General features: G+C 42.7%; 215 protein-coding genes and 2 tRNA genes (2 of these 217 only partly in view). 88 read left to right on the forward strand and 129 right to left on the reverse strand.

Annotated features, from left to right (window positions below; translation table 11 throughout):
* Positions 1–1,058, forward strand: partial view of a sulfate adenylyltransferase subunit 1 gene (locus tag G6N79_RS12065; RefSeq protein WP_200818790.1) — the 3' portion only. Its footprint begins 184 nt before the window's first position; the window shows 1,058 of its 1,242 coding nt (coding positions 185–1,242); its start codon lies beyond the left edge, outside the window; it ends in the stop codon at positions 1,056–1,058.
* Between the two features lie 248 nt (positions 1,059–1,306).
* On the opposite strand, the gene G6N79_RS12070 is transcribed toward G6N79_RS12065, so the two are convergent.
* Together G6N79_RS12070 and G6N79_RS12075 are read right to left on the reverse strand one after the other, a co-directional pair.
* Positions 1,307–1,789, reverse strand: coding sequence for a hypothetical protein (locus tag G6N79_RS12070; RefSeq protein ID WP_103906302.1), 483 nt, complete (start codon positions 1,787–1,789; stop codon positions 1,307–1,309).
* 1,596 nt (positions 1,790–3,385) lie between these two features.
* A complete protein-coding gene (locus G6N79_RS12075; protein ID WP_103906301.1) occupies positions 3,386–4,519 on the reverse strand; it encodes a hypothetical protein in 1,134 nt (377 codons plus the stop codon).
* A gap of 213 nt (positions 4,520–4,732) precedes the next feature.
* Here G6N79_RS12075 and G6N79_RS12080 point away from each other — a divergent pair, with 213 nt between their 5' ends.
* Positions 4,733–6,043, forward strand: a complete 1,311-nt coding sequence (locus G6N79_RS12080) for a CitMHS family transporter (RefSeq protein WP_103906300.1) — start codon at positions 4,733–4,735, stop codon at positions 6,041–6,043.
* A 109-nt stretch (positions 6,044–6,152) separates the two neighbouring features.
* Here the strand turns inward: G6N79_RS12080 and G6N79_RS12085 are convergent, their stop codons facing one another.
* The 9 genes from G6N79_RS12085 to G6N79_RS12125 form a co-directional block, all read right to left on the reverse strand.
* Positions 6,153–6,923, reverse strand: a complete 771-nt coding sequence (locus G6N79_RS12085; RefSeq protein WP_103906299.1) for a methyltransferase domain-containing protein — start codon at positions 6,921–6,923, stop codon at positions 6,153–6,155.
* 178 nt (positions 6,924–7,101) lie between these two features.
* Positions 7,102–7,416, reverse strand: a complete 315-nt coding sequence (locus G6N79_RS12090; RefSeq protein ID WP_103906298.1) for a hypothetical protein — start codon at positions 7,414–7,416, stop codon at positions 7,102–7,104.
* Positions 7,417–7,418: 2 nt separating this feature from the next.
* Complete coding sequence (locus G6N79_RS12095; RefSeq protein ID WP_103906297.1) at positions 7,419–8,255, reverse strand: hypothetical protein; 837 nt, start codon at positions 8,253–8,255, stop codon at positions 7,419–7,421.
* Positions 8,256–8,332: 77 nt separating this feature from the next.
* Positions 8,333–9,703, reverse strand: a complete 1,371-nt coding sequence (locus tag G6N79_RS12100) for a hypothetical protein (protein WP_103906296.1) — start codon at positions 9,701–9,703, stop codon at positions 8,333–8,335.
* Positions 9,704–9,908: 205 nt separating this feature from the next.
* Complete coding sequence (locus G6N79_RS12105; RefSeq protein ID WP_160003731.1) at positions 9,909–13,271, reverse strand: TonB-dependent receptor; 3,363 nt, start codon at positions 13,269–13,271, stop codon at positions 9,909–9,911.
* Positions 13,272–13,464: 193 nt separating this feature from the next.
* Positions 13,465–14,433 (reverse strand): FecR family protein, encoded by a 969-nt coding sequence (locus G6N79_RS12110; protein WP_103906294.1) that lies wholly within the window; start codon positions 14,431–14,433, stop codon positions 13,465–13,467.
* 58 nt (positions 14,434–14,491) lie between these two features.
* Positions 14,492–15,103 (reverse strand): RNA polymerase sigma factor, encoded by a 612-nt coding sequence (locus tag G6N79_RS12115; RefSeq protein ID WP_103906293.1) that lies wholly within the window; start codon positions 15,101–15,103, stop codon positions 14,492–14,494.
* 530 nt (positions 15,104–15,633) lie between these two features.
* Positions 15,634–16,434, reverse strand: coding sequence for a hypothetical protein (locus G6N79_RS12120; protein ID WP_103906292.1), 801 nt, complete (start codon positions 16,432–16,434; stop codon positions 15,634–15,636).
* 56 nt (positions 16,435–16,490) lie between these two features.
* A complete protein-coding gene (locus G6N79_RS12125) occupies positions 16,491–17,804 on the reverse strand; it encodes a hypothetical protein (RefSeq protein WP_241241719.1) in 1,314 nt (437 codons plus the stop codon).
* Here G6N79_RS12125 and G6N79_RS12130 point away from each other — a divergent pair.
* On the forward strand, positions 17,803–18,009 hold the full coding sequence (locus G6N79_RS12130) for a hypothetical protein (protein WP_164527196.1): 207 nt from the start codon (positions 17,803–17,805) through the stop codon (positions 18,007–18,009). The two genes, G6N79_RS12125 and G6N79_RS12130, sit on opposite strands and share 2 nt — an antisense overlap.
* Here G6N79_RS12130 and G6N79_RS12135 read toward each other — a convergent pair.
* The 3 genes from G6N79_RS12135 to G6N79_RS12145 all read right to left on the reverse strand — a co-directional run bounded on the left by G6N79_RS12135 (position 18,006) and on the right by G6N79_RS12145 (position 23,211).
* Positions 18,006–21,386, reverse strand: coding sequence for a TonB-dependent receptor (locus G6N79_RS12135; protein ID WP_146060618.1), 3,381 nt, complete (start codon positions 21,384–21,386; stop codon positions 18,006–18,008). The two genes, G6N79_RS12130 and G6N79_RS12135, sit on opposite strands and share 4 nt — an antisense overlap.
* 49 nt (positions 21,387–21,435) lie before the next feature.
* Positions 21,436–22,398: a FecR family protein gene (locus G6N79_RS12140; RefSeq protein WP_103906289.1), complete on the reverse strand. Its 963-nt coding sequence runs from the start codon at positions 22,396–22,398 to the stop codon at positions 21,436–21,438.
* 186 nt (positions 22,399–22,584) lie between these two features.
* Positions 22,585–23,211, reverse strand: coding sequence for an RNA polymerase sigma factor (locus G6N79_RS12145; RefSeq protein ID WP_103906288.1), 627 nt, complete (start codon positions 23,209–23,211; stop codon positions 22,585–22,587).
* Between the two features lie 241 nt (positions 23,212–23,452).
* Here G6N79_RS12145 and G6N79_RS12150 point away from each other — a divergent pair, with 241 nt between their 5' ends.
* Both G6N79_RS12150 and G6N79_RS12155 read left to right on the forward strand, forming a co-directional pair.
* The gene (locus tag G6N79_RS12150) at positions 23,453–24,766 is read left to right on the forward strand and encodes a S41 family peptidase (protein WP_160003729.1); all 1,314 of its coding nucleotides are present in this window, start codon (positions 23,453–23,455) and stop codon (positions 24,764–24,766) included.
* 58 nt (positions 24,767–24,824) lie between these two features.
* Positions 24,825–25,376 (forward strand): REP-associated tyrosine transposase, encoded by a 552-nt coding sequence (locus G6N79_RS12155; protein WP_103906286.1) that lies wholly within the window; start codon positions 24,825–24,827, stop codon positions 25,374–25,376.
* A gap of 1,065 nt (positions 25,377–26,441) precedes the next feature.
* Here the strand turns inward: G6N79_RS12155 and msrA are convergent.
* Positions 26,442–27,080: a peptide-methionine (S)-S-oxide reductase MsrA gene (gene msrA / locus G6N79_RS12160; RefSeq protein WP_103906285.1), complete on the reverse strand. Its 639-nt coding sequence runs from the start codon at positions 27,078–27,080 to the stop codon at positions 26,442–26,444.
* A 266-nt stretch (positions 27,081–27,346) separates the two neighbouring features.
* Positions 27,347–30,130 (reverse strand): leucine--tRNA ligase, encoded by a 2,784-nt coding sequence (gene leuS / locus G6N79_RS12165; protein WP_103906284.1) that lies wholly within the window; start codon positions 30,128–30,130, stop codon positions 27,347–27,349.
* A 220-nt stretch (positions 30,131–30,350) separates the two neighbouring features.
* Between leuS and G6N79_RS12170 the strand changes: the two genes are divergently transcribed.
* The 5 genes from G6N79_RS12170 to G6N79_RS12190 all read left to right on the forward strand — a co-directional run bounded on the left by G6N79_RS12170 (position 30,351) and on the right by G6N79_RS12190 (position 34,347).
* Positions 30,351–31,229 carry a cell division protein FtsX gene (locus tag G6N79_RS12170; protein ID WP_103906283.1) on the forward strand — a complete coding sequence of 293 codons (879 nt, stop codon included), beginning with the start codon at positions 30,351–30,353 and terminating at the stop codon, positions 31,227–31,229.
* A gap of 23 nt (positions 31,230–31,252) precedes the next feature.
* Entirely contained in the window at positions 31,253–31,504 is a 252-nt protein-coding gene (locus G6N79_RS12175) for a DUF3098 domain-containing protein (RefSeq protein WP_103906282.1), read from the forward strand.
* A 5-nt stretch (positions 31,505–31,509) separates the two neighbouring features.
* Complete coding sequence (locus G6N79_RS12180; RefSeq protein WP_103906281.1) at positions 31,510–32,328, forward strand: undecaprenyl-diphosphate phosphatase; 819 nt, start codon at positions 31,510–31,512, stop codon at positions 32,326–32,328.
* Between the two features lie 297 nt (positions 32,329–32,625).
* Positions 32,626–33,348, forward strand: a complete 723-nt coding sequence (gene truB, locus G6N79_RS12185; RefSeq protein ID WP_234993196.1) for a tRNA pseudouridine(55) synthase TruB — start codon at positions 32,626–32,628, stop codon at positions 33,346–33,348.
* An 18-nt stretch (positions 33,349–33,366) separates the two neighbouring features.
* A complete protein-coding gene (locus G6N79_RS12190; protein WP_103906280.1) occupies positions 33,367–34,347 on the forward strand; it encodes a bifunctional riboflavin kinase/FAD synthetase in 981 nt (326 codons plus the stop codon).
* Positions 34,348–34,637: 290 nt separating this feature from the next.
* On the opposite strand, the gene bshB1 is transcribed toward G6N79_RS12190, so the two are convergent.
* From bshB1 to G6N79_RS12205, 3 genes are read right to left on the reverse strand one after another with little or no spacing between them, the layout of a single operon-like run.
* Complete coding sequence (gene bshB1, locus G6N79_RS12195) at positions 34,638–35,357, reverse strand: bacillithiol biosynthesis deacetylase BshB1 (RefSeq protein WP_103906279.1); 720 nt, start codon at positions 35,355–35,357, stop codon at positions 34,638–34,640.
* 46 nt (positions 35,358–35,403) lie between these two features.
* Positions 35,404–35,904, reverse strand: coding sequence for a glutathione peroxidase (locus tag G6N79_RS12200; RefSeq protein ID WP_103906278.1), 501 nt, complete (start codon positions 35,902–35,904; stop codon positions 35,404–35,406).
* Positions 35,905–35,915: 11 nt separating this feature from the next.
* Positions 35,916–36,560 carry a DUF4294 domain-containing protein gene (locus G6N79_RS12205; protein WP_234993195.1) on the reverse strand — a complete coding sequence of 215 codons (645 nt, stop codon included), beginning with the start codon at positions 36,558–36,560 and terminating at the stop codon, positions 35,916–35,918.
* Positions 36,561–36,702: 142 nt separating this feature from the next.
* On the opposite strand from G6N79_RS12205, the gene G6N79_RS12210 reads away from it, so the two are divergent.
* The 6 genes from G6N79_RS12210 (at position 36,703) to G6N79_RS12235 (ending at position 44,778) form a co-directional block, all read left to right on the forward strand.
* Positions 36,703–38,907, forward strand: coding sequence for a RelA/SpoT family protein (locus G6N79_RS12210; protein WP_103906277.1), 2,205 nt, complete (start codon positions 36,703–36,705; stop codon positions 38,905–38,907).
* Positions 38,908–38,987: 80 nt separating this feature from the next.
* Positions 38,988–39,482 (forward strand): Fur family transcriptional regulator, encoded by a 495-nt coding sequence (locus G6N79_RS12215; RefSeq protein ID WP_103906276.1) that lies wholly within the window; start codon positions 38,988–38,990, stop codon positions 39,480–39,482.
* 126 nt (positions 39,483–39,608) lie between these two features.
* A complete protein-coding gene (locus G6N79_RS12220) occupies positions 39,609–40,880 on the forward strand; it encodes an adenylosuccinate synthase (RefSeq protein WP_103906275.1) in 1,272 nt (423 codons plus the stop codon).
* A gap of 5 nt (positions 40,881–40,885) precedes the next feature.
* Positions 40,886–42,169 (forward strand): anthranilate synthase component I family protein, encoded by a 1,284-nt coding sequence (locus G6N79_RS12225; protein ID WP_103906274.1) that lies wholly within the window; start codon positions 40,886–40,888, stop codon positions 42,167–42,169.
* Between the two features lie 139 nt (positions 42,170–42,308).
* The gene (gene asnA, locus G6N79_RS12230) at positions 42,309–43,313 is read left to right on the forward strand and encodes an aspartate--ammonia ligase (RefSeq protein WP_103906273.1); all 1,005 of its coding nucleotides are present in this window, start codon (positions 42,309–42,311) and stop codon (positions 43,311–43,313) included.
* Between the two features lie 70 nt (positions 43,314–43,383).
* On the forward strand, positions 43,384–44,778 hold the full coding sequence (locus tag G6N79_RS12235) for an exonuclease domain-containing protein (RefSeq protein ID WP_103906272.1): 1,395 nt from the start codon (positions 43,384–43,386) through the stop codon (positions 44,776–44,778).
* On the opposite strand, the gene dinB is transcribed toward G6N79_RS12235, so the two are convergent.
* Positions 44,764–45,834: a DNA polymerase IV gene (gene dinB / locus G6N79_RS12240; RefSeq protein WP_103906271.1), complete on the reverse strand. Its 1,071-nt coding sequence runs from the start codon at positions 45,832–45,834 to the stop codon at positions 44,764–44,766. The genes G6N79_RS12235 and dinB overlap by 15 nt on opposite strands.
* Before the next feature lie 159 nt (positions 45,835–45,993).
* Between dinB and G6N79_RS12245 the strand changes: the two genes are divergently transcribed.
* The 3 genes from G6N79_RS12245 to G6N79_RS12255 all read left to right on the forward strand — a co-directional run bounded on the left by G6N79_RS12245 (position 45,994) and on the right by G6N79_RS12255 (position 49,236).
* On the forward strand, positions 45,994–46,869 hold the full coding sequence (locus G6N79_RS12245; protein ID WP_103906270.1) for a carbon-nitrogen hydrolase: 876 nt from the start codon (positions 45,994–45,996) through the stop codon (positions 46,867–46,869).
* A 77-nt stretch (positions 46,870–46,946) separates the two neighbouring features.
* Positions 46,947–48,020: an agmatine deiminase family protein gene (locus G6N79_RS12250; RefSeq protein WP_103906269.1), complete on the forward strand. Its 1,074-nt coding sequence runs from the start codon at positions 46,947–46,949 to the stop codon at positions 48,018–48,020.
* 13 nt (positions 48,021–48,033) lie between these two features.
* Entirely contained in the window at positions 48,034–49,236 is a 1,203-nt protein-coding gene (locus G6N79_RS12255) for a porin (RefSeq protein WP_103906268.1), read from the forward strand.
* A gap of 671 nt (positions 49,237–49,907) precedes the next feature.
* Here the strand turns inward: G6N79_RS12255 and G6N79_RS12260 are convergent.
* The 6 genes from G6N79_RS12260 to G6N79_RS12285 all read right to left on the reverse strand — a co-directional run bounded on the left by G6N79_RS12260 (position 49,908) and on the right by G6N79_RS12285 (position 56,174).
* Positions 49,908–50,531 (reverse strand): hypothetical protein, encoded by a 624-nt coding sequence (locus G6N79_RS12260; protein ID WP_103906267.1) that lies wholly within the window; start codon positions 50,529–50,531, stop codon positions 49,908–49,910.
* Between the two features lie 44 nt (positions 50,532–50,575).
* Positions 50,576–51,694 carry a lipid-A-disaccharide synthase gene (lpxB, locus tag G6N79_RS12265; RefSeq protein ID WP_103906266.1) on the reverse strand — a complete coding sequence of 373 codons (1,119 nt, stop codon included), beginning with the start codon at positions 51,692–51,694 and terminating at the stop codon, positions 50,576–50,578.
* A 212-nt stretch (positions 51,695–51,906) separates the two neighbouring features.
* On the reverse strand, positions 51,907–53,082 hold the full coding sequence (locus G6N79_RS12270; RefSeq protein WP_103906265.1) for an ABC transporter permease: 1,176 nt from the start codon (positions 53,080–53,082) through the stop codon (positions 51,907–51,909).
* Positions 53,083–53,093: 11 nt separating this feature from the next.
* Positions 53,094–54,059, reverse strand: coding sequence for an HlyD family secretion protein (locus tag G6N79_RS12275; protein WP_103906264.1), 966 nt, complete (start codon positions 54,057–54,059; stop codon positions 53,094–53,096).
* 2 nt (positions 54,060–54,061) lie between these two features.
* Entirely contained in the window at positions 54,062–55,411 is a 1,350-nt protein-coding gene (locus G6N79_RS12280; RefSeq protein WP_160003727.1) for a TolC family protein, read from the reverse strand.
* A gap of 202 nt (positions 55,412–55,613) precedes the next feature.
* A complete protein-coding gene (locus tag G6N79_RS12285) occupies positions 55,614–56,174 on the reverse strand; it encodes a Crp/Fnr family transcriptional regulator (RefSeq protein ID WP_103906262.1) in 561 nt (186 codons plus the stop codon).
* Between the two features lie 188 nt (positions 56,175–56,362).
* Here G6N79_RS12285 and G6N79_RS12290 point away from each other — a divergent pair, with 188 nt between their 5' ends.
* From G6N79_RS12290 to G6N79_RS12335, 11 genes are all read left to right on the forward strand, one after another.
* Entirely contained in the window at positions 56,363–57,109 is a 747-nt protein-coding gene (locus G6N79_RS12290; protein WP_160003725.1) for a head GIN domain-containing protein, read from the forward strand.
* Positions 57,110–57,422: 313 nt separating this feature from the next.
* Positions 57,423–59,465: a TonB-dependent receptor plug domain-containing protein gene (locus G6N79_RS12295; RefSeq protein WP_103906260.1), complete on the forward strand. Its 2,043-nt coding sequence runs from the start codon at positions 57,423–57,425 to the stop codon at positions 59,463–59,465.
* Positions 59,466–59,470: 5 nt separating this feature from the next.
* On the forward strand, positions 59,471–60,544 hold the full coding sequence (locus tag G6N79_RS12300; RefSeq protein ID WP_103906259.1) for an HmuY family protein: 1,074 nt from the start codon (positions 59,471–59,473) through the stop codon (positions 60,542–60,544).
* Position 60,545: 1 nt separating this feature from the next.
* Entirely contained in the window at positions 60,546–61,415 is an 870-nt protein-coding gene (locus G6N79_RS12305) for a heme/hemin ABC transporter substrate-binding protein (protein WP_103906258.1), read from the forward strand.
* Positions 61,415–62,467: a FecCD family ABC transporter permease gene (locus G6N79_RS12310; protein ID WP_103906257.1), complete on the forward strand. Its 1,053-nt coding sequence runs from the start codon at positions 61,415–61,417 to the stop codon at positions 62,465–62,467. The genes G6N79_RS12305 and G6N79_RS12310 overlap by 1 nt, the downstream gene beginning before the upstream one ends.
* Positions 62,464–63,234, forward strand: coding sequence for a heme ABC transporter ATP-binding protein (locus G6N79_RS12315; protein ID WP_103906256.1), 771 nt, complete (start codon positions 62,464–62,466; stop codon positions 63,232–63,234). The genes G6N79_RS12310 and G6N79_RS12315 overlap by 4 nt, the downstream gene beginning before the upstream one ends.
* 12 nt (positions 63,235–63,246) lie before the next feature.
* Positions 63,247–63,417, forward strand: a complete 171-nt coding sequence (locus G6N79_RS17565; RefSeq protein WP_200818789.1) for a hypothetical protein — start codon at positions 63,247–63,249, stop codon at positions 63,415–63,417.
* A 26-nt stretch (positions 63,418–63,443) separates the two neighbouring features.
* On the forward strand, positions 63,444–64,268 hold the full coding sequence (locus tag G6N79_RS12320; protein WP_200818788.1) for a hemin-degrading factor: 825 nt from the start codon (positions 63,444–63,446) through the stop codon (positions 64,266–64,268).
* Position 64,269: 1 nt separating this feature from the next.
* Positions 64,270–65,097, forward strand: coding sequence for a ChaN family lipoprotein (locus G6N79_RS12325; RefSeq protein WP_160003723.1), 828 nt, complete (start codon positions 64,270–64,272; stop codon positions 65,095–65,097).
* 49 nt (positions 65,098–65,146) lie between these two features.
* A complete protein-coding gene (locus G6N79_RS12330) occupies positions 65,147–65,485 on the forward strand; it encodes a hypothetical protein (RefSeq protein WP_103906254.1) in 339 nt (112 codons plus the stop codon).
* Positions 65,486–65,492: 7 nt separating this feature from the next.
* Complete coding sequence (locus G6N79_RS12335) at positions 65,493–66,017, forward strand: DinB family protein (RefSeq protein WP_103906253.1); 525 nt, start codon at positions 65,493–65,495, stop codon at positions 66,015–66,017.
* Between the two features lie 84 nt (positions 66,018–66,101).
* Here the strand turns inward: G6N79_RS12335 and G6N79_RS17705 are convergent, their stop codons facing one another.
* The 5 genes from G6N79_RS17705 to G6N79_RS12360 form a co-directional block, all read right to left on the reverse strand.
* A complete protein-coding gene (locus tag G6N79_RS17705; protein ID WP_103906252.1) occupies positions 66,102–66,503 on the reverse strand; it encodes a helix-turn-helix domain-containing protein in 402 nt (133 codons plus the stop codon).
* Between the two features lie 69 nt (positions 66,504–66,572).
* A complete protein-coding gene (locus G6N79_RS12345) occupies positions 66,573–67,160 on the reverse strand; it encodes a HEAT repeat domain-containing protein (protein WP_103906251.1) in 588 nt (195 codons plus the stop codon).
* Positions 67,161–67,735: 575 nt separating this feature from the next.
* Complete coding sequence (locus tag G6N79_RS12350) at positions 67,736–69,271, reverse strand: helix-turn-helix domain-containing protein (RefSeq protein WP_103906250.1); 1,536 nt, start codon at positions 69,269–69,271, stop codon at positions 67,736–67,738.
* Complete coding sequence (locus G6N79_RS12355; RefSeq protein WP_160003721.1) at positions 69,268–70,032, reverse strand: AraC family transcriptional regulator; 765 nt, start codon at positions 70,030–70,032, stop codon at positions 69,268–69,270. Before G6N79_RS12355 ends, G6N79_RS12350 begins: the two co-directional genes overlap by 4 nt.
* Before the next feature lie 335 nt (positions 70,033–70,367).
* Positions 70,368–71,402: a helix-turn-helix domain-containing protein gene (locus G6N79_RS12360; protein WP_103906248.1), complete on the reverse strand. Its 1,035-nt coding sequence runs from the start codon at positions 71,400–71,402 to the stop codon at positions 70,368–70,370.
* 518 nt (positions 71,403–71,920) lie between these two features.
* Between G6N79_RS12360 and G6N79_RS12365 the strand changes: the two genes are divergently transcribed.
* The 3 genes from G6N79_RS12365 to G6N79_RS12375 all read left to right on the forward strand — a co-directional run bounded on the left by G6N79_RS12365 (position 71,921) and on the right by G6N79_RS12375 (position 76,782).
* A complete protein-coding gene (locus G6N79_RS12365; protein ID WP_103906247.1) occupies positions 71,921–74,122 on the forward strand; it encodes a bifunctional alpha,alpha-trehalose-phosphate synthase (UDP-forming)/trehalose-phosphatase in 2,202 nt (733 codons plus the stop codon).
* Positions 74,123–74,138: 16 nt separating this feature from the next.
* Entirely contained in the window at positions 74,139–75,935 is a 1,797-nt protein-coding gene (locus G6N79_RS12370; RefSeq protein WP_103906246.1) for a glycoside hydrolase family 15 protein, read from the forward strand.
* 67 nt (positions 75,936–76,002) lie between these two features.
* Positions 76,003–76,782 carry a DUF4382 domain-containing protein gene (locus G6N79_RS12375; RefSeq protein WP_103906245.1) on the forward strand — a complete coding sequence of 260 codons (780 nt, stop codon included), beginning with the start codon at positions 76,003–76,005 and terminating at the stop codon, positions 76,780–76,782.
* Positions 76,783–76,832: 50 nt separating this feature from the next.
* Here G6N79_RS12375 and G6N79_RS12380 read toward each other — a convergent pair whose 3' ends face one another.
* On the reverse strand, positions 76,833–77,603 hold the full coding sequence (locus tag G6N79_RS12380) for a DUF3050 domain-containing protein (protein WP_103906244.1): 771 nt from the start codon (positions 77,601–77,603) through the stop codon (positions 76,833–76,835).
* Between the two features lie 129 nt (positions 77,604–77,732).
* Here G6N79_RS12380 and G6N79_RS12385 point away from each other — a divergent pair, with 129 nt between their 5' ends.
* From G6N79_RS12385 to G6N79_RS12395, 3 genes are all read left to right on the forward strand, one after another.
* Entirely contained in the window at positions 77,733–78,164 is a 432-nt protein-coding gene (locus G6N79_RS12385; protein ID WP_103906243.1) for a MarR family winged helix-turn-helix transcriptional regulator, read from the forward strand.
* A 169-nt stretch (positions 78,165–78,333) separates the two neighbouring features.
* Positions 78,334–79,290, forward strand: a complete 957-nt coding sequence (locus G6N79_RS12390; protein WP_160003719.1) for an HlyD family secretion protein — start codon at positions 78,334–78,336, stop codon at positions 79,288–79,290.
* 2 nt (positions 79,291–79,292) lie between these two features.
* Positions 79,293–80,828 (forward strand): hypothetical protein, encoded by a 1,536-nt coding sequence (locus tag G6N79_RS12395; protein WP_103906241.1) that lies wholly within the window; start codon positions 79,293–79,295, stop codon positions 80,826–80,828.
* A gap of 19 nt (positions 80,829–80,847) precedes the next feature.
* Here G6N79_RS12395 and G6N79_RS12400 read toward each other — a convergent pair whose 3' ends face one another.
* Entirely contained in the window at positions 80,848–82,938 is a 2,091-nt protein-coding gene (locus G6N79_RS12400) for a heavy metal translocating P-type ATPase (protein WP_103906445.1), read from the reverse strand.
* Positions 82,939–83,205: 267 nt separating this feature from the next.
* On the opposite strand from G6N79_RS12400, the gene G6N79_RS12405 reads away from it, so the two are divergent.
* Positions 83,206–83,889 (forward strand): hypothetical protein, encoded by a 684-nt coding sequence (locus G6N79_RS12405; protein ID WP_103906240.1) that lies wholly within the window; start codon positions 83,206–83,208, stop codon positions 83,887–83,889.
* Between the two features lie 82 nt (positions 83,890–83,971).
* Here the strand turns inward: G6N79_RS12405 and G6N79_RS12410 are convergent, their stop codons facing one another.
* Complete coding sequence (locus G6N79_RS12410) at positions 83,972–84,421, reverse strand: hypothetical protein (protein ID WP_103906239.1); 450 nt, start codon at positions 84,419–84,421, stop codon at positions 83,972–83,974.
* A 279-nt stretch (positions 84,422–84,700) separates the two neighbouring features.
* Entirely contained in the window at positions 84,701–85,138 is a 438-nt protein-coding gene (locus G6N79_RS12415; protein ID WP_103906238.1) for a hypothetical protein, read from the reverse strand.
* A gap of 124 nt (positions 85,139–85,262) precedes the next feature.
* Here G6N79_RS12415 and G6N79_RS12420 point away from each other — a divergent pair, with 124 nt between their 5' ends.
* A complete protein-coding gene (locus G6N79_RS12420) occupies positions 85,263–85,982 on the forward strand; it encodes a hypothetical protein (RefSeq protein WP_146060616.1) in 720 nt (239 codons plus the stop codon).
* A gap of 332 nt (positions 85,983–86,314) precedes the next feature.
* Positions 86,315–86,560, forward strand: a complete 246-nt coding sequence (locus G6N79_RS12425; protein ID WP_103906236.1) for a hypothetical protein — start codon at positions 86,315–86,317, stop codon at positions 86,558–86,560.
* 78 nt (positions 86,561–86,638) lie between these two features.
* On the opposite strand, the gene G6N79_RS12430 is transcribed toward G6N79_RS12425, so the two are convergent.
* The 3 genes from G6N79_RS12430 to G6N79_RS12440 all read right to left on the reverse strand — a co-directional run bounded on the left by G6N79_RS12430 (position 86,639) and on the right by G6N79_RS12440 (position 89,502).
* Positions 86,639–87,349 (reverse strand): SOS response-associated peptidase, encoded by a 711-nt coding sequence (locus G6N79_RS12430; RefSeq protein WP_103906235.1) that lies wholly within the window; start codon positions 87,347–87,349, stop codon positions 86,639–86,641.
* Between the two features lie 294 nt (positions 87,350–87,643).
* Positions 87,644–89,305, reverse strand: coding sequence for a fimbrillin family protein (locus G6N79_RS12435; RefSeq protein WP_146060615.1), 1,662 nt, complete (start codon positions 89,303–89,305; stop codon positions 87,644–87,646).
* Positions 89,306–89,340: 35 nt separating this feature from the next.
* Positions 89,341–89,502: a hypothetical protein gene (locus G6N79_RS12440; protein WP_164527214.1), complete on the reverse strand. Its 162-nt coding sequence runs from the start codon at positions 89,500–89,502 to the stop codon at positions 89,341–89,343.
* A gap of 792 nt (positions 89,503–90,294) precedes the next feature.
* On the opposite strand from G6N79_RS12440, the gene G6N79_RS12445 reads away from it, so the two are divergent.
* Both G6N79_RS12445 and G6N79_RS12450 read left to right on the forward strand, forming a co-directional pair.
* On the forward strand, positions 90,295–91,419 hold the full coding sequence (locus G6N79_RS12445) for a DEAD/DEAH box helicase (RefSeq protein WP_103906233.1): 1,125 nt from the start codon (positions 90,295–90,297) through the stop codon (positions 91,417–91,419).
* A 12-nt stretch (positions 91,420–91,431) separates the two neighbouring features.
* Positions 91,432–91,626, forward strand: a complete 195-nt coding sequence (locus G6N79_RS12450) for a cold-shock protein (protein WP_103906232.1) — start codon at positions 91,432–91,434, stop codon at positions 91,624–91,626.
* A gap of 140 nt (positions 91,627–91,766) precedes the next feature.
* On the opposite strand, the gene G6N79_RS12455 is transcribed toward G6N79_RS12450, so the two are convergent.
* The 4 genes from G6N79_RS12455 to G6N79_RS12465 all read right to left on the reverse strand — a co-directional run bounded on the left by G6N79_RS12455 (position 91,767) and on the right by G6N79_RS12465 (position 94,806).
* Positions 91,767–92,195, reverse strand: a complete 429-nt coding sequence (locus G6N79_RS12455) for a cold-shock protein (RefSeq protein WP_234993192.1) — start codon at positions 92,193–92,195, stop codon at positions 91,767–91,769.
* A 235-nt stretch (positions 92,196–92,430) separates the two neighbouring features.
* On the reverse strand, positions 92,431–92,562 hold the full coding sequence (locus tag G6N79_RS17710; protein ID WP_262508098.1) for a hypothetical protein: 132 nt from the start codon (positions 92,560–92,562) through the stop codon (positions 92,431–92,433).
* Between the two features lie 114 nt (positions 92,563–92,676).
* Positions 92,677–93,807, reverse strand: a complete 1,131-nt coding sequence (locus G6N79_RS12460) for a hypothetical protein (protein ID WP_146060614.1) — start codon at positions 93,805–93,807, stop codon at positions 92,677–92,679.
* A 908-nt stretch (positions 93,808–94,715) separates the two neighbouring features.
* Positions 94,716–94,806: transfer RNA gene (locus tag G6N79_RS12465), tRNA-Ser, on the reverse strand.
* A gap of 103 nt (positions 94,807–94,909) precedes the next feature.
* On the opposite strand from G6N79_RS12465, the gene G6N79_RS12470 reads away from it, so the two are divergent.
* The 4 genes from G6N79_RS12470 (at position 94,910) to coaA (ending at position 97,463) form a co-directional block, all read left to right on the forward strand.
* On the forward strand, positions 94,910–95,512 hold the full coding sequence (locus G6N79_RS12470; protein WP_103906230.1) for a hypothetical protein: 603 nt from the start codon (positions 94,910–94,912) through the stop codon (positions 95,510–95,512).
* Positions 95,513–95,677: 165 nt separating this feature from the next.
* Positions 95,678–96,052 carry a methylglyoxal synthase gene (locus G6N79_RS12475; protein WP_103906229.1) on the forward strand — a complete coding sequence of 125 codons (375 nt, stop codon included), beginning with the start codon at positions 95,678–95,680 and terminating at the stop codon, positions 96,050–96,052.
* A 3-nt stretch (positions 96,053–96,055) separates the two neighbouring features.
* On the forward strand, positions 96,056–96,466 hold the full coding sequence (locus G6N79_RS12480) for an OsmC family protein (protein WP_103906228.1): 411 nt from the start codon (positions 96,056–96,058) through the stop codon (positions 96,464–96,466).
* A 52-nt stretch (positions 96,467–96,518) separates the two neighbouring features.
* Positions 96,519–97,463: a type I pantothenate kinase gene (coaA, locus tag G6N79_RS12485; RefSeq protein ID WP_103906227.1), complete on the forward strand. Its 945-nt coding sequence runs from the start codon at positions 96,519–96,521 to the stop codon at positions 97,461–97,463.
* Here the strand turns inward: coaA and G6N79_RS12490 are convergent.
* A complete protein-coding gene (locus G6N79_RS12490; protein WP_103906226.1) occupies positions 97,450–98,331 on the reverse strand; it encodes a mechanosensitive ion channel family protein in 882 nt (293 codons plus the stop codon). The genes coaA and G6N79_RS12490 overlap by 14 nt on opposite strands.
* Positions 98,332–98,520: 189 nt before the next feature.
* Between G6N79_RS12490 and G6N79_RS12495 the strand changes: the two genes are divergently transcribed.
* Positions 98,521–99,474, forward strand: coding sequence for an acetyl-CoA carboxylase carboxyltransferase subunit alpha (locus G6N79_RS12495; RefSeq protein WP_103906225.1), 954 nt, complete (start codon positions 98,521–98,523; stop codon positions 99,472–99,474).
* Positions 99,475–100,179: 705 nt separating this feature from the next.
* Here the strand turns inward: G6N79_RS12495 and G6N79_RS12500 are convergent.
* From G6N79_RS12500 to G6N79_RS12545, 10 genes are all read right to left on the reverse strand, one after another.
* Positions 100,180–101,520: a PDZ domain-containing protein gene (locus G6N79_RS12500; protein ID WP_103906224.1), complete on the reverse strand. Its 1,341-nt coding sequence runs from the start codon at positions 101,518–101,520 to the stop codon at positions 100,180–100,182.
* A gap of 59 nt (positions 101,521–101,579) precedes the next feature.
* Positions 101,580–102,431 (reverse strand): sugar phosphate isomerase/epimerase family protein, encoded by an 852-nt coding sequence (locus G6N79_RS12505; protein WP_103906223.1) that lies wholly within the window; start codon positions 102,429–102,431, stop codon positions 101,580–101,582.
* A 149-nt stretch (positions 102,432–102,580) separates the two neighbouring features.
* Positions 102,581–104,797, reverse strand: coding sequence for an NADP-dependent isocitrate dehydrogenase (locus G6N79_RS12510; RefSeq protein WP_103906222.1), 2,217 nt, complete (start codon positions 104,795–104,797; stop codon positions 102,581–102,583).
* A 191-nt stretch (positions 104,798–104,988) separates the two neighbouring features.
* Positions 104,989–105,639 (reverse strand): Rossmann-fold NAD(P)-binding domain-containing protein, encoded by a 651-nt coding sequence (locus G6N79_RS12515; protein WP_200818786.1) that lies wholly within the window; start codon positions 105,637–105,639, stop codon positions 104,989–104,991.
* Positions 105,640–105,679: 40 nt separating this feature from the next.
* Entirely contained in the window at positions 105,680–105,961 is a 282-nt protein-coding gene (locus G6N79_RS12520) for a GNAT family N-acetyltransferase (protein ID WP_103906221.1), read from the reverse strand.
* A 1-nt stretch (position 105,962) separates the two neighbouring features.
* On the reverse strand, positions 105,963–106,478 hold the full coding sequence (locus tag G6N79_RS12525; RefSeq protein ID WP_103906220.1) for a nuclear transport factor 2 family protein: 516 nt from the start codon (positions 106,476–106,478) through the stop codon (positions 105,963–105,965).
* A gap of 598 nt (positions 106,479–107,076) precedes the next feature.
* Positions 107,077–107,541, reverse strand: coding sequence for a hemerythrin domain-containing protein (locus G6N79_RS12530; protein ID WP_103906219.1), 465 nt, complete (start codon positions 107,539–107,541; stop codon positions 107,077–107,079).
* Between the two features lie 64 nt (positions 107,542–107,605).
* On the reverse strand, positions 107,606–108,814 hold the full coding sequence (gene hmpA, locus G6N79_RS12535; protein ID WP_103906443.1) for an NO-inducible flavohemoprotein: 1,209 nt from the start codon (positions 108,812–108,814) through the stop codon (positions 107,606–107,608).
* Between the two features lie 380 nt (positions 108,815–109,194).
* Positions 109,195–110,175, reverse strand: a complete 981-nt coding sequence (locus G6N79_RS12540; RefSeq protein WP_103906218.1) for a cation diffusion facilitator family transporter — start codon at positions 110,173–110,175, stop codon at positions 109,195–109,197.
* Between the two features lie 68 nt (positions 110,176–110,243).
* Positions 110,244–111,212, reverse strand: a complete 969-nt coding sequence (locus G6N79_RS12545) for a bile acid:sodium symporter family protein (protein WP_103906217.1) — start codon at positions 111,210–111,212, stop codon at positions 110,244–110,246.
* Between the two features lie 148 nt (positions 111,213–111,360).
* Here G6N79_RS12545 and G6N79_RS12550 point away from each other — a divergent pair, with 148 nt between their 5' ends.
* From G6N79_RS12550 to rplI, 4 genes are all read left to right on the forward strand, one after another.
* On the forward strand, positions 111,361–112,566 hold the full coding sequence (locus G6N79_RS12550; protein WP_234993191.1) for a pyridoxal phosphate-dependent aminotransferase: 1,206 nt from the start codon (positions 111,361–111,363) through the stop codon (positions 112,564–112,566).
* 633 nt (positions 112,567–113,199) lie between these two features.
* Entirely contained in the window at positions 113,200–113,568 is a 369-nt protein-coding gene (gene rpsF / locus G6N79_RS12555; protein WP_103906216.1) for a 30S ribosomal protein S6, read from the forward strand.
* A complete protein-coding gene (gene rpsR / locus G6N79_RS12560; RefSeq protein WP_103906215.1) occupies positions 113,568–113,831 on the forward strand; it encodes a 30S ribosomal protein S18 in 264 nt (87 codons plus the stop codon). The genes rpsF and rpsR overlap by 1 nt, the downstream gene beginning before the upstream one ends.
* Before the next feature lie 13 nt (positions 113,832–113,844).
* Positions 113,845–114,288 (forward strand): 50S ribosomal protein L9, encoded by a 444-nt coding sequence (rplI, locus tag G6N79_RS12565; protein ID WP_103906214.1) that lies wholly within the window; start codon positions 113,845–113,847, stop codon positions 114,286–114,288.
* A 626-nt stretch (positions 114,289–114,914) separates the two neighbouring features.
* Here the strand turns inward: rplI and G6N79_RS12575 are convergent.
* The 6 genes from G6N79_RS12575 to G6N79_RS12600 all read right to left on the reverse strand — a co-directional run bounded on the left by G6N79_RS12575 (position 114,915) and on the right by G6N79_RS12600 (position 121,605).
* Complete coding sequence (locus G6N79_RS12575; protein ID WP_103906212.1) at positions 114,915–116,213, reverse strand: hypothetical protein; 1,299 nt, start codon at positions 116,211–116,213, stop codon at positions 114,915–114,917.
* A 3-nt stretch (positions 116,214–116,216) separates the two neighbouring features.
* Positions 116,217–118,268 (reverse strand): hypothetical protein, encoded by a 2,052-nt coding sequence (locus tag G6N79_RS12580; protein WP_103906211.1) that lies wholly within the window; start codon positions 118,266–118,268, stop codon positions 116,217–116,219.
* A 20-nt stretch (positions 118,269–118,288) separates the two neighbouring features.
* Positions 118,289–118,963 (reverse strand): hypothetical protein, encoded by a 675-nt coding sequence (locus G6N79_RS12585; RefSeq protein WP_103906441.1) that lies wholly within the window; start codon positions 118,961–118,963, stop codon positions 118,289–118,291.
* A 247-nt stretch (positions 118,964–119,210) separates the two neighbouring features.
* Complete coding sequence (gene panD / locus G6N79_RS12590) at positions 119,211–119,579, reverse strand: aspartate 1-decarboxylase (RefSeq protein WP_103906210.1); 369 nt, start codon at positions 119,577–119,579, stop codon at positions 119,211–119,213.
* A gap of 6 nt (positions 119,580–119,585) precedes the next feature.
* Positions 119,586–120,632, reverse strand: a complete 1,047-nt coding sequence (locus G6N79_RS12595) for a DUF6695 family protein (RefSeq protein ID WP_103906209.1) — start codon at positions 120,630–120,632, stop codon at positions 119,586–119,588.
* Entirely contained in the window at positions 120,616–121,605 is a 990-nt protein-coding gene (locus G6N79_RS12600) for a PLP-dependent cysteine synthase family protein (RefSeq protein WP_160003715.1), read from the reverse strand. Before G6N79_RS12600 ends, G6N79_RS12595 begins: the two co-directional genes overlap by 17 nt.
* A 170-nt stretch (positions 121,606–121,775) precedes the next feature.
* On the opposite strand from G6N79_RS12600, the gene G6N79_RS12605 reads away from it, so the two are divergent.
* A complete protein-coding gene (locus G6N79_RS12605; protein WP_103906207.1) occupies positions 121,776–122,084 on the forward strand; it encodes a hypothetical protein in 309 nt (102 codons plus the stop codon).
* 118 nt (positions 122,085–122,202) lie between these two features.
* Here the strand turns inward: G6N79_RS12605 and G6N79_RS12610 are convergent, their stop codons facing one another.
* Positions 122,203–123,237, reverse strand: coding sequence for an ABC transporter substrate-binding protein (locus G6N79_RS12610; RefSeq protein WP_103906206.1), 1,035 nt, complete (start codon positions 123,235–123,237; stop codon positions 122,203–122,205).
* Between the two features lie 319 nt (positions 123,238–123,556).
* Here G6N79_RS12610 and G6N79_RS12615 point away from each other — a divergent pair, with 319 nt between their 5' ends.
* Both G6N79_RS12615 and G6N79_RS12620 read left to right on the forward strand, forming a co-directional pair.
* Positions 123,557–124,378 (forward strand): hypothetical protein, encoded by an 822-nt coding sequence (locus G6N79_RS12615; RefSeq protein ID WP_103906205.1) that lies wholly within the window; start codon positions 123,557–123,559, stop codon positions 124,376–124,378.
* Positions 124,379–124,507: 129 nt separating this feature from the next.
* Positions 124,508–125,275, forward strand: coding sequence for an SDR family NAD(P)-dependent oxidoreductase (locus G6N79_RS12620; RefSeq protein ID WP_103906204.1), 768 nt, complete (start codon positions 124,508–124,510; stop codon positions 125,273–125,275).
* A gap of 134 nt (positions 125,276–125,409) precedes the next feature.
* On the opposite strand, the gene pcaF is transcribed toward G6N79_RS12620, so the two are convergent.
* From pcaF to G6N79_RS17570, 15 genes are all read right to left on the reverse strand, one after another.
* A complete protein-coding gene (pcaF, locus tag G6N79_RS12625; protein WP_103906203.1) occupies positions 125,410–126,618 on the reverse strand; it encodes a 3-oxoadipyl-CoA thiolase in 1,209 nt (402 codons plus the stop codon).
* A gap of 88 nt (positions 126,619–126,706) precedes the next feature.
* Entirely contained in the window at positions 126,707–128,053 is a 1,347-nt protein-coding gene (locus G6N79_RS12630; protein ID WP_103906202.1) for a 3-oxoacid CoA-transferase, read from the reverse strand.
* 8 nt (positions 128,054–128,061) lie between these two features.
* Positions 128,062–128,841: a 3-oxoadipate enol-lactonase gene (pcaD, locus tag G6N79_RS12635; RefSeq protein ID WP_103906201.1), complete on the reverse strand. Its 780-nt coding sequence runs from the start codon at positions 128,839–128,841 to the stop codon at positions 128,062–128,064.
* A 79-nt stretch (positions 128,842–128,920) separates the two neighbouring features.
* Positions 128,921–129,976 (reverse strand): NADH:ubiquinone reductase (Na(+)-transporting) subunit F, encoded by a 1,056-nt coding sequence (locus G6N79_RS12640; RefSeq protein ID WP_103906200.1) that lies wholly within the window; start codon positions 129,974–129,976, stop codon positions 128,921–128,923.
* Between the two features lie 19 nt (positions 129,977–129,995).
* Complete coding sequence (locus G6N79_RS12645) at positions 129,996–130,361, reverse strand: phenol hydroxylase subunit P4 (protein ID WP_103906199.1); 366 nt, start codon at positions 130,359–130,361, stop codon at positions 129,996–129,998.
* An 87-nt stretch (positions 130,362–130,448) separates the two neighbouring features.
* A complete protein-coding gene (locus tag G6N79_RS12650) occupies positions 130,449–131,945 on the reverse strand; it encodes a YHS domain-containing protein (protein ID WP_103906198.1) in 1,497 nt (498 codons plus the stop codon).
* Positions 131,946–131,975: 30 nt separating this feature from the next.
* Positions 131,976–132,251: an MmoB/DmpM family protein gene (locus tag G6N79_RS12655; protein WP_103906197.1), complete on the reverse strand. Its 276-nt coding sequence runs from the start codon at positions 132,249–132,251 to the stop codon at positions 131,976–131,978.
* A 3-nt stretch (positions 132,252–132,254) separates the two neighbouring features.
* Positions 132,255–133,253, reverse strand: a complete 999-nt coding sequence (locus tag G6N79_RS12660; RefSeq protein WP_103906196.1) for a ferritin family protein — start codon at positions 133,251–133,253, stop codon at positions 132,255–132,257.
* Positions 133,254–133,298: 45 nt separating this feature from the next.
* Positions 133,299–133,598, reverse strand: a complete 300-nt coding sequence (locus G6N79_RS12665) for a phenol hydroxylase subunit (RefSeq protein ID WP_103906195.1) — start codon at positions 133,596–133,598, stop codon at positions 133,299–133,301.
* Between the two features lie 120 nt (positions 133,599–133,718).
* Positions 133,719–134,639 carry a dioxygenase family protein gene (locus G6N79_RS12670; protein ID WP_103906194.1) on the reverse strand — a complete coding sequence of 307 codons (921 nt, stop codon included), beginning with the start codon at positions 134,637–134,639 and terminating at the stop codon, positions 133,719–133,721.
* A 33-nt stretch (positions 134,640–134,672) separates the two neighbouring features.
* Complete coding sequence (locus tag G6N79_RS12675) at positions 134,673–134,963, reverse strand: muconolactone Delta-isomerase family protein (protein ID WP_103906193.1); 291 nt, start codon at positions 134,961–134,963, stop codon at positions 134,673–134,675.
* A 3-nt stretch (positions 134,964–134,966) separates the two neighbouring features.
* Positions 134,967–136,088, reverse strand: a complete 1,122-nt coding sequence (locus tag G6N79_RS12680; protein ID WP_103906192.1) for a muconate/chloromuconate family cycloisomerase — start codon at positions 136,086–136,088, stop codon at positions 134,967–134,969.
* Between the two features lie 164 nt (positions 136,089–136,252).
* Positions 136,253–137,143, reverse strand: a complete 891-nt coding sequence (locus G6N79_RS12685; RefSeq protein WP_103906191.1) for an AraC family transcriptional regulator — start codon at positions 137,141–137,143, stop codon at positions 136,253–136,255.
* Positions 137,144–137,879: 736 nt separating this feature from the next.
* Positions 137,880–138,761: an IS3 family transposase gene (locus G6N79_RS12690; RefSeq protein WP_103908025.1), complete on the reverse strand. Its 882-nt coding sequence runs from the start codon at positions 138,759–138,761 to the stop codon at positions 137,880–137,882.
* A 23-nt stretch (positions 138,762–138,784) separates the two neighbouring features.
* Entirely contained in the window at positions 138,785–139,318 is a 534-nt protein-coding gene (locus G6N79_RS17570; RefSeq protein ID WP_146060690.1) for a transposase, read from the reverse strand.
* Positions 139,319–139,837: 519 nt separating this feature from the next.
* On the opposite strand from G6N79_RS17570, the gene G6N79_RS12700 reads away from it, so the two are divergent.
* A complete protein-coding gene (locus G6N79_RS12700; RefSeq protein ID WP_103905380.1) occupies positions 139,838–140,203 on the forward strand; it encodes a cupin domain-containing protein in 366 nt (121 codons plus the stop codon).
* A gap of 898 nt (positions 140,204–141,101) precedes the next feature.
* Here the strand turns inward: G6N79_RS12700 and G6N79_RS12705 are convergent.
* From G6N79_RS12705 to G6N79_RS12730, 6 genes are all read right to left on the reverse strand, one after another.
* Positions 141,102–141,722, reverse strand: a complete 621-nt coding sequence (locus G6N79_RS12705) for an NADAR family protein (protein ID WP_103905379.1) — start codon at positions 141,720–141,722, stop codon at positions 141,102–141,104.
* A gap of 27 nt (positions 141,723–141,749) precedes the next feature.
* On the reverse strand, positions 141,750–142,799 hold the full coding sequence (locus G6N79_RS12710) for a phosphoribosyltransferase-like protein (protein ID WP_103905378.1): 1,050 nt from the start codon (positions 142,797–142,799) through the stop codon (positions 141,750–141,752).
* A gap of 226 nt (positions 142,800–143,025) precedes the next feature.
* Complete coding sequence (locus G6N79_RS12715) at positions 143,026–144,339, reverse strand: nucleotide-binding domain-containing protein (RefSeq protein WP_103905377.1); 1,314 nt, start codon at positions 144,337–144,339, stop codon at positions 143,026–143,028.
* Positions 144,339–145,436, reverse strand: coding sequence for an SAVED domain-containing protein (locus tag G6N79_RS12720; protein ID WP_103905376.1), 1,098 nt, complete (start codon positions 145,434–145,436; stop codon positions 144,339–144,341). The genes G6N79_RS12715 and G6N79_RS12720 overlap by 1 nt, the downstream gene beginning before the upstream one ends.
* Positions 145,437–145,692: 256 nt before the next feature.
* Positions 145,693–145,986, reverse strand: coding sequence for a hypothetical protein (locus tag G6N79_RS12725; protein WP_103905374.1), 294 nt, complete (start codon positions 145,984–145,986; stop codon positions 145,693–145,695).
* Positions 145,987–147,084: 1,098 nt separating this feature from the next.
* Positions 147,085–147,157 (reverse strand) — tRNA-Lys (locus G6N79_RS12730).
* Positions 147,158–147,622: 465 nt separating this feature from the next.
* Here G6N79_RS12730 and G6N79_RS12735 point away from each other — a divergent pair.
* The 3 genes from G6N79_RS12735 to G6N79_RS12745 are packed head-to-tail and all read left to right on the forward strand — an operon-like array spanning position 147,623 to position 149,280.
* Positions 147,623–147,943, forward strand: coding sequence for a magnetosome magnetite crystal formation protein family (locus G6N79_RS12735; RefSeq protein ID WP_103905373.1), 321 nt, complete (start codon positions 147,623–147,625; stop codon positions 147,941–147,943).
* Positions 147,944–147,977: 34 nt separating this feature from the next.
* Positions 147,978–148,931, forward strand: coding sequence for a YiiG family protein (locus G6N79_RS12740; RefSeq protein ID WP_103905372.1), 954 nt, complete (start codon positions 147,978–147,980; stop codon positions 148,929–148,931).
* 10 nt (positions 148,932–148,941) lie between these two features.
* Positions 148,942–149,280: a hypothetical protein gene (locus G6N79_RS12745; RefSeq protein ID WP_103905371.1), complete on the forward strand. Its 339-nt coding sequence runs from the start codon at positions 148,942–148,944 to the stop codon at positions 149,278–149,280.
* A 217-nt stretch (positions 149,281–149,497) separates the two neighbouring features.
* On the opposite strand, the gene G6N79_RS12750 is transcribed toward G6N79_RS12745, so the two are convergent.
* The gene (locus G6N79_RS12750) at positions 149,498–150,112 is read right to left on the reverse strand and encodes an alpha/beta hydrolase (RefSeq protein ID WP_103905370.1); all 615 of its coding nucleotides are present in this window, start codon (positions 150,110–150,112) and stop codon (positions 149,498–149,500) included.
* A gap of 72 nt (positions 150,113–150,184) precedes the next feature.
* Positions 150,185–151,120, reverse strand: coding sequence for a ring-cleaving dioxygenase (locus G6N79_RS12755; RefSeq protein ID WP_103905369.1), 936 nt, complete (start codon positions 151,118–151,120; stop codon positions 150,185–150,187).
* Positions 151,121–151,430: 310 nt separating this feature from the next.
* On the opposite strand from G6N79_RS12755, the gene G6N79_RS12760 reads away from it, so the two are divergent.
* On the forward strand, positions 151,431–153,281 hold the full coding sequence (locus tag G6N79_RS12760; RefSeq protein WP_103905368.1) for a glycoside hydrolase family 2 protein: 1,851 nt from the start codon (positions 151,431–151,433) through the stop codon (positions 153,279–153,281).
* Between the two features lie 64 nt (positions 153,282–153,345).
* On the opposite strand, the gene G6N79_RS12765 is transcribed toward G6N79_RS12760, so the two are convergent.
* Positions 153,346–154,413 carry a baeRF3 domain-containing protein gene (locus tag G6N79_RS12765; protein WP_103905367.1) on the reverse strand — a complete coding sequence of 356 codons (1,068 nt, stop codon included), beginning with the start codon at positions 154,411–154,413 and terminating at the stop codon, positions 153,346–153,348.
* A 127-nt stretch (positions 154,414–154,540) separates the two neighbouring features.
* Entirely contained in the window at positions 154,541–155,134 is a 594-nt protein-coding gene (locus G6N79_RS12770; protein WP_103905366.1) for a TetR/AcrR family transcriptional regulator, read from the reverse strand.
* A gap of 67 nt (positions 155,135–155,201) precedes the next feature.
* On the opposite strand from G6N79_RS12770, the gene G6N79_RS12775 reads away from it, so the two are divergent.
* Together G6N79_RS12775 and G6N79_RS12780 are read left to right on the forward strand one after the other, a co-directional pair.
* Positions 155,202–155,387: a hypothetical protein gene (locus G6N79_RS12775; protein WP_146060576.1), complete on the forward strand. Its 186-nt coding sequence runs from the start codon at positions 155,202–155,204 to the stop codon at positions 155,385–155,387.
* Positions 155,388–155,395: 8 nt separating this feature from the next.
* Positions 155,396–155,776 (forward strand): hypothetical protein, encoded by a 381-nt coding sequence (locus tag G6N79_RS12780; RefSeq protein WP_146060575.1) that lies wholly within the window; start codon positions 155,396–155,398, stop codon positions 155,774–155,776.
* Here G6N79_RS12780 and G6N79_RS12785 read toward each other — a convergent pair.
* On the reverse strand, positions 155,769–156,551 hold the full coding sequence (locus tag G6N79_RS12785; RefSeq protein ID WP_103905364.1) for a hypothetical protein: 783 nt from the start codon (positions 156,549–156,551) through the stop codon (positions 155,769–155,771). The two genes, G6N79_RS12780 and G6N79_RS12785, sit on opposite strands and share 8 nt — an antisense overlap.
* Positions 156,552–156,587: 36 nt before the next feature.
* The gene (locus G6N79_RS12790; RefSeq protein WP_103905363.1) at positions 156,588–158,087 is read right to left on the reverse strand and encodes a TPM domain-containing protein; all 1,500 of its coding nucleotides are present in this window, start codon (positions 158,085–158,087) and stop codon (positions 156,588–156,590) included.
* A gap of 219 nt (positions 158,088–158,306) precedes the next feature.
* Here G6N79_RS12790 and G6N79_RS12795 point away from each other — a divergent pair, with 219 nt between their 5' ends.
* Both G6N79_RS12795 and G6N79_RS12800 read left to right on the forward strand, forming a co-directional pair.
* Positions 158,307–158,867: a DUF4230 domain-containing protein gene (locus tag G6N79_RS12795; protein WP_103905392.1), complete on the forward strand. Its 561-nt coding sequence runs from the start codon at positions 158,307–158,309 to the stop codon at positions 158,865–158,867.
* A gap of 11 nt (positions 158,868–158,878) precedes the next feature.
* Positions 158,879–159,478 (forward strand): class I SAM-dependent DNA methyltransferase, encoded by a 600-nt coding sequence (locus G6N79_RS12800; RefSeq protein ID WP_103905362.1) that lies wholly within the window; start codon positions 158,879–158,881, stop codon positions 159,476–159,478.
* Between the two features lies 1 nt (position 159,479).
* On the opposite strand, the gene G6N79_RS12805 is transcribed toward G6N79_RS12800, so the two are convergent.
* The 4 genes from G6N79_RS12805 to G6N79_RS12820 form a co-directional block, all read right to left on the reverse strand.
* Positions 159,480–160,691: an MFS transporter gene (locus G6N79_RS12805; protein WP_103905361.1), complete on the reverse strand. Its 1,212-nt coding sequence runs from the start codon at positions 160,689–160,691 to the stop codon at positions 159,480–159,482.
* A 224-nt stretch (positions 160,692–160,915) separates the two neighbouring features.
* The gene (locus G6N79_RS12810; RefSeq protein WP_146060574.1) at positions 160,916–161,317 is read right to left on the reverse strand and encodes a hypothetical protein; all 402 of its coding nucleotides are present in this window, start codon (positions 161,315–161,317) and stop codon (positions 160,916–160,918) included.
* Positions 161,318–161,535: 218 nt separating this feature from the next.
* Entirely contained in the window at positions 161,536–162,474 is a 939-nt protein-coding gene (locus G6N79_RS12815) for a DUF5106 domain-containing protein (protein WP_103905359.1), read from the reverse strand.
* 149 nt (positions 162,475–162,623) lie between these two features.
* A complete protein-coding gene (locus tag G6N79_RS12820) occupies positions 162,624–163,310 on the reverse strand; it encodes a hypothetical protein (RefSeq protein ID WP_103905358.1) in 687 nt (228 codons plus the stop codon).
* A gap of 580 nt (positions 163,311–163,890) precedes the next feature.
* Here G6N79_RS12820 and G6N79_RS12825 point away from each other — a divergent pair.
* Entirely contained in the window at positions 163,891–164,202 is a 312-nt protein-coding gene (locus G6N79_RS12825) for a hypothetical protein (RefSeq protein ID WP_200818758.1), read from the forward strand.
* On the opposite strand, the gene G6N79_RS12830 is transcribed toward G6N79_RS12825, so the two are convergent.
* The 10 genes from G6N79_RS12830 to G6N79_RS12875 form a co-directional block, all read right to left on the reverse strand.
* A complete protein-coding gene (locus tag G6N79_RS12830) occupies positions 164,199–165,917 on the reverse strand; it encodes a HAMP domain-containing sensor histidine kinase (RefSeq protein WP_103905357.1) in 1,719 nt (572 codons plus the stop codon). The genes G6N79_RS12825 and G6N79_RS12830 overlap by 4 nt on opposite strands.
* The gene (locus G6N79_RS12835) at positions 165,914–167,038 is read right to left on the reverse strand and encodes a histidine kinase (RefSeq protein WP_103905356.1); all 1,125 of its coding nucleotides are present in this window, start codon (positions 167,036–167,038) and stop codon (positions 165,914–165,916) included. The genes G6N79_RS12830 and G6N79_RS12835 overlap by 4 nt, the downstream gene beginning before the upstream one ends.
* 9 nt (positions 167,039–167,047) lie before the next feature.
* The gene (locus tag G6N79_RS12840; RefSeq protein WP_103905355.1) at positions 167,048–168,127 is read right to left on the reverse strand and encodes a porin; all 1,080 of its coding nucleotides are present in this window, start codon (positions 168,125–168,127) and stop codon (positions 167,048–167,050) included.
* Positions 168,117–168,704 carry a potassium-transporting ATPase subunit KdpC gene (kdpC, locus tag G6N79_RS12845; RefSeq protein ID WP_103905354.1) on the reverse strand — a complete coding sequence of 196 codons (588 nt, stop codon included), beginning with the start codon at positions 168,702–168,704 and terminating at the stop codon, positions 168,117–168,119. The genes G6N79_RS12840 and kdpC overlap by 11 nt, the downstream gene beginning before the upstream one ends.
* A 7-nt stretch (positions 168,705–168,711) precedes the next feature.
* Complete coding sequence (kdpB, locus tag G6N79_RS12850; protein WP_103905353.1) at positions 168,712–170,721, reverse strand: potassium-transporting ATPase subunit KdpB; 2,010 nt, start codon at positions 170,719–170,721, stop codon at positions 168,712–168,714.
* An 11-nt stretch (positions 170,722–170,732) separates the two neighbouring features.
* Positions 170,733–172,424, reverse strand: coding sequence for a potassium-transporting ATPase subunit KdpA (kdpA, locus tag G6N79_RS12855; RefSeq protein ID WP_103905390.1), 1,692 nt, complete (start codon positions 172,422–172,424; stop codon positions 170,733–170,735).
* Positions 172,425–172,443: 19 nt separating this feature from the next.
* Positions 172,444–172,521, reverse strand: a complete 78-nt coding sequence (locus tag G6N79_RS17760) for a potassium-transporting ATPase subunit F (protein ID WP_103905389.1) — start codon at positions 172,519–172,521, stop codon at positions 172,444–172,446.
* Positions 172,522–172,525: 4 nt separating this feature from the next.
* The gene (locus G6N79_RS12865; protein WP_103905352.1) at positions 172,526–172,861 is read right to left on the reverse strand and encodes a DUF7674 family protein; all 336 of its coding nucleotides are present in this window, start codon (positions 172,859–172,861) and stop codon (positions 172,526–172,528) included.
* 93 nt (positions 172,862–172,954) lie between these two features.
* Positions 172,955–173,314, reverse strand: coding sequence for a DUF7674 family protein (locus tag G6N79_RS12870; protein WP_146060573.1), 360 nt, complete (start codon positions 173,312–173,314; stop codon positions 172,955–172,957).
* 169 nt (positions 173,315–173,483) lie between these two features.
* Entirely contained in the window at positions 173,484–174,830 is a 1,347-nt protein-coding gene (locus G6N79_RS12875) for a sigma-54-dependent transcriptional regulator (protein ID WP_103905350.1), read from the reverse strand.
* A gap of 339 nt (positions 174,831–175,169) precedes the next feature.
* Here G6N79_RS12875 and G6N79_RS12880 point away from each other — a divergent pair, with 339 nt between their 5' ends.
* Positions 175,170–175,673: a thermonuclease family protein gene (locus tag G6N79_RS12880; protein WP_160003640.1), complete on the forward strand. Its 504-nt coding sequence runs from the start codon at positions 175,170–175,172 to the stop codon at positions 175,671–175,673.
* A gap of 54 nt (positions 175,674–175,727) precedes the next feature.
* Here the strand turns inward: G6N79_RS12880 and G6N79_RS12885 are convergent, their stop codons facing one another.
* The 9 genes from G6N79_RS12885 to G6N79_RS12925 form a co-directional block, all read right to left on the reverse strand.
* A complete protein-coding gene (locus G6N79_RS12885) occupies positions 175,728–178,193 on the reverse strand; it encodes a phosphocholine-specific phospholipase C (protein WP_103905348.1) in 2,466 nt (821 codons plus the stop codon).
* A 294-nt stretch (positions 178,194–178,487) separates the two neighbouring features.
* Positions 178,488–180,365 (reverse strand): RagB/SusD family nutrient uptake outer membrane protein, encoded by a 1,878-nt coding sequence (locus G6N79_RS12890; RefSeq protein ID WP_103905347.1) that lies wholly within the window; start codon positions 180,363–180,365, stop codon positions 178,488–178,490.
* 11 nt (positions 180,366–180,376) lie between these two features.
* Complete coding sequence (locus G6N79_RS12895) at positions 180,377–183,613, reverse strand: SusC/RagA family TonB-linked outer membrane protein (RefSeq protein WP_234993156.1); 3,237 nt, start codon at positions 183,611–183,613, stop codon at positions 180,377–180,379.
* A 608-nt stretch (positions 183,614–184,221) separates the two neighbouring features.
* Positions 184,222–184,962, reverse strand: coding sequence for a dienelactone hydrolase family protein (locus G6N79_RS12900; protein ID WP_103905345.1), 741 nt, complete (start codon positions 184,960–184,962; stop codon positions 184,222–184,224).
* A gap of 11 nt (positions 184,963–184,973) precedes the next feature.
* Entirely contained in the window at positions 184,974–185,999 is a 1,026-nt protein-coding gene (locus G6N79_RS12905) for an alpha/beta fold hydrolase (RefSeq protein WP_103905344.1), read from the reverse strand.
* A 9-nt stretch (positions 186,000–186,008) separates the two neighbouring features.
* Positions 186,009–186,863, reverse strand: a complete 855-nt coding sequence (locus tag G6N79_RS12910; RefSeq protein WP_103905343.1) for an NAD(P)-dependent oxidoreductase — start codon at positions 186,861–186,863, stop codon at positions 186,009–186,011.
* A gap of 8 nt (positions 186,864–186,871) precedes the next feature.
* Positions 186,872–187,987 (reverse strand): aldo/keto reductase, encoded by a 1,116-nt coding sequence (locus tag G6N79_RS12915; protein ID WP_200818757.1) that lies wholly within the window; start codon positions 187,985–187,987, stop codon positions 186,872–186,874.
* 648 nt (positions 187,988–188,635) lie between these two features.
* Positions 188,636–189,574 carry a DUF1801 domain-containing protein gene (locus G6N79_RS12920; RefSeq protein ID WP_103905342.1) on the reverse strand — a complete coding sequence of 313 codons (939 nt, stop codon included), beginning with the start codon at positions 189,572–189,574 and terminating at the stop codon, positions 188,636–188,638.
* Positions 189,575–189,584: 10 nt separating this feature from the next.
* Entirely contained in the window at positions 189,585–190,049 is a 465-nt protein-coding gene (locus G6N79_RS12925; RefSeq protein ID WP_164527215.1) for an SRPBCC domain-containing protein, read from the reverse strand.
* A 183-nt stretch (positions 190,050–190,232) separates the two neighbouring features.
* Between G6N79_RS12925 and G6N79_RS12930 the strand changes: the two genes are divergently transcribed.
* The 14 genes from G6N79_RS12930 (at position 190,233) to G6N79_RS12995 (ending at position 199,138) form a co-directional block, all read left to right on the forward strand.
* Positions 190,233–191,090, forward strand: a complete 858-nt coding sequence (locus G6N79_RS12930) for an alpha/beta fold hydrolase (protein WP_103905340.1) — start codon at positions 190,233–190,235, stop codon at positions 191,088–191,090.
* A gap of 66 nt (positions 191,091–191,156) precedes the next feature.
* Positions 191,157–191,573: an SRPBCC family protein gene (locus G6N79_RS12935; RefSeq protein ID WP_103905339.1), complete on the forward strand. Its 417-nt coding sequence runs from the start codon at positions 191,157–191,159 to the stop codon at positions 191,571–191,573.
* A gap of 11 nt (positions 191,574–191,584) precedes the next feature.
* Positions 191,585–191,980, forward strand: a complete 396-nt coding sequence (locus G6N79_RS12940; RefSeq protein WP_103905338.1) for a VOC family protein — start codon at positions 191,585–191,587, stop codon at positions 191,978–191,980.
* Between the two features lies 1 nt (position 191,981).
* A complete protein-coding gene (locus tag G6N79_RS12945; protein WP_103905337.1) occupies positions 191,982–192,434 on the forward strand; it encodes an SRPBCC family protein in 453 nt (150 codons plus the stop codon).
* Positions 192,434–192,856 (forward strand): DUF1801 domain-containing protein, encoded by a 423-nt coding sequence (locus G6N79_RS12950; protein WP_103905336.1) that lies wholly within the window; start codon positions 192,434–192,436, stop codon positions 192,854–192,856. Before G6N79_RS12945 ends, G6N79_RS12950 begins: the two co-directional genes overlap by 1 nt.
* Before the next feature lie 11 nt (positions 192,857–192,867).
* Positions 192,868–193,284: a DUF6157 family protein gene (locus G6N79_RS12955; protein ID WP_103905335.1), complete on the forward strand. Its 417-nt coding sequence runs from the start codon at positions 192,868–192,870 to the stop codon at positions 193,282–193,284.
* Between the two features lie 1,268 nt (positions 193,285–194,552).
* Positions 194,553–195,047, forward strand: coding sequence for an SRPBCC family protein (locus G6N79_RS12960; protein WP_103905333.1), 495 nt, complete (start codon positions 194,553–194,555; stop codon positions 195,045–195,047).
* Between the two features lie 87 nt (positions 195,048–195,134).
* Positions 195,135–195,578 carry a VOC family protein gene (locus tag G6N79_RS12965; RefSeq protein WP_103905332.1) on the forward strand — a complete coding sequence of 148 codons (444 nt, stop codon included), beginning with the start codon at positions 195,135–195,137 and terminating at the stop codon, positions 195,576–195,578.
* A gap of 99 nt (positions 195,579–195,677) precedes the next feature.
* A complete protein-coding gene (locus tag G6N79_RS12970; RefSeq protein WP_103905331.1) occupies positions 195,678–196,073 on the forward strand; it encodes a hypothetical protein in 396 nt (131 codons plus the stop codon).
* A gap of 173 nt (positions 196,074–196,246) precedes the next feature.
* The gene (locus tag G6N79_RS12975; protein ID WP_160003638.1) at positions 196,247–197,074 is read left to right on the forward strand and encodes a VOC family protein; all 828 of its coding nucleotides are present in this window, start codon (positions 196,247–196,249) and stop codon (positions 197,072–197,074) included.
* Between the two features lie 7 nt (positions 197,075–197,081).
* Positions 197,082–197,618, forward strand: a complete 537-nt coding sequence (locus tag G6N79_RS12980; RefSeq protein WP_160003636.1) for a DUF1697 domain-containing protein — start codon at positions 197,082–197,084, stop codon at positions 197,616–197,618.
* 21 nt (positions 197,619–197,639) lie between these two features.
* Positions 197,640–198,161, forward strand: a complete 522-nt coding sequence (locus tag G6N79_RS12985) for an SRPBCC family protein (RefSeq protein WP_103905328.1) — start codon at positions 197,640–197,642, stop codon at positions 198,159–198,161.
* Positions 198,162–198,163: 2 nt separating this feature from the next.
* Positions 198,164–198,538, forward strand: a complete 375-nt coding sequence (locus G6N79_RS12990; RefSeq protein ID WP_103905327.1) for a nuclear transport factor 2 family protein — start codon at positions 198,164–198,166, stop codon at positions 198,536–198,538.
* Between the two features lie 48 nt (positions 198,539–198,586).
* Positions 198,587–199,138, forward strand: a complete 552-nt coding sequence (locus tag G6N79_RS12995; RefSeq protein ID WP_103905326.1) for a hypothetical protein — start codon at positions 198,587–198,589, stop codon at positions 199,136–199,138.
* On the opposite strand, the gene G6N79_RS13000 is transcribed toward G6N79_RS12995, so the two are convergent.
* From G6N79_RS13000 to G6N79_RS13025, 6 genes are all read right to left on the reverse strand, one after another.
* The gene (locus G6N79_RS13000; protein ID WP_103905325.1) at positions 199,135–200,268 is read right to left on the reverse strand and encodes a serine hydrolase domain-containing protein; all 1,134 of its coding nucleotides are present in this window, start codon (positions 200,266–200,268) and stop codon (positions 199,135–199,137) included. The genes G6N79_RS12995 and G6N79_RS13000 overlap by 4 nt on opposite strands.
* 93 nt (positions 200,269–200,361) lie before the next feature.
* Positions 200,362–200,742 (reverse strand): YkvA family protein, encoded by a 381-nt coding sequence (locus G6N79_RS13005; RefSeq protein WP_160003634.1) that lies wholly within the window; start codon positions 200,740–200,742, stop codon positions 200,362–200,364.
* A gap of 859 nt (positions 200,743–201,601) precedes the next feature.
* Positions 201,602–203,716: a catalase gene (locus tag G6N79_RS13010; protein WP_103905323.1), complete on the reverse strand. Its 2,115-nt coding sequence runs from the start codon at positions 203,714–203,716 to the stop codon at positions 201,602–201,604.
* Between the two features lie 28 nt (positions 203,717–203,744).
* Entirely contained in the window at positions 203,745–204,950 is a 1,206-nt protein-coding gene (locus G6N79_RS13015; protein WP_103905322.1) for an NAD(P)/FAD-dependent oxidoreductase, read from the reverse strand.
* Between the two features lie 99 nt (positions 204,951–205,049).
* A complete protein-coding gene (locus G6N79_RS13020) occupies positions 205,050–206,330 on the reverse strand; it encodes a dicarboxylate/amino acid:cation symporter (RefSeq protein ID WP_103905321.1) in 1,281 nt (426 codons plus the stop codon).
* A 93-nt stretch (positions 206,331–206,423) separates the two neighbouring features.
* Complete coding sequence (locus tag G6N79_RS13025; RefSeq protein ID WP_103905320.1) at positions 206,424–206,855, reverse strand: SRPBCC family protein; 432 nt, start codon at positions 206,853–206,855, stop codon at positions 206,424–206,426.
* Between the two features lie 297 nt (positions 206,856–207,152).
* Here G6N79_RS13025 and mqnC point away from each other — a divergent pair, with 297 nt between their 5' ends.
* From mqnC to G6N79_RS13040, 3 genes are all read left to right on the forward strand, one after another.
* Positions 207,153–208,277, forward strand: coding sequence for a cyclic dehypoxanthinyl futalosine synthase (mqnC, locus tag G6N79_RS13030; RefSeq protein ID WP_103905319.1), 1,125 nt, complete (start codon positions 207,153–207,155; stop codon positions 208,275–208,277).
* Positions 208,278–208,280: 3 nt separating this feature from the next.
* Entirely contained in the window at positions 208,281–208,841 is a 561-nt protein-coding gene (gene scpB, locus G6N79_RS13035; protein WP_103905318.1) for an SMC-Scp complex subunit ScpB, read from the forward strand.
* Between the two features lie 338 nt (positions 208,842–209,179).
* Entirely contained in the window at positions 209,180–209,353 is a 174-nt protein-coding gene (locus G6N79_RS13040; RefSeq protein ID WP_164527216.1) for a hypothetical protein, read from the forward strand.
* Positions 209,354–209,973: 620 nt separating this feature from the next.
* Here the strand turns inward: G6N79_RS13040 and G6N79_RS13045 are convergent.
* The 8 genes from G6N79_RS13045 to fbaA all read right to left on the reverse strand — a co-directional run bounded on the left by G6N79_RS13045 (position 209,974) and on the right by fbaA (position 220,237).
* A complete protein-coding gene (locus G6N79_RS13045) occupies positions 209,974–212,271 on the reverse strand; it encodes a GH92 family glycosyl hydrolase (protein WP_103905317.1) in 2,298 nt (765 codons plus the stop codon).
* A gap of 73 nt (positions 212,272–212,344) precedes the next feature.
* A complete protein-coding gene (locus G6N79_RS13050; protein WP_103905316.1) occupies positions 212,345–213,319 on the reverse strand; it encodes an NAD(P)H-quinone oxidoreductase in 975 nt (324 codons plus the stop codon).
* On the reverse strand, positions 213,316–216,051 hold the full coding sequence (locus G6N79_RS13055) for a TonB-dependent receptor (protein WP_103905315.1): 2,736 nt from the start codon (positions 216,049–216,051) through the stop codon (positions 213,316–213,318). Before G6N79_RS13055 ends, G6N79_RS13050 begins: the two co-directional genes overlap by 4 nt.
* 149 nt (positions 216,052–216,200) lie before the next feature.
* A complete protein-coding gene (locus tag G6N79_RS13060) occupies positions 216,201–216,728 on the reverse strand; it encodes a ferritin (protein WP_103905314.1) in 528 nt (175 codons plus the stop codon).
* Positions 216,729–216,891: 163 nt separating this feature from the next.
* On the reverse strand, positions 216,892–217,254 hold the full coding sequence (locus tag G6N79_RS13065; RefSeq protein WP_103905313.1) for a DUF6686 family protein: 363 nt from the start codon (positions 217,252–217,254) through the stop codon (positions 216,892–216,894).
* A 382-nt stretch (positions 217,255–217,636) separates the two neighbouring features.
* Positions 217,637–217,978: a ribosome hibernation-promoting factor, HPF/YfiA family gene (gene hpf / locus G6N79_RS13070; RefSeq protein ID WP_103905312.1), complete on the reverse strand. Its 342-nt coding sequence runs from the start codon at positions 217,976–217,978 to the stop codon at positions 217,637–217,639.
* A gap of 13 nt (positions 217,979–217,991) precedes the next feature.
* On the reverse strand, positions 217,992–218,873 hold the full coding sequence (locus tag G6N79_RS13075; protein ID WP_103905311.1) for a tyrosine-type recombinase/integrase: 882 nt from the start codon (positions 218,871–218,873) through the stop codon (positions 217,992–217,994).
* 284 nt (positions 218,874–219,157) lie between these two features.
* Complete coding sequence (fbaA, locus tag G6N79_RS13080; RefSeq protein WP_103905310.1) at positions 219,158–220,237, reverse strand: class II fructose-bisphosphate aldolase; 1,080 nt, start codon at positions 220,235–220,237, stop codon at positions 219,158–219,160.
* Positions 220,238–220,415: 178 nt separating this feature from the next.
* Here fbaA and G6N79_RS13085 point away from each other — a divergent pair, with 178 nt between their 5' ends.
* From G6N79_RS13085 to G6N79_RS13100, 4 genes are all read left to right on the forward strand, one after another.
* The gene (locus tag G6N79_RS13085) at positions 220,416–220,760 is read left to right on the forward strand and encodes a Spx/MgsR family RNA polymerase-binding regulatory protein (protein WP_103905309.1); all 345 of its coding nucleotides are present in this window, start codon (positions 220,416–220,418) and stop codon (positions 220,758–220,760) included.
* A gap of 6 nt (positions 220,761–220,766) precedes the next feature.
* On the forward strand, positions 220,767–222,731 hold the full coding sequence (locus G6N79_RS13090) for a M1 family metallopeptidase (protein WP_103905308.1): 1,965 nt from the start codon (positions 220,767–220,769) through the stop codon (positions 222,729–222,731).
* A 2-nt stretch (positions 222,732–222,733) separates the two neighbouring features.
* Positions 222,734–223,438 carry a hypothetical protein gene (locus G6N79_RS13095; RefSeq protein ID WP_146060571.1) on the forward strand — a complete coding sequence of 235 codons (705 nt, stop codon included), beginning with the start codon at positions 222,734–222,736 and terminating at the stop codon, positions 223,436–223,438.
* A gap of 104 nt (positions 223,439–223,542) precedes the next feature.
* Positions 223,543–224,193, forward strand: a complete 651-nt coding sequence (locus G6N79_RS13100) for an NAD(P)-dependent oxidoreductase (protein ID WP_103905306.1) — start codon at positions 223,543–223,545, stop codon at positions 224,191–224,193.
* Between the two features lie 12 nt (positions 224,194–224,205).
* Here G6N79_RS13100 and G6N79_RS13105 read toward each other — a convergent pair whose 3' ends face one another.
* Positions 224,206–224,757: a DUF1543 domain-containing protein gene (locus G6N79_RS13105; RefSeq protein ID WP_103905305.1), complete on the reverse strand. Its 552-nt coding sequence runs from the start codon at positions 224,755–224,757 to the stop codon at positions 224,206–224,208.
* 60 nt (positions 224,758–224,817) lie between these two features.
* Here G6N79_RS13105 and G6N79_RS13110 point away from each other — a divergent pair, with 60 nt between their 5' ends.
* The 3 genes from G6N79_RS13110 to G6N79_RS13120 all read left to right on the forward strand — a co-directional run bounded on the left by G6N79_RS13110 (position 224,818) and on the right by G6N79_RS13120 (position 226,642).
* Positions 224,818–225,714 (forward strand): serine hydrolase, encoded by an 897-nt coding sequence (locus G6N79_RS13110; protein WP_103905304.1) that lies wholly within the window; start codon positions 224,818–224,820, stop codon positions 225,712–225,714.
* 95 nt (positions 225,715–225,809) lie between these two features.
* On the forward strand, positions 225,810–226,244 hold the full coding sequence (locus G6N79_RS13115; RefSeq protein WP_103905303.1) for an RrF2 family transcriptional regulator: 435 nt from the start codon (positions 225,810–225,812) through the stop codon (positions 226,242–226,244).
* A gap of 11 nt (positions 226,245–226,255) precedes the next feature.
* Complete coding sequence (locus G6N79_RS13120; RefSeq protein WP_103905302.1) at positions 226,256–226,642, forward strand: group III truncated hemoglobin; 387 nt, start codon at positions 226,256–226,258, stop codon at positions 226,640–226,642.
* Positions 226,643–226,725: 83 nt separating this feature from the next.
* On the opposite strand, the gene G6N79_RS13125 is transcribed toward G6N79_RS13120, so the two are convergent.
* The 4 genes from G6N79_RS13125 to kduI all read right to left on the reverse strand — a co-directional run.
* Positions 226,726–227,964: a glycoside hydrolase family 88 protein gene (locus G6N79_RS13125; protein WP_103905301.1), complete on the reverse strand. Its 1,239-nt coding sequence runs from the start codon at positions 227,962–227,964 to the stop codon at positions 226,726–226,728.
* 95 nt (positions 227,965–228,059) lie between these two features.
* Entirely contained in the window at positions 228,060–228,830 is a 771-nt protein-coding gene (locus G6N79_RS13130; RefSeq protein WP_103905300.1) for an SDR family oxidoreductase, read from the reverse strand.
* A 1-nt stretch (position 228,831) separates the two neighbouring features.
* Positions 228,832–229,944, reverse strand: coding sequence for a DUF4861 family protein (locus G6N79_RS13135; RefSeq protein ID WP_103905299.1), 1,113 nt, complete (start codon positions 229,942–229,944; stop codon positions 228,832–228,834).
* 7 nt (positions 229,945–229,951) lie between these two features.
* Positions 229,952–230,686, reverse strand: the 3' portion of a protein-coding gene (gene kduI / locus G6N79_RS13140) for a 5-dehydro-4-deoxy-D-glucuronate isomerase (RefSeq protein WP_103905298.1). 111 nt of this gene lie beyond the right edge of the window; the window shows 735 of its 846 coding nt (coding positions 112–846); the start codon falls outside the window, past its right edge; the stop codon is at positions 229,952–229,954.

The raw sequence follows: 230,686 nt of genomic DNA on the forward strand, positions 1-230,686 counted from the left end.
AACGTGAACAGGGCATCACCATCGATGTAGCTTACAAATACTTCCAAACGGATAGGCGGAAGTTTATCATTGCCGATGCACCCGGGCATATCCAATATACACGCAACATGGTCACCGGCGCATCCAATTCCGATTTAATCATTATCCTGATCGATGCCCGCAAAGGGGTGATCGAGCAGACCAAAAGGCATTCCTTTCTCGCCAAGATCCTCGGCTTGCGTAAGGTATTGGTCTGTGTCAATAAGATGGATATGGTTGATTACGAACTGGCTGTTTACGAGAATATTAAGAACGATTACCTAAAACTGGCCGCTAAGTTGGAATTGCCTGATGTCGATTTTATTCCTGTATCGGCATTAAAGGGGGATAATATCGTGCAGAAGTCCGAAAGGATGCCTTGGTATCATGGCGCTTCGCTGTTGGATTACCTGGAAGAAGTTGATTTTGAGGAAGTTGAACAACAAGGCTGGCGTTTTCCGGTTCAATGGGTGGTTCGTCCGCAAAGTGCTGATTTACATGATTATAGAGGATATGCAGGACGCGTGTTAGGAGAGGGGCTACGGGTAGGGGAAGAAGTCCTGGTATTGCCGAACGGCTACAGATCGACCATAAAAGCGATCGAATTGGATGAAAAAAGCCTAAATGGAGCATCGGATGGTGCTTCGGTTATTGTCCATTTAGCGGATGACATCGATATTTCCCGTGGCGATTACATTGTCAGCGCAAAATATCCGGCAAAAACGGAGAAATCCATTGAAGCCAATATTTCATGGTTTGAGAATCGCGCACTTGATGTTGGCCAGGTTTATCTGTTGCAGACACACGCTAAGGTCAGCAAGATTAAGATTCCTGAGATCCTGTATACTTTTGATGTACACAGCCAGGAAAAATTGCTCGATCAGGAGATCGGTTTGAATGCAATTGGTCGCGTGCGTATAAAATCCGCGGATGAGATCGTTTTTGATGAACAACAGGATTTTCCGGCAAATGCCAGAGGAATTATTATTGATCCCAGAACAAATCTGACAGTAGCGGCCGTGCTGTTTCAATCAGCCTGAGAAAATATAACATTTTTAATTGACTGTAGTAGGTCCCGGTATGTATAATGGCATTCCGGGATATTTTGTTTAAAAAGGATTATAGTGCAGGGATAAGGGGATGTCCTGCACTAATCTATTTAACATAATATAAATTATAATGATTATGGGTGATTCTTTTTAATGGAAGTATTTAGCGTAATATTTGTTTATCTTTATTTGTAATTGACGTCTTAAAAATTGAATGACATACTAGAAACACTTCAGCATCAAACCACATCTTGCAGTCGTTCCGCATGGTATTCCTGATAATCTTTCCAGGTTCTATAGATCAATACGGCGATGAAGATCGTCAATTGCCAGGTCGCGTCCGCTCCAAATAGCGTTAATTCTTTATTCCTGACCAAATGGTTAAAAAATCCATTAACCACAAAAAACACGAAAAATCCGTAGATCAGGCTGCTCATAACGCTCAGGATCATTTTCTTTTGGATAGTTGTCAGGCTTTTTGACCAAATTTTCACTAACTGTTGAGACAGCATCGGAATAACAAGTGATAGTATATAAATTCCGGCGACAGCAAAAACGAGCAACATGATCTTGTTGAGGATTAGATTTCCCGAAAACAATACGCTTGACGAATGATCAGCATGCATCAGCAAGGGATCGATCAAAAACAGGTACAACAGGACAAAGACCCCAAAAAGGAAGATTTCCCGATTTTTGCTGATGAAATTTTTACTGGCTGTCATAAGTTTTATTATTGGTTTCGTTGTTATGAATATAGGGAATTTTCTTGAAGATAAAAAAAATATATTTTTTGTTTTAAAATGGGTGATAAATTCGGTTTTCAAGCAAAAAATGATTGGTTTCGAAGGAATAATGGATGATTTTCAGGATCAATAGGGTGTCGTTCAAAAATAGTACCTCCCCCTCTCCCCTTTCAGATTCCCAAAAATCTCCAAATTGCATTGATGAGTTGAACAGATTGGGTTTTTATTCCATCATCAAGAATTAAATACTTAATACGCAGGTTTTTATTGGTTTTTGTTTATATTTAAGCAATCTAAGCCCAAACCGAAAACTTTCCATCTATTTTAATGATTTCATCATGTTTTTGTTGAATTGTCGCTGAAATGCTAATGCCAACACGCTCTGGTATTTTTCTATTTGCAGTGTAATCCCCTTTTTATTTCTTTTTTCGTAAATGAGAGGATGCCTTGGATTGCGTTTCAAGGCTATCTGGACCTTGTCTGACATGCGTCCGAGGTGCGTGCGTGGTGTTTACGAGGTGAGAACGTGCTATAGACACGCTCTCACCACGCTCTGAGTACGCTCTCACCACGCTCTCATGTCGGACAAGGTCGGTAGTTTGATGGGGTTGGAATGGAAAGGGATTTTGGGTCGGTAACGTTTTAAATGGTTGTGGGGAGGTTTTTTGGGGGGGGATTTGGTTATGTAGTTTTTATAGTTACACCTCTCCGAGGTTGTATGGCGTATTATATGGCAATGCTAAAATAGTTACACCCCTAGTGGGGTTGCAAATCGTATTAAATTTCATTGCTAAAATAGTTACACCTCTCCGAGGTTGGATGGCGTATTAAATTGCGTAAGCTAAAATAGTTACACCCCTAGCGGGGTTGCAAATCGTATTAAATATCATTGCTAAAATAGTTACACCTCTACGAGGTTGTATGGCGTATTATATTGCCCAAGCTAAAATAGTTACACCCCTAGCGGGGTTGCAAATCGTATTAAATATCATTGCTAAAATAGTTACACCTCTACGAGGTTGTATGGCGTATTATATGGCAATGCTAAAATAGTCACCCCTAGCGGGGTTGCAAATCGTATTAAATATCATTGCTAAAATAGTTACACCCCTAGCGGGGTTGAAAATCGTATTAAATATCATTGCTAAAATAGTAACACCTCTACGAGGTTGTATGGGTGTTAGGTGATTTGCTAAAATAGTTACACCTCTAAGCGGTTTTTGGTTTGTAGCCTAAATAATAAATTAATTAAACCAATATGTGGGTTGTATTTAATAATACATATAAAGGAATCTAATTCTACCTAAACACATTTCTAAAAAATTACACATCTGGCAACCCCGGAGGGGTGTAACTATTTTAGAAAAGCCCCGTAACACACTCTACAACCCCGGAGGGGTGTAACTATTTTAGCAAAGTTGCTAGCAAACCATACAACCCCAGCGGGGTGTAACTATTTTAGAAAAGCCCCGTAACACGCTCTACAACCTCGGGGGGGTGAAACTATTTTAGCAATGTTGCTAGCAAACCATACAACCCCGGAGGGGTGAAACTATTTTAGCAATTCCCCCCATCCTACTCCCCTTTCAAAATCACATTGTCTTTAGGCTCCAGCAGGAGGATGCTTTCTTCGTTCAGGTAGTTCCTTAACTCACTATCCGTGCTGTCGTCCAGGGACTGGTACCGGAGCTCATAGCGTTTCCGGCGCTGGGCGGATTGCCATTCGATGATCTTGCACTGGCAGGCTGCATTCTGTTGGGTATTTTCGATTTCTTCGAGGGTGCCGCCATCGGCGATTTTCTGGTAGATGTTGCGGGTGGCGATGATATCGTCGCGATTATCGGATTCGAAGCTCCAGGTTGCCGAAATGGAGACCATGCGTTTGCTGCTGCTGTCCAGGCGGGCCAGGGAGTGGCTCGGTGAGAGGATCTCCCCGGTGGGAAGCCGACGGACGTAGCTGTGGATCGAGACGATTCCCGGCGAGTTGAAGGTCATGTAGCCGTAATGGTTGATGCTGGCGCCGTGGCGGATGAACTCGAAGCGCCCATTGCGGAACTTTACCTCCATAATGTTGTTGACATAGCGCCTGTAGCGGTCCTCTTCATTGGCGCGTGCCTGGGGTGCACCCGTATAGTAGAGCCAGATGCCCTCCAGCGCCTTGATCTCGGTCGCCGATGGACGGTAAGCCTCCGTATCGGCCGGCACCTGTTTACCCTGTTGCAGGTAGGCGAACAGCACGAACAGAAAGCCCAGGATACAGATGACGAGCATCCACAGCAAGGTATTGTAGGACACCCGGTCCTTCATCCGTGCCAATGCGGAAGTGGCAACTTCGGGATCAGTGGTGGCATTGGCGAGGCTTGCCGCACGGCCCTTCCCCGTCAGGTAGATGTAGCAGGCATCCAGCAGGTAAGGACGCGGCGATTTCACGATGCCGAAATAGGCATCCTTCAGCTGTCCGCCCGTGATGTCGTATTTGCGGTTGGGGTACTGCAGGTCTGCGCGCGGATCCGGCTCATAAGGGTCGTGCTGCAACTCCGCAGCCGTCTGTGGCAGCTTGTTGCTGATCAAGCTCAGGGTCTTTGCCAGGTTGCCGTAATTCTCCCGGTTGGTATTCTTGTTGATGAGGTCCCCCGTCTCCTTTTCATATTTCTCGATGACAAGGGCGAGCAATTCGCTCAGGTCTTCCCTGCCTGACAATGGATTCATAGCCTATTGGTATTCAATTTATTACTGGTTTCCGTAAAATTTCCGAAACTATCCTGGCGATTCCGAAACAACTTAGAAAGCGGCCAAAAGCCGATTATAGTGCTGTGATTTCTATATTCACCAAAATAAGCGTAAAGATAATTAATTCACTCGGCAAGGAGATTAATTATTTATTATGCAATTATTATTCTATAACCAATCATTCCAAATTCTATGTTAAGTATTATCGGTTTACTCACTATTTTCCTGATTGTTGTGCTGTTGATGGGCAAGCGGTTCTCTCCTGTTGTCGTGCTAAGTATCGTCCCGGTGCTCGCGGCGCTGCTGACGGGATTCTCCTTCGCCGAGATCGGCGAATTCTATATCGAGGGCATCAATAAGGTCACCGGCATCGCTGTGATGTTCATTTTTGCGATCCTATTTTTCGGAATCCTGCAGGATATCGGATTTTTTGATCCGCTGATCCGTTGGGTCCTTCGGTTGACGGGGTCCAACCCCATCGCGATTACCTGCGGTACGGTCGTGATTGCGGCCATTGCGCATATCGATGGGTCGGGAGCTTCGACCTTTCTCCTGACCATTCCCGCGCTCTTGCCTATTTACCAGCGCCTGCGCATGAGTCCCTACCTGCTGGTGCTATTGGTTGGCCTGAGCGCCAGTGTGATGAACCTGATTCCCTGGGCAGGCCCGATGGGACGCGCAGGCATTATCCTCGACCGGGATCCTTTCGATGTCTGGAAACCCTTGATCCCCGTGCAGATGATCGGTATGCTCTTCACTTTGGTCATGGCCATCTATTTTGGCTGGCGGGAAAAACAACGGATGTCTATTGCACAGGCTGCAGCAGAAGTTCCTGGAACGGAAAACAGTCCTCAAGTGCTGGATCCTGAAAAGCAACCCGATCGGAGGCAGGTCAAACCCCTATGGATCAATGCGATCTTGACCTTGGGAATTTTTACGGTGCTCTTTGCTGGGCTTCTTCCACCGGGTTTGCTCTTTATGCTGGGCTGCAGTGTGGTGCTGTTCCTGAATTTCCCGAAGAAGAGCGAGCAGATGGCCCGTCTGCAGGCCCATGCCCCAAATGCCCTACTGATGGCTTCCATTATTATGGTCGCCGGTTCTTTTATGGGCATCCTGAGTGCCAGCGGCATGTTGGAGTCGATTGCCAATGACCTGGTCGGCATCCTGCCCAAGGAGGCCATTTCCAACCTCCACTACATCATTGCATTCCTGGGCGTACCGATCGAATTGCTGCTGAGTACGGATGCCACCTATTTTGCGCTGTTCCCCGTTATTCAACAGATCGTCACAGAACACGGCGTCAATGCCACCACGGCGGTGCAGTATATGATGGTCGGCAATATCGTGGGCACATTCATTTGTCCATTTGCCCCTGCCGTATGGCTCGCCGTTGGCCTGGCCAATGTGGAACTGGGGAAATACATCAAATATGCCTTCTTCTGGGTTTGGGGACTTGGCATAGCCATGCTGATCACGATGTTTATGCTTGGGCAGTTCGTTTAAAGCACATGCCTCAATCCGCTGTTGTCCCTATGGGTATGTGGCAAATAGGATTGGGGGATTCTATTTCGTTCGTCAACCCTATGGAAAATTTAGGGGGTGGCGACCTGCCCTATCCCCTTTTTGTGCCCACCAAGAGCAAGCGCTTGAAGGCATAGATTGCGGGGAATTTTGGCCATGCGGCTGCGACGCGCTGCTTGAAAGCTTCGGTGAATTCGGCTGCCTGTTCGCTGTTCAACCGCTCCAGATAGGGAATCATGGCCGAGCCGGATATAAAATCCACCAATTCCTGGGGATCCTCGGCGATAATGGGATATACACGCATGCTGATATCCAGATCCAGCAGGCCTTCGTCAAAAAGGAGCTGTGCATAGGCATCCAAGTTGAGGACGGGTGACTCGCGAACAAACCCCTGCAGATAACCAGTAAAAGGATCTTCTTTGGCCAATTGCAGCAACAGCTGATTGAGTTTGTTTTCATCTTGAACGGGCATCTGTACAGCCAGCTGGCCTCCCGGTTTTACCACGGAAACCAATTCCTTAAAAAGCTTTTCGTGGCCATCCACCCATTGCAGAGCAGCATTGCTGAAAACCAGGTCCCATTGCTGGCCGGAGGCCAGGATCTCTTCGATGCCGATGTGCTGGAAGGTAAGTCGGCTCAAGTTATACGCTTGCGCTTGTGCCAACATGGTTGCCGAGGAATCGATGCCCAGCACGCTTGCTTCCTTAAAGTGCCGGGTCAGTATGGCCGTCTGCTCTCCGGTGCCGCAGCCTAGATCGATAATGGTTTTTGGATCATACTCCTTGAGTAAGCCCAAAAGGTCGTAGAAGGGTTTATACCGGATATCTTTAAATCGATTGTACAGTTCGGGGTTCCAGGGCATCACTTGCTGTTTAACGCGTTTAACTTATTATTTCGATTAAGCCTGCAAATTCAATTCCAAAAATATGATCCTGAATTGAGTTATTCGAATTGGGATCCGCTGAATCTTCCGGGCAGATGCTTGGGACTTAAACACAAAAAAGCCGGAAGATATTCCGGCTTTTTCAATTTACCCATAATCAACCCGTCAATCGATTCACCAGATTGACAATCATCTTGTACTTATCCGGTTTGATTTTCTTGAGTCTTAATTTTCGGAACGGCTGTGATACAAATCGAAGTCTTATCGATCGGGATTCGGCATGATATTCTTCTATGATCTTTTCAAGGTAATTCATGGTTTGGAGGTATTCTTGATGAAGCTCGACCATCCGGACTTTATTGTGTATCAAAGCATCTCGGTCCTTATCACGCCCCTCCTCAGCAAATAAAACCTCCATCTCTCGGATAACGTAGATGAGCTCGGCATGTTTGGATGAATTGATGGGACGCATAATTATTTGGATAAATACAATTTTAAAGGAAATAGGGTGGATACAGCACCATTTGGAAGCTCCATATAACTATTTGAATCCCAGTTATCAAGATTGACCTCCTTAATTTCTTTATTGTCAATATATGTATAGAGAACTTTAACGTCCTTAGAAAAAGGTATGTAGAAATACAAATCGTTGCCATCTGGAGACTTTACTGGAGTTTTATCTTCTCGAAGAACTTTTGCTTTCCATTTACCTACTCCACTATCTGAATAGTAATTTAAATATTTTATTTTTCTAAATCCTTCATTAAACTGGGTTGTAATATTAAAGATAGTATCTACAGGGTTTTCCGTATAGGTTGGATCCCATTGATTCCACTCTCCTACTCCGTCATAAAGTGCAATGTGAATTGGGCTTCCATCTGGTGAAAAGTATTTATTCTCATTATAAATATTTAGATAAAAACTATTATCGTCAGGTACTTCTACCCCATCCATTGGATGGTTAGTGAGTATTGCCAAGGAATCTATATTGTTTCCCTTTGCAAAGAGATAATAACTTTGGTAGGCTTTACTCATATCAAATTTTTTAGTTAATGTATTCTTTCCATAAACTAACGTTAATGCTAACGAATCTTCCCCATGGAACGGAATCTGATATGCCCCCCCAAGTTGGGATATTTCGAGAGGTTTCCCACTTAATAACAATTGTGAAATGTTTGCCCCACCTACGCTTTCGAATTTTATATATTTGATAGTTAGGGGGTTTTCAATATATTCTCCCTTTTTACAGGAAGTAACACAAGTAATGCAAAGAGCAAAAAATAATTGAATACAAATGTTTTTTTGAGTCATTGTGTTTTAAATTATGTGAGAATATACCTTACGGTATATCCTCACATGTGATTAGGATTTTACGTCATTAACCAATGTTAATAAGATTTAGGTGTAAACTGAGTCCAGCCAATGGTCCAAGGAGCTTGTTTAGGGTGAAATGCACCTTTATATGTCGTGGAACCATCGCCATACGCATGAGAACCAGCATTTGGACGTAAGTTAGCAGGATCAAATATTAAACTTGTAGCTGTTGTATAAAAAATATCGTTTCCTCCAGCCAAATTCAAATATCCAGCAGCTGTACCAGTAATACTTTGCTGATTTCCGGTTCCTGGTACTGTACCAACGAAAGCAGCAGTGTATGCATGGACAACGTTGTTGCTGAAGTTACCATTAGGACCGATGTTTTCAAAAGCGGCGCCTGTTCCATATCCTGCTATAATTGAATTGGTAATGTTCAACGATGATTTTCTTCTCCAACGGTTACCGAACTTCAAATTGGTCTTAGCTTTATCTGCGTCAGCATAACCCAGGAAAGTGAAGTTTTTCAATGTTGGTCTAGTGAATGGCAAAACTTCAGCACCATAACCATTGTTATCGGACTCTAAACCATTTGAATCTGAACGACCAGGATTCGATGTACTGAAGGTTGAGTTAGGATCCTTTAGGGAAAGACCGTTGGTGATCGTTCCGGTGTAGCCATAATCAAAGTCAAAATCATCGTCGTCATTGGATAATGCAACAAGGTTTTTGGCATTTACGGTTCCACCCAAGAATTCAAAACCATCATCTCTACCCCAAGACACCTGGATGTTTTCCAGAACTGTAGCTGAACCAACACCGCCTAAGGTAAGACCATTGATTTCGGTGTTTTCATTTAGGTGGTAACCTGCGAATTCAATACGAACATACTTCAAGGTTCCTGAATTATCGGCAGCATTCTTACCTCCATATGTAATATCAATAGGCAAAAGTTGTGGTAAACCCTCCATACGCATATTAGCCGGTTGGTTCGTAGGGGCTTCACCCATTAACATCAATCCTCCAAAGTCTCCAGACCATCTTTGCCCCACCGCTTTGTCCGAGGTAAAGACAATAGGTGCAGACGCTGTACCAACGGCCATGATTTTAGCACCTTTAGGGACCACAAGGACACCTTTAATGTGATGCACTTTGCTATCCATTGGGTCTAAATATTCCTTTACGGCTCCTGCCACCAAATACGTTCCCGCTTCGATGGTCAGGGTTTTGCCCGGTTTTACAAAGGATACGCCCGGAATCATCCAAATGGTATCCTTGGACAGGAAGTCTTTGGTGATAATTCCATTTACGTCAACCGGGATGGAGAATTTCGGCTTGGATGGAAGACCAGCATTTACATCACCCATTGGTGTGTTGATTGCATCTTTGTTACAGGCTGTTAAACTCGCCGCAAGTAGCGCAAAGAATAAAATTGAGTTTTTCATTTTTTAGTTTTTTTTGTTGACCGAATTTTCTGTATGCAAAGTAAATTAAGGGACGGCTTTAACCTTAACTCACTTTTTAATTACAGCGTTTCTTTTCTCCTTTGTTGTTTTTTTGTTTTTCCTGGTTCTTCACTTTTAAAATGGCCCAACCTTTGGGAACTTTTCTTGTTTAAAGAATTCAAGCGTTTACTGTAATTGTTGTTTCTTAAAAATTATAGGTGACGGAAAGACTAAATCGTCTTCCATTCCTTTTTCTGTAGACGATGTAATCGTAATCGTCTTTATTGAACTTTAAATCGCCCTTAATACTATTAACTTTTTCCACATCCCTACTATCGTGTATTGGGTTTAAATAATAGGATGTCCATTCGTTCAACAGATTGGCCATATTCAGTTTGGCTTCCATTTTTCCTTTGAGGAACCGCCCATAGATTTGGAAATCCACTTGTCGGGGAGCATTTTCAAATTGTACCTGAGATATGTCCCGTGCTGTCAAAAAGGTGCGGTATCCGCGATGGTTGTAGGATGCGGTTGCGCCAAATGATTGCCCCCAATAACCGATACCCAGATTGATCAACCAGGGTGATTGACCCAATAGCGGGCGATTTTGATCGGGCATCTTTTCCTGATACCTCACCGCCTCTTTATTGGGCTGGAGTTTAGTATCATAAGGTGACAAGACTTGCACCGTTGATTTCAGTAAGGTTCCATTGGCATACACAAAGAAATCTGCCAACCAATCTTTATCCCCCAAGAAGGTCATATTCTTCCGAGCTTCGAATTCCAACCCTAAATTGGTTGCAGATTCCATATTTGCAAAAATGTAGGCTGGGTACGCCGTATTGTCACTAATCAGTTCAATAGGTTTATCCAGGTATTTGTAATACCCTGTCACCGAAATGATTTCCCCCGGGCTGGGGTACCATTCAAATCGAAGATCCGTGTTGTCGATTAGTGTACTTACGACATGCTCTCCTGAAATGGTGGCATCGTACTCAAAATCATAAAATCCGAAGAAGGAAGTTTCCCTAAAATCTGGGCGGATGGCCGTCTTTGAATAGGAAGCTCGAAGATTGATTTTATCGGTGAGCGAAAAGGTGGCATTGATGGAAGGTAACCAGCGCACATCCTTATCCTTCACCAAATCTTTTGCATAAACAGAATTTCCCTCTTCAAGTGTGCTAGGAATTGGAGAATCATCCCTTTTTGAGACCATATCCTGCCTATTGGAGAGATCAAAGTATTCCAACCGGACCCCATACACCAAGCGGATAAAGTCATAAATTTTTTGGTCGGCCATCACATAGGCAGCATGTGATTTCATGGCGCCGTCATAGACCTTTCCGCCTGACACCTCGGGCATGTATATGGCCTGAATTGGACCAAACCCGATATTCGGCTCCCGATACAATTGATCATATTTCATATTTGCTGAAGGGACTACATTATTCGTGTTTTCTATCCAGGAACGGGTATAGGGAAATACGCGTTGTACCCAAAGGTTTCTGTTCTTGCTCCAGCCTTGGTAACCAACTTTAAAGAGCGAAGAAAAGTGGGTGGAAAAATCTATGCTTCTGGAAAAACCAAGTGCCCAATTGTAATCGGTTTGATTAATGGACGTCCACATTCTGGAATCTAAAGAAACCAAATTGTTACCTATCGAATTCGCTTGCATTATATTCGGCCTTTGGAATAGGTATTCTCCATCAAGGATGGTCGTAAGCCAATATTTAAATTTTCGCTCATCCAAGATCTGTTGCTTGATCTTATTGATCGTAAACATCGCATCAGCCTTGATATTCCATGGCAAGAGGTAATCGCCCGTTAATTGATGCTGCTGCAAGGAAAGAGCTTCTGGTAGTTGGTAGTTTTCTAGGTGTATCCCGCCATTATTTGATAAATCATTATAGGTTAGCCGGATACTTTCATTGTAATTGTCAGCATAGGTACGGGCATACATATTTTTTAATGCGACCTTAAAGTTTTTACCCTGCAAGCCAAGGTTTGCAAGAGCGCCGGAACTGCTGTTGAAGCGGTAGGATTTACCTCCACCGGCTTGCCCGATTCCCGTACTGTCTATCCAGGTTAACGGTTTGGACTCGGAATTTGGAGCTGAATTGCGTACGTTGTTGAAGTCAATTATATTTTGTTCATTTCTAAAGTTAGCGCTTGCTGAAAAGCCAAACTTCATGTCGTTCTTCAGGTCGTACAATCTACCCATGGATAAGCGGATATTTTGGTTAGGCATCCCCTTATAGCTATACTTTTTTAAAGGTTCTGAATTAAATCGCTTCGTCTGTTCCACTGCATCCAAGGAGCCGTAGGTTAAATCTTTTCGATCAAAGCTTAATGGCAAATCCTTCACCCTTGGATCGGTTTTATCGCCAAGTGGCATTAAGTCAGATCTTAGGGCATCTTGGTGCATGTACCAGGATAAGATCCCTTCTGGAAGCTTTGCAGATTTATCGAAGAAACCAAAATACTCTAGGTTTGATCGTTCTCCCAATCGATAGAAATTTTTGCCCGTTGTCTGGGAATTCCCGCCGGACCCGATCTGTATAGAGGTAAAGTTCTTGTCCGGGATGTCCATGGTATTGATCGAAACCTGTCCACCGGAGAATTCCGAGGACACATCGGGTGTTGCAGTTTTATTGACGACCACAGCACTGACCATTTCCGTTGGGATGATGTCGAAGGCGAAATCCCTTTTACTTTGGGAAGTACTCGGCAGCGTAACGCCATCCAGTTGTGCCTGATTGTACCGGTCGGACATACCGCGCACCACTACGGAGCGGTTATCGATGGTGGTCAACCCTGTAATGCGCTTCAGTACCTGCCCCATATCGTTGTCGGGGGTTCTGGCGATCTGCTCGGCGGAAATACCATCTGTCACCGTGGCAGCGTTCTTCTGTGCTGCGTACAGACCGGCCACGGACGCTTTCTTGAACGTGGAGCGAACCGTTATGGTTTCGATGGAAGCATTGGATTCTTTCATGGTGATATTCAGGCGCTGGGTTTCGCCGGCGGAAATCCGGATATCGGAAATCTGCTGGGTCTGGTAGGAAACATAGCTGACCTGAATGCTATAGGTGCCCACTGCCAAAGGAATGGAATAGGTACCGTCAATGGCGGATTGTACGGAGACATTGGCGCCGAGCACACGGATGGTAGCTTTCGGTAGCGGATTGCCACGATCATCGATAATACGGCCCGATAGGCGTCCCGGTTGCTGTACGACAGGTCTGTTTGCTTCCCGCTGGACGGCGATCAGGTTTCCTTTGGGTATAAACTTAAGGCTGTTGCGCTTGCCCAAATTCTTGAACAGACTTTCCAAAGAATAATCTCCCTTGGGGGTAAATCCGAGGTTCATGCTCCCGATTTCCTTGGTAAAGGCGAAGGCGTAGTTGGTTTGTTCTTCAACGGAATGTAAGACCTGATTGACGGTACGCTGTTGGCTTGATAGGCGTACATAGATCTTATCAAAATTTTGTGAGTTTGCCCGCTCGGCCAGCAATACTCCTATACCACTCAGGTGTAGGACGAGTAAGATAAATGTGAATCTTGTCATGCGAAACAAGAGGTTAATTGCATTCTTTTTTGTAAAATTGTGCATACTTTATTTTTGGTTTGTTTTTGAGAAATTGACGAATCGAAGAATTTTGTAGGGCGGAGGTGTGGCAGCACTTTCGCCTCTTTTATTCTTTATGTTTAGCAATCGTTCACATCGTTTTTCATTGTTGTTCCTGTTATAATTTCATTACTTATTTTCCCCAGATCAGGATCCGATCCGCCTGCTTCGTATAGCCAAAATTGCCGGACAATTGCAGGACATCCAAAACTTGGGATAGTGCCTGATCCTTGATCGTTATATTTAGTTTCTGCTGCGCAATGGCGGCATCTTTGAATGTTATGCTGATGTGGTAGCGACGTTCGAGTACCTTAGCGATATCGGCAAGGGATTCATCCATAAAAACGAGCTTTCCTGTTTTCCAGGCGGAGATGGATTCGGGATTGATCTCCTGTCTTTCCCAGCTGCCCGATTCGGCCATGATGCGTACTCCCTCACCCCTATTGAGGATAATCTCCTCCTGGTCCTTATTGGAAACCGCGACACGCCCGGTCTTGACCGATACACTGTATGTAGCATCCGCAGGGTAGGATTTGATGTTGAATGAAGTACCCAATACCTGAACATCAAAGTCCTGCATCTGCACCCGAAAAGGTTTTTCGGGATTCTTGCTGACCTCAAAAAATGCTTCTCCGGTGAGTTTCACCTCCCGGCTGTCGGCATGGAATTTTTTTGGATAGGCCAATTGGCTCTGGCTGTTGAGAATAACTTGGGAACCATCGGATAGGCTGATGGTTTTCTGCTCCCCTATGCCTGTAGCAACCACCTGCATGTCTTCCGCAGCGGCCATTACCGACTGGCTGTGCTGGCTATCCTGATAGTACCAAAGGCCCAAACCCAACATGGTGAGTACGCAGGCCGCTATCGCGGCAATCTTGCTGTATAGGGAAAATAAGGGTCTAACAGGCTTGGGAAAATACTGTTGCCGGATTTCCTGAATGGATCGCTGCTCCATCGCATTTACTTCTGTGGATGGAACCTCCCCTTCTTGGCTATCCAATTTGGAAAGCCATTGCGCTACGGATTTCTTTTCCGCATCTGTTAAAGTACCGGTCTGGTATTTCCGGAGTATTTTTTCGCTATGTCCTTTATCTTGCTGCATACATAAGTAATAAGCGTGAAATGGAAAAAAGACCTAGTCCTGAAGGGTTAACTTTCTATTAAGAGTTTATTAACCAAATAAGTACAAGCATTTCCAGCATGCCAGGGGAATATTCGGCCATTTCCAGCTTCATTTTTTTCATGGCGGCGTGGAGGTGATTCTTCACGGTCTTTGGAGAAATATCCAATTTATCGGCGATTGCCTGTACGCTGAGCTGTTCTTCCTTGCTCAGGATAAATACCGCTTTCATCTTTTCGGGCATGGTTTCGATAACTTCAGCGATGCGCTCCATAATTAGATCATATTGGTGCTGTATTTCCTGCACTTCCTGTTCATTGAACTGTTGGTGTTCCTGACTTTGCAGAAACTCTGTGAACTTTTGGATATGCTTATCCTGGAATCCCTTTTTCCGGAAATAGGAACCAATCTTGAACCACAGTCTATTGCGCATGTAGGCCTCCAGGGCGTTGTTCATTTCAAATTCTTCCCTCTTTTCCCATATTTCAATAAACATATCCTGTAGTAGATCGTATGTTTCTTCAGCGTTACCGATCTTGCGTATCGCCAATCGGTATAGGCTGTCATAGAACCGCTTATGAAATTCTTCAAACGCGATGTAGTCTGAATTGCGAATACGCAGCACAAGATCTTGGTCAATAGTTTCTTTCATAAAATTGGAATTACCCAAAACTATCGAACAAATGTTAAATAAGTGTTAAATAATTATAGTGTTGTTGGGTATGCAGGATTAAGATGATGCTTTGGCGGAAAATTCTAGTCACTAGAAGTACAAAGTGTAAAGATCAACCTATTCAGGTTCCGCAGATCTGGAAATAACAAAAGAATTGATTGCTTTGGCATTCAATTCTTTTGTTCGGGGGAAGTATGCTTTACTTGGTCTACACAATATTATATCCTTAGGTTTTAATGAACGCTTTTGAAGACCGGCATCAAATCGCGCTAATCTAATATGTAGAATTCTTGATTTTGGTCGAATTGGTTTAATTCCCCCTCCCTCCCTACAGGTAATTGCATAAAAACAGGAATCAGCCATAAGGAAAATATCTAACCATCCTTATTTTTTGTGGTTGTACATATTTCCTTATAAGCATAAAAGTCTTGATAAAATAAGGCTCGATTCACCCGGTACATAATCCCTATTCTACAGCGATTTTTGGTTATGGGGTAATGTGAGGCTTCTTATTTTTTATTTCTGACCATATAATAATCTGAACTAAGGCCTGAATAACCACCATCATCCAAATCCAAAAAATAATTAAAGTCAAAATCATCAAAAACGTCGAATTTTATTTCAACTATAAAAATATCGGATTTTGGATAGCTGAATGACGTATATAAGTAGACATTTTTTCCGAGATGTTGGAAAGGTGTAAAATCCGCATTCAAGATTTTAGCTTTCCAAAGCATTGATTTTTTATTATGTTTAAACACACTGAATGTTTCAGGTATGCTGGTTCCAATATTTTTTATCGTATCCATCGGATGCTCAGAATATAAAGCATCAGATTCTGCATTCCAATCCCTGAAATCGTAAAATGCTAAGTGAATAGGTTTGTCTTTGGGAAGCAGTGGACTGTTGTTTATAAATTTGACTAAATATTTTCCTTCTGGTACTTTTATATCCTTCAAAGGGTGGTCACCAATCGTAGCAATTGAATCGACCGGATTGGAATAATACATATACGTGGAGGTGCCACTTGGATTGATCTTTATTTTTTTTGTGATGGTTGGCTTATTGTCGTGATATTTTACGGCTATGGTGATAGAATCTTGCCCAGTATACGGTATTAAATATCCGTCTCTACTCCAGGTAATTAGCCTTTCGTTGTAGACTATGGATTGTACGCTTAGGCCGTTATTTAAGATTTGTATCTCAAGCGTGGTGAACCTGATCTTAGATTCTATATTTTCTCCCTTTTCACAGGATGAGGTTAAGCTGAGCAATAGAGTCAGTAAAATTAAATGGTAGAAATATTTCATGATATTCAATTTAAAATGGTGAGCTAATGGCATAGCTCACCATGATTAATTATGACTTAATATGTATTAGGACTAAATTGAGTCCAACCGGTGGTCCAAGCCCGCTGATTCGGGTGGAATGCACCTTTGAAGGTTGTTAAACCATCGCCATAAGCCGGTGATCCTGCTCTTGGCCGTAAAATTGCAGGATTATACCTTGTGATTTCCGGATCATTGCTTTTATAAAAAATTAAATTTCTACCTGTTAAATCCAAAAATGAAGCTGCATCATTAGAAACATGGACAATATTGCCTGTTCCTGGTACAGTGCCTATAAACGCTTGTTTGTAGGCATGGATTACATTATTCGAGAATATCGATCCGTTGTCTGTAATATCTTCAAATGAAGCACCAACGGAGTAACCTGCAATTATAGAATTGGTGATATTCATGGATGAAGCTCTTCTCCACCGGTTTCCGTAGCGTAATTTTTTATCTGCAACGGCAGAATCCTGGATACCGATAAATGTGAAATTTTTCAAAACAGGTCTGGTCGTAGGATCTCTTTCAACGCCTTGTCCATTGTTATCAGATTCAATACCGTTGGAGTCTGAGATTCCTCTGCTGTCCAAACTATTTGTAGACTTTGGATCTTTTAGGGAGAGGGCATATTGAATTGTTCCTGAGTAGCCAAAATCGAAGTCATAATCATCGTCATCTGTGGATGAAGCTACCAAATACTTCGCATTGACGGTTCCACCGAAGAACTCGAATGCATCATCACGTCCCCAGGACACCTGGATGTACTCCAATAGGGTTCCATTTCCGACACCACCACAGGTCAAGCCATTGATTTCATTGTCCTGAGCCAGGTTATATCCGGCAAATTCAATCCTGACGTATTTCAGAATGCCGGAGTTATCATTCGGTTGATTTCCCCCATAGGTCACATCCACTTCACCAGGTTGGGGGATCCCTTCAATGACGGTTGGTTCTGTTGGATTGATGGGTGCCTTTCCCAAGAGAACAATGCCTCCGAAGTCACCTGTTTTCCGTTGGCCGGGTGCTTTGTCCGAGGTAAAGACGATCGGTTCGTTGGCCGTTCCTTCCGCGATGAGCTTCCCCCCCTTGAGGACGACGAGTACACCCTTAATATGATGGTTTTGCCCATCCTCGTGGGTGTACATCTTCGTTTCCCCGGAGACGACCTTGGTTCCCTTTTCAATGGTCAAGGTAAAGCCGTCCGGTACGTAAGATACACCATCGAGCAACCAAACCGTATCCTTGGACAGGAAGTCTTTGGTGATCATGCCGTCTTCATCCACAGGAATGGAGGCTTCTGGCGTGAGCTGCTCGGCGGCAAGTTCCACATTAACATGATGGTTATCCATGTCTTTGTTACAAGAGGTCAAGCCTGAACTTAATAAAATGCTAGTGAACAAGCTTAAGAAAAAGAATAGATTTTTCATTTTTTTTAAATTAAATGGGTTAAAAATTCCGCCAAGTTTCCATACAATCAAGGCCGGCGGTCAAGCCTTGGGGTATGTTTTTTTCGATGCCGTTTTTGCCAATTCCCGTCACTATGCAGCTCCTTAAAAATTATAGATCAAAGAAATATGGAACCTTTGGCCATCCTGCCTCCGGTAGAGCATGGTATCACCGTCCTCCTTATTGAAGGTCAGATCACCGCGTCGCGGATTTGGGCTGCCTATTTCCAATTGCTTTTCCACTTCCGCATCGGAGTAATAGAAATCATTTCTGTAGAACTGGGTCCATTCGTTCAGGAGATTGGCCATGTTGAGGCGAGCTTCCACTTTCTTTTTCAAGAATTTGCCATAGAGCTGAAAATCAACCATTCTGGGCGCCAGTTCGAATTCCACTCTATTGATACTTTGGCTGATGATGGCTGTCCGCGGCCCGCGGTGGCTGTAGCTTAACGTAGCGCCGTAGGTGTCGCCCCAGTAACCGAGACCGAGGTTCAATAACCACGGAGACTGCCCTACCAAAGGCCGATCCTGCGTTGGCATCCGCTCCTGCCTCCTGACAACTTCTCCGGAATCCACATTTCGCCACAGCCATGCTGAGAGGACATCTACACTTGATTTGATCAACGTGCCGTTCGCCTGAACAAATAGGTTTTCCAACCACGGGCTTCCGCCCAGGAAACCGAAATTCTTGCGTACCTCCATTTCCAGCCCGCGCACGCGAGCAGATTGCATGTTGGCAAATACATACTGGTCCGTGCGCTGGTCACGCATGGTCAATTCAATGGGTTTATCCAAATGTTTGAAGTAGGCGGTAAGTGTAATCGCTTCACCGGGACTCGGGTACCATTCCAAGCGGGCATCGACATTGTCGATTAACGTGGTCACCACCTTCTCACCAGAAATCACACCATCCAAGATATAATCGTAAAAACCGAAATAGGACGTTTCCCGGAAATCAGGACGGATGGCCGTCTTTGCATACGATGTTCGGAAATTGAGCTTATCCGTAAGGCTGTAGGTGAGGTTGACCGATGGCAGGAAGCGGGTGTCCTTTTCCCCGACGGTCAATTGGTAGTTGAATTTAGAATTGGTCAAGTTTTCCTCTCCAAATGTCCGAATGAAGAGCTCTTCCTGCCTGTTGCTCAAGTTGAAATATTCCATCCGGACACCATACACCAAACGGAGTTTGCGAAACAATTGCTGATCGAACATGAGGTAGGCGGAATGGGACTTCATGCTTCCGTCATAAATATTCCCACCCAATCGGCTCGGGTAATAGATCACCTCATTGTTACGTGTCCCGATCTGCTCATCGAAAATTCGTGCATAATTGCCACGGATACTAGGGGGTCTCGTGCTGGGTTGATTTTCATCGAATGCCCTGGTCATGGGAATAATGCGATGGACAGCCAGATCCTGAGTTTTTAGCCACCCTTGATAGCCCAACTTCACCATGGTACTGTAGTTTTTATCCGCAAAGAATGTCCTGGATAGGGACGTTGCCCAGTTGTAATCCGTTTGATCCAGGTAACTCCACATCCGAGAATCAATCTGACCGGTCAAATTGGAGAATTGCGCTGTGCTCAATATCCGAGGGGTATGGAAATACCGCTCCCCCTCGATAATTGTAGTTAAGCCGTAATTCAGCTTCCTTTCATCGAGAATTTTCTGTTGCACACTGCTGACGGTGAACATCCCGTCAAATTTTACCTTCCAAGGCAGTTGATATTGGCCAGTGATCTGATGCTGACGCAGGGAAAGTGCTTCCGGCAATTGGTAGAGCTCCTTATCGTATAACCTAATATTGGAGTTGTAATCCAATCGATGCGCTTCGTTGTATTGATCACTGTAGGTGCGGGCATACATGTTCTTCAGGGCAATCTTGAATTTCTCATGCTGTACCCCCAAATTGGCGACAAGTCCACTGGAACTGTTGAACCGATGGGAAACACCCGGACCGTTCTGGGCAAATCCGGTGCTGTCCATCCAATGTACCGGATTGGTGGAATTGTTATTAGGTCCACCGCGGACATTATTGAAGCGGATAACATTTTGTTCATTCCGGAAATTGGCGCTACTGCTGAATCCGAACTTCAGTTTGTTCGGGAATTCATAGACCCTACCGATGGCAAAGCGGAAGTTTTGTCCCGGTCGACCCTTGAATTTGTGGAGGTTCATGGAGGCATTGTTGAATTTTCGGGACTGCTCCAAAGCATCCAAATCGCGGAAATAGTAAGGTAAGTTCGGCGTCAATTTCCAATCCAAGAATCGGGGGTCGGTTTTCTCGCCCAATGGGATGTGGTACCCATCAGCAATTTCGGTGTACCAGGCCCAAGGTTTTATGCCATCCGGAAATTCGGCATCCTTGCTAAAGGCACCAAAGTACTCCAGCCCATTCCTGGCGCCGAGGCGGTAAAAGTCCTTGCCTATGGTCTGGCTGTTCCCTCCGGTCCCGATCATGATGCTGGTGAAGTTCTTCTCGGGGATATCCAGCGTATTGATGGAAACCTGACCCCCGGAAAATTCGGAAGATATATCCGGGGAGGCTGTTTTATTGATGACAACGGAGCTGACCATCTCTACGGGGATGATATCAAATGCGAAATCGCGCCTGTTCTGGGAGGTACTTGGGAGGGTGACCCCATCCAGCTGGGCTTGGTTGTAGCGGTCGGACTGGCCCCGTACAATTACCGACCGGTTGTTGAGGGTGGAAACACCGGCGACCCGACTGAGTACCTGACCCACAGAGATATCGGGGGTGCGTTCGATCTGCTCGGCAGAAATACCGTCGGTGACCGTGGCGGCATTCTTCTGTGCTGCGTATAATCCGGCAACGGATGCCTTCCTATAGGTGGTCTGTACGGTGATCTCCTCGATTCTAGAGCTGGTTTCGCGCATGGCGATATCGAGTCGCTGATGTTGACCGGCACGGATCTGAACATCATTGATCACTTGGGTTTGGTGGGAAAGATAACTGACCTGTACGGCGTATGTTCCGGCAGGCAGGTTGATGGCATAGCGGCCGTCAATGCCGGTTTGGATGCTATGTGCAGTGCGGAGGATGCGGATGCTGGCCTGCGGGAGGGCCTTGCCCCTGCTGTCGAATACGCGCCCCGTCAGGCGGCCGGCCTCCTGGGTTTGCCGTTTCTCCAACAGGATGTAGCCATTGCGTTCGCGGAAGATGACAGGTGTTCCTTTCAGACTCTCCTTCAAAACCTGGCGCAGGGATTTATCGCGGATGCCGTGCTGCTGGTATTTGACGCGCGAAAGCCCCAAGGTTTCGTCATCAAATACCAACGGGATATGCTGTCCCTGGAGGTGCTGCATCAGGTCGCCTACCGATCGGAAGGTCTGGTTGATGGACAGCTTTTTCTCCAGCCACTGGCTTGGCGCAGCATATCCCGACTGGGGCTGCTGCAACAAAAGGAAAATCCAGCACAAGAGAAAGGTGGCGCGATGGATGTAATGTAGTAAAATTGTAGTCATGTTTATACTGTTTTTTTGGTTGTTAGCTCTGGTTATGTCTTTCGAATCATCAATAAAATATAATACTGTCCCCAACGGACCGATACCTGTTCTTGTGGAGGTCTGCAATGGTCTGCAGCAGATCCGCAGGTGCGCTGTGCCGGTGTATGGGCAGGCTGTAACGCTGTTGCCGAATACGTGCGGAGGCGGTATGGATGTGGATGCCGAGGTAATTTTTCAGGTAAACCGACAGTTCCTGAAAATCCGCCTGCTGCAGGATGACCTGACCATGGACGCGCAGGTCTGGTAAGGCTGCGGTCTGTCGGGTTGATCCAAATAATGCCCGTTCCTTGTCAAATGTGATCTCTTGCCCTGCGTTCAGGATTTTGCTGGAGTCAGGTGTGGCTACCTGCACCTTTCCGGAATACACCGTGATGTGCGTCGTGGGGAGATTCGGATCGCTGAGGATACGGAATTGGGTGCCGAGGACCGTCGTGACCAGGTGATCGGTCTGGACGATAAAGCGGCGTGTGGTATCGCGAGCGATATCGAACAGGACCTCGCCATGCAACAGGAATACCTTTCGGAGGTCCCGCTGATTACCTTTGGCCATGATGGCGACCCGACTGTTCGGGAACAGGGTAAGTACGCTGCCATCGGCCAAATGGAGGTTCTTGCGCTCGCCTATGGCCGAGCTAAAGAACAGCAGCTTATCCGGCTGATGTCCGGGTTCGGTTTCCCTAAAATGATATTGCAGCCATCCATAGCCCAAAGCCAAGAGGACAATGGCCGCGGCTCCGACCTGAATCAAGCGCAAGACCTTATGCTTCCGGTGCGAACGTTGCGCGCCATCAATTTGGACCAGCAAGCGATCCAACAGGCGGCGCTTATCTGCCGCCGACAAAGTCGGAACTTCCATTGGTTCAACGTCCTCCAGATCAGCATACCATGCCTCCAGTTGCTGGCGGTCTTCCGACGCCATCCGCCCGTGCAGATAGTTGATGTAGTGAAGGAATTGCTGTTTGTCATCCATGATAATTGTGGCTTGTTTACCCCTATATCTGTGGAAATGGCGGAAAGTACTTCAAGAAAATATTAAGGGTAGATGAAGAAAATATTAACAAGCCCCCGGGCAGGGAGTCTTAGCCTCACTAAAACGGGTTTACGGATTTAACAGCGGTGCAGGCAGGAAAGGTTTTGGCAGGTTCCGTAAAACGGACTATCCGCATGGGTGAACCGGTGGATGTTCCAGCATCCAATGGATGAGCGCAAGGTGGGGAAAGAGCAAGGTGTAATAGCGGTTATTCTGAAGATTCTGATCCGATAGGCAACGTTGTATCCGTTGTTTTGCTTGATTGTAATTGTTTTTGACGGTCTGCTCGGATAGGTTGAGCAGCTCGGCAATCTCGGCATTGCTGTAGCTGTTGCTGCGCATTAAAAATACCATGCGCATGTTCTTGGACATCGCGTCCAGCTCCTGTTCGATCAATGCTTCCAGGTGGCGGTAGGTCTCATGGACATTGTTCAGGGATTGCGAATCGTTCGACATGTGCTGCTTCAATTGGTTGGAGAATTGGGCTCGCTGTTTCAGTTCCGCATAATGGTCGATCACTTTATACCTGGCTGCGCCAAAGAGATATTTGCGAAGCTCCTCCCCCTCCGGCCAGGCCGTCCTGCGGGTCCAAAACTGCAGGAATAGTTCCTGCAAAATGTCCTGCGCGACTGCCGAGCAAGATACGCGCTTGACGATATGGATGTACAGTTCATCGGCGTATTGCTCATAAATCTGGACGAACAGGACCCTGTCCTGCCGGTCGCGAACGGAAGTTACGTGAAGATTCGTCATTTTTGGTCAATGTTTGGTACCCAAAATTAAAACTACTAGTATTAATCACAAGTTAAATTTTGTTACCTTTTAAATATAAATGTTTAATAACGGGATATTTATTTTGGGAGGTTGTTGTGCGTTCCCAACAAGGTTTGGTATATATTTTCACAGATTAAGGCAGTATTATTTAGATATTAAGTTTTTGGTTACCAGCAGGTAAGCATGGTTAACTTACCTAAAAATCAGTATGTTTAAGGAGATGAAAAAGCTGATTATTTTTTTCTTTGCCGGTATGGTTCTAGCCCTTTGCTCCTGCAAGAAGGATGAGGAGTCCTTTGCCCCAGGCAGCAACCGCGCCATCAATGCGTGGATCTGGGAGACCATGAAAAAACAGTATTATTGGGAGAACACACTGCCCGGGCGACAGCGCATCGACCAGGACCCGCAGAGCTACTTTATGACGCTCCTGCATCCTCAAGATCGGTTTTCAACCATCCTACAGAACCAGAATAGCGAGACGTACGGATACAGTTTCGAGAATACCTTCGGCTTCGATTTCGTGCAGTACGAGCGATCCGGCAGTTGGACGACCTTGGTGACGCTGGTTGTCCCTGGCAGCCAGGCGGATCAGCTTGGCCTTAGCCGTGGCGACACCCTGCTCCGCCTGAATAATTTGAACCTTTCCCAACCGATCCAACCATCGATACCTGCGCTCCTGCGCTCGAATGTAATAAACCTGACGCGGAAGGATGGCAAATCGTTTGCTATCGCATCGGCGATAATTGCCCAGCCGGTGATCTATCGCCATGCCGTACTGGAGCATGACCACCGGAAGTACGGGTACCTCAATATCAGCCACTTCGATTTCTCGGGGGGCTATGCCTTGTTGGGTGCCATTGAGGGCTTCCGTGCCAACGGCGTGAGCGAGCTGATCCTGGACCTGCGCCACAACCCGGGTGGGCAAGTTTCCTTTTCGGCATTCTGCGCACTGCTCTTCACCAAGGTGAAACCGGCGGATGTATTCGTGGAAATGCGCGGCAACAGAAAGGTCGGCATGCGCCAGTTGTCCTTCGACGCTGCCCTCCAGAATCAGCCCGATGGCTACAGGTTCCGCTCGGCCGACCTGAAAGCCAAGTCCTTGAACCTCTCCCGGATCTTTATCCTCAGCAGCGGCCAGACGGCCTCCGCAGCAGAACTGCTCATCAACAACCTGAAGCCTTACATCGATGTCCGGCAAATCGGCCAGACGACCATGGGTAAGGACATGGGCAGCAGTAGTGTTAAATCCCCGCCGGAAGTCTCCGGCAAGGAGTCCTACAATTGGGTGCTGCACCCCCTGGTATACAAGCTGTACAACCAACAGGGCCACGGCGACTATAGCACCGGCATCTCCCCGAACACCCTGCTGGATGAATACGCCAGCGACCGGATCTTTCCCTTCGGTGATCCGCAAGATCCGATGGTGCGCGCGGTTTTGGAAGGGAAAGTGTTGCGTGGAGATGCGGGAAAGAGGTCGGAAGGGAAAGGAAGGGTTGTTTATGAGCGGGATTTTGTGAGGGCGATGGTTTTTTAGGGGGGTAGAATCACAGCATTATGCTTAAAATAAGGAATGAAAGCATAAAAAATAGATCATGAGCAATAAATATAAATTCAATGGCAGGAATCTGATTTATTTTGTGACCATAACTGTTGTTTATTGGATCGATGTTTTTACCCGCGAAGAATATAAAAATATAATCATAGAAAGCTTAAAGCATTGCATAAGCGAAAAAGGACTGGTTATTCATGGATGGGTCATTATGACCAACCACCTCCATCTCATCGTCAGCGCAGAAAATGCCATCCATATTTCGAATATATTACGGGATTTTAAGAAATACACAGCAAATCAGGTGCTCAAAGCGATTCAAGACAATATCCATGAAAGTCGGAAATCCTGGATGCTTGCATTATTTAAAAAAGCGGGGAAGGAAAACACTAATAATGTACTATATCAATTTTGGATTCAGGATAGTCATCCAATCTATGTTGATGATTCAAAGGATATTTATTTAGAAAAACTAAATTATATCCATCAAAATCCCGTAAAAGCTGGTTATGTCAGACAGGATCATTTTTACAAATATTCCAGCGCAGGTGATTATGTAGGTAAAAAAGGAATGTTGCCAATTAAATTTTTGTAGGCATTTTGGGGTAAAGGATTTGAGCCAGCGTGATAGGCCGAGGGCACGCTTAAACGACACGCTGGCGCAATGTCTTTTGTAGTGGGTTGTGTGGTGGCGGACTTGTGCCAAAAAACATGCCGTAGGCACCAAGGAACAGCGTAATATCCCTTCCACACAACCCTTGTGCCAGTGTATTTGTCCGAGGGCACAAGAGATCAACCGCACAGGCAGTCGCACAACTCTTGCGCCAGCTTGATGGGGCCTTTCGCACAACTTGTGCCAGCGTTATGGTTCCACCCAAGGCACAAGAGATCAACCGCACATGCCATCCGCACAACTTGTGCCAGCATGTTGGGGCCTTTCACACAACTTGTGCCATCGTTATGGTTCCACCCAAGGCACAAGAGATCAACCGCACAACTCTTGCGCCAGCTTGATGGGGCCTTCCGCGCAATCTGTGCCAGCGTTATGGTTCCATCCAAGGCACAAGAGATTAACCCACATGCCATCCGCACAACTCTTGCGCCAGTATGATGGGTCCTTCTGCACAACTTGTGCCAGCGTTATAGTTCCATCCAAGGCACAAGAGATCTACCGCACATGCCCTTCCGCACAACTCTTGCGCCAGCAAGTCTTTAGGACGTTTAGTGGCAAAAAAATAGGATAAAAGGGCGAGCTTTGCTCGCCCTTTTATCCTATTTTTTTGCCACTTTTTAATTCGTGAACCGCACGCTGGCGCAAGTCTTTTGATGTGGGCTGAGCGGTGGCGGACTTGTGCCAAAAAACATGCCGTAGGCACAAAAAAACAGCCTAATATCCCTTCCGCACAACTCTTGCGCCAGCATGATGGGTCCTTTCGCACAACTTGTGCCAGCGTTATAGTTCCATCCAAGGCACAAGAGATCAACCGCACATGCCCTGCACACAACTCTTGCGCCAGCTAGTTGGGGCCTTCCACACAACTTGTGCCAGCGTTATAGTTCCATCCAAGGCACAAGAGATCAACCGCACATGCCCTTCCGCACAACTCTTGCGCCAGCTTGATGGGGCCTTCCACACAACTCTTGCGCCAGCTTGTGTCCCCTAATCCCGATTCGCTTTCCGAGCCACCTCAAACAAATCCTGGCCGATATGGCAGTACCCTCCTGGGTTCTTGTCCAAATAATCCTGATGATACGTCTCTGCGTCAAAGAAATTCTTAAGTTCTTCATTTTCAACCACGATTGGGCTGTTAAATGAAGTTGCCAATCCTTTGATTTTCTCTGTGATCAGGGCTTGGTCATTTTTGTCGGTGAAGTAGATTCCCGTGCGGTATTGGGTGCCGATATCATTTCCCTGTCTGTTCAGGCTGGTTGGATCGATGGTCTTGAAGAACAGGTCGATCAGGAGGTCCAGATCGATTACTTCAGGATCATAGACTACTTTTACGGTTTCTGCAAATCCTGTCTTTCCGGTGGTTACATCCTGGTAGGATGGTTTGTCCACGATACCATTGGCATAGCCCACTTCCGTGGAGACAACGCCGTTGACCAATTTGAAGAAATGCTCTGTTCCCCAGAAACATCCTCCGGCAAAATATATTTCCTTCTGCATTTTATTTGTGTTTAATGAACTTTCTCTATGGTTTGTTACGTCAGTTTCCTGCTTTTTGCCCGAAAATCCGAACGCCAACAGGACTATCCCTGCGACCAGGACTACGGCGATGATGATTGTATTTTTCATAAGCAATCTCTACTTTATTAATAGGGTAAAGTTACGGAAATATGGGCAGATGAGGAAAGTGTGGCGGCTTATACCCGGCTGAATATGACACTTTCTTGGTAATAATGCCGAAAAAAATGCGGATAGACCAATCCCATCGTGGTCGGGAAACCTTCCAACTTCCATGGCATGGCAAAAAAAATCCGCAGAAGAAAATTATCTAGCGATAAGATTCTTCTGCGGAGCTATGCTATATCAACAGGCGCTGTAAAACCGTGCCCTGATCCTTAGACCACGATATTAATGATCTTTCCTTTGACAAAAATCATTTTTTTGATGGCTTTCCCATCCAAAAGGCGCTGCACTTCGGGATTTTCCTTGACGATCGTCTCCACTGCGGCTTGATCCAGGTCCAACGCCAATGGCAGGTTCATCTTCATCTTACCGTTGATGGACACCGGATAGGCGAATTCACTTTCTACCAGATATTCCGGATTGAAGGTTGGAAAGGTTGCATAGGAAATGGACCCTGCCGGATTTCCCAATTGCGACCACAACTCTTCTGTTATGTGCGGTGCATACGGTTGCAGTACAACCAATAGGTCCTGAAGGATCTTGCGCTTATTTGTCTTCAGGTCCGTCAATTCATTGACACAGATCATGAATGCGGATACCGACGTATTGAACGAGAAACGCTCAATATCCTCTTCGACCTTTTTGATGATCTTATGCAAGGCTTTATATTCCGCTTTGGTAGGTTCTTCATCGGATACATGGAAGTTTCCTTCGGCATCGTGGAAGAGACGCCATACCTTACGTAAGAATTTATATACCCCTTCAATACCGTTTGTGTTCCAAGGTTTTGCCTGTTCCAATGGTCCCAAGAACATTTCGTATAGACGCAGGGTATCTGCACCATACTGTTCGATGATGTCATCTGGATTCACGACGTTGAACTTGGATTTTGACATCTTCTCTACCTCTGTACCACAGATGTATTTTCCGTTTTCCAGGATGAATTCCGCATCCGCATAATCCGGACGTGATGCTTTGAATTTCTCCAGATCCAGTATGTCATTCTGCACGATATTGACATCGACATGCAATGGATTGACCTGATATTGATCCTTTAAACCCAGGGATACGAATTGGTTGGTGCCGCGGCCTTCGTTATCCAATACGCGGTATACGAAGTTCGAACGCCCTTGGATCATCCCTTGATTGATCAGTTTCTTGAACGGTTCTTCTTCATTATGAAATCCGAGATCCTTTAGAAATTTATTACAGAAGCGTGCGTAGAGCAAGTGGCCTGTAGCGTGCTCAGAACCACCGATGTATAGATCGACGGACTTCCAATAGGCTACCGCTTCTGGGGAGGCAAAGTAGCCTTCATTTTTTGGGTCCATGTAGCGGAACCAGTACCATGAAGATCCTGCCCAGCCCGGCATGGTGCTCAGCTCGTATTCGTATTGATCTTGATATTTCCAGTTTTCGGCACGTCCCAATGGTGGCTCCCCTGTTTCTGTCGGCAAGTATTTGTCGACTTCTGGTAATAACAACGGCAACTCTTCTTCTTTGATCAGGTATGGCAATCCATCCTTGAAATACACCGGAACGGGTTCTCCCCAGTAGCGCTGTCTGCCGAAGATGGCATCACGCATACGGAAGTTGATCTTCGCTTTACCCAACTTCAGGGATTCCAAGCGTTCAATCAGTGCCGGAACAGCCTCCTGGTAGGTCATGCCATTGATGAAATCGGAATTGATGTACTTTCCGTCCTTGTTTGGGTCGGCCTGTTCTTCGATATTCTGTGTATCGGAGATCGGAACGATCGGAAGATTGAAATGCTTTGCGAATAGGTAATCGCGCTGGTCACCCGAAGGCACGGCCATAACGGCACCTGTACCATAGCTGGCCAGTACATAATCGGCAATCCAGATCTGTACATCTTCACCGGTGATGGGGTGCTTCGCATAGGAACCAGTAAAGGCACCTGAAACGGTCTTCGCATCCGCCATCCGATCCAGTTCGGATTTCTTCGCTGTTTTTTCTATATAGGCCTCAACTGTAGCTTTTTGATCAGCTGTTGTTAAAGCAGTTACTAACTCATGTTCAGGCGCCAAAACCACAAAGCTGACACCGAAGATCGTATCCACGCGGGTGGTGAACACTTCGATGTTTTCCTCCAGCTGCGGCACAGGGAATTTGACACTTGCCCCTACGGATTTCCCGATCCAGTTGCGTTGCATTTCCACCAAAGGCTCTGGCCAATCGATGGTATCCAAGCCACGAAGGAGGCGATCGGCGTAGGCCGTAATGCGCATGGACCACTGCATCATTTTCTTCTGCTCCACAGGGAATCCGCCGCGTTCCGACACACCGTTGATCACTTCATCGTTCGCTAAAACCGTTCCCAATGCAGGGCACCAATTTACGGTACTCTCCCGCAGGAAGGCCAATCGGTATTTCAATAATTCGCGTTGCTGTTCCGCTTCCGTGAAGTTCTTCCAAGCAGCAGCAGTAAATTCTTGGGTATCATCATCTGCCACGGCATGAATGCCTGCAGAACCATTTTCTTCAAATTTCGCCACCAAGGTATCGATCGATTCCGCCCTGTCGGTATCGGTGTTGTACCAGGCATTGAACAGCTGCATGAAGATCCATTGGGTCCAGCGGTAATATTCCGGTTCGGAGGTCCGCACCTCGCGGGACCAATCGAATGAAAAACCGATATTGTCCAGTTGCTCGCGGTATCTCTTGATATTGGCCGCTGTGGTGATAGCCGGATGCTGTCCCGTCTGGATGGCATATTGCTCTGCCGGTAGGCCAAAGGAATCATAGCCCATGGGATGCAATACATTAAAGCCTTTCAATCGCTTATAGCGTGCAAAGATATCGGAAGCGATGTATCCGAGCGGATGGCCAACGTGTAAACCTGCCCCCGAAGGGTATGGAAACATATCCAAAACATAATATTTTGGCTTGTCCGTTGATTCCGAAGTTTTATAGGTCTGTTGATCAGCCCAAAACTTTTGCCATTTCTGCTCGATAGATTGATGCGTATACTCCATTATAAATTATAAAAGTAGGGTACAAAGAACTGCGAAATTAGCGAATTTAGGGTAAATTCAGCATAAAAGTTTTTTATTCTATACAATAAATTCTGATATTCGTTGTTAGAAATTTAGGTAATGAAAATCCCTTCCGCTAATATTGAATATAATTTCAATAATTTTCATGGAATGGATCGAAATCGTTACTTTCGCATGAATTAATACAGATTAAAACTATATGTCAGTGATCGAACAGGGTTCACCAAGAAAAAAAACTAAATCGGTATACATTTCAACAGTGATCAGTATTGCGCTGGTTCTCTTGATGATAGGTCTATTGGGACTGATCCTAGTCCATGCCAAAAACCTCTCCCGTTATGTAAAGGAAAACATTGTACTGAATGTCATCGTCAATGACAACGTCAATGAAGGTGATGTGCTTTCTTTGCAGAAAGATCTGGAAAAGGATCCTTATGTCCTGCGTTCGGAATATGTGAGCAAGGAATTGGCCGCGAAGAACCTGAAGGAGGATTTGGGCGAGGATTTCGTGGAATATCTGGGAAGAAACCCACTCCTACCGTCGATCGATGTGTACATGAAAGAACAATATGCCAATAGCGACTCGATCCAGACGTTCATCAATAAGATCGGGAAAAACAGCCGCATCAAGGAAGTAGTCTATCAGGAATCCCTGATCGATATGGTGAATAAGAACATCCGCGTGATCAGTATCGTGATTCTGGCGTTCACCGTTATCTTATTGATCATTGCAGTAGCCCTGATCAACAATACGATCCGCTTGGCGATCTACTCACAACGCTTCCTGATCAAGAGTATGCAATTGATCGGTGCGACCAAAGGGTTTATCCGCCGACCGTATATCCTATACGGTATTGCGCATGGCTTGATCGGTGCCCTGATTGCTATCTTGCTCTTGGTGCTGACGCTGCAATTTGCGCAAAAACAGGTTCCTGAATTGGTTTTCCTGCGCGATTGGTATGAATTTGCGATCATCTTTGTGATTGTATTGGCCATTGGGATTCTTATTTCCAGTGCAAGTACCTACTTTGCTGTTACCAAATATCTACGCGCTAAATCAGCGAGTCTTTACCGATAGATCAATTATTAATATTTTTAGAAATGAGTCAGACAACAAAGAATATAAAATCAACGACCAACGAATCCAATAAGCAGGGATTCGTATTCCAGAAAATCAACTACCAATTGCTGATCCTGAGCCTGGTCATAACGGCTGTAGGATTTCTATTGATGATGGGCACGGAAGATATTTACAGCTTTACCAAGATTACCTTGGCACCTATCGTTGTCGTGGCGGGTTTTGCTCTAGGATTTGTAGCTATTTTATATAAACCGAAGAACAAGATCAACTAAGCAGCATGAATTATTTTGAGGCGATTATCCTTGCAATTGTAGAGGGTTTAACGGAATATTTACCGATTTCTTCCACCGCGCACATGGGATTTACCGCTGCGCTGATGGGTATGGAAGAATCGGAATACCTGAAGATGTTCCAGGTTTCCATTCAATTTGGTGCCATCCTCTCGATCGTGGTCCTGTACTGGCGACGATTCTTCGATTTCAAGAACCTGAAATTCTATTATAAGTTGGCGATTGCCGTTATCCCTGCCCTGGTGTTGGGGAAATTGCTCGATGATAAGATCGAAGCTGTTCTGGGCAATCAGATTGCCATCTCTACGGTACTTGTCCTAGGTGGTGTTGTTCTCCTGTTCGTGGATAAATGGTTCAAGAACCCGACCATCACCGACGAGAAGGAAATTCCGGTGAAGAAGGCGTTTATCATTGGTTTTTGGCAATGTCTGGCGATGATGCCCGGGACATCGCGTTCTGCGGCTTCCATCATTGGTGGATTGACCCAGGGACTCGATAGAAAAGCTGCTGCGGAGTTTTCATTCTTCCTTGCCGTACCGACCATGCTTGCCGTGACGGTATATTCCATCTTCGTAAAAACTTGGGGTGAAGGAACGGCACATGCACAGAAAGGTTATGAGATGATCATGGCCAGCAACGAGAATATTATGGTGTTCATCATCGGAAATATCGTGGCCTTTATTGTGGCGATGATTGCCGTGAAAACCTTTATCTCCGTTTTGACAAAATATGGATTCAAATTCTGGGGTTGGTACAGGATCGTGATCGGTATCGCCCTGTTGATTTTCTTCTATTACCAAGGGTAAGAGAGTATATCATTAAAAAACGATATGAAAGCGGCCACCGAGCCGCTTTTTCTATGTCCGTTACTCGAGAAGCTTATTTCCTCCTATCGCCAGTTAGCAAGGCCCCAGCTTCCTTGTAAAACATGACCATGGTCAAAGGATACTCCTGGAACTATTCCTGATGCGAATTAGCACCTTCCTGGACAAATCTCACATCTCCAATCCGACTTGTGAAATAATATTGCTACTTTTGCAAAAAATTAAAACCATATTTTCCGCTATACTGCTGTGAAGATGGCCGCTTTGGAATACAATTAAATGATGGAGAACACAGAAGGACAGGCAAAACCTCAATTTTCATTTGCCGAAGGCGAAGTGCTATTGATCGATAAGCCTTTGACATGGACGAGTTTTGATGTTGTTGGGAAATTACGTAACAGCATTAAGCCAATGAAAGTGAAGGTTGGCCATGCCGGTACGCTAGATCCGTTGGCGACAGGCCTTTTGATCGTCTGCACGGGAAAGATGACCAAGCAGATCGATGGTTTTCAGGCAGAGGACAAGGAATACACCGGGACGATTACTTTAGGGGGCAGCACGCCGTCCTACGACCTGGAGACCGCAGTCGATGTCACCATGCCTACCGATTCCATTACCGAAGAAGCGATCTATGCGGCAGCAGCAACCTTTCTCGGTCCACAGGAACAATACCCGCCAGCACATTCGGCCATTAAGATCGGTGGTGAGCGCGTGTATGAAAAGGCACGGCGCGGCGAGCAGGTGGAATTGAAGGCACGTAAAGTGGATATCATGGCTTTTGATGTGGTGAAAATCGAGATGCCCGTGGTGCATTTCCGGATCAAATGCAGCAAAGGAACCTATATCCGTTCGATTGCCCATGACTTTGGGAAAGCCCTCGGAAATGTAGCGCACCTCTCCTCCCTCCGTCGGACCAAATCTGGCGATTTCGACGTGAAGGATGCGTGGGACCTGCAGGAATTGATAAACCACGTAAGAGAACAGAAAAATCAAGTAGTATAACCTACTAATCAACTTATAATGAAGATATACCGAAATCTAGAAGAGTTTCAACCTTTAGATTATGCCATAGTGACAATCGGAACCTTTGATGGTGTACATGTTGGTCACCAGAAAATTCTGAACAAGGTAACCGAATTGGCGAAGGATAATACCGGCGAGACGGTACTCCTGACGTTCTTCCCCCATCCCCGCTTAATCATCAATCCGGACGACGATTCCCTCCGCTTGATCAATGATATTGAAGAAAAAGTCGAACGCCTGGCCATTTCAGGTCTGGATCATTTGATCATTACCCCTTTTACTCGCGATTTCTCCAACCAGACACCGGAGGAATACATTTCCAATGTATTGGTCAATAAGATCGGTTGCAAGAAGATTGTAATCGGGTATGACCACCATTTCGGGAAGGACCGGAAAGGGACGATCAAGGACCTGATCCACTATGCACAGATTTTTGATTACGGTGTTGACGAGATTCCGGAACAGGATATCGAAGATGTTGCCGTATCCTCCACCCGGATCCGGGAGTCCCTGATCAAGGGTGATATCACCACAGCGAACAAATACTTGGGTTATCCTTTTGAGTTGACCGGAACTGTTATTAAGGGCGATCAGATAGGCCGCGAGATCGGATTTCCTACGGCTAATCTGCATGTGCATGAATCGCACAAGCTGATCCCTGCGTACGGTATTTACGCCGTGGAAGTGGAAATTTACCCGAGGACCACAGAAATTGTAACCGGCGATTATATCCAACCCGCTCCAGAACGCATCGCGAAAGGCATGTGCTATATCGGAACCCGTCCTACCGTGGACGGCATGAACAGAAAGATCGAAGTCAACCTCCTCGATTTCAACGATGACCTCTATAGCAAGACCATCCGCGTGAAATTCCTGGAATTTATCCGTCACGATCAATGGTTCGAAAGCCTGGAACTGATGCAGGAACAGATCAAAAAAGATGAAGAAGCCATCCGTCAATTCTTTACCACAAACTAAACAAAAACAGAAAGGATAAGATAGCCCAAACTATACAACGGCTCTCATTCTCCTCAATAAAATAAAAGGAAAGCCCCGAGCAAAACTGCTCGGGGCTTTCTTATGTTTTTATTTAAGTAAAACATATAAGACGTTAAAAATCAATAGAATTTAAGAATTAACCATAAGCATATGATCGAGAATCAACCTGTCTTTTCATCTCCATTCTATCGCTAAACTCTTTCAAATGTCAATCCTCTTCACCCATACTCACCCTTCCTATCTCACATCTCATATCTCAAATCTAAACTCTATATTAAGTCAAATATATCCTTCACCCCCAATATCTTTCTACTGGTAAATCCTTCGGCATACTTCACCTGTATCGATCTGCCAAATTCGCTTGCTCTGGCTTTTGTGGATTCCATAAAATCTGGATTAGAAATATACGTCTGTGGTTCGTCATCGGCAAAACCAACATTGAACTGAGAGGTGTATGCCAGGATAGATTTTTCCTTGATCGCCCAATATGGGGTGATATCGATCAGGATATCGGGTTGTATATATTTATCCTGTACCAATTGCAGCTGCAACCGTGGACGGAATGGTTCCTGAGCTTGTCCATCCAATTCGGTCTCGATGCGTCGCAATCCGGCAAGGAACAATGCATCATTCACCAATTTGCTGGCGCGGCCATGGTCTGGATGGCGATCGTCCAATGCGTTGGTGACAACGATTTCAGGTTGATATTTACGGATCGCACGGATGATGGCGAGCTGTTCTTCTTCTTTGTTCTCGAAAAAACCATCCCGTAGGAAAAGGTTTTCGCGGACCTGTACTCCTAATATTTCGGCTGCGGCATGTGCTTCCTGCAATCTAATTTCGGCGGTTCCGCGTGTTCCCAATTCGCCTTGGGTTAAATCGATGATCCCAACCTGTTTTCCTTCGGCAACATATTTGGCAATAATACCGCCAGCACCCAATTCGGCATCGTCAGGGTGAACGGTCATTACTAATAAATCTAATTTCATGGGCATGTGTATTTTGTACAATACACAAAAGTACGAAAAAGAAAGGCTAACCTTTGTCGTAAAGCAGTTGCTCGATACGATTGTGGACTTTCTTTGACATTGGGCTGGTCATGGAGTAGAAATGGTCGACTACCTCTCCCTTTTTATTGACCAGGTATTTGTGGAAGTTCCAGAAGGGCACTGTACCCACTTTTCCGTTTTCTTTGATATCCGTCAGGTATCTGTATAATGGATCTGTGAACTCCCCCTTGACATGGATGCGCTTAAATACCGGAAAGGAGATCTGTCGGTTTACCCGGCAATAGGTTTCCAGTGTCCGGCCCGTTAGAGGTTCCTGATTCCGGAAATCATTGGACGGAAATGCCAGGATCTCAAGCCCCTGCTCGCGATAGCGCTTGTACAGATTTTCCAGTGACTTAAATTGTTTATTGAAAAAACAACGCGATGCTGTGTTTACAATTAATAAGACCTTTCCTTCGAAATCGCGCAATGATTTCTTCTGTCCGCTAAACTCCAAAACTTCATAATCATAAACTGTTTTATTCATAAATTCAGTATTTAAGGTTTTCTCATTGGCCGCGAACGTTCGTATTCGCGAATTATGTTTTCAATCTCATAGTCTTCTTGAGGATCGTAGGTGCTTTTTAAATTATGGCCGAAGATCTTGGCTACGCCTTGGTACACGAAAGCGGATATCCCTCCTTTCATATCTTTCACCAAATCGTAACTGGTGTTTCCGGTCTGTCTTTCGATCAGTTTTATCAATATTTTCCCTTGGGAAACACTGAGGTTTTTAACCTCAGAGGTGATCTTTTCCTTGATTTCGCGCTCACATTCCTTTATGAGCCTTTTTTCTTCACGGCTGGAATTGGCCAATGCGAGATCACGGTCCAATTGCTCATACCGTTTCTGCGCATAAATGGCATACGGCAACACGCGGATTACATTCCTGCGCAGGCGCAGGTACTTCTGCCGTTCATCCTCTGTCTTGAAATTCCGGCGGCCATAGACAACTACCTCTTCAATGGGGAACCAGGGCACCACTTCGCCATTGTCTAACGTCGTGGTTGCATAATGATCAACAACCTCAGGTTTTCCACCTCCATATTGTGGTTTCTGCAAGGACTGCGCCTTTCCCATGGTCAGGGAAAAAGTCACCAGTACAAGCGCTACGAACCACTTTTTTAGACTTCCACACATCATCAAATTATTAAACCCTATCCGTTAAATGTTTAAAATTATTCCGTATATTTATATTTTACCAGAGAACATCAAATCCTCTGGATTTCGAACACTTAAATATAACAAAAATAAAATTATTTTATATAGATAGCAGGGCATTTTTATGGAAGAATATGTGATTGATATTGAGGCTGAAAATAAGGAAATCCGTAAAAGATATAGAGCATTGTTACGCGCGTGTAAACCCACGCTTCAAAAAGGCGATAAGCAGCAGATCCGTAAGGCCTTTGATTTGGCCCTGGAGAGCCATAAAGATATGCGCCGGAAGTCGGGTGAGCCGTACATTTACCATCCCATCGCGGTAGCCCAGATTGCTGCCGAAGAGATCGGCTTGGGAACTACCTCTATTGTCTGTGCATTGCTACATGATGTCGTTGAAGATACCAGTGTTACCTTACAGGATATCGAGGAGCAGTTCGGCAAGAAAGTCGTGCGCATCATCGATGGCCTGACCAAGATATCGGGCATCTTCGACCCCAACAGTTCCATGCAGGCGGAAAATTTCCGGAAGATGTTGCTGACCCTGGCGGACGATGTCCGGGTGATCCTCATCAAATTGGCCGATAGGCTGCACAACATGCGCACCATGGAGTTCATGGCCCGCCATAAGCAGTTGAAAATCGCTTCGGAAACAAGTTATTTATATGCACCCCTCGCCCACCGCCTGGGGTTGTATGCCATTAAGTCGGAATTGGAAGATCTGTCCATGAAATTCACCGACCCGGATACCTATAAATTCATTGCCAAGAAGCTGAACGAAAAGAAAGCCGAGCGCGAAAAGTTTATCGTCGATTTCGTAACACCAATTCAGGAGATCCTGGCCGATGAAGGGATTCATGCTTCCGTGTTCGGGCGTCCCAAATCCATCCATTCCATTTGGAACAAGATGCGCAAGAAGTCCATTCCGTTTGAGGAAGTGTATGATCTTTTTGCCATCCGGATCATTATCGATACGGACGATGAAAAGGAAAAGACCGAATGTTGGAAGGTATATTCCATTGTGACGGATTTGTACCGTCCGAATCCCGATCGCCTGCGCGATTGGATTTCTTCCCCTAAGGCTAATGGTTACGAGTCCCTGCATACTACCGTAATGGGACCCCGCGGCCAGTGGGTGGAAGTGCAGATCCGGACACGCCGCATGAACGAGATTGCAGAAAAGGGCTTTGCGGCCCACTGGAAATATAAAGAATCCAACTCAGACAACGGTCTGGATCAGTGGATCCAGAAAGTGCGGGATATCCTGAGCAATCCGGAGTCCAATGCCATGGATTTTGTGGATGACTTCAAGATGAACCTCTTCTCGGATGAGATCTTCATCTTTACCCCCAAAGGGACATTGGTGCAGCTGCCGAACGGAGCAACAGCCCTCGATTTTGCCTTTGAGATCCATACGGACATCGGTGCGACTTGTATCGGTGCCAAGGTAAACCACAAGTTGGTGCCGTTGAGCCATGAGCTGCAGAACGGTGACCAGGTGGAAATCATTACGTCCAGCAAGCAGACACCGAAAGAAGACTGGTTGAACTTTGTGGTGACCGCCAAGGCGAAATCCAAGATCAAATCCTCCCTGAAAGAGGAAAAGAGAAAGGTAGCCGAAGACGGCAAGGAAATCCTCGAGCGCAAGTTGAAATCGCTGAAGATTACCTACAATACCGAGAATATCAATAAGATTTCCAATTTCTTCAAGTACCCAAGTTCTCAGGAACTGTTCTATAATGTTGCAAAGGGTACGATCGATATCAAGAATCTGCGTGATTTCGTTGCCAATGAACGTTCAGAGGATGCCAACCAGAACCAATTCCAGTCCCATATCAACGGGCTGGTGGAGAAAATCAACAAGAAGGATGACACCATCCTGATCGGGGATGATTTCCAAAAGGTGGATTATACGTTGGCACCTTGTTGTAACCCGATTCCGGGTGATGATATCTTCGGTTTCCTTACGGTCAACGACGGCATTAAGATCCACCGGACAAGCTGTCCGAACGCCTCCAAGCTGATGGCCAATTACGGCTACCGGATCCTGAAGGCGAAATGGGCATCGCTACATAACAATGTGGCCTTCCTGACCGGCTTGAAGATTGTGGGGATCGATGATGTGGGTTTGGTAAACAAGATTACCACCATCATCTCGCAGGACTTCAAGGTGAACATCCGTTCGCTTTCCATCTCCAGTAACGAGGGGATCTTCGATGGGGACATTATGGTCTTTGTGAACGATACGGCGCAATTGGACAGCTTGATCAAGCACCTGAAACAGATTCCAGGGATTACGGGCGTGACGCGATACGAATCAGAGAACTAAAGACTTACAAGCCATTGACAAATGTTTCGGGTAAAACCGTTAGAAAATGGTAAATTTGAATTTTAAAAGAGGAATACCTAATGAGACAAGGTGAAAATTACGAAACCGTAAAAAAGATTTTTGAGGCCTATCTTGAAAACAAGAACTTAAGGAAGACCCCAGAGCGCTATGCCATTCTTGAAGAGATCTATTCTCGGAACGACCACTTCGATGTCGAATCGTTGTACATTCACATGAAGAATAAGAAATACCGCGTAAGTCGTGCTACGGTCTACAATACCCTGGAGTTGTTGGTTTCCTGTGACCTGGTGACCAAACATCAGTTCGGCAGGAACATGGCGCAGTTCGAAAAGTCTTATGGTTACAAGCAGCATGACCACGTGATCTGCATCGAGTGCAACAAGGTGGTTGAATTCTGCGATCCCCGCATTCACCAAATCCAGTCGATGATTGGGGACCTGTTGAATTTCGACATCAAGCACCACTCCCTGAACCTGTATGGCATCTGTGCAGATTGCCGCAAGAGCAAGAATGCTCCTGAGCAGGCACCAAAGGAAGCAGTAATTTCAAATTAATTTAACATTCGGATAATTAATATATACCTTTGTTCGGAAAAAGGCACTGATGACCTTTTTCCGAATTTTTTTTTGATTCGAGGAACAAACAAATAAAATTTTAACAAATAAATTTCAAGTAATACTATGCAAGTTGATGTGCTTTTGGGTTTGCAATGGGGTGATGAAGGAAAAGGGAAAATCGTTGATGTTTTTTGTCCAAAATATGATTTGATCGCCCGTTTTCAAGGTGGACCAAATGCAGGACATACATTAGAGTTTGACAACAAGAAATTTGTATTGAACACTATCCCATCCGGGATCTTCAACGAAGACACACTGAACCTGATCGGGAACGGCGTTGTTATCGATCCGATCATCCTGAAAAGAGAATTGGATAATCTAAAGGCTGCCGGTTTCGACCCGGTTGGAAAAGGAAATCTGGTGATTGCCCGTAAGGCACACTTGATCCTGCCGACGCACCAATTATTGGATGCGGCATCTGAATCAAATATGGGTGCAGGTAAGATCGGTTCTACCTTAAAAGGTATCGGTCCAACTTATATGGATAAAACAGGTCGTAACGGTCTTCGCGTTGGGGATACTACCCTTCCGGATTTTATGGAGCGCTACGAAAAACTGAAGCAGAAACACTTGTCCATGCTTTCCCATTATGGCGAAATTCCTGACTTCTCTGAAAAGGAACAAGCTTTCTTGGCTGCGATTGAATTCTTGAAATCCATTCCACATGTTGACTCGGAGCATTTGGTAAACCAATATCTGAAAGACGGCAAACGTGTTTTGGCTGAAGGTGCACAAGGTACTTTATTGGACGTTGACTTTGGATCCTATCCATTCGTTACCTCTTCCAATACCACAACTGCTGGTGCATGTACTGGTTTGGGTATCGCGCCGAATAAGATCGGTGAGGTATTCGGTATTTTCAAGGCTTATGCAACACGTGTCGGTGGAGGTCCTTTCCCTACGGAACTGGAAGATGAAACCGGTGAGAAATTGCGTCAATTGGGTCATGAGTTCGGTGCTACCACAGGTCGTGCCCGTCGTACGGGTTGGATTGACCTTCCAGCATTGAAATATGCCATCATGATCAACGGTGTGACCGAATTGATTATGATGAAAGCGGACGTTTTGGATACCTTCGAAAAGATCTACGTTTGTACACACTATAATTACCAGGGCGAACAAATCGATTACATGCCGTATGAGATCATTACACACAAGCCTGAGCCGGTATTGAAGGAACTTCAGGGTTGGAATACAGACTTGACCGGTATTCAAAGTAAGGATGAGATTCCTGCAGCATTGGCGGATTATATCGCTTACCTGGAGCAGGAGTTGAACGTACCTATTAAATATCTATCCGTAGGTCCAGATCGTAAGCAAACGATCGTATTGTAAGCAATATGGCAAAAGCCATTTTTGAAACCGATATTTCACATTTCCTGCTACAGGCCCTGCAGTGGTCTAAAGGATTTGATGTGGTTTGCCTGTTTCAATCGAATGGTTTTCAAGATCAATATTCGCGTGTAGACAGTCTGTTGGCCATTGGTGCCACAGCTGAATGCTATGCAAAAGAGGGCGACGCCTTTGCCGCACTCGAAGATTTTAAATCCCGGTATCCCGAACAGGTGATCCCGGGATTTCTCAGTTATGACCTCAAGAATGAAGTCGAGCAGATCGCGACATCCCACCCCAATCCGCTGGAATTTCCTGATGCCTATTTCTTCGTTCCGGCTATAACGATAGCCTTCAGTAAATGGTCCGTTGAAATAACGGCCGACAACCCGGCGGCCATTTTCGAGGAAATCCGTACAAGGGAAGTGTCCACAGAGAAAAATACCTATACCGGCATGATCACGCCAAGGATGGATCGCACACAGTATTTTTCCGCTTTTGGCCATATCCAACGGCACATCCAGCAGGGTGATATCTATGAAGCCAACCTGTGCCAGGAATTTTACGATGAAAATGCCGTGCTGAGTGATCCTGAAGCACTGTATATGGAATTGAATACCGTCTCTCCGACCCCATTCTCTTCTTTCTTCAAGATTCGCGACCATTACATCATCTCGGCATCACCGGAGCGCTTTCTGGCGAAACGTGGAAAAACCTTGATTTCCCAACCCATCAAAGGAACTGCCCCACGCGGGGAAACAGCAAAGCAGGACCAGAAATTACGTGATAATCTCGCCAATAACCCGAAGGAAATTGCGGAGAATGTCATGATTGTTGATCTGGTGCGCAACGACCTCACCCGGAGCGCTGTGCCCGGTACGGTCAAGGTCACCGAAAAACTGGGCATCTATACCTTTAAGCATGTCCATCAGATGATTTCAACAGTTTCCTGTGAAATGGATCCGCAGTTATCGGATGTGGAGGTCATTAAGAACACCTTTCCGGCAGGTTCCATGACCGGAGCGCCCAAGATTTCGGCGATGAAGCTCTGCGATCAATATGAAACATCCAGGCGTGGTGTGTATTCCGGTGCAATCGGTTATTTCGCTCCGTCCGGTGATTTTGACTTCAATGTAGTCATCCGTACCCTCCTGTACAATAAAGCCAATGGCTACCTCTCCTTCCATACTGGTAGTGCCATTACGATTGATGCTGATCCTGCCTTTGAATTTGCAGAATGTTATACCAAAGCAAGTGCAATTTTAAAAGCATTAGGGCAAATCATTAAATAAATTCATCAGACATTCTGCATTTTAGCGTTATTTTTGCAATAAAATAGTTATATCATTAACATTTTGTTATTTTTGTGGTGATTATGAATCTTTGGTCCTCAGCTGGACGAAAGAACGATGTTTATTTTGTAGAAATTTAATGGGACGTCATATTTTAAAACGCGAACAAGCGATTACGTTTGTTAAGGAGACATTTGCCTCTCACCTAAAGAAAGTATTAAACCTTACACCTGTATCCTCTCCCATTGTGGTTTTGGATGGAACGGGTATCAATGATGATCTGAATGGAATCGAAAGACCTGTTTCCTTTCCGATCAAATCCTTGTCCGATCAACGCGCCGTCGTGGTTCATTCCTTGGCCAAATGGAAGCGGATCCGATTGAAAGAATTGGAAATGGAACCGGGCGAAGGTATATTGACGGATATGCGCGCACTGCGCCCCGATGAAGATTATTCTCCCATTCACTCCATCTATGTGGATCAATGGGATTGGGAAAAGTGCATCACACCTGCCGATCGGAACCTGAATTTCCTGAAGGAAACGGTAGAGAAAATCTACCAGGTTATCTATGATACGGAACAGGCCGTAGCGGAACACTATCCACAGGCACAGGCGATCTTGCCGAAGGAGATCAAGTTTATCTCTTCGGAAGAGTTGTTGCTAACCTATCCTACATTGACAGCCAAAGAACGCGAAAATGCCATCTGTAAGGAATTCGGTGCCGTTTTCGTGTATGGTATCGGTGGTGAACTGTCCAATGGTTTTGCCCATGATGGCCGTGCTGCAGATTATGACGACTGGAGTACAGATAATACCTTGGGCTTCCGTGGACTGAACGGCGATATCTTGGTCTGGAACCCTATTTTAGGTACTGCCTTCGAGCTTTCTTCTATGGGGGTCCGCGTCGATAAGAAAGCGTTATTGACCCAATTGGAAATCCGCAACAGTATGGATAGACAAAAGTTGACCTTTCACCAGATGTTATTGAACGATCAGTTGCCGGAATCTGTTGGCGGCGGCATTGGTCAATCCAGAATCTGTATGTTCATGTTGAAATTAAAACACATCGGTGAAGTGCAGGTGAGCATCTGGGATCCCAAGAAAAAAGAAGAACTGTACGACCAGGGTATCGAACTGCTATAGTACAGCCTAAGTTTAAAAAATAATACTAATAATTTTAGTAGTCTAATTATTAGTATTATTTTTGTGTTGCATGAAGACTTCACACTACGCCATTGTCGATATTGAAACAACGGGAGGATTTGCTGCGGCAAATCAGATTACCGAGATCGCGATTTTAATAAGCGATGGTTCACAGGTGATTGAAGAATTCAGTACCCTGATCAATCCACAACAGCCTATTCCCTTTCACATTCAGACGCTTACCGGGATTACGGACGATATGGTAGAAAATGCCCCTGTCTTTCGGGAGGTGGCCGAACGGATCTTTCAACTCTTAGATGGAAAGATTTTCGTGGCCCACAACGTCCATTTTGACTATTCTTTCGTATTGGCATCACTCAAGGATGCCGGATACAATTGGAAGGCGAATAAACTTTGTACGGTTCGGCTTTCACGGAAGATTTTTCCTAATCTAGGCTCCTACAGTTTAGGTCGGCTCTGCAAATCGTTGTCCATCGCTATACAGGATCGGCACCGTGCATACGGAGATGCAGCAGCCACCTTAACGTTATTCCACCAACTTTTAGCCGCGGATAGCGAGCAGTTTATCCTTCAGGCCGTTCAGGCTAAAGCGAAGGAACAGCGACTACCAACCCATATTCCGCGTGAGGATTTCGACCGGCTGCCGGATAGCACGGGTGTGTACCTATTCAAGAACGCCAGTGGCAAGATTATCTATGTCGGTAAGGCAGTAAACATCCGGAAGCGCGTCATCAGTCATTTTACAGGGAATAATATGGGGCAGCGGCGGCAAAAGTTTGTCAATGAGATCTGTGCGATTGATTTTGAGGAAACCGGGACGGAACTGATGGCTTTCCTGAAGGAATGCCACCTGATCAAGAAAATTTGGCCGGCATACAACAGTGCCCTCAAAAAATTCGAGCCCAAGTATGGTCTGTTGGACTATGAAGATGTGAACGGCTATTTACGGTTATCGATCTGTCAGGTCCGCAAGCATGTCCAACCTACCTTTTACTTCAATACGGTCCACGAATCAACCGTATTTCTGTTAAAATTGGCGAATGATTTTGAACTTGATCTGCGGCTGTGCAGTTTCTTCAGTAATCCTGCCCTGCCAAAGGAACCCAAGATGCAAAATCCAAGTACCGAATTACCTGACCAAGCAACTTACAACGCCCGCGTTACGGCAGCCATTGAGGCCTTATTGGGCCATAAGCGCTCCTTTGTCATCCTGGATCGCGGCCGACGGGAAGACGAATATAGTTTTGTGTACTACCGGGAAAATAAAGTGTACGCCATTGGTTTTATGGACAGGGAGACTGCTGTCGAAAATATTGAAGACTATATCGAACAAGAGCATAAAGTGCTCAGCAATTTCTACATGAACAATCTCGCGGAAAGCTATGCCCAGAAGCATCCCCGCAAAGTAATTTACCTACAAGGACAGCCGTTAGAAGAGGCTTAGTTGTATACCGACCTCATCAATGGTATCCTGATCATGGAAGTTGGAAATGGTCACACCCAGCAACCGAACGCGCTGATCCTGCATATCGACCTTATCGAGTAATCCCAAGGCATGGCTTTCAATCAATGCTTGGGAATCTAAGCTAAAAACCGTGGTTTTACTGCGCGTGATCTGGGTGAAATCAGCGAATTTGATCTTTACTGTCACGGTCTTTCCGAACTTCTCGGCCTTATCCAGGCGTTTGTATAATTTTTCGGCGATGCGCTTTATTTCAAAGACCATATCTTCATATTCATGCAGATCGGATTCGAAGGTATCTTCCACACCGATGGATTTACTGATCCTGTTTGGTTTAACGGGCCGGTCGTCCTCCCCCCGAACAATACGGTAAAAAAAACGGCCTGATTTCCCAAAATGCTGCACCATTTCCAGTTCCGAGAACCGTTTGAGATCCTTTCCCGTGAAAATGCCCATTTGGTTCATCTTCTTCGCCGTTACCTTTCCCACGCCGAAAAATTTATGGATAGGCAACTGTTCCAGGAAGGTGACGATTTTGGAAGGGCCGATAAAGGTCAGACCATTGGGTTTGTTGATATCGGACGCAATTTTGGCCACGAATTTATTGACGGATACACCTGCGGATGCCGTCAGGTTCAATTCGTCCTGGATGGCCTGTTTGATTTCTTTGGCGATCTCGATGGCGGATCCAATGCCTAATTTATCGTCAGTGACATCAAGATAGGCTTCATCCAGAGATAGGGGTTCGATCAAATCGGTATACCTGCGGAAGATGGAACGGATATGATTGGATACCTCTTTATAGACCTCAAACCTGGGATAGGTAAAGATCAGATCCGGGCACAGTTGAAGTGCATTGCGGGAAGACATGGCAGATTTTACGCCGTACTTGCGGGCTTCATAGCTGGCCGTTGCCACCACCCCACGCCCATCTGGCGAACCGCCGACAGCCAATGGTTTCCCCCGCAGTTCGGGGAAGTCACGCTGATCTACAGAAGCATAGAACGCATCCATATCGATATGAATGATCTTTCGCATATACAAATGTAGAAAAGCTCGTTGAATCCTAAAACTTTTAGCAAAAAATGAATTTCCTGACGGTACTGTGATGGAAAAAGTATATCGGCAATGTGGTTTTCCCCGGTAACCTCATGAATTTATAGTATCTTTGCGCGTATATCATAAAAAATTTAGAAGATGAGTAAAGTTAAAGTTGGTTTAGTTCAAATGTCCTGTGTGAAAGATAAGCAGACAAACTTGAACAAGGCAATTGAAAAGGTTCGTGAAGCTGCCGCTAAAGGTGCGCAAATCGTTTGTTTGCAGGAACTTTTTACTTCTTTGTATTTCTGTGATGTGGAAGATTATGACAATTTCGACCTAGCAGAAGCTATTCCTGGCCCATCTACCGATGCACTGTCTGCAGTGGCGAAGGAATTAGGAGTTGTAATCATTGCCTCCCTATTTGAAAAAAGAGCACAAGGCTTATACCATAACACCACGGCCATCTTGGATGCCGATGGATCCTACCTTGGAAAATACCGTAAAATGCATATCCCTGATGATCCAGCATTCTATGAAAAATTCTATTTCACGCCAGGTGATTTAGGCTACAAAGTGTTCCAGACAAAATTCGGAAAAATCGGTGTGTTGATCTGTTGGGATCAATGGTATCCTGAAGCTTCCCGTATTACAGCTTTGATGGGTGCTGAAATCATGTTCTACCCGACAGCAATCGGTTGGGCAACAGACCAGGATGAAGAAACAAACAAAGACCAATACAACGCTTGGCAGACGATTCAACGCTCGCATGCCGTTGCGAACGGTGTACCTGTTGTTTCAGTAAACCGTGTTGGTTTCGAACAGGACGGTGCCATGAAGTTCTGGGGTGGTAGCTTTGCAACCAATGCGCAAGGTAAATTGTTGTACCTGGCCTCCCATGACCAAGAAGAGGTTGAGGTGGTGGAAATCGATTTGAACGAATCGGATTTCTTCCGCAAACATTGGCCATTCCTACGCGATCGCCGCATTGAAACCTATGCGCCGATTACCAAACGTTTTATCGACGAAGATTAAGACGAAGATTAAAGATACTATTGCCAAACAACTATGCTTTGTCCTCAAGGCATAGTTGATTTTACTTAATATTTCACATGACAAGCTCTACGAATTCAGCACTTTATACGTTTGAAGAAACACCTAAAGCGCAGGGGTTTTCTTTTCCTGCGGAGTGGGAAAAACAGGATGCCCTATGGTTAAGTTGGCCGCACAAGGAGGAATCCTGGCCTGGGAAAATCCACAGCATCTATGGCCCCTATTCCCAATTTATCAAGTTGGTGGCGGCCGATCAATTGGTGCGGATCAATGTGGCAGATGAAGCGATGAAAACATTTGCCATGGGCCATATTATGGCTGCTGGCGCCAATATGGACAACATCAGTTTCTACTTCCACCCGACCAATGATGCTTGGTGTCGCGACCATGGTCCGGCATTCGTAATCAATCGGGAGACGGGCGAAAAAGCAGTTGTCGATTGGGGATACAATGCCTGGGGTGGTAAATACCCACCATTTGATCTCGACGACGTGGTGCCGACAAAAATTGCCAAAGAATTCAACCTCAAGCTTTTCACCCCGCCGATCGTTATGGAAGGTGGTTCCGTGGAATTCAACGGAAAAGGAACCGTACTGACGACAACAGCATGCCTATTGAATGAGAACAGAAATCCTCATTTGACCAAGGAACAGATCGAAGGGTACCTGAAAGATTATTATGGACAGGAGCAGGTCCTTTGGTTGGGCGATGGCATCGTCGGTGATGATACGGACGGCCACATCGATGATATTACACGCTTTGTTGCAGAGGATACCGTATTGACGGTTGTCGAGGAAGATCCGAACGATGAAAATTACGAACTCCTACAGGAAAACCTAGCGGCACTGAAGGAAATGACGCTATTGGATGGGCGACCTTTGAAAATCGTGGAATTGCCTATGCCAAAACCTGTCATTTATGAAGACCAACAATTACCGGCTTCCTATGCAAATTTTTATATCGCAAACAAAGTAGTGGTTGTACCTGTATTCAATGATGCGAACGATCAACGTGCTTTGGATATTATCCAAGGCTGTTTTCCGGATCGGAAAGTCGTAGGTATTGACTCGGTCGATATTATTTGGGGATTAGGAAGTTTCCATTGTTTAAGTCAACAAGAACCATCCATCTAACTAACTAAGCCTTATGAATTATAAATTCTTACTTACTCTACTCGTTATCATCCTATTAGCTGGCATCGGGCAGCTCCACGCACAGGAACGTGATGACCGTGCAACGATCTTAAATTTCAAAGGGATCCAATACAAATCCAGTGACTCCCTATTCTATGTGAATTTCCGTTTCCGGATGCAGAACCGTTTAGGTTTCAAACAGACCTTGGACGATGAAGATGAAGGAAAATTTGATGCTCGGATCCGTCGCCTACGCTTGCGTATGGATGGTTATATCTATTCACCGAAGATTTCCTATTCGGTGCAGTTGGCCTTTACGCGCAGTGATCAGGATTTTGATGATACGGGTATCGCGAATATTGTCCGTGACGCGGTCTTATTCTATAATTTTACGGATGATTTCTACATTTCTTTTGGTCAGAACAAGCTTCCCGGAAACCGTCAACGTGTTAATTCATCGGGACAATTGCAATTTGCGGATCGTTCCTTGGTGAATGAGAACTTCACGTTGGATCGTGACTTTGGGGTTTCGTTGAACTTGAGCAAGAAAATTGGCGATATGCCTTTCAATGCTAAAGCAGCAATTTCCACAGGGGAAGGTCGTGCAGCGGCATCTACCGATCCTGGTTTAGCCTATACAGGCCGTGTGGAAGTGCTTCCATTGGGTGAATTCACGAATGACAACGATTACCAAGAGGGTGATCTGGAGCGCGAAGAAACACCAAAGCTTTCCATCGGTGCCGGTTATAGCTATAATGATAAAACCAAACGTGAGGCTGGTCAGTTGGGGCGTTTTGTGCAGAATCCGTTCACCTTTAAAACTGCTTTTGCAGATGCGATCGTAAAATACATGGGTTTTGCTTACCAAGCGGAATACATGCGTCGTGATGTCGACAATCCATTCAATATGACCGATTCCGATACGCCGGAAGAAACCTACGCTTATAAAGGTTGGGGTTTGAACCAACAGGTTTCGTATCTATTGAACCATGGATATGAAGTTGCCGGCCGCTATACCTATGTAATGCCACACAAGGATATCCGTGCCTTCGAATCACAGACCGAATTGATCGAGTTGGGTTTGACGAAATATGTAAAAGCACACCGTTTGAAATTCCAGTTGAACGGTACCTATACGTTTAAAGATGGGTACTTTAACAATGCAAATGATAAAAGCGCTTGGGGTGCGATGTTCCAAGTGGAATTGGGAATTTAACATTTGAAAATTCACATAAGGAAAGGCCCTTCAATTATTGTTGAAGGGCCTTTGCTTTTTAGGATAATATCGAATAGTATAATCGGGCTTTGAGCAATATCAACTCTCCTCCTATTTTGTACGGTTCATATGCTAAAGTGCATTAACAAGGATTTTAAAGCTTATTTTTTGCCGCTTATCTTAACGGGGAATCCAAAAAATCCTCAATCCGTCGAAATCCCCTACCTTACCCCACTATATAACCGCTTAACGCCAAAATTGAGAATTTCTCAAAAAATAACTTAACAGGCTGTACATCAATACATTATTACAAATTATTCATGTTTTCGTCCCAAAATGGAACTACTTTTTACCTAGACCTTGTCTGAGGTGAATCCGAGGTGAGAGCGTGGTGAGAGCGTGGTGAGAGCGTGTCTATAGACACGGTTTCACCTCGGTTACAGTACGGTCGCACCACGCATGCACCTCAGACAAGGTCCCGAACTGTTAAATCAGATTTTGGTTGTTCATCATCATTCGGGAAATTCAAGATAAGAAGGTATAGCGGACATGCCATCTTGCTTTATTGGATTTTGAGTTTCCATTGCGCACATTAGTAAAAATAAAGCAAAAGAAAAGCCCTTCAATTTTTGTTGAAGGGCCTTTACTTTATTTTATACTATCAAATAATCTTATTTTGCTTTGATTGTTACCTTTCCTTCTTGTCCAGGTGATCCGGAGTAGATCTGCCCCTGAGGAACTCCACGCATACCTGGAGCCGACATAGCGATCTGTCCGTAGATCCGGCTAAGGTCAGAGTGTGGATTGACGCGCAGTCCACCCGGTTGCACATCCACAAATAAAAAGCTCTTTCCTTTCTTATCCGTAGTTTGTGGTGCTATGCCCTTTCCGTCATAGGTCAGGGTAACATTTCCGCCATCACCATTCGGATGGGTCTTGGTACCATTCATGGCATCCAAGCCACGGGCAATGATAAACAGGGAACCCAGCTTATTAAAATTGATATCTATATTCAAGTCTGTTGCATTGTTCTTGCTATCCTGACCGGTAATAACAACGTTGTTCCCGATCTCAGCATAGCCAATTTCAAGCTTTACATCCTTTTTCGCGTAGAACTCCAATTTCGCGCGATCCTTCATGATCAGGGTGTCAATTTTCAGCACCATGGATGAATCGCCTTTATTGAAGACTTTCTTGTCCTTTCTGCCCAGTTCCAATCGTTGGATATGTTCGACCTGTTGACTGAATCCGAGAAAGCCCACCATCAGGAAGGCCAATGTCATAATATACTTCATGTTGATAATCCTCCATATTTAGGACAGTTTGCGAAACTAAAAGTTTAATCTTCTCCCCGTAAATACTTAACGATCAGCTTAGCTGTTTTTTCAGAAGCTCCCGGTGTACCCATCTTCTCCATCAGCACATCGTAGTTTTCAAGCACACTGGCGCGATGTTCCTTGTTGCTGATCAATCTGCCGAGTTCATCGCCGATCGTCTCCGTTGTGCAATCTTTCTGTATCAGTTCGATGACGGATAGGTAATCGTTGATCAGATTTACAAGGGAAATGAATCGAACTTTAATCACTCTACGGGCGATCATGACCGATATCGGGTTGGCTTTGTAGACCACGACCTGCGGTACACGCAATAGCGCAGCTTCCAGTGTCGCTGTACCACTCGCTACAACAGCAGCTTCGGCATTCTTCAGGAGGTCGTAGGTTTGATCAAAAACAACTGAAATCGGGTAATTGCCGATATAACGCTGGTATAGGGATATGTCGAAATTAGGTGCACCCGCAACAACCAACTGGTGCCCAGGAAAGCGGTGGTACAGATCAATCATTTCCGGTAAGAGGTGCTCAATCTCCATCTTCCGGCTACCGGGCAACAGCGCAATAATCGGCAGGTTGTCCAAGCCATTCTTTTCCCGAAAGTTTGGTTGAAATTCATAAGCGGAAATGGCATCAAGCAATGGGTTTCCGACATAATCGACGGGATAATGGTACTGCTTGTAGAATTTCACCTCAAACGGTAGGATACAAAACATGTGGTCGACCAAACGCTTGATTTTATACACCCGCTTCGTATTCCATGCCCAAATTTTAGGAGAAATATAATAACAGACCTTTAGTCCCAATTTCTTGGCAAATTCGGCAACCTTCAGATTGAATCCGGGGAAGTCGATCAGGATCAAGGTATCCGGCATAACCTCTTGGATATCGGCTTTCACCTTCTTTAAATTCTTCGCAATGCTTCCCAAATTCTTAATCACTTCCACAAAACCCATGAAAGCCATTTCTGATGTATGGATCAGGGCTTGCTCGCCCGAGGCCGCCTGCATCTGATCGCCACCCACAATTCGGAACGTCGCTTCCGGATCTTCCTTTTTCAACGCTTTGATCAAGTTCGCCCCGTGAAGATCACCCGAGGTCTCCCCTGCTATAATGTAATAATTCATCTTTCGTAATAAGCTCTAAATATAAGCAATTCAAGGCTAGAATTTACCTATCAACCGGCCAAATCTGTTGTTGACAGCCTTCCAGCGATTTCAATTGGAAGCTATCCATGCTTTTGTTTGCTGAAGGTAATCCATGGACAGATCAATATTTAGGTACAAAAAAAGCGCCCTATGGGAAGGGCGCTTCAACAGGTTGTTGTTAAAAGAAAAAGTTAAACTGATGCTTCAACCTGGATGTTTTTCTTAACCTTTCTGATCTTTAATTGCAGCAGTATGATGGAAGCGATAAGGGTTACGATCGCAATGATTGCCAATCCCAATACCGGCCCATGAATGTAAGCCCCACTGCCCTTCTCGATGATCAATGTCCTGAAGATCTGTAAGTAATGGGTTAAGGGGATCAACTTAGCAATGCCCACAACCCATTCTGGCATTTGGCTCAATGGCCAGGTAAATCCGCTGAGGATAAAACTCGGTGTGGCAATGACCATCAGGATTTCTGTTGCTTTCAATTGACTCGGTATAGCGATGCTGACCAAGATACCGATAAAGCTGACGGCGAATAGAAACAGGACGGTCGATCCAAAGAATGCCCATCCTTCAACCTGTAACGGCATCCGGTACCATAACGAATAGCCATAATACAACGCGAAAATAAGTGCGGACATCAACAGGTATGGCAGGATTTTGACCAAGATCAGCACGAAGACATTGCTGCATCGATTCACGAGCTCGCCGAATGTGTTGTTCTCAAATTCCGAAGCAAAGCTCAGGGCCAGGCCCAGCATCATCACCTGTTGCAACACCGTGAACAGCACACCTGGAAGCATGAAATACAGGTAGTTTCCACTCCGAATATTCTGCTTGATCATGGTGATCTTAAAGGGTTCGAACTGCTGGGTTGCCACAAATTCAGGAACGCCTTTCTTTTGCTGCGCTTTGATCTGAATCCCTGCTTTCATAGTCGATGCCGCCACGTTGGCCGCCATCATGGCATAATTCGAGGTCAGCGTATTGGAGGCATTCACGAAAAGGGTCAGTTCTGTTCCTCGGTTGTAATTCACATCGGACGAGAAATTCCTGGGGATCTGAACCACGACCGTGGATTCCGTTTTCATTGCCTCTTCTTTTGCGTGAAAAGGGTCGTTTAAGACTTTCGCTACATAGATCACCTCGTTATCATTGAACATATCGATCAATTGGCGGCTCAGGGGACTGCGGTCCTCATCCACGACAATGATCGGCAGGTTCGTTACTTTCCCCTTTTTATATACCCCACCGACCAGAACGCCATACAGGATGGGGGCACCAAGGAAGAGAACCAGCAATACTTTATTGTTAAAGAACAGCTTGAATTCCCTTTTTAATAAGCTTAAAAAGTTTTTCATGATTGGCCTCATTAGTTTTGTTTAACAATGAACGTTGCTTTTGTCAACAGTTCTTTTGCCTCGGCTTTGTTCACAGGTTTCATGCGGACCTCGAAAAGGGTCTGCTGTTCTTCGAAATCCGGATAGGCCGTTGCGATGTTCGCGTACGAACTCAATGGTTTTATGGTTTCAATGGTCGCTTGGACCTCCTTATTTTCCAGATACGGGATTACCAACGTTTTGGTGCTTCCTTTCGCAAAATCCTTCACCTTGTCTTCCGGAATGGTTACGCGGAAGAAACTGCCATCATTGATGTATCCGGAAATTACGCTGTATCCTGCCAATGCGAGTTCGCCAACTTGCAGGTTGATATTTTCCACACTCATATCTTGGGGAGCAATGATGTAGCGTTCTTTCGCTGCTACATTCACCTCATCGACAGCACCAAGCGCACGTTCCTTCTGCCCCATCGCCATCCGTTGCTGTTCGATGCGAGCACCGTGCTGTACATCTGCCAACTCAGCTTGCGCCGCTAGATATTGGTTCTTGGCACCTTGGTATTTCGCATACACCTCATCGTATTTCTGTTGGGCAATCAAGGAGTCACGCAATAAGTTGTTCATGCGGTTGAGTGATTTCTGTGCAAAATCGTATTGTTCTTTCAGTCCTGCAACCTTGGCGTGCAATTGTTTCATCTGTCCATCCGTAGCCCCTTTTACCGCCATGTCGTATTGCGCCTGTGCGGCGTTTAATGCACCCTGTGCCTGAATGGATTTGGCATCCACCTCTGGCAGTTCCAAGATGACCAAGGTATCTCCCTTTTGGACTTGCTGGCCGACTTCTACCAAAATCTTCTGGATTTTTCCCGGAATCTTGGTCGTCACTGCGATCTGATCCCTATCGATTTTTCCTTCCAGTTTTCTTTCCTGTGTTTTATTTTCGTTCGTACAACTTTGTAGGACGAGTATTGCTGCTATGCTGTATAGTATATTTTTCATGATTATTGGGTAATGGTTTGATAAAGATTGCCGTTCGCTTTCAATAACTCCGAAGCGGCTTGACGATGACTAAGAACTTGATTGTAATAACCTAGCGATTGCTTATAGAATTCATTTTCCGCTTCCAAGCGCTCGGTTACATCGGCCAGGCCTTCTTCAAATTGACGGGATGCCAAATGCAGGTTGTTCTGCGCGATGGCCATCTGCTGTTCACTGACCTGAATCTTTTTCAGGGAAAGGTCGTAGTCCACTTCCGTCTTACGTTGTAAGAGGGCTAATTTCTCCTTCGTGTCCGTCAATTTATTCGCATTGATCTGCACATCCAGATTTGCCTTTTCAACAGCAGTCTTGTGCGCTTTTCCCTCAAATATATTCCACTTCATGCCTATGCCTACAGCAAAACTTGGCGCCATGCGCATGTGGTTGCTCTCAATTTTCAGATCGCCCACTTTCGGTAGGTCTTTTACGGTGATATCGGTTCCGAAAGCATTAAAATAGGACATGTTACCAAAGGCAAATACCTGCGGAAGTTGCGCGCCTTTTTCTTTTTTCAGCACATATTCATATGCTTTTTGCGATGCCTCAAGCGCAGCCAATTCCTTTCTGTTCATGGTTTTGGCAGCGGCCATATCCAATGGAAGCTGATCAAGTTTGTAGTCGATGGACCGCAGTTCTTCGATGGACATGCCCGTTAGCTCTTCCAATTTGAAATAGAGCAGCTCCCGGTTGCTTTCCACTTCGGCCTTTTTGCTTTCCAGTTCGAGCATCGCCAATTTAATCTTATCCCGGTCATAGGGAATCGCGAAACCATTCTCAATACCTTTTATAACTTTATCATGTTCTTTGTTCAGGCGTTTCTCGGAATCCTTGATCAGCAGATCCACCTCCTTCAAGAGCATCAATTGATCGAAGCTCAACATCACTTCCTGTGCTAACTGGTCATAACCTGCTTCGCTCATGAGTTGTTGGGCCTTGAATTTCTGTTCCAATGCCTTTTGGCCATTCGTGATCTGCAATCCGCTGAAGATAACCTGGGTGGCTGTTACCCCGGCAAGGCCCACCTGACTGGAAATGTTCATTTTCTGGGAACCCTCAAATAAAGGGGTACCCAACAACGGTAAAGTCTTAGTGGGTATATCCAAGTCGATGGAACTGTTCAGGTAGCCGTACATGGCATTGGCGGAAACATGAGGCAATAACTTGCCTTTCACATTTTCGCGATCCAGCGCTACTTTTTGGTTTTCCAGGTTGGCATTGATCAACGACTTATTGTATGTGACCGACCTTTGGACGGGATCCTTAAAATAATGCAGGCCATCCTGCGCAAACGAGCTGACACTCGTGAGCAGCATAATGGCTAAACTAGATAATGATTTTTTGACGCTTAAATCCATAATGAATCAGTTTGCTATTTCTTTTAACAAGACAAAGGTGCAAGAGTTTTTCGCGGATTCTTTTCAGATATCTTAAAAAACACCTTTGCGGTTAATAATTTGGGTTGGTGGTGCGATTTGGTGTCGCTATACTTTCTTTGGGTTAAAATTAACGAATTACTTATTTCATTCCTCGTATTACGGAAAGTGTTTGCTGAGAAATGCCTAAATACGAGGCGATATGGCCCAGTGAGGCATTCTGAAAGAGTTCCGGATTTTCCTCGATCAGCGCATTGTAACGTTCATGGGCGGTCTCGAATTGTGTTTTATAAAATCGGTTTGAGAAATTGATCAATGAATCCAACAATACTGTTTGGATAATTTTATTCACCGTAATATCGGTGTCTGCCAATTCCTGCACCGGGGCAAAAGGAACGATGCAGATGCGTGAAGGTGCAAGCGCCTGAAAACCAAAGATGGTGGGTTTGCCATAAAATACACTCTCACTTCCCGAACTGAACGTATTGGGACCGAAAAAGTAATGAGTAATTTCCCTTCGGTTTTTATAGTAGTACATCCGCGTGAAACCCGATTCAATAAAATAAAAATATTTCAGGTAAGTGCCCGGTTCAAAAATGAGCTCCCCTTTTGCAAAATCCCTGACCTCCATTATGGAATCAAAGAATTGTTCCAGATCGTCATTGATATGATAGAGTTCCTTAAAATAATCCAATAGTTGCATGGTCGTGATCCCCGTTGTTAGATTGCTGAAATTATATGTTTTTGACCGACTAACAAAATATAATCCCCTGTAATATGGAAAATTACCACATCCGCATAGCAAAAATTAGCTACTGTGCCATTTTGATTGCTGGACATGAATACGTATTTTTAATAGACAATAATTTATTAACCTCAAGAAAAATAATTATGAAAAAATTGTTGACTATTGCCTTGTTGGGATGTGCAACACTCACCTATGGCCAGCACAAGGAAACAAGGAAAATCGGTCAGTTCAATGGTATTTCGGTATCACAGGGCATCCGCGCAGAATTTGTTCAATCCAACAGAAATGAAGTTGTTGTAGATGTATCCAAAGCGGACTTGCTCGCGAAGATTGAAACCAAGGTGAGCAACAATACCCTTGTGATCCGTGTGAAACCGAATTCCAAAATTTACAATGCCAAAAACTTAAGCGTAACCGTCTATAGCAACGCGAGATTACAGCAAGTTTCTGCGAGCTCTGCTGGGAAATTGACAAGTACTGCAGCGATCCACACGGAAAATTTCAAAGCGGATGCCTCATCTTCCGGATCAATAGCATTGGGTAAAATCGAATCCCGCACGGCTACGATCCATGCCAGTTCTGCTGGTAAGGTGCATGGACAGTTACGTGTAAAGGAATTGCAGATCGATGCTTCCAGTAGCGGATCAGTAGCCTTAAAGGGTTCAGCAACAAATGCGAAAATAAATGCTTCATCAAGTGGAAGTGCATTGCTGGATGACTTGACGGTTTCCAATGTGAACGTTGGAGCGAGTTCCGGAGCAAGCGTTAATATTGATGTGAAGAATTCCATAGTTGCCAATGCTTCGTCCGGTGGGGACATCAAATATTCGGGAAATCCGAGTAAAACGGATTTCAACCGATCATCAGGAGGAAGCGTAAGTAGTAAATAACCCTTCCGAATAATCCCCTATTGGGATATACGCCCCGTCCCACATCTGCAACCTATTTAAATAATACGTGCAGTTGTGGGATTTTTTATATCAAAATTCCACGACCTACAACTACATGTATTGGTATAATTCCTAAAGTTACAAAAGCTCCTAAAGCGAAGCTTGCTTCTCCCCATCTCATGTACCATTTATAGGGTATTATTTAACTTTTTTCCTATTACGTTGTATAATTTTCCTTTTACGTCATCCGTTAGTTTGGAATAATTCTAAACAAGACCTAAGTTTGTCTCATTATTTATAATTATTCTAAATAATGTTACGTTACCCATTTGCATATCTAAGCATATTATTATCACCTGCAGCATTTGCCCAACAGGATACAACGGACCAAACACTTCCGATTGAGGAGGTTGTTGTGACCGGACAATTTTTACCGACTTCACTTCGCAACTCAGTTTATAAGATCCGTGTGATCGATCGGGAAACGATTGATCGCCGCGGGACAGCAGATATGACAACCCTATTGAATACAGAGCTTGGTTTTCGATTTTCGCATGACCTGGTACTCGGAGAAACGGATATTCAACTGATGGGTTCTTCGGGCAATAACATCAAGATTCTGATTGATGGCGTGCCCATTATTGACCGCGGAAGCTCTAGACAGAGCCTTTCTCAAATTGATCTCAACGATATCCAACGGATTGAAATTGTTGAAGGACCGGTTTCCGTTATGTATGGAACGGATGCCCTCGTCGGTGTTATCAATATCATTACCCATGCCGGCGTGATGAAAAAAAATACCATGCGGATCCAAGCCCGTCTATTGGAAGAATCCGCCAGCAAAGAGTATCGGGCATTCCGGAAAGAAGGCCGCCACAATGCCAATGTAAGTTTGGATTATGCCGGAAAGGTATGGTCTTTCGGGTGGTCAGGTAGTCGCAATACGTTCGGAGGTTTCCAAGGGAACAGAACGGGTCGATCCTTGCAATGGCAACCCAAAGACCAATGGCTGACTTCAGGAAAAGTGGGCTATATGCAGGATAAATTCCAGGTCAATTACAATTTAAATTACCTTCATGAGGATATCTTCACGCCTGGAAATATCAATATAAATAATAAATATACGGATAAAAATTACGTCACGAACCGCTATACCCACAATCTACAGAGTGGTTGGCAGGTCAGTGATAAAGTGCAGTTGACAGGTTCTGTTTCCTATCAAGACTATGAAAGGCGGACAAAAACGCGCAATTATGATTTGAATACCCAAACCATGGAATTACCTGAAGGCGCTGGATTACAGGATGTGTCAAAATTCCAACAGGTATTTGGTCGGGTGAATGGATTATATAAAGTACAGGAAAATCTTGGTCTGATGGTAGGCCTTGAATTTGATTACGACAAAGGTTCTGGCGCCCGTATTCAGGGAAATGCGGACATTTACGACTTTGCAGCATATCTATCTGCTGAATATCACCTGGGTAAGCGCATATTAATGCGTCCGGGTATACGGATGGTCTACAATTCCATCTATCCCGCTCCGCCAATTATACCGGCCTTCAATACCAAGGTGCTTTTGGCCAAAAATTTGGACCTTCGCTTGGGCTACGCTATGGGCTATCGTGCCCCTGCCCTCCGCGAACTCTATTTTACCTTCCATGATACCAACCATTCCATCGATGGAAACACCAACCTGAAAGCAGAAAGGAACCATAACATCAACATGAATCTGAACATCCATGATGTTTCGCTAGGAAAAACCATGTTCCATAGCTCCTTAACCGGATTTTACAATTACTTCAACAACCTGATTTCCATTGGGGAGTCCATTGAAAATCCAGGTTCCTATACGTACTTAAATATTGGGAAGTACAAAACGATGGGGACTACCTTAGAGAATAAGCTTACGTTGCACAATACCTCCGTAAATGTAGGTTTCAGTTACTTAGCCCGATTGAATCAGGTTTATGACTACAACAAATCCTTGGGCAAGTACTTTTGGACCCCTGAGTTGAACAGCAGCATATCCCAGGAATTTCCGAAGCTAAAGGCGAACATCAGTGTATTTTATAAACTGTACGGAACGCGCCCGAGCTTCCGGACGCAAGGATCTGGTGCACAGATGCAAATCTTGCAGGCAGAACAAGCAGCATATTCGATGTTGGATATTTCCATCAGCAAAAGTCTGTACCGTGATTTCACCTTACTGGGAGGTATGCGGAACTTAACGAATACGGTAAACATTACAAATTCATCAATAGAAGGAACTGGCGCTCATTCGGTTAGTAGCTCTTCAATCCCAATTAGTTATGGGCGCTCAGTTTTCTTCGGCTTACAATATCAATTTAATAATTAGAACATATGAACACTTTAACAAGAATCACTAGTCTGGGGCTCATTACTTTACTCGCACTGTCATCCTGCGAGACACGGGGTGATGATCCGATTCCCGTTGTGCCACCTTCTGAAGGAAGCAAATTGACACTTCAGGGAGGCGCTGGCGAGTCTGATGCTGCTAATGCCGTATATGTCGATTTTAGCGCTGATAAACAAACTTCCGTTGACCGAAAATCGTGGAGCTTAGGCTTCTATAATCAAGATGCCTATCGGGTGATTCTCAATAACCAGGCGGCCTATGCTGCAAAGGCAACAGATAAAACAGATATTCTTGCTGTCAATTCAACGAATACGGATATAAATGTCCTTGCCTATGGATTTGGACCAGAAAAATTGGCCAACTACGATGGTACCGATGGCGACATGAGCAAGACAGTTATTGCTGAGATCAGTGCAGCTGGTGCTTCAAACCTTGTATATATTGTTAACACTGTGCATGGTGGAAAAATTGACAAGGAAAATGTGTACAAGGTGCGCATCAATCGCGGAAATAGTAACGATTATATCCTGGAATACGCCAAAATTGATGAAAAGCAAATTCAAAAGGCTACCATCAAAAAAGACGCTAAAACTACGTTTACCTTCTTTTCATTTACAGGTGGCACTGTACAGGTGGAACCTGCAAAAGACAGCTGGGATATCGTTTGGACAAAATCTATGTTCCATACTGGTGCGCTAGCATATGCCTTCAGTGACTTGGTTTTCATCAACCACCTCAATGGTGTTTCTGCAGCAGAAGTGATATTTCAGGATAAATCCGGTAAGTCGACAGACCAGCCTTCCTATGAAGAGTTCGATGCCAGCAAATTGTCCAGCATCGAATTTTTAAAAGGACGCAATACGATAGGCAGTTCCTGGAGAAGGACTACTGCGATGAAGGATGATCCACGTGTCGGCGTTATGCCGGACCGGTACTATGTGATCCGTGATCAGGTCGGTAATATCTATAAACTTCGTTTCCTAGCCATGGGTGTAAATAACGATGGCGGGAAAAGAGGATATCCAGAAATTGAATATAAACTTGTGAAGGGTAAATAACATGAAAACGATCAAACAAGCGATATTGGGTTTTGGCCTATTGGCCTGCCTGGTTTCGTGTCAGCAAAACGCTGACCATGCTCAGAACGACGCTAGACATACCGACTCCCTGCGCATCGTCTCCTTGAATGGGACCGTGTCCGAGATTCTGAGTGATCTGGGTCTGGAAAAACAAGTGGTGGGTACCGATGTGGCCTCTACTTATCCCGAAAGCATGAAGAATAAACCTAAGGTTGGTCACAATAAGAAAATTCCAATTGAAGGCGTACTTGCCTTGCAACCGAATCTCATTATCGGAACGCAGCAGGAAGTGACCGAAGAAACTAAAGAACAGTTCAAAAATGCAGGAATTCGGATGCTGCTTTTTGATCAAGAGTTCTCTGTTGAAGGGACCAAAAATCTGATCCGTAACGTATCGGATTCCTTGAAACATACCGCTAAAGGAGATTCCATTTTGGCAAAATTCAATTCGGATATGGATAAGCTCAATGCCATCCAAGTAGAAAGTAAAAAGCCGAAGGTACTTTTCATCTATGCGCGTGGTGCAGGAACGATTATGGTGGGCGGCAAGGGTACCCAAGTGGATAAGGTGATTGCACTGGCAGGTGGGGAAAATGTAGCGAAGGATTTTCCGGACTACAGGCCCCTCACGGCAGAAGCATTGGTCGCCTATAATCCTGATGTTCTACTATTCTTCAACTCGGGACTTTCCAGCTTAGGCAACGAGGAAGGGTTGTTGGGCATCCAAGGCGTAAAGGAAACGAACGCTGGGAAGAACAAGAAGATCATTGCCATGGATGGTCAATTGCTATCGGGATTCAGTGCCCGTTTGCCCTTGGCGATACAGGAATTGCATTCAAAAATTTATTAATGAATTTAAAATATAAAAGACTCTCCATTATCTCTTTACTACTATTTCTATTGTGCTCCTGCATACTCTCCATTAGTGCGGGAGCCATAGAAATAACGCTGGATAGCCTTTGGCGAATCGGTTGGAAACAGCTATTTGCCGAAGATCTCGGAGGGTTTACAAAACAACAAGAATCTGTGCTAGTAGCCATTCGTGTGCCTAGGGTACTCCTAGGTGCATGTATTGGCGGAACTTTAAGTATTTCCGGCTGTGCGGTCCAAGGGATGTTCAGAAATCCCTTGGCCGAACCCGGATTGATAGGTGTCTCCTCGGGGGCATCTTTGTTTGCAGTGATGTTTATCGTTCTTGGCGGACGGTTTTTCCATGAACTGACCTTGCTATTTGGCTATTATGCCCTATCGGTAGCTGCATTTATAGGAGCATTTTTGACCACGTTTTTACTGTATAAATTTTCGGTCAGGAACGGACGAACGGAGATTTCCTCCCTCCTCTTATTGGGGATTGCGATCAATGCCTTAGCCATTGCTTTTACGGGGTTATTCACCTATGTCGCCACGGACGAGCAGTTGCGGAACATTACCTTTTGGTCTTTGGGTAGTTTGGGTGGTGCCAACTGGAAATCCCTTTTGGTGATCCTCCCTTTTCAGGCCTTGAGTATCGGTGGCCTAATCTGTTTTGGAAAAGCGTTGAATGCTTTGGCTTTGGGCGAAGCACAGGCTGATCACCTCGGGATCAATAGCAAGCTGATCAATAAGCTAATCATTGTATTGGCCGCGATTGGTGTAGGCTCTTCAGTCGCTATAGCAGGAATCATTGGGTTTCTGGCGCTATTGGTGCCTCATTTATTGCGCATTACCATTTCAGCCGATCACCAATTCCTACTTCCGGGGTCTGCCCTGCTGGGAGCCAGTTTTTTGGTGCTGCCGGATTTGGTTGCTAGAACCATCGTCATTCCCGCGGAATTACCAATCGGTATCCTAACAGCCTTTATGGGGGTGCCCATGTTCGTGATCATCCTATTGCAACATCGTAAAGAAAATCGATTGCTATGATTGAAGTCAAGAATTTAAGATTTGATGTCGGGAATCGACGGATATTGAATTCGATCGATTTTTGTGCCCATCCTGGTGAGATCCTTTCCATTATTGGGCCGAATGGAGCCGGAAAATCAACGCTCCTGAAGTTATTGAGTAAACAACTTAAATTACAGACAGGAGAAATCGTAATCAACAATAAATCGCTCGCAGATTTCAATTTGGAAGAGTTGGCGAAATTTCGAGCGGTCCTTGCACAATCGCATCAGCTGAATATTAACCTTCGTGTTTTTGAAGTCGCCTTAATGGGACGGTATCCATTCTTTGCGAATAAGCCTGCGCAAGTCGATATCGATGTAACAAATCAAGCGTTGGAAGAAATGGGACTATTGGCTTTGCGCGATCGATCAATCCACCATCTTTCCGGTGGTGAGCAACAGCGGGTCCACTTGGCACGGGTCATGGCGCAGATTGCTGGTCAGCAACAAGGGATCCTGTTCATGGATGAACCCATAACCGGTCTGGACCTAAAATACCAACACATCATTATGGATAAAGCTCTTCAGCTTGCTCAGGCTGGTGTAACGGTTATCAGTATTTTGCACGATATTAATCTTGCCGCTAAGTACGCTTCAAAAATCTTAGTCCTCAAAAATGGACAAAACATGGGTTATGGAATACCGAACGATATATTGACCGCAGAGCTGGTCTCTCAAATCTACGAAACACAAGTAAAACGGATACAGGAAAATAGCCTGAGCTACCCTGTATTCATACCACTATAAAATTGTAAAGATATGGAACCAAAAGATCAAAGCATGTTATTGACACAATATGAATACTTTAAATCTGAAAACCCCAAAAAACGCATCCGAGATGCTGCGCAATATCTGGGGGTTTCCGAAGCGGAACTTGTCGGAATAGGGGCACATAATATACTCCTGAAGCCTGATTTTGAACGTATTTGAACAATATTGCACCGCTAAAAGAAGTGATGGCGCTCACACGAAATGACTTCGCTGTCCATGAACGAAGAGGAATATACTCCAAAGCTAGTTTCAAGGGGACAATTGGTTTGGTCGTGAATCCCGATATTGATTTACGGTTATTCATGAAGAATTGGGCTTTTGCCTTTGCTGTTGAGGACAATGGTCGAGAGAGCGTCCAGTTCTTCGATATCTACGGCGATGCTGTCCATAAGATCTTCCTGACAGAGCAATCGGACCGCAAGGCCTATCTCACCTTGGTCGATCTCTTCCGAAACCCAGATCAGCATCCCATCAAGGTGGAAACAAAACCCATCGTCGCACAGGTAGAAAAATTAGATGAAGATATTGATGTGTTAGGTTTTCAGGAAGGTTGGAAGCGATTGCAGGACACCCATGATTTCTCTTCGCTCCTGCGTAAATTTGAACTGCCCCGGTTGCAGGCCCTTCGCCTGGCACCCAAGGGGTTTGCCGAACAGTTGGAGGTGGAAGTCATTGAAAAATTCTTAAATTTAGTGTCTAGTACCCGGATTGATTTCATGGTATTCGTCGGCAATAAATCCTGTTTGCAGATTCATACAGGAAAAGCGAGGAAAATCGTCAGAACGGGACCTTGGATCAATATCCTGGATACTAATTTCAACCTGCACCTCAACGATCAAGAAATCGCGGGTGTATGGATAGTAAAAAAACCGACTGATCAGGGTTTAGTTCATAGCATTGAAGCGTATGATAAAGAAGGGAATATTGTCATTCAATTCTTTGGAAAGCGAAAACCAGATATTCCCGAGGATCCGGAATGGCGAAAGGTTATTAAAGAATTTGAGCGTTAATATGAAAAAAATTATGTTGTTGTTTTGCCTGCTTGTTTTGGCCTTCGGTAGTCAGGCACAGGAAAAATACAAAATCGTTGATCAGGCAGGTCGAGAAGTAGCTTTAGGAAAAATTATAGCCGAGGTTGAAAGTAAGCCGTTAGTTTTCTTCGGCGAGTTACATGGGCAAGCCGAGGCACATGCTCTCGAATTGGATCTGCTCACGGCCATGCACCAGCGCTATCCAGGAAGGGTGAAGCTCGGCATGGAAATGTTCGAAGCCGATGTTCAACCCATAGTCAATGAGTATTTTCAAGGGTTCATCCAAGAGAAAAGCTTCGAAACCGAGTCCAGGATTTGGACCAATTACATAAAGGATTATAAACCCTTGGTATCCTATGCAAAATCGAATAATATACCTTTGCTAGCAACAAACGTCCCGCGCAGGTATGCGAATTCGGTTTATCATCAAGGGCTTACGGTACTGGATAGCTTGAATACCTACGCAAAGCAATATATTGCTCCGCTCCCACTACAAGTTGATACGACACTGAGCATTTATGCTGAAATGCTCCAAATGATGCCTGACCATAAAAATGCTAACCTGGTTTACGCCCAGGGGGTGAAAGATGCAACGATGGCACATTTTATTGAAGAAAACTTACAGGAGCGTACCATTTTCTTGCATGTAAACGGCGCATACCACAGTAAAAGGAAAGAAGGAATTCCTACGTTCTTCAAGCAATATCCAAAAGAAAAGATCCTCGTTATCCAAACGTTAAAATCAGCAGATGTGACGGATGAGCTATTAAAGGAAGCAGATTATTCCTTGATTATTGAATCCATGTAATCTTACCATATTTAAAAAAACGCTATCTTCATAGGGTAATTTCAACCTTATGAAGATTCTTTTTTTTGTAGCCTTCTGGTTTTGTCAGATCAGTTCGAGCATCATCTTTAAATATGGGGGCATTCACCCGAAATACCAATGGCTCGCTCTGATTGGTGGGAATATTATCTTATTATCGGCTTCCTGGTTTTTAGTACAACTTTTCAAAACCGTTCCCCAGCCCATCGTTATTGCCCTCTGCTCCGGTGGAACGTTCTTAACCGTTCAGATAGCTATGGCCCTTTGGTTCAAACAGCCCCTCAGTTGGATGCAGATCCTGGGTTCACTTATTATTATTATCGGCATGGTCCTGGTGACCTTCGGCGATAAAAGCTTGGTTCAGAAATAATAAAATTATGGCTTCAGAAAATTTAGAGGTGTGGATGCGTGGTCCTGTTGCTGGAGTACATCCATTGCTTCAACCTGTAGCACATGCCCTCTTACAGATCGAGGAAGATTTTCCTAAGTTGATAACAGAGGCCTACGCGCCCTATATGTGGGAAAAACCTTACGGTATGGCAAGTATTGCCTTCCATCTGAATCACATCGCCGGCGTAATCGACAGGATGTTCACGTATGCCGCTGAGCAACCCTTAAATGAAGCACAGTTTGCTTTTTTAGCTACTGAAGGAACCGATACTGGCCAATCCTTGTTGCAGGTGCAGGAAAATCTAGCCCATCAAATCCAGAATGCCCTTCAAAAACTAACCTATATCGATGCTGCCACCTTAACAGATACGCGTTTTCTAGGCAGAAAGAAGATCCCTACGACGCAAATAGGTCTATTATTTCATGCCGCTGAGCATGCTATGCGCCATTATGGTCAGCTTTTGGTTACCGCTAAAGTCATCGCCGGTTTGTTTCTTCAGACCGAGGAATAGACAATCGAAAAGAAGGCCAAATAAACTTGGAATTGATTAAATAGGATAAAAATATGGGTTTACTTGGCCAAACTCTTGCTTGCACTAAGCAGTTTTATGGTCGAAAAATACGATGAATTGGGTTGGACTGTACCCTGTACGGTCTTTGATACACTTTGCGAATTTCCCGTAGGACGAAAATCCAGAGATCGCAGCAAGGTAGGTCAATTTGAAATTACGTGCCTCTTCAACTTCGCGCAGGTATTGGTTTAAATATTCCAAGCGCAAGTTGTTCACGTAATTTGGAAAGTCCATGTTTTTGTTTTTGTTGACTACAAAGGATAGGTATTTCGTATTGCAACCGATTTCCTTTGATGTTGAAGTAATGGAACATGCTGGATTTAAAAAAAACTTTTGTGACTCCCAGTCAACCAAGGCTTTTAGAATTCTCATTTCTGTTTCTTGATTCATATACTCCTTTTTAATGCTAACTATTTGATTACTCATAACTTTGGATGTTAATTTTCTTATGTTTTTTATTTTTTATTGTTTTCTTTTTCTACTCAGGACAAGTGCCTACAGCACGTGTATTCGCTGTTGAATTTGATATTCCATCAAGCTATTCCGGATAAAATCGCGTATGTCTGAGGGTTGGGATTCTTCATAATATTTGGTTAAGAATCGGATACCGATCTCAGATTTTAGCTTGATGATGGCCTTAATGAGTTCCTGTTGAATATTTATGGCCTCCTGTTGGAAGATCTTTATAAATTGCAGGACCACTCGATCATACTGGATATGTGCCAGGGTTTTTATGATTTCTACCTTCACGACGATATCCTGTTCTTTGAGGAGGATTTGCATCAGGATATATGAACATCCCACCTGTTTGAATCGAGCAATCTGCTGGATGATAAAAATTCGGAAATCCCTGTTCTCCGAGATCCTCACCCAACGCGTCAATAAGGGCAATGTGCCGTTTGCTGCTTTACTGCTAAAAAATTGCTGAAGGATCTCTTGGTCTAATTCACAGAAACTATGATCGAAACCACCATCGAGAAAATTGAAAACTTCTTGACTTATGTTGCTTTTCTGTAGACTGTTAAGACTTCCAACTGTCCCGAGACCGTGACCGGAATTTTTAAGTGTTTGTAGATAATTCATGACACTTAATCGCGCTGGCATATTGAGCGCACAATTCATGCGACGACAGCTTTTGCAATTTTCTAAGGTCTTTGAATTAAATTCCTCCGTGAAATCCAGAACGCGGATCTCTAGACTCTTATATTCTTTCAGTATTTGGTGATAGGTATTTGGTAGCATCGGTACTTCGTTTTTATTTTTCCATTGATCGATTTTATCGTTGTTAATTTTTGTTTTCGGTCATTATGGGAACTCGATAGCACACCGCATTTCCATAATTTTTTTTCGCATTTATTGACAACAAAATTAGGTTCAGGTCAAGCAGAAATTTGTCCCATTTCCTTGATTATCTGTTCAAATTAAAAATTGAGACATGTCTCAATTTTTGTAAAAACCTGAAAATGAAAAGGGTATAAAAAGAGAAAATGGATTGAATTCTTTTATTGAAATGCTGTATTTGAAAAGACAATTCCTCAATTAGAAGTTCGCTATGGAAATAATTGAAGATGTATGGTTTAAAATGGAATTTTAAAAGAAAATGGCGGTTATTTTAAACCGCCAAAAATTTATTTACACCAGAAGAAATTGGTTGTTATCTAATTCTGTCCTTCCTTCTTCAAATTCTCAATAAATTGAGAAGGCGTCATACCCATGTTGGACTTAAAAGCTAATGTAAACATGGAATGCGAGGAAAAACCAGCCATATCGGCGATATAGGAAAGCTTATAATCCAATACTTGCGTATCATTTCGAAGGACATCCACGATGTAGGCAATTCTCAGGTTCGCGATGTAATCACTAAAACCTTGATTTTTATATTTTTTAATGATGAATGACAAGTATTTTTGATTGGTCATCAACGTATTCGTCAGTGCGTTCAATGTGATATTCTTCTCCAGGAAGAATTTTTCCTGTTCCAATTGATTCAGTTTTTTAACAAGGCGTGTTTCCGTTTCGACGGACATCTGAAACTCCGGGCCACCTACACTCCCATTCAGTTCTCGATCTTGGAGATCATGGGAAAACTGTGTGTCAAGCTGTTGATTTGACGCTATTAATTGCTTAGCGTACCGTTGGATCGGACGGATTTTGAGAAAATAGAACAAAAAATAAATGATTACGGATAGGGCAATCAGCCACGCTAGAATGATGTTATCCGTTCTCACCTTTCGTAGATCTTTCTCCAATTGAGTGATTACCTCGTTTCCAATGAGCTCAGCTGTTCTGATATGCTGTTCATTCAGTTTTCCCAACTGGTACAGACTCAGGTTAGCACCTTGTGAATTGCCGATGCTGCTTTGAAATGTAGCATTGAACCGAAGATATTCTACCATCAACCTAAAATTCCTGCCTCCATTCAAAAATGGTTGAACTTTGTTCAGATAGATTTTGGTGCTATCCAGCTGATTCAGCAGATAATGGGATTTAGCTAACGAAAGGAAAGCCTGGGCTAATGTTAAGGATTTCTCGCCTTTTGCGTGATGTACAGCTTCCAATAAATGAGGAATAGCCTCTTTAGGCTTACCAGCACCTTCCATCGCAAAGCCGTAGATTAAACTATTCCTGGCACATAAGGAAAGCGTTGTTCCATTTTTATGATCAATTCCTCTGGGACTTAGATCTCTTATCAATTCGATTGCCTTGGAAAAATCTTTTGTCAGGATATTGGTGATCGCCATTTCTTGTTTTATGACGATGTAGATCTTTTCTCTATTCTGTTCATTTTTAATATAGGGGATGTTTTTTAGGGCCTTATCCATATACTCATTTGCCGTGGAATAGATTCCAATATCGCGATAGATCGTTGCTATAAGTACTGCGCACCTGGATTCAAGTTCCAATAACCCGGCTAAATCAACAATATTTTCAGCCTCCTTTGCATATTTAATTGCCAATGCATAATTTCCAACACTTTTATGAACCAAGCTTACCATCATTCTTGACATAATTTTTTCCTGGTCTGTCTCAGCGACCTTCACCAAGGAATCTGCAAGTTGAATGGCTTTTTTAGCATCTGTTGCTACTAAATTCGAATGAATCTGGGTAAGTTTCTCATCAAATGTTGGGTCATTACCTAGCAAGGCTATGGGTATTAAGCATAAGAAAATAATGGAGTATATTAGTTTTTTCATGAAGAGGCTATTTTGGCGAGGTGCTTTTCTCTGTATTCAATTGGACTACATTGTTTTTCATTATTGAAATTCCTGTAAAAAGAAGCTCTTGAACTGAATCCACATCGTAAGGCCAATTCATCAATATTCATGTCAAAATCTTTCTTAATCAATTCGCTGCACACTTCCTCAATCCGTAGGGTATTGATGGTTTTTAGGACGTTCTTTTTAAAAAATTCCCGAAAGAATTGAACAATAACTGGTCTCGGAATTTTCAGGTCTTTGACCATTCTGTCCACGGTAAAATCCGGATCCAGGTAGACCTTATCTTCCAAATATGATAAAATCTTAGATTGGAAAGGGGAATGGACGGCTGGGTTCAGTGATTCTGTTCGTTTTGGGGGTAATAGTGATTTCCGCGAATTGGACCCCAACAGTCCTGAAGATCCCCGATGCATGAATTTCTTTAGGCTCTGCAGATAATATTCATAAATTAAAGCACTCCCCACCAACATAATGACATAAATGATATTTCCCGATAAAGGAGTTTTATTGGCATGATCATCCACTAAGGTTGACATAATGGATGGTATGATAATGGCGGCAAGGATGAGGAGCATGACAATAAAATAATAATATAGCCTCTTCATCTCCAGATTCAGGATGTCCGAAATATTTCCCTTGATTAAAACGACCAGTGGATAAATGATCCACGAAAGACCAAATGAACTGTATAATCCGACATAGTAGTATTTGCCATAATTTAGTCGGAACGGTTCCATGGAAAGAAAAACCAAGTAAATTAATGCAGCAATGATAAAAGGTAAGGAATGTGTGAATATGATCCTTCGATGGATTTTTTTTCCTTTTAGGGTTAAATACCCATAATACAAATAAGGGCCGTATAAAAGTCCGAAAGGAGCGCCTACATCAACATATCTATATCCGGAAATAAAGTCTCTAAAGATGGCTGCAAAAAAATTATGTAGGAAGAGTGTGCAGGTTAAATAAATGAGGATACGTTCTAGGCCAGTCTTTAAAGGCAAACTGCGGTATAGTTGAATACTCAAAATATTGAATACAGCTATGGCAGCGTAAATTAGGTAAATCAACATAATTATTTACTAAGTCGCAATCGATAATTGGAAGGTGATTCTCCCATGTACATTTTAAAATATCGATTAAATGTCGTTCTGGAATTAAAACCACTCAGGTTAGCTAAAAATTCCAATTTCAAATTTTCCGATCCGCTTTCAATTAAAGAAATCGCGTGATTAATTCTATATTTTGCCAACCATTCATAAAAGTTGGTCGCATAATAATAATTCAAAAAGTGCGTAATGTGATTCTTCGGAATAGATACATGTTTGGCAACTTTCTCCAGAGTCAAATTGGCATCCAAATAAAGCTTATCATGCTCCATCGATTGGGTCAGCATTAACTTATAATGGCGGATTTGCTGCTCATTAAAGCGTATTCTTTCGACCTGATCTTCCGTTTGCTCCGGAGGATTATTCTCCAATAGGAGTTGATTTGTATTGATTTGGTAGAAATAATAACCAACGATGGTAATACAGACAAAGAGAATGGCCATAACGACCATCCGAGGATATAGTTCAAGGTTTAATTCGAACATCCGGTCCATGTACATCACAAACACAAAAAAACTTCCAACATAACACAGGATGCTAAGGAGCTCTAAAATCAATAGATTGTGAATTTGAAGCGGGTTCTTTCCCTTGCGCCCCGAGAAAATAATAATGCTTGGATAAACAACTAAACTTAAGATCAGCGTAATGAAATAAAAATGAAGGTAGATGGCATAAAATTTTTCATTGACCAAAAGAAAGCTTGTGATAATCCCGATAAACGGTAATAGATGTAAGAATAAAATCCATATTCTTTTCTCACCATGTGCAAGAATTAAGTAACTGTAGTACATTATTGGTCCGAACATCAATGATATGGGAAAATCACTATCAGCCGTAAATAAAAAGAATTGGCCAAGCAGTCCAAAACAAATTGAACCCAATAATATCTCTAGTACTTTTACCCCCATAAAAAAATCTTGGACAGTCTGAACAAAGTTCCTCGTGTGCGTAGTATTGTTATTAATAATATAGTCTTCTGTTGCCAGGTTAATAGCTGGCATGTTCGTTAATAAGTGGATCTTGGATACACCCTCATAATTTCTACAAAGATATTTAATAATTAGAAAAATCTATAATTGGTATTTTGTAATCACTTATGTTTCAATAGTTTAATGAGTATTTATCATAAGATAAATAATTAAAATCGAAAACATATCTATTTATAATGGTTCACTGAACTACGCATAAATGCGACATATACTAGTGAAATTTCCAATTAAGAAAATATTGAAAACCGTTATTGATTTTCGGTAGTTTCCAAAATACGACTAGCAAATTCAACGTAGAAATGCATCCACATTAAAAGTAACTAATTGTTAATCTTTACTTTGTTGGTTAATAATGTTTTTCAATATCAAATATAAATAATAAAACAATTGCAAAATTGAGATAATTCATTAAATGACGAGAATCATATTTAAGTACTGTATTTTCGGACGGAAAGAAAGTTTTGGAAGATGTTGATGTTTAAACTTGAAATACAAAACAAAATTTGAACAGCATTGTTTATTAAGTGGTTATGCTACATTCAAAAGACCGTTCAACGGTCAAAACGCTTATTATTTCGAACAGACTCCCCATCAAGATCGAACGCAAGAAGTCCAAGTTAAAATTTACGGCTAGTGAAGGTGGGTTAGCTACCGGTTTGGGTTCATTTTACAAAGAAAATGGCTCTTATTGGTTAGGATGGCCTGGCATTATTCCGAAGAACAAAGAGGAAGAGGCCTACATTCGCGAGGAGCTGAAAAAACTAAATCTTATCCCTGTTTTCCTGACAGAAAAACAGATTCGGGATTATTATGAAGGGTTCTCCAATGCTGTCCTATGGCCATTATGCCATTATCGGCCGAGTTATGTTGAATTGAAGGAATCTTATTGGAATGCTTATCAGGAGGTAAATCAGCTATTTGCGGAAGCAACGGCAGAGATTGTTGATCCTTCCATGCGGATCTGGGTCCATGATTATCAATTGATGTTACTGCCGATGATGCTCCGGGAAATGAATGAATCGGCCTCCATTGGCTATTTTCACCACATCCCCTTCCCTCCCGTAGAACTCTTCCAGATGCTACCTTGGCGCGAAGAATTACTAAGGGGATTGCTTGGTGCCGACCTTGTCGGATTCCATACGTTTGAGAATGTAGATAATTTCCTAGACTCCTGCAGTGGGATCTTTCAGAATGAAATTGATCGAGATAATTTCAGGTTGTCCGGTAGGCGTATATCCGTCGATGTTTTCCCGATGGGGATCGATTATGAGAAATACAGCCAACAAGCCCTCTCACCAGAAACCATCACCTACAGCCAGCGGTTGAAGAATCTTTTTAAAGATCAAAAACTTATCCTTTCTGTGGATAGACTGGACTATAGCAAAGGGATAATTCAGCGGTTAAATGCTTTTGAGTTATTGCTCAATATGCACCCCGAGCTTATCGGTAAAGTCGTTCTATTTATGCTGATCGTGCCTTCGCGCGACCAAGTCAATCAATACAAGAAATTGCGGAACGAGATTGACCGCATGGTTGGGAACATCAATTCCGTTTATGGGAAGCCGGGCTGGCAACCGGTCGCATACTTTTATCATGCTGTACCATTTGAAATCCTTTCGGCACATTACTTGGCTGCGGATATCTGCTTAATCACCTCGCTCTATGATGGGATGAATTTAGTTTCCAAGGAATACATTGCCAGTAAACAGGATGCCCCTGCTGTCCTGGTGATCAGTGAATTTGCTGGAGCTTCAAAGGAATTGTCTGATGCTCTTCAAATCAACCCTTATGCAGTTCGACGAACCAGCGAAACACTTTATGAGGCTATTGAGATGCCTCTGGAGGAGCAGGCTGAACGCCTCTCAGCCAGTCAGGAAATCATTTCTAAATTTACGGTCCACCATTGGGTCAACCTCTTCATGGAAAGACTGTCGGAAGTGAAGGAACAGCAACAACAGGAATTGGCGAGGAAAGTAAAAACAAGGGTGCTCGAAGCCATTAAGGACCGGTATGCTATCAGTACGAACCGACTGATCCTTCTGGATTATGATGGAACCTTGGTTGGATTTAATAAAGTTGCCGATAAAGCCATTCCAACGGAACAAGTACTGACCGTGTTGGATGACCTTAGTGCCGATGAACGAAATCATGTTACGGTTATTTCAGGTCGGAAATATCATTTTTTGGAACAATATTTTGGAAACAAGGCTTACTATGCCATTGCGGAACATGGTATTTGGAGCAACTATCCAAATCACGACTGGCATTTGGTACCAGGACTTCAGGATAATTGGAAATCCGAGATTCGTGACATCCTGCAGCGATTTACCGATAGAACGCCAGGATCGCTGATCGAGGAGAAAACTCACTCCTTAGCGTGGCATTACCGCAAAGTGGAGCGAGCCTTTGGTATGCGCCAAGCGCAGGAACTGTTGCGGGAGCTTCGTCATGTAAATCAAACATTGAACCTGCAATTGATCAATGGAGATCGGGTTATCGAAATCAAGAGCAAACAGGTAAATAAAGGAAAGGCGGCACTCAACCTCATGAACCAGATCGCTCCGGACTTTATCCTTTGTATCGGGGATGATGCAACAGATGAGGACATGTTCTTGGCGCTGCCCGCTAATGCCATAACCATAAAGGTGGGTGATAAACAATCTCACGCCAAATATTACGTTGAAAATTATATGGAAGTATTGGATCTGTTAGCCTTTCTGGCTACAGAATGAACACAAAACAACAAAAATGAATAAAAGACATATCTATAATAGTGGAATTATTGGGAATTGTAATTATATAGCACATGTCCACAAAAGCACCAATATCAATTGGTTATGTTGGCCAACATTCGAAGACAGCTTTGTCTTCGGTTGCCTTTTAGATGTTGACAAAGGTGGAGAGTTCAACATTCGATTGGATGACAAACAGATCAATTCCAAACAATATTATCTGGAGAACACCAATATCCTGGTGACAGAAGTCCGCGGCGAGAACGACGGCTTTCGAGTAATTGATTTTGCACCGCGCTTCATCCAATATGAACGGTATTTCAAACCGCTCATGCTCGTGCGCATCGTAGAACCTTTATACGGTAATCCAGCAATCAAAGTTAACTGCAATCCTAAAGCAAACTATGGAAAAGAAGATTTCCAAAAAGCTCGGGGCAGTAACCATGTTCAATTTACGGCAGGGTCCGAAAATATGCGATTGACGACGGATATTCCTATCAGCCACTTCTTCGATACCGATAAGAATAACTTTATCCTGACCGAGAAAAAATATATGATTCTCTCTTACGGTAGCCCTTTTGAAGCGCCATTGGCACATACCGCGGAGGATTTTCTGAATCGAACAAAATTATACTGGCGGAAATGGACGAAGAAAGCAAATATTCCCAATTTTTACCAGGACCATATTATCCGTTCAGCGCTGGTGTTAAAACTGCACCAATACGAGGATACCGGAGCCATTATTGCATCCAGCACTACCAGTCTACCGGAATCTCCTGGGTCTGGAAGGAATTGGGATTACCGATTCAGCTGGGTTCGTGACAGCTTTTATGACCTGACCGCCCTCAGTAATATTGGTAAGTTCGATGAGCTTGAGGAATTTTCAAAATTCATTACAGGCATTACACAGTCTGACGCGGGCCGCTTACAACCCTTGTACGGAATCCTCGGCAGAAAAGTATTAACAGAGCAGACATTGGACTACTTGGAGGGTTATAAGGGAAATAAACCCGTAAGGATAGGAAATCAAGCCTACGAACACATACAAAATGATGTATATGGGCAAGCGATGATTGCCCTTCTCCCACTCTATACGGACTTTCGGTTTCCGCAAGATGAGCGTAAGGAAGCAAAGGGTTGGTTAAAATATATCTTGGATAAAATTTCAATGACAATTGATGAAAAGGATGCCGGGATTTGGGAGTTCCGTAATCTTGCGAATCACCATGCGTACTCCAACTTATTCCAGTGGGCAGGCGCTGCAGCGGCACTCAAGATTGCCAAATTGAACGAATACGAGGATATTGCCCAACAAGCGACAGAATTGATGGAAAAGGCAGCGGACTATATCGAGCAATGCTACGACCCTGAACGCCAGGTTTACCGCAATTCAAATGAAGGTGAAAACCTGGATGCCAGTACCTTGCAGTTGATCTTGATGAATTATCTTGACCCAACGTCGGATCGAGCAAAAAAACATCTGGAGGCCTTGGAGGCTGAATTAAAAGGCAAGAATGGGTTATTCTACCGCTACTTGCATCGGGATGATTTTGGGAAACCACAATCCACATTCCTTGTTTGTGCGTTTTGGTATGTTGAAGCATTGGCATGTGTCGGCAGGTTGGAAGAAGCTCAGGAAACCTTTGAACGTTTATTGGAATATGGTAATGAACTGAAATTATTCTCCGAAGATATCCACGATGAGGACGGAAGCCAATGGGGAAACTTTCCGCAGGCCTACAGTCATGTCGGATTAATGAATGCCGCCTATCGAATTGCTACCAAACTCGATAAGCCGATATTCCTTTCTTAGCACTAAATTTTCTTTTTGGAATAGTATTTGCCTAAATCGGATATTGATATTATTAATATTATAATCTATGAAAGCATTTTTAGGATTTACAGCTGTAGCAGCGGCATTAGCGCTAGCTAGCTGTAGTACAGATTCAACGGGAACTTCCGGAGGAACGACGCCATTCACATTGAAAATGACCGATGCACCAGGTTTTTATGATGCCATCAATTTAAATTTAGATGCTGTGGAAATTATTACCGAAGGTGGCCGTGAGGTTATTGATATCGATGATAACCTACCATTCGATATCTTAAAGTTCCGTTTGGGGAGAGATACTGTATTGGCATCGCATGATGTTCCTTCAGGAAGATTACAGGAAATTCGCTTGATTTTGGATGATGAAGGTAATGATGTATGGATCGATGGCCAACGCCACGACTTGACCACCCCTTCGGGCCAATCATCTGGTGTAAAAATCAAAGTTCAGGACGATTTGATCCCGAACATGGCGTATACACTCTTGTTGGACTTTGATGCCTCGCGTTCTATTCATACCACAGGTAATGGCAAATACATGCTAAAGCCGGTGATCCGTGCAATCCCAGTAGCGGTGTCCGGTGTGGTTAAAGGTATTGTTACGCCTATTGCCGCTGAACCGCATGTTTATGCGATTCACGGGCAGGATACCATTGCAGGAACAATGTCGACTACCATGGGAGAATTTTACTTCCCGGGTATTCCTCAAGGTGATTATACAATCTCCGTTGTGCCAACCAATCCAGCATTTTTAACCAAAAACGTGGATGTCACTGTTACAACAGGTCAGACAAAAGATTTAGGTACGATTACTTTGGAAGCGAAATAAAGCATCCATTTAACCGAACGAAAAGTCTCCAAAAATATTGGAGACTTTTTTTATTCAATCTGGTCAGCAATAGCATCCCATAGTCCTATTCGAAATTGCAGGGATTCTTTAGCGGTTTCCTTAATTTCATCCCATTTCCTTTCATCCTCATGGGCAAGTTCCATGATCATCTGCATCGCTAATGGACCATGCTCATCTCCATCCAGATCGATGTGTCGTTGAAAATAATAGATCAACTTTTCCAAGTCGGCTTCTGGAAACTGTTCCTTCAGCGAACCAAGGATGGAAGTGAACATATCGGGAATAAGATCTTCGCGGCCAAACGTGAATGCCGCCGCAATTTTATGGGGCTCCCCTCCTTCGATGATGGAAAATGTAAAATTTAAGAAATCCTGAATCCGCTGATCTAATTTTCCGCTGATCAACGCATCCTTCACCGTAATGCCCGCCTGTACCTTGTCCAAAAATTCTTGAACTGGCCGAATATTCGCACCAACCGTTTGCATAGCATCCAGATACATTTCGAAATGACTCAGTCGGCGACCGTCAATATATTCATCGGATTCTTCTGCCAGGACAATTTCATTGATCAAATAACGGGTGTTCGGTAATGCACTGGCAAACCAAGGGATGCTCGTACAAGTCAATTTAATCTGTAATGCTTTTAACAGAGACATAAAATCCCATACCGCATACACATGGCCTTCCGTAAATTTACGGAGATCCTCAACGGTCTGAATTGTCTTATATAAGGGATGCGTCAGCAATTGCTGACGTTCTTCGTGGATATAACTATTAACTTCTTCTATTTTCTTGTGCATGCCCCAAAGTTACTGCAATCAATCCCAATAGAAAGCCATAATTGAAATAATCATGTCATTTCCTGTTAAATTAGTTTGATATTTAACTATTCAATATTTAACTTTGTACAATTATTTAATTAAGTGACCATGGAAAACAAAGTCGTTCGACAATTGATTTCAAATATCATTTCCTTGCGGGTTGGCATCAAACAGTTTTATTTTCAACGGGTAAAGGAATTGGATTTAGACCTCACCTATGAAATGGTACAGGTGTTGGCTGTACTATGGCGAGAAGGCGAACTCAACCAACAGGATATTGCTGATGCTGTTCAGAAGAGTAAAGCAAGTATCACCCCATTAATTGATAACCTATGCAAACGGGAATTGGTTGAACGAATCCCAGATCCCAATGATCGTCGCAATAATAAAATTACCGTGACTGCCAAAGGCTTTGCCTATCAGGCAAAGGTAGAGCCGATCCAACAGGAATTTTTGGATAAAATTATCCAGGATATCAGTATGGATGAAATCAAAGAATTAAATAATAGCTTGGTTAAAATCAGAAAAGCACTGTATTAGTGTTTTTTTGCCTAAATAGTTAAACATTGAACTAATTTAAATTGCACATACATATATGAGTTCCAAAATTGATCACCCTTTAACAGCAAAGGAAAAAAATAGAAGGCTAAAGATTTACATTGTAAATATAGTTTCAGTTATCTTGATACTCGGGATAATTGGATGGGGCATGCTGGAGTTTTTTAAATTCAACCGTAGCACATACACGGAGGATGCCCAGATAGATGGCCATATCAATCCAGTCAGTTCAAAAATAACAGGTTATATCAAGGAAATAAAATTTCAAGAGCATCAGCAGGTTCACCAAGGAGATACTTTGGTCGTATTGGAAAACGAGGAATATAAAATTCAGGTCGAAAATGCATTGGCAGCGCTTGCGGATGCACGGGCGGGGCATGCCGTAGTCCATACCGAAGTACAGATTGCAGAAAACAGCCAACATATCGCAGATGCCAATCTCGAAGAATTGAAAGCTCGTCTTCAAAATGCAGAAGTGAACTATAATCGATTCAAAGCCCTTATGGATAAGGACGCGATTGCTGTTTATCAATACGAAGAGGTAAAGACTGCGTACGAATCGCTTCTCGCTAAATACAAGGCCCTGTCAGCCCAGAAGACAAGTACGCAACTGAGCACTGTGGAAACAAATAAGCGGACTGCGATAAACGATGCGGCCATACTACGGGCGCAAGCAGCCCTAGATTTGGCCAAGCTAAACCTTTCCTATACTGTTATCGTGGCGCCATACGACGGGATATTGGGGAGGATGCCTGTAGAAGTAGGTCAACTCATTCAATCGGGACAACCCTTGTTCAGTATTGTGCGCGGGAAGCAGAAATGGGTTACTGCAAATTATACCGAAAAGCAGATGAAAGAAATTGAACTCGGAAAATTGGTCACGATGCATATTGATGCATTTGGTAAAAAAGAATTCAAGGGAAGGATTATGGCGGTTTCTGAAGCAACCGGTGCCAAGTATGCCATGATCCCAGTGGATAACAGTACCGGAAATTTTGTAAAGGTCCAACAACGCGTACCTGTACGCATCGAGTTTACGGAAGATAACGATAAGCATGATCTTGATAAACTGGTCTTGGGCTTAAATGTGGTGGTGGAGGCCAATTAACCATGGACAGTATCTTTCGACTTTGGGTCCCCAAGAAACTGAAATTTCCAATCCTATTGGCATTGGCCATCGCACTATGCTTCAGTAGTGGTATTCCCAGCACGATTTACCCGTATATTATCGGCGATCAGGCCGCTATAAGCGCCGATCTTTCCATGGCCATGTATGCCTATTGTGCCGGAATGGTCTGCTCCATACCGTTAATATTTCGCTTGACGCTATTTATGCCCAAGAAGCAGATCATCATTATTTCCATAATTTTGTTAATGGTGATTAACGGCCTGCTGTCGATAAACCCCTCCCCACTTCTGAATGTCATGCTGATGTTCAGTTTTGGCTGCATCAAAATTATTGTCACCATGGCCATGATTTCTGAACTGATGCCTTACCTGATGCCAACGGGAGAAAGATACCAGATGTACGCCATTTATTATCCCATGAACATGATATTTCCTGTAATTGGAGGGTTGATCTCGGCCCATCTTGCTGCATCTTATTTTTGGGAAATGGGTTATCATTTCCAGAACCTCATGCTAGCAGGTTGTCTATTATTGGCTTTAATATCTTTCAGAACGCAAGTATTCAAGCGCATTCCTCTATTTCAGTACGATTGGTTCGGAACAATCATCCTTGCAGCAAGCCTACTCTCGTTTTCTTTTGTCGCTAGTTATGGATTGCAAGAAAATTGGTTATCGAGCAAAAGTATCCTTATCGGAATCTGTTGTTTTGTAGCCTTTTCCCTATTATTCTTCAACCTCAATGTCAAGAAGAAGCGGAAGATTATAAGTTTTAAGGTTATTGGCCAGAAAAGTACGTTCCTTACCTTATTGACTGTATTCCTTCTCGGGTTATTCTACAGCAATACGTCCCTGATCAGCAACCTGATGAATGTCATCCTGCCAGGAAATCCAACAAAACAAGCGGAGATCAATAGCTATGTGATCTCGGGCTATGCATTGGGCAGCGCAATAGTATATATCTATTTCAAGATTACCAAGAAAGTCAAGATGATCATTCTACTGGCGGCCGCTCTATATTTACTATCCAATTTCCTGTGTTTCCGGTTGATAAACAGCAATACGCCGATTACCTATTTGATTCTGCCCATCATATTAAGGGGCATGGCGATCATCATTTCATTTATAGCCACTGCAGTCTACCTGGCTGCCAATGTCACGGGGAAAGCGTTCCTACACAGCATCGTCCTGTTTATCTTGGTTCGCACGTTCTTGGTCACTGTATTCTGGTCCAGTTTTTTAAGTAATTGGTATTACTCGCTTCAGGTATTTTACCAAACCCGAATGGCGGAACGTATGGGAATTCCCCAATCGGTGGATGGCTCCTTTATTGCTGCCGTTCAGAAACAGGTTAATGTATTGGCGCTGCAGGACATCTATCTATACCTCTGTCTTATTAATGTAGTGATTCTCCTGATTATTGCATTCCTGCCCTACCATTCTTCCACAGTTCGCCATATTTTCAATTGGCAGACGAAAAAGAATGCTAAGGAGCTTATTCAGGCAACACCGGTAAATTAAGAAGCCACCTTTAGTGAGCTTAAGACTTAGTAAAATCAGTCCGTTGGATCCGCACGGCATTGAGAATGGCCAGGAGGGCAACACCAACATCAGCGAAAACGGCCTCCCACATTGTGGCGATGCCTCCAGCTCCCAGAATAAGGACAATTGCTTTGACGACGAAGGCCAAACTGATATTTTGCCAAACAATCCGTTTTGTTTTTTTACCGATCTGAATGGCGATGGGGATTTTGCGAGGTTTGTCATCTTGGATTACGACATCGGCGGTCTCGATGGTAGCATCTGACCCCAAGCCTCCCATTGCGATTCCCACATCGGCCAAAGCAACCACCGGCGCATCGTTGACACCATCACCAACAAATGCTACGATTGCATCTTGCTGTTTGATCTCTTTCAGGTGCGTTACTTTATCTTCCGGTAGCAAGTCGCCGTACGCTGCATCTATTTCCAAGGCTTTAGCAACCGTGTCGACCACGGCAGCTTTATCGCCGCTCAACATCGTTACCTTGACCCCCATTTTATGAAGGGCTGATATCGTGGCTGCCGCGGATTCCTTAACCTGATCCGCAATACTGATGAACCCAACATACTGTCTATCCAAGGCAACAGCAATAGTTGTATACGGTATTGCAGCATGTGCTGAAGGAAATGCGATGCCGTATTTTGTCATTAATTTAAAATTACCGACGAGCACCTCTTTATTTTCAATCGTTGCGCTTAAGCCGTGTCCGGGAATTTCCGTTACTGCATTCAGGTCAATGTTCCCCATGGGTTGGCCAACATATTCGTGAATCGCCGTTGCTACCGGATGGGTACTTTTGCTTTCTATTTCATTCACATACTGTAACACCTGGTCCCTATCGAACTGTTCATCGAATTGGATTTCTTGAACTTTGAATACGCCTTCGGTCATGGTACCGGTCTTGTCCATGACCACATGATTGACAGCGGCTAAACTATCGAGAAAATTTCCTCCTTTCACTAAGATCCCATTTCGACTGGCGGCGCCAATACCACCAAAATAACCCAACGGAATGGAAATCACCAATGCACACGGACAGGATACGACAAGAAAAATCAATGCCCGATAAAGCCACTCCTGAAATATATAATCCTGGACAAACAGAGCCGGTAATGCCACAATGCCAATCGCCAGGAAAACCACAATCGGGGTATAGATTTTGGCAAATTTGGAAATGAACAATTCGGTTGGCGCCTTCTGCTTGCTCGCGTTTTGGACCATATCTAAAATCTTACTGAGCTTGCTGTCTTCGTAAGCTGCCGATACCTCAACCTCAGCTACAGTCTGCAAGTTGATCATTCCAGCCAGAACGGAATCCCCTTTGGATTTGGTATCTGGTTTACTTTCGCCGGTCAAAGCTGCTGTATTGAATGCGCTGTTGTCGCTTAATAATTTACCGTCAAGTGCAAGCTTTTCCCCTGGTTTCAATTGTACGATATCTCCGATTCGGACATCCTGGGCTTTCACAACCTGAGTTTTACCGTCCCGAATAACAGTTGCTTCATCAGGGCGCTGATCCAGGAGCGATTTGATATTTGCTTTAGCGCGGGAGACCGCCAACGTTTGAAATGCTTCGCCAACCGCATAAAATAACATTACAGCAACCCCTTCCGGATATTCCTGAATGCCGAATGCCCCTAGGGTCGCAATACCCATCAGAAAGAATTCTGAAAAGAAATTTCCTCGGATGATACCTTTCCATGCATCCCGCAGAACGGGTAGCCCGACGGGCAAATAAGCCGCTATATACCAAATCAAGCGTATCCACCCTGTAAACCAGGGATATTTTAAGAAATGATCGATAGCCAAAGCCGATAGTAAAAGTGCCAGACTGATTATTGCGGGTAAAAAAAGGCGGAAGATCCCATCACCTTCCTCATGGTTATGATCATGGTCATGTTCATGATCGTGCTCATGTGCATCTGACGCCGAATGGTCATGGCTCTCCAGGGAAGATTGATTTTTTGTTGCCTCTTGATTTAACGTGCGCTCCCCTCCTTGATGTTTTTCTGCGTTGCGATATACCTTCTCTGTTTGACTACATATCTCGCAAACTCCACGGGCATTAAATACATGTTTATGGGTCATATCACTATAAATCTGGTGAAGCATAAATTTAATGAATAATGCTTCAATAAACTAAGAATATCGGCATCAATCATGGCATTTTCCTTAAACAGGCGTATGATTCTTGCAAACATCAAGTTTACTCATCCATAAAATAATTAATGTGCTGTCAACACATTGTATATGCCCATTAATCGATAAAACAATCTGCAATGGGTAAATTGGACCTAAATTTTGGAACGGATGAGAAATACCTATCTATTTTTTACGAAAAGATGCATTCTGCGAATGGGAATGATCCTGGTGTGCAGTATCCTGATGCAAATCGCCTCCGGACAGGTTTATATGATACAGTCTAAAGAAGGATATACCAATATCCGGTCTGCGGCAAACGCACAGTCCACAGTGAAAGCTAAATTGAAAAACAATACCGTGGTATTGCTTGATGAGGCAACCGAGGATCCCATTCATGGAAATTGGATAAAGATTCTCTATTATGTGAATCGCCCATTCACTTTTCTAAAACCTGAAAAAGACATGAATCTGCAGAGTGGATTCCTTCACAAGTCCCAATTGGTAAATATTGAAGATTTGCCATCACCGGAAGCTGGTGAATTTACGATGTCCTATACCATAGCTCCATTTCACAAGGCCGATTATAACCTATCCTATATTGATGGTTCAACAACTGCATTGGAAACCGTGAATGGCAATGTGTATTATGCGGCTGATTGTGGCTTACCAAAAACAGCAGTTAAAAGCGCGACAGCAGTCATCAACGGCCATAAAGTTATAATTCCAGAGCAATACCTCTTTGGAATACTCCATGCGGAAAATGCACTAACGATAAAGAAATACAATAAGGTATATATTGCCTACCAAACCATTGGGGATGGTGCCTGTGGGAACCACTTGGTCTGGATATTTGAGGGAAAGAATTTAGTTCAGCGGTTTATAGGATGGGCCTATTGATCTAAACAAATCATTCATAATAGAAAATAAAAAGGGTTCTCCGAAAGAAGAACCCTTAATACTTTAATGCTTTGACGACCAATTATTGTTTGAACATAACGCCGTAATTAGCGAATGTTTTATCCTGGTTGGTTACTGTTAAATATACTTTTGCTGCGGAATAATCTTTAGCAACCGTAATATAGAAATTTGTATAATTTGATTTCATGGTTAACTGGTAGGCATCTGGAAGATCCTCATCAGCACGCGTTGCGTTCGTGATATCGTAACCGTATCTTGTTTTCTGACCGCTTGGGCTTTCCACTTCGATAACAGATCCATCAAATTTGAACTTATTGAAGACTGTCTGATTTAGGGGAAGTGCTTTATGCTGATCTGAATTTTCTTGAATAAGTGCTGAATAAGCTGTCCAAACCTTACCCTGTAAATCAGCTGAAACTTCCTTTTTTACATCTTCAGGTTTTATACCATGATCCTTCTCACAGGAAACAAACAGAATAGCAACGAATAAAAGTAAACTAAAATTTTTCATAGACTGTAATTATTTCTGCTAAAATATCACTTTTTTAAAGTACACAGAAGCTCAGATTGCCTTAACGCTATACATAAATAAATTTTGTAGCTAATTGCTTGCATATCTCCCTCATTTCAGGAATTTTCTTATGAAAGTAGGTAATTTGACTGAGTGGATAGTTCTAGGGTCGAGGGATTAACACGAGGTTTGCGAATCGCCTATAGCGTCGAACCTATTTAAACTAACAATGTTAGACAAGCCATCGAATACAGATTAGACGATGGCTTGCATGAGATTTTATAGTAGACTTTTTACTTCGTGAATCAATTCTTCCAGATCCTGTAGCAGTTGATCCGAACTTTTTAAAGTGAGGTGATTTCCTTGATAAGACTTCAATTGTTCCAAAAATTGAAGTAGGTTGCTGGAGAATTCTGCATAGGTTAAGTCCATCGGGATATAAGTTAATGCAGGCTCGATCCGTTCGACTCTAGCATTTTCCATGGTTGGATATTCGATCCATTGACCCTTTTCGTCTTTTTTGGGGATGTATTCTTCTTGCAACCAAAGAATATTTTCCGTTTGGGGATGCGAGATCCGGATAAAATAATGCCGGCTATCCGAAATCCGCAAACCATATAGGTTTAAGGAATAATCGTATGTTTTCAGGAAATCTCCTAACTTCCTGTTAGTCATTAACTTTTGAATAAGGGATAGAATCTTTTCGTTTTCGTTCATAGCTATCAAAAATGATGTGCGTTAAAAATAACCAATTAAAAGCTGAAACAGGAATTTAGCAAAATATTAACTTTAGATTAACTTAAACCAGCTATATTAATGCAGAAATCAATTTTTTAATAATATGAAAACACGAATTATGTACTGTATTCCGCTGTTTTTTCTGTGCCTTTCCTGTGTTAAGACTGAGGTTCCTCCCTCCCAGGAAGAAAAAATAGAGAAAAAGAAGGAAGAGAAAAAGAAGGCAGTATCAGACAAATTAAAAATCATTCCAATTGATCGGCCAATTTATGCTCATGAGCGTTTGGAATTGGAAACCAATTCCGATGAACCGGTAACCTGGCGATCGAGCAATAAATATATCGGTGATTTTGAAAGAGACAATATATTTCTCCCCAATCAGATAGGCACGACCACGATTACAGCAAAAACGAAGGATGAAGAAGCCCGATTGCGTTTTGAAATCGTGCCTAAATATGATTTATTTGAAGAGCCTATTATTTCATTTGGAACGAAGAAAGAGGTAATTAAGCAAAAGGAGAAAAGAAAATTACAAGAGGAAATGACAAGTTTTCTCATTTATGAGGATCCGAATCCGTTCATAAAGAGAGGTGTCGTTTATGGATTCAACCATTCAGGAAAATTCAATGTTTTGGTTCGATTTGGTGTCCAGGAAAAGAATGATTTAGATAGGGTGATTGGATACTATCATGAGCGATATAGAATCTCCAAGAAAGATAATAAGGCCATAGTTTTTGTTAACCAAAGGGAAACAGTACAGATCCGTCTGACATTCGATGATAAATCTGGAACGACAGCAAGCTATGCACCTATAACTGGTTAATGGATGTATGAAATCTGTAGGAGTCTCGTTTACTACACAGATCAGTAAACAACTCGTCCTTAATTTCGAACATGCACTTAGACAACACCAGTATCTTAAGTTAATAAGTTAATTAAATCAGAATAATAAATAAGCAGTGCCACTTTACGTGGAAATAGATGTGTTAAACAATTATTATATCTTAATAAAATATGGTAGTAACTTCCAATTTGGCACAATATTTTCACGAATACAGGCGTAGTCGTTTAACACAAGTTGATACAGTGAGGGCCTAAACAAGGAACAATTCTTTTTACACTCACGTAAAAACGCATATAAAGGGAAATTTTCATATGGTAAAGAATCACAACTTTGATAGTGAGCACATCATCAAAGAACTAAAAAAATTGGACGAGAAACATCGTGACTATCTTCAAAAGGATGGGAAATGGTTGATTGGCGGATTTGAATCTATCATTCATTACGATGGAAAGGTTTCCTCGATTAATGGCGATCAGATCACCTTAAAAAAGGAAATCTACATGATGCTACCTGTAGAAATCAGGGATGAAATTGCACAGTTCCTGAATGTAGAGTAAATTGTGCAGATAAGTAGAATAAATTACCCAATCACTAAAATATTAGCCTCTCCCACTGGAGAGGCTTTTTTATGGGTATCAGAATAGTGTTCTTTTGTCCAATGGGTTTTGAATGTCCGCTCGATTCGTGTTTCCAGATCGATCCGCAGTAACACGGATCACCTCGTGGCTTTCCAACTGACCAGCATAAGGCTTTATCAAGGCATTAATCTCATCTCTCCCCTGCGCAAAAAGCCATGCATCACGGTCACTTTCACCAATGATTAAGGGCATACGTTTCTTTTCATTGTGGATCTCTTCCAACAATGGATTGGCAGGCGTAGTAATTATGGAGAATGTAGGATACGTCTCCCCTGTCTCCTGATCCGTAAAAGGTGCATAGACCACGCCCAAAGTGAAAATCTCTCGCTGTGGTTTATAGATAAAATAATTCTCCGATTCTTTTTTACCGGAGGCTTTATGAGGTTCATAAAATCCAGTGACATACAATAGGCCCCTGTTTTTAAGGATATAGGGTTTATAGCTTGCCTTTTCAAAAATGCTTTCTGATTCGGCATTGAGCGTATTGGCATACTTGGCTGCATCTTGCTCGGTCTTCACCCAATAAGGAATCAATTTCCACCGGGCACCCAACACTAGATCGACATCGTTATTTAAAGTCACGGGCAATACCGGCCGTGTAAAACCGGAGACATGAAAGATTTCTTGTTCCTGCTGATAGACAATCCGCTTTTTGGGAAGCTTGTTCTTCAATTCAGACTTACTTGGCGAACCAACATGATAACACATAGACTGGAATTTTTAATGTAATATAGGAATTGCCAATTTCATTTGAAAGCCACAAGGGCTAAAAAAGATATACCCCAAACTGTGTTGGGGTATAATGTCTAGCAAAATGCTGAAGTAGATGTTAAGAACGCATTTTGCTTTATTTGGTTGTATTGCGATGTTCATGATGAACAAAGGACAAGCCATTTTGTTTTCCTGTTCTTAAAAATCATCTAGAATATTAGGTAAATAAAAAGAGCCTGCTTTGCAGCAGGCTCTCCGACTCTATCTAATAATTAATGAAAAATCCTTTATTTAACGTGTAATTACTGGACAACCCACTTTTTGTTTTCCATAACCACGACCTTGAATAATGGTGTTGTTGGATACCTTTTGTGTTACTTCAATTACATTTGCTGCATCTCTGTTCCATTTGATATTCGGGTTGAAACGTGCTTTGTTCTTTAATACCAATTGGATTAATTCACCGCCATCAGTTTTACTGCCCAGAATGGAAATCTGTCCAGATCTACTGATAGAAACCCTGATCATTGGATTAGCTGTCGTTCCGCGCATATCCCAAATGGTTTTAATACCATATTCATTCACCTGACCGTTTTTATCACTGTATTCCTCACCATCGATAAACTCAATGTTACGGGTAATGATACCTTCACCGTTAGCGGTATTATCATAGGTCTGGAATTGGATTTGATCTTCATCCTCATCTAAAACCATCCATTCGCCATTGATTTTCATGTTGAATGCATTATCCAAACGGGTAAAGTCAAATGTAAATCCGTAGTTAGTATAAGGTGCATTAAATGATTTACTCAATACATAACCATTCGGACGGAATACACCATCGACCATAATACCTTTTTGGTCTGGGGTTTCGTTGTAGAACCAGTTCAGGACATCCTTACCCAATTCAGCTTCTTGTGTACATGTTCTGAAGTTGAGGATTAAATTATATTTGTGACCAGGTGTAACTTTGATCCCTGATACGGTATAATTTGCGATGTCCTCATCATCCATAGCAAAACGGCCAAAGACTAAACTCCTATCGGTAGATGTAGGGTTGATGACAATGGTTGGATTACTGGTCACCGTACGGAGACCACTCCCCAAATCTGGCCAAGTTACTGTTTGACTTCCAGCTGTTTGATTGTTATAGGTAATGGTATTGGTGTCAAATTTATAATCTGCACTTGCACTTGTACCACTGAAACGCACATTGGATAAATTCGTGATATGACCGTTCATCATACTTCCCATATTAATGGTGGTCGTGATCATACTGAATTTATGTTGCATGATAACATCCAAATTAGTAGTTCCATGGTCAATTGCCTTATTCTTTAGTACATATACCATCAAATCCTGTGTTACACCGGCAAGTTTTGCATTCTCCAGTTTCTGCACACCACCTTCGTAGGTAATTGCTGGAGGTGCGTCGGTTTTGCTACTGATGGAATAGACTATAAAATGGTAGGTAAATCCTGCGTCAACTTGCATTGGGGGTTGCGTACCTTCTTCACCGTGAACATAGTCCTGTTGGGCAAAAAAGTCGCCATTTTCCTTAAATGCAACCATTCTATAGATTACATCCTCTTCAATTTTATTCTGTTTAACGACTGAAGCCGCCTTGATACCGCCATTACTTTTGGAAGTGGAGGTTTGTATGCCACGTGCTGCGGCAATGCTCTCATCAACCAATTGCACATCGACCATATATCCACCAAACATCATCGTGGTGTCCTTAACAATGGGAGTTGTTCCTGTAGAACGTGTGCTTGATTTACTGCCATTCACTTGATTATCATCTTGAACGAAGGATTCCTGAAGATTTAATTTTACGATGGCCTTCCCAGGGGCAACGTCATCAGAGGAAACATCCTTTTGACATGAAGAAAAACCTATAAAAAGGATAGCAAGGAAACCGAGGTAGCGGTTCACGAGCTTTGTATTGTTCATTTTTTTCATTTCTTTCTTAATAGTTAGTTTGGAAATTACCAGTCCAGATCACGGATTTGGTCATCATCTTCTGTCCATTCTTCCTGAATCCATCCATCACCATTTTCGGGACGAACGACAGCAGAACCTGCGGCAATACCTGCTTCAAGGTAGACCTTTTGAACATTAACAGTTGGTTTGAAATACTTCTTTTTCATTATAAAAATCACTTTTTATTAAAAATTAAAATACAACAGAACCCTACGAAAAAAGAGTAGCCAATAGGCATTTTGAATGAAGAAAAAAGTACGTTGTGAAGGTACCTTAATAGTTGTGTGCTCTTAATTAATAGTGTCGTGTGTGTGACATTACTTACATAATGTGATACAAAAGTAAGGAACCATTTGTTTTAAAACGAAGAATTTTCTGTTGATAAGGGTTAGAAATTGGTTTTGTAGTGTTAAGCCTACACTAAGTAGATGTCGCAAACATATAATCTTGGAAATAACCGCCTGAATGCACTCCTAGTCATAATTTGTCATCAGAAATGCCAATGACGACCACACAAGTTGTTGCAAATTGACACAATTTCTCATATTGATACACAATAAATAGAAACATCGGTTTTGGAAATCATATTCCTTTTGGAAAAACGACAATAAATTGGAGGAAAAGAAATGCAAGCATCCAATTAAATTAAGTAATTAAATAAAACATTTTCGATTACCATTAATTAACCCTAACTTTGTAATTGATTTGGGTCCTGCCTAAGCGCAAGAAGACATCGTTTCATTTGTGAGAAACCCGTCTGATGCTAGCTATTTCAGTTGCCAATTTGTTATCATTGATATTTTGCAAGTATTGCATTTGGCATTTGAATTCTGATTTTAAGTTCCTTTTATATTACTGTTAACAAACGAGATACCTGTTTTTGATAGGTGCCACGGCTTGTGCTGGATTCAATTCCACGATACGTATGATTTATCGTTCGTGGAGTTTAAGAAGAATAAATGGAATTTAAAAACATGGACCTGATAGCTCCATTATTGAAAGCTATACAGGAAATTGGTTACAATGAACCAACTGCTATACAGCAGCAAGCAATCCCGGTATTATTAACGGGAAAAGATATCATTGGTTGTGCTCAAACTGGAACGGGGAAAACGGCAGCATTTGCAATCCCTTTGTTGCAGAAAATCGCACAATCAGGCCTTACCGACAACAAGACTCAAGCTTTAATTTTGGTACCCACAAGAGAATTGGCCATACAGATTGGCCAGAGCCTTGACGCCTACAGCAAATACCTGCAGATTAAACACACCGTAATTTTCGGAGGTGTATCCCAACACAAACAAGTGGAAAGCCTTAAAAAAGGTGCAACTATTATTGTAGCCACCCCCGGACGATTATTGGATCTTTTGGGACAAAAACTCATTGACCTTCGTGCGTTGCGCTATTTTGTGCTCGATGAAGCGGATAATATGCTTGACATGGGTTTTATCCATGATATCAAGAAATTACTCAAGGTCATTCCAAAAGAACGGCAGACCCTCCTATTCTCGGCCACCATGCCGAAAAGTATACGGAAGCTTGCAGAAGAAATTCTAAGATCTCCTGTAGAGGTTCAAGTCAGTCCGGTATCATCAACTGCAGAAAAAGTTTCTCAACAAGTCTACCATGTCGAAAAGAAGGCAAAAGCTGCCCTACTCGCGAAAATACTAGGTTCTGGAACAACGCAACAGACCCTTGTGTTCACACGAACCAAACATGGTGCAAATAGATTAGTGAAAACTTTGGGGAAAAGTGGTATATTAACGGCGTGTATTCACGGGAACAAATCGCAGAATGCGAGACAGCAAGCGTTGGAGTCTTTTAAATCTGGCAAGATTAATGTACTTATAGCAACAGATATTGCTGCTCGGGGAATCGATATCCATGAATTACCACGTGTAATCAATTATGATTTACCTGAGGAATCAGAAACATATGTGCACAGAATCGGGAGAACTGGGCGTGCCGGAAATGCCGGTCTCGCGTTTTCTTTCTGCAGTGATGAAGAAAAACCATTGCTGCTCAAAATTCAGAAATTGATCGGATTTCAGATTGAAGAAGTAAAACAAGATAATAAACAATAAATAATTAATACAATGCAAGAAGAAGGAACAGTAAAATTCTTTAACGAAACAAAAGGATTCGGTTTTATCACTCCATCAAATGGTGGTGCTGATGTATTCGTACATGTTACAGGTCTAGTTGACAAAGTTCGTGAAAACGATTCAGTAACATTCGAAATTGAAAATGGTAGAAAAGGTGTAAATGCAGTAAACGTACGTTTAGCGTAATTCCAAATACCAATGGAAAAAGCAGCAGGGACTTCCTTGCTGCTTTTTTTTGTGTCCAATAACTTGACAAATTCCGCTAGACACAAAAAAAGGTTGCCCAAAATTCGAGCAACCCAAGTTAATATAATGCAAATTTGTTTTTATATCAATTCTACTTCAGAAATCTGATTCCCCTGTTTAGAACGGACATACTTGTATTTTACCTTCTGATTCAGGTTAAGAACCATACCAGCTAGGTTGTCATTGAAATAAACAGTCTCGCGCGTCACATTGTCTCGGATAAAGCCATAATGACCAACTTCGTTGTAATACGATACTTTACCAAATAAGTATTCATCTTCCGGATCGGCGGGACGTTGTAAATCTTCCTCCTTGAATTTGTAAGGTTGTGATGGTGGAGTATCGGAAAGATTTCCAAATTCATCCACATAAACGAACATTTCCTCCAACGCTTTTCCTTTGTCGTTGTTCGCTTTGTTCATTTCTCTACGTTCTTGTTTTTCGAGCTTTTTCAGCTGCTTCTTTTTTGCGGTTTCTTTTTTCTTGAATGTAAGTTGACTTTTAGCCATTAAATAGAATTAGGGTTAAAAAAATAAAGGATTTGTCTTAAGACCGAGGTAAGGATGGGATAAGAGATTTGCCTTCGTGATGGACAAAGATACGAAAAATTATGCTAAAAACCTAACATGGCCGCCTTTATGGTCCTCCATCCTATTTATTGATGTTTAAACATTATTTAAACCTCATTTTCACGACAGAAAGTCTGTTGTTGATAAATACGGCTGCGAAATTAAATCGTATAGGTTATTGTTTAGTCGAATCATATAACATCACGAAGAAGATGATCAATCGCCCGATTAAGATGATCAATGCCGGATAGAGAAAGAACCACCGGAACGCCCATAATTGCCGGTCGGTGAATTTCGGAAGTTTCATGTATGTAGAACAAATGAAACCTGGTTCCGTTACTTATTTTTGGCGGGAAAGTATAGCTAAAAATAAAAGCGGCATGATTATAACATCATGCCGCTTTCCTATGCAAAGAATTTGCTATTTAATATTGATGTTCAAAACATATTTAGTTCTGGCCTTAAAATTTAAACCGGAAAGAATAACACTCCGTTTTGATCTTTGGGCAGGCGATCTAGCAAATGTAACGTTATGCACAAAGACCTGTCCATTAGTCGTTTCATTCACCCCCATGTTAAAAACAACGGCAGGGATTTCTAGGACTGCGGCATCTTTTTGATCAGTAAAATTCAGCGTTTTCCCTAAAAGGTTTTCGCCAAGTGTATACGGATTCGTTTGGGAACCATCTTTTAACCAGGTTGTGGTACGGTTGGTGAATGGTAGTGAACGCGAGATAGAATCAATCCTATTGGGAATTCCTTGTGCAGGATTATTTAACCATAATTTTCCGCCAGTAGGTGCTTTGATATAGATCTGTAATCCAACATACATATGTTTTAGATTAATATTCAATTTAAGGTGATCCGTTAACTTGACCTTAGAAATCCAATAACAGAAATCTGATCCCCCATCAATACCCTTATCAGTGTTTCCAACAGGCTCTGTATAGTGTCCCTGACTATTTTTTGTTGGCTTAATCGGATTGATCTGTGTTAAGTTAAGGGGAGCGCTTGGGTTATCCGGAAGTTCGGGCAAAGCTGAGGTACTCATGATGGTGTAACAAACAAAAATATATTCCTTACCCCCATCCAAGTTAAAGACTCTGTTTTCTCCATACGTTGCCCCTGTATCACCGCGCTTAAAGTCTTTGTAGGCAACGAAAGAATTATCCGCATTGTACACAAAAAGCCGGTATAATGTTCCTGCCGGAACTGGGGCGATCTGAGGCGTCGCTGCCTTCGAGGCATTCATCTTCAATCCGGAATTCGGACTATCCTTAACTTCTATCAAATCTGCAGTTGCAGCGAAGGTCCCTTCATCTCCTGCAATATCGATCGATTGAACCAACCGGCTATTCGCAGATCCAGCATTTGCGCCCGATTGCGATTTGCTCTCTTCCTCAAAATCAAACCCTAAACTTAGTTTATTGATCCCGACAGAAACCTGACCTGAAGTTGAGGCTTCCATATCAGAAGCTTCCTTGCTACAAGAAGTCATGTTCAGACTCAATGCGCAGATACCCAATCCAAAAAGTATATTTAATAATTTCATGTATTCGTATAATAGTGTGTGATTATTGCCAAGTATAGTCCTTGTTTACCTCTTGGGTATCTTCCCATTCATGGGTGAAACTATCTGTTGATGGACTTACCATGATCGAATGTGCAGCAATCGAATTTTCAGTATAAATTCTTTCGACAAGGATACAAGGAGATTCATAGGTTCTCTTATTCATGTATTAATAGATGTGTGTTTTTTAACAGTTGTGTGTAAATTCGACACGAAGGTAGAAAAATAATATTAGCCTGTATGGTCGCTAAGAAATAAACTACCGATTTTCGACATTTTTTACAAAACATGTAGCTGATCAACCACCCATTTACTGATTTGGATTAAATTTTGGTTTTCGGGGAACAAAATGGTGAGAATGAAGGCAATAGGGAATTTTGTTCTAATGCAATACATTAAGAATGAAGACACAACCTAGAGTTGTATTGTCTTATTGATATTACACTTTGGTAGGTTTAAATCAAATTCGTTGCTGAGGAATTGTCGGGCTATGACTCAACAAATATCTTATGTCGTAGTTAGGGTGCTCTTTCTATCAATAAGAAGGTCCATTCTTTTCATCACACGAATGATCAGGAAATCGATATAGATTGCTGGATTATTGAATAACATTCCCAGTTATGCACTTTCATTTTTTGAAAAACCTATTGGTAGGTGTCTGATAGTTTTTTGACTTTGGGCAACAAAAAAACCAATGTCTCCTATAAGAGCCATTTTTTATGATGTGAAGTTTGTATCCTATAGAGGGTCCCATATTTTGGCTCAGGCTTCAAACAATCAAAGCCGATCGCTACGCTTTCCGGTTTTGTTGTTTCTGGATCTTTCAGCAAACACGTTTGCAAAAACATCAGAAACAACAAAACCCGACTACTGTCGGGCTTTGATTTCTTTGGCGGAGAGGGAGGGATTCGAACCCTCGATACAGTCATCCCGTATACAGTCTTTCCAGGACTGCTCATTCGACCACTCTGACACCTCTCCGTGTCAACGGGTGCAAATATAAGGATTTAAACAGTACCTTCCCCATTTTTCTGGAATTAATTTTATATTTGTGTTCCAACTCATTTTTAATGAACCATTTATTATGAAATACATTTTATTGCTATTGACAATCCTTGCGATTTCAACCCAGTTTTCACAAGCCCAGGACAGTTATATCGTCATGAATTCGGGGGATACCGTATTCGGAAAATTCGGGATGTACCAAGCCAAAAGCATAACATTCACGCCAAAGGATGGCCAGCGAATGAAATACCTGGCTCAGGATATCAAATCTGCTTATAATGGCAAGAAATCCCTAAAGTATATCCAAATTAATAATATAAACGATGAAAATGGGGAGCCTATCCTACTGCAATCTTTGACTTCAGGACCAATCTATGTGGTCGAATTTGTATCCAGAAATGTAGGTCCGATGGCAAGTTACGGCACAGGTGGACCAGGCATTGGCATCAATGTCAGTAAGACAACCGAGGTTTTTGCCATTACTGCCGACGGAAATCCAACCTATCTGTTTTCTAAGGATATATTAGGTAGACAGATCAAAAGGAATCATGAAAATTTACTCAACCTCTTGGACTCGGACCCTGAAATAGCAAAAGAAATCCAATCATCAGACAATAAGAACCTGAAATCAAAAGAAATTATCCAACTGATTGAGCGGTTTAATACCAATCAAAGCAAATAGATCAGCTATCGATTCGTTGGGGCCAATGTCCAACCTATTCTTTGCAACCGGCAATGGAATTAATACGAATCCATTGTTATACTATCAACATCTTATTGTGCTATAACACCTCTTTTTGCCGATTTTTAGTATATTACGGACAATTTAGAACAATATCGAATACCAATGGCAAAAACTATCGCACTGATTGCCCATGACGGCAAAAAAGCGGAAATGGTCGGTTTTGTAAAAGACCACCAGGAGGTCCTATCCCATGCTCATCTTGTAGCAACCGGAACAACGGGTTCTTATATTCAACAGACCGGATTGGAGGTGGAGTTAAAGTTATCTGGCCCAAAAGGTGGAGATGCGCAGATTGCAGCCATGGCCGCTGAGGGAAAAGTGGATGGCATAATTTTCTTCCGTGATCCACTTGGTAAGCACGCCCACGAACCCGATATCCAAATGCTGATGCGCATCTGCGATTTGTGGAATGTCCCATTGGCAACTAACCCAGCAACGGGTACATTAATTATTAAAGGACTTTTAGAAGAAGAATAAACTATGGCAAATGAGGTTTTGGTAAGCATCGGTGAAGAAGCTTATACAACGACTGTACAATATGAAGAATTAAGCCTCTTGGCTGATGAACCGATTGAACTCGGCGGGCAGAATAAAGGCCTTACCCCTACCCAGCTCCTATTATCATCCGTTGGTACCTGTAAAGCAATTACCATGCGCATGTACATTAACAGGAAAGCATGGAAAGTAAATAAAATTGAAATCAAGATGAGCAGTGAGGTGCAGAAGAGCGATCTGCAACAAACCACCTATATCACCTGCAATATCACCATCGATGGAGACCTGGACGAGGAACAACGCAGAAGGATCTATACCATTGGGGAAAAATGTCCTGTACAGAAAATGTTACAGCATCCGATCGTGATCGAAAGTAATCTAATTGATACAAAATAAGTAAATCACACAGCAGGATTGTATATTTGCGACTCCAAATAATACTTGTGTTATGCCCTCAATAAGCGAACATACTTTTACGAGCCCCTTCCAGAACTTCACACGGGAACAATGGAAGCGTTTGAACGGCCAATTCAGCCATACCATCCAAGATATCGATCTGGATCGCCTACATGCCCTGAATGAACCGTTAACGATGGACGAGATTGAAGATATCTACCTTCCCCTCGCCCACCTGCTTGAGGTGCATATCAATACTTTTCAGGAATTACATGCCAAGAGCAACGTGTTCTTTAAACGGAACCAGCAGAAATTGCCGTTTATCATCGGTATCGCCGGTTCTGTGGCCGTAGGCAAAAGTACCACCGCACGGGTATTGAAGAAAGTACTATCGCTATTGCCCAACCGACCAAAAGTAGAATTGGTCACCACGGATGGATTCCTCTATCCAAATAAGGAACTGATCAAACGCGGTATATTGAATAGAAAAGGGTTTCCTGAAAGTTACGACACAAAACAATTGCTGCAGTTTCTGGCGGATATCAAATCCGGCAAGTCGCAGGTTTCTGTTCCCCTGTACTCCCATATGGAATACGATGTGCTGCCGAACGAGAAATTGCACATTTCCCAGCCCGATATCCTTATCGTCGAAGGCATCAACGTCCTGCAGGTTAATTCTCGTAAGAATGGCGTCTTCGTTTCGGATTTCTTTGATTACTCAATCTATGTGGATGCGGATGAAAAGAATATCGTGTCCTGGTATATCGATCGTTTTGAATCCCTGCGCGCAACAGCTTTCCAGAATACCGATTCTTACTTCCATAAATACGCTGATCTGAGTACGGAAGAAAGTTACGCCATGGCTACCCAAATCTGGAACGAGATCAACCGTCCGAACCTACATGAGAACATCCAACCGACCAGGTATAGGGCCGACCTGATCCTGAAGAAAGGTTCGCACCATTTCGTCAAGCGGATTAAGGTCAGGAAGATTTAAGGATCTTCCGTTCAAATTTTATAATTTCTTTTAGAATTTCATTTTCCAGTGTCCGGTGCATCCTATTACTATTGGTCACGGCATGGAGATCCAATTTATAACGCACGAAATCTTTCCCCAATTCCGTTACCTTTAATTGAAAATCATCTTCTTTAAAAGACAGGTTTGGATGGGTGGTTATGCTGAGCTTCAACTGTTCTTCCAATTCCTCGATGTGAAGCGAAACTTCCATCGGCAGTTCAAAGCGAACAGAGAACAGACTGGACTGGTGGGCCGAAAGGTTCATGAAAGTGGCCGTAAAGACCAGGTTGTTCGGCACCATGACGATGTCGTCCTCTTCATCCTGCAGGACAATATTGGCAAAGGTAATGTCGATGATGCGGCCCTTATGGTCGCCAACCTTAATCCTGTCCCCAACGGATAGCTGCTCGGAGAACATCACGATCAATCCCGAGATCATATTGGTGATATAGTCCCGAAAGATAACCGCTATCGCCATGGCAACAATGGTCATGCTCGTGATAAATTCCTTGGGGTTAATGCCAAAGGCATACATCAATGCGATGACCGCAAAAATGGTATTCAGGATAGCTGTCAGGCGATTGATCCCCAACACGAAGTTGCCGCGGACGCGTTTCTGCGAATGCCGGGTATTGTACAGAAAGATCACCAAAAAGCGCAACATGCTCAGCAGGATACTGGGGATGAGGAATGTGTACAGCCCGTTCAATAGCTGTGGCAACCGCTTGATGGCATTGATCCTATCCTCAAACATCAGGTGTACACTGATGAGGATAATGGTCAATAATACCTTACCGATAAAAGTCCATGGAATCTTTGGTTTGTTTTCTGTGGAGCTTGCATTCATGGCTTTGAAGATATTATTTTTTAAATCACGAACAAAACATGTCCGAAGGCTGGTTTGTTATCTATCTAGTTATCAACCGTTAAATATAAATAATGTTAACTTACCATAACGATTCAATTAAATAACATTTTAAATTTCTTAAAAAACAGCTAACTTAGCTTCGCTTTTAGCGACACCAAACAGGTAAATATGGAAACAACATTTGATTTTGAAAAGCCAATTGCTGATTTGCAGACCCAGATCGAGAAGGTTAAGCAGGTTGAGGAGAAGACGAAAGTAGACATGGGTGCTACCGTTCGCGAATTGGAGGAGAAACTGGAGCAAACAAAGGTTGAGGTGTACCAAAACATGACTGGCTGGCAGAAAGTGCAGATGTCCAGACATCCCGACAGACCACAAACATTCGACTATATTGATTTGATCTGTGATGAGTTCATTGAGCTCCACGGCGATAGAAACGTAAAAGATGATAAAGCCATCGTTGGCGGTTTGGCTACCATTGGTGGGCAATCGGTTATGGTAATCGGTCATCAAAAAGGAAAGAACACCAAGGAGCGTCAATTCCGCAATTTCGGAATGGCGAATCCTGAAGGATATAGAAAAGCATTGCGCCTGATGCGCATGGCAGAGAAATTCAATATCCCTGTGGTAACCCTGATCGATACGATGGGCGCCTATCCAGGATTGGAAGCTGAAGAGCGCGGACAGGGTGAAGCCATTGCACGGAACCTGTTGGAAATGTCCGTACTACGTGTGCCTATTATCTGTATCGTGATCGGTGAAGGTGCATCTGGTGGTGCATTGGGTATCGGAATCGGTGATCGTGTCTATATGCTACAGAACACGTGGTATTCCGTGATCTCTCCTGAATCTTGTTCATCCATCCTTTGGAGAAGCTGGGATCAGAAAGAAAGAGCTGCCGAAGCCCTTAAACTTACCGCTGAGGATATGCTCGGCAATGGATTGATCGATGGAATCATTGAAGAACCGCTAGGTGGTGCACACCAAGATCCCGAATCAACCGCCATCAATGTAAAAAATAAAATCCTAAGCGACCTTTCGGTCCTGAAGGCCAAAGATACGGATACGCTGATTACCGAACGTATCGACAAGTTCAGTAAAATGGGCGTTGTCAATGAATAGAAAAAAGCTGCTTATGCAGCTTTTTTGTATTTAGTAGGTAGTATTAAATAGTTAGACCTAGGGTGGGCTGCAGGGAATGAACAAGCTGGCGCAAGAGTTTTGTGGGTGGCATGTGTGGTGGCTCTCTTTTGCCTCATGGACAATCACGCTTGCCCAAATAATATGGAAAGTTTAATTAAGGCTATCTTGTGCCTAAAAACCTTTTTACATCCCATGCAACCCCGCTAGGGGTGTCACTATTTTAGCAAGCCATCACTTTTCGCCTGAAACCCCAGAGGGGTGTAACTAGGAATGACAAAAAAAGTCTGAACGCCCAAGATTTCGATTTGCTAAAGCAAACCGAAATCTTGGGCGTTCAGACTTTGACATTTTATAGCGGTGTTTCTAAAATAGTTGCACCCCTCCGGGGTTGGCATGTGTGCTATTAAAACCCTCGTCAGAAATTTTATTCAATAGATGAACCACATTAGAACAAATTAAATGGATGGCAAGTGTAATAGCTCTCTTGTGCCTACGGCATGTTTTGGTACAAGCCCTCCATCAAACCCTTTATAATAAATGAGCAACGCTGGCGCAAGAGTTGTGCGGTTGGCATGTGTGGTGGCTCTCTTGTGCCTCAAAACATACCCCTTAGAATCAATGCGTCTGCGCAAGAGCAATTTTTCAGCGAGCACGTCTGGTGGCTCTCTAGTGCCTTGGGATAAATCACCGATACGGAATGGGATCCTCCAGCAATACCGTAAAATGCAACTGCTGTTCTCCGCGCTGCACCGTAACCTTTAACTCCTCCCCTTCGTTATGCTGCAGGATATCCATAATCTGTTTCATTTTGAGGTTCTGGACCCGTCTTCCATTGATCGCGATCAATTCATCGTCGACCTGCAGTCCTGATTTTCCGGCGGATGATCCTTCCCGGATATTGCTGATCTTATAGATTGGTTTAAGGGAGAATTCATAGGTAAACTCCTGTTGGTTATAGACCGTTGTGCCACCTAGGGCATCTTCCCTACCCTTATGTGTGCGGCTCAGGCTGGTCGGAATCCGTTGCTTGGTCCACACCAAGCCATCGTGCTTGATATCCATGCCTGTCAGATTGATCAGAAAAGGTTTGCCAAAGTTCTTGTTCTTCTTCAGGTACATTTTGCTCTGTGCATAGTTAAAGATTACCTGAAAGTGCTGTAGGGCCTGATTGCCGATCGAACCAATGCGATCTTTCGTCAATTTTGCCGCATGGACAGCATTCGAATCCGGATACGACACAATGGGCTGCTTGATGAAGAATCCCGCCCATTCAAAACCTTTGATCCGATTTCTGAACCCATAGATCAAGCCATTGAAGCCACGGCCTATAAAATCATAGATATGGGGATCGCGAACCTGAAAGTCCTGCAGTAGGAATGGAAAGATCAACAGACCATCGGAGTTGCCCATATCCACCAGCATTTTCGAATCCGGCAGATTGATGTCGCCCAAATTCAAGTCGATATGCACATAAGGTCTACTGCGTTCGATACTGATGGGAATTTCCGTAAATCCCCTTGTTGTTTTTTGTGGATACGAAAAAGGATCAAAAACACTGATCTTCGATTTTATATAATCTATTTTTACCAGGAAATCATCGAAGAACCGGCTTCCCAGAATTCCGTTGATGGGAATACCCACATGGCTGGAGATATCCAATTCCTCCGCATCGATTACAAACAAGTTATGGGTACTGTCCTGGAGAATCCCCCCGATTTCAATAGTATTGTTTACGGCCATAATGCCTTCCACACCGTCTTCTATACCGATCCCTGAGAATTTCACCTTATTGATGTTCTCTAAGGGAACCGTATCTTGTTTGGAGGCAAACAGGATCGTTTCCTTTACGCCGGTATCCAACAAAAAAGATAAATCGATACCATTGACTTTTACGGGGAGAATAACCAGATTACCGGAATTTTCAAATGAGAACGTGTTTTTCTTTGGATTGATCAACGAAAAACTACGCTGCCCATACGCTTGTACAGCAAACAGGCTAATTATAAAAAATAAAAGCGTTCTCATCAAAATTTGGTTTATACCTACAATTTAAACAAAAACGCGTCTATTTTATGCATACTGGCTTAAATAGCACTGACGACACCACGGAAATAACCAACGGATTCAGCAATTCCCGCCAATGGATCTTTCATGTCTTTTTCAAATTCTATACTGCAGCATCCAGCGTATTTTATTTTAAATAAGGCTTTTACAAATGCTGGGATATCGATAACCCCACGTCCCAACTCACATGTTGACCCTTTTGCATCTGCGGCAGTAACATTTTTCAGATGGATATCAAAGATTCGGTCTTTGTATCGAACGAGGTCCTTTATAGCATCCTGTCCATCCCGGGTATCGTGCCCCATATCGAAGCACATGCCCAAGTGTTGATCCAGATCTTTGATATGGTTCCAGATGACGGTAGCATTTGGATAGAGCTTATCTTCGGGACCATGATTATGGATCCCGTATTGGAAGCCATGTTCTTTAGCCTTTTGTGCTACATACGGTAAATCCTTCACCTCTGGCACGCCGATCATCAATTTAACACCAACACGCTTACAATAATCAAATGCCCGGTCGATCTCTTCCTTGGTTTTCATATAGAGAGGACCAACGGCATATCCCGTGACATTGGATGCTGCCAATTGTTTATGGAAAGCGGCAATTTGTTCGGCCGTGCTGTTCAATGGAAGGTGAAAATCCTTGATGCACAGATACCGTACGTCCATGCGCTTCATCATCGCTAAGGATTGTTCCAGATTAAAGTTTACGAAGCTATACCCAGCAATGCCTAATTTTAGGGCGTTCTGATCAGCACTTTCAGTGAATGTGCTTGTACCTGCGGACAATAAGGAAGGTGCTGCAGCAGCACTCGCTATGGTGAACAAACTGCGCTGCAGGAAATTACGTCTACTCTGTTTATTGGTCATTATTTTAAGGTTTATACGTTGAATAACCTAAAATAAGAAATAAGTGGCGCAGATTCAAATCGACCATAACCGTTCTCCAACAAAAACCGCATAAAAAAAGGTGGCTATTTGTATAGCCACCTCTGATATGATCTTTATGGAATCCGAACTTAGTTCAATCCTTCAAGTGCAGCATTCAATGTTGCTGAAGGACGCATCGCTTTTGCTGCCAACTCATCGTTAGGGAAATAATACCCTTCGATGTTTTGTGCCTTGCCCTGAGCACCGATCAATTCTTCATTGATCTTATCTTCTTGCTCAGTTAACGCTTGCGCCAAAGATTTGAATTTCGCCGCTAGGTCTGCATCTTTTGTCTGGTTTGCCAAGGCTTCTGCCCAATAGGTAGCCAGGTAAAAGTGAGAACCACGGTTGTCGATTTGTCCAACTTTACGTGCAGGCGATTTATCGTTTGCAAGGAATTTCGCATTCGCTTCATCCAATGCATCGGCTAACACCTGTGCTTTTTCATTATTTTGAGTCTGTGCCAAATGCTCCAAAGAAGCTTGTAGGGCTAGGAATTCTCCCAGAGAATCCCAACGCAGATAACCTTCCTCCAAAAATTGCTCAACATGCTTAGGCGCAGAACCACCCGCTCCTGTTTCGAAAAGACCACCGCCGTTCATCAATGGAACGATCGATAACATTTTCGCAGATGTACCCAATTCCAAAATTGGGAAAAGATCCGTCAGGTAATCACGTAAAACGTTTCCTGTTACGGAAATGGTGTCTTCACCCTTACGGATACGGTCAATCGAGAATTTAGTAGCCTCAATTGGGGAAAGGATACGGATATCCAAACCATTAGTATCGTAATTTGGTAGGTATGCATTCACTTTTTTGATGATCTCTCTGTCATGAGCACGGTTTTCATCCAACCAGAAGATTGCCGGCGTATTGGAAAGACGCGCACGGTTTACCGCAAGTTTAACCCAATCCTGGATAGGTGCATCTTTAGTTTGGCACATGCGGAAGATATCACCTTCCTCTACGGCTTGCTCCATTAAGGTCTTGCCGTTATTGTCCACAACACGAATAACACCCGAACCTGTAGCCTGGAATGTTTTATCGTGGGAACCGTATTCTTCAGCTTTTTGCGCCATCAATCCAACATTAGGCACAGATCCCATTGTTTTTGGATCGTAAGCACCGTTCTGCTTACAGTCTTCGATAACAGCTTCGTAAATACCTGCATATGAACGATCAGGGATAACGGCAAGGGTATCGCGTTCAGCACCTGCTTTATCCCACATTTTACCACCGATACGGATCATCGCTGGCATGGATGCATCAACAATGACATCCGATGGAACGTGCAGGTTGGTAATTCCCTTATCGGAATTAACCATCGCCAAGTCCGGACCATTTGCAATGGCTGCATCAATGGCCGCTTTAACTTCCGCTTCTTGAGCGTGGCCAGCAATCTTTGCATAAACCTCACCAAGACCGTTATTTTTATTAATTCCCAATTCATTGAATAAGGAACCGTATTTCGCGAATACATCTTTAAAATATACCTCCACAATGGCACCGAAAATGATCGGGTCTGAAACCTTCATCATCGTCGCCTTCAAGTGTGCGGAAAGTAAAACGCCAGCTTCCTTCGCTTCTTGGATGGCTTGCGCTACGAAATCTTTCAATTTAGCAATATGAAGAACGGAGGAGTCAATAACTTCTCCAGCCTTCAGGTTGCTCAAACCTTTCAATTCTTTGGTCTCGCCATTCGCACCAACAAATTCAATCTTAAATTGGCTGTCATTTTCAATGGTAACAGACTGTTCGGAGCTGTAGAAATCACCATCCTGCATGGAAGCGACCTTTGTCTTGCTATCCGCAGACCAAGCACCCATTTTGTGTGGGTTTGCTTTTGCGTAGTTTTTCACAGCTTTTGGAGCACGGCGATCAGAGTTTCCTTCGCGCAATACCGGATTCACTGCGGAACCCAATACCTTTGCATAGGCAGCTTTGATTTTTTCTTCCTCTTCATTTGCTGGCGCATCCGGATAATTCGGAATGGCATATCCAGCTTTTTGCAATTCAGCAATTGCACCCTTCAATTGCGGGATCGAAGCGGAAATATTGGGAAGTTTAATGATGTTCGCATCCGGAGTGGTTGCCAATTGGCCCAGCTCAGCCAATGCATCAGTTGTTTTCTGACCATCAGCCAAATATTCATTCAGATTAGCCAGGATACGTCCCGCTAATGAAATATCTCTTAATTCAACGTCAATATCTGCTGTCTTAGCAAATGCTTGTACGATCGGTAGAAATGAATACGTTGCCAATAAAGGCGCTTCATCTGTTTTTGTGTAAATGATTTTAGATGACATAATTTTCTATTGAAATGATATTGTTTTGCAAAATTCTATGAAAATCAATTTAGGGATTGACCTAATTTTTAAAATTCGCCTAAAGATAACAAAATCAATTTTAAATAGGGCTAAAAGCAGAAATTAACCGCAAACTTGAATAAAATTTGACGGTTCTGGATAGGATTGCTCCGAAAAGATGAAATTCCTGTTTACTGATCCAGTTCTTCCCAGATCTCTTTGGGATTGTAGATATCGATTTCACGATGTTTCTTATCCATCGCGGCATCTTTGATGACCATTGCCAAATCCATTGTCGAGATGGGTTTATAAGTCTTCAATAGCCCAAGTTTATTCAAGAAATTAATGGCCTTTACGGCAATTTTTTCGCCTTTTCGATCTGTATTTGGTCGATCTATGGGGCCCGGTCTGACAATGGTGAGTTTCTTGAAATCTAACGCCTGGATGGCATCTTCCAATAGGCCTTTCATCCGGCTGTAGTAGAAACGGGATGTTTTGCTGGCTTGCGCTGATGACAATAGAACAAAATTGGGAATCTTATTCAGTTTCGCCAAGGCGGCATACTTCAACTGATAATCATAATCAACAACCCATTGCTCCTCCTTACTCCCTGCTGCTGCGAGGGTCGTACCCAAGGTAGAGAAAGCGATATCACCTATGATATAAGGTCTGTATTCCTCCAGTTTGTCGAAGTCAACCTCGACTTCCAATAACTTGGGGTCTGGAGAGAAAAATGGCCGGCGAACCAGTACGATAACCTGGCTGATCTTAGGATCTGCCAAGAGCTGTAATACCAATTCCCTGCCTGTTGCACCTGTACAACCAATAATAACTGCTTTCATAGATTGTTGATTATGTTATAATTATATCGCGATCCCTGGATTAAAACAGGACATCACGAATGTTGACATCGCGATCAAATTGCGCTTTGGCGAATGGACACAACGGCATAATCTTTAAGTTGTTCTCACGGGCATGTGTCACCGCTTTTTCCAACATAATGCTGCCAATGCCTTTCCCCTTTTCCTCCGGATCAACCTCGGTATGATCGATTATGATCTTACCAGGTCCAGCCTGGGAATACGTCATCTCACCAATTTTTTTTCCGTCTTCTTCGGCAATAAATGCTCCTTTATTACCAGACACTTCATGTTTCACTAACATATTATCTCCTATTTTTGTTTATGTTTAATTTCTCTATTATGCTATCCTCTTCAGCAGATTTTAACGGAACCACTTGATCTACAAGTGCATTAGGTACAGTCATCGACAGCACATAATGTTTGATTAACCAACGACCATTGATCTTTTCGAGCACACCTGACCCACGGCATATCTTCATCTGCGTATTTAACAACTCATCTATCCATGCGGTTTTACCATCAGCTGAAAATTCTATGTTTCTTTCCAAGCTAGTGAAGTTCCACGCCTTCCCTTTATCGAAATGCGGCTTGGCATAGGCCATAAATTCAGCCTTATTCCATCGCTCGGTCGCATCGGTACCAATAAAAACAGAAGTACTGTCCATGAGGTCAAAATAAGCTTGAAAGTCCGCTTTTCCAGCAGCTTCGTGCCATTTGTCCATTACCGTTCCAACCGATTCACGGTCGGATTGGCCAAAAGCAACACCTGCAAATAATGTAAATAGAAAGGAAAGGATTAATAAATTGATTTTTCTCATATCAGTGGATTTTCCTTAAAGATAAGGAAATAGATTGGAGATGTAAGGTTTCAGTAAGGCAATTAGATTTGGAAGATAAATGTAAAAAGTGGGTTTTATGGCTGTAAAGCCATAATTTGGAAATGATGAGCTAATAAAATTACAACGAAATTATAGTAATTCTTGGTTTGTTTTTTGGACCTTGTCTGACATGAGAGCGTGGTGAGAGCGTACTGAGAGCGTGGTGAGAGCGTGTCTATAGGCACGCTCTCACCCCGACTTCACCTCGCTTGCAGTACGGCTTCACCTCGGAGAAGGTCCATAGAGCCACATGGCAGCAAGAAGGTAATTTTTCATAGACCACACCAGCATAGCCACAACAGCACAAAATTGAAAATTTCGTAATGCCAGAGCGTGTTCTGGATTTACTTTTTACAAGAAAACAGCGGTTTTGATGAGAAAATATTGTATTTAAGCTCGATAGTTTAATGAATGGATAATGTCAATATTTTCAAGAGATTTTATAGGTTCTTTGAGCTGATTTACAGCAAAATACAAAATTTATCTCATGTTTGAAAATTATTTTTTCTGGCCCTTTAAAAATTTATATTCGTGGGAATTAGGTTTTCCAAAATTCATCTTCCCAAGGTAGTTCTGCAATGGGATGGTCGTGCTTTACCTGTATGCGTTCCAGCTGTTCTTTGGATGCTGCCTTTTGGACCAATGGGAAGAGTTGCCGTTCCTCCAATCGGATGTGTGCTTCCAGGGTTTCTTCTATCCGGTTCAAGGATTTTTCTGTAAAGGAGTCCTGTAAAATTAAACGCTTTAGGCTCCGATGTTGTCCTATCGCCTCTTGCACCAATTTATGATCCTCCTCAAGAATTGCGAACACATATTCTTCCTCTATAGCGAAGTGTGGTTCAAGCTGGTGGGTCCACATTTCCTTCACGTATCGACCAATGCGTTCGGGATCGATCTGTCTTTCCAACCCGCGTCTGAACTTCCAACACAGGAGCAACGCGAAATGATGCTCTTTGCTCAACGGTTGGAGAGCGGGATGCCTTTTCAATGGTTTTGTTTCCATGCTGCTCAATTTAAATACCTACTGACACCCTGAACAGGCGCCAGTAGGATTAATTTAATTCATTTTAATTCAGCGATAAGGATGCCGGGCCGAATTCCTCAAAATGGATGGATGAAGGATCAACCCCTGTTTCTTTTAGGAATTCATATTGCTTCCTGATAAATCCTGCTGGCCCGCACAGGTAGTAATTGGCATCTTCCAAAACCACCTTGTCGGCTATTTTCTGCAAATCCACAATGCCGGACCGCGCATGTTCACAATCTTGGTCCAACTGTTCGTAGAAGAGGTGATTCTGAAATTGCGGGTTTATGGTAGCAATCTCCTTTAACCTATCCCTAAATGCATGCACCTGTTCGTTCCTACAGCCGTGAACCCAAACGATAGGCTGTTCAACGTTTGGATCTGTCAGTAAATCTTCCACCATAGCCAATAATGGCGTTTGACCTATTCCGCCACTGATAAATACTTGTGGTTTACCTTGCTCCTTACCTTCCAGGACAAAATTTCCGGAAGGTGACGTCAGCTCAATGGTATCACCAACCTGCACATGCTCATGGAGCCTGTTGCTGATCATGCCATCGGGATGTGTACTACCCTTCTCCTGTTTCACGGAAATCCGGTAATATTGCCCATTCGGTGAGTTGGAAACGGAATATTGTCTCGGTTGCAACAAATCCAGTTCCGGAAGGAAAAGACGAACAGAGATGTATTGTCCCGGTTGATGAGAGGCAATACGACCACCATCTGCCGGATACAGATAAAAGGAAGTAATCTCTTCCGATTCTTTAACCCTTTCCTTCACGATAAACGGTCGCCATCCGGTCCATCCGCCTGGATGATTCACTTTGTCGGTATATATCTTTGCCTCATGTCCGGACATGATTGCTGCCAATTGGTTGTATGCTAAAGTCCAAGCTTCCAGTAGCTCCTCGGATGCAGCATCCCCCAACACTTCTTTTATGGAAGAGATCAGGTGGTTTCCTACAATCTGGTAATGCTCCGGACGGATATCCAAGCTGGTATGCTTGTGTCCGATATGATCCACGATACCCATCAAGACGCCGGGGTTTTCAATGTTTTCAGCATAGGCCAACACAGCCATTGCCAGAGCGGTCTGCTGCTTTCCAGACTGCTGGTTCCCCATATTAAAGACATGCTTGAGCTCCGGATTGTGCTTGAACATGCGTTCATAAAAATATCGTGTTAATAATACGCCGTTTTCTTTTAAGATAGGCACGGTCGCCTTAATCAGTGCAATTTGTTGTTCATTCATCACGTTCATCTATTTGTATTCAACTTGTAAATTTTAAACTGTAAACAAAATTAGAAAACAAAAAAGACAAAATTGTCTGATTTAAGTCTGTTACATCGAGTCGGGGAAAATTTTTGTTTGTATTTATTTGTTTATCAAATACTTATTGACAAATAAATCAAAATATGATTGTTATCATTTGAATTATTAACAAAGAAAAACATTGAGAAACCGCTACCCGATTGTAGGCTGGATATTATATGCTGGGTCAAAAGCGGGGATACATGGAAGGAAAGCGTTTGTACGTGTTCTATTCCTAAAATTATGCTGAGGTACATAGAACCTTCAGAAATCGCATCAGTAGCGTGTCTGACAGCAACAGGTCTGCATTATTATTGCCGCTATTCCCCTCTAAAATGCTTCATATTTTTCGTAACGTTCTCAGCCGTCCATTCGATGTGCTTGGAAAATGGCTCGGTCCGGATTGGGCAATTCGCAACGGTACAATAATGGCAACATTCCGGCATGCATGGATCGGCATGGATAAAGAACTCTGTTTTGGCGTTCAGATTATTGTTGAGGATGGTATCAAATTCAGAGATTCTATCATGGACCTTGGTCAGGGCGTAATATTTCGGTAAGGTCAGGTGGCAGTCGATATGGAGTTCCTGGCCGTAGCGTTGAACCCGTAAGTTGTGTACATCGATCCATTCCGGTTGTCGATTTTTGTTCAGCACAGTAATCACTTCATCAATGACTTCGGCATCCGATTCATCCATTAACCCGGAAATGGATTTACGCAACAGCTTATAGCCATTGAACAGGATAAATGCACCCAGCACAAAAGACAAAGCAAGGTCAATCCAAGCGAGACCCGTCAGCTTCATGATCAACAAGCCAGCGATCAAGCCCACAGAGCTCAGGGCGTCTACCTGCAGGTGCTTTCCGTCGGCTTCGATGGTCAAGGACCGCAAAGCCTTCCCCCGTTTCATTAGGTAAAATCCTACACCAAGGTTGATAAGCGAAGTAATGAATATCAGCCATATACCCTCTTCCACATTACTAACCGGTTGAGGTGAAAATATGCTGTATATTGACTTAATCAGAATGATGGACCCGGCAATAAAGATCATTCCACCTTCCACGAAAACGGAGAAAAATTCAACTTTACCATGGCCGTATGGATGATTGGCATCCTTAGGCTGTGCCGCTAAGTAAATGCTGTAATACGCAAACCCCGAGGCCACGATATTCACGATACTCTCTGCCGCATCCGAAAATATAGCATTCGATTCCGTGATGAAATAAGCGATGAATTTGATCAACATCAAAACGATCCCCGTCACCAAGGACAGCATCACCAGCCGCATTTGCTTATTCATATCATCCTGTTTAAGATTGGCAAAAATACCCTTTTCCGGAGACAGTTCTGTTATATTTTTGTTAACTTCTACTTATCTATCTGTTTCCCTAATCGTTGGGCAATGATGGTAATAACAAAGATCTGAAAGGCATGGTAGATCATCAACGGTAGGATAAACAGCCCTAATTTTGGATTGTTCGCAAAAAGGAATTTGGAGAACACACTGCCGTGTGTCAGTGACTTTTTCGACCCGCAGAAAAGAGCCGAAATCCGATCCTCACGATTGAAGTGCAGCACATACCTGACAATCAATTTAATGACGAAATAAACAATAAAGAAGAGCGCTATTACACCCACGAATAAACTGACCAAATAGGTCGTTCCGATGGTATGGAAAATATCATTGACAAAGGATTCAGCAAAGCTCCCATAAACAATGAGCAGCACGACCCCCTTATCAAAAGTTGTGAGCGCCTTGCTGTACCGATGGGCCCATTTTCCCCAATATCGTTGCAGAAAAAGACCAGCAATAACAGGAAGTATCACTTCAAGTAGAAGACCTAAGTACAATTCACCGAACACATTGACCTCTCCTACCTCTAAAAAGAAATGCATTAATAAAGGAGTTACCGCTACACCGATCAATCCGGATATACTGGCATTAAATATGGCCGCTGGCACATTCCCCTTTGCTATGGAAACCATCACCACCGAGGAGGTCACCGTGGATGGCAAAGCCGCCAAGAAATAAAAGGATAGCCAGAATTGTTTCTGGGTCTCCGTTTGTACGAGAGGTTTGAAGGCCAACACCAAAGCTGGGAAGAGCAAGAACGTGAAGAGCTGGACGGATAGGTGCAATTTCCAGTTCCGCATACCGTGCTTAATTTCCGAAAAGCTCAGCTTAAGGCCATAAAAGAAAAATACCAAAGCCACACCTACACTGCTCAAAATATTGAAAATTTTACCGTCCTCGTAGGTCGCTAGCTGTGGGAACAGATAGGCCAACAGGATCATACTGAGCAGGGCAATGATAAAGCCATCGAACTTTAATTTCATTTGATTATTCCTTTATTTGGTTACAAAGCTATCATTAATTTATATTTATGGAGTAACAGGACCATGATTTAGAAAGTATCATTTTTATGGTTATTTTGTTACATTTTTATCATTAATAATAAATAGTATATAATATATTTGCAATATCATGAGCACAACTTCCATATTATCGAATAGAATCAACAATCTATCAGAATCAGCAACATTAAAGATGACCAAATTAGGTCGTGAATTGGCGGCAAAAGGGATCAACGTGATCAGCCTGAGCGTAGGTGAACCGGACTTCAACACCCCTGAGCATGTTAAGGATGCAGCCAAGAAAGCCTTGGATGAAAACTGGACACGTTATTCGCCGGTATCCGGTTACCCGGAACTTCGTCAAGCCATTGTGAATAAATTGAAGAATGAAAATGGCCTGGATTACGATATTTCTAATATCGTGGTATCAACTGGGGCGAAACAGTCTCTTTCCAATGTGTTGTTGACCTTGGTGAATCCAGGTGACGAAGTGATCATCCCAACACCTTACTGGGTTTCCTATTCGGAAATGGTGGTGTTAGCGGAAGGTACGTCGGTCTATATCGATACAACCATTGAATCGGATTTTAAGATTACGCCCGAGCAATTGGAAGCGGCCATTACCCCAAAATCTAAAGTTTTCATGTTCTCCTCCCCTTGTAACCCTACAGGTTCGGTTTATTCAAAAGCTGAGCTTGAAGCATTGGTGAAGGTTTTCGAGAAACATCCACAGATCTACATCATTTCCGATGAGATCTATGAACATATTAATTTTGTCGACAAGCATGAATCCATTGCGCAGTTCCCTTCGGTAAAAGATCGCGTGATCATTATCAATGGCTTCTCAAAGGCCTTTGCCATGACGGGATGGCGGTTGGGTTACATTGCAGCCAACAAAGAGATTGCAGCAGCAAACGAGAAAATGCAAGGTCAGACGACATCGGGAACCTGTTCCATTTCGCAACGTGCGGGTATCGCCGCATATGAACAGGGATTAGAGAGCGTTCTGGAAATGAAGGATGCTTTTGCGCGCCGTCGTCAATTGGTTTACGACCTTTTGAATGATATTCCTGGTGTGAAAACCAACCTTCCAGACGGAGCCTTTTACTTCTTCCCAGAAATCAGTTCCTTTTTCGGAAAAAAAGATCCTGAAGGCAATGTGATCAATAACTCGGCAGACCTAGCCCTATATCTATTGAATTATGGCCACGTGGCAACTGTCGGTGGCGATTCATTCGGTAACAACAATTACATCCGTTTATCGTATGCGGCTTCTGATGAGAACCTAAAGGAAGCATTGCGCCGAATCAAAGAAGCCTTGGCTAAATTGGCGTAATCTATTCCTTCCACAGGATAAGATATCATCCATAAGGAATTCAACGAGCTCCATTTTGCATGCAAAAATTCTGCACAAACAGATCAGCATCAAAATGGAGCTTGTTCATTTCCCCCTCTACATACGCTCCATCCCAACGATACCGAAAGCACCGTGACCATCAAATCAAGAGGATCGCTCAAACCGACTATTTAGTAGTTTGCTTTACGAACAGTGTACCCAGAAAAAAAAGCTACTTATTATCAGACTTCAGAATCAATTGCGCAGTTAAGCGCTCCAGAAAATGGAATAATACAGGATTTTAGAGACAAGGAAACCGATTCCTAAACCTATTGAAATTGCGAACAACACTTTCACCCAAAGTGGCAACCTACCGATTAAATTCAATTTTTGTGTATTAATAGTTAAACGGTGGCAAAGATGGTTAAGTGGGATTGGAATGGCAAGGTGGTATTTACCCTAAATTGGTTTCTGTAAAGATTGGACTACAAACACGGCTTAAGGTGGAATTTCTACCAGCGCGCTAAACAAAAAATAATGATTTAATTCTGTAATAAGTCGAACATATTTTCTATCTTTGCACGTCCGTTAATATAACTACGGGTATTTTAATAAACATAATTTATTTACACAATGCAACAGTACGAATCTGTAATCATTCTTACCCCGTTGCTTTCAGAAGATGCTGCGAAGGAAGTAATCGCGAAATTCAAAGACATCTTAGTAGAAGGCGGAGCCGAAATTATCGCTGAAGATAATTGGGGTTTGAAAAAATTAGCGTATCCAATCCAGAAGAAAACGACTGGATTTTATCACTTAACTGAATTCAAGGCTCCAGGTGATTTAATTAAAAATTTGGAAGTACAATACAAACGTGATGAGCGTGTGATGCGTTTCTTAACGATCTCTTTGGACAAGCATGCAGTTGCTTACAACGAGAAAAAACGTAGCGGTGCATTCAACAAGAAGGTTGAACCTAAAACTGAGGAGGTAGCAAACTAATGGCAAACGAAAACATTCAATACGTAACTGCCCCTAAAGTAGAGGACAACCGTAAGAAGTACTGCCGATTCAAGAAAAACGGTATCAAGTACATCGACTACAAAGACGCAAACTTCTTATTGAAGTTCGTGAACGATCAAGGTAAGATTTTACCACGTCGTTTAACTGGTACATCATTGAAATTTCAACGTAAAGTTGCTCAAGCCGTGAAACGTGCGCGTATCATCGGATTACTACCTTACGTAACTGATTCATTAAAATAAGGAGGATACGATAATGGAAGTAATATTAAAACAAGATGTTAAACACCTTGGTGAGAAAGACGATATCGTAGTAGTAAAGCCAGGTTTTGGCCGTAACTACCTCATCCCTCAAGGTTTTGCAGTAATGGCTACGCCTTCTGCAAAGAAAGTATTGGCTGAGAACATCAAACAAGCTCAGTTCAAACAAGAGAAAATCAAGAAAGACGCTACGGAATTAGCTGGTAAATTAGAGTCGGTAAAATTATCTATCGGTGCTAAAGCTGGTGAGTCAGGCAAGATCTTTGGTAAAGTGAACAGCATCCAAATCGCTGACGCTTTGAAAGCACAAGGATTTGACGTTGACCGTCGCCGTATCACATTCGAAACTGAACCTAAGCAATTAGGAGAATACATCGCAAACTTGAACCTTCACAAAGAAGTTAAAGTTCAAGTTCCTTTCGAGGTAATCGCAGAATAAAAAAAATCGCCATCTTAAAAGATGGCGATTTTTTTATAAGATGTGAGATTGGAGATATGAGATTTGAGATATTATGGCTGCTATATGGCGGCCATTCTTATTTTGGAGATGTGAGATTGGAGATATGAGATTTGTGATATTATGGCTGCTATTATCAAAATTATATAGATCAGGATCTCGCTCTTCAGGTTAGTACCCATGCTTTCTCATATCTCACATCTAAGATCTCATATCTTACAGATAGAAAAACAAAGAGGCTTGAATTTTTATTCAAGCCTCTTTGTTTTTCTATCTGTAGTAGACTTCGTAGTGAGATCTTCCATTATTACCACGGCCTTTTTTATGTTTGTGTTTGTATTTTTTCTTTTGCTGGCCGGGTGCGTAATGTTTCGCGGATTTACCGCCGTATCTTTTCTTTGCTTGTCCAGGTGGCATCCCGTGCGGATGGCTCGTATAACATGCTGTTACGCTGAACGCCATAAATGCTATTAGTAATAGTCCAATAAATCTTTTCATATACAATCTCCAATTATCTATTCATGTTTAACCAAATACCAAGCCAATATCATTTATATTGGAAAACTTGATGTTATTTTATTGAATAGACTCCTGGAGAATGGATTAGTTTATTTAAAAATTTGATAAAATGAATTAATTTTTGCGTCTATTAATAAAATATCACCTGTTATTTGCAGTTTGTTATCGCTATTGGCAACGCCTTTGACGTCCATGCTTTCGATAAGATCATATTTTGGAAACCAGCCCAGCACAGCGCCCATATCCGGTTTTTTATGGTAGGTTAGCTGAATGGATGAAGTTGAAGGTTCAAATGTAGGGGTGCTCCGCTCCTCTTTGGCCGTCGCCATATGGATCATCTCCTGGCCTTGCCATTTATGAAACGTATAGAATAGCTTCTCCGGCAGGTAACCCATGAGATGTGGAGAGGCTTGGACCTGGAATTGGATATTGGGCACCAATGTTTCCTGAATCTCCTGCTGCTCGGTCATCTCAAAATTATCGTCGTAGGCATAGGTAATCACGGTGTCGCGTTGAGCTACCGAACCAGAACGAACCTGCAAGGCCGCATAGGAACCAACAAAATTCTCCACACTATCGATCGGTAAATCCAGTTTTTTGATCGCTTCCTCATGGTGCTTCAACAAAAGACCAAAATCCAGATTAGCATCCACCTGCAAAACCACTTCCGGATCTTTAAACGCGTTTTTATTGATTCTGGGGTTTCGGGGGTAGCGCAGGTAATCTGCCGCATATTCTCCTTTTAGAGAAATCTTCCCATTTCCGAAATCTATACCGGCCCAATTAGTTGAGCGATCGGTCAGGATAAGATCTGCATCTGGGGAGTCCATTTTGAAAAATTCCTTTCCCAGAATCCAATCCTGTTGGTCCGCAGTAGCCAATGCCTGCATCTGAACGAGATTAAGCCCCTTACCGACCATGATAACGGCATTCTTCTCCCCCAACAGCAATTTGAGGTTTCGTGTGCTGTACAGATTATCCAGCCCGGCAGCAGAATCGAGACCAAGTTGAAGCTGTTCCTGGATAAACCGTACCGCCTTCGCACGGTTTGTAACGTCAAGGACCGCATAGAACCTTTTGGCCGTGTCCGGAAGCTGAAAGCCATAGAGCACAGCAGGAATGTCCATCCCTGAATTCCACACCTTAGGTCTTTCCTTGCCTGTAGTATCCGTAGATGACCCGTAATACGCATCGTAATTGGCCATAGAATTACGGAACATATCCCAAATCAATTCATCGACATGGAGTTTGGCGATAGCTATGCTTTCCTTCGGGATCCGAATGTCGGCAGCTTTCGACGCCCTGTAGCTCTTATAAGCAAAAAGACTTATAGCCACCAGGGCTATAAGTCCAACAATTAAAAATACTATTCTTTTGATCCAGTGCATGTATTATTTCTTTAGTTCCTGGGCGACGTTATCCAATGACTTCAACATAAAATCAAGGGCATTCTTCCCTTCTTTCGGAAACTCGACTCCGCCTTCGAATTCAAATTTATTGCCTTTCATTCCCTTGCTGATCATATAGACATCACCATATTTGGCAAATGCTTTCAATTCTTCATCCACTGATTTATGGATCGGAATGTCCAATTCTTCAACCATACCTGGGATGCGCTTCGCATTCAAAAGGAACGCGAATTTATTCCTTTTCAGCATTGTCGTGTAATGGGATGCTGATTTTCCGCGGAAACGATTTGCTTTGATCTCTTCAAGTTTTTCCAGGTTATTGCTCAGGATAACCATCCCATCACCCATCAGTACATAAGGCGTAATTTCGGGCTCCTTCGTTTCCAGGATGTGGTAGATTCCATCATCCAACCTCGCCGCGGTTTGCGTTTCGGCAAACTTCAATAATTTTTCAAAAACTCGGGTATCGTCGGAAGAGAACGCCCAAAGGTAATCTGGAATGGTTACTTTTTTTGTTTTGTTTACTTCCGTTGCATTGTAATCCTCATCATATTCATAATCGATGTATTCAACCTCCTTTTGCGTAACACCGTTCAATACAAGTAGATTATCTCCTTTGAAGACTTTTCCTATCGCTTGCTCATCGATGATAACATCAAATAAGGTGGCATACAGATCAATCATCTGGTTGACTTTGCTTTCTCCCTTACCATACATTCTGGAAATCAACCTTGGCGAGTGTTTGAGGTAGGCTTCAGTGCTAACATTCATGGATATAAAACCCAAGGCATTTTCATCGACAAAATTGTAGAACCTCGGATTCAATTTTCTACCATAGATATCCTTATAGATTTTTGTGGTTTCTTTATCGGTCTGAATATGTCCGGAAAATTTCATGGTATGACCATCGACCGCTACCACTCCTGACAGTGCTTCATATCCATAATCGAAAGATGGCGTAAAGCCCATGGTGACCCCAATAATTTCCGTAGGATATAAGTAGTGCATCATGCTATCTAATTTTACAGCTTCGATCCGCATGAGTTCATTATCCTTCATTCTTGCCAAAGCATTCGAACGAAACCCTTTTCCATTGGAAGTGATGATAGTCCCCAACTTCTGGCTTACTTCCTGCGCAACCACCACATTCTTGACGGAATCGTTGTAGTGTGATACCTGCGCATATTGCGCATAGTAGTCATCCTGATACTCATCACGGGCCAGAACCGAATCTACAGAGGCAAATTCATCTTCCTCACCAATGGTGTCAGAGTTACTCGGGGGCGGAACACCTGCCGGCGGTATAATAACCACCCCTTCCTCCTCTTCAATTTCTGCCTGTGCGGCTGCTGCCGCTGCTGCTGCTTCTAGAGCAGCTTCTTCTTCGCTGGTCATGGCTGCCGCTGCTGCTGCCTCAGCTTCCGCAATAGCCTCCTCAGCGGTAGATGTTGAATCTATCATCCAATCATCATCCAGGGTAACCTCCGTTGCGGCATCGTCAGCATAGGAATACTCTGGATAGGCTTTCAAACCCAATTCTTCAGATACCTCGGGGCGCCCGAAGTAACTGTCTACGGCTATACCGCCTAACATATAGATGGTATGGTCGTCCCAACTGATTCGCAATGTCCGATCGCTGCTGAAAATGCTGTTCAAGCCGTTCACTACTTCGATTTTCTTCTCTTTCGGGAGCATCGCTTCGAATTGTGATTTGCTCTTCAAGGGAATCAATCCGCCTAGGAAAGTTACTTTCTCATTGACGTCCATATGGATATAGGACTTGCCATGCAGGTCAATGCCGAAATCCTCGATATTTTGAATTTGTTCGTTATTTTTTCCGATTTCCTTAAATAAACCCATTTTCTGGAAGATCCCGGAAACCTGATTGACATCCGCATGCTTTAAGAAGCCTTTGCCATTGAAGGCAACGACCATTTTGGAATTCGCAGGAACCTTGGAAAGTAAATCCTGTCCGAGTGCATTTCCGCTAAGACCGATCGCTAATAAAGCAATAGAAAGCTTTAATCTGTTCATATATAATATATTAGTACGTGTTATTTCAATTGTATGGTATTTGCCAGATTTGTCGTTCCCCGCGCCAATGATGGAATGGAAACCTTTACCATCACTGCCTGCTTATTAGGAGAAATCTTGCCTGAACCGTTGTTCTGTTTCTGAACATGGTCCTGAAATCTATAGATACTGGTATAATAAGCCTGATCGAAAGATTTTTGGTTTTCAGCACGCAGCTTATTAAATTCCTTGGTCGCATCTGGATTATGCTTATAGGTCCGAACAAAGCTTTTTGAACCTGCATTATAACTGTAATTGGAATAGGTGTTCAGGTTGGATTTGAAGTGTTTAGCTAACGTAGCAGTATAGGCATTTAAGGCTTGCACATTTTGGAAATCGCACGAGATACTGGCAATGTAATTTTTAAAATCAAGGGTATGCTTTACATTGCTGATTCCCTTGGTATTTTGAAGTAACCGCACAACAGTCGCCATCTCCCGACGGATCTCTGCCTCACTTGGGATTTTAAAACCATCAATCTTATCCAACTTCATCAACGACGCGGCCTTAGTCCTACTCTTGCTCAAATTCAGTGTACCTTGAATCGATCCGCTCCCATTGGTTTTCAGATTGATTTCCTCCACGATATCAAAACACGATGTCAATGAAAGACAGCACACAAGAATAAGGAGATAGTTAAATACGTATTTAAACATGATCATATTTTTATTTGAACCTGTTAATTTTCAGTTTTTGAAATTAATAATTAAATAGTTATTAATACTCACTGAAAACAGTGATTTTTAAACTTAGTTAAATATTTGTAATGAAAAGTCTAAGTTAGCTGAACGAAATTGTAAAAACCACGCTCATTGCTTCTATTCGACTTTATGTATATATATTGTAAATTAAAAAAGGCCATCAACAACCTGTTGACAGCCTAATTTCCTTATCGAAATTCGATTAATAGTCGTACTTCTCAACCAATTTAATCTGGTTGTTTCCTTCTGTAAATACCAAGGTAGGTTGGTAGCCTTCCGCTTCTTCAGGTGTCAGGTTGACAAATGAAAGGATATGTACGGTATCTCCCAATTTGGCATGTAAAGCAGCACCTCCATTCATGCAAACCTCACCTGAACCACGTTTTCCAGGTAGCACATACGTCATGATACGGCTACCATTAACCGCATTATTGATGTAAACCTGCTCATATTTCACGATACCCGCTGCGTCCAATAGATCTGCGTCAATGGTAATCGATCCATTATAGGCTACGTTCGCCTCTGTTACTTTAACTGTATGAATTTTCGCTTTTAAAATTGTTAATTCCATTCCTTATTATATAGATTGTTTTATTTGTAAATTATTATTTTCTAAACTTTTAACTTCATGTAATTGATCCTTCTGTTTTAGTTCATGCTTACCTGCATGTACTTTATAGGTGAATTCAAAAGGTCCGCTAATGTCCAGCTTATGATGCTCATCGGAGAAGACCTTATAATCCACTTTGCCAGAATGGTGGTATTTCGTGATTACCCAATAGGGCGGCTCCTGTTGGAGTGAAAACCAGCAACCCTCCCCTAGGCCTCCGAGCCACTGCGCATCGGCAGGAACCTGTATAGGACGTACCGGTTCCTCAATAAAACCCAACAATTTATCATCAGAGAGTTCTTTTGCTGCGGAGCGGAAAAAATTCGGTTTCAATAAGCCAATCTGGAACCTTAAGGAATCCATTCGCCCCATTTCTTCCATCTTTATACCGCTATCATCATGCCAGACAATACGATTGGCATGGGTTGCATTCACGACGTTACTGGTAGGACTTGCCTTCAAGCATTCCGGAAAGAGGATTTTTCGAACCCGTTTATCCTCCTTCGGCATGGCATTCACCAGGATCTGCGCCACATATCGTGAACAGCTGTTATTGCCTGGCGCCAATGCCCCATATAATATAGGCCCCTGATCCACCAGATCCTCAGCAAATTTCTCGGCCTTTTCAAAAGAAATCTCTTCTGCTACGGAACATAGCAATCGACCGCCTCCGTGCGTAGCCTGTTCGAGGTCTTTGAGTTCCTGCAGGATTTCTGCTAAATTCTCCAGATCACCGGTGACGGTAAACTGCGCTTTTGTATGCAATTGCAAGCGCGGATCAAATTTTGCGGATCGGGCGCGACCAAAACCCCGCGGAACGATGTATCGCCCAAAATCATAATATTTCAGCGTACCCGTTTTCCTATGGACCAACACAATGGCAGCATGGCCAACCTTAAAGTTCAGGTTCTTGACGATCCCGATCTTCCGTAAAATGGCCATCCATAATTCATCCCCTCTAGCTGTCTGATCTGGCCAAGCAATGGGGATGGCTAAATCAAGATAAGGGTTCATAATTTGCTGCTAATATTAATTGTTTTACTTCGGCTGAGTGGTATATCTTATGAAGATAGCGGTCGCCATGGTCAGGAAAGAACAGGACAACAACGTCATCTTCCGAAAATTTCATTTCATTACTGTGCGTTTCTAAGGCGGCAAGCACGGCAGCACTTGAAAAACCGACCAGTTCATCGGTCGATTCCCGATAGGCAATTGCTGCATGCAGGGAAACGAGCCGTTCTACCTGAAAAATCCGATCGACAGCGTTCCTATCGAAAGATCCTGGAATAAACGTACGACCAATGCCCTCGATATCATCAAACTTAGGTAAATCCTCCGGGATCGGTTGTTGGTTTAGAAAGAATGTATAGACGGAATTGAGTGGCTCAACACCCCAAATCTTAATGGATCTGCGCTGTTCTTTCAGGAACCTGCCAATACCAGATATACTTCCACCGGTTCCAACACCAGCAATGACATGGGTAACAGCACCGTTGGTTTGTTCCCACAGTTCCGGGCCAGTGGTCCGGTAATGGGCCTTGATGTTGTTGGAGTTGTAATATTGGTTGGTAAAGTAAGTATTATCGTGGTTTGCGGCATAGGCTTGCGCCAAATATTGCGTGGAATTGAAAACATGCAGCCCATTGGAATTATCACAACGTTCTATTGAAGCACCATAGGATTCCAAAAGTGCGATTTTCTCATCTGAACAAGAGGCGGAAACAAATATCTTCGCTTTATAACCCAACTCCTGCGCAATGAGCGCAATACTGATTCCTGTGTTTCCACTACTCGCTTCCACAAAGGTACCACCCTCCTTAATTTTTTTATTGCGGATGGCATCCTCAACCATAAACCAAGCAGCACGATCTTTGGAAGATTTGCCGGGATTATGAAATTCCTCTTTGACAAGAATCGTTGTGTTATACTTGGCGGAAAGGTAGTCATCCTTCCGCAACGGTGTATTACCGATTGTACTATGAATCAATGTTTTCCTTTTTTTTATTGCTAGACATTTAATAAATAAACGCTTAAAACCGCCGATTATTTCCTAATTATACTAATTTCTTTCGTAATAAATAGTAATCGGCTTATAGGTTTATACAATAAATACTTGAAATCGTTTTATATTTTTTTAGTTTTGTGAAAAGCGAAATTATGAAACCAAAAACTATTGTCGTTGCCATTCTCTTAGCATTCTTGGTAATTGTCCTGTTCAATAACAAAGAAGAGGCGAGTTTTTGGTTATTTGGTGAGATCAGGACTTCGAAGCTTTTGATCCTGGGAACTTTCTTTCTGCTAGGTGTGATTGTGGGTGCCGTACTTTTTCGCAGAAAAGCGAAACACCCCAAGGAGTATGGTGTGACCAATCCGAATTTGCCGGAAAGGACAGCAGACAGTGAATACCTTGGCCAGCACGATAATGATTTATCGGATGACGACCGAGAATATATACGAAGAGATTAAGGATACACCAGTAAAAAAAAATGGAGGCTCGGTCCTTTAGTAGATCACCGATATATGCAATACAATAAATGGGGAAGAATCATTGATTCTTCCCCATTCTATTTAACCTATTTGCTCACTAGAGCGTGTTGTAATATACACGGAAAAGTCGTGGATCTTTCAATGGGGACTCCCCTTTTACCGGACCAAATTTCGCGATGAATTTTTCACGCAATTCATGGATATGCTCCCGATCACGCATCCAAACAATAAAATCCAGAGGATCAGTGTTCTTATACTGTTCCAATGGGTTTAATCCGCCCAATTCCGTCACATCGGTACGGGTTGACCACGTGCCGCGAGAAGATTGAAATTCATGACTCGCCAAATAAGAAAGGAATAGCCTAGCGATCGCCTTATTTTTTGTCAGTTTGAACATAGCTGCACGCTGAGGCCACGTGATGAAGAAATCGTCCTCAGGAATAAAAGATTGAGAGGGCTGATCCGGATAGGTCGGGTAACCAACGATATTGCCAAGGAAACCTTTCTGACCGACCAGAGCTGCCGGGGCTGCAGTGCCGCGTACAAAGGTAGGATTCTGCTTTTTCAGATCATCCAGGTAATCCTCGCCATATTTCTTTATAATGTGGTCGAAGACATAAAGTACGGCATCATCATCATGGGGTGGCGTAAGGACCAGTTTATCCTTAAATACGGGTTTCAAGAAATCACCATAATTCGTAGGTACAAAATCCAATCCCTCTTTGGCATATTGAGGCAGGAATGCGAAGATAAAGGCACCCATGAAATAGCCTTCCGGATCTGAATATCCTTCACGGATATGCTCAAATCCTTCCGGTTTAAATGCCTCCAATACGCCCATCTTTTTCCAATTCTCAAAATCATTCATCGTCTGCAGCATCACGACATCCGGTTCCAAGAAACCATCATTCAGCTGTTCGTAGACTTTCAAGTCGTGGTACTTGGACAAATCGACAATAATTTCAAAATCAATTCCTGGAAAACGTTTTTTAAACTGCTGATAGAGTTGATCTTGCTGATTCGGAGCATCTCCCCCTGCCCAAACCAAAAACTGTTTCTTCGTCCGCTGTTGTTCTTCTTTAGCAAGCGCATACAATGCGTCCAATGCTGATTGCTCATTTTGATAATTCATAGTATTTATTTTTAAGTGTGATCTCTCCAAAATGGCAAATACGAAGTAAACCCGAACAGAAAATAAAGCCGTTCATCGTGTGAGGTTAGGGTTTAATTATAGTAAGTGCCGTAGAAATTAGGTGTTTAAACATAATTTCTATGTGTCCTAAACAAATAAAATGGAATTGGGTTTTTGGCAGGGAAAAATTTAACAATTTAACCCCAGGGATTTTTTTTTCATTATGCATTAAACCAAACACCAATCCTAAAGTCATTAACTACAACAACTGTTATTATACATTCAATTAAATTCATTTACACGTCAAAATTTAGCTGTTATGAAAGGTCTCAAACAAAGCTTCGTGCTCATCCTAATCATCCTTACTGGAATTGCCAAAGCAGAAACATTAAAAGCATTACCATCATCTCCGCAGGATTCATTAAATAATGAACACCAATCCCTTTTCTATCGAGTTGGAGAAAACCAAATGATGGAATTGCTGTATCGAGAAATTTTTGGAGAAGGAATCGGTCCCACGACTTTATGGTTGAATACTTTCGCTGATAATGCATTAACCACCTTTAGTCAGCAAGATTACCTGGTCCTTGAAAACAACAATTCGGGAGGATTTGAGCTTTTTGATGAAGACAATAATTATGTTTCCGTTGCCCCCGACTTCCAGAATTACTATTCGCTGACCTCCAATACCGGTACGTGGGTCAAATCGCGGAGCAATGGTTTCAACAAAATCTATTTCAGCACCAACACAGGTAAAGAATTTACCATGATTATGAAAATCAGTATTGGCGGCAAAAAAGTGATTAGAGATGAAAAAGGTTATGAGATTACGCTAAAGGGAAAACTGACTGGAAGTTATGATATTTGGGATAATGAAGGCCGTAAAATGAAGATCAAAATCGATCGCTCGGGTGTTTTTCGTTTGGTTGAAGGCGATCGCGTGATTTCCACAATGGTTATGCCCAGCGTGCAAAATTTCACGATTACAGATAGCAACGGCGGCATCCATCAAATCAGGATGCGGGGAAGATACAATGACATCATTATCACATCCAGTAATGGGTCCGAAATATTTATCAACAATAGATACGAAAAACCATTACCGCCTACAAATACAACGGAAACCAACGAATCGTCTTAGTTTCCCAATTCCAGGATTTGCATAGTTTAGGGGATATTTATTCCTTTTCTGACAGCAGCATGATGTTTTAGGATTTGAGGTTCCCTTTAAATTTCTTTATTTTAAAGAACATTTAATCACAATAGCTATATGGAAATAATCGATGAGGGGCTGAACTTGATCCAGGATCTTTCCGGACAGAAAATCGTTCTTTTTGGAGGTACAGGGTCTGTTGGAGAGGGTATTTTGCGGTCCTACCTTAAAACAAATGCAAAAATTATTGTGCCTTCTCGGTCCGAAAAAAGCAAGGACAAATTGTTGGAAATTTTAGGCGAAGTTGGAAATTCCAAGAACTTAGAATTCATAATCGGTGATTACAGCACCTTCCAATCAGCAGAAGAAATGGCCGAATTGATTACCGACCAATACGGATCAATTGACCATGTTATTGCCTGTGTTGGCGGCTGGTGGATCGGAGGTCCATTCTGGACAGTTTCCGAAGAAGCTTGGCAAAATCAATTCGTCGGATTGGCAACCACCCATGCGGCCTTGGCGAAAGCTTGGATACCCCGATTGAGCAGGGAGAACTCCTATCAGATTATTTCCGGTAGTTCAGGAACCCATCCCGTTGCAAAGTCAGGTATTGTATCCATGCAACATGCATCATTGATCATGATGGCCGAGGTCATCGCCTTAGAGGCAGCATCTGAAAAACGCGTTTTTGTATTTGTTCTTGGGGTAGTTAACAGCAGGAACAGACCAGCGCATAAACCGTATTGGATCACTGCTGAACAGGTCGGCATGGTTTCGTCGATATTGGCCAAGGAAAACAGCATTCCTTCCCAAGTGATCAAACTTAGTGATAAAGCAGCGCTGCCCGGAGTACTTGATATTTTAGAAAAAGAAATCGAAAAGTAACAATTGTACTTTCGAGCTACGTTTTATTTCACTCATAAGAAAGTGAACTGTTTAGCGTGTTCTAAATTACAGAAACCGCAAACCGCTTTAGGTTTTGCGGTATATGATCTTATTGTATCGATAAAAGTAAGGTTCTAAACTTTCTCTAAGATAATGGCGTAACCCTGTCCTACACCAACACACATGGTAGCGAGTGCGTACTTTCCATTTTTCCTGTGTAATTCGAGCGCGGCGGAATAGGTAATTCGTGTACCGGACATACCCAAGGGATGACCGATGGCAATAGCACCACCATTCGGATTGATCCGCGGATCGTCATCAGCTAATTCCAATGCTCTGGTACAGGCCAGTGCTTGCGCGGCAAAGGCTTCATTAAATTCCATTACGTTGATATCATCCAACGTCAAGCCCGCTTTCTCCAAGGCCTTTTGCGTTGCACTAACGGGGCCAATCCCCATGATTCTAGGTTCTACACCGGTGACTGCCGTACTCACAATTTTTGCAAGAGGCCTTAATCCATATTTTTTTACTGCTTCACTAGAAGCCACAAATACAGCGGCAGCTCCATCATTCAGACCAGAAGCATTCCCTGCTGTTACCGTTCCATCTTTTTTAAAAGCAGGTTTTAATTTGCTCAATCCTTCAAGAGTCGAATCAGCACGAATAAATTCATCCTTGGCAAAAACAAGCGGTTCTCCCCTTTTTTGCGGTATTACTACAGGCATAATCTCTTTTGCCAACCTGCCGTTCTGCGATGCCTGCGCGGCTTTCAGTTGCGATGCGAGCGAAAATTTATCCTGATCTTCCCTTGAAATCCCAAACTTATCGACCAGGTTTTCGGCAGTCATTCCCATAGGATCAGTACCGTACATTTCATGCATCCTCGGATTCACGAAACGCCAGCCAAAGGAGGAATCTTCCATTTTTGAATCCGTACCAAATCCCTTCGATGGTTTGGAAACAACCAAGGGGCTTCTCGTCATGTGTTCAACCCCTCCAGAAATAAAAATATCACCATCTCCCGCCTTGATCGCACGGTAGGCATGTGCAATAGCAGACATGCCCGATGCACATAGGCGATTGACCGTTTCCCCAGGAACCGTTACTGGTAGACCGGATAAAAGCGCTGCCATTCTTGCTACATTCCGATTGTCTTCCCCTGCCTGGTTATGGCAACCCAAGATTACATCATCGATAACTTCTTTCGGGATATTGGGATTTCTTTTCACCAATTCTTCAATAACCATTGCTGCCAGGTCATCCGCGCGAACAGCGCTCAATGTTCCGCCAAAATTTCCTACCGGAGTTCTGATGCCGTCAATAATATATGCTTCTTTACTCATTTTTGTTTCTATTTGCTATAATTTTCAGTCCAAAGCTTAACTATACCTTCAGGAATATGTATTAATTTATTCGTATCCATGCCATGTATTATTGCAATCGTTGGACAAACTTTGCCGATGTTGTTGCTACCACTTCTTCTAAGGTTGCTCCCGGCATTAATTCGATTAATGTCAGCTGTCCATCGATAAATTCAAAGACCGCTTTATCCGTGATAATCATATCCACAGCATGCAGTACCGTAAGTGGTAAGTCGCATACAGGAACAATCTTGGCATCACCGTTTTTCTCGGTATGGGTCATGGTAATTATCAGTCTTTTTGCTCCTGATGCCAGATCCATTGCCCCGCCGACACCTAGCAATGGCTGCCCCGGAACGGCCCAATTAGCTAAATTTCCTGCTTCGTCTACCTGTAAACCTCCCATCACGGCTACATCGATATGCTTACCACGGATCATGGCAAAAGAATCGGCAGAATCAAAATACGAGGCGCCTTTGAGCGCTGTTACAGGAACTTTACCTGCATTGACCGGATAGTCCATCGCACCACCACCATCATTTGGCACTGGCCCTACGCCCAGCATACCGTTCTCCGTATGCAGGATAACTCCGTCTTCTTCGGTGATCAAATCAGCAACCAGTGTCGGGATACCGATTCCAAGATTGACGACATCTCCTCGTTTCAACTCTTTCAGGGCTCGCTTTGCCATGTTAAGCCGGGTTTCCGAAACCTTTTTGCTGAATGATACCGCTGCAGAAGTGCCCAGATCTTCCGGTGTAAGTTTCGCAATCACCAAATAGTCTACAAATGAAGCTGGTGTATGAATGGCTTCTGGCGCTATTTCTCCTTCAGGGACGATTTCTTCCACTTCGACAATAACCAGGTCTGCGGCTGTTGCCATTGCCCTGTTGAAATTCTGCTCGGTCATTCTGTATTGCAAATTCCCTGCTGTATCGGCCTTCCAGGCCCTGATGAAAGCGACATTCCCGCGCAGCGCAGGGATAAACACCTGTTCACTACCATTGAGGAATTTGGTTTCCCTTCCTTGTGCCAGATCTGTACCAGCAGAAGTAGGCGTATAGAATCCACCAATGCCTGCACCTCCGGCACGTAATGCCTCGGCTAAAGTACCCTGTGGCAACAGCTCATAGGCTACCCTACCATCCTGTGCCGCTTTTACCGCTTCAGCATTTGATGTAAAAAAAGACCCGATCATTTTACTGATCTGGCCGTTCCTCAGCAATCTTCCGCCGCCTAATCCAGGTTCCCCGACATTGTTTCCGATGAAGGTTAAATCCTTTATTTGTGTTTCCGCAAGTGCGTGCATCAGATGAACTGGATTTCCGGTCATCCCGAAACCTCCTTGTAATAGTATATCCCCATCTTTTACGAAAGCAACTGCTTCTTGCAAAGAAATTTGTGGTACTGTCTTCATTTTATGGTTTATTGTTCTGAGAAATGAATAATATATGTTGAAAATTCTTCTGGATGTTCTTTGTTGGAGAGATGTGCGGCTACCAAAGAAACTTGTTTGGCAAATGGGATTTTATTTTGCATAAAATTCCCATCCGTAACGGTAGTTACACTATCTTTTGTACCACAGATGATCAAAGTTGGCACATTGATTTGTTGTAAATCTTCCCTAAAATCGGCATCTCTCACAGCTGCGCAACAGGCGGTATACCCTCGAAGAGAATTTGAAGCAAAAATTTCCAGAATTTGATTTACATTTTCCGGATTTTTTGACCTGTAATTATCCGAAAACCAACGCTCTGCAGTCCCTTTAAGTATACTAGAGAGACCAAATTCATCAACTTGTTTGATGCGACTATTCCATCCTTCAGCTGTTCCGATCTTCGCGGCACTATTGCTCATGATAATTTTAGAAAATCTATCGGGGAAATGGATCCCCAAGTATTGGCCAATCAATCCGCCCATGGACAATCCGCAGAAAATGACTCTATCTAATCTTAAATGATCCAATAATTCAATTACGTCTTCTGCTAAATCTTTGATGCTGACTTTATCTTGATTGATACTGCTTTTTCCGTGACCTCGTGTATCGTAACGAAGCACGTTGAAATGACTTTTTAAAGGTTCAATATTTTCATCCCACATACTGATGTCACAACCCAATGAATTGGAAAAAACAATAGTTTCTTTCTTATCAAAATCATCGAATTTGTAATGAATATCAGATTGTTGTAATGCTACTATTGGCATGGAATTAATTAAAAATTAGTTTATAAAAAGGCTGTCTTCCCAGACAACCTTTTGAAATTTAACTAACTGGACATTTCTATTAAATTGACTTGAAAAAAGGGCTTTTTGGAGCACTGTTTTGGTCTGCTTTTGAAAAAAACTTCTCTAAATAGATATCTCTTTCAAATAATCTTCCTTTGAATAAGCTGGTAATGCAAGATTCAATCATTGCTGGTGGCCCACATAAATAGGCTTTGTGTCCCATAAAATTATTTTCAAAAATCCTTAGCGCAACATCTCCCAAATACCCTTTTTCACCTTCCCAATCTGGTACATTTTCGTCAGAAAGTACGGGATAGTATGTAAAGTTGTCATACTTTCTTTCATACTCCCGAAATAAATCTGCATAATATAATTCCTCAACGTTTCTTGCTCCGTGAAATAATGCAATAGGATGTTTGCAACCATTTTCTAACTGCTCTTCTATCATTGCTTTTGGTGAAGAAAGACCGGATCCACCAGCAAAAAATAGCATGGGTTTTTGAGCTGATTCCCGAATGAAAAATCGACCATAAGGGCCAACAATTCTGAATGTATCACCAACCTTTGTATTTTGATGAATAAGTGGAGTCACTTCTCCATCGGGCACAATACTGATGTTCAGTTCAATTTCCTTTTTGTTGTTGGACGAGGTAGCAATAGAAAAGGATTTTCCTTCATCAAATCCAGGATAATACAATTGAACATATTGCCCAGCCTGAAAATCGATCTCTTCATTTAACGCAAGGACAATCCCTTTGATTCTCGGCGTTAAATCTTTGACTTCAATTACTGTTCCCTCAAAATCCCGCACTATAATGGATCTGGAATCCGGGTCTTCATCCACATCGGCTTCTATGACACAATCTTCCTTGGGAACAGCGACACAAACCAAGCACTTATGTTCATCCCTGTCAATGTCCAACAAAGCAAAGGGCGAGGCATCGCCCAAATCTACTTCTCCTTCTAAAACTTCAACCTTACAAGTCCCGCATAATCCGTGACTGCAAGCATGCGGTAAATAAACACCTTGTCTTAAGGCAGCGTCCAAAATAGTTTGCCCTTTCTTTACGTTGATTTCATCTCCGGTTGGTTCTATTATTATTTTATAACACATAGCTTGAAATTTTTAGTTATCAAATTCCAACACCATTAATTCCTTTCAGCGTTGGTGTATAAAAACGAAGAATTGATTTATGATCAACACCATTTTCTTTCAATGATTTATCCAGATCAGGGGTAAATGATTCACCATTCAAAAACCAATGCACTTCTGTTGTATCCCAATCTAAGTTTGCAAAATCAGGATGATCGTTGTAACAAAGCGGAAGAACCTGGGTCATGAATACATTAAAAGGCATATCAGGAGGCAACGGGAAACCCATTGCTGAATTGATTAACCGATGGTTATCCCAAGATGCATACACCAAGTAATTCCCACCAAAATTTTCTACTCTGTCTCTTACGGGTGGATTATATTCTCCTATTATTGTGGTTGCCATATTTGATTATTTTTATAGACCCAATTATCTTTTTAAAGCTAAAATGGGCGTGATTTACATGAATAATTTAGTTCCACATCCAACGATCTACATCATATTATATGCAACTTCGTCTTCGGAACCTTTGTAATCTCTATTTTCTTTTCCATCTTCAATCTTGTAGAAATTCAGCACATCCGGAATGGTTGGCCCTCCACAATTGCCTTGGAAAATTTGCTGTACAGGCATCCAGGCATAGACGTATTTTTCAGGTTCATGCTCGAAAATATGCTGGCAATGGTCTGAACAGAAATGGTACCTTTCTTCTTTATAGACGGTTTGTCTTTGGTGGAGTTTCATCGGCTCGTCAGTCTCAGTTTCTGTGAACAGAACTGGAACTTGACAAACTTGACAAAGGTGTGGCAGCATTTGTGAATAATAGCGTTCACCTTTCTCGGCTCGCTCTTTCCAGTGGTCGTAAATGGGTCTGTAATATTTGTCGAAAGTTTCAGGATATTTTTCGCTCAACCATTTCTGCTTTTTTTCATCTGGAATCCACGTGTGCATGGCTGTTGCTGCGCCGTGGGTATAGAAAGTCATCCAAACTTGGTGAGATGCATGTTCTTTTTCTGCTTTGATTCTAGCGACACAGTCAGGTACTTTTATGCCATATTTTGCCAAGTCATTAAACAAACCAACCGTATTTTGCTCGAAATAAAGTTCCCAAGCCTCTTTCCAAGATTGTGGTGATTCTGGCAGCATATAATCCATCATGGCCGCAACCAATACCAATACTCGGTATCCTCTCCAAGTCCATTTGTCAATCCACCTTTGAACAATAGGAACGTTATCGGGATCTTGTTCTAACATAAATTTGATAGCCTGCAGGCCCAAGGTCATATGTCTTGCTTCGTCAGACTGCGCAGAGAATCCGAAAGAAACGGTCGCCATTTCGCCATTGAACGCGGCTCCGGACATAAATGGCACGAATAAAAGATTGGTTAACACGTATTCGAAAGAAAAACCAATGGCAACGATAAATTCAAATGGACCAGCGGTACGTGCATCGTCAAAGAACGATTTTGGAACGGACAAATACCACACTCTATCGTGCCAATGTGGAAATTCGGAGAACCCATTGAAATGTCTGTTGTAATGGCTCATCGTGTGCACTTGCGTTTGGATATGGCGCAATTCGTCAATGGCTTGCATTTGACAGGCTACTCTGGGGCCATCCCCTCTGAAGTGCCTTGCAATGTGGGCAAACCCTCGGTGTGCTTGGTATTCCGCCGGTGAAACACCTGTTAAAAACAACTTCAATGCAGATAAATAACTGGCATCTGTCAAATTTTTCTGTGCGTTATTTTGAGCAAATGAATCAATGATCGCATATAATTTTTTATCCTTTTCTGCTTGGAATTTCCAGTAGGCATCCATTGTCATTCTAAATGGATCTTCCCAAGCCTCCCAGTTGTGAATTTTGATTCCTTCGAATCGGTCATACGGGAAAACTTTATCCATATCTTGATAGGTGGTTTCCCACCCCAATCGTGTCATTGCCCTATATTGATCCTTCATACTTAGGCGCTTTTTTCTTTTTTCCATATCGATATTTTTTTCTGTTAATGAATAATGCTAGTCCCAGAAAAGAGTGAAGTGGTCATAATCTTCATCTACATTTCCGGAAAGCGTAATCAAGATGATTTGTAATTCCTGGGTATCCCATTCTCTGCCAATCAAATCACTTACGGTTTGTGCATGGATTGTTAATCTTCCCGGCGTGGTAATTTTAACCATGGCGGCATCGTATTCAATGACGGTTGCCGGATTGTCCTTTTCGATAGCGGCAACCACTGCTTTGGATTCTTCAACAGCTTGAAGTGCCAAAAAAACTTTGCTTACATCTGCCATTTCTTAAAGGTTTAATCCGCTCTTCTTCAAACGGTCGGTTAATGTTGCTTTAATCTCTTCAACCACTTTTTCAGGTTCCGGAAATAAATTATTCGCTAAAGGAAGGACAGCTTTTTGTGCCTCCTCAATATATGTAGCAGCCCAATTTTCAAGTATGGTTTTATTTTCAGCCGATTCTTCGGACACGATTTTTATGGTAGCATCTATCCATTTGGTAGTTTCTTCAAACCAATCTGAGAAGAAGCCTGTTAACATTAAGTATGTTCCGGCATCCGGTTGTTTAACCAATTCCTTTTCGTAATGCGTAAAGAATAATTCATAAATGAATCCATCTGCTATCACGTTTTGTAGCATGTGAAGTTCGAACCAATCTTCTATCACAAAAGAATCTTCTGTCAATTTTCTTAAACCTTGCCAGGAAGGATCATTTAACCAATTGTTTCGTGCTATATCAAGGACTTCAACTTCATTTTCGCTGAATAGCAAAGCGATTTTGGTCAGTAATTGTGCTGTACCGATTTTATCTTCTGCCTGAAACATAGCCGCTGCTGTAAAGGAGGAACCATAACCTTCAGATACCAATTGCAAATTGTTCATATTGGCACCCCATTCATAATGACGCAGAGGCAGAATATTCGTAAAGAATTCTTCTTTCAAGGAAACTGGTATTTGATCCACCAAATTCTTTTTATCTATATAGGCGAAATTTTGTGTAGTGCTTTCCTGTTGTTTGGCCCTTGCTGCAACGTAACTGGAATAGTGAAATTGGCGTGGATCCAGAATTTTATACCAGTCACTCATTTTGATCGATGTTTTGCGCTCGTCGTATAATTCGTATTTCGGATTGTAAGTCGGTAGATAATGAAAATTTACGGTCGGTTGCAGATCATAAGTTGCTTCCTCATACCGGCTTGCAATTTTACCTTTACCAATTCGCCTTTCTACGTGTCCAAACGTTTCACGCTTGGCTTTAATCTGTATGCTTTTAATTTCTAATGACATAAGTTTATTGATTAATTGTTTATAATTGGGAAATCAGCATTGGTATTATTCAACCGAATCTTCTTCGTCTTCATATTCATTATCTTCGTCGGGCACTTCAGTTCTGGTTCCTAATACACCATATTTCCATTTGTATTTATCGTTTGCCACAGCCAGCAGCTGATCTTCTGTGAGAAAATTAACTTTGTTATTTTCACAGAATTCATTGAACTGCTTTTTGGGCAAAGCCAATTCTACATACATCGTTGGATCACCAACCGCAAAGTCAAATTCTACCAAGCCCCTATCAGTCTCATTGGTGATGTTTACATATTTCTCGAAGGGGACATTCAATTTTCTGCCCATAATTCCAAATTTTAATAGTTTCAAAATGGCCCTACTTTGCTATTGATTGCCATGCATCCTGGGAAAGGATTTGTCAATCCATATGAAAACAAGGCGGTTTTAATATTGCTATTAGTCTTTTTACGACACTAGGGCGACTCTCGTACGGTTGTTTTCACCTGGAGCTATTTCATCTCTATCTCGAACAATATTGAAATCAAAGTCGATAGAAGCATACCCCTCATTTATCCCTTTTTCTTTAGCCTGTTCGGCAGAAATTCTCGTAATCGGTGGAACCAAACCAGCTTTGTCTGCAAAGGCAAAATCTTGACCTAACAAAGCGTCACCTTCAATGTTGATCTGTGTGGTGAGTTTTCTGAATCCAGGTGCAGTAATGAAAAAGTGAATGTGCGCCGGTCTAGATCCGTGACGCCCTAATAATTGCATCAACGTATCTGTAGAGCCATTTGGCGGGCAGCTGTAACCAACCGGAACGAATGATTTGAATTGATATTTTCCATCTTTGCCCGTTCTGATTGATCTGCGTAAATTAAATTTAGGTTGCGTTTGATCAAAGTAAGAATACATTCCCTTTAGATTGCAATGCCAAACTTCTACCAAAGCACCTTCTACCGGATTGCCCTCTTCGTCCAGCACTGTCCCTTGCATATACAGTCTCTCTCCACCTGGTTCGGATTCTGTTTCCAATTCCGCATAGCTCAATGATTCTGGTGCACCAGCAACATACAATGGACCTTCTATAGTTCTTGGCGTTTTCAGTTCTAAACCGGCTTGTTTGTCTTCCCAATCCATTCTTTCATCCATGTAATGTTCTAAGCCGGTTCCGGCGTAAATAAGTCCCCATTCGTGGTTTCTCCCAGCACCGTTAAGCCAGTCCAATCCAATCCATAATTCTTCGCTGATCATGTTTAAATCATCGATAGCGTAAAACAAATCTTTCAATAATCTGGCTACGATTTCTTTTACTCTGTCGTTTCCTTTTCCTTCAACTTCAGTGTTTTTAATTTTTCTTAAAACCTGATCAATTAATTGTTTTTCCATTTTTCTAATTTTTTAAACTATTCTGGTTTTTGGTTAAATCAATGATTCTCTGATTGCGTTCGGGTGTTTGCACAAGCTTTTCACCTTGATATCCATATAGGGAAATAATGGTAACGAGCTTATGATTTGGTGAAATTCTTCCGGGCTATCCGCTTCGATGATACTCACGTTCGCATATTGTCCTGCAACTCTCCACAGGTAGATCCACTTACCTGACTCTTGCCATTTTTGAGAAGTTTCTTTTTCTCTGGCTAAATAATCGGCAAGCTTTTTTTCGCTCCACGATTCGGGGATTTTTACATTCATTTCTACTGCGTAAACCATCCTTTATTTTCTTTTATATTTTTCTACTTGATTAAGATCCAATTCCACCCCAATACCAGGATTTCGTGGCAGTATTAAGCCGAAGTTTTTGTAATTGATGGGTTTTTTGACGATATCATCGGTCAATAAATGGGGACCAAACAATTCTGTACCCCAGTCTAAAGTGGGTAGTGTTGCAAAAACGTGTGCAGATGCAGCAGTTCCAACACTGCCTTCGAGCATTGTACCGCCATAGAGTGATATTCCTGCACCCTGAGCAATGGCTGCCTGTCGAACAATATTGGATAGCCCGCCGGACTTCGCTATTTTCAAAGCGAAAACATTGGCAGCATGCATTTTTGCCAATTTGAATGCGTCTTGAATCGTGGCTACAGATTCGTCAGCCATTATTGGAACTTGAAAACAAGAAGTCAATCTAGACAAGCCTTCAAAATTCGATTTGGCTATGGGTTGCTCAATTAAATCTATTCCGGCATCTTGTAGTTTTTGAATCGCTTGTTTGGCAATGTGTTCACTCCAAGCTTGATTCACATCGACAGTAACTTTAATATCGGCTCCTAATTCTTTTTTGATAGCAGCTACGTGTTCGATGTCTTCTTTTGGATTTTTCCGTCCTATTTTTAATTTAAATACATTGTATTTTTTCTGTGAAATGCAGTTTTTGGCTTCTGCTATATCCTTTGCTGTATCTCCACTAGCCAATGTCCACAGCACTGGTAAAGTTTCTGAAATGGCACCACCCAATAATTCATAAACGGGAACTGCCAATCGCTTTCCTTGTGCATCTAACAAAGCGGTTTCAATAGCTGATTTGGCAAAATTGTTACCGCATATATGATTGTCAAGGATTTTCATGATTCCATTGATATTCGTGGGATCCTGACCAATGAGAAGGGGGGTAAAATAAGTATCAATAGCTAGTTTCATCCCTTCGGGATATTCATCGGCATAGGAGATGCCGCCAATCGTGGTCGCCTCCCCTATTCCTTCCACATCATCAGAACAGAACAGGCGGATGATCACCATCGATTGAACCCGCATTACGGCCATCGACAAAAGATGAGGACGAATGGTGGGTAGATCAACAATTGAAGTTTCAATTCCTTTTATAGTAATTTCTGCCATTGCTCTGCATACGAGAGAATTTTTAAGTTAAGGGGTTATCATACTCTTTAGGAGTGGTTATTTATTCTCTCTATAACAAACTTATCAGGTTTATCAGGTTGGTAGTTAGGACTATTCGTCTAATAGTAGGACAAATATGATAAGTATATCAATTTAGCGGATGGCTAGGATTTGATGTTCCGTTCTTTACGGAATTCATTGGGACTTATACCGACTTTTCTTTTAAAGACCCGTGCAAAATAACTTGGATCTTCAAAACCCAGAGAATAACAAATTTCATTGATGCTCTTTTCTATATCAGAAAGCTGCAATTGCGCTTCTGCGATATACACATCCATGATAATCTCTTTTGGTGATTTGCCTGTTACTGCCCTGCATATCCTGCTTAAATGTCCGGTGGTGATATTGATCTCACTCGCATACTGCTCAATTGTTTTCTTATAGGTTCCCGAGGTCCTAACCAATTGCGTAAACCTTCTGTAATATATAGTGGAGGTATTGTCATTGCTGAAAATACTAAGCTGTTGATTATCTGGCAACCGATTAAGCTGCACGATTATCTGTCCAGCAATATATTCGAGCATCAGCAATCTGCCCGTCTGTTTACCCTTATATTCTTGGATACAGTTGAGCATGGTCTGAAAAATAGATTCTGAATATTCACCGGAGGTAACCTGTATGATTCGGAAGGTCTCGAGTGCAGAAATCACATCAGCCTCCCGTTTGATCATGTGTTCCAGTACAGCATCGGAAAAACTGATAATCCAGCCTTTCTGTTCGCCCAAATGTTCAAATCCGTGCTCCGTATTTTTAGGGATGATTATTATGGATGGCCCGCGAACACTTATTTTCTCACGCTGATAGAGCAACAGTGTTTCACCCTGGATCAATAGAAAAATTTGGAACTGATTATTATGTGCATGCGGTTTTACCGTGTTGTTATTTTGTTTTCCAATAACACCAAAAGGGTATATGTAAACTAAGCCCTTGACAAAATCAATCGAATCACTCCCGTATAATCCTCCAAAAAAAGTTCTTTGCTTATTGTTTGACATAAATCACCTGATATTTACGTTGCTTTAAAATTAATAAAATAACCTAATATGATTTACGTATATCATGTATTTTTTTTAACGGAAAATAAGATTGGATAGGCTTAACTTTTGTACATTTACGTTAGTATCAATACCATTTAGATTTTGAGAACCATTCTTAAATTTATAGTAGCTTAATAGCAGCCTCATAAACCACAGGCTGTAAAATTCTTTTGGGGGTAACTCTACCCCTATTGGTTTCCTATTCATTTTATTCATGTCTTGGCAGCGTTCCTTTAAACAGGGAATTAAAATCCTACCTACGGTATCCATTCCTGTTGGTAATCCAACAGTGCTGCCACGACTTGAATAATATTCGATCCACAAAGAATATTAAACGGTATTAAGCATAATGACCCACGAAGTTCCAATATTCTATTCAGCTATATCTACTTTCACATCAGCTAACATTTTGAAATACCGGATATTTTGGTGTTGGATTAATTCAATAGTGCCTAAATGCAATATTTGGGCACTATCTTCACCAATGCTGGACCTTGTCTGAGGTGCATGCGTGGTGCGACCGTATTGTAACCGAGGTGAATACGTCCCATAGACACGCTCTCACCACGCTCTCACCACGCTCTCACCACGCTCTCATGTCGGACAAGGTCCTGTCTTGTCCTTATATAGCTATACAAATTATTGGATTAATTCTGAATTGATTATACAGGCAAATTTGGTAATACTATATGTACTATACAAACTCTTTCTGCACTATTGGATATTTTTTCGGTCTCCATCTCTTTCTCAGCGCACCTGACCTCATATGTGCCTGTTCAGGTGTGAGGTAATCACAGCTCGCGTGGGGCCTTAGGTTGTTGTATACCCTGATGTTCTCCCTGATCTTTCTTGTGGTCTCCCTCAGGCCACTCTGTGATGCGTAGAGGTCAAACTCCGCCTTCAGTATGCCGTTCACCCGTTCGGCTATCGCATTCTCATAGGGATCCCCGTTCTCGGTCATGCTGACCCCGATCCCGTTGGTGCGTAGGATATCCACATAGCCTTTGCTACAGTACTGCGAACCCCGATCGGAGTGGTGTATGAGTCCCTTTCCCGGATACTGCCTCTGCTGCAGTGCCATCTGCAGGGCATCGATACATCCCTGTGCCGAGAGGTCGCCCCTGAACGCCCAGCCCACTATCTTTCTGGAATAGGCATCGGTGACCAGGCTCAGATATCCCCAGCGCCGGTTGAGCTGTACATAGGTGATGTCGCTTACCCAGACCTGCTCGGGGCGCTCGACCGCAAGTTCCTTTATCAGGTTTCTGTACTTCTTCATCCAGTGCCGCGAATCGGTGGTGACCGCCTTCCTCTTCCTGACCCTGATCTGTAGGGAATGCTCCCTCATCAGGGCGAAGAGATAGTCGCGGCCGATCCTGATCCCATGTTCCTGCAGGGGGCCGGCGAGCATATGGAGCAGCTTCCGGGTACCGATCCTCTTCTGTTCGCTGCGTATCCGCAGCACGTGCTGCAGGATGATCTCGTCCTTCAGTCCGACATCCTGCACCCGCCACTGGCGGTCATAGTACGCATGCCTTGTTTTGCCAAACAGTCCGCAGATCAAACGGATCCCCATTGCTGGGGATTCCTGTTTGATCTTTACGACCGCTTGGCACCAGACTTTTTTCTGATGTCGATCTTGAGCTGTTCCTCGGCAATATCGATCATGGTATCCAATGCCCTGATCTTCAGGTTTGCATATTCCAGGGCCTTCTTCAGGGCCAGGATCTCTGCCTCTTTGGGGTCTACGGGTTTCTTGTTGGCCATATCATCGGGTTCTGGGGAACTAAGTTCGGTATTTTTCCCCTTATATTCCCTGACCCATCTGGAGACCGTACCGCAGGAGATATCAAAGGTGTTCCCCGCCCGGTAGGCGCTCATCCCGTCCTGGACCGCCCTGATCACTGAACGCTTCAGCTCGGTGGTATACCGCTTTGCCCCAATGGGCTGTCGCCCGAACTTCTTCATCCAGCGGATCAGGCTCACTTCGGAGACACCGTACTGTTCCATCAGGTCCCGGCGGGGGACCCCAAGTTCGATCTGATCCAGCATGTGGAGGATCAAACGCTTGTCGAATGGCTGCTTCTTACTGGTCCGCTCAGCGAACTCAAACTCTCTTTCTATTGTTTCCATACACTTTGTTTTTGTGTATAGCTTTTTTAGGATTGGACAGTCCATACTATATGAAATGGGATAAATGAATCATTAACTAAATACCTTGTTGATTATAAATGGTTTATCTTTAAAAAGCATAAAATAGCAAACTATGCTATAATCGCTTATTTTATATTCTTGCTTGAGCTGATTATCGTCGACAACGATAATATTATAAAATCAATGGAAGTTAGATAAATTCAACAAATCAAAAACTTTTAAACTTCATGTGTTTTCTATCCTGACTTAGGACAACCAACGGTTACTATAAAACCATTTGCATATAAGGTTTAAATAGAAATCGAAGTTTTAAGGTATAATTTTTGTAACATTTATTACAGCGGATTTCGCTGATTATTTGGAATTTAGAATGAATTAAAAATAATAATTATTCAAAATCTATAACGATTGACGAACGCACCAACATTATAACCTTTGAAGGAAATAACCTTGGGTTGCATTCTTAAAAAAAGTCTAATAGAAATAAATTGAATTATCATGGAATCAAATAGTTTTATGAAATATGTTGCGAATACTTCCTCGATGGATTGGAAGCCCTTGGTAGAGGAAAATGTTGATACACGAGGTATTTTTTACAAAGTCTTGCACTATGATGAAGAACAGAAAAGACCAACAACTTTTATTTTGAAGTTTGATGAAGGAGCATCGTATCCATTACACATTCATCCCGGTGGAGAAGAAGCATTTATTTTAGAAGGTGAAGCCTATTTTAATGAAACAAAACTAATCAAAGGTGATTATCTTTTTACACCTAAAAACTATAAGCATTCAGTTAGATCAGAAACAGGATGTCAGATTTTATTTATTGTTCCCGAAGAAGTTGAAATTGTAAAATCGAAATGATATTTCTGTTCACACCTTAGAAAACCAAGAGAGGAATCTTTTCTATGGTTGGAATCAAAAAACAAATTTTCACCAAGTCAAAAGAACTGCAATTCGTATTAGATAATCACTCAAAAAATAGTAACAATTTGCCTTAAGTAGAAGAAGAAAATTTTTGTTTTTTTCCTTCTCTTTAAGCGATCGGCATAACAACAACACTCCAATTACAAAATAAATAAAGCAACTCTTTTGGAGTTGCTTTTTTTGTGTTCCCGCTGGGATAATATAATTATATTTAACATTTTGATTTTCAATATGTTAATTTTTATGTTTTCTATAGGCACCAGTTAAGGCTGTAGTTTTAGTAGATATAAGAACTTCAAGAACAAATTTAATAAAATTCTAAACTTTTTTAGTATTGTATGACTTTCATCAAATTTATTAATTTCAAAAGCTTTACATTTTGAATTGATTTAAATAAATAATAGAGGTTCGAATCCCTTCCTCTCTGCTTAAATAAAACAAGACCAACTGAAAATCAGTTGTTTTGTTATTTTGTAAATTGAGGGGGAATGATTTGGGGAATGATTTTTAAATTTTTCCATATGCCTTGTTGAAATATTCTATAGCAAGCTTTTTTTTTGAAAGTTTTTTGTTCAAAAAAATTAAAGAAGTTAAAATTTTTGGTCAATATTTATAGGAGGGTTCTCATAGCATTGTGTTTATAACAGGATGCTAATTGGCGATAGTGGCGGATTAGAAAGCCAAAACTTTCAATTTTGCACTAACCTTAGCTACAGCCTTTTATTATTTTCTAAATTTATGAAAAAAGAAAATATAGAAGGCTGTTGCGACAAAAAAGGAGAAAATTCAAATTCTCCCTTAAACAGCCATTTCACCAATACGATGTTATATGCCGTTAATATGCATAGATTTCGTCCAAATCATTAATAAAATAATTTATATTTCTAATTTCTTCAATTGGATAATCATATAAATTAAATCCTGAGACAGCTAGAGGATAAATTACTGAATTTTCATTTAGTTCACCTGATTGAATTTTATATCTTAATTCCATTAGTAATCTACCTAAAGCATTTTTCCCTTCGAGAATATTTTTATTTTCAGTTGGAACAGCCCCCCAAACATCATCTCTTTTAGAGAATTCCACAATAATTTTATTATCAGTAGATAACAATAGTTCAGAGAATTTATCAAAATTCTGAATAAGTTTAATTTCAAGGCACCATCTCATTACCTTGAATTTTATTTTTTCCCAATCTTGGCGCACATATTGTTGGTATCTTCGACTAATTTTTTTTGCGTCCATCGGATTTTGTGTTTTAATTATTTCTTCTTGAATGCTAGGAAATAATGAAAATTTACAAGCTTGATATAATATTTCAGAACTTTGAATATTAACCTCATTTATGAACAACGTAAACCCTGGAGACATATTTGATAATTCTCCGAATTTGCCATCTGTTTTAGCAAACGTAATTATATCTTTAAAATTATATATTCTTATGTTCGCTTCCATATTGCTAAATTATGAAATAAATTTTATTTAACCTCTATTTGCAACGGGAAATAACGGTTTCCAATCGTGACCATTTACTTCCCACCAATATACTAACGGAGAATTGTTGGGAATATTTCTCCAAGTAAAAAAATGTGTACCTAATCCAAATATTTTATAATTAGGATTAATTAATCCTAAAGGCCTTATGTTTGGCTTAAGTTCACCTTGTATCATTTTTATTATATCGATTCCTTTTTCTGTAATTATATTTTCAAATTTAATTCTATTTTCAGGTGATGAAAAAAATACTTCTTTGAGTGGAGTATTGACTTTTCGAAAGGCATAATCTTCATATTTTGTAGCTTCAAGTCCTTCCAAATAACTATTTATCTTAGTGTTAGCTAATTTAATTGGTCTAGCAATATTTAATGATTGATTATTAAATTTAGCGTGATTTTGAACCTCGTAATTCCAAAACCAATTTATTTTTTTTGTTATTTTTTCGGAAAGTGTAGGAGTTTTTGAAATTCTGAACTTTTGAAATTCGTAGCCCCAAATATGAACACAAAATACACTAATAGAAAAGTTTATCTCATTGCTTTCTAATTTTTGTGCAAATGTTACTCCTTTCTCATCTTTTTCTGTTAAGAATTCTACGCAATGTCTCCCAATTGTACTACCAGATGCAAGAACATCATCGTAATAGATATAATTTTTTTTAGGGTATTCTAAGTATTTTTTATATGATTCTTGAAAGTTTTCTTCTAAGACTTCTTCCAATAAATTTAAAATTGCTGGTTGACTTTTATGTGCCAATTGACAATTTATAAAGTGTGTATCAATTAAAAAAGTAGTGACGTTTGTATAAGAATAAAGTTTTAAATAGGCTTTTATATGACTTAATAAATACTGTTTAGCCTTATTTCTTGATACATATGTTTCGGGTAAAATTTTATTTAATTCAGTTAATACTATTTCAGCATCTTCTCCAAATTGGTTTGCCCAATCAATAATATACTCTGTTGTAAGATTTATACCATCGTGATTTCTATAATCTTTAATAATTTCGTAAATATTATTAGCTAATTCGGTCATTGTTCTTGTTCGTAATTTAAAGGCATATAACGGGCCGTGTATTGGCGATAGTGGCGGATTAGAAAGCCAAAACTTTCGATTTTGCACTAAGCTAAGCAACAGTCTTTTATTATTTTCTAAATTTATGAAAAAAGGAAATATAAAAGGCTATTGCAACAAAATAAGGAGAAAATTTTAATTTCCCGCTTAAACCGCCATTTCGCCAATAAGATGTTGTGTGTAGTGTTTATTTTATGATTCGAACTTCAAAATTTTGAGAATCAACCTTAATATTATTCTTATAAATTTCAGCTTTTAATTTATGTATTCCTTTATAAGCAGCTCTCTCCCAATGAAAATTTATTTGTCTATTGCAATTATATTCCCATGTTTCATGTCCAAGGTCAGGAATTGCTCTAGCTTCATCTCCATCATTTTCGACTATCCATTTTACATCAAATGGAGGTGAAATTTTAGTATTTAACGTAAATCTAAGCCATAATTTTTTATGTACTCTAAGTTGTTTAGGTATATTTGATAATATGGGACCTAACGATTTATCTCTATGAACAGAAACTGAAATCGAACTATTTTCAATTAATGATTGTTCTTTGATACTACTGAAGTTTTTTGCTTCTTCTTGTATATTAAAGACCCAATTATAAAATTCAGTTGCTTTTTTCTCAGTACAATCATTTTTATATAGAACTTCAGATTTTGAGACAAACCTATCTAATTTTTCACTTAATCTAGTTATTTGATGTTGCAAACTTTTTTTAGAAGTAAGTTCAATTTGTGCCCTTATTGGGTTATATATTGTCCTATTATATTTTAATCTATTACAGATATTTGATAATGTTTCAATAAATGAAATATCATCTCTTGTTGAATTAGGAGAATAGCATTCAATTGCAAGTATAGATAAAATGAAGCCACCAGGTAAGTTCCAGTTAAGCCTAGATTTACAAAATCTTTTTAGAAGACGAACAATTTTTCGTAATTGAGCCTTTTCAACGTTAGTAAAAAATCCATTAGGACTTAATGTAGAAACTCTTTCAATAAACCACTCAGTTATTGCTTTGGGATTACGATCCAACCATTCAGTGCTAGCATGTTCAAATTTAGTTTGATTAAATTCTTCAAATGTTCTGTAGATTGCAAAGTCAACATGATATCCCTCAGTGTACCATACAGTGACTGCATTAGTTCTTGCTTCGGCAGGTTTACTGAAGTTAGCATTGTTTTTATTAATTGCTTTAGCAATTAATTTTCTAGCGTCTAATGGATTATTGGAAATGGAATCTGTCGGAAATATAACAGCTACATCAATATCATAATCTTTATCTTCAGATTGATTTGTTGTATTCATAGCAATACTTCCTTGTTCTATGAAAGAAGGAATTGGAAATAATTTATTTTCCTCTTTATTTATTTTCTCAATTCCTTTAATTATTCGCTGTATATTTTTGTTTTTATAATCACGAATTAAAGTCTTATCAATATCCTTTAATCTAACTCGATTGTTATAAAATTGATTAAGTTTTGAATTATAATTGAACATTAAAATTTTAAAATTTCAGAATTATTATTAGACATTAAAAGCGCCCACTTGTATTTAGGAATAGAATTTCTTGTGTAATTGTAAACTATAATATTAGGATCTGTTCTTTTACTAATCTTCCTACTTAATGATAATCCAAGTGAAACCGGACCAGCGTAAAAAATGTGTATATATTCTATATTTGAATCATTAATAAGTCTATCCAGTTCATTCCTAAATGTCATTGATAATGAGTCAATTTGATTCAAATATTTTATACTATCTAAGGCAGTTGAGTTTAATTTTATAGTTGTAAAATACTTGTGATTTTCCACTACTTGAAAAATTTCTGTATTTTCAATTTCATAGCTAATTTCAATTTTTATAATTCCATTTCTACTTTCGTTTTTTGAATTTAGTTTATCTACTGTATAAAAATTGATAGTTTCATTATTAACTCTTTCCAATTTAGACCACCTCGATAAACTTCTATTGTACTCGTAATAACTAATTTCAAACTTGTCAGCAATTGTATTACCTAAATCCCATACTAATGGAATGTGAGCCAAACCAAAATAGGCTATTTCAAAATCACGATAATTATCTGTAAGAGCTTTTATTCTTGATAAAATATCATTTTGGTATAATATAGATGCTTCAGGATATTCTAAAGTTCCATTTTTGTAAATCATAGTTTGGTCAATTTCAATTTCATGAATTTGAAACTCATCTGATGAAAAATTATCTAATTTTGAATAAATAGGCTTGATATAATCATCAATTGATTTATGAATTATTGCTATAAATATTTTTTTGGGTTTGTTAGATTTTGCTTCAGCTTTCTTGTAAAATGAATGTAGTAAAATCCCAAATGCTATCAGTAGAAGTCCAAAAATAATTGAAGTCCAGTTTATAGTATCAATTGAATAGTTTTCACTTAATCTTTTTTTACTTTCAATCTCTAGTATATGTAAAAATAACTCAATTATCCATGAAAATCCTTGTAAACCGTTTGTAATTAATATAATGCCTGCGCCAATAATAGAACGTACAATCCATCTTTCGATTGGTGGTCTTAAAAACGATAAAATTTTATTAAAAGCTTTATCTAAATTCATATTTTACCAATCTGAAAATTTTTTCATGTTTAATATTTAAGCAATATGTTGAATTTCAAGGATGCTTCTTTGTTTTTTAGTGGATTATCATAATATGGCTGATAACAGCTGGCTTTACAAAAGCTAATATACAAAAGTTTCTCCAATCCAGACTTTATTGCAATTTTTTGTTGGTAATCTGCTATCTCTTTTTTGCAATTAAAAAAATCGTTTTGATAAATTTTAACAGAAATATGTAAACTTATTGTAGGAAGAGTCAATTGAGTAAACTTATTCTAGGACGAGTCAATTGAGCAAGCGGAAATTGGGCAAGCCCTACTTTTTCGCCCTTCATGCTGCGCAATCGAGCTTTAAAGTATCCTCCAGGGATACTTTTTTTCTCTAGGGTGTAGTCTGAACGTTTTTTGGTATACTTCAAAGTATACCCATTTGAATGATCGTAAATTGAAATCATTTCTATCCAATTTGCTTTATTAGATTTCATGGATATTAAAAATCCATTTACAATTTTTGCCAATGCCTTTAAATTTTTGAAAATAAAACGATCCATTTTATATGCTCCCCCTCTCTTAACATCATGCTAGTCCAAATGTAATAACTTATTGATGAGTCGTTATATTCATCATGTGCATAAAACAAATATTTAAAATTTGAATTATAATGATTAAAAAGTTCAGGTTTTTCATTGTTCAGTTCAATCTAGTCTTCTACAATTTTAGACAACCAAGAGGGAATTCTTTTTTCGTTCAAGGCTTCTGAAATCTTTTTAATAGTCGGAAGAGTAAATGATGAATTTTCATCATGTTAAATTGCTGCAATTCGTATTAGTTAATCAATTAACGAATCGTAATATCTTCCCTTAAGTAGTTGGAGGAAATTTGATTCATGGATTAGAGCAATAAGAAGATCAGTATTCCTTGGTTTATGATAAATACTATTTTTTTTTCATATCTCGTTGACATTTAAATTTATCAGTTGTTTTCATGAAATAAAAATATTACATTACAAGTAGGATTTCGACAACCATTTATATTTCAAATGAAGATTGAGAAATAAGATAAAATTCAAGGAGTTTATAAATCAGCAATCCTTTGAAAATCATTCGAAAAAAGAATTTGTAATATAGTATTAAGGATATGAGTGCAAAGTGATGTTCGCCTATGACAAACATTGTCCAAATATAAGTATCGTTTAATTTTTAATGTGATAAATCTTCCATGACTCCGTGCCATCTCATGAAAATATTTCCAAAAAAATTATAAGTTTTGATGTAAAGAGCAGTAAGTTTTTCATTTAACCTTTTGAATATGAACAAGCGATTGTATGGTTAAAATTTATTACCCCCCAAAATTTCGGTATGATGCCTTTTGTGATCCCGCTGGGATTGGCTCAGCCCCGCGATTCCCGCACGCTATCCATGAGCCTTCTCCGAATCGAACCCTTCCCGACCCTTCTGTTCGACCCTATAGGGCACAAAAAAAAGCAACTCTTTTGGAGTTGCTTTTTTTTGTGATCCCGCTGGGATTGGCTCAGCTCCGCGATTCCCGCACGCTAACCATGAGCCTTCTCCGAATCGAACCCTTCCCGACCCTGCTGTTCGACCCTATAGGGCACAAAAAAAGCAACTCTTTTGGAGTTGCTTTTTTTGTGATCCCGCTGGGATTCGAACCCAGGACCCATACATTAAAAGTGTATTGCTCTACCAGCTGAGCTACGGAATCGTTGTTCTTGTTTTACCAGAACCCTTCGTTGTTTGAAGTGATGCAAAGGTAGGATTTTTACCCATATCTGCCAACTTTAATTTAACATTATTTTGAAATACAGTAAAACTACCTCATTATAAAAGAGATAATTTTATTAAAGCGCTAGGTGATCCACGCCCATCTTCTTCTCCTTCTCGCCGATTTCATATAGCAGGTGAAACCAGCTATTTCATCGAATGTACTTTTACATAGCGCTTCAACCCTACCTATAGCTCAAGAATTTCGACACGGTAAACAGGGAAGTTAAATAAATATACAAACCTATAAATCAATATTTTACAATCTTCTGTAGAGACATTGTATATACGTCATTTTTTTGATGTAGGTGGATTGTAGATTATATTTAATTGTGTTTTCCGGCGGTTATTAAAAACTTTGGATTAGCAAATATAAACGAATAATAAACCACATAATTTAAAAAACATGAACAACAAAACCTTAGCAATCGTAGCATACATTACCATTATTGGTTGGTTAATATCTTATTTCTCAGGAAAGGATACAGCGGATGATTTTCTAAAGTACCACCTCAGACAGGGACTTGCCGTATTCATATTTGGTTTTATACTGGGTATTGTCCTTAATATCTTGATCATGGTTACTGGCATTTACTTTATAGGCTATTTAGGATTGATCTCACTGATATTATTAATCTTGGGTGCGATCAATGCTTCCAATGGCGTGATGAAACCGCTACCAATCATTGGACAAATTGCAGAAAAGAGCTTCGCGTTCATTAAATAATGAAAATTCACATTCACTAATAAACTATATCACAATGAAAATTAACAAATTATACATTTCGAGCATGTTGATGCTCGCCTTAATGGCCAGTTGCAATAGCGGGGATAATAAGGCTGAAAAAAACGGCACTGAAACTAGTGGAGGAGGCTTGTTTGGTGGAGCCAACTCCAAGGATAAAGCCGTAGAGATTGTTGATTTTAACAACAAATTGGTGAAAGCCGACAATACGCACAGCAATTATATCCAACATTTTCTAAGCAACCTTGACCAAACGGATCGATACGTACAGAATGTATTGACAAATCCAGATGGTCTCAATATTTCTCCAATTACCGCTGTGGTACCTACCATTAACAACCTGGATGGTATTGTTTACCCGGATGGCTTCAGTTCCGAATTCAAGCCGTTGGTGGATTATATGGACGCAAGTTTCAAGGCATTAAAAGAAATTGACAAGGAAATCAAAGCATATACCAGTGCCGAGGATTATAAGGAGGACAAAGGTGCGAAAATGAAGGACTTCAGGACCCGTTCCGAGGCTGAAATCAAAAAGAACCGCGATGCCGTAACTTCAATTTACGACAAGCTCATTCCACAAGTTGAAAAAGCGGAGGAGGTTGTGCTTGCAGACCATCCTTTCAAAGACCAGATCATGCGTTCCAAAAAAATCATGAATGAAGTTCAGCGCATTACTGATGGTGCATTTTCCATCAATGATGTCAACGCTTTTAATGGAACCTTCAAGAAAGCTTATGCTGATATCGAAAAACTGTACAATGAAAATAAATCCGACAATTTACCTTCGGAAGGTAAGTCGAAAGAAAGCAGTTTTACGAGGTTCAACGATGAGGTAAATAGTTTCTTGGGTAAAATGCGCATCGTCCAACGCGAACTTGATGCATCCAAAACTCCGGATCTCTCTAATATCGAAACATTGGATCAAAGCGCGCAAAATGTTTTAAGCAGCTATAACTCATTTGTAAATTAAGGATAGACTTATGCAGAATCTTCAATTTAAACCCTTCGATAAAGACGAATTGACCGTAAAGTTAAAGGAAGCATTCCCAGAATATAAGGTGCAAACGACCTTTGGTACTCTTCAGGTCCGAAAATCTGGTTTTACCATTACGGGCAATGTCGCTTTGAAAACAACTCCTGAGGCAGGGATTATCCGGACACAATCGAATCTAGACATGGCATTGATTTTCTTACTTGTCAGTCTACCCATTGGTATCTATATCTATATGAAAGCGGAAAAGACGAAAGCCTTAGAAAACGAAGTGGTTGCAAAATTAAAGGAGATCCTGGAGCCCGTATCGTATCAGGCTACAGCATAAGCTCATGCGAAAGCAGAAGAACTAGACTAAAACTACCGATTGGCAGCTTGTGGCTATATTTAGCCATTGAGCTGCTCCTTCGGGAAAGCCTTTTCCTCTTGGGGATAGGCCCATAAACAAGACTTAGGTTTTTTGTGAATTATAGTCTATTAAGTGAAGAAGCCCCCAATGCAGCTGCAAAGGGGGCTTTCTTCATATTAAAGCTAGCGTTAGAATACTATTTGAAAATCTTTTCATTGACGATCTCAATCTCATCCTGTGTAATGGTATGTCCCATCTCTGGATAAATTTTCTCGATCACATCCGCTCCCATGCTGGAGAGCTGTTTGGTACTTTCCTGTACACGCTTAACGGGAACATGAAAGTCAGGATCACTCGTTCCGATAAATACGGGAGTTCCCGAGAAATCTCCCTGATAATGTTCCGGATAGATCTGATCACCGATCAACCCTCCAGTAAAGGCGATCAAGCCGCCATAGCGTGTCGCATTTCGCGTAGCGTATTCCAAGGTAAGACAAGCTCCCTGCGAAAAACCTAACAGATAAATATGGTCTTCAGCGATACCTTTATCCTTTGCTAGTTCAACTGCTTCAGCAATCAATGCTAACGCTTCATCCAATTTGGGTTGATTGGAAGCAATTTCCGCCATAAAGGAATGTGGGTACCATGTATTTTGGTTGGCCTCCGGTCCGATCAACATGAAATCATCAACCTGCAGATACTGGGATAGTCCCATAATATCCTGTGCGGAACCTCCTCTCCCATGGATCATTATCAATGCTTTCGATGGGTTCTCTAAGTTACCACCTTGGTATATTTTTGAATTTGACATAATTGTGTTCCTTCTGTGTTTAAAGGGGTGCAGTGCACTTGACTCAAGTACACCGTACCGCAAATAATTATTCTATTTTAAAACAGGCAATACCTTTTCGATTTCATCGCGATGGCCTTCATATTGTTTTGGCAACTTCAATGAAGTTCCCAATGCTGTTAAAGGCTCATCCACATCAAAACCAGGATTCTCAGTGGCAATTTCAAACAACACCCCTCCTGGTTCGCGGAAGTACAGCGAGTGGAAGTAATCCCGATCAATCTGTGGTGTAATTTGCAATCCCGCACTCATGATTTTCTCACGCAATGCCATCTGATCAGCATCATCCTTTACCCGGAAAGCAATGTGGTGATTCGTTCCAGCGGTGTTGACTGCACGTCCGGCATTCGAGTCGACAAGAATATCAATGATATTTGCTGTTCCGATATTCTGGTTTTGAAAACGATAGCGATTACCTTCCTGTGCAACCTGTTTGTAATCCAACAGCTCAGTCAACACATTTGCAGTTGGGTCCAAGTCCCGTAAAGTCAGGGTCGTATTGTGAAATCCTTTGGTCGCTTGTTCTCCAGCAACTTCAGGAGTTGTCCAACCTGATCGATTATCTTCATTTTTCGGAACCACGAGCGAAAGATTCAAACCATCAGGATCTAAAAACGGATAATAGATCTCACCGAATCGTTCTACGGCCTCACCGGTCAGGACATTGTGCTGTCCAAATCGTTCTTTCCAGAATTCCTCACTGCCAGCTGGTACTGCATAAGCGATCTCGGTGGCCATGCCTACGCCTGTCCTACCCTTGCCGATACCTTCCCATGGAAAGAAAGTCAGGATGGTACCTGCATTGCCCTTTTCATCACCGTAGTAAAAGTGGTATGTTCCGGGGTCATCAAAATTCACTGTTTTTTTAACCAACCGTAACCCAAATACTTTGGTATAAAAATCATAATTGCGCTGCGCTAAATTCGCTATCGCGGTGATATGGTGTAATCCTAATACATTGTTGTTCATTTTTATCAATTCCTTTCTTTTAGTACATCTAAGTAAGCCATTTGTTTAATTGCTTATACAAATGTGGCTAATTTTGATACCCCACGCATTGATGTATGTTAAGAAGTTATGGCATACAAGAACACCCACGATTAAATGAGGCTGTCGTGAATATTTTGCGCCAATTAATGATGGTCTACAAATTTATATTTAAACCAATCAACGGTTATTGTAACTAATATTATTACAAACCGTTCCTAAAATGTTTTTTATATTTAAGGATGCGTCCTAAAATCGCATATCAACCTAAGCAAATACAAAACATAACCCTATGATTAAAAAAAACATTGCCCTTGCCTGCTTATTTGCAGCATCCTTTTCTTCGCTACATGCGCAGCAATGGGCTCCCGTAAAGGACAAAATCCTAACGACATGGGCTGAAAATGTGAGCCCCCAAAATGTTCACCAAGAGTATCCACGTCCACAGCTGGAACGGAAGAATAATTGGCAGAATTTGAATGGCCTATGGAAATACCAAGTGACCAAGAAAGATCAAGAGCAATTGCCAACAGCATGGCAAGGTGATATATTGGTTCCCTTTGCCATTGAGTCTGCATTGTCTGGCGTTGGCAAGCGCATCACGAAGGACGATGCACTTTGGTATCATAGAACACTTGCATTGGAGAAAAAAGTTCAGAAAGGCAAAGTACTGTTGCATTTTGGTGCTGTCGATTGGGAATGTGATGTCTATGTCAATGGGAAACATGTTGGTGAACATCAAGGTGGATTCGATCCATTCACGTTCGATATTACGGAAGCATTGCAAAAAGGGAATAAACAGGAAATTACCATACGCGTATGGGACCCCACATCCGATGGTCCACAACCTCGCGGAAAACAGATAAACAATCCTCATGGTATCTGGTACACGCCGGTTTCCGGGATTTGGCAGACGGTCTGGTTGGAATCCGTACCTGAAACTTACATCCAAGCGAGTAAGCACACGCCGGATGTTGACCGATCTTCGCTACAGGTTAGTGCGGAGGTAAAAGGTGCGAGAGCTAATGATCGCGTTATTTTTGAGGCGTATGATCAGGGAAATAAAATTAGTGAAATTACCACAGCACCGGGCGAAGCAGCAGCATTGCCTTTGCAAGCACCTACCCTTTGGTCGCCAGACAATCCCAAACTCTACGACCTCAAGGTAAAAATATCCAGGAATGGAAAGGTTATCGATGAAGCGGACAGTTATTTCGCCATGCGGAAGATATCGGTAAAAAAAGATGAGAAAGGTATTCAACGCATGTTCCTGAACGACAAGTTTGTTTTTCATTATGGGCCTTTGGACCAGGGATGGTGGCCAGATGGTCTGCATACCGCTCCTTCGGATGAGGCCTTACGATTCGATATCGAGAAAACGAAAGAAATGGGCTTCAATATGATCCGGAAGCACATCAAGGTGGAACCAGCCCGTTGGTATAAGCATTGCGATAGTATTGGCGTAATGGTTTGGCAGGATATGCCTAGTGGAGATCTGGATGGCAATATCTGGGACATGAATCCGGGTAAGATCCGTTTTGGCAAACACGATAAGGATCGTACGCCGGAGTCGGAAGCCATTTACAGAAAGGAATGGAAGGCCATTATGGAAACGCTGCATAACTTTCCTTCCATCGTCATCTGGGTGCCATTCAATGAAGCTTGGGGGCAGTTCAAGTCTAAGGAGATCGTAGATTGGACCACGAAGCAGGATCCTTCACGTTTGGTGAATGGAGCGTCGGGAGGTAATTTCACGGCACCGGGGCATATCTTCGATATCCACAATTACCCAGATGCTGCTATGCCAAGTCCGGAATTATTTGGCAACAATTATGTTCTGGCGCTCGGTGAATTCGGCGGACTGGGACTCCCTGTTGAAGGTCACACCTGGCAACAAAAAGACAATTGGGGCTATCAATCCTTTAAAAACAAGGAGGAACTCACCAAAAGATATGAGGGATTGATCAGTGACCTAAACAACCTTATTTCGTTGGGCTTATCCGCAGGTGTGTATACCCAGACAACAGATGTGGAGATAGAAACCAATGGATTAATGACCTATGACCGCAAGGTCATAAAAATCCCAGCAGAAAAACTCAGGGAAATCCATCAAAAACTGTACAGCCATCAAATTGGCAACTAAATAAAAAAGCACGATCCAATGATCGTGCTTTTCCATTTACTATGTGCTGTAAGTGGATCTGGTATTAATACCGTACCTTCAGTACGATTTTACCTAAATCCTCCAATTCTTCTTGTGCAGTGAAATACGACCTTCCTCCCTTGGAAATGACATTCCAGGCAATCGTTGAAACGATATCATCGACAACACCTGCTTCCTTGGCATCATCTGCCAGGTCAAAGGTACGGTCTGAAGTCATTTTAACAGGCTGTTCAAAATCCTGAAGGGTAATGAGCAACTCCCCACGACCATCTATAGCGGCTTGATAGATATCTTGCAGATCCGTCAACACCTGACCGGAAGATACAGCTTGCTTCAATTCACCGATGGCAGCAGTACGTTCTTCCTTCTGCAGGTTTTCAATGGATTCGTAAGCGTCTTTGGCCATCTTGTCTGCCTCCGATTGGTCGTAATTCTTTGTTTGGTGTGCCACGTACATTTTAGGTACATCCGCAACCTCCATCAGCATGGCATAATTGGGTTCCGTCGCTATAACCACCACGTCCAATTTATTTTCGTTATGAACGGCAACCGCTGCTTTATCGATCTGATTGAAATATTCCTTTAATCGATTTTCAATCTTGTTCGCATCGGATCCGGAGACTTCCAGTGGATTTGCATCAAAAGGAAAATCATCATTTACTATTTCCTTGGAAATGGTATCATTCAGGGCTTCATATAAATGTGCACCACCCTGAGCTACCGTTAGGATCATGTAATCCTTGGTCCTATTCATTGCTTTAATCAAGGGACGAAGAGCAAAGGAATCATCTATGGAAACCGACTCATTCTCCACTTCCCATGGTGAACTTACCAGTTCTTCGGTATCCTTGGAAATAAATATATGTAAGCTTTTGGATAATTGATGATCAGCAACAGTATCAGGCAAATTAGCCAATTTCTCAAGTACCTCGGCAGCATCGCGTTTCCCAAACTCCTCAACAATTCGATTCTCTGCCTCCTTGATCAAGTTCTTGAGCGTAATTGCATTTTTCTCGCGATCTGGATTGGTCACATACGTATTGAATGAAATGCTGATACTTGGGGATTCGTGTTTCTCTGTCAGTCTGTCAATAATCTCTTGTAATGCCATAATATCAATTTTTAAAATGTTTCTAATCAAAGGGATTGCTTTATCCCTTTACTATAAAACAACGAAATTTTACGATAGTTTTCCCTGATGGAAACTACTTCTAAAATTGATATCGGCCACTTTCTCATTAACCTTTAGCGCCTGTTGCTATATAAGGTTGCAAAAGGCGTAAAAAGATGGCCTGATAGTGATCAACTGCCGATTGGCCAGTTAATTGATTCACCAATTCATTAAAAGAAATCCAAAAATCAGCAAGAATAAAAATCTGATTGACAAGGATTTCCAGCTCTTCAGAAGAAAGTGAGGCAGCGATTGTCCCATCCTCTTGAAGTTGTACGATCATCCGGCGGAACTGAATTTGCCTTTTCTGGATATTTTCGCGATAGCTTTCCGCAATTTGCGGGATCCATTTACCGAGTTCGACAAAATTGATGAATACAAATTTATATCGCTGCTGAATCGCAAAACTTTTGGCGAGGCTGTCCTCAAGAATCTTCAAAGTCCACGGACCTGGATGCTCGACCTTCATCATTTCGTCAAATTCCTGAATGAGTTGTTGAAAGATCTGTAGAATAATATCCTCAGTATGCTTGAAATGGTAGTGTAGATTTCCAGCACTCATACCCATCCGGTCAGCGATATGCCGTGTCGTTGTGTTCCTTATTCCCATCTCATTGAATACGGCAATGGATGTCTCTATGATCTGCTGTTTCTTATTCACGACCCTAATTTAGAACATTTGTTCTAAATATGAAAATATTAGCTATCTTTGGACAAATCGCATCAAAATGGCAAAACAAGGTAAAAATTGGTTCGAACGACAGTTATTCGAAATTAAGGATACCCTATTTCCCGAGCACCCGGATGATAGCCCGGGGCAACGCAGGAAAAAGAAAATCAGTTGGGCCATGTTTTTAATCTTTATGTCATGTGGAATGATCGCCATGTTAATCGCCGTTTCCTTCGCGCATTAAATCTCTTCTTGAATAATCCATTTATTTGGTTCTATGCCCTATCCTGGATCATCATTCGATACACAAGAAACCAAGGTACCATCATCCCTTATCTAAACAATTGGTTGACTGATTTTGTCTTTGTTCCATTGATCGCCCATGTTGCCTATGTAGTGGGTTATTTCCTGATTCAACTGCCTGCTGATTACAAAATCCCACTCGGACAGTTATTGGTAATGGCAGGATTAACAACAGTGATCTTTGAAGTCCTTTGCCCCATCTATACCACTTATAATACCGCAGACCCCATTGATGCATTGTGTTATTTCCTCGGTGCCATTTGGTATTATGCAATCCATCAGCCCTATATGCTTTTTCGAAATCAAAAACTATCCTTGGACTCTATTTGATCACTACCTTAAAATAGCCAAGGCGATTATCGGGGGTAGCTGAAAAAAAGGTATTCCGGAAATAGAATTCGTGCTCACTTACCCAATAAATACCGATCATGTGACAGAAATCGAAACCATAGTCTGTTACACTATCGGGGAAAGTACTGTAAAAAACATAGGAATCGCCATTATTCTTCTGGAGCAAATAGCTAGAGCATTCCTGACCTGGAAACCACCCTGTCAATTGGAACGTCCCTTTGGGAGAGCGAACGATATATAGTGGGTTGCCTGCTAATTCAGCCCCCACTGTTCCCGTTTTTAAGTTAATGGTATAATCTGAAGTATGCCCGCCTTCCATAACGAGAACTTCTTCCGTAGGGTAATAGGAAATAAAACCGATTTCCGTGAATGCGGGTTGCCTATGGTAGCTCATGGTGTCTCCTGTGTTGAATCTGACCAGGGCAATTTGCTGTCCTCGTTCGTCAAAAATCATGGAATCTGCATCATAATCATACGTTCCAAATGTTACCCGATCGCGGAGTAGTTTTTTGACGGTCTGGAAGTCCGAAATATAGCGTAGGGTATCCTCTTTAGCTTTGATCAGGTTCGCACGTAAAAGATATTGTGGGGAGTCAATTTTGAAAATCTTCATGGTGTCATTTTCGAACACCAAGGAATCAAAACCCATAGCGACGGAATCCTTTACGGGTACAGGAAGACGTTCCTGAACTTTTTCTCTTTGTTGACAACCCAGCACCAACAGGACTAAACCTAATACAGCGATTCTTAACATGCCTGAATATAAATAAAAATCATGTTTTTCAAAAGGTTACCACCGACCGCCGGCACCACCTCCACCAGAAGATCCTCCACCAAAGCTTCCTCCACCCGAAGAAGAGCTGCTTCCGCCGCCTCCACTAGACGAGCTGCTGGAACTCCGAGTTTTCTTTGGAATAACAAACTCTTCCTTAAATTGGTAATAAGAGCAGTTTTGGCATTTATCCCCCTTTTCCCCTACACCTGTCGACTTGTAAGTTGCTCGCTTCAAGGTCTTCGTGACATCGATCTCTAATGTTGTATATCCGCAAGATGGGCAGACCGTATAATCCTTATTTAGATCCCACGGGATATACTTGAATTTACCGGTACGGGTATCTTTCCAAACCTCGTATTTCAATGCACCTATTTTCTCCTCCTTGACCTGACCAGGACTGAGGTACGTTGCTGTTTCTTTTTTATTAGTGGTTCGGACCATCCGTTCCCAATTGCCGGAATCATCGGGTGGAACAAAGCGATTTTTATTTTTACGGAGATAATTAGACAAGCTGAAAAATTCATAAATGGCTATGGGAGCAAGCAGCAACAGGATTCCATTGCGTTTCATGAACTCCTTCCGTGCAGCCATTCGTTCTTGTTCATCGGTATAACTTTTAAAAATTGAAGCGCTATTAGTCGTGATCTTCATCGCAATGATGACCGATCCCAATACCATTAAGAAATATGGGAGATGCTTAACCTGATAGACTTGATGAATATTATTGAAGACGAAAGCAAAAATGAAAACGGTAATGAACATCAAGAGCACCATACATCCCATCCCATAAAAAACAGGGGCAATAGGATTTGTACTTCGCTTCCTTTTTATCAAGGACTTACTGGAAAAATGAATATACAGGTAAATGAGCAAAAAAAAACCGATGACCAGCAAACTGTTCTTCAAAATGGGATTTTCAAAACTAAAGAATGGAATGGCTTCAGGCATTTGCCGTTTGAGCTCTTCATGTGCATCTGGGGATTTTAAGATATGCTGTATAAATTTACTGGCCTCTAAAACCCCGCGGTCATAATCGTTGTTTCTAAAATTCTCAACAAGGTATTTTTCGCCAATTCTTTTGAGATAAGCATCCGGAAAGATAGCTTCCATTCCATATCCCGAAATGAACCTGTATTCTCTTCGATCCACCGCTATGAAAAGCAACAACCCATTGTTACTTTCTTTTTTACCGATTCCCCATTCCCGGAAAAGGTCAAAGGCAAATTGAAAATCGTCGTCGCCGGTGTAATCGCGAACAATAGCTATCGCAAATTCCGCTTGCGTGTGGGCTTCAATATCTGTGGATATGGCATTCAATTCCTCAACCGTTCCAGAACTCAGGATATGATCTGGATCCGTTACATAAAAGTTTTGGCCCGCAACCTTGGGACTGGGCAGATTGTCCACGGTGTAATAGGTCTGTGCATAGACCTCGGGAAAAGAACAAAAAAATCCAATGACTAGGAATATTACCCCTAGCGGATTTTTAAGTTTCGAATGTAAACTTCTAATCATCAGTTAGCAAGACTTTTAAATAAAAGTAGGTAATTTTAGGAGGATTTTTTTTGCGAAAACACCGAGATATATAAAATGTAGATGGTACAAAATGTCAGGTAGATAAGATTTACTTAACCATATTGTAAATAATCGGTTACTAATGTACTCATTATGTTAGCATTACAATAAGTTGACAGAATATAGTAAAGATGGTCTATAATTTGAGAAATGCTGGTTATGACAAAATTACTTAAAGTATTGGTTGTACTTGTTTTATTGATCGGTATAGCCGTATTTGTATGGGATAGATTCAAACCCGCCCCTACCAAAGAAACCAACCACCAGGTCCTGGTTGAAAAAATTGAGGCAATGGGGAAATTGGAATTGGTGAAGTATAGATATAGTGATGTGGTTGAACATAAGAACATGACGGCCTACCTGCCGGATGCGAGTGTCCTATTGATCATCAAAGCGGATGCTGTGGGCTGTATTGATTTGGGAAAACTAAAAGCTGAAGATGTCAACGTGATGGACGATTCCGTTCAGATCACACTCCCACGTGCAGAGATCTGCTATGTAAAGATCGATCATAAGAGCTCTAAGGTCTACGATACGAAAATGGCCTTCTTCCGGGAGGCAACTTTAGTTGATGAAGCTTTCAAAGCTGCAGAAACGGAGATCACCAACCAGGTTAAAAAATCAGACATACTCAAGCAGACAGAAAACAACGCACTTCACGTATTGCGTCCATTGATTGAAGGTCTGGGTTATAAAAAGATCAACCTGACATTCAAATAATAGCATTGAACATGGAAAGAAGGAATGTATTCAAGGTATATGATCGCATCGCAGAATGGTTCGATCAACATCGTGGCCAACAGCTGGTGGAAAAGAAATATTTGGATTACCTCATCTCGACATTACCCGACACGGCCAGCATATTGGATGTTGGCTGTGGTACCGGGGAACCGATTTTCCGCTATTTTGCGGAAAGAAACTACCCTATCTTTGGCCTAGATGCTTCTGCAGCCATGTTGGCAATAGCACGCAAGAACTTTCCAGAACATGAATTCCTGCATATGGACATGCGCGAACTTCAACTGGATCGTCAGTTTGATGCCATCATTGCTTGGCATAGCTTTTTCCATCTTCCATTGGAGGATCAGGAAAATATGTTTAGCCGGTTTCGCGAACACCTTACTCCAAATGGCATCCTGCTATTTACTTCTGGACATGAACGCGGCGAAGCGTGGGGTGAAAATGGAGGCGAACAATTGTTCCATGCGTCTTTTTCTACACAAGAATATCAAGAGTTATTACAGCATAATGGTTTTACCATCCTAACTCATGAAATGGAAGATCAATCCTGTGGAGGTGCAACCGTTTGGATAGTCCAACGCAAAGTCTAACCTAACCTTCCTTATACTGTATCTTTTTCATATTGGGCAGGAAATAGGCAATAACGCCCATTAATGGCAGATAAGAACATACTGCATATATAGTTTCCAGGGAAGTCTGATCCGCAAACCATCCCAAAATTGCAGCACCTAACCCACCCATTCCAAATGCAAATCCATAGAATAACCCAGATACCATTCCAATTTTTTTCGGCAATAGCTCTTGAGCGTATACCAGGATGGAAGGAAATGCGGATGCCATAATCAATCCAATGATGGAAATTAAAACCCCAGTCCAGAACAAACTGGCGAAGGGCAGCAATAAGGTAAAAGGTGCACAGCCCAAAACCGAAAACCAGATGATATATTTTCGACCGATGACATCCCCCAAAAATCCACCGAATAAAGTCCCTAACGCCACGGCTATCAGAAAATAAAATAGATAAACCTGCGCTTGGATATCTGTTATGGCAAATTTGTCCATCATGTAAAACTGTAAATAACTGGTTATACTGGCAATATAAACGTATTTTGAAAAGATCAACAACAAGAGGATAACAATGGCCATATTGATTCTTGTCGGCGAGAGATCCGGTAATTTAATGGCTCTTTTTGCTTGTCCATTCATGACAAACAACACCTTTTTGTACCAACTGGCGATATAAGCCAGAACCAATTGAGCAACCACAGCGACCAACAGAAACCAAAGGATTGCTCTTTGCCCATGGGGCAGGACAAACCAAGCCATCAGCAATGGTGCTAGTGCCGTACCCGTATTACCGCCGATCTGAAAGATGGATTGCGCAAGACTGCGCTTCCCGCCCGATGAAAGATAGGCCACCCGCGAAGATTCAGGATGAAAGATAGAAGATCCGATCCCCACCATGATCACGGCGAATAACACTGAATAATAGTTATTGGAATAAGCCAGGGCAATAATCCCCACAAAGCTGAACAACATCCCAATGATCTGGGAGTATGGTTGTGGCCGTTTGTCGGTATACGAACCAACGACTGGTTGCAGTAACGAGGATGCCAACTGAAAGCAGAAGGTAATAATACCAATCTGTCCGAAACTTAAATGGAAGTTTTCCTTCAGTAAAGGGTAAGACGCTGGAATAACGGCCTGGATCAGGTCGTTTGCTAAATGCGCAATACAGATTGCGATTAAAATGGGAAATGTTGTTTTGGTTTGGTCGTAAGAAAAAGATGCTGCCTTAAACATATAAAACGTGATTTTAAATGAAAAGGAAAAGGCTATTCTATAAATAGGAAATTCCTGCACTAATAAACTAACTATCCGATTGGACGCCCAAAAGTAGCCTATATTCAAATGAAAACCAATTTATTCATTTTAAATTTTAATTAAGTAAGATGAAAAAACAACTTTGTTACAGTAAATAAAATAGAACGGCGCCTATTGGCGCCGTTCTACCTATAAAAATCATATTATTTTATTTCCAAGGCAGGTTTAATATCTTCAAAAAGGGCCATATATTCCATAGTCTGTGCACTGAAATCGGTAAATGCATCACCCTTGACCATAACTTTCACGGAACCATCCTTCTGTGGCACCTCCAAGACCTTGGCTATCTTTACAAATCCGCCAATAGGTAGTTCGGACTTCAGTTCCCCGTTTGGCATATTTGCTTCCGTACTCAGGAAGTAGCCTGTTTTGCTACCGTCGGAATGGGTATACCGATAATAATAAACCGGCTTCACTGTCTTAAAGATGTTGTTTGCGATATGGGCATATTTCGGATCCTTCGTCACGTCCCCCTTCTCGCCCATACAACCGATAAAGAAAAGTGAAACAAATAGCATAACTACGTAAATCTGTTTAGTTTTCATGTTTCTGTAAATAAAAATTGTGTTGAATATTTGTTTAAATAAAGGTCTATACTTAACCTGATATAGGCCACACATTTCTACAGACAAACCATATACAGGGTTAAAGGAATCATCTACAATTTATATACTGAGCATCAAAAAGAGAAACCTCAACCTATGCATATAAAAAAAGGCGACTTGAAAGTCGCCCATATCTTTGGTATCAGAAGTGAATAATTTTATAGGCTTTGAAAATAGCCGTAAACTTGTGGCAGATAGCTATCCTTTAAGATTACCTTTTTGTCCTTGTCCAACAAATAGATCGTAGGGGTTGCTTTGATCATGTATAGGTTTTTCGTCACGATCACCTGATCTTTATCGATCGCATTGATCCAATTGTTGGGGATTTGATTTTGATAGTCCTTCCAGATCTCCTCATTTCCATCCGGATAGATGGCCAGGATTTTCAATCCGCCATTTTCAATTACGGAATTCAGACCAAGATTACTTTTCATTTCAGCAATGGCTTCCTCACAGCTGCTGCATCCCGGTTCATAGAAGAACAACATCGTGAAAGGTGCCTCCAAGGTTTTTAAGGTGCCGGTGGTACCTGCAGTTGTGGTATAGGCAAAATCCGTCGCAGTTTTTCCTGGCTTATTTTTTTGCAGGATCGGAAGCAATGTCTGATATTTTGTTTTCTCATCGGCCGAAACTTTTTCCGAACCGATCAAATAATTCAGAACAGTTTCATAATACTGGTCACTGCGCATGGGCGAATTGGGATGAGCCAGATAATTCTCAAATTGAAATTTAAAAAAGTTGAATACGGAAGGTTCGATTTTCGCGGCATCGAATACCTGCTCTATCCCTTCTCTTAAGGTATCAGCCTTAACCAATGGGAAATGGCCGATATAATCGACAATAGCCTGTTCGCCATAACCCGTATTGAGGATCTTGGCGGTATCCTGAAAATTGAAGTTATCCCAGAAATGGGTAAACACGTAATTGATCTTTGCTTCTTCTCCAGTAATGTTCGCTGGCGGTTTTGGAGCTGCATAATTTCCGCCCTGCGCAGTAGGCGTTGTTGTTGCTTCTTGTTTTTTCTGTTCCTGCTGGCAGGATGTCCAAAATCCCAGACTTATCACCAATGCCAATAGGCACCATTTATTACTTACCATATCGTATTATATAAAAATATCGCAATGTAAGGTATTCCGCTAGCATTCGAAAATCTTGCACGATCAATTTTAAGGCAATTCTTACATAAAGAAGGCCTTGCTATCTTAGATAACAAGGCCTAGGGTATAATAGTTAGTGAATCTATTTCTTATTTATTGATGTTGTATTTAACACCTACTGCTGTCGAGATAGCACCTTCAAAGTTTCTTCCTCCGATCTCACCGTCGAATTCATCACCATAGATATTACCACGAACATCAATGGTCAAATCTATTTTATCATTCAAACGGAAGCTTTGCAAAACCCCTAAATTCGGACTGAATTTCACAGATTGAGGATCAGAAAGAACAACACCGAAACCAATACCTGCGTAAGGAATAAGGTTGTACATACGGTTTGGATCATAACCCAATGCATCGTTTGTCCAGTTGAACATAAAGTCAGCATGAACATTTAGGAAGTTCCATTTTTGGAAATCCAACCATTGGCTAGCATCTGCAGTTTCGCCAGTACCATAAACACCGGTTTGCGTAGCACCTTTATAGGAAAAACCGTTTAGGCCCAAACGTACTCCAAAACTATCGTTTAACCATTTTCCTCCGTAAATCTCAAAATGAGGTGTAAGACGATCACCAAAATCCAACTGTTTGTCGTGATCTCCAAAGAAAATCTGTGCACCGGCGCCAGCTCCTACGAACCAGTGCTTCTGAACGTCCTCAGTTTGGAAAGCTTTCTTGGAAAGACCTGGATGTGTTGGGTTATCTGTTCCCGGTTCGTTGGCAAATCCCTTTAAACTTAAAAGTGATGCTAATAATATGAAACCTATTTTTTTCATTGAAAATGGATGTTTAATTGTTCTATTGGGTCTGCAGGAAAACATGGTTTTGGTTGATGTCACCCAATCCCCCAATTCTATTAATAGTATATGCTTATTTCTAAATAATTATTATTCAATCCTTGCTTTATATTGGCTTAACAAAATCAAAAATTAATAGTTAGTGTGATAAAAATATCTACTTTGTTGTTAGCCTCTAAAACTATTTGGCACGAAGATACGGGCAAATTCAATGCGTGTCAATCACACACCATAACACCATTTATCATTAAAATTAATATTCAAACACTAGCATTTCTAATATTCTGGTTAAAATTGTTGGCATATCTTTATTTTTATTCCTTAAATACAAAATACAAAAATTTAAAGGAAAAATATTTCTTATAAAACCTATTTTTTGCCATTTGATACCAAATACCATTAAATTTATTTTGTAAATGAATAACTACAGTATGTTTTAGTCATAATTAGCCAAGCCAGACAATCTGGTATAGATGGTTCAGGTGCATTGTATAAAACACTTATTTTCAGTAAATTCGTGTATACACAATATATCGATTACCCCAAAAACCGATAGGCTATGAAAATCATTACTAGAATATGGCACGGAATCACCAGGAAGGAAGATGCGGACACCTACCTGAATTATCTATTTGATACTGGGATAAAGGATTATAAAGCCATTAAAGGAAATCTTTCCACCAAAGTCCTTCGCCGTATCGATCACGACATCTGCCATTTTATGACCATTACGGAATGGGAAAATGTGGAAAGTATCAAGGAATTCGCTGGTGAACATTTCGAGAAAGCAAGGTATTACAAAGAGGACAAACAGTTCCTTCTAGAATTTGAGGAACATGTGACCCATTTTGAGACCTACATTGTCGATTAGGCTTCGGAGACCTTCGGTATTGGCAGCTTGAAGAAAAAGGTGGATCCCAAACCTGATTCGCTGTCCACACCGATTATTCCATTTTGATTATTGATAAAATCCTTTGAAATAGACAAGCCTAAACCTGTCCCTGTACGCATACTGCCAGGGATCTGGAAGTACCGGTCGAAAACGCGGTCCTTGTAGGAAGCATCGATGCCTTTTCCAAAATCCTGAACAGCAAAAACCAACATATCGTTCTCCTTTTTCAATGAAACCTTAATTTCACTATGCTCGGTGGAATAGCGGATGGCATTTGACAAAAAATTTGTCATCACCCATGCGGTCTTCTCCTCATCCACGAACACTTGGGGTAAATTTTCTTCTACAACGACCCGCACCTGGATATGCTTCTGCTCCGCTTGCATGCGCGTGGTTTTCACCGCATAGTCAATAATTGGCCAAGGATTGGAAAGCTTCGCGAACAGCATGATATTACCCGTTTCCACTTGCGACATATTCAGCAATTCGCTGGTTATTTTCAATAACCTGACACTATCCTCTTCTATGCCTTGCAGAATATGCTGTTGGTCGGGGTTTAATTCCCCCATCCGTGGATGCTTCAGCAATTCCGCACTCAATTGGATGGATGCAATGGGCGTTTTCAGCTCATGGGATACTGTCGCTATGAAATTGGTTTTTGCAACATCCAATTCCTTAAACGTGGTGATATTCTTCAATACAATCAGTTCACCGATCTGTTGCTTAGTTTGTTCACCCGTAGGTATGATGTCCATCGGGATCACTTCCCGTTCATAATATTGCTCTTTCTGATCCCCATATATTTTGAAGTTGGCATCTGCATTCGGATTGGTAACCTGGTTAAGGAGTTCATTTTTGTTATATAGGGTTGCTGTGGCTTTTTCTGCAATATCTATCCGCTGCATCCCCGCAACCTGAAGTGCTTCATCGTTGATAAAAACTATCCGACGTTGCTGATCCAACCCAATAACAGGGTCGTGCATACTGTTGATGAGCGTCTCAATACGCTTCTTTTCTTCCAGAATTTGATCCAACTTGCTGTTGGCATACTCCTGTAGCCGCTCGGCCATGCTATTGAAAGAGCTTGCTAATTCGGCAAATTCACTCTGCCCCTCAATGTGGACGCGTTGACTGTAATTCTGCTGCGCGATTTCCTTGATACTGGCCGTCAACTTTCGAATGGGATCCGCGATATGGTTTGGTAGATTGACAAAAAGCACAAAACCAATCAAAAAACACAATGCACCCACCACCGAAATCAATATAAAAGCATTGGAAGCCATTTCTTTCGCATGATCGCTCTTTGCGACTATCGCATTCATATTGACGGTCATCAATTCGATTAAGTCTGTTCGGAATTCCTGCGCAAGCTGATTATCCTGGGGTGAGGAAGATAAATCTAAGAGCCTTTTGGCCAACCGATCCGTAATCTCACGTTCACCGCCCTCAGTTACATTGGCCTCTTGCCGTTTCATGTTCTGTTGCAGCTCTGCAAGCGCTTGTGGCCCAAAAGCTAGCTTATCGGAAGCCCGTAACATATTGCGCGCATATTCCACGGAATTGTAATTTGCGGAAAGCACGTTCTCGGTATCCTTCTTCATCGAATTGACATACAATGTGCTTACAGCACCCAAAATCAGGATCATTAGAAACAACAATCCGATACCGATATAAAGTTTAGTCTTAATTTTCATGACAATATGATTAAATCCACCTGCACTTTTTCCAATCTATGAAGCAACCTCTTGAAATTACCCATTACCCATAACACCCTAAACCATGGCCATTTAGGCCGACCCACACATAACGTTGTTACACCCATTCGGATAACCTGGTCAACGATATGATCGGAAACACGCCGACCTTTGACTTGAACTACCTGACCACCCAATTCCGTGGCCAATTTAAAATTATTAATTAAATAACGTTGTTTATCCAAAGGGATTTTATCACTCGCCTCTTTAGGTGTCTGCACATACAGCACAAACCATGACGCTTGATAATAACTGGCCAGTCGGGCAGTCTTTCGGATTAGGTTCTTCGCTTTTTTCTCATCTGTTCCGATACAAACCATAAACCGTTCCCGCTTTCGTTTAGGGCCATTCCCCCTACGCTGTTCATGTTTCATGATCGCATGGACGGCAACCTCTTTCAGTGCCAATTCCCTTAGCAACAGCAATTGATCCGCCTGGAAAAAATTACGCAAGGCTATTTCGATCTTTTCCTCACGATAGATTTTTCCTTCTTTCAAGCGATCCAGCAAATCCGCCACTGCAATATCAACAAATACCACTTCATCCGCCGCCTGAAGAATCCGATCGGGGATCCGTTCGCGAACAACTGCAGATAGCATGTCGCCTATTTCTGCCTGCAAGCCCTCCAAATGTTGAATATTGACCGCTGAAATGACCGTAATGCCGGCGTCGAGCAATTCCATTACATCCTGATAACGCTTTTGGTTTTTGCTACCCGGAATATTGGTATGTGCCAATTCATCCACAATGACAACCTCTGGATGATTTTTCAGGATCAAATCGACATCCAATTCTTCCAAACCATTGCCTTTATAAAACATATGCTTTCGCGGTAGAATGGGCAAACCTTGCACCAAAGCCGCAGTATCTTCACGACCGTGTGTTTCCACATAACCAATCTGCACATTGATCCCGTTCCGTAATAGGTTGTGTGCCTCCTGAAGCATGCGATAAGTCTTGCCCACGCCTGCACACATGCCTAGGTAAATTTTGAATTTCCCACGCCTGGACTGCTTGATGAGTTCCAGAAAATGTTCCGCCGATTTACGTTGCCCTTCCATATAAATATCCTAAAATCGCCACGCCATTGCCGTGGTGATGTGATTGGCTGTCTTTCTTAGATCTTGCCTTTTGTAGGGAAAACCGGCCTTATCTGCTTCAAGATGCCTATACTCCGTGCGCCAACATAATCCCTCATAGATGGTTACATCCAAACCCAGAGATGCCCCCCACAGCGCACTGCCACTACCAAATGTTGATCCAAAGACCACAGCATCGCGATCCTTGAAATATTCGCCCCGACCATGGATACGCAAGCCTGGCGTTATGGCATATGAACCTTGTACACCTGCATTCCACCAATACAATTTTTCTTTGGTCATGCTCTGTTCCTGTAATCCTATATCCCAATTCGCCAAGAGACTCCATTTTTCCCCAATGCGCCCCTGCACATATAGATTATGGAAAATCCGCAAACTATCGATCCCTTCTTTCCCTACATACGAACTGCTATTGATCAGGATGTTGGTGCTTGGCTTGTATTGTACTTGATGTCCAAAGGAAAGCCCACGTTGCGATTCCGACATGGCAATCCGCTGCCAACCATTCAGCGCCAAAACGGAGAAATACCATTCTTTATTTTTGGTTTCATAGGAAAGCCGCGCACCAGTTTCAAAATAGGGTGAATTTTCGGCAGAAAGGCTGCGGGATAAACTTACGTTATCCAAACCGATCGCACTTTCAGCACCAATATGTGAAGGCAACACACCAGCATCCAACCACAACGCATGGTCCTTGCTCAGTTTAAATCCAAGGTTAGCTTCGTAGACATTTTTCCAAATGCCATCCTCTCCAGCATAATTTGCTTGCATATAGGTTCCTAAGCCAATAGCGATATGACTGCGGATATGGGTGGATTGATAGCTGGCCTTCAGCAACGCTAAATTCACAGCGATCTCATTACTGCGGTGATGACTATTGAGTATACCCACTTTCTTATGATCTACAGGTTGATTGAAATCCTGGGAATAATACGTTTCAATATAACCACCTATAGCAAAGTTTTTGGCGGTACTGTTCTGATGTTCTTGTGCATTGGCCATCAGGATTCCAATGCTTAATAACGGAATAAATATCCCTTTAATTGACATCTGCTTTACTCCTTTCTGCGGACAGCTTATCCAGCGCTAGATTGAGCATCAGCACATTGACCTTTTCAGGTCCAAAAATTCCCAACAATGGCTTTTCAATATGAGACGTAACCAATTCCTGGACCTTTTCAGCTTCCAAAGCCCGAACTTTGGCAATACGTGCAACTTGCACACGAGCACCTTGTACTGTTAAATCTGGATCCAAACCACTGCCACTAGCAGTCACCAGCTCAACCGGCAATTCCGCCCTGGAGACCGTTGGATTTGCTTGCTGAAATGTCTGAATACGCTGCTGAACCGTTTGAAGGTATTCCCGATTGGAGCCCGCTAAGTTACTTCCCCCGGAACCGGCAGCATTATAATCTACAGCTGAAGGCCTTGATTGAAAGTAGCCTTCTTCCGTAAACGATTGACCGATATTTTTGTAAAATACGCGGCCATTGCTTTCGATAAGTAAACCTTTGCCTTGATTTGGACTCCATTGGGCAATTGCCCAAACAGCAAATGGATATAAAATAGCACACACCACAAAACTGAAAAATGTAAGTTTTAGGGCAGGTAAAAGATTTGTTTTCATGATTGCATTAAATAAATAGAGATACGACTAAATCAATGAGTTTGATCCCGATAAAAGGCACGATAAGTCCACCAAAACCATAAATGAAGATATTTCTTCGCAAAAGAGCGGATGCTCCGATCGGTTTATAGGCCACACCGCGTAAAGCCAAAGGAATCAACATCGGGATCAATACAGCATTGAAAATAACAGCAGAAAGTATGGCCGATTGCGGACTACCCAACTGCATAATATTCAAGGGCGCTAATGAAGGAATCACCAACATAAAGAGAGCTGGAATAATGGCAAAATATTTTGCCACATCATTTGCAATGCTGAAGGTTGTCAAAGTTCCTCGGGTCATCAGCAATTGTTTTCCGATTTCTACCACCTCGATCAGCTTGGTAGGGTCATTATCCAGATCAACCATATTTCCAGCTTCCTTCGCAGCTTGAGTACCAGAATTCATCGCTACTCCTACATCAGCCTGCGCCAAGGCGGGGGCATCATTCGTCCCATCACCCATCATAGCGACCAATTTACCATATTGTTGTTCCTTCCGGATATAGTTCATCTTGTCCTCCGGTTTAGCTTCTGCGATAAAGTCATCAACGCCGGCTTTCTTGGCAATATATCCTGCGGTCAGGGGGTTATCCCCCGTTACCATCACAGTCTTTATACCCATCTTCCGCAAGCGGGCAAATCGTTCATGGATGCCTGGTTTAACGATATCCTGCAACTCCACGACGCCCAAAGCCTTTTCGTTTTCAGAAACAACCAGTGGTGTTCCTCCATTGCCCGAAATATCCGCAACAATTTGCTCCACTTCAACGGGAAAGGTATGGCCTGCAGACTCAACAAGTTTCCGTATGGCATCTGTAGCTCCTTTCCGGATACGGTCATTTCCAATATCGATTCCCGAACACCTAGTCTCTGCCGTAAACTTAATGCTACGGATGCCTTCTTGGTGAAAATTCGCCATGTCCAATCCCGCCAGGTCTATAATGGATTTCCCTTCAGGGGTTTCATCCTGCATGGAGCTGAGTGCTGCCGCACGAATAAGATGTGCAGCTTCTACATCCGCTGCAGGATGGAATTGTGTAGCTCGTCGATTCCCGATCGTTATGGTACCGGTTTTATCCAACAGCAGCACATCGACATCACCAGCGGTTTCTACCGCACGGCCAGACTTTGTCAATACATTCGCACGCAGGGCACGATCCATGCCTGCAATACCAATTGCGGATAGCAACCCGCCAATGGTCGTCGGTATTAGGCAGACGAAAAGTGCGATAAATGCGGCAATGCTGATCTGTACCTGTGCATATTCTGCAAATGGCTTAAGCGTCACGGTCACCAGGATAAAGACCAAGGAAAAGCCCGCCAGTAAGATGGTCAGTGCAATTTCATTGGGGGTCTTTTGGCGCTTTGCGCCTTCCACCAACGCGATCATCTTATCCAGAAAACTCTCACCAGCACTCGCAGTGACCAGGACCTCAATTTCATCAGATAATACTTTGGTGCCTCCGGTAACAGAACTGCGGTCTCCCCCAGCCTCCCGAATAACGGGGGCTGATTCACCAGTAATCGCACTCTCATCAATAGTGGCCAGACCGCGGATGATCTCACCATCCGTAGGGATGATTTCTCCTGCCGAGCAGATGAACACATCATCTTTCTTCAGTTCGGAGGAAGAAATCAATTGCCCATTCTGCAATCGTGCTGGGGTCTCTTCCCGCGTTCTGCGCAAGCTGTCGGCCTGCGCTTTACCACGAGCTTCAGCAAGTGACTCGGCAAAATTGGCAAACAACAGTGTCGCCAGAAGTACCAAGAAAACTATAAAATTATAGGTAAATGAACCCTGAGAATGGTCACCGAACAGCACGGCAACACAAACAATGGCCATAATCACTGTACATACCTCGACCAAAAACATCACGGGATTACGTACCATATCTCGCGGATTCAATTTTATGAAAGCCTGTTTCAACGATACAGTCAATAAGGCGGGATCAAAAAATGTATTGGATGATTTCATGTCTTTTTAAATTATTGAATGGAAAAATATTCTGCGATTGGACCTAAGGTCAGCGCAGGGAAAAATGCAAGAGCAGCGACAATGGCAATGACCGCGAATACCATAAAGCCGAAGCTGCCGGTATCCGTGGGTAGTGTTCCGGCACTTTCCGGCACATAGCGTTTTTCCGCCAATAGCCCAGCAATGGCAATAGGGCCGATGATCGGTAAGAAACGACCGAGCAATAGGACAATACCCGTACTGATGTTCCACCATGGCGTATTGTCCCCCAAACCTTCAAAGCCGCTACCGTTATTTGCTGCCGCGGAGGTAAACTCATACAGCATTTCAGAGAAACCATGAAATCCTGGGTCATTTGCCGTCTGCGCACCGATATTCGGAAATGCTGCAGCCATCGCTGTACCGGTAAGAATTAAAAATGGATGCAATAAGGCGATCAACATCGCAATCTTCATCTCACGTGCCTCAACCTTCTTCCCCAAAAATTCAGGGGTCCGGCCAACCATCAATCCCGAAATAAATACTGCGAGAATGATAAAGATGAAAAAGTTTAACAGCCCCACACCGTTACCTCCATAGAAGGCGTTAATCATCATCGCCAAGAGTTCGTTCATACCGGATAGAGGCATGGAACTGTCGTGCATCGAATTAATGGATCCTGTTGAAATCACGGTAGTCACAATGGACCAAAATCCCGACGCAGCCGCACCGATCCGCACTTCCTTTCCCTCCATTGCTCCCGAAGTTTGATCGATGCCCATGGAAGCAAGTGCAGGACTCCCCTGACTTTCCATCACCACATTTGGAATGGCCAAGCATAAAAAGCCGAAGGTCATCACACCGAAAATCATAAGACTCAATTTTCGCCTCTTGATATAGTAACCGAAGGCAAAGACCATCGCAACGGGAATCACAAATTGGGCAATCATTTCCACCATATTGGTCAGATAGGTTGGGTTCTCCAATGGGTGGTTGGAATTGGCACCGAAAAAGCCACCCCCATTGGTCCCTACATGTTTTATCGCAACAAATGCAGCAACAGGACCTCTCGATACGGCAACCGTATCCCCCTGTAAATTGATAATTTGATCCTTTCCTTCGTACGTCATGGGCACACCTTGAAACAATAGGATAAGTGCGACCAAGAATGAAATAGGCAAGAGAATACGTGTGCAGGATTTTAAAAACAGCACATAAAAATTCCCCAATGCATGGCTATTTTTGTCCTTGAAGGCATTGAATAGCACAATGGCTGCGGCAATCCCCACCCCTGCACTCACAAATTGCAGGAACATCAATACCGTCTGGCCCAGGTAACTGACACCAGTTTCGCCCGAATAATGTTGTAGATTACAATTCACCACAAAAGATATGGCAGTGTTGAAAGCAAGATCGGCTGACATCCCCGGATTCCCATCCGGGTTCAATGGTAGATTTCCCTGGAACATCAACACCAACATGACAAGAATAAACCACAACATGTTGATGGTGAGAAGCGCATACAAGTGTTCTTTCCAAGTCATCTCCTTGCTGCCGTCTATTCCCGAAAAACGTAGTATTGTTTTCTCCACGGGATCAAAAATGCGGTTCAGTACATTTCCCGACTGATTCGAAAAGGCTAAGGCAATATATTTTCCCAAAGGAATGGCGCAGAGCATGGTGATTAAAAACATTCCCAGCACACCCCAAAGTTCAGTGTGTATAAAATTCATGGTTATCGAATTAAAATTTTTCCGGATAAATCAGCACGTACAGTGTATAGACGAATACTGCGAGCGCTACGATAAATAAGGCGATCATATCATTAATTTTCTAAGATTGTTTTCATGTACACCTGGCGCATTTCTTTAGGAAAATAGGCCAAGTGTTTTCTAAGGCTTGCTGGTGATTCGCAACAGGCTAGACGCTCCAGAAATTCATTTTCAATAGCATTCCGTACATGGAGCGACCCACCGCCATACAAGATACCGATGATGTTCATGGCCTCTTTGGCCATCTGTTGCTCTTCAACTTCTCCTTCGAACCGGGTGAGGCAATATTCCGCAACATCCTGTAATACGCTATATTCAGAATCCTGATGGCATTCCAAAATGCAATGTGGAAGCCACGCCTTCACTGTTGATAGTATTTTATTTTCCATGATCTCAGATTTTATCAAAAAAGTCCACTGCTTTATAGAATAGGGCAAAACAGATGATGCCCACAAGAATTAAAATTGCTGTCAGTACCATAATTAGTGCAGGTTATGTTTGCAATAAATTTCTTTTAGTCCCAACGGAAGGGCAGCCATAATGCCTTGCCACTGCCGAGGTGAACAGTGATGGCCCAAACGCTCAAAAGAATACATAAACAAGTAGTTGATACTTTCCCGAACGAATGTGTCACCTGAAACATAGGCTCCGGACACACTTTTTAATACCTGCGTGATCGCTCTTTTCTTCTTTTGTTGGCACAGTTCGCGCAGGTAGGTTACAACAACCTGCATGACGGCTGTAGGATTTGCCTGTCCATAAAAGGTGCGTAATTGCGGGGCCAAATTCCGGATCCGCAAACCCATGTATTGGGCCAAGCCCTGTGATTTAACTTTTTCCATGTTGATATTCATATTTCCCCCACCATGCCAAAGGATGAACCAAAGCTTCAACAAATCATGCAAAACACTGTAAATCAGAAATATGAAATGAAAAATGAAATTTTATCCAATAAAAAACCCTCTCATTTTGAGAGGGTAAATATCATTTCGAAAGGATGTTCTTGGCTAATCAATGGTTAGTATCATCTTCCAGCTTCCGATACAAAGTAGCCAGTCCGATTCCCAAAAGCTTGGCAGCCTCCGTTTTATTCCCCTTAGTATGGGCCAAGACGCGCTGGATATGCTTAAGTTCCATTGCCGAAAGCGTAAGTTGAGCCGGTTTTCCACTACCGGGCATGGGATGTCCGATTTCATAGGGCAATGCATCGATATCCAGAACCTCACCTTCCATGAGAATTAAACTACGCTCAATAATATTCTTTAACTCCCGAACATTACCCTTCCATGCATGCTTTTCCAATGCTGCCACATAGCTTGGAGCAATTTGCGGTATGTTCCTGTTTAATTTCTGGGCATGTATGCCAACGAAATGATCGACCAACAAAGGAATATCGGATGGACGTTCATTCAGGGATGGTAAGGTGATGGTAAATACGGAAAGTCTATAATAGAGGTCAGAGCGGAAATTTCCCGCAGCGGCTTCTTCTTCTAAATTTCGATTGGTGGCCGCGATGATTCGGACATCCACTTTCTTTGGTTTGGTTTCACCAACTTTCAGAAATTCACCGGTTTCTAACACACGCAGCAATTTGGCCTGCAATTCCAAGGGCATCTCGCCAATTTCATCCAGGAATAATGTTCCTTTATCAGCCTCTTCAAATAAGCCTTTCTTATCACGTGTTGCGCCGGTAAAAGAACCTGTAACATGTCCGAAAAGCTCCGATTCCAAAAGGTCCTTACTTACTGCAGAGCAGTTCAATGCGACAAATGCTTGGCCCTTGCGTGGACTTTCAAAATGGATCGCCTGGGCAAAAACTTCCTTACCTGTACCCGTCTCGCCCAATAGCAGGACCGTTGCATCCGTCATAGCCACTTTCCGTCCCAATCCGATAGCCTCCAAGATCCCTTTCGACTTACCAATGACTTGATCAAAGGCGTATTTCTTGCCAACCTGAGCCTCCAGTCTTTGCAGTTTCTTTGCCATGGCAACTTTCTCGAAGGCCTTATGCAATAGCGGCAAGACCTTATTGTTGTCATCCCCTTTTGTAATGTAATCAAAGGCACCATTCTTCATGGCCTGAACCCCATCGGCTATCTGCCCATAGGCGGTCATCAAGATGACCTCGGCTTCCGGTGCCAATTGCTTGATCGTCAAAACCGCATCCACCCCATTGCCATCCGGCAATTTCACGTCACAAAGGATGACATCAATTTCCGATTGCTTCAGCAATTGAAAACCCGACTTCAACGTACCGGCCTGAACAACCACTATATCCTCCCACTCCAATTGAATGATCCGCGCCAGTAAGGACCTAAGTTTTTCTTCATCGTCAATAAGCAATATTTTCTTCGGCATTAGCAAGTGTATTTAAAATCCTGAGACTAATGTAGGGAATAGAATTCAGAAGCGCACAAATTTGGGGAGAGAGATGCATCAACCGCAGCAGAACGTTGTAAAATTTCCACCAAATAAAAAATCCTGAGGTGGGGAACCTCAGGATTTTACCAAACCAATTATTAACCTAAATTATGAAATTATATACTCTTATTACTCTTTTGCTTTTCTCTGCAACTATAACGCAAGCTTGATACCTATCTTATATTCAACCGAGTACATTAACATCTTTTAACATAACGGACGCGTCATTTCATGAAGCACAATAAATCCGAACCTGAATTGTTACTTTTGCAGCCTATGAGAATAAAGTTACTCCTGTTGCTGTTCTGTATGGTTTGTTGCATGGATATAGTCCATGCGCAACAGATTCTCCAGGGAAAGATTGTGCGTATTGCCGATGGTGATACCGTTACTTTACTGGACAGCCTGAACCAACAGCACAAGATCCGTCTGCATGGAATTGATTGCCCAGAGCGGCACCAGGATTTCCACCAGGTGGCGCGAGATTATGTAGGTGAATTGTGTTATGACAAGCAGGTTAAGGTTGAGGTAACGGGAAAAGATCGATACCAACGTATTTTGGGCAAGCTGTACCTGGACCAGCAAGAGATCAACCTTTTACTGCTGCAACAGGGATTGGCTTGGCACTATACACAATTTGATAAATCGCCAGCCTATGCCCAAGCAGAACGCGAAGCCCGATTGGCCGGCCTTCACATTTGGTCCTTAAAGGATGCCATGGCCCCCTGGCTTTTCAGGAAGCAGAAACGGGATCGGCAAAAATCCAACATTACGAAATAAAAAGGAGCGCCTCGAAAGGGCGCTCCTCATTATATCTTAGCTATCTTAGATATCTTAGCTATTCTTTCCCATCAATGGATCGGTCGTACTGGGTTTACCATCTTCTTGGTGCCCTGCAAATCGGAAAAGGAATTCAGGATCATTCGGATGTTGGATAGCAAAGTCATACCAACCATCGGACGATTCCAGGTTCCATTGCAATTTGCCGGAACCTTCAGGAACGTTCTGCGCTGCCAAACCATAGGAAACATCAGCGACAACCAACCTTTCTCCAGCAGTATTGGCCATCACCTGAAATCCTTTTCGAAAATCAGCAACCTTGACTTTTATAGGGTATGGTTTTGATTGCAGTGAACCTTTAAAAAGTCTGTAAAAACCATTCGGACCATGCACGGTAAAGCTGAATTTTCTATCCGGAAAATCTGCAATTTTCCAGTTGTAGGTCAGGAGTTCATTTTCCTTGGCCGTAAAGCTCCACACCTTCCCCGGTTCCCACGCACCATAGGACACCAAACTCATAACCTGAAAAGGTGCAGCATGGTCCTTGGTCGATTTACGGAATACGCCCTCAACTTCAAATTGCATCTGTACGATTCCCTTTTCCTGGTCAATGACAAGATTTACATCCATGTTGTACGGGATAGCACAGGCAGGTTTTGTTCCTGGCTCTTGCAGGTTAAGTCCAGTAGGTCGCAGCAGATCTTCTTTCCATAGCGTCAGCGTCCTTTCGTCCAATGTTTCGTAACCCGCTGGCAATGCTTTGTTTTTAGCGGTATAAATACGTTCCACATATTGGTCACGGTCCACAAAGTCAATTTTTGGTCTTTGGCTATCCGGAACCGGCCTAAAGACCGATGTCAGGTCTCCGCAGACCAACCGGCGCCACGGGGTTATATTTTCTTCCCTAACTTTTTTCTTGTATTTCTTCTGCAGGAAATGTTCCAGAAATTGCAGGTTCGAGGTCAGGTCAAATACTTCTGAGTTCACCCAGCCCCCTTTTGTCCATGGGGAGGCCACGACCATGGGAACCCGATAGCCCAATCCAATCGGACTATTAGGGAAGTCGATTTCTTTATTGATACGCTTCCGCTCCTGATCCTGTGTGACATATTCCGCTACGGTATCCAATCCTTTGGGCAGTGCTCCGGAATGGGGATCGGAACTCAATGGTGGCACAAATGGGGAGACATGGTCGAAATAACCGTCGTTTTCATCATAGGTCAGGATAAAGATGGTCTTTTTCCAAACCTCTGGATTTGCCGTTAGGATATCCAAAGTCTCGGATACATACCAAGCCCCGTACCATGGTGATCCCGGATGGTCCGAAAAGCGCGATGGTGCAACCAACCAAGAGACCGTCGGTAATTGTCCCTGTTTGACATCTTCTCGGAATTGATGGAAGACATCACCCTGCGGAACCTGAACGGTCTTCTGTTCCCCATTTTCCGTATAAGTAATTGAGGTTAGCGCATGGTACGCTGGATCATGTACGTTCGTGGTAAAAGCTTTTCTATGGATGGCTTGCTGCTGTTTTGAAAGCTTGGCGAAATTTTCCGGGCTATATGCTGCTACATCGCTGCGATAGCCTTCCAATTCTTTCACCACTTTTTCGTAGGCTTCTTGATTGGCAAATTTAGCAACCGTTAACAGGTGCTCAATTTCTTTCACTCTCCGCTTCGCAAATGCATGGTAGGCCGGGTGGAATTTCACCTGATACTGTTTATGGAATTCCAAATTATTGTCGGTAAAATTGGCTAGCCAACTTTCTTCCTCGCCTTCAAATCCAACGGGCAGGCTCAGCTCATTCTGGTACACTTTCCATGAAACACCAGCTTCTTCCAGACGTTCCGGATAGGTTTTCCAGGACACATCCTTATAATTGATCTGGTAATTGTCGACATGGGCAGTAGATTCCGGATTATGGGCTTCTTCCCGGACCGTACCGGACCAGAAGTACGATCGGTTTGCGCTCGTGCCGGTTAAGGATGAACAAAAATGCTGATCACAGACGGTAAAGGCGTCCGCAAAAGCATAATAAAATGGGATATCCTTTCTTTCATAATAGCCCATGGTTAATGGGATGTGCTTATAGGCCTCGTTACCGGGTTTCTTCGCTTCCAGCCAGTTGTCCATTTTCCCCTCATTTCGGGCTGCAAGCATATTATGCCAACTGTGTGGGAGATCACCCATCCAGGTGGCCTTGGTATTCACGATATCGAGATGAAATGGTGGATGTATCTGCTTATTGCCATTCGATTGGTACCAAACCGGGAGACCATTGGGTTGCCGCATTACACGAGGATCATTAAATCCACGAACACCTTTCAGGGTACCAAAGCAGTGGTCAAACGATCGATTTTCCTGCATCAGAAAAACGATATGCTCGGCATCAAGGTAGGTTGATCCCGCTTTTGCTTCAATTGCCAAAGCCCGCTGAATGGAGGCTGGCATCACATGAATGGCTGCTGTCGCTCCTGCTAACATGGAGGCTTTTTTGAGAAAATCTCTTCTACTATCCATAGACTATATGTGGTATAGGATACCGTTACTTTACATTAAGTTAATATTGAAATTCAATTTAGTAAAATATTACACAATATCAGGAATGAGGAAGATGGAGAAGGATGTATGTAAAACGAATAATACAGTGTCACAGCGAAATAAAAGGAAAATTTATTGACCTATAGGTAACCAAAATGAATATCATGTTCGTTCTCCATACATAAAAAAAAGAGTCCCGCACTGGCAATATGCACAGGCGGGACTACAGTTTTTTATTCACTTCAATCGGAAAAGAATTCCGATTGTCCATTACTATTCGTAACCTGGATTTTGTTCCAATTTGGTATTTCTATTGATTTCATCCCTATGGAAAGAAGTGAAATACATCTTATCGTTCCAGCTTCTGTTTTCAATACCCGGATTCAACGTGCCCACAGAATAGGTATAGGTATAATTGTCCAAACTGTATTGATACAATTTAACATTTTTACCAGGCTTTAACTGACCGAAAATATTAATCAAAGTCACTTTTCTACCTAAGGTTGTCGGTGCGATCATCCATCTACGCGCATCGAAAAAGCGGTGTTCTTCATAAGCCAACTCAATGCGACGCTCATTGCGGTATCTGTCTTTCAGCGCTGCGCCGGTCTCTGTAATGGCCGGCATACCCGAACGGAAACGAATTTTATTCAACCAGGTTTTTGCTTCCGCATCTTCACCCAGTTCAATACAAGCTTCAGCATAGTTTAAGATCGCTTCGGTGTAACGCAATATCGGCCAAGGAATGCGTTGACGGGTATTCTGATCGGTAATGGCCGGATCGGAATCCACGAATTTGCGGTAATAGTATCCTGTATAGGATCCGTTCCAGTCTTCAATAACACTATTACGGGTGTCCAGACCAAATACGATTACTTTCGCACCTTTATCATCCAACACCTCATAGCGTCCGGTTTGAATCTGGTTTGCTGGGTCACGGGATTTCACATCATCCGTTCTTGGTTTCCAACCGGAACCGTCATGACTAATCGTTGCATAGAACCGTGGGTCCCGATCCGTATACGGGCTCGCCTTATCGGCGGCATTGGTCCAGTTGAACTTGGTGCCATCGATTTTTTCATAGTCATCCACCAACAGCTGGATCGGTGAATTTCCGGACCAGTTGTGGTAACCATTGGGACCATTGTCACGGCCTACCCATCCCCCACGCTCATCCTTCAAGTCGATAAAGAATCGACCAAGGATCAAATCCTTCTTACCATCTGTATTGGCAACTTTAGACCCGCCGCCCATGGCAATATCATGGTAGTTTGCACGACCTTCTTCTGGTGTAGCCGGTGCCGTAAGATCTAATTTATAGGCATATTCTCCATGGTCCAAAACTTTCTTGGCAGCATCTTTCGCTGCTTGCCAGCGCGCACGTCTGTCACCTGACACATACCCCAAAAATTGCGGTGATTTATACCCACTGATCAGGGATGATTTCCCCTTCGCCGTCGGCATATCGTGCAGATCACTTGCGGCATAGGTCAGTACCCGCGCCTTCAAGGCCAGCGCAGCCACTTCGTTGGCTCTACCATCCACTTTTGAAACAGTGGATAACAAGGTTGCCGCCGAATCACAATCACTTACGATCTGCTTGATGCACTCATCATAGGTGGAACGCTCCAGCATGTAGTCCGGTTCGCCTAATTCGTACACTCGGGTAACCATCGGAACGGCACCGAACATGCGGACCAAATTTTGATAAAAGTAAGCCCGAAGAAAATAGGCTTCGCCCAAGAGTTCATCTGCTTTCTGTTTATCGCCAAAGTTTGGATCTCGCAGTTCCGCAATGGCGGTATTGGTTGCGCGAATGCGACTGTACATATTCCCATAGCTGTAGGTATCCATAATATACCCTTGATCAGCTGCATTCGAACGGCTTTCCGTAACGGTGTTGATGCCGCGCCCCGGATGCGTAAAGAACGCCTCATCTGTCATCGAAGCCATCTGCTGTTCGTAAAAACCGCCTACCCCAAATCCATTGTAGATTTCGTAAATAAAGGCCTGCGCCAAAGCAGGATCAGACCATACCAATTCTTTAGGTGCCTCATTTAATGGTTGTGTATTCACAAAGTCATCATTACAGGAAGCCACCAATCCCAATAATGCAAGGGATATATATTGTATTTTGAACTTATTTTTCATGATTTTCCGTATTAAAATGAGACCATTAAACCTGTATTCAGCAATCGCGCCTGTGGATAGTAATGCCCTAGTGCATTCGTCCCTTCCGGATCGAAAACTTTCATCTTACTGAACGTTAAGAGATTCTGCCCGCTCACGAAGAGGCGTGCACTGCTGATCCCTACTTTCTTGGTCCAATCGCTATTGAAGTTATAGCCCAATTCCAACGTTTTCAAACGGATATAATTTGTGTTCTTCAACCAATAGGTATTGTTATAGGAATAATACTGGTTACTCCGGTCCGTGATCCGTGGGTGTTCCGAGCTCGGGTTGTCAATGGTCCAACGGTCCTCATAGAAGTCCAATAAGAAGTTACCGATGGAACCGGATTCATCCGTACCGATACGGACTTCCCCACCGGTCGCTCCCTGGAAGAGAACGGAAAGATCAAAACCTTTATAGGTGAATCCCAAGTTCAGACCGCCCTGGAAGGTAGGTACTGAGTTTTTGTCCCGACGCACGCGGTCATTCGGCGTAATCTTACCATCACCATCGTAATCCTGGTATTTCATGTCCCCAGGTTTCAATTGAGACGTGATGTCATCGTAATTGATGGTATTTGCATCAATCTCTGCCTGATCACGGAATACACCGTCGTATATGTAATACAAACCTGCATTAATCGGTCTGCCGGTACTCTTTTGGTATTCCGGTGCTCCAGGTGCCTCATCCCAGAAAACAATCTTGTTCTTGGCGTAACCACCATTCACGGAAGCACTGAATCCCAATTCACCGAAAGTCTCCCGATAGCCCACATTAAAGTCAAATCCGGAGTTGTCCACTTTACCTATGTTCTCGGAAGGAAGCGTCATCCCTGTACTCTGCGGCACGGAAGCGTCACGGCGCCAAAGGATACTCTCCCGCGAGTTCTTGAATACATCGATCTCCGCATTCATCTTTCCGCCCATAAACTGGAAGTCGAAACCTAAGTTGTAATTATTGGCGACCTCCCAGGTAATGAACATATTCGGCACTCTTCTTTCGTAAAGGGATTTCACCATTTCATCATTGATGATGTAGGTTCCGAAACCATAGGTCGAGAAGTATTGGTATTCCTGTAGTGCCCCATCATAGTACACATTGTCATTTCCCATCTGTCCGTAGGAAGCACGGATCTTGAAGTAATTCACGAACGGTACACTTTCTTTCCAGAAGTTCTCCTCGGACACGACCCAGCCCAACATCGCACCAGGGAAGAAACCATAGCGGCTATTCTCCGGGAACATATAAGAACCATCGTATCGCCACAGCAATTCTGCGATGTACTTATTCTTGTAGTTGTAATTTGCCCGGCCGAAATAGTTTAGGCGAGCACGCTCCCACGCTGAACCATCCGCATTCTTTTCCGCATCACCACCGGCAAATAGGTAATCGATTTCCGTAGATATGAAATACCTCCGGAAGGCGGAGAAATTATCGTTGCGTATCGTTTCACGGTTCACCCCGGCCAATATGTTGATGGTATGGTCTCCAAACACCTTGTCGTAGGAAGCAATGGCACCCATCAGGATATTCATTTGGTCTTCGTTGCTCTGTGTCAAACGAGGATCTGCTGGTCCGCGTCGACCAGCGGTTAACTTTGGCGTAACGCCATCATCTTCCATGGCGTTATTCTGCCAAGTGTACAGGTACCAAGGAATCTCCCATAATTTACTATTCCGAACATATTTGTCAACTGCAGCATTACCGGTCACTTTCAATCCTTCCACACCTGGGATCTGGATTTCTACCTGCCCATTGGTTTGGAAATAATAGCGTTTGTCGCGGTTATAGCCCGTTGCGTTTGTGGCAATAACGACTGGATTTTCTCCATTTTCGATATCGGGTCCTGGCATGCCATTCGGCCAGTAAGCCGGCATGGTAGGGTTACCGCGCATCAACATCCTGAATATCGTTCCCGCTCCCTTCGTCGGGAAATTCCGGTTCTCTTGTCTACCCAAGATCCCGAATTGCGTCTTTACATATTTATTGATATTCGCATCCAGATTCACGCGAATATCGTATTGTTTATAGCCTGTAGCGGAATTCTTGTAATAACCGTCCTGATCCTGATGTCCAATGGACAAGAGGTACTTAAAGTCTTCCGAACCACCATCCAATTGCAGGTTGTGTTTCTGTTGCGGCGACCAGGTCTTCAACGCATCGGCATACCAGTCGGTATTAGGGTGGCCCCAAGGATCAGACCCATCGGCAAATAAGCGCCTATCTTCGAGGTCGAAAAAGGCCTCCAGATTTTCGCCATCTTTTTTCTTGTAAATGCCTGTCGTGTTAAATGCGTCCAAGGCAGGTTTCCATTCATCCGGATTGAGGGTAAAAATCTGCAATTCATTACGCATTTCCGCATATTGGGAAGCATTGGCTAATTTCGGAATAACGGTAGGTTGCGAAAAACCTTGGTTAAAGGTATAGGACAAAAGCGGCTTTCCTGTCTTTCCACGTTTTGTGGTGACAAGGACCACACCGTTTGCTGCACGCGCACCATAAATGGCAGCGGAAGCATCCTTCAAAACGGAAATGTTTTCGATATCTGCAGGATTCAATCGGTCCAATCCACCTGCACGTGCAGGTATACCATCGATTACGATCAATGGTCCGGAATCGCCCAGCGTATTGGTACCCCGAATCCGTAAACCGGAACCATCGTAGCCCGGTTCTCCACTGCCATTGGTGGCAACGACACCGGGAACCCGACCAGCCATGGCATTGGAAAGGTTGATGGCAGGAGATTTCTTCAATTCATCCCCTTTTACGGCTGCTACGGCTCCCGTGACGGTCGCTTTCTTCTGCGTACCATAACCTACCACGACTACTTCATCGATGTTGTCCTCGGAAGTCATCATATCGACTTGGATACTGGTTTGGTTGGAAACAGCAACTTCCTTGGCCTGTAAACCGACAGAAGTAAACACTAAGGTCGCAGAACCAGGTACGTTCTGCAATTCGAAATTACCCTGTTCATCGGTTGTGGTGGCTTGAGTGGTCCCCTTAACCGTAACGGTTACCCCAGCAATTGGCTGACCTGAGGCGACATCCTTTACAGAACCCCGAACAGTAATTTGATTTTGCCAATACGATGCAGCTTCATGTGCATGTACTGCAGAATGGGCGTATGTCTGCGAGGCGGCGATACTGCACAAAAGACAGAATCCCCCCAGCCGAAGCATGCTCGTCCCACTCTTTCCTTTGAAAAGATGGTGGCTTTTAAACATTGAATTTAGGCGTTTAAGTTTATATAGATTTATGTTTAGTTATCCTAATATAGAGAAAAGTATCCTTAGACCAAATGGTTTTTAAAAGTATTTTAATATTAGCCAATTTTCAAGCAGGCAAAAATACTTTTCATTTTTTCATAATATCCCAATGAAATCCGCAAAAACAGAAATTTTGCATGTTCAAACGTGAATTTCTTAAAAATAATGTAATTAACAAAAATATTACACAACCTTAACCAAAACCGATAGCAAATTTTTATTCCTATTAAGATATTTATTGTCAAAAGTTTATAACTTCAAGATGTCAATAAAATGGTGTAAATTATTAATTTTAACCATAAAGAAATAGACTAACCAAATCAAATTATATGAAAGCTATTTTTCTAACCAGTATGACTTTTATGTTTTCATTAGGGACAACAGTCTTCATTTCGAAGAATGCCTATCAATTATCTGTCGATTACATCTTATTTTTTGCAGCCCTTTTCACCTCCATTTTTTACCTTATCGCAATCAAAAAAAGAAGGAAAAAAGAAAGACCGTCTTTCTACAAATAAAAAAAGCCACTTTCTTTCAAAAGCGGCTTTTCCAATAAGCTATTCGCGTTACTGCAATACTTCCTTGAGGAAAAGAAGGGTATGTTGCCAAGCGCGCTTGGCCATCGTGGGATTGTAGTCAGCGGATGCCGGATTCGTAAAGGTATGTTTGGCATTGGCATAGGTAATAATCTGCCAATCGGCTTTACCTTCGTCCATTTCCTTAACCAAACTCTCCAGGTGCTCCGGTCGCACACTTTCGTCCTGTGCAGGATGTTCCACCAGTATTTTGGTTTTTAATGGGGAATTCGTTCGGTCAGCAGCTTTAGCAAGGCCACCATGGATACATACCACACCGGTCACATCCAAGCCACCACGTGCCGCCTCCAACGCGCCGGTTCCACCAAAGCAATACCCAATTACGGCCACCTTCGTTGCCCCTAATTTCTTCACTTCATCCAGCGCCGCCTGAATCCTACGTTGATAGGCTTTGTAGTCGTTTTTATAGGTGCTCGATGCTTTTGCTGCTGCAGCATTATCAGCAGGAACATTCCCTTCCCCATAGATATCGGCTATAAAAGCAATATAGCCTTGCTTCTCCAGATCCAGTGCAGCATCCTTTGCTTCCTGATCGATGCCTTTCCATGCTGGCAAGATCACGACGGCAGGCCTGTCGCTGCCCGCATTGGATGTCACCAGTCCTTTTAATTTCTGGTCGCCCTCTTGGTAAGGGACTTCTTTTAAATCTTGTCCACTCGCTGTTGATCCAGCAAATAAAGCAAAGGCCAATAGTATTCCTGATACGTTCATATTGATTTGAATTAGTTCATTTCTTTCTTTAAAAATTCCAATACTGGTGGCATAAACCGCTCAAATGCTTCGATATGTGGGAGGTGCCCCACATTTTCCAATTCCACCAATGCAGCACCTGGAATTTTCTTTTGCGTTTCTTTACCCAGCTCCTGATATTGACCCATCTTTGCGCGAACTTTCGGATCAGCCACCCGATCTTTACCGATGGCAGTCCGATCACGCGTCCCGATCACCAATAAGGTGGGAACGGATAAATGCTCAAATTCGTATAGCACCGGCTGGGTGAAGATCATATCCGATGTTTGGGCATTATTCCAGGCAACGCGAGGATAATCCGGATGATTGACCCAACCCGTTAATAGGTACACCCATTCATCGTATGCCGCCTTCCATTGGTTGTCATAATAAAACTCCATTTGGTATTTCTTCGTAGAAGCATAGTCCGCCTTCAATTCGCTGGCATAGTTTTTATCAATAGGTTGATAAGGGGCATAGAGCTTCCAATCTTCAAGTCCAATCGGATTTTCCAAAATGAGCTTTTTTACCTTCTCGGGGTACATCAGCGCGTAGCGGGTTGCCAACATGCCACCCATGGAATGACCCAATACATGAATTTCCGACAACTGCACATGGCTTAGCAGCGCATCCGTATTCATGGCCAGCTGCTGGAAAGTAAACTGGTATTGCGCAGGTTTTGATGATTTCCCGAAACCAATCTGATCCGGAACAATCACCCGATACCCCGCATCCGTCAGTGCATCCACAGTGGTCTTCCAGTAGGCACCGTTAAAATTCTTGCCATGAAGAAGCAGGACAGCCTCACCGTTGGGATTCTGTTTGGGTTTAATATCCATGTAGTACATGTACAGGTCTTTTCCCTGGTTGTTGGGCAGCAGTAAACTGTCCACGGGGAATGGATAGGTGTAGTTTGAAAGCTGTATATCCAAGACGGGGCGATTCTCCTGTGCGTGTAGTGTTGTGAGGCTCAAAAATCCCAACAGGGTTAATCCTACAATTTTCCGTAGTGCATCCATATCATTTGCTTACTGTTTATCTTTTAAAAAAGGAATAATGCTCATGACATCATCTTTGGCAAATCCAGCATTCTTAGCCCCTTGATAGGTGTCGACCAATATTTCCGAAAAGGGAAAATTTGCTCCAGCATCCAGTGCTAATTTCACATCCTTCAACATCAGATCAACGGAAAATGCCGCAGGGTATTCATCTTCAATGATCAACGGTGTTTTCACACGTGAAGCGCCGCTTCCACTGGCGCTATCGTTGATGATGGCCATCATATCCTTCCTGGAAATGCCCATATTCTCCGCAAAAAGCACCGTTTCCGCCATCCCTTGATAAAGAATGGAAAGGTAATAATTGATGCACAGCTTGGCAGCAACCCCGTTGCCATTCGGCCCCAGGTATTTGACATCCTTCCCCATGATTTGCAAGTAGGGCAATATACGCTGTTCATCTTCCTGATCTGCACCGACCATAAAGATCAATGTCCCTTCCTTGGCCGGCTGGGTACTTCCCGCAACGGGCGCATCGACAAATTTAGCGCCTTGCTCCAAACACATGGTCGAGATCACCTTAGATGCCTCTTGGGATACCGTACTCATGTCAACAAATAATTTACCAGAGATATCCATGGAAAGAATAGACTCATATACCGCATGCACGGCATCATCATTACTCAACATGGTGAAGATGATATCCGAATGGTCCACCAAACTCACAAGATCATTGCACGGTGTGCTATTGGCGGCAAAATCTGCCATTTTCTCCGGCGTTCTGTTATAGACATAGAGGTCCACTCCTGCCTTCTCCAGGTTCTTGGCCATCGGTTTCCCCATGTTGCCAAGACCAATAAATCCAATTTTATCCTTATAATCCATACGGCAATTTACGCATTTGGAACGGGAGCATTGGCAGCGATTAATTTTTCTGCTTTCAGTTCTTCCCAGAATCCATTAGGAATCTTCGCTTCGAAAGATGCCGCATTGGCTGTAGCCTGCTCAGCAGAGCTTGCTCCGGGGATGACAGCCGAAACGACATCGGGTGCTGCAGAAAATTGCAAAGCAGCTGTCCGCAGATCTACCTGATGGTTGTCGGCCACCTTACGAAGGGCCACCAATTTCTCGGCTGCAAAATCAGGAATCGTTTTCCCATAAAGATACCTGCCCTTACCGGCAAGGAAACCCGCGCATAACGGTGCCCCTACCACAATAGATATCCCCTTTTCGGCCACCTTCGGAAATACCTGATTCAGGTCGTCCTCATGAACAATCAATGAATATTGACAGGCAGATAGAAAGATATCCGGATCCGCGACTTCCATTGCCTTCAGCATCGGCTCAATGGTATTGACACCCAATCCCCATCCTTTGATGAGCCCCTCTTCACGCATCTTTGTCAATTCCACGAACGCACCATTTTTCGCTTCCTCAAAATATTTGAGCCATTCTTTGCCCATATCGCCGTTATCCGGCGACAGGTCATGAACAAAGACGATATCCAACGATCCGATACCCAAGCGTTGCAGGCTATCTTCCACGCTCTTCCGCGCTCCGGCAGCACTATAGTCGTAGGTGTAGGACGCATTCATCTGCCCACCCCATTGCAAACCTGGCTTTTTGAAGTTGTCCTCAGGGTGCAACAATCGACCTATCTTGGTGGATATCGTATAGTCTTCCCTATTTTTATCTTTCAGGTAAAGGCCCATTCGGCGCTCACTGATGCCCAAGCCATACCATGGTGAAGTATCATAATAGCGTACTCCCGCCTGCCAGGCTGCATCCATTGCTTCCAAACTCGGTATATCTTTGTTATCCTTTGCGAAACCATTACCAATCGCAACACCACCAAATCCACTAAGGGTTAAGGGTCTGAATTTTTTTCCTTGATCTGTCATATTTTTCTGCATGTTATGTGTTTCTGCTGATGCATGACCCAGGGTACCTGCCGTAACAAGGGCACCGGATAGCATCAAGCTATTCGTGATAAATTTCCTTCTGTCCATATTTAGCTTTTCTAGGTTGTATCTAGTTATTGAACAGAAAAGAAGCCCTTTTGTTGACATTTTCTCGCTTTTTTACATAAATGTAATTTTGTAGAAAACCAAGGAAATTTGCATTATTTCACCATTTCATACGATAATCAATGGAATACGGAAGAAATAACTTCCGCAAATGCTGCTAGACCTTGTCCGAGGTGAGAGCGTACTGAGAGCGTACTGAGAGCGTGTCTATAGGCACGCTCTCACCTCGGTAGAACTCCGCACGCACCACGGACGCACCTCAGACAAGGTCCAGGCACAGGTAAGCCAATATTCACCAATCAAAATGAAAATCAATTTGCTAAAGAAACCATTGGACTTTTAAAGAAATGGAAAGTTGAGAGCGTGTCAGGGATTTGTTTTTGGCAATAAAGACAACAAGTATTTATGAATACGATAAAAATTGGGGAATTTAGGCTGATGTGGAGATTTTATCAGCACGCTGATTAAATATATACATTTTTCTTCGAAAGACAAAAATTTTACAGGCTATCTATCCCATTTTTTAAAAAAATCGCAAACCCTTTCCGATGATAATTCATTTTGAAAACAGCAAAGAAAGACCCCAAATTGATTGCACTTGGGGCCAATGCTTACCAATACTGTTGTAGATTAGCGCTTATATTTATCATGCAGACCCTTACCTTCCAAGATCATGGGCTTTATTTTATCAATTCGAGCCAACTTGGTTTTTTCCTGTTTGGCTTCCTCAATATGTTCTATATAATCCTTTTGCTTACCTGGCGTTAATTTCTGGAAAGCGTGGGCAAATTGGACATCGTTATCCAGCGCCTCCTTCAGCAGTCCTTCAACTTTTTTAGGGCTCGCCTTTTCGGGTTTGATTTCCTTACCGTCCCGTATCGTCTGCACAGATTCCTCGATGTAATTCAGGATCTGTTGTTCATCCATTTGCTTGACATCCGTGAAGCGCCACTGCCTGAGTGATTTCGTTTTCCCTTCAGAAGCAGTGATCAATACCTCCAATGAATCCGTTAAAAAGACACCGTTATAAAACCAAAGGCTGAAAAAATCTTTGAAACCACCCCACCCGATCACATTTTTTCCAGAGAAGGTGTACACATTGGCACCCCATTTTATTTCTTTTTTCAGTGGAGAAGTTGTTTTTAGGATAAGCTGCGCCATAAATTCTTCACATGCTTCCCATTGTGGGTATTTGGTTTCCCAGCTTGGATTTTTCTTGTCCTGTAACATCTCCACATTGAACAGGACCATATCGGTAATTAGTTTTTTGGGAATGGGTTTATCCAGAGGAAGCTGAACCGCCCCCTTGGACGTTTTGTAGTCCTTTAACTCCTGAGCGAACTTATCGATGGCTTCCACACCGGGATAAACGCCGATATGATGCTTGAACATGGCAAAATGAATCAGATTACCGTTATAACGGAAGGTTGGCATTCGGTAATTGATGGTTTCTTTGGCTTCCTTTGGGGCAGCTTTGCGGATGATCTCGCGCAACTCATCCAAGCGTTGGCGAAGTTCGCCATCATAGCCCGCAATATATTCATCAATTGTCGTAAAGGTTGTTTCCATAGGTAAGGAGTTATTCAGGTTTCATAAAATCGAACGCTCCTTTTCGCAGATTGATTCCGTATTCAAGACTCGCTTTCAGGCTGGCCAGGAAATTAGCCCAGCCTTCGGTCTGACCAATCGCTTGCTTGATACCATCATCATCTTTGGGCATAAAACTTTCCTTCACGCGCACGACAGTGAAATTCTGGTGGAAAGCTTCCAGGAAGATCTCAACGACCATTCCTTCCTCGCCTCCACTCCAATCAAAGGATATATAATCGTATGCGCGGATAAATTTACCGGTTACAGGGAAGATATCTTCAAATTCCGGAAATTTCCACGCAACCGTCACCCCGTCTTCCAACCGTCCACTGGAACTTTCCAAAAAATAGTTGCTCATTTTTTCCGGGTCAACGATCGCTTCAAAAACCTCTTCTATAGGTTTCAGGATTTGTATGGAGGCTCGTGCACTTAAATATTGATTCGTTGGGTCCATTGACATAGCAGTTTGTTTAGTTGTTACCTATCTAAGTTAAGAAGTAATTTGTTTAAACGTTTCGATTCCTTTAATTTTATTCCGCTTGATTTTGAAGAAATTAACCACACACGCCACCCTGTTTCGCTTAATTTTATGTAGATAAACAGCAATATCTTCCCATAAAATGAATAAATTCAATAGATGAAAGATAAAATTATACAGGCTGGACAGGTTCAGTTGTTCACGCAATCCTTCGGCAGACCGGAAGATCCACAAATCCTTTTGATTGCCGGCGCCACGGTTTCCATGCTGTTCTGGGAGGCGGAATTCTGTGAGGCCTTGGCCGAAAAAGGATATTTTGTTATCCGATATGATTTCCGTGATACCGGACAGTCAACGACCTATCCGGCCGGTGAGCTCCATTACGGTTTGGAAGACCTGAGCATGGACATCCTGCATATACTGGATAGTTACGGCATAGAAAAGGCCCATCTCCTCGGTATTTCCCTCGGAGGCATGCTGGCACAGATCACTGCCATTACCCATCCCGAACGTGTAGCATCCCTTACCCTATTTGCCACCATGCCTTGGGCAGACAGTCCCATTCCGGTACCCGAAATGGATCCTTCCATTTTGGAATTCCATGCGGCAGGTGCGCAGGTCAATTGGAACAATGAAGAACAGGTCGTCGAGCATATGCTGAAGGGATCACGGTTAATGTCGGGGAATAAACCATTGGATGAAGACCGCGCAGAACGCTATATCCGTGAATCATTCCATCGAGCGATCCATTTCCCGAGTCAGTTCAATCATGCCCAGTTATCGGGTGCTGAATCCACCTACAACCAAATACAGAAAATAAAGGCTCCCGTTTTGGTCATACATGGCAGTGACGACAAAATCTGTCATTTTCATAATGCTCTTGCCTTAATGCAACTGTTGAAACCAAAAAACCTGGTCGTTCTGGAGGGCACCGGACATGAACTCCATGCGCAGGATTATGACCAGATTATTGCTGCGGTGGACAGATTGATTCAGGCGAGCAAACAAATGGGCTAATTTCTTGTCCTATGACAAGTGGATTTCCGCTGGACGTCTTTACATTTGATAAGTAAAACACGAATTATGACAAAGAAAAGAATTCAGATCGACACCTCGATCAATGCTCCCGTAACGCAAGTTTGGGATGCCTACAATACCCCTGAAGATATTAAAATGTGGAACCATGCTTCCGATGATTGGGAATGTCCATCCTCAGAAAATGATCTCCGTGTTGGCGGGAAATTCAAGAATAAGATGGCTGCCAAAGACGGGAGTTTCTCCTTTGATTTCGAAGGTACCTATACGGAAGTAACGCCAAATAAAAGCATCTCGTATGTATTGGGAGATGAACGTCAGGCGGATATAACTTTTCAGGAAGAGGCCGGTAAAACCAACATGAACATTGTTTTTGACGCGGATGATACTCATGACGCTGAAATGCAACGCTCCGGATGGCAATCCATTCTGGACAATTTCCGCAAACATGTAGAATCCAAATAAGTAAAGGATCCATGGAGGAGAAAAAATACAAAGTCGGCCAGATTGTATGGGCCGACCTAACCACCAACCAGGCAGGGACCTTAAAGGAATTCTATAAAGCAGTTCTCGGCTGGCAGGAATATCCTGTTGCCATGAAAGATGAAGACGGCGGATACGATGATTATGCCATGCTGATGGATGACCAAAGTCCTGCCGGCGGTATTTGCAACAGCAGAGGCCAAAATGCTAACCTACCGGCCACCTGGATTCCCTACATCTATGTGGAAGATGTGGAGGGAAGCTTGGCGAAAAGCTTGGACCTCGGCGGAAAATTAATTCACGAAAGCAAGAAGAAGGATGGCACCTACAATTATGTAATCGTTCAGGACCCTGCTGGCGCAGTCTTCGGCTTTGGAAAAATGCAATAACATGAAAACAATCTATTTTACAGAAAACATTCAGGCCAGTCCGGCGAAAGTTCATGAGGTCATGCTCGATCAAGAACATTATCAGGAATGGACAAAACCGTTCAGTCCTACCTCCAACTTCAGTGGTTCATGGGAAGAAGGGTCCAAAATCTTCTTCACCTCCCAGTATGAAGATGGCGCATTGGGCGGATTGGTTTCCCGTATTGAAACCAATATTCCCGGGGATATCGTTATCATCCGGCACATGGGGATTGTCAGCAAGGAAGGAGAGCTCTATGACGGCCCGATGGTCGATGCTTGGCGCAATGCCTTGGAGGTCTACCGTTTCAAAGCTGTGGATGACGGTACGCAGATTACCTGTTCGGTCGAAATCGGCGACGAGGAAGAAGCTGGTATGTTCGATGAATCCTGGCCCGCTGCGCTACGAAAATTAAAGGAAATCTGTGAAAACTGATGGGTAAGGTAAAAACGACATTCACCAAGGAGGATGTAGCCGCATTTATTGAAAATGCAGGAACGGAAAAGAAAAGGAATGACTCGCTGGTCCTATTGCAGTTAATGGAAGCTGCTACCGGCGAAAAGGCAGAGATGTTCGGCCCTACCATCGTTGGCTTCGGGAAATACCATTACAAGTATCCAACCGGACACGAAGGAGTCGCTCCATTGGTAGGATTCTCTCCGCGAAAAGCCGCCTTCTCTCTCTATGTATTTACAGGAGCGGATGAACACAGGCACCTGTTGGAAGGCTTGGGAAAATATAAAATGGGAAAAGCCTGTATCTATGTCAATAAATTATCCGATATTAACCTTGATGTTCTACAGAACCTCATGAAGGAATCAATCGCCTTTATATCCGACAAATACATTCGATTATAGATTTAAACATTATGAAACAGCACAGCACAAATTATTTTAACACGCTAATCACCATTGCCGAGGACAGTAAGACCCTTAAAGCTGAAATTCCCCCGGTGAAGCTTGATAAACTAACGGTTGCCAATCGACAATTTGACCTCTTAAATGCCAACCCCGGCCAGGTAAAATCCGATGATTTGCTGTTTCAACTCTACGCTGATAAAAACGAGATCCCCGAAGGCGATCGCGAACAGGCTCGGGAAGCATTCTTCTCCAAGGGCCAGCCCTGTCTCCGTACTTCCCCCCTCGCCAAGTCCTATGGCTGGGGAATATTATATGACGAAGCAGGCAATATCCGCCTGATCGATGCAGCATCCGAGGAATATGAAAACCTGCTGCAGGACAACCGGATAAAGAAAGTACCAGCCATGCGGAGTACGAAAAAATAGATTTTTGATTGCCTGCGCAACTTGCGGATCCTTCAGCCACATTGTGGCAGCAAATGTTTCGAATAGTTGTCATAGCGCACCTGCCAACCCCGGAGGGGTGTCATTATTTTAGCTCATGTACAGGGGTACGAAATAACCCCAGAGGGGTGTAACTATACGTTTATGCCTTAGGCACAAGAGATCAACCCGCAAGCCAACCGCACAACTCTTGCGCCAGCGGTTTTTGCTTTAGTGGGGGGCGGTTTTTTGGGAGGAAATGGGCGCGCTTTGCGCGCCCATTTCCTCCCAAAAAACCGCCCTAAGCATCTCTTTTCGTATGCTGGCGCAAGTCTTTTGTGATGGCCTGCGCGGTGGCGGACTTGTGCCAAAAACATGCCGAAGGCACAAAAGATACGACATGCAATTTCTTTAAACACATGGCGGCAGCAAATGTGACGAATGCTTGTCTTAGCACACATGCCAACCCCGGAGGGGTGTCACTATTTTAGCTCATGTTCAGGGATACGAGATAACCCCGGAGGGGTGTAACTATTTTAGCATTACGGCTACACACCGTTAAGCCCCAACGCCCACATTTTTGGTTTGCTAAAGCAAACCAAAAATGTGGGTGTTGGGGCAATTTAATCTTGGGTGGCGTGCTAAAATAGTTCAACCCCTCTGGGGTTGCATGTTGGAAAAAAGTCTAAACATGCCATAGGCACAAGAGATCCACCCACAAGCCAACCGCACAACTCTTGCGCCAGCATGTCCCACCTGCACCGCCTGCATTCCACCAATCCCAAGGCACAAGAGATCCCCCCACATGCCAACCGCACAACTCTTGCGCCAGCATGTCCCACCTGCACCGCCTGCATTCCACCAATCCCAAGGCACAAGAGATCCACCCACAAGCCAACCGCACAACTCTTGCGCCAGCATGTCCCACCTGCACCGCCTGCATGCCACCAATCCCTAGGCACAAGAGATCCACCCACAAGCCAACCGCACAACTCTTGCGCCAGCATGTCCCACCTGCACCGCCTGCATGCCACCAATCCCTAGGCACAAGAGATCCACCCAAAAGCCAACCGAACAACTCTTGCGCCAGCATGTCCCCCTTGCACCACCGACCTCCCTTAACCCCACAACAAATATTTTCAATCTTTTCTTTTCTTGTCCTATGGCAAGTAGATTTTTCCGGCACCTTCCTAACTTTGGTATAAGCAATTGGAAATCCCTAGCGATCAGCTATTTCAATCGCTTGCATTATACACTTAAATAAAAATATCATGGAAAGCACAGAAAAATTCAGACACGAAATAAACGGCAAAGAGGTTCGCATTGAGCGGCAATTTGATACAGATGTTGCTACAGCATGGCGGGCATTTACGGATGCAAAAATTTTAGATCAATGGTGGGCACCAAAGCCATGGAAGTGTGTCACCAAATCCCAGGAATTCAAGGAAAACGGCCGTTGGACCTATGCGATGCAGGGTCCCGAAGGCGAAGAGCATTGGTCCTTTATGGATTACAAGACCATTGTGCCCCAGGAATTCTATATCGGCGAAGATGGGTTCAGTGACAAGGACGGAAATGTCCAGGAAGGTCTCCCTAGATCGACGTGGAAAGTGGATTTCCGAAGCCAGGACAAAGGCACCTTAGTAACATCGACGTGTACCTTCGAAAAAGAGGAAGACCTGCAGCAATTGCTGGACATGGGATTTCTTCAGGGCTATGAAATGGGCCTACAGAATTTGGAGGACCTATTGCCACAACTGCGTTAGCCGCCAATTTAAAGTAGCTGACACAGGGTTGTCACAACCCTTTACGAAAATTGTATAAATAATTTAAACCACTAAAAATAAAAGATTATGGCTAGAGTACATGCGTATTTAAACTTCAATGGCGATTGCAGACAAGCATTCGAATTTTATGAGACAGTTTTTAAAACTGAAAATTTAGGCACTCACACCTATGGAGATATGCCCGCAGATCCAAATTTCCCCCTAGCGGAGGATGCTAAGGATAAGGTAATGCACACAGCGATCCACATCAATCCGGAGACCATGTTGATGGGTGCTGATGTCCTTCCAGGATTCGGACAACCTTTATCCCAAGGAAATGGTACCTACATCATGCTGGATACGAAGGATATTGCTGAAGCTGAAGAATTATTCCAAGCGCTTTCAAAAGATGCAAAGGTTATCGAAATGCAGTTGGAAGAAACGTTCTTCGCAGAACGATTCGCTTCATTACAGGATAAATTTGGTGTTTATTGGATGATCCATTTCGAAGGTAACAAAAAAATGAGCTAATCATTTTCGTATCGATTCATCTCGATCAGTTTTTATGAGCAGCAGCGGTTCCTTTTCCACTGCTGTTCTTGCTGTTTTACAATTTAATCGAATAAGTGCATGAAGAACCTGATTTTTGAAGCCGGCCGGAATATAGCTATCAAAATCCCGGTGGACGTGTATGAAGATACGCTATCCTTTTACCGAGATATCCTCCTGATGGACACGGAGGAAGTCGCGGTTACGGACGCATGGATCCAACGATCTACTAAAGTTAATTTTGGTACCATTGTCCTCTGGTTGGACGGTGTTCCTTCCGCTGAACCGAGCACGGTGTACTTGGAAATTCAGACAAATCAGCTGGAGCTGGCATTGCCCTATCTGAGGACCAATAAAGTCCGTATTCCAGCGGTCCCGGAGCGTTTACCGACCGATGCCCACTGGATCCAGGATCCCGCGGGTACGGTTTTGTTGCTGCGGTCCATCTCGGTTGAACCCACTCATGGTGCTCCATAACTTAAGAACTGTTAAACCTTCAACTCCTTGCGAACAAAACGCCGGTTGGTGCTGTTGTTAAAACAGTCTAACGTATTAATGGCATAATCCAAGGACTAAATAAAAAGATTATGTCAATCATTGAAGACATTTTGCTATTGACACATTTTAAGCATTCGATAAACGCTAAACTTATGGAAAATAAGATCATTCCCGCGCTATGGTTCGACAACAATGCAAAAGAAGCATTGGATTTTTACTGTGATATTTTACCGGATAGCTCCATTACCAAAGATAATGGGGTTGCCGTTGAGGCATCCCTAATAGGTGTCAATTTCATTGGCATAAACGGTGGCAATGCGTTCAAACCAAATCCGTCCATTTCGTTTATGATCGTCTTCGAGAATAGGGATGCATTAGACCTGACCTGGAACGGTTTCTTAGAGGAAGGGAAAGTCCTGATGCCCCTGCAGGAATATCCTTTTTCCGCACATTACGGTTGGATAGCCGATAAATTTGGGGTGAGTTGGCAATTGTATCTGGGAAAACTAAGCGATGTCAATGAACAAGCTATCATTCCAACGTTGATGTTCGCCCATACGCAACAGGGGAATTGCGAACGGGCGTTGGCATTTTACGCCGATCTGTTTAAGAATTTCCATGCACAAGGCGCGGTTCACTATCCGGACGGCCCGATGAAGGGACAGGTTATGCATGCACAGTTCCAAGCCAATAACACCACCATGGCCGCAATGGACTCAGGGGTAGATATGGATTTTACCTTTACAGAAGGGGTTTCATTGACCATATTATGTAAGGACCAAGCAGAAATAGATTATTATTGGGACAAAATCATCCGTACCGGATCAGAGAGCCAGTGCGGTTGGTGTAAGGACGAATTCGGTGTTAGCTGGCAAGTGGTACCCAATAATATAGCTAAGTTGCTTCAGCATAATAAAAATGCGGAAAAGGCCCTGATGGGAATGAAAAAAATAGTTATTTCCGAATTGGAAAATGCCTAATGACCTCATGGAAACCTATCTTATTTTTTTACGCGGGGTGAATGTTTCGGGAAAGAACATCATCAAAATGGCTGATCTGAAAGAGAAGTTGAGTGAATCCTATTCGGAGGTCCGCACGTATATCCAGAGTGGCAACATCGTGCTGGAGACCGATGAAACGAGACCCGCCCTTCAGTCAGCTGTTCACAGGTTGATTAAGAATGCATTCGGTCATGACGTCGATGTCTTTGTATTTCAGCCCAGATCGCTGGAAGTAGTGCTTAATGGAAACCCTTTTTCTTCGGATCTCCCTGGCAATAAAACTTTTGTGACCTTTTTGGATGGAGATCCAAGAGCAGACCAAATCAAGGCATTCAAGGAAATTGATCTTGCACCGGAGGAATATGTACTGGATGGCCGTACTTTATATTTTCATTTGCCCGAAGGCATGGCGAATGCCAAGTTGACCACCAATTTCATTGAAAAAAACTGCAGGTCCGAGCGACCGGGAGAAACCTCAATACCTTACAAAAAATGTTATCTTTGGTCAAGAAATAATACATAAACAAACCAAACCAATCATTTTATGAGAACCCTAAAATACCTTCTATTTACCATTCTGGGCATCATTGTGCTCGTATTAATTGCGGCTGCAGTATTACCGAACGATTTTGAAGCTGGCAGTAAAATCGTAATCAATAAACCCAAAAAGGAAGTTTTTGACTATGTCAAACTCCTGAGGAACCAAGGCAATTACGACAACTGGTCCCGCCAGGATCCGCAGATCCAACGTGAGTACACCGGTACAGATGGTCAACCTGGCTTTACCTACACCTGGAAGAGCGACAAGGTTGGCGATGGCAAGCAAGTCATTACCGAGGTAGACTCCAGTGCAGGAAGAATTGATATGTATATTTTCTTCAATGGTTCCGAGGATGCGAGTCCCTCATTCATGGAGGTACTGCCCCTTTCAGATAGCAGCAGCCAAGTCATTTGGAAAGTGGAAGGAAAAATGCCCTACCCATTCAATCTGATGTCTTTATTCTATGATATGAACGCTGATTTTGATGCTGGATTGGCCCATTTGAAAGATATACTAGAAAAATAACCATGAAACTCGTCATACCCTCCGACTGTGACAATGCCCCTAAGCGTAGAATAATCCGGGATTTGAACATCGCTTTTGCAAAAGGAGATGTGGATGCGCTTAAAGCAAACTTCCATAACGACATCACCTGGGAAATGATTGGTGATCGGGTACTAACAGGAATTCAAGAAGTTACAGATTTCCTCATCTCCATAAAGGAAAACAAAGCCACTGCGCTGGAATTAAAACAAATCCTGACCCATGGAAAACATGCGGCAGCCAGTGGAATCCTGACCTTCACCAAGGGCAAAGTATATTTCCATGACTTTTACGAATTCAGTTCTGCAGGATCGAGCCTCATCAGAAAGATAAGCAGCATGGCTAGGGATGTGAAATAACAGCATATACGTGGATCTTTTAACCCTTCTTCAACAAATCAGCAAACGATGAAAAGAAAACTCCTTCCCCTATTGGCCTTCCTCGCATTATGTGCAATTCAGTGCCAAAACCCGAAACAGGTAAAGCAAGCTACTACGGATACGCTAGATTCCCCTGTGGAGGGATCCGCAGAAAGTACATTGACGCAAGACGCCGGTTGCCGGTGGCTAAAACAACAGGTTGCCGAATATTTCAGCGCCGGTGGCAGTATGGAAAAGATGGCTGCAATGACAACTCCGGAATACTTCCAATACAAAATGGACGCCACCAATGTCGATCTGGATACGGATGGAAGCTTGAGCAAAGCGGACTTTGAAAAAAAGTGGAAAGACACCTACAATACCACCCATGCCGGCATAGGTTCGGGATTCCTCATTTCCGGTCAGGATTGGGGAAATATTATTGTATCGACCTGTGACATGGTGAAAGCTGATAGCAAACAGTTAACAGTAAAAGCACTCCTTTCGGACTGTGAATTTCAGACAGATTATCACCGGGAGATTACGCTGATCAAAAATGGAGATGGATTTCGCATTCAGGACATTAAGGAATTTGACTAATGAATCCGATGGGCATAGACATTGCTCAACCATGTAAATAGGTCATTTGTTCCAATACCCTGTATATCAACCTCCAATATTTGGAGTACATCCTGAAAGAATGGAGCTATCTGAAGGTCGTCCCGATTGGAAAATGCTGAAATGGTCAATTTCTTGTTCGGGAAGTTCAACACCACATTATGGAAACCTGTACTTTCACCGGAATGGAACAGGACCTGATCGCCGTGTTGGTCCTTTCCAAAAAAGAATCCGAAACCATACCGTATTCCGGGCTTGACTTCCATAAATAAATTGGGGTATTCCGTCACCAAACCTTCAGCTAATTGCAGGGCATAAATCAAGGATGTCGAACCGCGGGCATAATCATATGCTGAGGTATAGACTCCCCCATCGCCCTTGGTTGCGCTGGTAATACTTTGATCGGCAAAAGTAAATTTCCCATTTTCTAAATGATAGCCATACGCCCGATTTCGGACCTGTGCCCCGGGAACCATAATTTGACTGTGTTTCATGTCCAACTCCCGAAATACCTCATCCCGCATAAAGTCAGCATAGGACTTACCAGAAACCTGTTCCACCAGCAACGCCAATAGGCAATAGCCCGTATTGCTATAGCGAAATTGGCGGCCCGCAGGGAAATAGACAGAATCGATGCGGCTGATCAATTCCAGCACGGATCGGTCACTTAACTGTTCCTTTTGGTTTTCGGGAATATAGTTTTCATAATCCACCAGTCCTGAACTGTGGTTCAAAAGGTGCTGTACCTCTACACTTGCCGTTTCTTCGGGCAGCGTTGGAAGGTATTTTCTGATTTTATCGGTTAATTTCAATTGTCCATTAGCCTCCAATAGGAAGACGGCCAAGGCTGTGAACTGCTTACTGACAGACGCCAACCTAAAATTGGTGAGGCTATCGATCTGCTCTCCCGTTTCCAGGTTAGCTATTCCCCTGCCCTTTGCATATCCAGTACCCATTCCATATTTACTGATCTGAAGTATAATTCCGGGAGCTTGGGAATCCGGATAATATTGGTCAACTACCTCATCCAACTTGGATAAATCAGATTCCTGCGCATACAGATGTAGCATGGAAAACAAGACAAAACAGATCAAGATTAGTAATTTTTTCATGGCGATGGGCTTGCTCGGACTAAAATTAGGGAATAAAAAGGAAATTGAAAAAGGCTGAAGTTTCCTTCAGCCTTAAAAATCGTTTAGGAGAATTTATTCCCCCATCAGATGCTGCGTTCCCATACGCTTGAATTTCCTGTAACGATCGATTTCATCGGCCAGTTTCGAAATGGCGAAACCAACAATCGAAGCATCGTCCAACCAGCCCAACACTGGAATAACATCCGGAATGGCATCCAATGGCGACACCACATACAGGATAGTACCGACGATTACGGACATGTTCCATTTATTCATCTTATACCGTCCCGCAAAAGTATCCTTGATCATCGCTATCAACAGCTTGAATTCATTCGTTTTTCCTTCCAAATGGCCTGCTTTTGTTTCTGCTAGTGTGATATCCTCGTTCGTTAATTTTCTATTCTTAAATGTATTAAACAGTAGCAATGCTCTGGTTACATAGTTTTTTTTCATTTTTTCGTTTATCATGTGCTCCTTTAAGACGTTACAAATACTAAACGGTTTAATTTCAAATTCAGTACCAAACATTAATTTCCTACCGAAGATTAAGATAACATTAAATAAATATGAAATATTAAACAATATTGAAGATACTACAGCGTTATAATAGAACTAAAGAGGTTATTTTAATTCCTTGCAATAAAAGGCAGGAAGAAAAAGTTAAGATAACTTTTTAAAAAAGGGATTGACATCGAAAACGTCAATCCCTTTCTTTTTGTATCCAGTTACGCCTATCTAAAGCTGGAAACATTAAAGTCCGTAAATAATTGAAAAAAATAATTATTTTTTTTCCGACTGAATATCAACTACTTACCATTTTATATTAATATAATATTAAAATAAAATTAAGGGTTCCACAATATTGGTCTTTAGGAGGCGTTATATAGGTAAGAAAAAGGTTATTTATGATTTTCAACTATGACGAGAGTTATAAAAGAAATTGAAGAGATAACTTTTTAAAGTTAGAGGTTGACTGAACAAGTCAACCTCTTTCATTTTTTAGATATTCTGGAGATCTTATTTCAGTTTTACCTCTTTCACTTCATCCAGTTGAACACTAAATTGTGCATTAGATCATTTCTTATTTTTTACCACTGAATATCAACACCTTACATATTCACTTAATATAATTTTAAAATAAAATTAACACTTCCACAATATTGGTCCTGTGAGGTCGTTATATAAGTAAGAAAAAGGTTATTTATGATTTTCAAATATGACGAGAGTCATGACAGAAATTGAAGAGATAACTTTTTAAAGTTAGAGGTTGACTGAATAAGTCAACCTCTTTCCTTTTATATAGGTATTTGGATTAGGACGGTACCTTACGGTCCATCTCTCTTTCCCAAATACGGTGCTGTTTCATCTGTTCAATAAAGTCGGCCGTCAAATCGCCAGCAGATTCGAAAATGACACCTGCATCTTTTTCGATAAAAGATTTTGCTGCCAATTCTTCTGCACCTTTGGCAAATGCCAATGCTTTACAATGTCTGAAACCTTCATTGATAAATTGCACGTAATCGGGATTTTTGGCCAATTTGGCTACGGAATCCCCTTCCGGCGTATAGAATGCATCGAAAGCAACGGAAGCGTCTGTCAGGTAGGTATGTTGAATTTCAGCTTCTCCCCCTTCTTTAAAGGTTAACTTGCCCACCTTACTGGAAATCAGCACAGGCATGGCTCCTTCTTTCTCCAAAGCTTTCTTCATCTTATCCACAGAGGCTTTGCTCACGCCGTTATCGACCAAAAATGCTACCTTACGGCTAACGATTGTCCCTTCTCCAGGTTTCACCTTCATACTTAACGCTTCAGAGCGCTCAACTTCCGGTTTTTTCGGTTGGATCGGATAGTTTGGATGATTCTGACGGGCAAATTGCAGGGTTAAAGGATCCAACGATTTCGCTGGCGTCAAGCCCAAATTATCTCCCACCGAAGAGGCCAAATGTTTATCCACTTGATTTAATATGGCGAGTTCTCTTTTCCGGATATCTTCATTTTTCACTTTTGAAAGCTCGAAGCTAAAGGCATTGATCACATGATCCTGTTCTTCGGGGCTTAAGGAATTGAAATATAAACGGGCTTGGGTAAAATGATCGGCAAAGGAATCCGAACGTTCGCGAACCTTATTTCCCTGTACTTCCTGCTTGCCGGTTTCATACCCGACCTCTCCTTTCAACATGGCATGGTATGGGCAGCCACCGCCCTGACTGTTCGGAAAATAACTGGTATTGCCTTTCAGGATATCCATTCGTGCAAAACCATCTTTTTGATTGTTATGCTTGCCGTTGATCGGTCTATTGATAGGTAACTCATGAAAGTTAGGGCCTCCTAAGCGGTAATTCTGGGTGTCCATGTACGAGAATATACGTCCCTGTAACAACGGATCATCGGAGAAATCAATTCCAGGCACCAAGCGTCCCGGATCGAAAGCGGCCTGTTCCGTTTCAGCGAAGAAATTCTCTGGATTTCGATTCAGGGTCATGGTCCCGATAATCTGTACCGGTACCAATTCCTCGGGGATGATCTTGGTCGGGTCAAGGATATCGAAGGAGAATTTCATTTCATCCTCTTCAGGGATCAATTGTACGCCCAGGTCCCATTGTGGAAAATCGCCATTTTCGATGGCATCCCATAGGTCCCGGCGGTGGAAATCCGCATCAAAACCGGAAATTTTCTGCGCCTCGTTCCATGCCACGGCATGTTTCCCCAACCTCGGTTTCCAGTGGAATTTCACGAAGGTTGTTTTTCCTGCTTCATTGATAAATTTAAAGGTATGAACACCAAATCCTTCCATCATCCGTAAACTACGCGGAATGGCTCGGTCGGACATCACCCAGATGGACATATGGGCAGCCTCGGGCATCAGGGAGATAAAATCCCAGAATGTATCGTGCGCAGATGCAGCCTGGGGCATTTCATTGTTGGGTTCAGGTTTTACGGCATGGACAACATCGGGAAAGTTCATTGCATCCTGGATAAAGAATACGGGAATGTTATTTCCTACCAGGTCATAATTTCCTTCCTGGGTATAGAACTTCACGGAAAATCCGCGGACATCGCGTGCTAAATCCGTCGATCCCTTAAATCCGGCAACAGTGGAGAAACGAACAAAAACCGGAGTCACCGTTCCCTTCTTCAAGAAATTTGCGCTCGTAATGGAACTTATATCTGCGGTGGCCTCGAAAGTACCATGTGCCCCCGAACCACGTGCATGCACCACTCGCTCCGGAATCCGCTCACGGTCAAAGTGCATCAGCTTATCAAAGAAAATATGGTCCTGCTGCAACGAAGGACCGCGGTTTCCCGCTTTTAAGGTATTGTTGTTGTCAAAAACAGGAACGCCATCATTTGTGGTCATCACCCGATCCTTGTTATCAACAACGTGGTCGTCAATCTGCTTTACTTCTGAATTTTTCTTTTTTTTCATGACAGTAAAATTTATAGTTATGTATAATTTATCTTCTGAATGCAAAATAAGGGTCCAAGGGATGCTTATTTCCCTTTAACCAAGCGGAGACCATCTCCATTCCCGTAACGGAGAATGTAATCCCGTTCCCACCGAAGCCAAGTACGAAATAGGAACGTTTAAAATCCGGATGTGGCCCGATATAGGGCAAGCCATCCTTTGTTTCGCCAAATGTACCCGCCCAACGGAAGTCGGTGATAAATTCCTTGTTGCCAAAAACCTTCTCATAGGACTTCAGCAATTTTTCGGATTTCTTTTCGATGAGTTCATCTCTTTTCTGGGGATCACGGAATTCCTCATCCTCCCCACCGATCAGAAAGCGACAATCATCCGTTGTCCGCATATAGAGGTACGGTTCAGCTGTATTCCAGATGAGGTAATCATTATATTCTTGATAAAGGTTCTGATTGATTTCGGAAACAATGGCAAAAGTGCTCAACAGATCGACAAAATGCTCAGGTATTAGGTTTACACTTTCGTAACCTACGCAATAGATAATATGCTTGGCCTTGATCTTGAACCCACTATCCAGCGTGACCAAATTAAAGCCTCGCTTCTCCTCCACTTTGGTCATTTCGGTCTTATCGAAAATCCGAAGCCCTTTTTTTTCATTATAATGCAGGATTTCATGGGCAAGGCAGAATGCATCGACACTAGCCCCTTGTTTGGAAAGAATACCACCGTGGGCATCCTGAATTTTGAATTTCTTTTGGATAGTAGACGGTTCCAACCATTCGACTGTAAATCCCGCTTCCTTACGGGCATCGTATTCCTTCTCCAACCAAGCGACATCCTTTTTGCGGGATGCATAATACAGGGAATCCTTGGTGCGGAAACCTGCATTGGATTTGATATCCTTGGCAATCTCGCCCAAGTCATCAATTGCTTTTGAACAGGCTTGGTAACTGAGGTCGGCACCATGGGTACCGATCATCTCACGCAATTCATACAATGGGGTATCGATCTCATATTGCAGCATGGAAGTCGTTGCACTGGAGCTTCCATTGACAACTTCACGCTTATCGATTACAATCGTATCGTATCCATCTTTAATACATTGATGTGCAATCAAACTTCCAGTAATTCCGGCTCCTATAATCAGGACCTCGCAGGACGTATCCTCCCGAAGGGAAGGATAACTGCCGAGCAAACCATTTTTAATCAACCAAAAAGGTTCATTAGATTTTAAATCCATTTAATTTGAAAATTAATTATTAGCGCTACTTCATGAGAGAGAAGTAGAATCACGTTAACAACTAAATTAAATGGATTTTTGTTTCAAAAATATTGAAATTTATGTGAGAGAATTTGGTTTATCGGAGCTTTCCAATGTTTGCTTCAGTTGCACTTCATCCAATCCCTTTTCATATTTAGCGACGACCAGTGTTGCTGCCGCATTCCCGACTATATTGGTCAGTGCACGGGCTTCGCTCATAAAACGGTCAATTCCCAGGATCAACCCTACGGCTTCAACCGGCACATGCCCCACAACGGGTAATGTAGCAGCTAAGGTTACGAAGCCACTGCCGGTTACCCCGGCGGCTCCTTTGGAGGTCAGCAAGAGGACCAGCAACAGCACGATTTCCTGTTCCAGGCTCAGGTGCATGTTGAGGGCTTGCGAGATAAACACGGCCGCCATGGTCAGGTATATACAGGTTCCATCCAGGTTAAAGGAGTAACCTGTTGGAATGACAAGTCCGACGATGGGTTTCGAACAACCGGCATCTTCCAACTTCTGCATCAATCCCGGCAATGCAGATTCTGATGAGGAAGTACCCAATACGATCAACAATTCCTCTTTGATGTATTTGAGCAGCTTAAAAATACTGACCTTAACATAGAAATGAAGGACAGCACCAATAACAACCACAATGAAGATTATACAGGTCAGGTAAAAACTGACCATCAGCATGCCCAGTGAGGATAGCGCTTCGAGACCATATTTTCCTATCGTGAACCCCATTGCTCCCATCGCTCCGATCGGTGCCAAGTACATGATCATCTTGATAACCGCAAAAATAGCCTTCAGAAAGGATTGGAGGACATTGATAACAGGTTCGGCATGTCTGTGGCCGATCTTGGTCAAACCAATCCCAAATAGTACCGCAAAAACCAAAACCTGCAGCAGGTTATCGGAAGCCACGGCGGCAATTACGTTATCGGGAATAATACTGAGGATAAAGTCCATTAGACTTTTGTGCTCTTCAGACTGTTTGACGTATTGACTAACCGCATTGGGATCCAAGGATGCAGGATCGACATTCATTCCCGTTCCGGGCTGGATCAAATTGACAAAAATCAACCCAATGATCAGGGCAATAGTCGTCATGATCTCGAAATAGATGATGGAAGTCAAGCCGATTTTACCGACTTTCTTCACATCCTGCATTCCGGCAATACCGATGACAATGGAGCTGAAGATCAGTGGTGCAATGACCATCTTGATCAATTTGATAAACCCATCGCCCAAAGGCTTTAATTTAACTGCAAAATCGGGAAAGAAGACACCACAAAGAATTCCGACGACGATTCCGAGGATGACCTGCACGTAGAGGCTAGAAAATATTTTTCTCATGTATAATTTAAATTGGCAACTCGTTATAGGAAAATGAGCTGCTCAAATTTAACTTAAAATTATACACTATTCAAAATGAGAAAACAAAAAATTTTAAAGTTTATTGACGAATTTATTCAAACCTTCACCTAAGATCCGTTCCCATCCCGATTCAAACTTAGCTTGGCTGTATTCTTCACCAGCATCCTTAAAGTGTTCCAGCCCTTCATGAACCAGACGCAAAGTGGTAGCCCCCATCCGCGGTATAAATTGCCAAGAGATCACTGATATGCCTTTAGTCTGTTTGGGATGCCGCCAGGAAAATTTGAACAATTGGTTGGGAATGACTTCCAAAACCTCACAGTGGTGCAGATGATTCGGAGATTTGTCGGATTTTGAAAATTCAAATTCATCTCCTACGTTGGTAGAGAAATCAGGGATTTCAAAGAACCATTCCTTCAGCTTCTGTTTATCGGTCATAGCTTGCCAGAGGGCAGGCGTAGAAATGGGATAAGTACGTTCAATCAGTATCGTGTCATGGCTCATAGATAACCTCCTTTGTCAATTAAAAATAAGATTTTTTATGTTCTGTTACATTATGTTTTGGTTAACAAAAAGTAAACTTAAACCTCATTTACAGGTAAACAAACAAGCTGACTGTTAAGTTTTTATAAATCAGAAAATAAACACTTAATTTTCCGGGATGGTCTAGGTGAAGTTCCTTCGTCTAAATAGTCCTTTCGGAAATGTAAATTTTGCTGATGAAATGGTTTGCAAATTAGGGGTACCAAAGGCTGTTTATTACTTTCTATTTACTAAAAAGCTATGTATCTTTGTTATTAGATGAATGTAAACAAATTATTAGAGCGCGCCCTGAACTTTGAGTTTTTGAGCAAAGAAGAAGGCATATTCTTATATAAGGAAGCTGCGACTGCCGATTTGGCTTTTGTGGCAAATGAGCTCCGTAAAATACAGGTGCCCCATGGGAAAGTGACCTGGCAGATCGACCGAAATGTCAACACGACCAATGTATGCATCGCCAACTGTAAATTCTGTAATTTCTTCAGACGCCCAGGCCACGAAGAAAGCTACATCACCGATATCGAAACTTACAAACAGAAAATCGAAGAGACCTTCCGCTACGGCGGTGACCAACTCTTATTGCAAGGCGGTCATCACCCAGACCTGGGACTTTCCTTCTATACCAATCTATTCAAGCAATTGAAGGACCTATATCCTACGCTGAAGCTGCATTCCTTAGGCCCGCCAGAGATCGCGCATGTGGCCAAGTTGGAAGGAATGAGCCATCTCGAGGTACTAACGGCCATGAAGGAAGCCGGTTTGGACTCCCTTCCGGGAGCGGGAGCTGAAATTCTGAACGACCGGGTTCGCCGATTGATATCCAAGGGCAAATGTGGCGGACAGGAATGGCTGGATGTTATGCGTGCTGCACATAAGATCAATTTGCCGACATCCGCAACCATGATGTTCGGCCATATCGAAACATTGGAAGAGCGTTTTGAGCACTTGGTTTGGATCCGTGAAGTACAACACGAAAAACCTGCCGATGCACATGGTTTTATCGCCTTTATTCCTTGGCCTTTCCAGGATGATGGTACCCTATTGAAACGTCTGCGTGGAATCACGAACGATGTTACCGCGGATGAATACATCCGTATGATTGCCCTTAGCCGGATCATGCTGCCGAATATCAAAAATATCCAGGCTTCCTGGTTAACCGTAGGCAAGCAAACCGCACAGATCTGTTTGCATGCAGGTGCCAATGACTTTGGATCCATCATGATTGAAGAGAATGTTGTATCTGCAGCAGGAGCGCCACATCGCTTCACCTCCAAATCCATACAGGATGCCATTACCGAAGCTGGCTTTGAACCGCAGTTAAGGACGCAGACCTACAAATTCCGTGAGCTCCCTGAGCAGATGGAAGAACAGGTCATAAATTACTAGACATTGAAGGATATCATTTTAAATATCGAAGCGATCATTTTTGCCTCTGCCGAAGGTATTTCTCAGAAGGACCTACGCGAGGTATTGCAGGACGCTTTAGCCATTGAGATCAGCAAAGTGGAGCTTGCGGAATTCGTGGGCAAATTAAAAGCCAAATACGAATCTGCCGATTACCCAATGGCCTTGGTGAGTATAAACGACAATCTACAGTTCCTGACCAAGCCTGAATACCACGATGCCATCAACCAACTACAGATACATAAGGAGAAGAAAAAACTGAGCCAGGCAGCGTTGGAAACCTTGGCAATCATTGCATACAGGCAGCCCATTACAAAGTTGGAGGTAGAGCAGATCCGTGGTGTAAACTGTGACTATTCCATCCAGCGATTGTTGGAGAAAGGATTGATTCAGATTGCTGGTAAGTCAGAATCCATCGGTAAACCCCTACTCTATGCCACCAGTGCGGAATTCATGAACCATTTCGGTCTCTCCAGCACGAAGGATCTCCCGCAATTGAAGGATATTGTTGCTGAAGAAAATTCCATTGGCGAAATCGTGGAATAAACCAGCATAAGCTAATCATGAAAACATAAGCAAGGCACCTTTCAGGTGTCTTTTTTATTTTCCGCGCGTACGTTCGGATATAGGAAAAATCAATACTTGCAAAAACATTTACGGTAAGGTTATAATTGTTCAGCATGCCGCTGAAATTAGCCATCTTGATTCCTGAATTTTAAACATTTTTAGCTGTCTGTTACAAAGCGAAACTAACGCTAAAAAATAGGTATATAAGGGCTATGGGACGCGATAACCAGATTGTTTTATTTTTTTCAAAAAAAATTTAGCAATTGGATTTTCTTATCTAATTTTACATAACAAACGACAATATCATAATTAACAACATGGCTACAATGCAAGAATTTGAAACAGAGGTAATGGTTGATGAGCGCGTACTCAACTTCAACGGTCCTGATGACGATGATGATATCTTTGAAGACGATGATGAATTCGGATTAGATGATATCGACTCTATTGGAGGATTTGATGATTTTGATGACGATGATGATGATTTTTAATCTACATAGCCGATAAAAAACAAACAGGCCTGAAATAAATTCAGGCCTGTTTGTTTTTTAGTAGATAGTAGTTAGTATGAAGTATTAAGACCTATGGGGGCGGGAAAGGTAATTTTTTTGGGGGGGGTGTTCATGTGGAGATTTGGAGATGTGGTATAATAACTGAAATAAATTCAGGCCTATTTGTTTTTTAGTAGATAGTAGTTAGTATGAAGTATTAAGACCTATGGGTGCGGGAAAGGTTATGGGGGGGGTGTTCTTGTGGAGATTTGGAGATGTGGTATAATAACAGTGATAAATTCAGACCTCTATTTTTTTAGTAGGTAGTTGTTAGTATGAAGTATTAAGACCTATGGGTGCGGGAAAGGTTATTAGGGGGTGTTCATGTGGAGATTTGGAGATATGGTATAATAACTGAAATAAATTCAGGCCTGTTCGTTTTTTAGTAGGTAGTAGTTATTATGAAGTATTAAGACCTATGGGTGCGGGAAAGGTTATTGGGGTTGTTCATTTGGAAATCATGGACGAAAGGGACCAAATGGGAAGGTGTTTTTTTTGATGGAATCATATAAATAAAAAGGGCGAACTGTTGAAGTTTGCCCTTTTCTTATGTTGTTTGACTATTTGTCGTCCTTACTCATGGAGAATGGTAGGTCTGCTTTGTTCACTCCCCTTTGCTTGTTGGGTTCTGCGCCCATATCAAATGTGAGGTTGGCACCTTTGACCAGTTCGCTATGGTTCAAGAAGTTCTTTGTGTAGTTCTTGCCGTTCCATTTCAGGTTCTGGATATACCGGTTCTGATCGGAGTTGTTTTTAGTTTCGATCTGAATGGTTTTCCCGTTGCTCAGGTGCATGGTGATCTTATCGAAAATCGGAGAACCGATGACATACTCATCCGTTGCCGGTGTAACCGGATAGAATCCCAAAGCCGAGAATACATACCACGCTGAAGTCTGTCCGTTGTCCTCATCCCCACAATATCCATCAGGGTTGGGAGAATACATTCTGTTCATGGTTTCACGAATCCAATATTGTGCTTTCCATGGTGCACCTACGTGGTTGTATAGGTAGATCATGTGTTGGATCGGCTGATTGCCATGCGCATATTGCCCCATATTGGCGATCTGCATTTCACGGATTTCATGGATCGGGAATCCATAATAGCTGTCGTCAAAAACCGGTGGCAAGGTGAATACAGAATCCAACTTAATTTCCATCGCCTGGTGGCCTCCCATTAACTTCGCCAATCCTTCAACATCCTGGAAGACCGACCAACTGTAATGCCAGCTGTTCCCTTCCGTAAAGGCGTCACCCCATTTGAAGGGATTAAATGGATTGGACCATGATCCGTCCTTATTCTTGCCGCGCATCAATCCAGTTGCTGGGTCAAACAGCTTCTCGTAGTTATACGCTCTTTTCTTGTAGAGCTCTTGATCTTCCTTTGATTTACCCAATGCTTTTGCCAATTGATAAATGGAAAAATCATCATAGGCATATTCCAGCGTACGAGCTGCATTTTCATTGATCTTGACATCATAAGGTACATACCCCAATTCCTTATAGTAATCGGCACCAGCACGGCCCACAGCGGTTAAGGGGCCAGCATTATTGGCACCATGAAGCACAGCTTCATATAAGGTCTCGATATCCTTGGATCGAACGCCTTTTACCCACGCGTCCGCCACAACCGAAGCCGAGTTATTACCGACCATCACGTTCCGCAATCCAGGGCTTGCCCATTCCGGCAACCAGCCGCTTTCCCGGTAGGCATTTGCCAAACCTTCCTGCATCTTCAGGTTCACCTCCGGGTACATGAGGTTCAAGAACGGAAATAAGGCGCGGAAGGTATCCCAGAAGCCTGTATCCGTGAACATATACCCCGGCAACACTTCGCCATTGTATGGAGAATAATGCATCACATTTCCGTTGGCATCGATTTCATAGAACATGCGCGGGAATAATAGCGAACGGTAAAGGGAAGAATAGAAAATACGCATCTGATCGATCGTACCACCTTCTACCTGAATCTTACCCAACTCCGTATTCCAAATATCTGCGCCCTTCTCTACCTGTTCATCAAAGGTAACACCGTCCAATTCCTTCAGGTTAAGCTCGGCCTGTTCCGGACTTATAAAGGATGATGCCGCTTTCATGAGTACCTGATCACCGGCATTGGCGTTCTGGAACCCGACGATCGCACCGACATGGTCCGCTTGGATCTTATAGCGGCCGTCCGTTAGCACAGAGTCCGCAAAGGTTGCCACGTTCGCAAATGGCTTATCAAAGGTCATGACGTAATAATTCTTGAAGTTCTTAGGCACTCCCCCGCTGTTCTTGGTGCTGTAACCAATGATCTTCTGCTCTTGGGGAATAACTTCAACGTAAGATCCCTTATCGAAGGCATCGATCAACACGTAAGCTGAATCTGTCTTTGGGAAAGTGAAACGGAAGTAGGACGCCCTTTCTGTCGGCGTCAGCTCTACTTTGGTATCATAATCCGCCAAATAGACCGAATAGTAATGCGGTCTGGCCACTTCAGCTTTGTGGGAGAAATAGCTGGATCGCTTGTCCTGGTCAAAGGTTTTATTGCCGACCATGGCCATAATGGAAAATTGACCGTAGTCGTTCATCCATGGAGATGGCTGATGCGTCTGTTTTATACCACGGATTTTCTCAGCGGTATAGGTGTACATCCACCCGTCACCCATCTTACCTGTCTGTGGGCTCCAGAAATTCATCCCCCAAGGCAAAGCCACGGCAGGATAGGTATTTCCGCTGGACAGGAAATACGTTGATTGGGTTCCCACCAAGGTGCTCACCAAATCCAAAGGCTTATCCACCTTCCCGATTTTCTGAGCAAAACCCGAAAGAACGGTACCACCAATCAAAACTGCTGTCACAAGAAATTTTAAGTTCATATGTTTTTGAATAGGTTATTATCAATAGGCTAAATATAGGAAAAAATTTAGCACGTCGGTAAGCTAAATACTTTTAGCTTTTCATATTGAGCACTATTTTGCCATATTGATCCGCAGTTTCAAAATAGGCATGTGCTTCCGAAACGGCCGAAAGTGGATAAACCCGATTGATCAGCGGCTTAAATTCACCACGCTCAATCAAGGGTAAAACATGTGTTACAACAGCGCGAGTTAGTTGGGTCTTGAACGACTTATCCCGTGCACGCAAGGTAGATCCCGTTATGGTGATTCGCTTTTGCATCATCTTTAACAGGTTCAACTCCACTTTTGCTCCCTGTACGGCATTGATGTGGACTAACCTCCCATCGGGACGAAGGATATCCAAATGTTTGGCAAAGTAGTCACCGCCAATGCTATCCAATACTACATCGACTCCCGACTCTTTTAATACCGATGCGAAATCCTCTTCCTGATAGTTCAGCACTAGATCAGCACCCAAGCTTAGTGCAATCTCCTTTTTCTCCGCAGAACCCACCGTAGTAATCACCTCCGCGCCAATCGCCTTGGCCAGTTGGATGGCTGTTGTTCCGATCCCTCCAGTACCTCCATGAATCAATACGCGTTCATTTTTGGCCAAGTGACCACGTTCGAAAAGATTATGCCATACGGTATAGGTGGTTTCCGGAATTGCAGCAGCTTCTTCGAAGCTTAGCATTTCAGGCTTCAGGATGCAATGGTCGGCTGGTACCACTGCCTCCGTGGCATATCCACCACCCGCCAGCAAGGCCATCACAGCATCTCCAACTTGCAGATCTTCTACTCCTTCACCCACCTCCTGCACGATTCCGGAAATTTCAAGCCCAGGAATATCAGCAGGAACGCCTGACGGTGCCGGGTAATTCCCTTTACGCTGGAAAACATCGGGCCGGTTGATGCCTGCCGCAGCTACGGCAATCAACACCTCCCCGATCCCTGGTTTTAACCCCGGAAGTTCGACCACGTCAAAGACCTCAGGGCCGCCAAATCCGTTCATTCTTGCTGCTCTCATCGCTGTTTCTTTGGAAATGATTGTAATCGTAGGTTCAAGGAAAGCATAAAATAACGCCCCAACCTGTTGTTCCTGGACTCAAAGACGTCATTACCCACATATTCAGTCAATACACCCACATTCTTGTTCTGATCCATCAGGTCGTTGCATTGTAAGCGTACCGTAGCTAATCTATTCTTTAAAAAACTGTACTGCACGTAGGTATTTATGATCGTCGGGTTTACATCGCTCAATTCACGGACATAACCGTCATAGAATTTCTGAGACATTTCTGCACCCAACATCCATTGGTCGTTAATATAACCACGGCCGGCCAAACTCAAAAGAAAGGAATGGGCGGCAATCTCATTTTTATAGGGCAGGTCATATACGGCCCGGTTCAGGAAATAATTCGTATTGAAGACCGATTCAAAATATTCACTCCAGTTGTACCGAAGCTGAAGATTCTGGTTGTACAGCAACTGCTTGGTCGTGCTCTGTTCATGATTGACAAAGGATAGGTTGTTGTAATAATCCAGGTTCCCCAATATATTCAAGCTGAAATCATCGTTGAAAATAGGTGAGTCAAACTGATAGCCCCATTTCAATTCGTAATATCCATCGGTGTTCTCAAAGGTCGTTTGCTGAATGGTTTCATTCGCAAGAGAGAACTTCGAGCCGACAATTTTATTGGAGATAAAGGTGTAGGAAAGATCCGTCTGGAAATATTGCATCCTGTTCGGAATAAACTTACTGAGGGAAGCGGCAAATTTATTGGAAAATTCTGCCTTCAGGGATGGATTCCCCACAATAATATTCCGCGAGTTGGTGGTATTGCGCACAGGCGAGATATGTAGGAAATTCGGCTGTATGGTCATCCCCAAATAGGAAAACAAAACCTCATAGTCGTTCTTGAACTTGTAACGAATGGTGGTGGAAGGCACCAGATTGACATTGTCATAGTCATACAGCGTGGTATCTCCCTGCACCCTTCCCTGCAACATGACGGGTTGGACCGTAAAATCCATATTGACCCGAAAACGCTTGTTGGGTTCGTACTGGTAATTCAGACCTGTCTTAAAAGATTTGAATTCATAGGCATAATCCAAGCCGAGGGAATCTACGAGTCCACCGTCAAGTGATAGCGGATCATAAACAAGGCGCCTGGCTTCGATCCTATTGATTTCCATATCGTGTTTCACCTCCAGCAAGCTGTTTTCGAAAAACGGCTCCACATAGGAAATGGAGGCATTTATGCCCGACATATCGTTCTTGGAGTCCACATATTGGCGCTGCTGGAACCTCCGAATGGTAGGTTCAGTGGTGGTGGAATCGTAACTGATAAAGTTCTCCAGGATAAAATCATCCTTGGTGGTCGATTGGTAGTTATACTTAAATAATCCCACTAATCTTCTGCCCTTTTTCTCGAAATGTTTGGAATAGATCATTTCCAGGGTAGCCGTAGGGGTACTGCTGTTGGTGGTATCCTGGCGATGGCCGACGTCACGGATTTTTCGGTTGGAAAGTGCAGATTCCTTGAATATCCGGTTTACACCGTAAGAGTATCCCAGTTCAGGACGAATGGACAATTCATCGTTATTCTTGAATTTCGCCTTGAAATTCAATTGCAGGCGATGGATGTTATCATCGGTCTTACTGAAGAAGTTCTCTCGTTTATTGATCTTATAATCCGAATAGGAAGAAGTCATTAGGGAGCTACCCTCCGTCTTGTTCTGTTTGTTCTGATAATTATAAACGCCGGAGATGCTCATGCGGCTACCTATGGTATCCACAAAAGAAAGGTTGAAATTGGACACCCGGTTCAGACCGTCGGCCTGATCGGAAAAATCCCCGACATCCGTCAGGTCAGCCGAACGGCTATTGCTGCCATCGGGACTACCAAAGCTGAACAGATTGGTATTGGTATTGTTCATGGAACCGATAATGGAAAGCTGCCTACCGTTATCATACCTATTGATCCCCAAACTGGCGATATACCGATCCAGAGTTCCCGCTCCAGCCGTTGCATTTCCAAAGATTATCTGTTTCTTATCATCCTCCAGGACGATGTTAATTATTTTTTCAGGTTTGGTATCCTTAATACCTTTTGCTGCCGCGAGCTCGCCATAATCATTGATCACCTCGATCTGCCGAACGAAATTGGAGGGTAGATTCTGCGTCGCCGTGAGGAGGTCTCCGCCAAAAAACAGTTTGCCATCCACTTTTACCCCTTTGATGGGCTCACCATTGTAGAACGTGGTACCATCGCGAAGCACTTGGAATCCGGGCAATTGCCGCAAGGCCGCCTCCAACAAAGAATTGGGCGGAATATCAAAGCCTTTTAAGTTAAACTGAATGGTATCTCCCCGTTCAATTATGGGAATCACCCGGACAACACGCACCTCAGGGATTAAGGTGGTCTGGGTCTGCATGGTCACCTGCGGAATAAATTGCTGATTGATAAATGGATTCGCGGACACACTACGGCTTACAATCTGAAAACCCAACATGCTGTATGTGATATGCAGATTTTTGCCCTGGACATTGTTAAACGTATAGAAGCCATCCTTATTTGTGGACGTGGTCATGCTATCCAGCGAACTGACAAGTCTGACGGAAACACCCTTTAAGCCAAGACCGGTACTGTCCACCACCAACCCCTCTACCGTGCGTGATGGCGTTTGTGCAAATGCCGATGCGATGCTGAACAAACTCAGCACATGAATAAGGACAATTAAAATTTGGCTTCGCACTATCTAAATTCGACTTAATTAAGTACCTATACGTACATTACCCTCAATAAATTGAAATTTAACATTAAAACGTTATAACTTAAAATTATTGTATAAAAAAACGGGTTAAAATTAGATTTTAACCCGTTTTTTCCTTAAAAAAGGCAGTATTATTCGCCGTCGAAAGTTACCTTCACCAAATGACGGTCAATTTCCCAACGTCCTGTACCTTCTTCACCAATAACATCGAACAATTCAAGAATGCGTCTCGCCACATATTCTTCTTCCACTTGTTCTTCCAAGAACCATTGGATAAAGTTGAATGTTACGAAGTCTTTCGCTTGGAAACATTTATCAGCAATTTTGTTGAACTGCTCAGTTACGAACATTTCTTGCTCCAATGTCTGTTCGAAAACACCTCTGAAGGATTCGAAGTCAACAGGTACATTCGTAATCTCTGGAGAGATGGAACGACCACCACGTGCTGAGATGTAGTTGAAGATCTTCAACATGTGCTCACGCTCTTCGTTGGATTGCTTCGCGAAGAATGCAGCAGCATTATCCAAACCTTGATCGTCACACCATGCAGACATCGCTAAATACAATGCTGACGCATGACCTTCAATTTTAACCTGTGCATTCAATATGGTCTCGATATCTTCTGAGATAGAAGTCTTTAATTTCAATAGATCTTTCATAATATTTTCCTTAATGTGTAATTGCAAAAGTCTTTATCGACTTTCAACAATACAAAGATAAGGTCAACATTAGGAAAAGTAATGAAAAATCTGCAATACAAATTCAGTCTAAATTAGCCGTATTAACCGCTAATCTATTTAGAATCAGTATAATTACAAGTAGTTAAAAAGTAAGGGAAAGGCTCCTCTTCAAGCAGCTACGGATTTCGGAATTCAGCTCGATCATAAACTTGGCGCCGGCAAGCAAATCACGTAATCTGACAATATCTTCTACATTCAGGATAAAGATATGCTCCGTACGAAAAGGCATAATAATCTCAAAATCAAAGGAACGGGCAGAATTGGAAAGCATCATTTCCAAGTCAATGGCGTCCACACGCTTCTTGAACTGAAAAAAATCACGCACTGAAAAAGCAGTCGTTGTACCCATAAAATCCAACCAATAACAGTTTTTACGGCTACATTGATAAACCGCTCCGGACTCCGACTGAAACACTTCTTCAAAATTCGCTAATGGACAAATCATGACCTATTCTTTAATTTGGAACAAATCTAAATATTATTCATAATTAATCCAAATAGAAATGAGATGTGAGAATTGAGATTTGAGATATCAAGGGTGGGAATTGGGGTTGAATAGTGAGATGTGAGTATTGAGATGTGTAAGGATTAGTATTGAGATGTGAGTATTGAGATTTGAGATATAAAAATTAATTCCACCCCTATATCCTCCACATGTTTCATATCTCAAATCTCACATCTCATATCTATCACGTCATATCTCACATCTAAAAATCTAGATATAATTATTTCCACCCCTGTATCCCCCACACTGTCTCATATCTCACATCTCACATCTCACATCTAAAAATCAAAAGGCCCATTTTTGGATGGGCCTTTTGATTTTTTTAGAATTCTTCTTCTTGATTCAGAACTTCTTTATGATTGCTGAGGTTTCCCCTCGTTTTCGTTTTATGTTTATTTATTTGACGCCTAATGGATTCTATGGCGATGTCTGTTGCTTCCTCAAAACTTTTGGCCTGGGCCTTGGCAAATAATTGGTTACCTGGGACATTAAATTTCAATTCGACTACCTTATTCGCTTCATCATCAACATTCTCCAATCGAAGATAACATACACCCTCAATGATGTTATCTAAAAACTGATTCAACTTTTCAGATCTCTTCTTAATGAACTCGATTAGCTTACTGTCAGCATTAAATTTAATAGATTGCACTGTAATGTTCATTTTTCCTCCTTTTTTAAGCCTTTGGATGGGCTTGTTTATAAATTGATTTCAAACGCTCTGCTGAATTATGCGTATATACTTGTGTCGCAGACAACCCAGCATGTCCTAATAATTCCTTGATTGCATTTAAGTCCGCGCCATTGTCCAATAAACTGGTGGCAAAGGTGTGTCGCAGTACATGCGGACTTTTTTTCTGTTGGGAAGTAATCATGCCCAAGTATTTCTTTACGATCTGATAGATCAACTTGGGATAAGCATCCTTTCCTACTTTGGTAACGATCAAATAAGGAGATTTGTTTTCCAGACCGGCTTCATTTTTTATGCGCTGGTACCGCTGTAACTCCTCCAACAAAGTTTGATGTACGGGAACAAAACGCTCCTTGCTCCTTTTTCCGAATATAAGTATTTTTTTATTGAATAAATCAATATCTGAAGCCTTTATTTTTAACAGTTCCGACAGACGGATGCCCGTACCGAACAATAATTCCATAACGATAAAATCGCGCACCTGCTCAAATCCCTCACCCTCATCCTGCATCCGGTCAAGCAATTTGACAAGCTTATCCTTTTCTACGACAACAGGAAGTTTCTTGGGTGTCTTCATGGATTTGATCAGACCCATCGGGTTCTGCTCCACCAACCCCTCACGCATCAGAAATTTGTAGAATGACTTTAAGGAAGATATTGCTCGGTTTACAGAAGTTGCCTCCTTCCCTCTTTCCTTCAACTGAGAAAAGTAAAAACGCATAAATCGATAATCCACTTCAGCAAATGGAACTCCTTCTGCTTCCATAAAATCCAATACATCCTGAATCTCCCGCTCATACGCAATGATCGTATGCGCCGAATAACGCTTTTCAAATTTGAGGTAATTGATAAATCGATCCTTAAACATCGTTCTCCATTTACTTTAGGTAATATTAAGGAATATAATCTATAAAAAGTATGACCGCCATCAGGTTTTAACGGAATTATGATAAAAAACAGCACATAATTACTGCCAGACAAATAGGGTCGTTGGGGAGTGCCCTAGTGCACCCTATCGAATGGTGTGCCGGTTCAGGATAAATTGGCCTTACGGTTGTTCCATTCCACATAAAAGCCCCTCCATATGCTACTGATATGAAGGGGCCTTATATAAATATGGTATCACTTTATGGTAATAAAGCGATTATTTAATTACAGTTTGCTATTGGAATCAACTGCGTTCAATTCTTCGAAAGCTTGTTTCAAGCGCGTAACAAAAGCTTCCTCACCTTTACGCAACCAAACACGTGGATCGTAGTATTTTTTGTTAGGTGAGTCTTCGCCTTCCGGGTTACCGATCTGGCTCTGAAGGAAATCATGGTTCTTCGCTTCATAAGCTCTTACGCCATCCCAGAATGCCCATTGCATATCTGTATCGATGTTCATTTTGATCGCACCGTAGGAAATAGCTTCCTCGATTTCCGCTGGAGAAGAACCTGAACCACCATGGAACACAAAGTTTACTGGTTTCTCAGCTTGTAAATTGAATTTCTCGCGGATATATTCTTGGGAGTTGTGCAAGATTACAGGCTGTAACTTAACGTTTCCTGGTTTGTATACACCATGCACATTACCGAATGCAGCAGCAACGGTGAAACGATCCGAAACTTGAGAAAGCTCTTCGAATGCATAGGCTACCTCTTCTGGTTGAGTATATAATTTGGAGCTGTCTACATCGGAGTTATCAACGCCATCTTCCTCACCACCTGTTACGCCCAATTCGATTTCAATAGTCATGCCCAGTGGTTTCATGCGCTCCAGGTATTTCTTACAAATAGCGATATTTTCTTCCAAAGGTTCTTCCGAAAGATCCAGCATATGTGAAGAGAACAAAGGCTTGCCATGCTGTGCGAAAAATTTCTCTCCAGCATCCAATAACCCGTCGATCCATGGCAACAATTTCTTCGCTGCGTGATCCGTATGCAAGATAACTGCAACACCGTAATGCTCTGCCAATAAATGAACGTGCTGCGCTGCGGAAATTGCTCCCAAAATACACGCTTGCAAATTATCGTTATTCAACGATTTACCAGCATAGAATTGTGCACCACCATTGGATAATTGAATGATAACTGGCGAATTGACAGCCTTTGCTGTTTCCATTACGGCATTGATCGAATCCGTACCGATAATGTTAACCGCAGGCAAAGCAAATTTATGCGCTTTCGCTACCTCAAATAGCTCCTGTACTTGATCTCCTGTTAATACTCCTTTGAAATCTTTTAGGCTCATAGTCTTTTTTCTAATTTTTCAATAATATCAATAAAGATAATCTATTTTTATCAATTGATAAAATATAGTGTAAAAAATACACTATCATGAATTTTCCCTTATTCCCTTCCTACAGGCTACAATTAAATTATATTTGATATCTTTAGCTGAATATATTCAACACAAAAACCATATTAAAATGCTTCAGGTTTACGGAATAAAAAACTGTAATACAGTAAAAAAAGCCATCGATTGGCTGACGGAGAACAACAAAGAATTTACCTTTCACGATTATAAAAAGGAACCCGCTACTCTTGAAAAGCTTCAAGAATGGGAAAAAGAAGTCTCGTGGGAGCAGCTTCTAAATAAAAAAGGAACGACCTGGAGAAAACTCACCCCTGAAGAACAAACAGCGATTACAGATGCGGAGTCCGCCAATGCTGCTTTGTTGAACAACAACAGCATGATCAAAAGACCGGTGATCGAGTCGCCCAAAGGAATCCTTGTGGGTTTCGATGCGGAAGAATATAAAACCAAATTATAACAACATATGAATAGATCTATAGTAAAGCTTTCTTTAGCCCTCTGCCTATTGTCTGCCGGGTTCCAAGAGACCTCTTTTGCACAGACCAAATCGGAAAGTGTATATGATTACAAAGAGGCCTTCAGACCTGGTTTTTACAATACGAATGGCAATGTGTATCGGTCAGCTTCTGGAAAACCCGGCCATGAATATTGGCAGAATGCAGCGAGCTACGATATTAAGGTCAGCTTGGATGATAAAACCCGCCAAGTTAAGGGTACTGTGAAAATCATGTACACCAATAACAGTCCTGATCAATTGGATTTTATATGGCTTCAGTTGGAGCAGAACTTATTCAACCAAAGTTCCATCGGTCAAGCGGTTGTCCCGATGACAAACAGCCGATATGGCGATTCAGCCACGGACTTTAATGGTGGTTATGCCATAACCAATGTGACTGGTGGTGGCAAAAAGGATGTCAAGTACAGCATTAACGACACGCGTATGCGTATCGATTTACCTACGCCATTGGCACCGAAAGGTGGTAAAACGGAAATCACGATGGATTTCGCGTACACCGTTCCGGAATACGGCGCTGACCGCACCGGTATTTTACCGACGGAGAACGGCGACATCTATGCAATTGCACAATGGTATCCAAAAGTATCGGTATACGATGATATCACCGGATGGAATGCCCTTCCTTACACCGGACCGGGTGAGTTCTATATGGAATATGGCGATTTCAATGTAGAGATAACAGCACCTGCAAACCACATCGTGGTCATGGGCGGCGAGCTCCTGAACCCGCAGGACGTCTGGACCAAAGAACAACTGGACCGGTACAATAAAGCGAAATCCAGCGATGAAACTGTCCTTATCCGTTCACAGGAGGAGGTGACCAATCCCAATTCGAGACCGAATAAAGGAACGCTGACCTGGAAATACCGTTTGGAAAATGCACGTGATGTCGCATGGGCTTCTTCTAAAGCGTTTATCATCGATGGCGCGCAGATCAACCTTCCTAGTGGAAAGAAATCATTGGCACTTTCTGCTTATCCGAAGGAAAGCAATGGTGGCAATGCCTGGGAGCGTTCGACGGAATACACCAAGGCCTCCATTGAATACTATTCGAAGAAATGGATGGAATACCCTTACCCTGTCGCAGTCAATGTGGCTAGCAACGTAGGTGGTATGGAATACCCTGCCATTGTTTTCTGTGGCAGTAAGGCCAAAGCTGGTAGCCTTTGGGGCGTTACGGATCATGAATTTGGACACATCTGGTTTCCAATGATCGTAGGCTCAAATGAACGCCTTTATGCATGGATGGACGAAGGATTCAACACCTTCATCAACGAACTATCGACAGAAGTGTTCAACAAAGGCGAATACCACCGGAAAATGGGTAGCATGAATTTTGCGGCAAAAGCCTTGATGCACCCGAACTTGGAACCGATCATGGTTTCACCTCAAGGGATGAAAGAGCGTAACATTGGCTTATTAGCGTATTACAAGCCAGGATATGCATTACGCATCCTTCGCGATGAGGTTATCGGTGCGGAACGTTTTGATGCTGCATTCAAGAAATACATCGAATATTGGGCATATAAGCACCCGACTCCTGAAGATTTCTTCAGAACGATCGAAAATGAAACCGGAGAGAACCTGAATTGGTTCTGGCGTGGATGGTTCGTGAACAACTGGCAATTGGATCAGGCAATCTCAGATGTGAGCTACGTGGAATTGGACCCTAAAAAAGGAGCAGTAATCACCGTACAGAACCTTCAGAAAATGGCCATGCCGGTGGTATTGGAAGCGACTTTGGAAAGTGGAAAGAAAGTACGCCATAAATTACCGGTAGAGGTTTGGGAGCGGAATAATTCATGGCGCTTCGTCATGAAAACAGACGAGAAGATTAAAAGTATAACAATCGATCCAGACGAGGTTTACCCGGATACCAACCCGGATAACAATGTGTGGAAAGCAAAATAAAAATGGAAAAAATTAAAGGAATATGTATCGTTGTGGTATTGCTTTGCTGCAATATGGCAGCTTCATTTGCGCAAGAGATCAAGGGTATTGTCTATGACTTGGAAACCAGCAAAAAGCTGGGCGAGGTTGAGATTAAAAACTTAAGGACCAAAGATGTTACCAAGACGGACCTACAGGGAAACTTTAGCATTCCTGGTAAACTGAATGACCACCTGAGCCTGATGGTTCAGGGTTATGACCGTGATACGGCTTTCATCTATCAGGAGGGTGTCAATCGCATCTACCTCGTCAATGACAAATCTGTCCTCACGATTGATGAAATCGTGATCACCAAGATGACCGATAGCCGATTGACACAGGAAATCGAACGTGCCGAAAACAACAGTAAAGCCGTCGAAACGAGTAGTACCCGCGGAGGATTGCGGATCTCCCCTTCCCGTCTTTTCGGCAAGGAAGCCAAGCAAGCGCGCCGGTCTATTGAGATCCTGCAACTGGAGCGGGAAAAGCGAAATGTGGACCGTGTTTTCACGGATGATCGTATCCTGAGTCTCATTCCAATGGAAAAACAGGAATTGCTGCTCTTTAAAGATGGATATCGCCCGACTTATGAATTCGTAAGACAGGCTTCTCCGGAAGATATGACCGCTTACATCATGGATGCTTACGCAAAGTTCAAAAAGAACAAGCAAGAATCACTTAAAAATTAAATCGTATTCCTAAACTATTCCAGCAATAGTTTGTTAAGAAAACAGGTCGTCCCAAGTTGTTTACAACAAGGACCACCTGTTTTTTTTATCATAAATTTTATAAAATGAAGGTAGCATTAATAGGTGCCACGGGTTTTGTTGGCTCCCATATTTTGGAAGAATTGATCCATAGAAATATTGAAGTAACGGCTATAGCACGTGATGTCGAGTCCTTAAAGGACAAAGCAGGTGTTATTGCCATCCAGTTGAATGTGAATGAGGCTGACCAATTGAGTTCTATCCTCAAAGGCAATGACGCAGTGATCTCCGCATTCAATGCCGGTTGGGATAACCCGAATCTATATGACGATTTCCTGTCGGGTTATCGCCATATCCTGACCGAAGTTGAAGAGTCCGGTGTCAAGCGGTTGATCGTTATCGGTGGAGCCGGAAGTCTTTTGACGGATGAGGGCACCAGGATTGTGGATGGAAAGGACTTTCCAAAAGCATTTAAACCTGGAGCATTGGCAGCAGCTGATTTCTATGAAGTCCTGCAGCGTGAAAATGAATTGGATTGGACCTTCTTCAGCCCAGCCATCGAAATGAACAAGGACACCAAGGGAAAAAGAACCGGCAAATACAGAACCGGCATGGATCATCCTGTTGTTGACCACGAGGGACATTCCAGATTATCCGTTCAGGATCTGGCCGTTGCCATCGTTGATGAACTGGAAAACAATAAATTTATAAAGCAGCGGTTTACAGCTGGTTATTAGGCTGTATTTGAACTACTGCGCCAATAGTTTACTGATTTTTAAATAGCCCACTTCCAACCGGTCTTCAGGTAATTCAGCATCAGGTTGCAACTGCAAACTGTACTTTTCCTTGAAGGCCTGTGGAAGCATATCCGTGATTTCATAGATATCATCCACGTCTATACCATATTTATCATCGATATGCGAAGATGTATGGTGCTTCCACCACACCGATTCTTTAGCCTGTTTCGTGGCTTCAGCCAAATTTGACGCCACCACCAGCTGTTTGTAATGGTACTCCTCCATATCTTCGGGCTTGTAACCTCCAAGATTAACAAAATATAATCTCTCTTCAGGTGTATTATCCTCCGCACCACGTTCTACCACCTGAATGCGAAACCCATCAACCTTGGTCACCTTCCGCCAGGAATCAATATGCATCTTCCCTTCAAGTGCAGGCCAAAAGGCATGCAGGGCCGGCACCAATTCTTTTAGTTCTGCTGCAATCCCAAAAAACACATCGTGCTGTTCGGTAAAGCGACCATCCAGTTTTCCGCCGATAACCAGCATAAATAAGTAGTTCATTCGTGGTTCTTCATCATGTAATCCGTAAATTCGAATACATTTTAAATTTAAACCTTATCTATGAAAAATTCAGTTGCATTTTTATTTTTATTGCTGCTCCAAATAGGAAATCTGCATGCTCAGCGAACGGACAAAGCCTTAGAAAAGAAAATTCATGCAGCGATTGCGGAGTTTCAGGGAGAGTTCGCTTTCTACAGCAAGCATCTGAAGCAGCATAAAGAGGTCGCCATCAATGCTGATGAATTGTACCCAACGGCAAGTGTGGTCAAGATCCCGATCCTGGTCGGTGTTTTCCAAAAAATCGCGAATGGAGAACTCCGACTGGACCAACAACTCACCTACCGGGACTCAAGGGCCTATGGAGGTTCTGGCATCATGCAGTTCTATAAGGACAGTACGCAGACCGACCTGGCAACACTTATCGGGTTGATGTTGAGTTACAGCGACAATGTGACCTCCATTTGGTGCCAGGAACTCGCTGGAGGCGGTCTTGCTATTAACCCAATCATGGAATCATTGGACCTGAAATATACCAAAGTGAATTCCAGAACAGCAGGTCGTGAAGAAGATTGGAAAAAATATGGCTGGGGACAGACCACGGCCCGGGAGATGTCACAACTCTTGGAGAAGATTCGTCTCGGTAAAGTGATTTCCCCCCAATATTCGGATAAAATGTACCGTTTTCTGAAAAATCAGTTTTACAACGGCCGGTCCCTATCGCAGTTTCCAGCTGAGATCAATTGCATCAGCAAAACAGGATCCTTGGAAGATGTCCGCACAGAGACTGTCCTGGTGAATGCCCCACATGGTGATTTCGTATTTACGCTACTTACGAAAAACAACAAAGATCAAAGTTGGGACAATACCAATGAAGCAGAAATCCTGACGCGGAAAATTGCCAATATTATCTGGAATCACTATGAAGAAAACTATACACCCTATCCTCCCGTCAATTAGCTAGCTGCTCTAATAATGATATCCATTACTTTTCAACCACTATTCGGACAAATTAATCGCAAATGATGTATCTTTGTATTACAGGATAAAAGACTATGATTTCAAAAGCATGTGAACACGGCATCAAGGCGCTGATTTATGTGGCGACCCAATCCATGGAAAAACACCGTGTCAAGATTGGCGAACTGGCCCAACATACGGGAACCCCTGAAGCATTTACAGCTAAAGTATTAAGTAAGTTAGCTAACGATAACTTATTGAATTCCATAAAGGGTCCTTTCGGAGGTTTTGAAATGACGGAATCCCAAATCAGAAATACAACGGTTTCCGATGTAGTAAAATCTGTGGATGGCGATAAGCTTTTTGTAGGCTGTGCATTGGGATTGGAATCATGTAATGACGACCGCCCCTGTCCGATGCATGCCCACTTTGTACAGATCAGAACGGACCTCAAGAACATGATGGAACAGACCAGCATCTATGATTTGGCAATGGGTCTTAAGTCCGGGGAAACCATTTTAATTCGATAAACAACAAGCAGATGGAACGTGAGGATATCAAAAATTTAGCGGACATCCAGATTTTGGTGGATACCTTCTACGATACTATCCGAAAGGACCAATTACTGGGTCCTATTTTCGATGGCATTATACAAGACCGTTGGCCAGAGCACCTGGAAAAAATGTACCGCTTTTGGCAGACGGTGTTGCTGGAAGAACACACATATTATGGAAGTCCATTTCCACCGCATGCAAAAATGCCCATCCAAAAAGAACATTTTGACCGGTGGATCCAACTGTTCACCCAAACTGTAGATGCACTCTATACCGGAGAAACTGCTGATCGAGCAAAATGGCAGGGAAATAGAATGGCGGAGATGTTCCAGTTCAAAATTCAGCATCTAAACGGAATGAACAACTTGGTTTAAGCTATAGATATAACATAAAAAGACCCTTTGTCAGGGTCTTTTTATGTTAATACACAGTCTTTTAAAATGCCTAATGCAAATTATTACTTTATCACCGTTTCACCATTCAGCATACGCTGATACCGCAGCAAGGCCTCCACATAATAATAATCAGCATAGGTTAATGGGACGTCTACTTCAGAATTTAATGGCAGGGCTCCCACGCTATGCAGCAATAAGAACCCTCCGTTTTCCCCTTTTTTAGCGAAATAGGTCGGTGAGGATAGATTCTTCAATAACGTCTCTGCCTTCTTCAGGTATTCAGCAGATTCATTTCCTTTGGTATATAATGATAATTCCAATAATGCCGAAGCATATAGCGCACCTGCTGAAACATCCCGTAAATCTTTATTTGCATACATCTTATCATCTGTCGGAATCTTGTCTTTATCGAAATCCCAATATGGAACCAAATCCTCGGGCAGATTAGGGCTTTTCAAGATATACTTCGCTATGTTTCTTGCTTGGTTCAAGTATTCTTTCTTCTTGGTTTCGCGGTACATCATGGTATAGCCGTACAACGCCCAGGCTTGACCACGCGCCCATGCAGACTCATCGAATGCGCCCTGATGTGTCTTCTTCTCATTTACTTCCCCCGTTTCGGGATTATAATCCACAACATGGTACGAACTGTAGTCTTTTCGGAAATGGTGTTTTATGGTTTTATCGGCATGCTTAATCGCCATTTCGCTATATTTTGGATTTCCAGTAATCTTGCTCATCTGCATGAGAAACTCGAGGTTCATCATGTTATCAATGATTACAGGATATTTCCAGGTGCCATGGTTCCATGATTTAATCAAATTCACCTTGGGGTTGAAACGGCTGGCCAATGATTCCGCCCCGGTTGCCAGGATGGGTTCATATTTGGCCGAATCCCCTGTCAGGCGCAATGCATTTCCGAAACTACAGAAGAGCATAAAGCCAAGATCATGCGTTCCTTTGTTATACTGTTCCTTTTCGAGGTGCTTTAATTTTGCGACAGCCAGATCCTGCAGCTCCTGATCCTTATTTGCTTCGGACAGCAACAGCAACGTGCCTGGATAGAAACCAGAACACCACCATGTGGAATTGGAGAACTTTGGTTGATTTTTTTCAAAGGTTTTGGGAAAGGCATCCTCCGGTGTCAATGCAGCCAGCACACGTATCTGTTCACCTGACGCTTTCAATTGATTGTCAATAAATGACTTATCCAAACTTAACTTTTGTTTCGTTTGCGCCTGTAAGGCCGAGGTCCCGAGCATGGCAAGCAGGCCACAGACCACTAATGGAATCTTTTTCATCTAATTTTTGGTTTTATTTTTTAAGGTTTTTAGGGTTTATTTTTAGGTTAGCAACACGCCACTTGGATTCGGCGGCGTGCTGCTCGATGGAAGTTTTATCTTCCCATCCAACCGCCATCAACGGTTAGGATGGTGCCATGTACATAGTCAGACGCTTTCGAAGCCAGAAATATCGCCGGTCCTTTAAAATCCTCCGGCTCACCCCAACGGGCAGCAGGAATTCGGTCAAGGATTGATTTCGAGCGATCGGGATCATTCCTTAAAGCTTCCGTATTATCGGTTGAGATATAGCCTGGCGCAATAGCATTGACATTTACGCCCTGAGATCCCCATTCGTTCGCCAAAGCCTTGGTCAGGGAAGCGATGGCACCTTTCGATGCCGCATATCCCGGTACATTTATCCCTCCCTGGAACGACAGTAGCGATGCCGTGAAGATAATTTTTCCCGACTTGCGCTCCAGCATCCTTTTTCCCAGCTCTCGGCTGAGGATAAATTGCGCATTTTGATTGACCTCGATGATCTCGTCCCAATAGGCATCAGGATGCTCGGCGGCAGGTTTACGCAGGATATTCCCCGCATTATTGAAAAGAATATCAATGACAGGATGCTCACGTGTCAAGGTATCAATAAACGAATAGAGCGCATCCCTGTCTGAAAAATCACATTGGTATGCTTTGAACGATCTACCCAGCGCTGTAATGCTTTTTTCTACCGCAGACCCCGAAAGTTCCAGGGAATGCGAAACGCCGATAATATCAGCACCTGCCTCAGCAAGACCTTCCGCAATGGCTTTACCAATTCCTCTTTTACAGCCTGTTACCAAGGCCACCTTACCTGTTAGGTCAAATGATTGTATAGTAGACATCTTAATTAAATTTAACGTGTAATGGCTTTTCTAATTTTATGGATTCATCACGAACAAAGGTTTTCCATTGTTCTGCATTGGCTACGGTTCCCTCCCGATCCCAAGCTGCACCATTGTAGTACACAAACGGCTTACCGTTCCTGATATCCGTTTCGACTAGGAACTGCGCTTCATCATTTGCGTGAAGTTTATGCTTCCCTTTTGGCAGAATCAATGCAATTCCCGTATGCCCATTCTCCTGCACATTTGGCTCCCAATAACTGAGCGTCCTTTTTTCAGGGTTCCAGCCATAATTCGGTTGCTGTTCCTTTCTTTTGGCAATTCCAAGAACAATACGCGTTACTTTCTTTTCCGAATTATCAAGCTGTACCGATATTTTATTGAAATGTGAACCTGCATCCAATTGAATGGTTTTCTTCAAAGCAATGGTTTGACCGTCAAAATCCTGAGGATCATAGTTGAGCACAAAGGTTGTTCGCAACGGTCCATTGTCCAGAATCTGATAATTTCGGTAATGTTTGGTATACTGTAATTTATCTTTTTCAAAAATTGCTAAATCACCGGCCCCTAAAGTATTACCTACACTGTAGTAATCCAATCCTTCACCATGATCGCGGTGGTAATCTTCACTTTTGTACCAGCTATTGATCACCAGCTTATCGGTACGTTTTGCCCAATAATCCATCCCCTGAGCATCGTCTGCTCTTCCTTCCAACGCTTTCCCGTACATACGGAACCCAACCTTATCGTTCTCCCAGGCAAAATCATCATAACGCTCCGGAACATATCGAGCATACGTCTTTGATGGGGTATGCAACGGCTTGCCGGCCTCCACCTTGTATTCCGACGACGACCGATCTGCGACTTCTACCAGAATCAGAATGTTCTGCGCTTGGTTTTCGCCTCGATATTCCACCTGATGGACAATTAGGTTACCTGCATGATCCTTTACCACAAAATTCGTATCAAGGCCAAATTCATGTTGAAATTGGGCATACGGAATGCTTATCACCTCCTTACGTGGAAGTGCGGTTTCATTTTTAACCGAAAATGTACCCTGTGCCAATGTTACTGTTGCCATGCACAGCATCGCAGGGATCAATAGAGCTTTCATACGCAAATTATCGTATTTCGGTCACTTTAAATGAATCCATATCGTTATAATCCATATTTTCACCGGCCATCCCCCAAATAAAGGAATAATTGGAAGTACCTGCCCCTGAATGGATAGACCATGGTGGCGAGATGACCGCCTGTTCATTATGCATCCAAATGTGGCGTGTTTCCTCACGAGGCCCCATGAAATGGGATACCGCCTGCCCTTCAGGCAGTTCAAAATAAAGATAAACTTCCATCCGGCGATCATGCGTATGCGCCGGCATCGTATTCCATACCGATCCAACAGCAAGCTCGGTAAGTCCCATCTGCAATTGACAGGTCTCTACGGTGGTGTGCAGTAACATTTGGTTTATTGTCCGTACGTTTGAAGTCTCAACTGCCCCTAATTCCAATTTATTGGCATCAGCCTTAGCAATCTTCTTGGTCGGATAGCTGTGATGTGCTGGCGTAGAGTTGAGGTAAAACTTTGCAGGAGCTTTCGGCTCGGCTGAGCTAAAGATCACTTTCTTTGCTCCTTTACCCACATACAAGGCCTCTTTGAAATCCAGTGCATAGGATTCCCCATCCACCTGCACAGTCCCCTGTCCGCCAATATTGATAATTCCCAATTCGCGACGACTCAAAAAATACGGTTCCTTGAGAAGTTCATCTATGGTCTCCAATTCCAGACTCTCGTTCACAGGTTTCGCGCTTCCAGCCATATACCGATCGTAATGCGTATACACAAAATGAATCGC

Source organism: Sphingobacterium lactis, from assembly GCF_011046555.1.
Taxonomy (GTDB): domain Bacteria; phylum Bacteroidota; class Bacteroidia; order Sphingobacteriales; family Sphingobacteriaceae; genus Sphingobacterium; species Sphingobacterium lactis.

Coding starts and splice junctions, on each gene's coding strand:
- G6N79_RS12295 (WP_103906260.1), top strand. CDS start 57,423: ATGTTACGTTACCCATTTGCATATCTAAGCATATTATTATCACCTGCA.
- G6N79_RS12815 (WP_103905359.1), bottom strand. CDS start 162,474: ATGGTAAGTAATAAATGGTGCCTATTGGCATTGGTGATAAGTCTGGGA.
- G6N79_RS12370 (WP_103906246.1), top strand. CDS start 74,139: ATGAATAAAAGACATATCTATAATAGTGGAATTATTGGGAATTGTAAT.
- G6N79_RS12920 (WP_103905342.1), bottom strand. CDS start 189,574: ATGGAAACAACCTTTACGACAATTGATGAATATATTGCGGGCTATGAT.
- G6N79_RS12345 (WP_103906251.1), bottom strand. CDS start 67,160: ATGAATTATCTACAAACACTTAAAAATTCCGGTCACGGTCTCGGGACA.
- kdpC (WP_103905354.1), bottom strand. CDS start 168,704: ATGAAAACAAATCTTTTACCTGCCCTAAAACTTACATTTTTCAGTTTT.
- G6N79_RS12255 (WP_103906268.1), top strand. CDS start 48,034: ATGAATTATAAATTCTTACTTACTCTACTCGTTATCATCCTATTAGCT.
- G6N79_RS12865 (WP_103905352.1), bottom strand. CDS start 172,861: ATGGAAAATAAAATACTATCAACAGTGAAGGCGTGGCTTCCACATTGC.
- G6N79_RS13050 (WP_103905316.1), bottom strand. CDS start 213,319: ATGAGAGCAGCAAGAATGAACGGATTTGGCGGCCCTGAGGTCTTTGAC.
- G6N79_RS12995 (WP_103905326.1), top strand. CDS start 198,587: ATGAAAAGAAAACTCCTTCCCCTATTGGCCTTCCTCGCATTATGTGCA.
- G6N79_RS12310 (WP_103906257.1), top strand. CDS start 61,415: ATGAATTTAAAATATAAAAGACTCTCCATTATCTCTTTACTACTATTT.
- lpxB (WP_103906266.1), bottom strand. CDS start 51,694: ATGAATTATTACATTATAGCAGGGGAGACCTCGGGTGATCTTCACGGG.
- G6N79_RS12070 (WP_103906302.1), bottom strand. CDS start 1,789: ATGACAGCCAGTAAAAATTTCATCAGCAAAAATCGGGAAATCTTCCTT.
- G6N79_RS12365 (WP_103906247.1), top strand. CDS start 71,921: ATGCTACATTCAAAAGACCGTTCAACGGTCAAAACGCTTATTATTTCG.
- G6N79_RS12325 (WP_160003723.1), top strand. CDS start 64,270: ATGAAAAAAATTATGTTGTTGTTTTGCCTGCTTGTTTTGGCCTTCGGT.
- G6N79_RS12735 (WP_103905373.1), top strand. CDS start 147,623: ATGAACAACAAAACCTTAGCAATCGTAGCATACATTACCATTATTGGT.
- G6N79_RS12710 (WP_103905378.1), bottom strand. CDS start 142,799: ATGACCGAATTAGCTAATAATATTTACGAAATTATTAAAGATTATAGA.
- G6N79_RS12760 (WP_103905368.1), top strand. CDS start 151,431: ATGATTAAAAAAAACATTGCCCTTGCCTGCTTATTTGCAGCATCCTTT.
- G6N79_RS12245 (WP_103906270.1), top strand. CDS start 45,994: ATGAGTAAAGTTAAAGTTGGTTTAGTTCAAATGTCCTGTGTGAAAGAT.
- G6N79_RS12895 (WP_234993156.1), bottom strand. CDS start 183,613: ATGTTTAAAAGCCACCATCTTTTCAAAGGAAAGAGTGGGACGAGCATG.
- G6N79_RS12270 (WP_103906265.1), bottom strand. CDS start 53,082: ATGAAAAACTTTTTAAGCTTATTAAAAAGGGAATTCAAGCTGTTCTTT.
- G6N79_RS12530 (WP_103906219.1), bottom strand. CDS start 107,541: ATGGAAACAAAACCATTGAAAAGGCATCCCGCTCTCCAACCGTTGAGC.
- G6N79_RS13125 (WP_103905301.1), bottom strand. CDS start 227,964: ATGAAAAAGATTCCATTAGTGGTCTGTGGCCTGCTTGCCATGCTCGGG.
- G6N79_RS12835 (WP_103905356.1), bottom strand. CDS start 167,038: ATGGAAGGGCAACGTAAATCGGCGGAACATTTTCTGGAACTCATCAAG.
- G6N79_RS12450 (WP_103906232.1), top strand. CDS start 91,432: ATGCAAGAAGAAGGAACAGTAAAATTCTTTAACGAAACAAAAGGATTC.
- rpsF (WP_103906216.1), top strand. CDS start 113,200: ATGCAACAGTACGAATCTGTAATCATTCTTACCCCGTTGCTTTCAGAA.
- mqnC (WP_103905319.1), top strand. CDS start 207,153: ATGAATGTAAACAAATTATTAGAGCGCGCCCTGAACTTTGAGTTTTTG.
- pcaF (WP_103906203.1), bottom strand. CDS start 126,618: ATGAGTAAAGAAGCATATATTATTGACGGCATCAGAACTCCGGTAGGA.
- G6N79_RS13135 (WP_103905299.1), bottom strand. CDS start 229,944: ATGAAAGCTCTATTGATCCCTGCGATGCTGTGCATGGCAACAGTAACA.
- G6N79_RS12775 (WP_146060576.1), top strand. CDS start 155,202: ATGGCAAAACAAGGTAAAAATTGGTTCGAACGACAGTTATTCGAAATT.
- G6N79_RS12935 (WP_103905339.1), top strand. CDS start 191,157: ATGACAAAGAAAAGAATTCAGATCGACACCTCGATCAATGCTCCCGTA.
- G6N79_RS12740 (WP_103905372.1), top strand. CDS start 147,978: ATGAAAATTAACAAATTATACATTTCGAGCATGTTGATGCTCGCCTTA.
- G6N79_RS12550 (WP_234993191.1), top strand. CDS start 111,361: ATGAGCACAACTTCCATATTATCGAATAGAATCAACAATCTATCAGAA.
- G6N79_RS12580 (WP_103906211.1), bottom strand. CDS start 118,268: ATGAACAGATTAAAGCTTTCTATTGCTTTATTAGCGATCGGTCTTAGC.
- G6N79_RS12335 (WP_103906253.1), top strand. CDS start 65,493: ATGGCTTCAGAAAATTTAGAGGTGTGGATGCGTGGTCCTGTTGCTGGA.
- G6N79_RS12680 (WP_103906192.1), bottom strand. CDS start 136,088: ATGGCAGAAATTACTATAAAAGGAATTGAAACTTCAATTGTTGATCTA.
- G6N79_RS13015 (WP_103905322.1), bottom strand. CDS start 204,950: ATGGATTTAAAATCTAATGAACCTTTTTGGTTGATTAAAAATGGTTTG.
- G6N79_RS12985 (WP_103905328.1), top strand. CDS start 197,640: ATGAGAACCCTAAAATACCTTCTATTTACCATTCTGGGCATCATTGTG.
- G6N79_RS17760 (WP_103905389.1), bottom strand. CDS start 172,521: ATGATCGCCTTATTTATCGTAGCGCTCGCAGTATTCGTCTATACACTG.
- G6N79_RS12615 (WP_103906205.1), top strand. CDS start 123,557: ATGAAAGGTCTCAAACAAAGCTTCGTGCTCATCCTAATCATCCTTACT.
- G6N79_RS12145 (WP_103906288.1), bottom strand. CDS start 23,211: ATGACGAATCTTCACGTAACTTCCGTTCGCGACCGGCAGGACAGGGTC.
- G6N79_RS12905 (WP_103905344.1), bottom strand. CDS start 185,999: ATGGATGCACTACGGAAAATTGTAGGATTAACCCTGTTGGGATTTTTG.
- G6N79_RS12890 (WP_103905347.1), bottom strand. CDS start 180,365: ATGAAAAATAAGTTCAAAATACAATATATATCCCTTGCATTATTGGGA.
- G6N79_RS12705 (WP_103905379.1), bottom strand. CDS start 141,722: ATGGAAGCGAACATAAGAATATATAATTTTAAAGATATAATTACGTTT.
- G6N79_RS12440 (WP_164527214.1), bottom strand. CDS start 89,502: ATGAAAAAGAAGTATTTCAAACCAACTGTTAATGTTCAAAAGGTCTAC.
- G6N79_RS12360 (WP_103906248.1), bottom strand. CDS start 71,402: ATGCCAGCTATTAACCTGGCAACAGAAGACTATATTATTAATAACAAT.
- G6N79_RS12225 (WP_103906274.1), top strand. CDS start 40,886: ATGGCAAAAGCCATTTTTGAAACCGATATTTCACATTTCCTGCTACAG.
- G6N79_RS12190 (WP_103906280.1), top strand. CDS start 33,367: ATGAAGATATACCGAAATCTAGAAGAGTTTCAACCTTTAGATTATGCC.
- G6N79_RS12690 (WP_103908025.1), bottom strand. CDS start 138,761: ATGGGGATCCGTTTGATCTGCGGACTGTTTGGCAAAACAAGGCATGCG.
- G6N79_RS17705 (WP_103906252.1), bottom strand. CDS start 66,503: ATGAGTAATCAAATAGTTAGCATTAAAAAGGAGTATATGAATCAAGAA.
- G6N79_RS12460 (WP_146060614.1), bottom strand. CDS start 93,807: ATGAAATTATTAAATATACTTTTTGGATTGGGTATCTGCGCATTGAGT.
- G6N79_RS12685 (WP_103906191.1), bottom strand. CDS start 137,143: ATGTCAAACAATAAGCAAAGAACTTTTTTTGGAGGATTATACGGGAGT.
- G6N79_RS12970 (WP_103905331.1), top strand. CDS start 195,678: ATGAAGAACCTGATTTTTGAAGCCGGCCGGAATATAGCTATCAAAATC.
- G6N79_RS12210 (WP_103906277.1), top strand. CDS start 36,703: ATGGAAGAATATGTGATTGATATTGAGGCTGAAAATAAGGAAATCCGT.
- G6N79_RS12275 (WP_103906264.1), bottom strand. CDS start 54,059: ATGAAAAATATACTATACAGCATAGCAGCAATACTCGTCCTACAAAGT.
- G6N79_RS12110 (WP_103906294.1), bottom strand. CDS start 14,433: ATGCAGCAAGATAAAGGACATAGCGAAAAAATACTCCGGAAATACCAG.
- G6N79_RS12950 (WP_103905336.1), top strand. CDS start 192,434: ATGGGTAAGGTAAAAACGACATTCACCAAGGAGGATGTAGCCGCATTT.
- G6N79_RS12350 (WP_103906250.1), bottom strand. CDS start 69,271: ATGAAAAAACTAATATACTCCATTATTTTCTTATGCTTAATACCCATA.
- G6N79_RS12965 (WP_103905332.1), top strand. CDS start 195,135: ATGGCTAGAGTACATGCGTATTTAAACTTCAATGGCGATTGCAGACAA.
- asnA (WP_103906273.1), top strand. CDS start 42,309: ATGGGACGTCATATTTTAAAACGCGAACAAGCGATTACGTTTGTTAAG.
- G6N79_RS13085 (WP_103905309.1), top strand. CDS start 220,416: ATGCTTCAGGTTTACGGAATAAAAAACTGTAATACAGTAAAAAAAGCC.
- G6N79_RS12205 (WP_234993195.1), bottom strand. CDS start 36,560: ATGATGTGTGGAAGTCTAAAAAAGTGGTTCGTAGCGCTTGTACTGGTG.
- G6N79_RS13095 (WP_146060571.1), top strand. CDS start 222,734: ATGGAAAAAATTAAAGGAATATGTATCGTTGTGGTATTGCTTTGCTGC.
- G6N79_RS12355 (WP_160003721.1), bottom strand. CDS start 70,032: ATGGAACCGTTCCGACTAAATTATGGCAAATACTACTATGTCGGATTA.
- G6N79_RS12455 (WP_234993192.1), bottom strand. CDS start 92,195: ATGGCTAAAAGTCAACTTACATTCAAGAAAAAAGAAACCGCAAAAAAG.
- G6N79_RS12960 (WP_103905333.1), top strand. CDS start 194,553: ATGGAAAGCACAGAAAAATTCAGACACGAAATAAACGGCAAAGAGGTT.
- G6N79_RS13120 (WP_103905302.1), top strand. CDS start 226,256: ATGGAACGTGAGGATATCAAAAATTTAGCGGACATCCAGATTTTGGTG.
- G6N79_RS12260 (WP_103906267.1), bottom strand. CDS start 50,531: ATGAAGTATATTATGACATTGGCCTTCCTGATGGTGGGCTTTCTCGGA.
- G6N79_RS12140 (WP_103906289.1), bottom strand. CDS start 22,398: ATGGATGACAAACAGCAATTCCTTCACTACATCAACTATCTGCACGGG.
- G6N79_RS13105 (WP_103905305.1), bottom strand. CDS start 224,757: ATGAACTACTTATTTATGCTGGTTATCGGCGGAAAACTGGATGGTCGC.
- G6N79_RS12900 (WP_103905345.1), bottom strand. CDS start 184,962: ATGAACGTATCAGGAATACTATTGGCCTTTGCTTTATTTGCTGGATCA.
- G6N79_RS12470 (WP_103906230.1), top strand. CDS start 94,910: ATGAAATACATTTTATTGCTATTGACAATCCTTGCGATTTCAACCCAG.
- G6N79_RS13090 (WP_103905308.1), top strand. CDS start 220,767: ATGAATAGATCTATAGTAAAGCTTTCTTTAGCCCTCTGCCTATTGTCT.
- G6N79_RS12605 (WP_103906207.1), top strand. CDS start 121,776: ATGAAACCAAAAACTATTGTCGTTGCCATTCTCTTAGCATTCTTGGTA.
- G6N79_RS12505 (WP_103906223.1), bottom strand. CDS start 102,431: ATGACCAATAAACAGAGTAGACGTAATTTCCTGCAGCGCAGTTTGTTC.
- G6N79_RS12720 (WP_103905376.1), bottom strand. CDS start 145,436: ATGAATTTAGATAAAGCTTTTAATAAAATTTTATCGTTTTTAAGACCA.
- G6N79_RS12595 (WP_103906209.1), bottom strand. CDS start 120,632: ATGAACCCTTATCTTGATTTAGCCATCCCCATTGCTTGGCCAGATCAG.
- G6N79_RS12715 (WP_103905377.1), bottom strand. CDS start 144,339: ATGTTCAATTATAATTCAAAACTTAATCAATTTTATAACAATCGAGTT.
- G6N79_RS12305 (WP_103906258.1), top strand. CDS start 60,546: ATGAAAACGATCAAACAAGCGATATTGGGTTTTGGCCTATTGGCCTGC.
- G6N79_RS17570 (WP_146060690.1), bottom strand. CDS start 139,318: ATGGAAACAATAGAAAGAGAGTTTGAGTTCGCTGAGCGGACCAGTAAG.
- G6N79_RS12825 (WP_200818758.1), top strand. CDS start 163,891: ATGAAAATCATTACTAGAATATGGCACGGAATCACCAGGAAGGAAGAT.
- G6N79_RS13005 (WP_160003634.1), bottom strand. CDS start 200,742: ATGAAAAAAAACTATGTAACCAGAGCATTGCTACTGTTTAATACATTT.
- G6N79_RS12790 (WP_103905363.1), bottom strand. CDS start 158,087: ATGATTAGAAGTTTACATTCGAAACTTAAAAATCCGCTAGGGGTAATA.
- G6N79_RS12130 (WP_164527196.1), top strand. CDS start 17,803: ATGTCTTTGTTACAAGAGGTCAAGCCTGAACTTAATAAAATGCTAGTG.
- G6N79_RS13010 (WP_103905323.1), bottom strand. CDS start 203,716: ATGAAAAAAAAGAAAAATTCAGAAGTAAAGCAGATTGACGACCACGTT.
- G6N79_RS12585 (WP_103906441.1), bottom strand. CDS start 118,963: ATGTTTAAATACGTATTTAACTATCTCCTTATTCTTGTGTGCTGTCTT.
- G6N79_RS13000 (WP_103905325.1), bottom strand. CDS start 200,268: ATGAAAAAATTACTAATCTTGATCTGTTTTGTCTTGTTTTCCATGCTA.
- G6N79_RS12250 (WP_103906269.1), top strand. CDS start 46,947: ATGACAAGCTCTACGAATTCAGCACTTTATACGTTTGAAGAAACACCT.
- rplI (WP_103906214.1), top strand. CDS start 113,845: ATGGAAGTAATATTAAAACAAGATGTTAAACACCTTGGTGAGAAAGAC.
- G6N79_RS12175 (WP_103906282.1), top strand. CDS start 31,253: ATGAGTCAGACAACAAAGAATATAAAATCAACGACCAACGAATCCAAT.
- G6N79_RS12180 (WP_103906281.1), top strand. CDS start 31,510: ATGAATTATTTTGAGGCGATTATCCTTGCAATTGTAGAGGGTTTAACG.
- G6N79_RS12940 (WP_103905338.1), top strand. CDS start 191,585: ATGGAGGAGAAAAAATACAAAGTCGGCCAGATTGTATGGGCCGACCTA.
- G6N79_RS12785 (WP_103905364.1), bottom strand. CDS start 156,551: ATGTTAAGAATCGCTGTATTAGGTTTAGTCCTGTTGGTGCTGGGTTGT.
- G6N79_RS12220 (WP_103906275.1), top strand. CDS start 39,609: ATGCAAGTTGATGTGCTTTTGGGTTTGCAATGGGGTGATGAAGGAAAA.
- G6N79_RS12480 (WP_103906228.1), top strand. CDS start 96,056: ATGGCAAATGAGGTTTTGGTAAGCATCGGTGAAGAAGCTTATACAACG.
- G6N79_RS12620 (WP_103906204.1), top strand. CDS start 124,508: ATGGAAATAATCGATGAGGGGCTGAACTTGATCCAGGATCTTTCCGGA.
- G6N79_RS12315 (WP_103906256.1), top strand. CDS start 62,464: ATGATTGAAGTCAAGAATTTAAGATTTGATGTCGGGAATCGACGGATA.
- G6N79_RS12930 (WP_103905340.1), top strand. CDS start 190,233: ATGAAAGATAAAATTATACAGGCTGGACAGGTTCAGTTGTTCACGCAA.
- G6N79_RS12645 (WP_103906199.1), bottom strand. CDS start 130,361: ATGGCAACCACAATAATAGGAGAATATAATCCACCCGTAAGAGACAGA.
- G6N79_RS12800 (WP_103905362.1), top strand. CDS start 158,879: ATGGAAAGAAGGAATGTATTCAAGGTATATGATCGCATCGCAGAATGG.
- G6N79_RS17565 (WP_200818789.1), top strand. CDS start 63,247: ATGGAACCAAAAGATCAAAGCATGTTATTGACACAATATGAATACTTT.
- G6N79_RS12765 (WP_103905367.1), bottom strand. CDS start 154,413: ATGGCATTACAAGAGATTATTGACAGACTGACAGAGAAACACGAATCC.
- coaA (WP_103906227.1), top strand. CDS start 96,519: ATGCCCTCAATAAGCGAACATACTTTTACGAGCCCCTTCCAGAACTTC.
- G6N79_RS12545 (WP_103906217.1), bottom strand. CDS start 111,212: ATGAAATTAAAGTTCGATGGCTTTATCATTGCCCTGCTCAGTATGATC.
- G6N79_RS12400 (WP_103906445.1), bottom strand. CDS start 82,938: ATGACCCATAAACATGTATTTAATGCCCGTGGAGTTTGCGAGATATGT.
- G6N79_RS12280 (WP_160003727.1), bottom strand. CDS start 55,411: ATGCTGCTCACGAGTGTCAGCTCGTTTGCGCAGGATGGCCTGCATTAT.
- G6N79_RS12120 (WP_103906292.1), bottom strand. CDS start 16,434: ATGAAATATTTCTACCATTTAATTTTACTGACTCTATTGCTCAGCTTA.
- G6N79_RS12435 (WP_146060615.1), bottom strand. CDS start 89,305: ATGAACAATACAAAGCTCGTGAACCGCTACCTCGGTTTCCTTGCTATC.
- G6N79_RS12475 (WP_103906229.1), top strand. CDS start 95,678: ATGGCAAAAACTATCGCACTGATTGCCCATGACGGCAAAAAAGCGGAA.
- G6N79_RS13075 (WP_103905311.1), bottom strand. CDS start 218,873: ATGTTTAAGGATCGATTTATCAATTACCTCAAATTTGAAAAGCGTTAT.
- G6N79_RS12870 (WP_146060573.1), bottom strand. CDS start 173,314: ATGGAAAAAGTTAAATCACAGGGCTTGGCCCAATACATGGGTTTGCGG.
- G6N79_RS12810 (WP_146060574.1), bottom strand. CDS start 161,317: ATGAAAACTAAACAGATTTACGTAGTTATGCTATTTGTTTCACTTTTC.
- G6N79_RS12285 (WP_103906262.1), bottom strand. CDS start 56,174: ATGCAACTATTGGATTATTTTAAGGAACTCTATCATATCAATGACGAT.
- G6N79_RS12515 (WP_200818786.1), bottom strand. CDS start 105,639: ATGAAAGCAGTTATTATTGGTTGTACAGGTGCAACAGGCAGGGAATTG.
- panD (WP_103906210.1), bottom strand. CDS start 119,579: ATGGAATTAACAATTTTAAAAGCGAAAATTCATACAGTTAAAGTAACA.
- G6N79_RS12105 (WP_160003731.1), bottom strand. CDS start 13,271: ATGACAAGATTCACATTTATCTTACTCGTCCTACACCTGAGTGGTATA.
- kdpB (WP_103905353.1), bottom strand. CDS start 170,721: ATGAAATCATCCAATACATTTTTTGATCCCGCCTTATTGACTGTATCG.
- G6N79_RS12290 (WP_160003725.1), top strand. CDS start 56,363: ATGAAAAAATTGTTGACTATTGCCTTGTTGGGATGTGCAACACTCACC.
- dinB (WP_103906271.1), bottom strand. CDS start 45,834: ATGCGAAAGATCATTCATATCGATATGGATGCGTTCTATGCTTCTGTA.
- G6N79_RS12805 (WP_103905361.1), bottom strand. CDS start 160,691: ATGTTTAAGGCAGCATCTTTTTCTTACGACCAAACCAAAACAACATTT.
- G6N79_RS12235 (WP_103906272.1), top strand. CDS start 43,384: ATGAAGACTTCACACTACGCCATTGTCGATATTGAAACAACGGGAGGA.
- G6N79_RS12820 (WP_103905358.1), bottom strand. CDS start 163,310: ATGAAAAAAATAGGTTTCATATTATTAGCATCACTTTTAAGTTTAAAG.
- G6N79_RS12955 (WP_103905335.1), top strand. CDS start 192,868: ATGAAACAGCACAGCACAAATTATTTTAACACGCTAATCACCATTGCC.
- G6N79_RS13110 (WP_103905304.1), top strand. CDS start 224,818: ATGAAAAATTCAGTTGCATTTTTATTTTTATTGCTGCTCCAAATAGGA.
- rpsR (WP_103906215.1), top strand. CDS start 113,568: ATGGCAAACGAAAACATTCAATACGTAACTGCCCCTAAAGTAGAGGAC.
- G6N79_RS12080 (WP_103906300.1), top strand. CDS start 4,733: ATGTTAAGTATTATCGGTTTACTCACTATTTTCCTGATTGTTGTGCTG.
- G6N79_RS12425 (WP_103906236.1), top strand. CDS start 86,315: ATGGTAAAGAATCACAACTTTGATAGTGAGCACATCATCAAAGAACTA.
- G6N79_RS12945 (WP_103905337.1), top strand. CDS start 191,982: ATGAAAACAATCTATTTTACAGAAAACATTCAGGCCAGTCCGGCGAAA.
- G6N79_RS13130 (WP_103905300.1), bottom strand. CDS start 228,830: ATGTCTACTATACAATCATTTGACCTAACAGGTAAGGTGGCCTTGGTA.
- fbaA (WP_103905310.1), bottom strand. CDS start 220,237: ATGAGCCTAAAAGATTTCAAAGGAGTATTAACAGGAGATCAAGTACAG.
- G6N79_RS12750 (WP_103905370.1), bottom strand. CDS start 150,112: ATGTCAAATTCAAAAATATACCAAGGTGGTAACTTAGAGAACCCATCG.
- G6N79_RS12840 (WP_103905355.1), bottom strand. CDS start 168,127: ATGTCAATTAAAGGGATATTTATTCCGTTATTAAGCATTGGAATCCTG.
- pcaD (WP_103906201.1), bottom strand. CDS start 128,841: ATGCCAATAGTAGCATTACAACAATCTGATATTCATTACAAATTCGAT.
- G6N79_RS12990 (WP_103905327.1), top strand. CDS start 198,164: ATGAAACTCGTCATACCCTCCGACTGTGACAATGCCCCTAAGCGTAGA.
- G6N79_RS12660 (WP_103906196.1), bottom strand. CDS start 133,253: ATGTCATTAGAAATTAAAAGCATACAGATTAAAGCCAAGCGTGAAACG.
- G6N79_RS12135 (WP_146060618.1), bottom strand. CDS start 21,386: ATGACTACAATTTTACTACATTACATCCATCGCGCCACCTTTCTCTTG.
- G6N79_RS12495 (WP_103906225.1), top strand. CDS start 98,521: ATGGAAACAACATTTGATTTTGAAAAGCCAATTGCTGATTTGCAGACC.
- G6N79_RS12095 (WP_103906297.1), bottom strand. CDS start 8,255: ATGACTCAAAAAAACATTTGTATTCAATTATTTTTTGCTCTTTGCATT.
- G6N79_RS12540 (WP_103906218.1), bottom strand. CDS start 110,175: ATGAATAAGCAAATGCGGCTGGTGATGCTGTCCTTGGTGACGGGGATC.
- G6N79_RS12300 (WP_103906259.1), top strand. CDS start 59,471: ATGAACACTTTAACAAGAATCACTAGTCTGGGGCTCATTACTTTACTC.
- G6N79_RS12915 (WP_200818757.1), bottom strand. CDS start 187,987: ATGGACAGAAGGAAATTTATCACGAATAGCTTGATGCTATCCGGTGCC.
- G6N79_RS12445 (WP_103906233.1), top strand. CDS start 90,295: ATGGAATTTAAAAACATGGACCTGATAGCTCCATTATTGAAAGCTATA.
- G6N79_RS12170 (WP_103906283.1), top strand. CDS start 30,351: ATGTCAGTGATCGAACAGGGTTCACCAAGAAAAAAAACTAAATCGGTA.
- G6N79_RS12430 (WP_103906235.1), bottom strand. CDS start 87,349: ATGTGTTATCATGTTGGTTCGCCAAGTAAGTCTGAATTGAAGAACAAG.
- G6N79_RS12875 (WP_103905350.1), bottom strand. CDS start 174,830: ATGCCGAAGAAAATATTGCTTATTGACGATGAAGAAAAACTTAGGTCC.
- G6N79_RS12525 (WP_103906220.1), bottom strand. CDS start 106,478: ATGAGAAAAATCAATTTATTAATCCTTTCCTTTCTATTTACATTATTT.
- G6N79_RS12330 (WP_103906254.1), top strand. CDS start 65,147: ATGAAGATTCTTTTTTTTGTAGCCTTCTGGTTTTGTCAGATCAGTTCG.
- G6N79_RS12380 (WP_103906244.1), bottom strand. CDS start 77,603: ATGCACAAGAAAATAGAAGAAGTTAATAGTTATATCCACGAAGAACGT.
- G6N79_RS13115 (WP_103905303.1), top strand. CDS start 225,810: ATGATTTCAAAAGCATGTGAACACGGCATCAAGGCGCTGATTTATGTG.
- G6N79_RS12410 (WP_103906239.1), bottom strand. CDS start 84,421: ATGAAAAATTTTAGTTTACTTTTATTCGTTGCTATTCTGTTTGTTTCC.
- G6N79_RS12610 (WP_103906206.1), bottom strand. CDS start 123,237: ATGAATTATCAAAATGAGCAATCAGCATTGGACGCATTGTATGCGCTT.
- G6N79_RS12910 (WP_103905343.1), bottom strand. CDS start 186,863: ATGGATTATAAGGATAAAATTGGATTTATTGGTCTTGGCAACATGGGG.
- G6N79_RS12630 (WP_103906202.1), bottom strand. CDS start 128,053: ATGAAGACAGTACCACAAATTTCTTTGCAAGAAGCAGTTGCTTTCGTA.
- G6N79_RS12795 (WP_103905392.1), top strand. CDS start 158,307: ATGACAAAATTACTTAAAGTATTGGTTGTACTTGTTTTATTGATCGGT.
- leuS (WP_103906284.1), bottom strand. CDS start 30,130: ATGGAGTATACGCATCAATCTATCGAGCAGAAATGGCAAAAGTTTTGG.
- G6N79_RS12675 (WP_103906193.1), bottom strand. CDS start 134,963: ATGGTTTACGCAGTAGAAATGAATGTAAAAATCCCCGAATCGTGGAGC.
- G6N79_RS12155 (WP_103906286.1), top strand. CDS start 24,825: ATGAGCAATAAATATAAATTCAATGGCAGGAATCTGATTTATTTTGTG.
- G6N79_RS13100 (WP_103905306.1), top strand. CDS start 223,543: ATGAAGGTAGCATTAATAGGTGCCACGGGTTTTGTTGGCTCCCATATT.
- G6N79_RS12500 (WP_103906224.1), bottom strand. CDS start 101,520: ATGAGAACGCTTTTATTTTTTATAATTAGCCTGTTTGCTGTACAAGCG.
- G6N79_RS12075 (WP_103906301.1), bottom strand. CDS start 4,519: ATGAATCCATTGTCAGGCAGGGAAGACCTGAGCGAATTGCTCGCCCTT.
- G6N79_RS12640 (WP_103906200.1), bottom strand. CDS start 129,976: ATGTGTTATAAAATAATAATAGAACCAACCGGAGATGAAATCAACGTA.
- G6N79_RS12830 (WP_103905357.1), bottom strand. CDS start 165,917: ATGAAAATTAAGACTAAACTTTATATCGGTATCGGATTGTTGTTTCTA.
- G6N79_RS12755 (WP_103905369.1), bottom strand. CDS start 151,120: ATGAACAACAATGTATTAGGATTACACCATATCACCGCGATAGCGAAT.
- G6N79_RS12090 (WP_103906298.1), bottom strand. CDS start 7,416: ATGCGTCCCATCAATTCATCCAAACATGCCGAGCTCATCTACGTTATC.
- G6N79_RS12420 (WP_146060616.1), top strand. CDS start 85,263: ATGAAAACACGAATTATGTACTGTATTCCGCTGTTTTTTCTGTGCCTT.
- G6N79_RS13065 (WP_103905313.1), bottom strand. CDS start 217,254: ATGATTTGTCCATTAGCGAATTTTGAAGAAGTGTTTCAGTCGGAGTCC.
- G6N79_RS12125 (WP_241241719.1), bottom strand. CDS start 17,804: ATGGATAACCATCATGTTAATGTGGAACTTGCCGCCGAGCAGCTCACG.
- G6N79_RS12975 (WP_160003638.1), top strand. CDS start 196,247: ATGGAAAATAAGATCATTCCCGCGCTATGGTTCGACAACAATGCAAAA.
- G6N79_RS12375 (WP_103906245.1), top strand. CDS start 76,003: ATGAAAGCATTTTTAGGATTTACAGCTGTAGCAGCGGCATTAGCGCTA.
- G6N79_RS12575 (WP_103906212.1), bottom strand. CDS start 116,213: ATGCACTGGATCAAAAGAATAGTATTTTTAATTGTTGGACTTATAGCC.
- G6N79_RS12655 (WP_103906197.1), bottom strand. CDS start 132,251: ATGGCAGATGTAAGCAAAGTTTTTTTGGCACTTCAAGCTGTTGAAGAA.
- G6N79_RS12490 (WP_103906226.1), bottom strand. CDS start 98,331: ATGAATGCAAGCTCCACAGAAAACAAACCAAAGATTCCATGGACTTTT.
- G6N79_RS12320 (WP_200818788.1), top strand. CDS start 63,444: ATGGCGCTCACACGAAATGACTTCGCTGTCCATGAACGAAGAGGAATA.
- G6N79_RS13025 (WP_103905320.1), bottom strand. CDS start 206,855: ATGAGCCATGACACGATACTGATTGAACGTACTTATCCCATTTCTACG.
- G6N79_RS12665 (WP_103906195.1), bottom strand. CDS start 133,598: ATGGGCAGAAAATTGAATGTCCCCTTCGAGAAATATGTAAACATCACC.
- G6N79_RS12150 (WP_160003729.1), top strand. CDS start 23,453: ATGAAAAAGCTGATTATTTTTTTCTTTGCCGGTATGGTTCTAGCCCTT.
- G6N79_RS12405 (WP_103906240.1), top strand. CDS start 83,206: ATGGGAATGATCCTGGTGTGCAGTATCCTGATGCAAATCGCCTCCGGA.
- G6N79_RS13045 (WP_103905317.1), bottom strand. CDS start 212,271: ATGAACTTAAAATTTCTTGTGACAGCAGTTTTGATTGGTGGTACCGTT.
- hpf (WP_103905312.1), bottom strand. CDS start 217,978: ATGAACATTACAGTGCAATCTATTAAATTTAATGCTGACAGTAAGCTA.
- G6N79_RS12415 (WP_103906238.1), bottom strand. CDS start 85,138: ATGAACGAAAACGAAAAGATTCTATCCCTTATTCAAAAGTTAATGACT.
- G6N79_RS12100 (WP_103906296.1), bottom strand. CDS start 9,703: ATGAAAAACTCAATTTTATTCTTTGCGCTACTTGCGGCGAGTTTAACA.
- G6N79_RS12385 (WP_103906243.1), top strand. CDS start 77,733: ATGGAAAACAAAGTCGTTCGACAATTGATTTCAAATATCATTTCCTTG.
- G6N79_RS13060 (WP_103905314.1), bottom strand. CDS start 216,728: ATGAAAGATCTATTGAAATTAAAGACTTCTATCTCAGAAGATATCGAG.
- G6N79_RS12650 (WP_103906198.1), bottom strand. CDS start 131,945: ATGGAAAAAAGAAAAAAGCGCCTAAGTATGAAGGATCAATATAGGGCA.
- G6N79_RS12520 (WP_103906221.1), bottom strand. CDS start 105,961: ATGTTAGTGAAACATGAAGTGTCTGGTAATAAAGGAGCATTTATTGCC.
- truB (WP_234993196.1), top strand. CDS start 32,626: ATGATGGAGAACACAGAAGGACAGGCAAAACCTCAATTTTCATTTGCC.
- G6N79_RS12980 (WP_160003636.1), top strand. CDS start 197,082: ATGGAAACCTATCTTATTTTTTTACGCGGGGTGAATGTTTCGGGAAAG.
- G6N79_RS12085 (WP_103906299.1), bottom strand. CDS start 6,923: ATGCCCTGGAACCCCGAACTGTACAATCGATTTAAAGATATCCGGTAT.
- G6N79_RS12725 (WP_103905374.1), bottom strand. CDS start 145,986: ATGGATCGTTTTATTTTCAAAAATTTAAAGGCATTGGCAAAAATTGTA.
- G6N79_RS12745 (WP_103905371.1), top strand. CDS start 148,942: ATGCAGAATCTTCAATTTAAACCCTTCGATAAAGACGAATTGACCGTA.
- G6N79_RS12215 (WP_103906276.1), top strand. CDS start 38,988: ATGAGACAAGGTGAAAATTACGAAACCGTAAAAAAGATTTTTGAGGCC.
- G6N79_RS12115 (WP_103906293.1), bottom strand. CDS start 15,103: ATGAAAGAAACTATTGACCAAGATCTTGTGCTGCGTATTCGCAATTCA.
- G6N79_RS13040 (WP_164527216.1), top strand. CDS start 209,180: ATGGCTACAATGCAAGAATTTGAAACAGAGGTAATGGTTGATGAGCGC.
- G6N79_RS12925 (WP_164527215.1), bottom strand. CDS start 190,049: ATGGACCCAACGAATCAATATTTAAGTGCACGAGCCTCCATACAAATC.
- G6N79_RS12510 (WP_103906222.1), bottom strand. CDS start 104,797: ATGTCATCTAAAATCATTTACACAAAAACAGATGAAGCGCCTTTATTG.
- G6N79_RS12395 (WP_103906241.1), top strand. CDS start 79,293: ATGGACAGTATCTTTCGACTTTGGGTCCCCAAGAAACTGAAATTTCCA.
- G6N79_RS13020 (WP_103905321.1), bottom strand. CDS start 206,330: ATGAGAAAAATATTTTCTAGCCTCTACGTGCAGGTCATCCTCGGAATC.
- G6N79_RS12885 (WP_103905348.1), bottom strand. CDS start 178,193: ATGGATAGTAGAAGAGATTTTCTCAAAAAAGCCTCCATGTTAGCAGGA.
- msrA (WP_103906285.1), bottom strand. CDS start 27,080: ATGAAAAATACAATCATCATCGCCGTAGTCCTGGTCGCAGGGATAGTC.
- G6N79_RS12700 (WP_103905380.1), top strand. CDS start 139,838: ATGGAATCAAATAGTTTTATGAAATATGTTGCGAATACTTCCTCGATG.
- G6N79_RS12880 (WP_160003640.1), top strand. CDS start 175,170: ATGAGAATAAAGTTACTCCTGTTGCTGTTCTGTATGGTTTGTTGCATG.
- G6N79_RS12200 (WP_103906278.1), bottom strand. CDS start 35,904: ATGAATAAAACAGTTTATGATTATGAAGTTTTGGAGTTTAGCGGACAG.
- G6N79_RS12670 (WP_103906194.1), bottom strand. CDS start 134,639: ATGGAAAAACAATTAATTGATCAGGTTTTAAGAAAAATTAAAAACACT.
- G6N79_RS17710 (WP_262508098.1), bottom strand. CDS start 92,562: ATGAAACTTCCGAAATTCACCGACCGGCAATTATGGGCGTTCCGGTGG.
- G6N79_RS12390 (WP_160003719.1), top strand. CDS start 78,334: ATGCTGGAGTTTTTTAAATTCAACCGTAGCACATACACGGAGGATGCC.
- hmpA (WP_103906443.1), bottom strand. CDS start 108,814: ATGAATGAACAACAAATTGCACTGATTAAGGCGACCGTGCCTATCTTA.
- bshB1 (WP_103906279.1), bottom strand. CDS start 35,357: ATGAAATTAGATTTATTAGTAATGACCGTTCACCCTGACGATGCCGAA.